Raw genomic sequence first — 224,108 nt, forward strand, 5'->3', positions numbered from 1 at the left:
TCGGCTCCGGCGGACTCGGTGTCATCGGGGGCACCGTCGGTGTGATGGTGGCGATGACCGCGTTCACCGGCACCGTCGTCGGCCTCCAGGGTTACGCCGCCCTGGACCAGATCGGCACCGCCGCGTTCACCGGATTCGTCTCCGCGTACTTCAACACCCGTGAGATCGCACCCCTGGTGGCGGGACTCGCCCTGTCCGCCACGGTCGGCGCCGGCTTCACGGCGCAGCTCGGCGCGATGCGCATCAACGAGGAGGTCGACGCGCTGGAGGGCATGGGCATCCGTTCCAAGCCCTACCTGGTCAGTACCCGTGTCATCGCCGGCGTGATCGCCATCATCCCGCTGTACGCCGTCGGGCTGCTCACCTCCTACCTGGCCTCCCGGTACGTCACCGTGCTCTTCAACGGACAGTCCCGGGGCACGTACGACCACTACTTCAACCTGTTCCTCTCCCCCACGGACGTCCTGCTGTCGGTGCTGAAGGTGCTGCTGTTCAGCGTGATGGTGATCCTCGCGCACTGCTATTACGGCTACCGGGCCGCGGGCGGTCCCGCGGGCGTCGGTGTCGCCGTCGGCCGGTCGGTGCGCCATGCCATCGTGCTGATCAGCGTGACCGACTTCTTCCTGTCGCTGGCGCTGTGGGGCGCCACCACGACCGTGAAGGTGGCGGGCTGACATGAGCGCCGTCCTGCTCCCCGAGGAGCGACGCCAGACCCCGCCGCCGCCCAAAAGGCGCCGCGGAAGTTCCTCCACCGCGGTACGGCGGTCGGCCGGCCTGGCCTTCCCCCTGGTGACCGCCCTGCTGATCTACGGCACGATCGCCGTCTACGACAAGAAGTTCGTGGACTCGGACCCGATCACGGTGGAGACGGGCAGCGTCGGCAACGAGATGCACCGGGGCGCCGAGGTGAAGCTGCGCGGCGTGGTCGTGGGCGAGGTCCGTGAGATCAGCTCCGCCGGGAACGGCGCCCGGCTCAGCATCGCCCTGCGGCCCGGCGTCCTGCACGAGATCCCGGCGGACGTGCGCGCGCAGATGCTGCCGACCACCCTGTTCGGCGAGCGCTACGTCGCGCTCGTACCGCCGGCGGCGCCCTCCGCGACGTCACTGGCCAGGGGTGCCGTCATCCGCCAGGACCACTCGGCCAACGCCGTCGAGCTCCAGCAGGTGCTCGACGATGTCCTGCCGATGCTCACCGCGGTACGGCCCGCCGAACTGTCGCAGACCCTGTCGGCCGTCTCCCAGGCGCTGGACGGGCGCGGCGAGAAGCTCGGCGCGACGCTGAGCAAGCTCGACCGCCACCTGGCCCGCTTCAATCCTCAACTCCCCGCCCTCAACGAGGATCTCAAGGAACTCGTGAAAGTGAGCCACGTGTACGCCGACGCGGCGCCCGACATCCTCACGGCGCTCACCGACTTCACCACGACCAGCGGGACGATCGCCGAGAAGGAGGGCGACCTGTCGCGGACCTTCGGCGCGACGACCCGCACGGCCGAGGACGTGACCAGCTTCCTGCGGCAGAACAAGGACAACATCATCCGGCTCTCCGCGACGTCCCGGCCCACCCTGCGGCTGCTGGCCGAGTACTCATCCGAGTTCCCCTGCACGCTGCGCACGCTCGCCGAGTTCGTCCCCGCGATGGACAAGGCACTGGGCAAGGGCACCGACCGGCCGGGGCTGCACGTGGACGTGACCAGCGAGACCAGCCGCGGCGCGTACACCGCGGGCCACGACACCCCGGTCTACGACTCCGGCGGCGGTCCCAACTGCTACCCGGTGCCGTACCTGGGCACGGGTGCCCGCCCGGCGACCACGGTGTCCGCCGACGCCGAACAGGATCTTGGACCGGCCAACTCCCCGCAGGAGAACGCGCTGGTGAACGAGCTGATCGCGCCGGCCGCTGGTCAGCGGGCCGACGATCTGCCCGACTGGAGCAGCCTGCTGGTCGGTCCTGCGCTGCGGGGGACGGATGTGACGCTCAAGTGACCCCCTCCGACGCGCACATCCGGCGCCGGCCCCTCACCGGGCCGCTGCTGAAGTCGCTGATCTTCATCGTGGTCACCGCGCTGGCCACCACGATCCTCGGGTACAGCGTCGCCGGTACCGGCGTGGGCTCCTCGGGCCGTACCTACCGGGCGCTGTTCAGCGACGTCACCGGACTCGTCGACGGCGACAGCGTCCGCATCTCCGGCGTCAAGGTCGGCGAGGTCACCGGCGTCCGTGTCGTCGACCGCCGCACCGCGCAGGTCACGTTCACGGTGCGCGAGGACCGGACGCTCCCCCGTTCGACGACCGCGGCGGTGAAGTACCTCAACATGGTCGGGCAGCGGTACCTGTCGCTCGACCGCGGCACGGGCGGCCTGTCGGGGACACTCGCGGCGAACTCGACGATCCCGCTGGACCGCACCACGCCCGCACTCGACCTGACGCTGCTCTTCAACGGGTTCAAGCCGCTGTTCGAGGGGCTGTCCCCGAAGGACGTCAACGAACTGGCCGGCTCCATCGTCCAGGTGCTCCAGGGCGAGGGCGGCACCGTCGACAGCCTGATGCGGCACATCGGCTCCCTGAGCACCACCGTCGCCGCCAAGGACAAGGTCATCGGCGCGGTCGTCACCAACCTGAACACCGTCCTGAAGACCCTCAACGACCGCGAGGACTCCTTCGACAACCTCGTCGTGACCCTCAAGGAACTGGTCTCCGGCTTCAACGACGACCGCAAACCGCTGGGCCGGGCCGTCACCGCCGTGGGCTCGCTGACCACGGTCACCGCCGACCTCCTGCAGGACGGGCGGGCGCCGCTCAAGCAGGACATCAAGCAACTGGGCCGGCTCTCCGACAACCTCGGCGACGGCACCCCGCAGATCGAGAACTTCCTCGACCGCACCCCGGCCAAGCTGTCCACGCTGTCCCGGCTGGCGTCGTACGGGTCCTGGTTCAACCTCTACCTGTGCGAGGCGAAGGTGACCGGCGTGGGGACCTCCGACGGCTCGAAGCCGCCCACCGGGATCTCCGTCACGGAATCGAGGTGCGGGGCATGACGGCGTCCGTGCAAGGCCGTCGGCCCGCGCGACGCGCGCCGCGGTTCAAGCCCGTGAAGGAACGCAACCCGGTGGCCGTGGCCCTCGTCGGCCTCTCCGCCCTGACCGTCGTCGGACTCCTCGCCTACAACGTGCAGGCACTGCCGTTCATCGGTTCCGGCACCACGTACAGCGCGGACTTCAGTGAGGCGGCCGGCCTCAAGGACGGTGACGAGGTGCGGATCGCCGGGGTGAAGGTCGGCGAGGTCACCGGCGTCTCGCTCGACGGCGCGAAGGTGAAGGTGACCTTCGCGGTGAAGGACGCCTGGATCGGGGACCGCACGACCGCCGCCATCGCCATCAAGACGCTGCTCGGCGACAAGTACGTGGCCCTCGACCCGCTCGGCGGCGCCCGCCAGAGCCCCGGGGTACGGATCCCGCTGTCCCGCACCACGTCCCCGTACGACGTCACCCAGGCGTTCCAGGATCTCGGCGGGACCATCGACGACATCGACACGAAGCAACTGGCGGCGAGTTTCGAGACGATCTCGGAGACGTTCGCCGACTCCCCCGCGCACGTCCGCACCGCCGCGACCGGTCTCTCCGCACTGTCGAAGACGGTGTCCAAGCGGGACCAGAAGCTGGCTGACCTGCTCAAGGGGAGCAACAAGTTCACGAAGACGCTCAAGGACCAGAAGTCGAGCTTCGAGACGCTCATCGACGACGGCGGCCCGCTGCTGGGCGAACTGACCGACCGGCGCGACGCCATCAAGGCGCTGCTGACCGGCAGCCGCAAGCTCGGCACAGAGCTGAGCGGTCTCGTCGAGGACAACGACAAGCAGCTCGGTCCCACCCTCAAGGCCCTGAGCCGGGTGACGGGGGTGCTGGAGGCCAACAACGACCAGCTCGACAAGACCCTGGCGCTCGTCGGACCGTACTACCGGCTCGTCGGCAACACGCTGGGCAGCGGGCACTGGTTCGACAGCTATCTGTGCGGGGTCGTCCCGCCGGAGTACCTCCCCGAGGCGTCCCGGCCCAAGTCGGGCTGCGTGCCACCCCGGATGACGGGCTCGGGGCAGTCGGCCGCGGGCACGGAAGGCGGCCGGTGATGAGCAGGCGCAGAACACTCCTCGCGGCCGGAGCGGCCCTGGTGGTGCTGGCCGGCGGTATCACCGCCACCGCGCTGGCAGACGACTCGGACGGCATCCGGCTCACCGCCTATTTCGACCGGGCCGTCGGCGTGTACGCCGGGTCCGACCTGCGCATCCTGGGAGTCCGCGTCGGTGAGGTCGAGTCCGTGCATCCGGAGGGCACCAAGGTGCGGGTGCGGCTCGCGCTCGACGAGGGCATCCATCTGCCGGTGGACGCGCGCGCCGTCGTCGTCGCGCCCAGTGTCGTCGCCGACCGGTACATCCAACTGACCCCGGCCTACAGCTCCGGGCCCCGTCTCGGTGACGGCGCGGTGCTCAGCGCGGCCCGCAACCGCACGCCCATGGAGATCGACCAGCTCTACGACCAGATCACGGAGCTGAGCAAGACACTCGGTCCGGACGGTGTGAACTCGGAGGGGGCGCTGAACAAGCTGCTCGCCACCGGCGCCGCCAACCTGGACGGCAACGGCGCCGCGATCGGTGACACCGTCGAACAGTTCGGCAAGGCGGCCAAGACCCTGGACGGCAGCAGCGACGACCTGTTCACCACGCTCAGCCAGCTCCAGTCCTTCACGTCCATGCTCAAGAAGAAGGACAGCGGGGTGCGCACCGCCCAGGAGCGCCTGGACGAGATCGTCGGCTTCTTCGCCGACAACAAGGACGACCTGGCCGGGGCGCTGAAGGAACTCGGGATCGCGCTCAGCCAGGTCAAGACCTTCATCGAGGACAACCGGGGCGAGCTGAAGAAGAACGTGGACAAGCTCGTGCCCATCACGCAGACGCTGGTCCATCAACGGGCGTCCCTGGCCGAGGCCCTGGACGTCGCGCCGCTCGCCGCGGACAACCTGGTGGGCGCCTACGACCCGGACACGCGCCGGCTCAACGGGCGCGCCGACCTCAACGAGATCAGCGTCCTGCCGCTGCCGGTCGCCGGTGACAGCGCGGCATCGACCTCGGAGGGGGGAGCGGGCCGATGATGCGCAGAAAAGAGCGGGAGAGCTCGGCGGAGGTCAGCCGCGGCGCGAGCAGCACGGGTGTCGCCATCGGTTCCAGCCTGCGCGGCTTCATCGCCGTCGGCATCGGCCTCGTCCTGACCGTGGGGGCCGCGGTGGTGGTGCTGCCCGGCTTCGACGGCATCGAGAACGTGCCGCTGCCCGGCGGCGCCGACCTGGGATCGCATCCGTATCGCGTCACCGCGAACCTGGACGACGTACTGAGCCTGGTCCCTCAGGCCGCGGTGAAGGTCAACGACGTCGCCGTAGGCCGCGTGACGCGGATCCAGCTGAACGAGAACTGGTCGGCGCGCGTCACCCTGGAGATCAACGGGTCGGTGCGGCTGCCGGCGGACGCCGGTGCCCGGCTGGAGCAGTCCAGCCTGCTCGGCGAGAAGTACATCCAGCTCGTGGCCCCGTCGAAGTCCGGTAGTACGGGACGGCTCACCGACGGCAGCGTCATCCCCGTCTCCCGGACCAACCGCAATACCGAGGTCGAGGAGGTGTTCGGTGCTCTGTCCCTGCTGCTCAACGGCGGCGGCATCAACCAGCTGAAGACGATCACCACCGAGCTGAACTCCGCCCTCGGTGGCCGTGAGCCGCAGATCCGCTCGACGCTGAAGCGGGTCGACACGCTGGTCACCGACCTCGACGAGCACCGCGGCGACATCACCGACGCGCTCGACGGCGTCAACCGGCTGGCGTCGACCCTGGCCACCCGCAAGAAGGATGTCGGCACCGTCCTGACGGACCTCTCACCCGGCCTCAAGACGCTGGAGGACCAGCGCGGCTCCCTGCTGACGATGCTGCGCTCGCTCGACACGCTGTCCGACACCGCCGTCTCCACCGTCAACGCGAGCAAGGACGACATGATCGCCGATCTCAAGGCCATCGCCCCCAGCCTCAAGGCACTGGCCGACGCGGGGACCGACCTGCCCGACTCGCTCCAGGTCCTGCTGACGTACCCGTTCACCGACGAGGTGCTCAGCGGCGTGAAGGGCGACTACCTGAACGTCTATCTGACGATGGCCGCGCCCCGGGGCACGACGATCATCCCGCCGCTGATTCCCGCGCAGTCGTCGCCCTCGCCCAGCCCGACTCCCACGGCCGACCCGCCCGACGCGTCGTCCGAGCGTTCCGCGCGCAAGGCCTCGTCGTTGCCCCTGCCGTCGGTCGACACCGTGCCGTCGGGCGCCACCGGGCCGACGGCCGCCATCGGAGGTGGGGACCGGTGATCACCCGGGCCGTCTGGCTCAAGAACGTCGCCTTCCTCGCGCTGTCGGTCACCGTGCTGGGATTCCTCGGCGTCCGGTACGCCGACCTCGGCCGCTACGTCGGGGCCGCCGACTACTACACGGTCGACGTCGAACTCCCGGCGACGGGCGGCCTGTTCACGCACTCGGACGTCACCTACCGGGGTGTGTCCGTGGGCAGGGTGGGGCCGCTGAGGCTGACCGACGACGGAGTGGTGGCGCAACTGCGCATCAAGAGGTCCGCGCCCCGGATCCCCTCCGACACCAAGGCCGTGGTGGCGAGTCTCTCGGCGGTCGGGGAGCAGTACATCGATCTGCGGCCGGCCAGTGACGACGGCCCCTATCTCGCGGACGGCTCCCACGTGGACCGCGCGGACACCCAGGTTCCGGCGCCGGTCACCGACGTCCTCACGAGCGTCGACGGCCTCGTCAGGTCCGTTCCGCTGGACGATCTGAAGACGGTGGTGGACGAGTTCGGCAAGGCGTTCGAGGGGCGGGGTGACGATCTGCAGGTGCTGCTGGACAGCAGTTCCTCCTTCGTCGACGCCGCCGACGACGCGCTGCCCGCGACGACGCGGCTGATCACGGACTCGGAGACGGTCCTGCGGACGCAGGCCGAAGAGGGCGACGCGATCCGGGACTTCGGGTCGGGAGCGGTCGAGCTGGCCCGCGCCCTGAAGGGTTCGGACAGCGACCTGCGTCGGCTCGTGGCGACCGCTCCGGATGCCACGGCCCAGGTCAGCGGACTGTTGCGGGACGTCGATCCGAGTCTCGGCGTGGTCCTTGCGAACCTCTTGACGACCTCGGAGGTCGCCGTCACCCGCCAGCGCGGTGTCGAGGAACTCCTGGTGAAGTATCCGGCGGCCGTCTCGGCCGGCGCCACCGCTGTCGACGGGGGGAAGGTCAACCTCGGTCTGGCGCTGACCTTCTTCAAGCCGCTGCCCTGCACCGAGGGCTACGGCGCCACCCGCTACCGCAACGGGCTCGATCTGGGGACCGCCCCGGCGCTGAACACCGGCGCGTCCTGCACCGCGTCCGCGTCGAGTGGCGTCAACGTCCGCGGCTCGGCGAACGCTCCGGACGGAGGCGGCGTCCCGACACCGGCGCGCCCCGGTTCGCTGCCGTCGGGGTCCTCGTCGCGTTCGGGGCCGGCGGACGGCACGTCGCGGAAGACCTCTGAGGCTCTGCCCGGCGCACTGGCGCTGCCCGACGCGGGCGGCACCTCACCGACCGGTATGGCGGGGCTGTTGGGTCTCGACGCGGGGGGCGATCGATGAGGCTCGTGAACCTGCTGACCGGCACGGGGCTCGCCCTGGCCCTCGGCTTCTGCGCCACGGGCGCCTGGACGTACGCCCAGGCCCGGGGCGACGACTCGCTCGCCTACGGGCAGGCCCGGGACGCGGCGCTCGACGACGGGCGGCACGCCCTGGCCGTGCTCAACACGTTGGACGCCTCGTCGCAGAAGCGTGCCGAGGCCGGTGTGCGGGCCTGGCGGACGGTTTCCACGGGGCCGCTGCGCGACGAACTGGGCAGCACCCGCCCGCGGACCGGCCCTTCGGCGCGTGGCGCCGTCACGGACGCCGCCGTCACGGCGCTCGACACCCGGGCGGGCACGGCGAAGCTGATCGCGACGGTACGGGTCGACGTCACGCCCGCCAGATCGAGGGCGGCCACCGCGGAGCGCAAGCGGCTGGAGGCGGTCCTGGCGCGTGACGGGGACGGGCAGTGGCGTGTGCGGGCCCTCAGCGCGGTCCCGCAGGCGGACGGCGGAACGAGCGCGTCTCCTTCCCCGAGCAAGGGAGCCACCTCGTGAACAGGCTGTGGGGCGCGACGCGGACCGCGTCGCGGGAGAAGACCGAGGATGCGGCGGACATCCTCGCGGACGAATCCCCGACCGGGACGGAACACGAAACAGCGGTCTCACCCGCGAGCACGATCGAGGGTGACTCTAAAGCTAAACCTCACCTTGAGACTCAGCCGGAGTCCCTGCCCGAAACAGACGCCGAACGGCCCACGTCCGACACCGCCGACGGCAGGCGCGGCGACCAGGACGACGCGCCCGAGGCGACCGACGGCGCGCCCGGACGGGCGAGTCGGGCGGTCGGGTGGCGGCGTATCGCCCTCGTCGCGCTCGCCGTCGTCCTGCTGGCCACAGGCGTCACCTTCCTGTACGAGGCGCACCGCGCCCGGTCCACGCCGTCCGCCGAGAACCACGCCCTCACCGACACCGAGGCGACCAACCGCGTCGCCGGTGACGTCGACAACGCCTTGGCGCGGATCTTCTCGTACACCCCGAAAGGCACCGCCGCGACCGAGAAATCGGCCCGTTCGGTGCTCACGGGACGGGCCGCCCGGCAGTACGACGAGCTCTTCGACCGGGTCCGGTCGGATCTGGCCGAGCAGAAGGTCAGCCTGACCACGGTCGCGGTGCGCACCGGCGTGGTCGAACTGCACGACGGAACGGCGAAGCTCCTCGTCTTCCTCGATCAGACCTCACGGCGCGACGCGAAGGAGACCTACGCGGCCGCCCAACTGTCCGTCACGGCCCGGTTCGAGAACGACCGCTGGCGCATCGCCGACATCCAGACCCGCTGACCATCAGCGCGAGACGGGAGCACCTGATGAAGAACCCGGCACGGGCCCTGACGGGACTGCGCGCCGTATCGGCGGCGGCCCTCGCCCTCGCTCTGGCGGCCGCGGGAACCGCCGCGTGGGCCGGCACCGACTGGTACCGGGCCGCGCACGAGGACTCCGCCGCCTACGCGGTCCAGCGCGACCAGGCGCTGACGGCGGGCGAACAGGCCGTACAGAATCTGAACACCCTCGACCACACGAAGGTGGACGACGGCCTGGACCTGTGGGAGTCCTCGACCACGGGCGACCTGCACAAGCAGCTCGTCGACGGACGCGCCGCGTTCAGCAAGCAGGTGAAGGCGGCCGGGACGGTCACCACGGCCCGCGTCCTGTCCGGCGCCGTCACCGAGCTCGACGAACGGGCGGGCCGGGCCCGTGTCCTGGTGGCGCTGCGCATCACCGTCCGGGCCTCGAAGGGCAGCACGGACAAGGACAGCCGCATGCTCGGTGAGCTCACCCGTACGGGCGGCCAGTGGAAGCTCAGCGACCTCGGCCAGGCCCCTGTGGGCTCGGCGCTGAGCGACTGAACCCCGTCCGCCCCGTCACCCGGCCGCACCGAGAGGACCCGCGCACCATGTCGAGCACCCGGCACCACATCAACCACCAGCGGCGCCGTCAGGCCCGCGCCGATCGGCCGGGCGCGCCCGCCGGCACGGGCAGCCTCGCCACCGTCACGGCGGGCCCCGTCACCGAGGCGGAGCCGAGCCCGGCGGACGCGGGGGCACGCCGTCTCGTCCGGGTGCCCTTCCGCTCCACCGCGCCGGCGGACACCACGCACGGCGAGGACCGTGCGCCGGAGGCGGGTACCACCCCGGCGAAGCCCACGACGGCGGCCGGGCGGCCGCGTCGCACCCTCTATGCCGTCGGAGCACTGTGCGCCCTGACACTGCTGCTCGGCGGCTTCGCGGGGTGGGCGCATGCCCGGGCCGACATGCTGCGGGACCAGCCCGCGCGGCAGAACACGGCGCTCACGGACGTCTCCGCCACGAGCGAGATCAAGGGCCAGACGGCGCGGGCGGTGGCCGCTCTCTTCTCGTACGACCACGCCCGCCCGGAGGCTTTCGACGAGGCCGCCCGCAAGCTGCTCACCGGCAAGGCGGTCGCACAGCATCGCGACCTCTTCGCGGCGGTGCGCGACCGTGCCGATCAGCAGAAGGCCGTGATCACGACGACGGTCACCGACAGCGGCGTGGAGCGGATCGACGGCGACCGGGCCCGGGTCCTCGTCTACGCCGACCAGAGCAGCGTCAGCACCGCGGCGGCCAAGAAGGACAAGGCCGACGACCAGGGCACGTACGCGGGGGCCATGTTCGCCGTGGACGTCGTCCGCCGTGACGGACGGTGGCTGGTCTCCGGCATCGACACCTTCGGCCGCTGACAGCGCCCACCGGTCCGCCCTCCCTCATCGACAGGAGTTCGACATGTCAGCACCGCGTCTCCGACGTCCGTCCGCCCGGACCCGCCAGGGCCTGCGGACGACCGCGATCGCCGTCGCGGCGCTGGCGGTCCTCACCGCTTCCCGCGCGCCCGAGGCGGTGAGCGGCGGCACCGAGCACCGCACCGCGCCCGCCGCCGACCAGGACGGCCCCGTCTGGTCGAATCCCGCGTCGCCCGAGGCCGGTGGCTCGGGCGACGACTCGTACCACACGGAACTCCCGCCGCTGGTCGGTCCGGACCTGCCGGCGGCGGCCCCGGTGCCCGCCGTGTTCCGTGCCCAGTCGGGTATCCCCGCGACGGTCCTGCGGGCGTACCGGGCGGCCGAGACCTCGGTGTCCCGGACGGACCCCGGTTGCCGTCTGCCGTGGCAACTGCTCGCCGCGATCGGCAAGGTGGAGTCGGGGCACGCCGGGGGCGGTGCCGTCACCGCCGACGGGACCACGCGCGGGCGGATCGCCGGACCGGCTCTCAACGGCGTCGGGTTCGCGCTGATCCGCGACAGCGACGGCGGTTCCCTGGACGGGGACGCGGTCTTCGACCGGGCGGTGGGTCCGATGCAGTTCCTTCCGTCGACCTGGCGGCGCTGGGGTGCCGACGGCAACAAGGACGGCGTCAGCGACCCGAACAACGTGTTCGACGCGGCGCTGGCCGCCGGCCACTACCTGTGCGCCGGAAGCCGCGACCTCGCGCGCCCCGGCGACCTCGACGCCGCGGTGCTGAGCTACAACTACTCCGACGCGTATCTGCGGACGGTGCGGCAGTGGTTCACCTTCTACCGCACGGGCGTGCACACGGTGCCCGACGGCAAGGGCGTCGTGCCGCGCAGCCCGGGCGCGGGCAGCAAGACGCCCGCGACCAAACCGGTCGGCGACGACGACTCCGACGGCGGTGGCGGCATCGTCATCGGCCCGGATCCCTCGGGCTCCGCAAGCCCGACGGCCACGCCGGGACCGTCCCACACACCGTCACCGTCACCGTCCGGGAGCGGAACGACGCCAACCCCGTCGACGACACCGACGACACCGACCGATTCCCCCTCCCCCACACCCGACCCGACGGACACGGGCACCCCCACCGCGCCCGGCGAAACGACACCTCCGGCGGACTGCCCGACGGACACGACGACCCCGACCCCGGATCCCTCGACGGATCCGGAACCCGACCCGGCCTGCCCGAGCCCCACGCCGTCACCCGGCGAGTCGGCATCGCAGAGCGCGACGGCGTCGACGGAGGCCACAGCCACGCACTGACTCCGTTCGGGACCCTCGCCGTTCGCGCACCGCGCTCTCATCGAGCGGCGTCCGCCGGGCCGCACCACGGGTCGTGAGTTCCTCGCACCGACAGGGGCGGGAAGCGCCTTCCGCGCTTCCCGCCCCTGTGCATCGCGGACGAAGGCTCCCCGCGGTACAGGTCCCGCACCGGCGGGACGATCTCGACGACGTCCCGTCCTTCCGCATCGTCTCGGTCTTCTGCGCGAAAGCCGGGGGCAGCCGGGCTGGTCGCGTGCGCGGCGGGAACAGCCGGTCCGGTCAGGGGGTTGGCAGCGCTGAGGGATCGGGTGGTGCGCGGGCGGCAAGGAACGGTGAGCCCGGGAATGCCGTCTGCCACGACGTGGTCCCCGTACCCGTGTCCGCGGTACGTGTGGTCTCCGATCTCGGGGACGATCGTCCACGCGCCTGCCACGGACGCGGGCCGCAGCTCATTTCGCACAGGAGGACAGTTTGATGAACGACGCGCCCTTGACGCTGATGGCGGTGCACGCCCACCCCGACGACGAGGCGACGGGAACGGGCGGTGTTCTCGCACGGTATGCGGCGGAGGGCATGCGCACGGTCCTCGTGACGTGTACCGACGGCGGGTGCGGTGACGGACCCGGGGGTGTGAAGCCGGGCGATCCCGGCCACGATCCCGCGGCCGTCGCAGCGATGCGGCGGGAGGAACTCGCGGCGAGCTGTGAGGTCCTGAAGATCAGCCACCTGGAGATGCTGGACTACGCGGACTCCGGAATGATGGGGTGGCCGACCAATGACGCCCCCGACTCCTTCTGGCGGACGCCCGTGGAGGAGGGCGCCGCCCGGCTCGCGGAACTCATGCGCCAGTACCGGCCCGACGTCGTCGTGACCTACGACGAGAACGGCTTCTACGGCCACCCCGACCACATCCAGGCCCATCGCATCACGATGGCGGCGCTGGCGATGACGTCGCCGACGCCGAAGGTGTACTGGACCACGGCGCCCCGTTCGATGATGCAGCGGTTCGGCGAGGTCATGCGCGAGTTCGACGCGGACTGGCAGGAGCCGAGCCCCGAGGAGGCCGCCGCGATGGCCCGGATCGGGCTTCCCGAGGAGGAGATCACCACCTGGGTGGACACCTCGGCGTTCGGTGCTCAGAAGTTCGACGCGCTGGCCGCGCACGCCAGCCAGGGCGAGAACATCTTCTTCCTCAAGATGGGCCAGAAGAGGTTCACGGAGTTGATGGGCGTGGAGACCTTCGTCCGCGTGCAGGACACCACCGGCGCGGCCCTGCCCGAGGACGACCTCTTCGCTGGCCTGCGCTGATCCTTCGCGCCTCGAACTGCGATCGGGGAAGCACGACACCGGACGACGGCTTCGCGGCGGGCGGCAGGGGGTGGCGGATCGCGTCCGCCACCCGCTGCCGTTCCCGCGGGGCACCCGTCCGACGCCGCGCGGCGCGTCCGTCTCGGCAAGGGTGAGCCGTGTCTCACCGGAGCGACACCCCTTGCCTATGCAACAAGTTGCATAGAAGGCTGTCCGTCATGGCGCTCGAACACGCGATCCTCGTCTCCCTGCTGGAGAAACCCGGCTCCGGCTATGAGCTGGCCCGGCGGTTCGAGCGCTCCATCGGCTACTTCTGGACCGCCACGCATCAGCAGATCTACCGCGTCCTCAAGCGCATGGAGCACGAGGACCTTCTCGCCGTCCGCGAGGTTCCCCAGCAGGGGCGGCCGGACAAGAACGAGTACTCCGTCACCGGCCCAGGACGCACGGCCCTCGCCCACTGGCTGCACGAGCCGATCGAACCGGAGAGCCTCCGCCACGACCTCGCGGTGAAGATCCGGGGCGCCGCCTACGACGACCCGGCGGCGCTCATCGACGAGGTCGAGCGTCACCACCGGGCCCACAACGACCGGCTCGCGCGCTACCTCGCCGGAGAACTGCGCGACTTCACCGGACCCGAGGCGCCCGCACCGCTGGACGCCGGTCAGGAACTGCAGCACGTCGTGCTGCGCGGTGGCATCGCGTACGAGCGGATGACGATCGCCTGGCTCGACGACGTCCTCGCCACCCTGCACGCCCTCAGCCGTTCACCCAGAGTCGCGGACGGTGCCACGGACGGCCTCCCGCACGACGGCCCGCAGCCGTCCGCCTGAACCGCACCCCCGGCTTTCGTCCGTTCTGCCCTCACCCCACGCACCTGTACTCACCTGTACGCATCCTCGACCCCCGTCCTCCGGAAGGCGACCCTCGATGGCCACTCCCCTGCTGTTCAACCCGCGCACCTACGACCCGACGCACTTCGACGCCGAGACGCGCAGGCTGCTGCGCGCCACCGTCGACTGGTTCGAGGACCGCGGCAAGCGCCGTCTGATCGAGGACTACCGCACGCGGGCCTGGCTCGGTGACTTCCTCGCCTTCGCCGCCAAGGAGCGCCTGTTCGCCACGTTCCTCACCCCGGCTTCCGCCGGCGAAGGGGCGGAGCAGCGCTGGGACACCGCCCGGATCGCCGCCCTGAACGAGATCCTCGGGTTCTACGGCCTCGACTACTGGTACGCCTGGCAGGTGACCATCCTCGGTCTCGGTCCGGTCTGGCAGAGCGAGAACGGCGCCGCACGCAGCCGGGCCGCGGACCTGCTGTCCCAGGGCGAGGTCTTCGCTTTCGGTCTGTCCGAGAAGAGCCACGGCGCCGACATCTACTCCACCGACATGCTGCTGGAGCCCGACGGCGACGGCGGCTTCCGGGCCGACGGGTCCAAGTACTACATCGGCAACGGCAACGCGGCCGGTCTCGTCTCCGTGTTCGGCCGCCGCACCGACGTCGAGGGCCCGGACGGATACATCTTCTTCGCCGCCGACAGCCGCCACTCGGCGTACCACCTGGTGAAGAACGTCGTCGACTCCTCCAAGTACGTCAGCGAGTTCCGCCTGGAGGGCTACCCGGTCGCCCCCGAGGACGTCCTGCACACCGGGCGCGCCGCCTTCGACGCGGCCCTCAACACGGTCAACGTCGGCAAGTTCAACCTCTGCACCGCCTCGATCGGCATCTGCGAGCACGCGATGTACGAGGCCGTCACCCATGCCCAGAACCGGATCCTCTACGGCCGCCCGGTCTCCGCTTTCCCGCACGTACGCCGGGAGTTGACCGACGCCTTCGTGCGGCTCGTCGGCATGAAGCTGTTCAGTGACCGTGCCGTCGACTACTTCCGTTCGGCCGGTCCCGAGGACCGCCGTTATCTGCTCTTCAACCCGATGACCAAGATGAAGGTGACCACGGAGGGGGAAAAGGTCATCGACCTGATGTGGGACGTCATCGCGGCGAAGGGGTTCGAGAAGGACAACTACTTCTCCCAGGCCGCCGTCGAGATCCGTGGCCTGCCCAAGCTCGAGGGCACGGTCCACGTGAACCTCGCGCTGATCCTCAAGTTCATGCGCAACCACCTGCTGGACCCGGTCGAGCACGCGGTCGTGCCGACCCGACTCGACGCGGCCGACGACGACTTCCTCTTCCGCCAGGGGCCGGCTCGCGGTCTGGGGTCCGTACGTTTCCACGACTGGCGCCCCGCCTACGACGCGTACGCCGAGGTTCCGAATGTCGCCCGCTTCCGCGAACAGGCCGACGCCCTGTGCGAGTTCGTCACCAGCGTCGCCCCCGACGAGAAGCAGAGCCGCGACCTCGACTTCCTCCTGTCCGTGGGGCAGCTGTTCGCGTTGGTGGTACACGGGCAGCTGATTCTGGAGCAGGCACGCCTGACGGACCTGGACGCGTCCGTCCTCGACGAGCTGTTCTCCGTGCTGGTCCGGGACTTCTCCGGCCACTGCGTCGAACTGCACGGCAAGGACTCCGCGACCGAGCGGCAGCAGGCCTGGGCACTGGCCGCCGTCCGACGTCCCGTCGTGGACGAAGCGCGTTCGGCGCGGGTCTGGCAGCGCGTCGAGGATCTGTCCGGCGCTTACGAGATGGCCGAGTAGCACGGCAGCCACGAGACCGTGGGCAACAGCAGCTCGTACGGGGGCTGTTGCCCACGGCTCGTTCACCGACGGGAGCGGCATCGCGCCCACGGGCCATGCGGTCGGGCCATGAGGCACGGGGCCCGCACGCCCGGCTGTCGGACCGGAGCGGATGTCAGTGCAGGCCGCCCGCAGCGGACCGTTCGGCGACCTCCGCCTCGACCGTCTCTCGCAGCTCGTCCGGCGTGAAGCCGAGAGAGCGCAGGATGCGCGCCGCTGGACTGTCCTCGGTACGGATGAGGCCCAGCAGCGCGTGCTCCGTGCCGACCCAGTCGTGGCCGAGATCGGCCGACGCACGGCGCGCCTCCTCGATGGCCCCTTTGCTCTCCGGCCGGAACGCGATGTGACCCCGCAGCGCCTTCTCGCCGACCGGCGGCATCGCTTCGGCGACGGCGTCGCGCACACGTTGCTCTGATCCCGCCTTCGCGATGAGCAGCCCGTAGGCCAGACCTCGGGGTTCGCCGAGCAGTCCGAGCAGGAGGTGTTCGGTGCCGATGAAGTCGTGCTTGTACGTCCTGGCGGCTTCCTGTGCGAGCACGATGCTGTGCCGGTTCAGGTTGGTGTACCGCTCGAAGGGGCCGGGGGCGTGGCGCTGCTGGGCGGCCTGCTTGGACACTCCGATGGCGTCGCCGATCTCGGTCCATGACGCACCGGTCTGCTTGGCCTTGTTGACGTAGTGGTCGATGAGCTGGTCGCCGAGGTCGGACAGGGTCTGGGCCCGCAGGCGCGCCTCACTGACGCGGGCCAGCTGGTCTGCCTCGGGAAGTTCCTGGTCGAGTCGAGCGATCAGGTCGGCGAGACTGATGTCGAGTGGACTCATGCGTCAACCCTAGATTGACGCCCCCCCATCGTCAATCTGCAATTGACGATGTCTCCGGGTTTCCTGACGATGGCTCCGGGTTCCCCTTCCTGAGGCGTGCGCAGTGGGCCGGTGCGACTGGCGTCGGTCTCGACCGGCCGCCCCAGGGCCAAGTGCGCTGTACCGCCCGGACGTTACGTGCGGATGAGGGACGACGCCTCCCTCTCGGATCGTCGCTCGCCTCGAACACAGCGGGCCCTGCCGGTAAAATTGCCAGTTCACGGGCCTGCTGGGGTAGCGCTGCCGGTGGACGTCCGGCGCCCCTCCCCACGGGACCGGTGACACACCGGACCGGGTTCTCCCGTCCCGGACACCTGAGGCAGTCCGCGATCCGTCCAGGGAGTCGTCATGGAAGCCAGGACCACAGCGCTGGTCGTGCAACCCGGCGAGGCGGCCGGCGCTTCGCTGTCCGACGGCGCGTTCGAACTGCTCGCCGACGGGGGCGCGGTCAGCGCCAGCAGACTCAGCCTGACGACCGGCGCCGACGGCGCGCCCCCGCACCGCCATCTCCTCTCGCACGAGGTCTTCTACGTGCTGGGCGGAACGATGCTCTTCCGCCTGGGCGACGATCTCACGACGGTGGGCAAGGGCGGGCTGGTCGTCGTACCTCCGGGGCTGCTCCACGTCTTCGGAGCCGCGGGCGGCGAGGTCGCCGACGTGTTCGTCGTGCTCAGCCCCGGCATCGAGCGCTTCGGCTATTTCGAACAGCTGGCCGCGATCAGCCGCGGTGAAGCGGAGTTCGACTCGCTCGTCCCCGAGCAGGACCGCTACGACGTGCACTTCGTCGATCTCCCGGACTGGCGGTCGGCACCCTCGCGATAGCCGCGGTCCCCGCCCCCTCGTCGCCCCCTCGGAGACCGCGCAGAGACAGCCCCAGGAGGATCGCTGCGTACGCACCCAGTACGGCGACGCCGGCGCACCACGGAAGCGGGAAGTATCCGGCCGAGGGTGCGTAGAAGGCGGTGACCTGCGCGTAGGCGACGACGGTCTGCTGCGTGGCGAACCGGCAGCCGGGGTGACGCGGAGCAGCCACTGGGACAGGCCGTCCGGAAGCAGGGGGAAGGATGGAAGATCGGTCAAGGACTCGCTCGCTACGCCCTGGGGCCGATACGGGGGCTCGCCGGTGTCGTGTGATGCTGACGTGATGACGGAACAAGGCGGGGTCGTTGTCGTCCCCTGGGCGGGGCGGAGACTCTCCGCGCGGGAGCAGCTGGCCGGTCTGCTGGCCGCGTACCACCTGGCGACGGAGGCCGAGAAGGGCGAGGCCGTCACCGACGTGGTCGAGTTGCCGGACCGCTATCGGGCGGAGATCTCGGACCCGGGGGCGGCGTTCGCCGAGGATGTCGTGCTGCTGGCCCTCGTCGGCGACACGGCCGTGGGCTGCCTGGTGATGACCGCTCCGGCCGACGGGCGGTCGGAGGTCAAGCGCCTCTGGACGGATCCGTCCGTCCGGGGCCAGGGCATCGCCTCCGCCCTTCTTGGTGCCGCGTTCGAGCAGGCCGCGGAGAGCGGCGTGAAGACCGTGCGGCTGTCCGTGTGGAACTGGCGGACCGGGGCCATCGCCCTGTACGAGCGGCTCGGCTTCGCCGTTGTCGCATCATGGGACGCACGGGATCGACTGGTGTGCATGCAGCGCGCCGTGTGAGTGGCGGCCGCCATGGGGCGACGGCCGCCCCGGGCGGGGGTGTGCCCGCGGCAGCCTCAGCGTCCTGACCAGCGACGGTCTCTTCCTCGGTGACGCGCGTCCTCGGCCGTGCCGCCGCTCCGGGAACCGCCACGCGGTCACCAGGTCCTCGGCAGTCCCTGCTCAGGGAACCCGGCGGGCCCCGTCCGCGGAGTCCTGATCAGTTGAGAATCGCGAAGGAGTGGTCGGCGGGGTCGACCAGCGCACGCAGGTGAGCTCCGACGTGCAGGTCGGTGCCACCCGCACGGCTCTGGGTCACCTCGAACGGGACGAGGCCGCTGCCGCTGAGCCTCATGACGACCTCGTAGACGTGGCCCTCGTCCGACGAGACGAGGGTGAGGGCGATGATTTCCGCCGTCGCCCGGATTCCGACCGACTCGAGGCGTCGGGTCGCCGCGCGGTTGCGGCCCGCCAGACGCCACACCGCGACGCCGGCCGGAATGCCCACGGCCGCGGCGAGGGCACCGACCAGCAGAGCGACCCAGGAGTGCGTGAGGGAGGAGGCCGCGATGGCCAGGACGACTGGTCCGCAGAGGAGTATCAGAGCGGCCAGGCCCTTCATCAGCGCGGCACCGACCCCGTTGAGGGTCGACACCTGGATCGGTTCTGCGCGTCTGCTGGTGACCATCTTCGTAAATTAGCCGTGGGGCCTGGCCGGAGGCCACCGCACAAAGGCACCCGGGGATGCGCCGATCGGGTAAGCCACCTCGGGGACGGCGTCCGGGCGGGACGGCGACGTCGCCGAAACGGGCGCGGAAGGACCGGAGAGAGTGGGCTCGGCGGGCTTCGGTAAAGAGCGTGATCCCTTATGGATCCCGTTCGGAAAAGACGCTGGATCGTCCCGCGCGTCCCGCCCTACGGTTACGTCATGAGCGATCCATCGCATGCGCCTGTCACGCCCGTCGAAGCATACGAACCTCCCTACTACGTGGCTGTCTTCAGCACGGTTCGAACGCAGGACCAGAGCGGCTACAGCGAGACGAACGTCCGCATGGAAGAGCTGGTGAAAAACATCCCGGGGTACCTGGGGATGGACCACGCGCAGACTCCGGGCGGCCTGGGGATCACCGTCGGGTATTTCCGTGACGCGGAAGCTCTCACGGAATGGCGATCCCACGCCGAGCACCGCGCCGCCCAGAAGCGTGGACGAGCCGAGTGGTACGAGAACTACACCTTGCATGTGGCGAAGGTGGAGCGGAGCCACGGGTTCTCGCGAACGTAGGTCTCGCCGAGCCACTCCGTCGCCCGGTGCGGGCGGATCACCCGGGCTCCCTGCTCTTCAGTGCGGGAAGGCACGGGGTGGGCGCGTCACCAGGGATTCACGGAACTCGGCGATGCGCGAGTGGACTTGGCGCATGAGATGAGTGTCCTCGATCCGGTCGAGGTACAGGCAGCGTGCTGCCAGACCCGGGAGGTCGAAGGCGAAGTAGAGGGACATCAAGGGGTTCACGAACAACTCGCTGCCCCGGGTGCGTTCGGTGAACCGGACGTCACCGAACGAGCCGCGCACGGCCGCCGCGATGGATCCGTTGACGATGCTGGGGTGGTCCGGGGTGTGCTGCTGAGCGTGCGTCACCGCGTCGAGGTAGAGCGCGCCCTCGCGGGTGGCACGAGGTATGGAGAACGCACCGAGGTACGCGCCGTCGCGTTCCAGCGCGGCGATGTTCTCCAACACCTGTGCGTGGTTGACGCCGTGGTACGCATCGACGCCGAATCCGACCGACACGACGAGGCGGGTGGCCACCTTGTCGAGGGCGGCCAGCGCGGCCACGCAGGCCAGGTCCTCCTCCGGCGTGCCGAGCCCGGCTTCGTCGCCGCGCATCAGGATGTCCGTCCCACCGTCGACCAGGACGACGGCATCGACACCGTGGAGTTCGATCAGTGCTTCATAGGCCGCGCGCAGCGGACGGACTCCGGTCTGAGGGAAGGCGTACACGGTGGAGGGATAGCCGTGCTCATGCAGCCATTGAGCAAGGGTTCTCTCGGGGAAGTAGGTCTGATGCAACGATGACGTGGGGCCCACCGCTGCCACGTCGGGTGCGGCCCAATCGTCGATGGGGAGCCCCTCCAGTGCGCTGAAGGAGAGATTGGCGAGGTACACCTGCTTGCCCTGGTGCATGAGGGAGAGCGCCAGCGGCAGACCGGAGTAGATGTCGAAGCCGCCCCCCGCTCCCGCGACGAGGATCCGTTCGGCATCGGCGAGGCGGGCGAAGAGCGGGATGCAGTGGAGTGCCGTCATGCCGATCATTCTCCAGGGCCGGTGGCGCCGAAGACGCCCGGACGGACGACCTGCAGCGTCCGTGCGCGTGGGCCCTCGAATCGGTCGGTCGGATAGGGTCGCGACAAGATCGACTTCGCTCAGACCGGGAGGGATTCCGTGTCGATGACGACGTTCGACGAGAGCGAGCGGCTGAAGTGGGCCGGCCAGGCTACCGCCTACGCCGGAGGCTTCGGCAAGTTGTGCGCCTACGCCGTACCGCACCTGCTCGATGCCGCCGAGGTCGGACCTGGCACGCGGATGCTGGATGTGGGGACGGGGCCGGGTACGGTGGCCGGCGCCGCGTGCGCAAGAGACGCGACGGTCACAGCCGTGGACGCGGAGCCGACCATGGTCGAGCTGGCGAAGCAGTCCGCGCCGGCGGCGGACGTACGCCTGGCCACGCTTCCTGAACTGCCTTTCGCCGACGCGGAGTTCGATGCCGTCGTCGCCAACTTCGTACTGAACCACGTGGGTCGGCCCAAGATCGCCCTGGCGGAACTCCGCCGCGTCGTGAAGCCCGACGGCCTGATCGCGTTGACGGTTTGGGCGATGCCGCCCGCTCCCGGCCAGGCGTTGATCGGTCGTGCGATCCGGGCCGCGGGTGCTGTACGTCCGCCCGGCCTGCCTGCGGGGCTGGCACCCGAGGACGAGTTCACCCGGGACGAGAACGGCCTGACGGAGCTGCTGGATTCGGCGGGCCTCCGCGACGCGACGTGCGAGACGCTGCGTTGGACTCACCGCGCGAGCGTCGATGAGTGGTGGAGCGGGCCGGCGAGCGGTGTCGCGTCCGCCGGTCTGATGGTGAGGAGCCAGACCTCACGGGTCCGGGCCGAGATCAAGCGCCACTTCGACCTGTTCAGCGCGGAACTTGCGGATGCCGACGGTGTGTTGTCGCTGCCGCACGCGGCGTTGCTCGCTCGGGCCCGCCGCTGAGCGGTCGTCCGTGTTCCGGGTCGGCCGACTGCCCGCCGGTCACACAAGGCGATGAGCCGCCGATGACGCCACCTGTGTGATGTGCGGTCGCTGCCGCAACCGAACCGGCTCCAGGAGTGGTCTGCAGCGGTAGTCCGCAACGCACAGTGAGGAGAGCATCATGGCTCATTGGAGCAACGAGACCCTGGGTTCCTGCGCCTTCGGTGCACACGAGACCGCACTTCCGCCGGAGAACTCCTGGCCGGGCGCTGTCCAGTCCGGCCATGACGCCGACGTCTTCCTACCCCCGCCCAATCCCGCGCACCGGCTCCGCTACACCCTCGACCCGCAGGACCAGCGGCGACTGGCCCTGCACGCGGCACTCACCGCGGCGGGTATCCCGCCCATGCCCGAAGACCGTGCCGCCATCGATCAGATCAGCGCCCTGCCGCCGGCCGTCAACACCGTCCTGCAGCGCTGGCTGCATCACGCCCTGTAGGCCCTGCGAGATGAAGGCGCACGGCTGCCACTCTGTCGGCGGGCGTTGCGTCCGGCGGGGCGGATCCGGCTCAATGACCGGTCCCAGCAGGCCACTCACACAGTCGGGAGTCACGGCCGCCTCCGATAGGTTCGATCCCGGCCCCGTCGGAGGACGGGTCCCGTACCTACGCGTGAGGGAGCTCGCATGGCCACCATTCACCGCACCACCTTGTCTCCCACCAAGCTGGAGCTGCTCACCGGCTGGCTTCCGAAGCAGAGCTGGTATCAGGGAAGCGGGGCCTCGCCGGAACTGGTCAAGGCCGGCGGGTTCCGTCTGGACGATCCGGGAGGCGCGGTCGGGATCGAGTTCATGGTCGTGGTGGACGCCGCGCCGCAGGACCCGGTGGCGTACCTGGTGCCGCTGAGCTACCGCGGTGAGCCCTTGGAGGGTGCCCCCGGAGAGTCGCTGATCGGCACTTCCGAGCATGGGGTGCTCGGTACCCGCTGGGTCTACGACGGTGTCCACGACCCGGTGGTGACGGCGCAGTTGCGTGCGCTGCTGCGCGGCGAGGCGGTGCCGCAGCAACAGAGTGAGAGCGACACCCCCGACCCGGCCGTCACCGTGTACGCGTCCGGCGCCGGCGACGACCTGGACGTCCACGTCAACCGTGTCCTGCAGCCGATACGGGCTGCGCAGACGCCGTCCAAGGGCGTTGTCGCCGGGTGGACCTGGTCGGACGGAACGGCGGCGCGAGGCGTCTTCGTGGGCGTCTCGCCGAGTACCGCGTCGGGAGCAGGCGCAGCGGGAATCCGCTGAATCGACCTGGTGCGCGCGTCCGCTGCGCAGTGCGCGAGGCATTGCGCGGCGGCGCGGGCGGATGTGTGACTCCGGGCGATCCTGCATCAGCTCCGGCGGTCCTCGCGTCGTACGCCGCTTCGGTGTGTTCCTCGCGCGCCGTGCCGGTGACGGTCTTTCCGTGGCGACGTACTTCCGCGACCGGGCTCTGCCGGTGACCTGACGCTCGGCGGGTGCCGAACAGGCTCGTCTTGCCGGTGACCCACTCGGCACGGCCGGTGGCGTCGGCGGAGAAGACGTTCTCGCCGTCGCCGACCTGACTGCCGTCCGCGTCGCAGGCCGGGTGATCCAGCGCCGTGAGGATCTGCTCTCGCGGAAGCGGATGCGGCGCGCACCACGGAGATCCACGGCGGCGCACACGGTTGCGTCAGCCTCCCTGGGGGACAGCAACCTCGGTGTCCGGTGGGGAGGTTGGATCCTTACGAGAGTCTGACGCGACACCCGACAGACTCCACCGTCACCGCGTCCGCGGCCATTCTGTTCACACGTACCGTCGAAGGCAGGGAACCGCAGATCGGGTTGCCCGCCTTCACCGGTACCGCCTGCTGGGCATCGTCGCGGTGTAGGAAAGCGGCCGCCGCGGCGAGGCGCGTCCCGGACATGCACACCGCGTGGCCGGGACGCGGCTGGGCGGCCCCTTCGCGCGCTGCCCCACCGGCCTTTCATGGCCGACAACCCTGCCGGCGAGGGGCCCAGGTGGCCTCCTGCCGGGCAAAGACCACGGGCTGAGGTGTCGGGCTGTCCAGTGGGGTACCCGGAGGGCGACACGAAGGGGCACACGATGTATCGATCACCCGAGGAGACCGGTGGCCCCTGGGGGCGGCCGTCGGTGATGGCAGCCTCGCTCGCGCTGGACGGTGACGGCTCACGCATCGCACAGGGACGCCACCTCGCGGCGGTCTTTCTGGCCGGCGTGCGCGACATGCGCGGTGTTCCGGTCGTGACGGCCACGGTGGAGATCGTCCAGCTCATCGTGAGCGAACTGGTCACCAACGCCCGCAAATACGCCCCCGGGCCCGCCCTGCTGAACCTGCGGATCGCCGACAGCGTCCTGCGGGTCGAGCTGTGCGACAGCAACCCCACTGTGCCGGCCGCCGAGGAACCGGACCCGGCCCGTATCGGTCGGCACGGTCTGGAGATCGTGAGCGCTCTCGCCCAGTCCGTCACCGTCGAAGCGACCTCGACCGGCAAGAGCATCACCGCAGTCGTCTCTCTTGGTGAGATCTAGCCACGGAGTCGCCGCAGAAGGGGGCCACTCCGGCAGGACGCAGTGGGTCGTTCGAGGAAGGGCCCCGGCCGCGGGTGCGGTCGGGGCCCTTGGCCTGAAACGATCAGCGGGAGTGCCCGACGGCCTGCTCGTGCAGCAGACCCTCGATGCGGGCCAGGTCGTCGCCGATGTCGTTGTGCTGTCCACCTCCAGCAGCCCACAGTGGGCGTGCTGATAGGCGGCGGACTTCCTCATGTCCGGGGCACGGAACTGTGGGTGAGGCAGTCGCGCCGAGCGACGAGGTCCGGGCCGAACCCGACCGGCAGTTTGCGCTGCACGGCCGCCTTGCGGACTCCGACGCCCGAGCGGTCGCTGCCACGGATCACGGGGCGCTCGCCCGGTACCCGCGAGCCGTGGGATCCAGGGTCAGCCGCCGACGTGGATGCCGGGACGTCGTTCGGGGTCGGGCTCGTTGCTGCGGATGATCTCGCGGGTGACGGGGGCGGTGTCTCCGCGGCCCAGGAGGAAGTAGCGGAACATGTGCCGCAGGGGACTCCCCTCGGCCCACGCGAAGTAGCAGTGCGGCTGCACGCCGGTGGCGTTGCGCAGGGCGAGCAGGATCGCGGCGATGGCGTTCGGAGCGGCCGGGGCCTCGGCGCGCAGGATGCGGTAGCCGTCGACCTCGGCGCCGTGGACGGAGAGGGTCTCGCTGAAGTCGGACGGATCGACGACGTCGATCTCCAGGAACAGTACGTCGGCGGGTCCGGGCACCGGGTTGTTGCCACGCTGTTCGCGCTCCTTGTGGGCGTACTCGGCGCTGTCGCCGGCCTCACGTCGGTTGGCGATGATGTTGATGGAGTTGTCGTGGGCGAGGGTGTCGGTGATGAACTGACGTGCCTTGGTGTCGAAGACGATCCGGTCGACGCGTAGTTCGGTCGTACGAGAGACCCGCGAGATCAGCGACACGGCGACGATGCCGGCGATGAACATGCCGGAGATGGCGATGCCGTCGGGCTTGTCGACGATGTTGGCGACCAGCGCGTAGAGGAGGACGGCGGTGAGCAGCGCGAATCCCGCTCCGGCCGCGCGCCGGTGGCTGCGGACGACGGACACCGTGACGGCGAACGCCCCGGAGACCATCATGGCGAGGATGCCGGTGGCGTAGGCGCCGGCCTGGGCGTTGACGTCGGCGCCGAACGCGATGGTGATGACGATGCAGAGTCCGGTGTAGACGATCACGACGGGACGGACCGCGCGTCCCCATTCGGGGGCCATGCCGTAGTCGGGCAGGTAGCGGGGCACGATGTTGATCAGCCCGGCCATCGCCGACGCGCCCGCGAACCAGAGGATCAGGATGGTGCTGACGTCGTAGGCGGTGCCGAACACCTCGCCGAGCTTCTCGTGCGCCAGCCAGGCCAGCGCGCGGCCGTTCGCCTGTCCCCCGGGCTCGAACTCCTTGTGCGGGATGAGGACGGTCGTCACGAAGCTCGCGGCCAGCAGGTAGACGCTCATGACGAGCGCGGCGGTGGTGAGGAGTCGTCGGGTGTTGCGGATCCGCGACTGCTTCTGCTGTTCGGGGTCGCTGCCCTTGGCTGCGATGAGGGGCATCATGCTCACGCCGGTCTCGAAACCGGAAAGTCCCAGCACCAGGAGGGGAAAGGCCAACAGTGCGGGTTCGGCCAGGCTGCCGAATCCGCCTCCGCCGTCGCCGAGGGCGTCCGTCCAGGCCGAGAACGCGCCGGACGTGGTGAAGACGTCGACGAGGCCGACGGCGATGACGGCCGCGTTGAGTGCGAGGAACGCGACGACCAGGGGGATGGCCACCTTCACGGCTTCGCTGAATCCGAGCAGGAACACCCCTCCGAGGACGACGAGCAGCGCCACGGTGAGGGCGACCTCGTGACCGTGCAGGGCCTGGGGGAAGTAGGGGTTCTCCACGACGTGCACGGACGCGTCCGCGGTGGACAGCGTGATCGTGATGATCCAGGAGGTCGCGACGAAGCCGAGGAGGACCAGGACGAAGAGCTTGCCCCACCAGAACGGCAGCAGGTCCTCCAGCATGGCCACCGAACCGGCTCCTTCGGAGCTCTCGCGGGTGACCCGGCGATACATCGGCAGCATGCCCACCAGGGTCAGCGCCACGATCACCATCGTCGCGAGCGGGGAGACCGCCCCGGCCGCGAGCGCGGCGATGGCCGGGACGTAGGCCAGGCTGGAGAAGTAGTCGACGCCCGTCAGGCACATGACCTTCCACCAGGCATGCTGCTCCGCGTGGCCCTCGCTCGCGGCCGGGCCGGCGGGCTGCACCCGGTGGCGCAGCAGCCATCGCGCGAGACTCCCGGTCGGCTGGGTCCGCTGAGCGGGACTCTCCATCTCTGCCGGTATGACCGGTTCGTTCGCGACCTTCATGTCCCCCACTGGCCCTTTCCGTTCCAACTCTCCGTGCACCATCCACGCCCGTCGGCGGATGGCGCGAGCCCTGATTATGCGGCGTGCCGGAGACGCCGCGATCATCGGGACGGCCTTCGTCGCCCCGACGTCGTCGCCCTCCTTCCCCGAGCTCCCGCTCGGTACTCGACCGGTCCGTCGTGGATCGGCAGGAGTGAAAGCGGCACGCAGACCGGAGGGTCGGCCCCCAGCGAGAGCCTGGTCGGGGCGGGGTGGGCGCCCGGCCGCGTGAGGACGGGAGGTGCGAGGGGTGCTGCGGAGTGTCTCCCTCGGATCCGTCCACGGAGTCTCCGGGGAAACCCGGTTGGCCGGCCGCAGCGGCAGCTGCTAGGTTCCCGGAGGCCGTGCGACAGATCGAGGAGGTGGTACCCGTGAACGCAGTATCGACATGGGTGCTCCTCTCCGGGGTCATGGTCGGGCGATAGACAGGTCGCCCGGGAGCGCCGTTCCAGTGCACTCCCGAAAGGCACGACCATGCGTTTCACTTCCGAGCAGCGCCTCGACGACGGCGTCCTCGAACGCGAATTCACCCTTGGTGACATCCCCGGCCTGCTGTGGACGCCCGCTTCGGCATCGGCGTCCGAACCGGTGCCGCTGATCCTCCTCGGCCACCCTCCCCTCGGACTGCGCAGGATGTACCCGCGGTTGGTGGGCCGGGCCCTTCACGCCGCGGCGGACGGTTTCGCCGCGGCCACCATCGAGCTTCCCGGCAGCGGCGACCGGCCCCGTTGGCCCGCCGTCGATCAGGCCCGCGCGGACCTGCGACGGGCTATGGAGGCCGGTGAGCCGGTCGGCGACGAGATCATCGACGCTCTCGTCCTCCCACTGGTCGACAAGGCGGTCCCGGAATGGCAGGCCGCCCTGGACGCGCTGCTCTCGCTGCCCGAGGTCGGCGGTCCGGTCGGATACTCGGGGGGAGTGATCTCCATCGGCGTCCGACTGGCGGTGGTCGAGCCGCGGATCTCGGCCGCTGTTCTGTTCGCCGGGAGTCTCGTACCTCGTGCCATGTTCGAGGAGGCGCGACGGGTCACCGTTCCCCTGCACGTCCTGCTGCAGTGGGACGACGAGGGGAACGACCGGCAGGCGGCCCTGGACCTGTTCGACGCCTTCGCTTCCAAGGACAAGTCCCTGCACGCCGATCTCGGCGGGCACACCGGCGTTCCGCAGTTCGCGGGGGACGCCGCGGCCCAGTTCTTCACCCGGCATCTGCGGTGAGGCCGGGCGGTCGCACCGGCAGCGGTCGGTAGGCGACATGGGCGGGCCCACCGCTCGTCGAAGCGGGAACCCGGCTCCGTAGCCCTGCACCGCGGGCCCCTGCCGAACTCTCGGCAGGGGCCCGTTCGTCGAAGGCACGACCCACGAGCGCGCACGCGCCCGTGCCCCGTCCAACCTCCCGAGCGATTATGTCGACTCGGCGATCTGTCGACCCAGATCCAGTTCGACGCCGTCCGGACGCTGAAGCCCGAGATCGAACAGCCGGCGCACCCGGTCGGCGTTCTCGGGGCGGCCCGAGGTCCGGAAGAAGGCCGCGAGGCTGGCGGCGGACTCCTCGTCGGGGATCGGCACAGCGGCATCGACGAGCGCTTTGATCCCCGCCACCGCCACCTTGTCGAAGCCGGCGATACGGCGGGCGAACGTGTCGACGAAGCCCTCCAGTTCACCGGCCGGCAGGACCCGGTTGACGTAGCCGTACGCCGCCGCCAGATCGGCGGTGAAGTCGTCGCCGCCGAGGAGAATCTCCATGGCGCGGCCACGACCCACGAGCCGGGCCAGTCGTCCCATCGGGTTGCCGCCGGGTACGGACCCCAGCCCGACCTCGAACTGTCCCAGTACGGCCTGCGGGCCGGCGAAGCGCATGTCGGTGGCCAGGACGAACTCGCTGCCCGCACCCCGGGCACGCCCGTTGATCGCGGCGATCGTCATGGCGGGCACCCGGCTGAGGCGGGCCAGGTTGTCCGCGTAGGGGTGCAGTCCTGTCGGCCCGGGTTGCATGCCGGCCACTCGGGCCTGGTCCGACAGCATGTCCCAGTGAGCCATGAAGAACTCGGGATGGGCACTTCGGAAGACCACCACCGTGAGTTCGGTGGCCTGCTCGATGCGGGTCAACAAATCCGCGAGCTGTTCGACGCTGTCGGCGTCGTAGAGATTGAGGTCGCCGTTGGCGAACGTCACCTGCCAATAGGCGGCCGACACCTCGGTCACCTGGAACTGCGAGTCGTCACGCATGGCAGAACGGTAGGAGGAACAACGCGGTCTCCCCCGTCTCCTCAGCGCGGTCCGCGCGGAGTTCGCCCTGATAGGCGACACCCGGCGGCGGCGCTCCCGTGCGGCGGGAGGACACCACCACCCGTACCCGTCCGTCATCCATGCCCGACAGCCGTCAGGCGGAGAGCACCCTGAGAATCAGCGCGGCCACGGCGATCGACGCCAGGACGATCGCCGGCGCCATCTCCTTGTCCTTCGCCCGGATGTGCGCGATGACCGCGCCGATGAAGTAGAGGACGATCCCGACTGCGGCCGCCGCGCCGATCAGGGGGACCGCCAGGCCTATCAGCAGGCCGATGGCGCCCGCCGCCTTGAGGGCGGCCAGACGCGGGAGCCAGGAGTCGGGCACACCCACTCTGGTCATGTTCTCGGTGATCTTGGGGTTCTTGGTGAAGGTGAGGAAGGCCGATGCGGCCAGAACCACGGCGAGCAGGATTCCGACGACGGCGTACGCAAGGAACATGAGTCCTCCGGAGTTGATGCGACTGGACCATGGGAGTAGTGCAATCATTGAACCACATCAACGATTGACGCTGATCCATCATCGACCCGCTGATACGATGACGAAATGGCAGCAAAGGACGCGGGGCCCCCGGACAGTTCGCCCGACCGACTCGGCTTCCTGCTCGCCTACCACGGCGGCATCACGGAGACGCTGATGCGTCGCGCCCTGGGGCTGGCCGGACTCACCCCCCGGCATGCGATGACGCTCATGCGGCTCGCCGACGGACCGGTGACCCAGAAGGCGCTCACCGAGGCTCTCCAGGTCGACCCGAGCGTCCTCGTTTCCCTCCTCAACGATCTGGAGGGCGACGACCTCGCACGCCGTCGCCGCGACCCGGTGGACCGCCGCCGCCACATCGTGGAGATCACGCCCGAGGGGGCCGAGCGCCTCAAGAAGGCGGACGCCGCGCTCGACACGGTGGAGGGTGAGCTCTTCGCACACCTCTCGGAACGCGAACGCGGCACCTTGCGCAAAGCCCTCGGCAAGCTGCGGACGTCACCGGACGACTTCACCTGCACGGGCGACGAAGTCGAGTAGAAAGCGACCCCGCGCCACTGGACACCCTCCAGGGTTCCCCGCCCCACCCTGCGCCTCTTGACAGGCACCGGCCTTGTCGGCCTAGGTTGTTGAGGTCGTTCGGAGACCGAATGTTCGGTCGGTAGGCGAGGGGTGGAGATGACGACCCACGTGCCAGGCTCGGCACCCAGCCCGGTCGAGGCGATGTTCACCGCCGACGAGGCGTCACGAAGGCTCGGCATCGAGCTGGTGCGGCACGGCGAAGGAACGGCCACGGTCCGGATGACCGTGTCCCCCGCCATGGTCAACGGCCACGGCACCGCCCACGGTGGGTACCTGTTCCTCTTCGCCGACACCCTTTCGCGTGCGCCTGCAACAGCCACGGACCCGTGACGGTCGCCGCGGCCGCCGACATCGACTTCATCGCCCCCGCGCACGAGGGCGACGTCCTGTCGGCCACGGCGTCGGAGCGCACCCGCTTCGGCCGCAGCGGCATCTACGACGTGACCGTCCGTCGCGGCGAGGAAGTCATCGCCGAATTCAGGGGACGCAGTCGCACCCTCCGCGGAACCCGAGGCGGAGAACCGCAGTGAGGGCCGGCGAGTGACACGCCGCCGATCCGGACGGCGCCGAGCCCACGGAACGGGCCCTTCACGGCGGCCGCACGAGACCGCAGGACGGGCGACCGGCCGACCCGCCACGCCCTGAAGTCGGCAACGCGGATGGGCTGTCGGCCCGACCCGCTCAGGTCGGGCAGGGCCAGGCGCATGCCCTCGCCACCAACCCGGCGGCGAGGGCTCGGAGTTCGACAGGCTTCACCCGTTCCGCTCAGGCCTTCCGACTGACGGTCTTGAGGCGGACGGCGGAGACGAGGAAGAAGATTCCGCCGAGCACGGCATAGCCGGCGAGGTTGGTGAGCGTGGCATCGCCCTTGCCCGCCTGGGCCACGAAAGACGCACCGGCGAGGGTGGAGATGCTGCCGCTCGCGATCATCGCCCACTGCCCACCCAGTCGGCGCCGGACGAGACCTACGGCGACCTGGGTGACGCCGGCGGTGACGGCCCAGATTCCCCAGACCCGCAGGACGGCCTCGATACCGGAAGTGGTGGCGACGGCGAGGCCGATGCCGGCCAGAACACTGAGCGCAAGATTCACGTACAGCCTCCTCACCGCGCCCGTGTCGGCGCGGGCCGACCGCAGGTCGGCGACTGCGCAGGCCGCGTCGAAGAGGGGGTAGAGCACCAGGAGCGCGACGCTGAGCGGCCCCAGACTGTCGGCCGCGGTGAACAACAGGCCCGCCCAGACGGCGGCGAAGGCGAAGCGCAGCAGGTACAGCCTGCGCAGGGCGACGGTGACGTCGGCGGGAGCGGCTTGGGTGTCGACGAGGGTGTCCATGGCGGGTCCGGCTTCTGTGAGTAATGGCCCTCGGGCGGGGCGCGGAACGGGCCGAGTCGAGCGCGCGGCGCCGTCGCCCACGGGCGGGCGTCACCGACCACGACACGGCCGCATTCCCTACGAGGGAGAACGTTCGGTCTCTTTCCATGGTTGGAAGAAACGCCGACCCTGTCAAGACCGAACGTTCTCCCTCACGATTGGGTACGCTGGGAGCCATGAGTCGGAGCACGAAAGCTGGCGGCACGTCCGAGGCCCGGTCGAGGCTGCTCGGCACGGCCATCAGGATCTTCTACACGGAGGGGATCCACTCCGTCGGCATCGACCGGATCATCGAGGAAGCGCACGTCACCCGGGCCACGCTGTACCGGCACTTCGCGGGCAAGGAGGATCTCGTCCTCGCCTATCTCGACCAGGCCGACCGCGACATCCGGGCCCAGATTTCAGCCGCCGCGGAGAGCAGCCCGTCCGCGGACGACAAGGTGCGCGCCGTCAGCCGCTCCATCGCCGAAGGCATTCTGTCGGAAGGCTTCCGCGGCTGCGCCTTCCTCAACGCCGTGGCCGAGTACCCCGACCCCGCGCACCCGATCCACCAGGCCGTTCTCGCGCACCGGCAGTGGTTCCTCGACACCGTCACGGGCTTGCTGGCACAGGTCGGCGACACACCTGCCGAGGCGGCGGGCCGGCACTTCGTCATGCTGCGAGACGGCGCCATGGCGGCCGGTTGCCTCTTCGACGCGGAACTGATCGTCGAGACCTTCTTGCGCGGCGTGGAAGGTATTGTGCAGGCGCGTTCCGCGGCAGCTCCGCTGCACTGACGACCCGACCAACCACCGCTCTCCACGCGGCCATTGGCACAGTCGGGCAGTCGGGCAGTCAGGCAGTCAGGCAGTCGACGGACGAACCCCAGCATGGACCGCACGACACCGGACGTCCGCCCGGTTCGGCCGCGGAACCCGTCACACAGCGCTTCGCGGACTCCCGGGCACAGCGCCCGCCGCGCTCCGCCGAAGGACCGGAGGCGCAGTCAGGACCGGAGTCGGAGTCAGCCGAGTTCGGCGAATGACGCGCGGAGCCGGTCCAGTGCCGTACGGGACAGTTCACCGAGTCCCCGCTCGTTGTCGGGGACGACCCACGCGGCGAACGCTTCCTTGAAGGCGAGCATGCCGACCTCGGCGCCCAGCGCTGCCACCAGGTCCGGTACGCCCCGGGCACGCAACGCGTCCGCCATGGCGGCGGCGACGCCGACCTGCTTGAGCTGGTCGCGCTCCTGGAGTTCGGCGCTGGTCGCGATGACGGCGTGGAGGCGGGGAGCGAGCTCGCGGTTGAACGACGTCATCGCTCCGGCCGCCCGCTCCAGCCCCGAGGCGACCGCGGAGAGCGGAGTGGCCTGAGGCGGCGCCGCGGCGATGCCCTCTGCCAGGAGTCGCGACAGCGTCTCCTGGCCTGCGGCGAGGACATCCCGCTTGTCCGGGAAGTGCCGGTGGAAGGTGCTCTTGGTGAGCCCGGCGCGCTGGGCGATCTCGACGACGGTCGTGTTGTCGTAGCCCTGCTCGGAGAAGAGCTGGAGTGCGGCAGTGACAAAGCGTTCGCGCGCGTCGGGTTCCCATCGAGGCATGCCGCGATCTTACCAATGGGACGTTGGTCGCATCACCCTGTACAGTGATGAGACCAACGTCCCATCAGATGTGGAGATCTCTCATGCGTGTCCTCCTCACCGGCGCCAGTGGCGGAATCGGCTCCGCGGTACTTCCCGAGCTTCTGTCCGGGGGCCACGAGGTTGTCGCCCTGGTCCGTTCCGATGCCTCGGCCGAGGCCGTCACGGCCGCCGGCGCCATCGCCCTGCGCGGCGACCTCACGGACCCCGACAGCCTGCGCGCCGGCGCCGAACAGGCCGACGGCGTCATCCACCTCGCCTTCAACAACGACTTCACGAACATCCAGAAGTCCATCACCGAGGAGACCGTCGCCATCGAGACGTTCGGCTCCGCGCTCAAGGGCAGCGGCAAGCCGTTCGTCGTCGCGTCCGGCACCCCGTTCGTTCCCGGCCGCACCTCGACCGAGGACGACCCGATGGCCGTCGACGGGCCCATGGGCGGTCGCGGCCGTAACGCCCAGGCGGTGCTCGACCTGGCGCAGGAGGGTGTGCACTCCGCGACCGTCCGCCTCCCCCGCTCCGTCCATGCGGCGGACGGCCGCTTCGGATTCGCGTCCTTCCTCGTCGCGACCGCCCAGCGAACCGGAGTGTCCGGCTTCGTCGGCGACGGCACCCAGCGCTGGCCGGCGGTGCACCGCCTCGACGCGGCCCGGCTCTTCCGCCTGGTTCTGGAGAACGGCGCACCCGGCACGATCGCGCACGCGGTCGCCGACGAGGGGGACACCATGCTCTCCATGGCCGAGATCATCGGACGCCGCCTCGGCCTGCCCGTCGAGGCCGTACCGGCGGAGAGCTTCGGATTCCTCGGCAGCATCTTCGCCCTGGACCAGCCGTCCTCCAGTGTCACCACCCGCGAGAAGTTCGACTGGCAGCCCACCCACCCGAGCCTTCTCGAAGACCTCGCGAGCGGGCACTATCCCGCCTGAACGGACCGGCCCGAGCAGTCCGCACGCCGCCGGATCGGCGTGAAACCTTCGCGACCGTGGACGCGCGGTGAGCTGCGGACGGGGCTCACCCGGAGGCTGACCCGACGGCTCCCGGACGGGTAGCGACCGGCACAGCCTCGGCGACACACGGACGGCTTTCGGTTCCCGTGGCCCGGGCTCGTGCCGGGTGAAGATACGGGCGTGCGAGCTCCTCGGCCCCTCGTCTGCACCGTGCAAGCGTGACGGCGGGGTCGAAGCAGCCGCCGTCCCTCTTCGCGGTGGTTCTCGGTACTCCCGCCGGCACGGGAAGGCTGAGCGATCCCTGTGATCCATTTCGTCCTGCTGATCGTCTGCGCGGTCGCGATCTACCTCTCCTGCGAATGGTTCGTCAACGCCGTGGAGTGGCTGGGTGAACGGCTGAACGTCGGGAAGATGGCGGTCGGCACGATCCTCGCCGCCTTCGGGACCGCACTGCCGGAGTCCGTGGTCACTCTCGTCGCCGTGACGACCGGCGCGACCGACGAGGCCAAGGACATCGGCGTCGGCGCGGCGATGGGCGGCCCACTGGCACTGTCCACGATCGCCTACGGCGTGACCGGGGCGATGCTGATGCTCAAACGCCGCAGGGAGCGCATCGCCGCCGGTCCCGGCGCTACTCCCGCCGGGGCGCGGAACGAGGAAGCACTCGGCAGCGCCGCGGACATGAAGCGGCTGGCGAAGGACCAGAAGTGGTTCTTGCCGATCTTCGCCGTGAAGGTGGCTCTCGGGCTGGTCGCCTTCGCGTTCAAGCCGGTGTTGGGTCTGCTCTTCTTCGCTGCCTACGCCGTCTACTTCTGGCGGGAGATCCGCGGCGGTGACGACGACGAGGACGAGGGTCCGGACCTGGAGCCGCTCAAATTCCAGCCGAAGGCCGCTTCGCCGAGCACCTGGGCCGTGGCTGCGCAGACCGCCCTGACTCTGGTGGTCATCTTCTTCGCTTCACAGCTGTTCGTGAAACAACTGGACGCGATCGGACCGATGTTGGGGCTGTCCGCAGCCGTGACCGCGCTCCTGCTGTCTCCGGTCGCGACGGAGCTCCCGGAAATCATGAACGCGGTGATCTGGGTGCGCCAGGGCAAGACGCAGCTCGCGCTGGCGAACATCTCCGGCGCCATGATGATCCAGGCCACCGTTCCTTCCGGACTCGGTCTGCTGTTCACGCGCTGGGATTTCGACGCGGCGCTGCTGTGGTCCGGGCTGATCACCATGGCGGCGATCGTCTATCTCCTGATGACGATGCGAGGCCACAGGCTCACCCCCGCGCGCCTCACGGTCGCGGCCGGCTTCTACGTGGTCTTCGCACTGGGTCTCATCCCGATCCTCGCCTGACCCCCTCCCCTCCCCCGGCCGTGCATCCATCGGCCCGTCGGCAACGTCCTCGCACCGGGACGCGTGAACTTCCGCCACACGACTACGCCACAGTCGAGCCAGACGTAGAGCAAGGAATTAGGTATGCCTGCGGTCGCGATGGGCTTCTGGTCGGCGCCGTCCGTGCTCACTGATCTCGCTCACGGCGGTCTCATTGCCAGGCACGGCAGCGATATGGAGTCGGGGGATGTGGAACGACGGGGCGCAGATCCGGTCATGAAGGCTCGTACGTCCCGGCGCCGGAAAAGTTCGGCGGGGATGTCGAGAACGACGCGACCGCTCCGTCCCAGGAGTAGAAGCGACCACCGTGATCGCCCGACCCCCTGGAGCCCCCCCCCATGACGAACGAAAAGATCTCCGAGATCCTCGACCGCCCGCTGAGCCAGGAGATGCTGGCTCGCGACATCTGCCGTCTGGCCTACGTGGCGGAGGACGGGACACCGCGCAGCATCCCGATCGCGTTCGCCTGGAACGGGAAGCAGGCCGTGATGTGCACGTCGAAGAACGCCCCGAAGCTGGCCTCGCTCCGTCAGAATCCGGCCGTCGCCATCACCATCGACACCGAGGTGCATCCGCCCACGATCCTGCTGGTCCGCGGCACGGTCGAGCTCGACGAGGTCGAGGGGATTCCGGAGGAGTACCTGGAGATGAACGGTTCCTACGGAATGACGGCCGAGCAGCGTGTCGCGTGGGAGGCCGAGGTCCGCTCGCTCTACGACGGCATGGTCCGCATCGTGATGACGCCGACGTGGGCGAAGCTGATCGACTTCGACACGACCATGCCCAGCGCGGTCGAGGAACTCGTCCAGCAGCGTGCGCAACGTCAGCAGCAGAGGGAGGACGACACGGTGCGGTCGGGCGGGACGCTGTCATCGAGGTCGTGAGCGTCCGGCGCACGGGCAGGCACGGCAGTGGTGAAGGAAGGGGTTCAGGTGACGCCGGGACCGCTGCGACCGGGCCTCCGCGTCGAAGGCCCGATGTCGGACCGGACCGATACGGTCGCGGCATGAGAGCTTCAGGAACCTTCACCGTCAAGGCGTTCGTCCCGACAGAGCTGCAACCGAACCCCCCTGTGTCCACTGCCCTTCCGGTGGGTGTCGCAACGATGGAGAAGCACTTCGCGGGCGAGGTCGCCGGGCGTTCCGCGACCCTGTTCACGGCCGCGTTCGACCAGGCGACCGGCGTGGGTACCTACGTGGCCATGGAGTCCTTCGAGGGCTCGCTGCTCGGCCGGACCGGCACCTTCAACTTCGTGCACTCGGCGACCACGACGGGGAGCGACAGGACCGCGGAGTTCTTCACCGTCGTGCCCGCGAGCGGCACCGGAGAACTCGCCGGGATCCGCGGTACCGGAGGCATGGCCGTCGACGCCGACGGCACGCACCGGATCTGGTTCGACCATGAGCTGGAAGCGAGCTGATGACGGACGGAGGGGGTCGCCGAGCGGGGACGTCCAGCGGGTCGAACTGCTGACGCTCACCGTGCGGAAATCCCGTCGAGTTCCGCTTGGACGGCGCCTAACCTGCTGACATGGCCCACGCGAAGACTTCGTATGTCTGTCTGCCCTGCCGGGCCTCCTACAAGCAGCCTTACGACAGGGACAGGCAGCGGATCTGCCCGCGCTGCACGCGGCCGCTTGTCCACGTGGGTTCGGCGTTCGCCGCGCCCCGGCGTCGGGACACCGCTGCCTGGTGCACCCTGTCCGTGCTGCTGCACGCCGGCGTCCGTTTCCACAAGAGCTGCTGCGGCGGGCCCGGATATCGCCCGCGCACGCTGAGCGAGGTCCGCGAGCGCATGACGTACGCCCGGCGCAGCGGCGACCCTTTCGCGAGGTCGCTCGTCCGCCGCGAGGTGCCGTCGTCCTCTTCGCGCGGTTGAGGCGCGCGCGTCCGGCTCCGTTCCCACGGAGGCTGGTCACCCGGGCCTGGCGTCGGATGCGGCGCAGGATTCACTGCTCCCGCTCGGTCAGGTGCGTAGTCTCCCGGTTCACCGGTAGGCCCTCCGAGGCGCGGCCCCTGGTACGCAACTCCTGACGCGCCGCGGGCCCACGGCCGGGGCCGGACCAGTACGGGTGCCACCACAGGCGTGTCGACAACCTGATCAGGCGCCGGCGTAGGGCCGTGTTCTCGGTGCTCGGGCACGGCGCCGCGAGGGCGTCGTAGGTGCTGTTCCAAGCGGCTTGCAGGTGCACCAGGTCATGGGGGAAGGTCGCGCTCTCCATCGCTCCATTAGTGCATATGTTCGATTTTCTGTTCAAGTCGACACCTCAAGCACATCACCTTCGGCGTCACCTCGTCGTCGCCATCAGCGCACTCTCGCCCACCCCCGCAGCGCGTCACGTGATGGCGAGCGGCGCGCCTACGCCCCCGGGGTCAGGACGTGCTGGACGAGTGCGCCGTAGCGGGCGACGAGGGTGGCGCGGTCAGTGGCGAGGAGGGTTTCGTCCCGGGCGATCCACAGCGAGTACAGGAGTCCCGCCGCCACGGAGGCGGCGAGGCGTGCGCGGATGTCGGCGTCGGGTCCGCTCAGGCGACGACGCAGGGGTTCGATGAAGACGTTCTCGTGCGTGTCCGTCAGACGCTTGTGGATCTCGGGTTCATTGCTGCCGTGGACGAGGGCGAGAAAGACGCCGCGGGCGCCGCCGTCGATACCGATGACGAGGTCGATGAGCCGTTCACCCAGGCGTTCCAGCGGCGCGCCGAGCAGCGGTTCGTCGTCGATGGTGAGCTGCATCGTCTCCAGGAACAGCAGTTCCTTGCTCTTGAAGTGGCGGATGACCAGCGCCGGGTCACTGCCGGCCGCCGCCGCGATCTGTCGGACGGTCGTCTTGGCGTACCCCTGCTGCCGGAACAAGGCGCTTCCCGCCTCATGGATGGCCTGCCGTGTACTCGTCGCGGGTTTGCCCTGCACTGAGTTCCTCCCGATGGCCGCCCGCACGCCCGGCCCGTGCGGGGCCGCCGTGAGGCAGCTGCCGGCCGTGTGTTGCCCGGCGGTTCAAAAATCTACTGTCAACTTTGTTGACCCCGGGGCGACGAGGCCTCACATTACCTATCGGTAGTACCAAGCGGTAACCCCGCTCGTGGCCCCCTCCCGTCGGTGCGCACCGACGGGAGCCCCATCGCTGCCTGCTCGAGCCGCCTCATTTCTCGTGGAAGCCGACCGTATCGCTGCGGCCGGGACCCTCACCCGCACTCTGCTGAGAAGAGAGAGCACATGCCCACCTTTCGTAATGTCATGCTCGCGTCAATGACGGCCGGTTTGCTGGCCTCCGGCCTCACCGGCACGGCGGCACATGCCGCGGAGCCCGTGGACTACGTCGCCCTCGGCGACAGCTACAGCGCCGGGTCGGGCGTCCTGCCCATCGACACCAGCAACCTGCTGTGCCTGCGGTCCACCGCGAACTACCCGCACGTCCTGGCCGCCCGGACCGGCGCACGGCTCAAGGACGTGACGTGCGGAGCGGCCCAGACCAAGGACTTCACCGCGTCTCAGTACCCGGGGGTGGCGCCGCAGTTGGACGCGCTGAGCGCCGGCACCGACCTGGTGACGTTCACGATGGGAGGCAACGACAACAACACGTTCATCAACGCCGTCACGGCCTGTGGCACCGCGGGCATCCTGAGCGGCGGCAAGGGCAGCCCCTGCAAGGACAAGAACGGCAGTACCTTCGACGACCAGATCGAGGCGAACACCTACCCCGCGCTCAAGAAGGCCCTGCAGGACATTCGGGCCAAGGCACCGGGCGCCCGTGTCGCCGCCCTCGGCTATCCCTGGATCACCCCGGCCACCGCCGACGCGTCCTGCTTCCTGAAGCTTCCGATCGCCGCCGGCGACGTCCCCTACATGCGCTCCATACAGGCGCACCTCAACTCCGCCATCCAGCGCGCGGCACAGGAGACCGGAGCCACCTACGTGGACTTCTCGGCGGCGTCCGAGGGGCACGACGCGTGCAAGCCGGTCGGCACCCGGTGGATCGAGCCGCTGCTGTTCGGGCAGAACATCGTGCCGGTCCACCCCAACGCCCTCGGCGAGCAGCGCATGGCCGAGCGCACGATGAGCGTGCTCGGCCTGGGCTGACGCCGCAGACCCGTGAGGGAGCGGGCGGTCCGGCCGGATCACTCCGCCGAACCGCCCGCACCCATGCGGTGGCCGGGTCCGTCACCATGCAGGCCGCATGATGCTGCCCCGCTGGGACACACACCCCGTTGGATGTCAGGAGGGCGGCCGGCCACGGAGCGCCGCGACCGCCATTCCCTGGAGTTCGTCCCGGCCGACGCCGCCGCGGTCGCCGTCCCCAGCCCGCATCAGCGCGCAGTTCGTTCCGGGATCTTCGGGAGAACCTTCTCGGCGATGTCGAGGAGAACGCTGTCGTTCGGGAGGGCTCCGGATGTGCTCCACACCGTGATGTCGCAGAGGCCACCTCGGTCATGACGGTCCAGCGCCACCGACAACGTCCTTGCCAAAGGCCCCTGTTCGACCGGTCCGCCGGTTCCGCCACTGCCCCCGAGGTTGATCTCGAACTTCATGGTGTAGTCCGAGGCGAGGACCGCGGGGCGGCCGAGCACCTTGAGTGTCCTGATGTTCTGCTCGTTGCCGAACTTCATCAACTTCACGTACTGGTCGGTGGACAGTTCGTCGTACGTGGCCGAGACCTGCACGGTGTACGTGTCGAACTTGACCTCGGCCTCCGGTTGGGCGATCTTCTCGTCCGTCAGAGGAGCGGTGTTGTTCGTTCCGGAAACCGTGGTCGCGGTCTCTCCAGGCGTTCCGAGAAGCGTGGCCAGGTCCCTCCGGTACAGCGCGTTGCACAGCTCTTCGCCTGTCACCGGCCGAGGTGAGCCCTTGTAAGCCTTGGGAAGCTTTTCGTCGGTCTCGTCCGAACACGACGGGGCCTGGGGCTTGTTGTTCTCGGACGGTACGAAACGCGGTGACAGCCAAAGGACGGCTCCGATGGCCCCGAACACGGCCACCGCCGCGAAGGCCTGCCCCCATGCGTTGTGCTTCTGCTCCGGGGCGCGTGGCCTGGCAGGCGGCCCACCACTTCCGGTCTCAGGCTGAAGCGCGTGCGCGTGCTGCGGCTGAGGTTGGGGCTGCTGCAGTGGCTGGGGTCGGGGCAGGGGCTGAGGCTGAGCTTGGGCGGCAGCATCGCCGGCCACCGCAGCGCCGGAGGCTGCCTGGCCCGGGTGCCGACGTGCGCGCAGGGCCCGGATCACCACGTAGACACGTATGGCGGTGAACACGATGAACACGAGGCCGATACCGGCCGCGACCCGGTCGTGATCACTGAAGGCGAGATACATGATGCGCACGCCGAAAACCGACCCCACCGCGATGAGCAAGGGCTCGCGGACCCAGAACGGCAGGCGACGGATGAGAAAACCGAGCATCCGGCGATCACACCAGAACAAGATCACATCTGCCGTGATGGAAGCCACAATTCCGGGCGTGACCAGCGGTCAGGAGCGGCGAGAGATACCGCGTTGACAGGCCTCGGGACGCTGCGGGTGGTCTGAGTGCCGGCGCAGATGACATCCCGCTCGGACTTCCGCGCGCGGCGCCGCTTCGCCCACCGCGCGCGATCGACGAGCGCCGGGAGGACACGATGAGCCACGGTCTCCGGCAGACAACACGGACAGTGACAGACCACCAGCAGGCTCGCGGCCCTCCGTCGGCAGCCGGGACGATGGTCGCGCTGCCCTTCGAACTGCCCACAACACCCGGAGGAACGCGAGCCCGGGGCCTGGGGCTACGCCTTGACCGGGTGGCGGCCCGGCTCCTTGACGATGCGGTCACCCACCGCGATCGACTTCCAGAGTCCACGGTCGATGCGCACCTTGACCAACTGTCCGTCCACGGCACGTCGGATCTTGACGAAGTGGTACATGTTGGCGCCGTCGAGCATGCCTCGCGTCTTGTCTTCGACAGTGCCTTCCCAGGCATCGCCGTCTGCCGGCCTGTGAGATTTGAACATGCCATGAGCGTACGGAGAGCGGGCGGCCCGGTGCAGTGTCACGAGGCACGTCTACGGCAGTACGGGTGTCGCACGGTGGACCGGACAAATGTACTGAGTGGTGAGCACAGCACGGCGGTCAAGTGCGGGTTCCCGAGTTCCCCGACCGTTCTCGCGCCCCGTACGCCAAGTGCGGCCGTCGGGGAGCCTGTGCGTCCGGAGTGTACAAAGGGTGCCTCCGCAGACCGAGTTGAGCCCGATTCGCCGCCCCGGGGACGGCCGCCCGCGGCTGCTCGCGTGAGATCATCCGTGCATGAGCAGCGATCTGGAAATCAGCGCTCTGGCGATCAACGTCATGATCCCGGAGGCCCTTCGCTGGACGGACACCCGTCGCGGTGAGACGTACACGCTGACGACGCTCAACGTGCGGCTCCTCCCCGACGGTCACCTCGCCGCGAAGGCCTATGGCCGTCCTGTCGCCGGCGGTCGGGGCGCATACGTCTCGTTCCCGGTCCCCACCCAGCCCGAACTGGCGGAACTGATCGCCGACGCCGCCGGCCGCGCCGGAGTGCTGTGGGCCGCCCATCGCGGTCCGAACTGAACCCGGCCGCCGCTTCGCGGACTCACTGCGCCGGGTCTGCACCTTCGCCCTGCCTGACCGGCCGGCCGGATCGTTCCGGCATGCATCCATGCCAGCATCAGTACGACCGCTGCTCGCTACGGGCCTCTTCCTTGAGCCGGTCGAACGCCTCAGGTCCCAGGACCAGGCCGGCATCGCGCTGCCCAAGTCGTTGCCAGACAACCTCGTCGATCGACAGCCGGGCGAAACAGCGTCCCACCAGGCGCATCGCGTAGGTGGTGTCGCCTACTCCTGGAAGACCGCACATCAGCACCACCGTAATCACTTGCTGCGTCACGGAGCCAGGTCAGACCGACCGATCCGCGGACCGGTGCGATCGGGAGTACCGGAACGCGGTCCCTCCCCTGTGAAGCGAGCACTTGCGTCCCCGCAGTAGGAAACGCACTGGCCCTTCCCTCCGACGGCAACGGCTCACCGTCGTGCTCGTCGGTGCTCGATCGTGAGGTGTTCCCCTCTGTGACCGGGGGTTCCCCGAGGGTTATGATCCGCTGCCGGCCTGCGGAAACTCCGAACAGGCGGTTTCCCGGGGGAGCGTGCTGTGGGCGAATCGGTCGGATTGCCGCGGGGGCAGGCGCGGTTCACCTCTGCCACGATCGGCGCGTTCGCGGTGGTGACGGTCGCCGCCGGTGTCGCGGCGTGGCACAAGTACCAGTTGCTTGCCGGCCCGACGGTGACAGGACCCTACGCCGACAACCCGCTGGTCGAGGCCGACACGTATTTCAGGAATCTGATGGGCTGGCGGACAGGCCTGTTCCTCGCAGCCCTGTTCCAGTTCAGCATCTGGCTCGCCACCATGCGGGACGTCGCCGATGCGCTCTGGCCGGAGGGTCAGCGGCGGCGTCGGGCGTGGCTCGTCTTCGGCTGGGTCGTACCTGTGGCGCAGCTCTTCGTCCCCAAGATGTTCGTCAACGACCTGTGGGCCGCCGGCAGGCCGCAGGAACATCGTCGTCGCGGGCATCCCCTGCTCACGGCATGGTGGCTGTCCATGCTCGCCGCCGGCGGGAGCGTATATGGCGATGGTCCCAAGGGACTGAAGGACGCAGCGACCGCCGACGAGGCTCGTCACGCGTTGCGCCAGATCATGATCGGCGACGCTGTCGACGTCTGCGCCGCCGCCCTCTCGGTCGTGGTCATCTGGCAGCTCCTCCGAAGACTGGAGCGAGCCACGGTGACCGAGACAGCGCACGCAGAGGCCCCGCCAGTAGCCCAAGCCGGAGCCTGACGGATTTCTGTCGGGGGTATCGCCCGGCAGGATGTGGTGTGGGGGGCACCCTCCCGATGTCGGTCACGTCCTGACGGACCGCTGGCACCAGCTATGTGATCGTCGCGACAAGCGAGTCCCAGCCCACGGGCGAGGGCCCATGTGTCCGACAGCGAGAAAGCAGAAGCGGAGGCCGTTCGGCGCCCCGACTCGCCTTGCCCCACCCTCTTCAACTCGCCGCCTGGCTCGTCTGGTTGTCCAGTGCCGAGCAGAGCCAGTCGTGGGTGACGCCGGGGGTCGGTTCCGACGGGCCGGTGAGTTCGGCGGTGAGATTCCAGTAGTGATCGATGCGGGGGTCCGCGGCGAGGACCCCGCTCAGCCGGTGGCGGAAGTCGGGAGTGTCCCGCGTACCGCGTGAGTGTGCGTAGGCGGAGACGAAGCAGTCGAGGGCCTCACCCTCGTGGGGCGACCGCTGCGCCCGCAACTGCCGCGCGGCCAGGGCATAGGCCTCGCGGAGACCGTCGTACAGCACGGCCGGGCGCCCTCCGTCGGGGCCGTGCGCGGCGGGCTGGCCCTGGCCGGTGCCCGAACAGGGCGCCGTGACGAAGGCGTGCAGCCGGGTGAAGGCCAGTACCTGGGTGGGCGTCGGGGCGTCGGGGAGCTGGGGAACCGCCTGGTCGACGATGGCGGAGGCCAGCCGGGGCGGGAGCCGCGGTGGCAGCCAGCGTCGCCAGAAGCGCGCGAGGGGCGCTGTGTCGGGCGGGACGGCGACGGCACCGATGAGCCGCAGTCGCTCCGCGCGTTCCTCGGGGGCGCAGTCCTGGAGCAGTTCGAGAGCGGCTTCCTGCCAGCGCAGCGCAGTCAGCCGCGAGCCGATCTCGCGCAGCTTGCCGGCGACGACGTCCTCGAGGGAGTCCTCCTCGTCGAGAATCCGGCTCACCTGGGGAACCGGCAGGTCGAGCGTGCGCAGGGAGCGGATCAGTCGCAGGCGGTCGAGCGCGTCGGGACCGTACCGGCGGTGGCCCCCGGTACTGCGGATCCCTTCGGGCAGCAGACCGCGGTCCGAGTAGAAGCGAACGGTCTTGACGGTGACGCCCGCGCGCTCGGCGAGCTCTCCGATGCTCCACATGCTGCGGTCGGGCGACACGACTTGAACCTCCCTCAGGGGGAGTTCCTACGGTACCGGCGAGCACGGAGCGGCGGTACGGCCCGCTCCGCGCGGACCGACGCGTGCGAGGAGACGATGATGACGGCATTCATCCTGGTGGCGGGCGCCCACACCGGCGGCTGGATCTGGCAGGACGTGGCCGCTCGGCTGCGGGAGTCGGGGGCGGACGTGTATCCGGTGACGCTCACCGGCATGGGTGGGCAGGCTCCCCCGGCGGCGTCCGGGACGGACCTGGAGACCCATGTTCGCGATCTGCTGCGGCTGATCGACCAGGTGGAAGCGGCCGAGGTGGTGATGGTCGGTCACTGCTACGGCATGTATCCGGTGCTCGGTGCCGCCGATCTGCGTCCGGAACGGATCGCGCGGATCGTCTCCATGGACGCGGGCTTGCCCCAGGACGGGGACCGGGCTCTGGCCCTGGTGCCTGAACCGGCCATGCGTGAGCGGCTGTCAGGCCCGGCGGGCGCCGACGGGGGCGAGTGGCGTCTCTCGCCTCCCCCGCTCGACGAGTGGCACCACTGGGGCAGCCTCGAAGGGCTCTCACCGGTCGAGCTGAGTCGACTGGCGGACCGGGCCGTCGCACAGCCGGCGCGCACGCTGACTCAGCCGCTCCGCCTGTCGGGGGCGGTCTTCGAACTGCCGGTGACCGGTGTTCTCTGCACCGCCAACAGCTCCAGCATCACCATGGTGGAAGGTCTGGTGGGCCTCGGAGTTCCCCGCTTTCGGATGCTCACCGATCCGCGGGTGAGTTTCCTCGAACTCGACACCGGGCACTGGCCGATGCTGTCCCGCGCCGACGATGTGGCGGAGGTACTGCTCCGGGCCGCCGCGGGAGAAGGGCACCGGGTGGCCGCGGCCGGGAGCGAACAGCCGTCGCATCTTCGCCCGTTCCTGATGGACGTGCCGGAGCGGCCCCGCGAACGGGTGGGCCGGGTCGATCTCCACCTTCCCGACGCTCTTCCCGCAGACGGCTCCGGGTGGCCGGCGGTGGTGTTCGTCCATGGCGGTCCGGTCCACCCCGACGTGCGGCCGACGCCGCGGGACTGGCCGGCCTTCGTCGGCTACGGCCGGCTCGTCGCGGGCATGGGGGTGGTCGGTGTGACCCTGGACCACCGCCTCAACGATCTCGGCGACTTCCGGCAGGCCGCGGAGGACGTGAACGAGGCCATCGACCTCGTACGCGCCGATCCGCGCGTCGACGAGAGCCGTGTGGCGATCTGGTTCTTCTCCGCGGGCGGCCTGCTGTCGTCGGACTGGCTCGCCGCGTCTCCGCCGTGGCTACGGTGCGTGGCGGCGACCTATCCGGTCCTCGCGCCGCCGTCGAACTGGGGGCGCGTGGATCCCCGGTTCCGGCCGGTGGACGCGGTGCGTGCCGCCGGGCGCCTGCCGATCGTGCTGACCCGGGCAGAGCTGGACCGTGCGGAGATCGCGGTGACGGTCGAGGAGTTCCTGGCCGTCGCCAAGGAGTGCGACGCCGAGGTCGAGGTCATCGACGTACCGCTCGGCCGCCACGGCTTCGAGACGATCGACCACACCGAGCAGGCTGTGCGCGCCGTCGAACAGGCGGTGCGGGCCGTGGTGGGGCATGTGCGGGGTTGACCTGCCCCACCACGGTCCCTGCGGGAGGCACCGTCCGTTCCGGGGCTCGAAGGGCTTCCTACGGCGAGGACGTCTCGGCGTGATGGCGGTGAGCGCTTCGCGAGGCGGGCGATGCCGTCGGTGACATCGCCCGCCTCTCCGGGCTCCCCCGGCGTCTCCGCCCGCCGGAGCGACGTCCGCGATCGTCGCGCCCTGAGCCCGTGAGGCCCGGTCGGGCCGTGAGCTGAAGTAGTCCCCCGCTCCTCCGGCCACCGCTCCGCGGCCGCACACGCACAAGGCAGCGCTCATCTGCCGCTGGCTGCCCGCCACAGCCTCCTCGCGGGTCAGGTGTACGGACTTGAGGACATGTAGAGGGTCTCCGGACTGTCCGGAACCACGGGATACGACATGGTGTCGTGCCGACGGTGACGGCCGGACTGGCTCACGTCGTACGCGGGAGCCTTGGGTGCCAGCCGCCCCTCCGCCGCGAGCCGTTGAGCACGGAGGAGCAAGTCCTTGGAACTGAGGCCGAGTTCCTCAGCGACGGTCCGGAGATCCAGACCGGATTCCCAGCTCCACAGCAGAACGGAGTCCATTCCCGCCGTCCAGACCACCTTCGCAGACGTCGATGCCTGTTCGGTCAGAGGCGGACGGCTCGGTGGTGCCGATTCCGGCCGGGGGTGAGGCATCTGCGCCTTGGCCGTTTCCGGCGGGCGCTCATCCCTGGGGGCGGAGGGGGTGACGGGCACCGTGGGCTGCGCGGGCATCGCGGCCGGCAGTGGGACCGGAGCCGTCTCCGGGGGCTGAGGAGACGTTTCCGCAGAGGAGCTGAGCAGTTGGTCGGCGACGATCCGGGCGTCCTCCTTCCCGACCGTCCGCCGGGCGACCCGTACCTCACGCTCGTTGAGTCCCATCAAGTCCGCCACCGCCGCGTCGCTGCCGACGGTGATCGCAAACGCGGCGAGTGTCCTTGTCCGGCTGGCCACGGCTTCGTCCATCACCGCCTGCGCCTCGCGCACCCGGTCATCTCTCCTGCAAAACGCCTCGGCAAGAAGGCTGTTGCGTTCCCAAAGTTCACGTGATTCCACGCCGGGACAACGTTTCTGCGCCGCGCACGACACCCGATCCGAAGTGGATCACCCGAAGGGGCCATCCAGGATGATGTCGACGGCTGCTGATCGGCACTCGGCGTCCGGGCCGCGCGGGCTGTCCTCAGGGTCGAGTAGTACAGTCCGTTCCCTCCTCCGGAGTCGGGCTCGGCGCTCCCCGGAGCCGAGCCGGAATCCGCCTCTCGTCGGCGAGGAGAGAGTTATGACAGCGAAGCCCTCCGGGGTCTGGGCCACGGCCGTCGGGGTCGCTCGGGTCCGGGCCCGCGAGACCCGGCGCGAGAATCCCTTGTTCCTGGACCCGCTCGCGGAGGCGTTCGCGGTCGCCGGTGGCCTGCCGGTCGACGGGGAACCGTTGCACGCGCCCGTGGACGAAGCGGCCCGGCGGCGTTGGGCCGGGGTCGGGCTCTCGATCGTGGTCCGCACCCGCTTCCTCGACGAGCTGCTGGGCGACGCGGTCGCGGCGGGCTGTCGCCAGGTGGTCCTGCTGGGCGCCGGCATGGACAGCCGGGCCTATCGACTCGACTGGCCCCCGGGAACCCGCCTGTTCGAGATCGACACGGCGGAACCGCTGGACTTCAAGGAGTCGGTGCTCCGGGCCGAGCGGGCCGAGCCCCACTGCGAGCGGATCGCCGTCCCCGTCGATCTGCGGGACGACTGGCCCGGTGCCCTGTCCGCTTCCGGCCACGATCCGGCGCTGCCCACGGTGTGGATCGCTGAGGGCCTGCTGATCTACCTGCCCCAGGACGCGGTCGACCGCCTCCTCGGGCAGGTGGGAGAGCTGTCCGCGAGCGGCAGCCGGATGGGCCTGACACTGGGACAACCCGGAGTCCTCGAACGCTTCGCCCAGGACACCGGCACCCCGGCGTCGATGTGGCTCTCCGAGATGCCGTCGGACCCGGTGGCCTGGCTGGACGGTCTCGGGTGGGACGCTCGCGCGTACACCCTGCGTGACCGCGCCGCGGCGTACGGACGACCGGTCGCGACGCCCGAGGAGCAGCCGCCGAGACGCGGCGGCCTCATCTCGGCGGTACGCCGCTGAGCGCGGCGCACGTCCGCGAGCCCGACCCCACCCCCACGCGCGCATCGTGGCTCATGGCCCCGGACGGTGACCGGATCGAGTCGGTCGAGTGGCCGTCCGGGCGTCCCGACGGCATCACCGCAGCGGACACCGCCTGACGCGGTCACGGTCTGTGGAGCCACGAGTCCGCCGGCGTGGTCCGTACACGTCCAGGGTTCCCGGGCTCCCCTCCCGGCCCGTCCGCCTGCGGCGGTGCCGAAGTACTACGCGCCGCCGATGATCACCGCGCCGTGCACGCGGTCCCCCGAGACGGCCGACATCGTGACGAGCGAGGGGTCGGGCACCGGCAGCAGATGGGCGTCGACCCAGGTGTCGCCCGTCGCCGCGTTGGCCCACGGGTCCTCGATCACGATGGCGTCGGGCGTGACACCGTGGCAGAGCACCCAGTGCGGTACGTCGAATCCCTGCATGGCGGCGAGCGAGACCAGGAGCAGGACGCTCTCCTGTCGGCCGATCGCCTCCCGGATCGCTGTGCTGGAGAGGGGGTTCGGGTCGATCGGCACACCGATTCGTTCCGCCTCCGTACGCGATGCGCTCTGGAGGACCGCCCGCCATTCCTGTTCGCCTGCGGGGAGATGGTCGATCAGTACCGGGTGGTCCGTGTCGAGGTGGACGGTGACGGGGGACGACGGCCACCGGCGGTGCACCGCGACGCCGAGGCCTACGGGTTCACACGCGAGGAAGTTGGTCGCCTCGCGCCACAGGGACAGCTCGGCCCGGCGGTCGAACTCCTCGCCGGGCATCACACCCGCGTGCGCCTGCGCGACCAGGGCGGTGACGGCACCACAGGTGAAGTGCGTGGTCTGCCCGTAGTACGGAGGTTCGGTCACCGCGCCGTCGTGCAGCCGGCGGATGTAGCCGGTGGCGGGCCCTGGCGCCCCCTCCGACAGGGCGAGCGGAGGACGCAACGGGGCGAAGCCCGCGGCAGCGGCGTCCTCGGGGCTCGCTGTCCAGCCTTCCCACGAGACCTGGGCGAGTTCCCTCCCACGTGCGTGGTCGACCACGGCCTCAAGGACTGCCGGTACGTCGCCCACGGCATCGACGATCTTCAGATAGGCCGTGTGCGGACGGGCCGTCACCAGGGCCGCGGCGGCCCAGTCCTGACCATCGGCGGCCTCGACGGCGACGACGTGAGGGGTGTGGAGGGAACGGTCGGCCGACAGCCAGCGCTCCAGCACGTCCTGGCGCACCAGCCGCCTCAGCGGGTCCGGCAACGCGTCGGGCACGAACGCGACGACGATCTTCTTCACAGGCGCTTCCTGTCGGGACGGCATTACGGGCTCCTGAACGGGTCGGACGTTGGGGAGAGGACCGGAGCCGGGACGACTCCCGGGCGTGCGGCGAAGGGGCCGGCCGACCACCGGCAACCGGCAACCGGCAACCCACGGTGGACGGCGGAAGCCGGTTCGCGCCGCTGGACCATGTCCGGGAGCCGGTCGGCGGCCGGCCGCCCGGACACGCCGGCGCGGTCCGTACGCGCATCGCCGCCGGGCAGTGCGCCTGATGTCCACGCCACCACGGGCGTCACGCGCGGGACTTGCGGAGCACCCAGATGAAGTACGGCCCGCCGACCAGCGCGATCATGAGCCCTGCGGGCACCTGGGCGGGTGCGACGACGGTGCGGCCGAGGGCGTCGGCCACACACACCAGCAGTGCGCCGAGCAGCATCGCGACCGGGATCGACCGGCCGTGCCGGGCGCCCACCAGCGACCGGGCGAGGTGCGGGGCGACGAGCCCGACGAAGCCGACGACCCCGACGGCGACCACACTGAGCGCCGCGAGCACCGCGGCGACAGCGAGTGCGCCGAGCCGTGTGCGTTCCACGCCGACCCCGACGATGCGCGGGGTGTCCTCGTCGACGGCGAGCAGATCGAGTCGGCTGCGCATCATGAGCAGCACGGGCAGCGCGATCGTCAGGGCCACCGCGACCGGCAGGACGTCGGGCAGCGTGCGGCCGTAGGTCGTACCGGAGAGCCAGGTGAAGATCCGGGGCGTGTTGTACGGGTCGGCGCGCAGCAGCAGGAAGGTGGTGATGGAGCTGAGGCCGTACCCGCAGCCGATGCCGATGAGTACGAACCGGTCGGGCAGGAAGCCGCCGCGCCAGGCCAGCAGGGCGATCACGGTGAACGTGGCCAGGCCGGCCAGGACCGCGACGGCGATGAGCACCGTCCGTCCCCCCGACAGGTCGGAGGTGACGACGCCCGCAGCGCCCAGCCCGGCGCCCGCCGTGATGCCCAGAATGCCCGGCTCTGCCAGCGGGTTGCGTACGGCGCCCTGTACGACGCATCCGGCCAGTCCGAGTGCCGCGCCGGCGAGGACCGCCGCTGCCACGCGCGGGACCCGGTCGTCGAGAGCCTGACCGATCAGGGCGGGGGCGGCGCCTCGTACCCAGAGCGCGATGTCGCCCGTCCGCAGCCAGAGGCTTCCTGCCAGGGTCGCCACGAGGATCGCGCCGGCAAGGAGGACCAGCGTGCCGAACACCACGAGGAGGAAGGCGCGTCGGGACCGTGCGGCGACCTTCGCGTGGGGAGGGTGCTGGAGCCGGCCGGTGTCCCGCAGTCGCAGCGCGAGGACCACGATCACGACGGAGCCGAGCAGTCCGGTCGGCACGCCGGTGGGGATGGAGGCGGCCCCGTCGGCGCCCTGGACCGCGCGCAGAGTGGCGTCCGCGAGGAGGATGAGCAGTGCTCCGAGCAGCCCGGCCGCGGGCACCAGGTAGAGGTGCCGGCGCAGTGCCCCCACCCGTGCGGCGATCAGGCGGGCCAGGACGGGGGCGCCGAGGCCGACGAAGGAGATCGGGCCGGCGAGTGTCACCGCGGTGCTGGTGAGGAGCACCGCGCAGAGCACGGCGGTCACGCGGGTGGTGCGGATCGGCACGCCGAGGGTGGACGCGGTGTCGTCGCCGAGGTTCATCACGTCCAGCCGTCGGGACAGGGCCAGGGCGACGCACGAGATCACCGCCACGAGCGGCAGGGCGCGCATCGACGCGTCGATGTTGAGCTGGGCGAGCGAACCGCTCCCCCACGCGAAGAGGCCGGTCGTGTTCTGGTCGAACAGGATCAGGAGCATCCCGGACGCAGCGTCCAGGGCCATCGCCATGGCGGATCCGGCGAGGATGAGACGGGTGCCCGCGGTGCCCGCGGCGCGTCCCGCGAGCAGCAGCACGAGCGCCGCGGCGACCAGGCCGCCCGCGAAGGCGACGGCTCCGGACGCCCACAGCGGGACCGCGAGGCCGAAGGCCGCGATGAGGGTGAGCGTGAAGTAGGACCCGGCTGTGACCGCGAGGGTGTCGGGTGAGGCGAGTGCGTTGTGGGTGACGGACTGGAGCAGCGTGCCGGCGCAGCCGAGGGCGAAGCCCACGGCCACCCCGGCGAGCAGACGCGGGACACGCGAGCCGGAGATGATCTCGGCGACCGGCGGCCCACCGGCCTTCTCGCGTTCACCGGCGAGGTGGCGCAGCAGGTCCGCGACACCGACACCCGACGTCCCCTGCGTCAGGTGCCACAGGCCCACGAGGGTGGTCACGAGGAGAAGCAGTCCGAGGACGGCCGCCCCGGCGGGGCCGCCGCCGCGGTCGTCACGCGGCGCCGCTCCTCCCCCGGCCGGTGACCCGGGGGGAGCGCTCACCGTCTGCGATGTGCTCACTTCTTGTCGAGGACGTCGACGTAGGCGTCGATCGCCTGCTCGCAGGAGCGGGGACCGCCGGCGCCCCAGACACGCGCCGGGAACGCGTGCGCGCGGCCCTCCTTGACGGCCGGAAGGGTCTTCCAGATCGGGTTCTTGGCCAGCGCGGCGACGTATCCGCCGGCTCCCTCGTCGTTGGCGTAGAAGATGTTGGCGTCACCCACCGCGGCGAGTCCCTCGACGTCGGTCTGTGCGAGGCCGTAGGCGGGGTCGACGCCTCCGTCGCCGTGCGCCTTGTTGACGTCGTTGGTCCACGCGGGCTTCATGCCGAGTTCCTTGCCTATCTCGGTGAACAGGGCGCCGTCGCTGTAGGGGCGGATGGTGAGGTTGCCGCCCTCGAGCCATCCGTCGAAGAAGAGGAAGTCGTTCGTCGGCAGGTCGGCGTCGACGACCTGCTGCTTGGCCTTCGCCAGGTGCTGGTCGAACTCCTTGAGCACCTGGTCGGCCCGCTCGGTGCGACCGGTGGCCTTGCCGATCATGCTGAACACGTCCCGCATGTTGCCGATCGGGTCGTCCGGGTTCGCGCCTCGGGTCGCCATCACGGGGACACCCCGCTTCTCCAGCTTCGCGATGGTCTCGTCGTCGGCGTCGAACGCCTCCACCACGATGAGGTCGGGCTTGGCGGCGTAGAGCGTGTCGAGGTCGGGCTCCTCACGGGTACCGATGTCGGTCACGCCTGAGGGCAGCTTCTCCGCGCTGACCCAGGTGCTGTACCCCTTGGCGTCGGAGACCGCGGTGGGGGTGACGCAGAGGGTCAGGGCGTCCTCCACCTGCTGCCATTCGAGGACCGCGATCCGCTGGGCGGGGTGGTCGAGCTTCACCTGCCGGCCGACGCCGTCCTTGAAGGAGACCGGCCCCGTCGCGGTGGTCGTGGTGTCGTCGGCGCAGCTCTTCGAGGCAGGCGAAGCGCTCGCACGGTTGGCGGGCGCGGCCTTGTCGACGTCGGTGGTTCCGCAGGCCGTCGCGGCGAGGGCTACGAGACCTGCGGAGGCTGAAGCCGCCAGGAGACGGGCACGGTTCATTGAGGTTCCTCTTTCTTGCGAGCGCTGTGCGTTCTTCGTGCGATGCGCTGTTCGTTGCGACGGGTGACAGCGGCGGACGCGCCGTTGCGACCGGGCGTCGCCAGGGGGTTCATCGGAGCGATGACGGGCGGGGCGGGGGTCCGCCACGCGTTGTTCGGTACGGGAAGAGGGCATGAGGGACCTGCCCGCGTCGGCCGCGAGGGCGGCCAGGTGGGCGGGAGGATTCAGCGAGACACTTCAGGCGGGGTGCCGGCGGCCGGACGCGTGCGGGGAGTTCCGGACGCGGCCGGTTCAGGCGGGGTACCGCCCGATGGGGTCGATGCGAAGGCGGCCCGTGCGAGGATCGACGGCGACTTCGACGTGGATGTCGTAGACCTCGCCGATGTTCTCGGCGGTGAGGACGTCGACGGGTTCTCCGGCCGCGTGCACGCGGCCGGAGCTCATGAGGATGAGGGTGTCCGCGACACGGGACGCCTGGTCGAGGTCGTGTAGCACGATCCCGACGGCGATGCCGTGCTCCTCGACGAGATCGCGCACCAGGTCGAGCGTCTCGATCTGGTAGCGCAGGTCGAGGTGGTTGGTCGGCTCGTCCAGCAGTACGACGCCGGTGTCCTGGGCCAGGCAGGCCGCGAGCCAGACACGCTGCATCTCCCCGCCCGAGAGTTCCCCGACGAGCCGGCCGGCCATGTCCCGCACCCCGGTGACACCCATGGCACGGTCGACGGCGCTGCGGTCCTCGGCGCTCGGTCCGCCGAAGCCCCGCCGGTAGGGGTGACGTCCGAACGCCACGACCTCGGCCACCGTCAGTCCCTGGGGCGCGGGCCTCGACTGGGAGAAGAGCGTGACCTCGCGGGCGAACTGCCGGGAACTGAGCAGGGCTGCGTCACGTTCGGACGTCCCGTCGGCGGCGCCCAGGGTCACCCGTCCGTCGTCGATCCGGTGCAGTCGGGCGAGCGAGCGCAGCAGCGTGGACTTCCCGCTGCCGTTCGGCCCCACCAGTGCGGTGGCGCGACCGGGTTCGAGGGCGAGGGACACACCGTGGACCACGGGCTTGGCGCCGTACCTCAGCACCAGGTCGTGCCCGTTCAGGGCGGCCACCGGCGTGACGGGGCCGGCCGCGGGGCGGTCGACGGGCCGGGGGGAGCTTGTGAGCATGGACGGATCCGGACGTTCGGAGGGGCAACGATCTCGGCACCCCCCGTCCCGCCGTCACCGGCCGGGCCGCAGACTCCTCCGCATACGGAAACCACCGTTCACGGCGAGCACCAACTAAGGGTCACCTAACTCCGAGAAGGCTATATTCCGCTCGCTACGCCGACAATCCGGAGTTCGGGACCCTCGATACGGGAATCCGGACACCTCCGCGGGCGTCGTCGGCCGTGCTGAAGTACGCACCCGGGGTCGTCCCCATGACCCGCCGGAACGCGGCGATGAAGGAACTGGGCTGCGCGTAGCCGAGCGTCTCCGAGATGGTCATCACGTCGAACCCCTCGGACAGCAACGTCAAGGCCCGGTGCACCCGCAGGACCTGCCGCCACTGCGCGAAGGAGAGTCCGGTCGCGCGACGAAACGCCCGGGTGACCGTGCGGTCGCTGACTCCCAGCAGCCGCGCCCACTCCTCCAGCGACCGGCCGTCGGCGGGATCGTCCAGCAGGGCCTCGGCGATCGCGTCGATCCGGGAGTCGCCGGGAAGCTGCAGGGCGAACTGGCGCTCCGACGGCACGAGCACGTCAAACACGACTGCCTCGGCCCGGGTCCTCGCCGCCGCGTCGAGATCCGTGCGGGACAAATGCGTCAGCAGCGACTCCAGCAGAGGAGTCATCGCGATCGCCTTCGGTTCCTCGAAGGCGATCGGCGTGCGGTCGGGGGCGAAGAAGGCGTCGTGGAACTCGGCGCCGGCCGTGGCCCGACCTCCGTGCACCACACCGGCGGGCATCCACAGCCCATGTCCCTCGGACACGGTGAAGACACGGTCCTGCACCCGTGACGTGAGCGTCCCGCCCCGCACCCACACCAGCTCGTGCTGAGGATGCGAGTGCGGTGACCACTCCGTGGGAACGCGGGGGATGTGGAGCCCGGCGTTGATGACGAAGGGTTCCACGGTCCGCTCCGGCAGCGCGGCCGCCCGAAGCACCACGGTTCCCGCCTCGCGGCGCCACATCCCGGGGCTCGCCTCACCTCGGGATGATCGAACCATGCGGACGAGTCTATCCGGGGGCGCTTCGGGGGGACCGCCGGCATCGGAGCTGCCGTCGTGCACGGGCGGAACCGTGGATGTCAGGCCCTCCGGCGTGCACGGGCGGAACCGTGGATGTCAGGCCCTCCGGCGTGCACGGGCGGGACCGTGAATGTCAGGCCTCCCCCATGCGCAGGCGGACCGCTCGACAAAACCGGGTCGACACAGGTCAGTTCCGTAATCGATCATCCGTTCATGTCCTTGACAGAGACCCTCGCCCGTATCGACGCGGACCTGGTCGCCGGGCGGATCCCCGTCGCGCGCCAGCGCCTGCGCGGTCTCATCTCGTCCTTCCCGCACGACCTGACGCTCCGCCGTCGTCTGGCCGAGGTGTACCGGCTGTACGGCGACGCCGCCGAGGCCGGGCGCTGGATGTACCTCGAAGAGGACCGGAACCTCGACGAGACCGCCGCCTTCGAGGCCCGGTACCGGTCTCCCGGGCGGCGGATGAGGGCGCTGGCCTGGCACGCCCCCGAGACGGAGGCAGGCAACCCCTTCGCGGAGGCCCAGCTGGCCGCGGTGCGCGGCGCCTGCGCCGAGAAGCTGGGGCGTCCCGTCGACTGGACCCGTCCCGCCTCCTACCAGGACGGCCTCAAGGATGAACACGAGCCGCCCTCCGGGCCGTTGACGCCAGGGGGCGTGCTGGCGGGTGTCGGCTGTGTGGTGGCAGTCCTCGGGTTCCTGGCGATCTGGGTGAACGGGCTCGTTGCGCTTTTCGACTGACGGCAGGTCACCGGGGCCGGCGCCAGGAACGGAACGCGGCCCAAGACCGGGCGAGGATCCGTCGCTGTCGGAAGGGCCGGGTCCCGCGACGAGCGTCGCGGGACCCGGCCCTTCCGACGTTTCCGTCCGTCCCTAGGGCGTCCAGGGACCGAGCATGTCCTTCATCGCGTCCGTCAGCGCGAATTGCAGCAGCGGGCCGTAGGTGATCCGGCCGACGCCGAGGCGGCGGAAGCGCTCGAGGTCGTGCTTGACGGGATGAGCCGTGGAGTTCACGGGAACGGCCACGGCGCCGGTCACCGCGGTCAGCAGTTCGTCGTTGTCCTGGATCCCCACCGGATAGACGCTGTCGGCACCGGCCTGCGCCAGGGCCCGCAGTCGCTCGATCGCCTCGTCGAGGACGGCGGAGGGGTCCTTCGCGTGCAGGAAGAGGTCGGTACGCCCGTTGACCCATACCGGGATCCCGGCGTCGTCGGCCGCCGCGCGCAGACCGGCGATGTAGTTCGCGTGCTCCTGCGTGCTGCGCACCCGTCCGCCGTCCGAGTGGACGGTGTCCTCGACATTGAGACCGACGCCTCCGACTTCGGTCAGGCCCGCGATGAGATCCGCGGGCTTCTGGCCGTACCCGGCCTCCAGGTCCACGGACACGGGGATGTCGACCGCTGCGACGATCGGCCTGACGGCGGCGAGTACCTCCTCGAAGGTCTGCCCCTCGTGGTCGTCGGCACCGCGGGAGTCGGCGAGCGGATGGCTGCCGATCGTCAGCGCGTGGAACCCGGCCCCGGCGGCCGTCCGCGCGGACCAGACGTCCCAGACGGTCGGCAGTACGAGCGGCTTGTTCCCGGCGTGCAGCTGCTTGAGGCGTTGAGCGCGCTCAACGGTGGTACGAGAGTCCATGTCGTGGACGCTACCCCCGGAACGCCACGAAGAACGTGCCGGCAGGGCCCCGTCCGGCATCCTTCGCGGACCCCGGGTCGGCCACCGACTCCCGAGAGACGGGCCGACGTCCGACGGGCAGCGGGACACCGACCCCGGCGTCGCACGCGACAAACCCCACGACGCCGGCGGTCCTCCCCGGAATACTGGTCGCCCATGGATGAGGTCGAAGTCGTCGTCGCCCATTCCGAGCGCGCGACCCTGCGCGTCGGCGACATGTTCCTGAAGGTAGACGCCGATCAGGCGCGCATCGACGCCGAGGTCGCGGCCATGGCCCTGGCGCCGGTCCCGACGCCAGAAGTCCTGTGGCGCAAGCCGCATGTGCTCGCGATGGCCGCACTCCCGGGAACGACGGTCGGACGCCTCGGCGGCCCGTCGACCGGTTCGCCGGGGGCCTGGGCCGCGGCGGGCGCCGCCATCCGGAAGCTGCATGACGCGCCCCTGCCTCCCTGGCCCGGCCCGGGAAGGGGCCTCGACGAGTTGAGGAGGGAGCTCGACGAGGAGTGCGAGGCGCTGGTGACGAACGGTGTCCTGCCCGCCGACCTGGTCATCCGCAATCGCCAGGTCGCCGAGGCCGCCCTGCGGCCGTGGACTCCGGCGTTCACGCACGGCGATCTGCAGATCGCGCACGTCTTCGTCGAGGACGACGAGGTGACCGGCATCATCGACTGGTCCGAGGCGGGCCGGGGCGACGCCCTGTACGACCTCGCCACCTTCACCCTCGGACACGAGGAGCACCTCGACGACGTCATCGCCGGCTACGGCACCGACGTCGATCTCGCCGTGATCCAGGCGTGGTGGGCGCTGCGAAGCCTGCTGGTGGTCCGCTGGCTGATCGAGCACGGCTTCGACCCGTTCACAGCAGGCTGCGAGGTCGACGTGCTGAGATCCCGCATGTGAGGCTGCGCAGACCGTCTCTTGGGTGGGCCCTCTGGACAGCGTCGTTCCCGATCACGGGCGTCGCGGGCGAGGCTCTGGCGTAGCAGGCCCAAACCCCCGGCAGCCGCCGGGGGGGGGCGATGGCCGGGCCGTGCTCGGCGCCGGAACGGCTGCCGATGTGAGCCGGTACCCAAGGCTCCGAACGTCGTCGGAGAACGTCTGACGGGGCAGGGCCCGGAGCGCGCTTCGCGGTCCGGGCCCTGCCCCGTGCGGTGCCGCCGTGCGGCGGCGGTGCGTCAGCTCTGTGCGGTGGCGTCGTCCGCCTGCCCGGCGCCCTCGGCCGCGGCCGCCTTCTCGCGCATCTTGCGCACCAGCTCGGCCTTCTGGTCTGCGGCACCCTGGCGGTCGAGGTTGCGGTACGGCCCGTTGTTCTGTCGCTCGGCGCGGGACAGCTTCTTGCGCTGGCCACCGCCCTGACCCACGGGGTTGTTGATGTTCTTGCTGACGGTCATGGGTTCTCCGGGTCATGAGGTGAAGTGATCTACGGATTCATCGGTGGGGACGGGCGGCGCCGTCGAAGGACGTCAGCGGGGGCCCCACGCCCTCACTCGTAAATCGCCGTCTGGAAGAACATGACAAAGACGTTACCCGGTTCCTTCACCCCCACAGACCACATTCCGCCCGCCTCGGCGTCTGCCGGGCATCTGCCGGCTCGCACACGCCTGCCTGAGGCATCCGCGCCCATGCCGACACGGAGGGGGCACGGCCCGGCACCCCGCGTCACTCGTACGGCGCCGTCGGGGTCGGGCTGTCGGATCGCCGCGGGCGCCACCTCCGGGCCCGGCTCCCGCGTTTCCGGACGGAGCCTGCCCCGCAGGGGGCGTCCGGCTGTCGCTGGCGGAGCACGACGGGACGGGAGATGTTGGGGGGTGGCGCTTTAGCCCGGTTCATGAGCGTTTTACGACGTCGATCGCGGGTTACTCGTGCCTCGCTGTCGGATTAGGGGCGGCAGGTGCCCGGCTGCGGCCGGGAACGTGCAGTCCCGGCCGTGATGCACGGCCGAGGTCAGTGTTCCGTGTACCCGCTCGCATCATCGAAGGGGAAGATCGAGAATGACCGACACCACACCCAAACCGACCACCACCGACGCAGGCATCCCGGTGGAGAGCGACGAACACTCGCTCACCGTCGGCCCGGGCGGACCCATTCTGCTGCAGGACTCGTACCTCATCGAGCAGATGGCCCAGTTCAATCGCGAGCGCATCCCCGAGCGTCAGCCGCACGCCAAGGGCAGCGGCGCGTTCGGTCGTTTCGAAGTCACCGCGGATGTGAGCGCCTACACCAAGGCGGCGGTCTTCCAGCCCGGCACCACCACCGAGCTCGTCACCCGGTTCTCCACCGTCGCCGGCGAGCGCGGAAGCCCGGACACCTGGCGCGACCCTCGCGGCTTCGCGGTGAAGTTCTACACCAGCGAGGGCAATTACGACATGGTGGGCAACAACACCCCCGTGTTCTTCGTGAAGGACCCGATGAAGTTCCAGCACTTCATCCGGTCGCAGAAGCGCCGCGCGGACAACAACCTGCGTGATCACGACATGCAGTGGGACTTCTGGACCCTCTCCCCCGAGTCCGCCCACCAGGTCACCTGGCTGATGGGCGACCGCGGCATCCCGCGCAGCTGGCGGCACATGAACGGCTACACGTCGCACACCTACATGTGGATCAACGCGCAGGGCGAACGCTTCTGGGTGAAGTACCACTTCAAGACCGACCAGGGCATCGAGACGTTCACCCAGCACGAGGGTGACCAGATGGCGGCGGCGGACACCGACTACCACACCCGGGACCTCTTCGAGCACATTCGCGACGGCGAGTATCCGAGCTGGACCCTGTACGTGCAGGTCATGCCGTACGAGGAAGCGGTCGACTACCGCTTCAACCCCTTCGACCTGACCAAGGTGTGGCCGCACGGCGACTACCCCCTGATCGAGGTCGGGCGGATGACCCTGGACCGCAACCCCACGGACAACCACGCGGAGATCGAACAGGCCGCCTTCCAGCCGAACAACCTCGTCCCGGGCATCGGCCCGAGCCCCGACCGCATGCTCCTGGCCCGACTGTTCTCGTACGCGGACGCGCACCGCTACCGGATCGGAGCCAACTACCAGCAGCTGCCGGTCAACGCTCCCGTCAACCCGGTGCACACGTACTCCAAGGACGGGGCGATGGCGTACCGCAAGACCAGCGACCCGGTCTACGCGCCGAACTCGAAGGGTGGCCCTGCCGCCGACACCGCCCGGTTCGGCACTCCCCCGAGCTGGCACGCCGACGGGGACATCACACGCGCCGCGTACGTCTCGCATGCCGAGGACGACGACTGGGGCCAGGCCGGCACCATGGTGCGCGAGGTCCTGGACGACGCGGCGAGGGACCGGCTCGTGGACAACGTGGTGGGCCACCTGCTCAACGGCGTCACCGAGCCGGTGTTGCAGCGCGCGTTTGAGTACTGGTCGAACATCGACAAGTCGATCGGTGAACGCATCCAGCAGGGGGTGCGTGCCAAGGCCGACGAGAAGGACCCCAAGGCCTCCGAGCAGGGCAATCCCGCGCGTCAAAGCATGCAGCACAAGGCCTGACCGGTCTTCCGAAGGCGTGGTCCGGGGGCGCGTGGTCCGGAACCGGTCCCGCCTTCCACGCTGTTGCTGCCGGCCCGTCTCGTGGCCGGCAGCGACAGCGTGTGCATGGTGAGCGTTCCCAGGCCTCTGCGTCGGCCTGATGCCCGGTCAGACGGAGGCGAAGGTCTCCGCCGGGACGTCGTCGAGAACGAATCCGTTGTCGAGCCGGACGCGGACCGTGACACGGAGCATCTGTCGTTGGTAGGCGTCCCAGTGCTCTTCCAAGGACGCGACCTGCTCATCCAGTTGCGTCCTGCTCGCCGACGGCATCTGGTGGCCGAAGTCTTCGAGGAGGGCCTTGAGACGCAGGTACTCACGCGCTTCGTGGCTCTGCTCCGGGTGGTGTTCGTCCACTCGCTCGACGGTGCCCTCGATGCCTGCCGCCAGCGCGAGTGAGGCGGTGAAGGCATCGGGCTCGTCCGAGGGCCCGCTGGCGGGGATCACCGACCCGGCCAGGCGGAGATCCGCCACCAGTCGTACGCGTTGGCCGGCGTTCAGCGTCATCGATCCTTCGTCTTCCTCGTCGGTCACCGGTGATCCGGTACACGGGGGCGTGAGCCAGCCTACGCAGCCGCTCGTGGCCAGGAGCACGCCCGGGCCGGCGACGCCGTCAGCGCAGAACGGCCGCCAGCAGGTCGCCACCCAGTGCCGTCAGGTCGGGTAGGTTGAGAGTGTGGTGGACGTAGCGGCCGTGCCGGCGGGCGGTGAGGAGTCCCGCGCGGCGCATGACGGCGAGGTGGCGGGAGACTTCGGGCGACGTCAGGTCCCAGGCGTCGGCGAGCTCGCCGGTGGTGTGGGGGCCGCGGGCCAGGGTGCGCAGGAGTCGTAGCCGCACGGGGTGGGCGAGTGCCTCCAACCGCAGGGTCACCGTCTCCAGTGCGACGGGCTCGGACGGGGTCTGCTCGGCCACCGGATACTGCAGGACCGGCTGCCATCCGCGGGCGTAGACCGCCACCAGGTGCGGGCGGCCGAAGACACTGGGGATGAACGTGACGCCGCCGCCGTGGGCCGTGGTCGCCGCGTCCTGGAGTTTGTCCACGACGATGGCGCCGTCGTCCGGTGCCAGGGAGACGGCGCCGGAGACCGATGCGAGTGCCGGTCCGATGCCCTGGCGCTTCAGCAGGTCGTTCTTCAGACGCAGGTCGTTGGCGAGTTGCACGGCGACGTCCGCCCAGGCGGCGTCGAAGAACGCCTCAGCGCACTGTTCGAGGGTGTGCCGCACCCGCGCCCGCACGGCGGCGGGGTCGTCGAGCAGCCGCTCGGCGAAGGCCTCCTGTGTCGCGCCGCGGGCCTGGGCCCGGTCCAGGACCCGTTCGCGCGCGTCGGCGTCGGTGAGTGGCGACGGTGTGGCGTAGCGACCCCGGTTGCTGCCGCAGGAACTGACGAGCGCCGCCCTCACGTACGTCTCGTCGTCGATCTCGTCCACGTCGTCCAGCTCCTCGGCAAGCGTCTGCCGGGGCCGGGCGGGGACGAGGAAGTCGGCTCGTGCGGAACGCCAGAGGAACTCCGCCTCCCGTAGTCGCTCGGCCAGCTCCGGCCGCAGCCCGGCCCACACCTCGGCGGCCCAGCCGGCCCGCTGCGGATGGTGCTCGGGCTCGGCCAGCACGTGCAGCATCGCGGTCAGCTCGGCCAGCGGGGAGGCCGCGAAGCGCAGTCGCTCAGGAGGCAGGCCACCGGTGTCGATCCTCAGCGTCATCCCGTCATCATCACCGAGTCGGCACGCAAGGGCGGCGTCGGTTGACGATGTCCGTCAACCGACGTGGCGGCTGTGGGGCCCGAACCCACCGTTGACGCCATGGCAACCACCCTGAACATCCGGTCCCGCGGCCTGATCCGCGCCTTCGGAGGCCCCCGCTACGCCGTCGCCCTGGCGGTGGACGCGCTGGGCACCGGCCTGCTGCGGCCCTTTCTGCTCCTCTACGGAGTGATGGTGCTGAGCCTGTCCGCACCGGCGGCCGGCATCGCCATGACGGGCGGCGTCGTCGTGGGTCTGATGTGCATGCCCGCGGTGGGCCGGTGGCTGGACCGGGGTGCGCGCAGCACGGTCGTGGCAGCGTCGATGCTCGTACGGGTCCTGGGCGTGGGCCTGCTCCTGGCCACTCCGTCGGGACACGTCTGGCTGTTCTCGACGGCGGCGCTCTTCCTCGGCATCGGCAACCAGGCCTGGCCGGCCGCCCACGCCGCCCTCGTGGCCACGGTCACCGACGGCAGGGAACGCGACACCGCTCTCGCGGCGGGCCGTTCCCTGCGCAACGCCGGTATGGGGGCGGGCGCGCTGCTGGCCACCGCGTGCCTGGCCGGAGGGGCCGACGCGTTGCGGGTACTGGCCGTGGGCACCGGGCTCGCCTATCTCACGGCCGCGGTACTCGCGTGGTCGGTCCACCTGCGCGCACACCCGGCCGCCGCTCCGGCCGAGGCAAGCGGCGATGCACCCGCGCCACGGATGCGCGTGCTCCTGGCCGCCAACGTGATCTACGTCTTCTGCCTCAACGTCCCCGAGATCGCGCTTCCCTTGGTGCTGGTCACGCAGTTGCAGGCATCCCCGGTGTGGTCGGCGGTCCTTTTCGTGACGAACACCGTCCTCGTCGTCGCCCTGCAGGTGCCCGTCACCGTCCTGCTGGCCCGCTTCCCCCGGCGGATCGTGCTGGCGTTCGCCGGCGTGGTGCTCGCCGTGTCCTACCTCGGCTTCCTCGCCGCCACCGCCCTGGGCGGCGGCTGGGGCGCTCCGGCCGTGGCCGCCGTGTCCGTGGTCTGCACGCTGGGGGAGATCATCTACGCCGGCAGTTCCACGGCGCTCGTCACGGCCCTCGCCCCGGCCCATCTGCTGGGACGTACCCTCGCGCGTTTCCAGCTCTCCACGGGCTTCGGTCTCGCGGTGTCTCCGGCGGTCATCACCGCTCTCGCACCGCACGGGCCGGCCACTCTCTGGGGCAGTCTCGCCGCCGGTACGCTGCTGTCCGCGTCCGCCGTCGCCACCGAGAAGGATCCCGAAGGCGCCCCGGTTCGCCGTCAGCTGCCCCTGCGAGACTCGGCACCGGCTGACCCTGCGGACTCCATCAGTTCTCGGAGCCGGTTCAGGTCGCCCGTGACCATGTCGGCGTCACGCTCGAAATCGGCGTCACTCACCTGCGGCTGCCGGCGAAGAGTGAACACGACCTCGCTTCCCTCGCCGTCGCCGATCACGCGGACCGGGTTGTAGACGGTCTCCCCGGAGGGAAGCGTGACGTGGTGGTCGATCACACCCAGCTCGTTGCGGGGCACGAAGGTCACCACGACCCTTCCCATCGGGGAGGATTCCGCGACCCACTGCCCATCGATCCTCTTGATGGAGCCCCCCAGTCCGAGGGCCCACGCGGGGAGGTTCTCCGGGTCCGCCGCGTAGGCGTAGACCTCGTCGGCCGTGCGGTCGACATGGACACTGAGATGGCGTGATTCTCTGTCGGCGCTGTTCATGATGGCGAGGGTAGTAGGCCGGCGTGGCCGCCTTCTTGAACGAATCGGACGTGGCTGATCGGCCCGCCGGTCCCGGGTGGGCCGGTCACCGGCCCCGCACACACCGCACACCCCGCCCGTGCCGGCGCACCGGCGCGGAGCGGCGAGCACGTCGAGGAACCCTCCTTGCTCGTGCCCGGCCCGAAGCGCTCGCGCCGTCCGAAGCGGTCGGGTCGGCCCCGGCCCTGCTGCGGCGGTCGCCGCCGCAGGGCCGGGCACTCCCTGAAACGCGCCGCCGCATGCCATACACGCTCCACCAAACGGTTGACACGCAGTCAATCTCCTGGGCGTGCAATCACCCTGATGGGTTAATCAAGGTGTCTGCAACAACGGGCGCTGATCCATCGAGTCGCCGCAGGCAGGCCGCCCTCCCGGGACTGAACCCGTCCCGTCCGGACGGGCCTCCGCTCATCCCCGTACGGCAGCCACCGCACGTGGTGGCCGGGCCGGTTCGGGACGCCCGTGGATCGGGACTCCCAGTCGCTGCTCGGAGAAGACTTCCGAGTGAGGAGGAACCCCTCATGCCCATCAGTCCCAACCAAGGCCCCACCAGTGGCGGAACAACCGTCACCATCACCGGCGTGAACCTGGCCAATGCCACCGCCGTCCACTTCGGCTCCCGGACGGCCACGATCACCGCGAACACCCCGACCTCGATCACCGTGGTCGACCCCGCGGGTTGCGGCGTCGTCGACGTCGACGTGACCACCGCAGGGGGGACGAGCAACTCCCTCTCCTTCTTCTACATCAGCCCGCCGATCGCGGTGTCCCTCGCCCCTGACTCCGGTCCGACCGCGGGCGGCAACACGGTCACCGTCAACGGCTACGGTCTCTCCACTGCCGCCGCCGTGTCCTTCGGCTCCAACAGCGCGACCCCGACGGTCGTCTCGGACAGTCAGCTGTCAGTGGTCGCTCCGGCCGGCAGCTCCGATGGCTCCGTCGACGTCACGGTCACCACCACCGGGGGCACGACCGCACCGCTCGGCTACGCCTACGTCGACGCGCCGACTCTGGCCTCGCTCACCCCCACCACGGGGTCGGCGTCCGGCGGCACCGCGGTGACCTTCAGCGGGACAGGACTGGCATCCACCACGGCCGTCACGTTCGGCGGCACCAGCGCGTCGTTCGCCGTGCTGAACAGCACCACGCTGGTGGCCCTCGCACCACCCGGCGCCGTGGGTTCCGTCGACGTCGTCGTCACCACCGAGGGCGGCGCCGTCACCCTCACCGACGGCTTCACCTACGTGTCCGGTCCCGGCATCTGACGAGATCTCGGACGCGCCACCGGACAGGCCCCAGGTCCGCTTCGGTCCACCGGTCCCTGTCCAGCGGAACCGGTACGGGTCGCGGGCACCGGCCCGCACCGCTTCCGTACTCCCGGCTCACGGGCCGACCAGGCCGACCACACCCCCTTGGAGTCACCGTGGCCCCTCCCGTCCTCACCTCGGTCGTACCCACCTCGGGTCCGGCGGCGGGCACCAACCCCGTGACCCTGAACGGAAGCCAGTTCACCGGTGCCACCGCCGTCATGTTCGGATCCGCGGCCGCCCTGTCGTACACGGTCACCTCCCCGTCGACGATCACGGCGACGGTCCCGCCCGGAACCGGCACGGTGAATGTCACCGTGCGCACACCCGCCGGACTCAGCAACACGGTCGCCTACAGCTACGCGCCCGCCCCCTCCCTCACGACGATCGCGCCGAGCCAGGGTCCGACGTCCGGCGGGACCGGCGTGGTCCTCACGGGCACCGGCCTCACCGGAGCCACCGCCGTCACCTTCGGCAGCACCCCCGCCACCTCGTACACCGTCAACTCCGCCACCCAGATCACCGCGGTCGCCCCATCGGGCACCGGCGCGGTGGCGGTCACCGCGACCACCGTCGGCGGCACCTCGGGGCCGGTGTTCTTCTACTACCTCAACGCACCCTCGCTGCTGTCCGTCTCGCCCACCCAAGGCCCGGCCTCCGGCGGGACCAGCGTGGTCCTCACCGGCACCGGCCTCACCGGAGCCACCGCCGTCACCTTCGGCAGCACCCCCGCCACCTCCTACACCGTCAACTCCGCCACCCAGATCACCGCGATCGCCCCGCCCGGCAGCGGCTCCGTCGGGTGCACCGTCACCGGTCCCGGCGGCACCAGCAACGCCGTCGTCTACGCCTACGTGGGGGCGCCCACGCTGACCGCGCTCTCGCCCGCGCAGGGGCCGACGGGCGCCGGCGCCACCGTGACCCTGACAGGAACCGGTCTGACCACGACCTTCGCGGTCCGCTTCGGCACGACCCCGGCGGCCTTCTCCGTACTGTCGGACACGACCGCGACCGCGATCGCACCGGCGGGTCCGGCGGGCTCGGTGACGGTGAGCGTCACGACGTCGGGCGGCACCAGCAACTCGCTGACCTACCAGCGCGTCGCGCCTCCCGCGATCTAGCCGGTACCGCGGTATCGGCATCACGAAGCCGAGCGGGCCGCGCGCCGCCGGACCGCTCCGGCCCATTCGAGCGAGCCGACGCCCCGGGTGGGTCCACGGGCCCCGCGCCTCCCGCATCTGCCGTCGAAAGCGGCTTAAGGTCTCGCTCCGAACGGCGACGGCGAACCCCCGCCGGCCCGTCGGATCGAGGAGGCCCCTCAGTGAAAGCGCGCCGTACACGCACCGCCGGACTCATGGTCGCCATAGCGGCGGTGGCCACCGTGCTGTCGCTCGCCCCGTCGGCAGCCGCCGCCGATCCGTCGTCGACCACGGTCCAGGCCACGCCCTCCTCGGCGACGGCCGGGCAACTGGTGACGCTGGAAGCGACGGTGACGTGCAGCTCCGACCCGAGCGGCGGCCTCGGCGTGTCGTTCTTCGACGGCTCGGACCTCCTCGCGACCGCCCCCGTGTCCGCCGACGGGCACTCCTCGCTGACCACCGGTTTCACGGCCACCGGCACCCACACCATCACCGCCGCCTACAACGGCGACGACGGTTGTGGCGCGTCGAACGACACGACCACCGTCACCGTTTCTCAGACCCCGGCGCCCCCGGCCGACAACCCGGGCTGCCTGCTGTGCGGGCTGATCGACGTCCACTACGGAAACGTCCACAACGAGGTCAACGTCAACAGCAACAACGGGACGCGCCACCACAAGTGAGCCCGGTCTCTGGGCCGTTGGACATGTGAGGGGGGCGTCACGAGTCCGTGGCGCCCCCCTCACACGGCTACCGAGGGGTACAGGTCCGCACTCGAGACGATCGCCTTCCCGCAACGGTTGCCCCGCGCGCCGGAGTCGACGAGATGGTCAGTCCTCGGCGGGGAACACCCGCGTCACCTTGCCCTTCAGGTCCGCGGTCAGATATCCGGTGACATGGTCGTCGACGCGGTAGACGGCCAGCCCCAGCGGTGTGCCGAACGTGTCGTCGGCCGGACGCACCAGGACGTACCGCATGGTCGGGCGGCTCACGTTCAGATCCTTCTGTGCGCGCTTGAGCAAGGCCGGAACGACGTCCCAGTCGAAGGCGTCCAGGCTGAAGGGGCGTTCGCCATCGGTGAGCGAGCCGCTGATGATGTCCTTCTCGACGCCCCGGTCGGGGCGGTAGGTGTAGCTGTCGCACTTCGTCTCGCTGCCCTTGAGCATGATGTCCGCGGAGACGTGGTCCTCGTAGACGGCGAGGTCGCCGGCACGGTCCGTACCGGTTGCCGCCTTGATGGCTTCCACCGCCGTACGGATACCGGCCGGGGTCAGCAGGTCGGCCTTCGTGTCCGTCCCGGGATCGGTGACGGAGCGGGACGGCCTCGGCGGTGCGGAGGTCGGGCCCTTGGTCCGGGACGAGGACGCTTCCGGTGAACCGGCCGTGTCTCCCCGACCCGAGTGGGTTCCGTCCGGCAGCAGGGTCCACACCAGGACTCCCGCCAGCACCGTTCCGACCACGGACGAAGCGATCGTGAGCGAGGACTTCGCCCGGCCGCCGTGCCCGCGCACCGGCCGTGCCGGGCTCTCGGGACCGGCGGTCGGCGCAGCGAACGGGCCGGGCACGGCGTCGTGGGGAGTCGGAGGGCCGAAGCCGGTCGGCGTTCCGACGCCGGGAGCGGGTTCGCTGCCGACGGCCGGCGGGTGAGGGGGAGGCGTCATCGACGGGGGTGCGAGCCGGTACGAGGTGCTGTCGGCGTCCGGGCCGGGAACTCGCGACGTCGTGGCCCGCTCTCCGGACGCGTCCGCGAGCATCCGGTCCGCCGTCTCCGCGTCCGCACGGGTCGCAGGATCCTTCACCAGGACGGCCTCGAGGAAGCCGGTCAGTACACCGGCCTGGTGCGGCGGCGGGAGTTCCTCGCTGAGCAGGGCCGCCAGGGTGGCCAGGGTCGTTCCCCTGCGCAGCGGATGACGTCCTTCGACGGCTACGTACAGCATCATCGCGAGGGACCACAGGTCGGAGGCCGGTCCGCCCTCGTCGCCGGCTATGCGTTCGGGCGCCATGTAGTCGGGCGTTCCGATGATGGACCCGGTCGCGGTCAGGACCGTCGACTCTCTGATGGCCGCGATGCCGAAGTCGGTGAGGACCGGACGATGATCGGGCCTCAGCAGGACGTTGGCGGGCTTCACGTCCCGATGCTGGATGCCGACATCGTGCGCGGCCCGTAGCGCGGCCAGGACCTCGCGGCCGAGACGGGCGGCCGCGACAGGTGTGAGTGGTCCCTTCCCCAGTCGGTCCTGGAGTGATCCGCCGGTCACCAACTCCATGACGAGCCAGGGGTAGGTGTACTCGCCGCCATCCACCACGTGATGGATGGTGACCACGTTGGGGTGGTCGACACGGGCCAGCGCCCGCGCCTCCCGGAGCACCCGGGCCCGGAGCAGTGCCGCACCCTGCGGATCGAATTCGGCAAGTCCCGGATCCGACGGCCGAACCTCTTTGAGCGCCACGGCCCGGTCGAGAACCACGTCGCGGGCTCTCCACACCGTGCCCATTCCGCCGCCGCCGAGCCGTGCTTCCAGCTCGAAGCGCCCATCGATGATCCGTCTGCCGGATTCTCCGTCGCTCATGGCCGGCAGCCTATGAGATGCCGGTGACACGGCCCCGACCAGGTGACGCGTATCCGTCCGTCCGTGATCGGCTACGACTGCGTCACCGTCCCCACACTTCTCTCACATGTCCTTCACATCTCCTGTTACGGTCGCCCCACCACGAAACGCCTTGGGGGGACCATGTCGTACAACCAGCCGCCGCCGCCCGGACATTGGCCCCCGGCGGCGCCCGCCCCACAGCCGCACAGACCGAAGTGGGGCCGCAAGCGGTACATGCTGCCCGCCATCGGCCTGGCCTTCGTCATCGGCGTCGGCGCCGGTGGGAGCGGCCAGGACGACACCACCACGAAGACCGCGGCGACCAAGGCCCGGCCCGCCCCGACCGTCACCACCACGGCCACTGCGACGGAGACGGCGCGTCCGGAACCCGCGCCGACGGTGACCGCGACGAAGACGGTCAAGGTGAAGGTGACCGTGACCGCGAAGGCCGCCGCCGTCAGTGACTCCGGCGGCACATCCTCCGGAGGGTCCGGCGGCACGTCGTCCGGAGGTTCCTCCGGAAGCGGCGGCTCAAGTTCCTCGGGCGGCTCCAGTGCCGCCGGGAACGGCGCCACCGCTCGCTGCAACGACGGCACTTTCTCGTACGCCGCCCACCACCAAGGGGCCTGCTCGCACCACGGAGGCGTGGCCGTCTTCTACAAATAGGACCGCGCGGTACGGGCGCCGATGAGCACCGTGGACTGAGCCTCACCGGCCATGAGCGAATCGATCGGCGCCCGGCGCCGCGCCGCCCTCACAGCCAGACGCGCCGAGCGGCCTGCCAGGCGAGTTGCATACGCGTCTCCGCGTCGGCCAGTTCCATCATGCGCTGGATGTGCCGCTGGACGGTGCGCCGGCTCAGTCCGAGCTGCGAGGCGATCGCCTTGTCGGTCACCCCGGCCACCAGCAGGGACAGAAGTTTCCGGTCGACCGGAGTCAGCGGCGACAGAGCATCCCTGTCGTCCGCGTCGACCGCGAGACCGCTGTCGTCCACCCGCAGGGGGACCGCGTCCTGCCAGTACCGCTCGAACAGGGCGATCAACGCGCTCAGCAGGTTGCTGTCCCTCACCAGTGCGGTGGTCGGCTCCCCCGGGCTTCCCGAGGGGCCGCCCGGCACCAGCGGGAAGATGGCGACGGACCGGTCGGCGATGGCGAGGCGCAGGGGCAGTTGGGGGGTCGACCGGGCCGTCTCTCCCGCACGTACCCCCGCGACCACGTTGTCGACGGCGCCCTCGTCGTCGAAGAACGCCTTCTCGTAGAGCACTCGGTATCGCACGCCGCGAGCGAGTGCTTCGAACTCCTCGGTGTTGCTGCCGGAGGGCATGGCCACGTACTCGGCCTTGCAGAACCAGAGCATCTCGTCCCGCGCGCTGGTCTGGATCTGTCGCAACTGCTGACGCAGGGCCTCGGCACCGGTGATGACTTCGAGGAGCTGGCTCGCATCGTGGCGGCGCACCGTCTCCTGGTACGTCTGGATGAGCTGCGCCGCCTCGCTCCGAGCGAGATCCAGCGCTTCGGCGCTCTGCTTCAGACGGGGCAGCAGAGCCACGTCCGGTGGAGCGGCCCTGAAGTGGCGGGGGGTTCCGTCCGTGTGGCTGGCGAGCCCCGCGGCGGTCAGTGCGTCCAGGATCTCCGCCGCCTGCGCTTCGGCCAAGCCGGACCGGGCAGCGACGTCCCGGGCGCTGACACGCCCCGAGAGAACGAGCATGCGGTACACGGCTTCTTCTGCCGGAGAAATTCCGGCGGGTTCCAGAGACACTGCCGCCCTCCCCCTACGAGCGGCTGCGACAGTTGAAGACTGTACTACGAGGGTGGGTCGTCGGGGCGGGTGACGACGTCGGACGCCGTCACCCGCCCCACGCCATCTCCGTCAGCGGCTCACCCCGTAGGCGCGGCGCACGGTCTGCCGCACGCTGCTCCCGTTGTCGGCCGTGGCGGTGACCCGAAGCGACACGAACGCCTTGCCCCGCGCGGACGACGGACGGCCCACCTGGGCGTCAAAGGAATTGCGTCCGCGGTCGCGCACCTTCGCCCGCGCCCAGGTCCGGCCGTCGTCGTACGAGGCCTCGACGCGGACGTCCACCCCGTGCGGAACCGTCAACCCGTCCTGGGCCCGGACCTTCACTCCGATCGTGGTCGTGCTCGCGGAACGCACCGAGTTGTGCGCGTCGACCGGTACGTCGTAGTCGAGTTGGAGCAGCGAGAGGGGTGTGGCCCGTGCCGTCCGGCCCGAACGGAAGGTCCAGGACGTCGTCGTGGCCGTGCCGTATTTCCAGTCGTCCGAGGAGCGCGCGGTCGACAGCTCCAGCCGGTACGTCGACGCACCCGCCGGTACCTCCACGTCGGACCAGGCACTGTCCATCTCCCCGATCCTCACTCCGTCCCGGTAGAGCTGTGCGGCAGCGCTGTCACCGGCCTGCGCGGCGACGGAGGTTCCGATGCCACCGTCGCCGGTCACCGCCAGGCGCGACCAGTGGCCGTTCTCCGAGTCGGTGAACTCGGGTATGCGCAGGCGCAATTGATCACCGTCGCGGACGGTGGGTGTCTCGAAGCGGGCCGGGATCGACGGGCGGGCCACGGCCCCCTGCCAGGTCTCGTGTCCCTGCGTACCGGCCTGGTAGGTGCGTGGTGCGTCCCGCAGCCCGACGGCGAGCGGCATGTCGACGTCGAACGTCGTGGTGTAGTGCACGAGATGCTGCCAGCTGGTGTCGTCCGCGCTGACGTACTCGGTGCGGTCGAACCCGGTCGGCACGAAGCGGGTGTACTGGAGCCAGGCCGTGTCCTGGTACGGGCGCCTGGCGAAGCGCTGTTCGCCGGCCCAGCCATTGCCCCCGTTGTCCGCGTAGGTCGCGTGGACGACGGCGGTGTTCCGTTCGGAGACCGTGTAGACGACGTGCTGGGGAATGCGCTGTTTCGAGACCTGCACGACGTCGTACAGGTAGGGGCTCTCGGCCGTGCCCGCGAACCTCACGGTGGTCGGGTGGGCGCGAGCCCGTGCCGCCAGCTGGGCGCCCGTGCTCGCTCCGACGCGGACCGTCGGAAGGGCCCACCGGTCGCCGACGGGTGACCAGCGCGTCCAGCCGATGTCACTGAAGTGCACCAGCATCAGCGCACGGACACCCGCGTGTGCGGCTTTCCGGGCCAACTCCTGTTCGTCGACGCCGTCGTTGTTGGTGACGAGCGCCAGGCGGCCGCGGGCGTGCGTGAACGAGGGGTGCGCCGCGTCGCCCGCGTCGACCGCGGTCAGGGTCGCCCCGCCGTTGCCGAACAGCGGCGAAGCGGGCATGTAGTAGACGTCCGGGGCCGGCTTCGTTCCTTGCACCTTCATGGTGAGGAGGGGCGCGACCAGCTGCCATCGGGAGGAGAACTCGAACGTTCCCTCGGTGACGGTGTCGGTGGGGCTGACGTACAGCCGTTTCGCGACGTCGAAGTACATGGTGCCCGCCGTCAGGCTGTGGCCGTCGAGCCGGCGGTACGTCTGGTAGCTGAAGATGCCGCGCTGTTCGGCGGGCCTGGGCGTGCGGATGGTGACCGGCGTGGTCTTCCGCGCGTCCAGGGTGACGGTTCTGTCCTTGGTCACCTCGACCTGGGGCAGGACGACCTGGCGCAGCTCGTCGCCGTCGCTCGCTTTGTCGGTGGTGGCGTAGTCCAGTTGGTAGACGCCTTCCTCGACCTCGGCGACAGCGTTGTCAGGATCCGTGTAGCCGACGAATCCGTCGGCGCCCCAGATGGTCGGCAGCGCCTGAACGCGTTTGCCGTCCTTGTCGTACGTCCTGACCGTGATCCGGTGGATCGGACCGTGCACGACCAGGCTGAGCGTGGTGTGAGCGGCGGCCTTCCCGTCGGAGGACGCGGCGGTCACGTAGCCGTAGTACTTGCCCTGCCGGGCCTTCGCCGGATCGACGGCGACGGGAACCTCTACCGTGCTGTGCGCCGGAAGCCGCACGGAGTCGGAGCCGAGCCGCACAGCCCCCTCCCCCGGGGTCGTCCCGCCCTGGGTCGTGAGGTGGGCGGTCAGCGCGAGAGTGATGTCGGCGTCGGAGCTGTTCGTGTAACGAAGAGGAAGCGTACGGGCGTTGCCGGAGCCGGTCTCGAAGGTACCCAGCGTGACACCGCCGGTGGCCGTCACCGAGCCCAGTACGGCGGCAGGCAGGTCGATGCGACCGCCGCCCTGCTCACTGACCTCTTGTCCCGGCACCGTGTGTGCCGTACTCGTCAGGGCGTCCTTGAGCCGGGATCCCGTCCAGTCCGGATGGCGCTGCGCGAGCAACGCGGCCGCGCCCGCCACATGCGGGGTGGCCATCGAAGTGCCGGAGGCCGCGACGTAGTTCGCGTCGACCGGGTCGCCCATGGTGGTACCCGCGGCCCGCGCCGCGACGATACCGACGCCGGGCGCCGTCACATCCGGCTTCACCGCACCGTCACCCGCACGGGGACCGCGGCTGGAGAACGGTGCGAGGGAGTCGTCCCTGTCCACCGCGCCGACGGTGAGGGCGGCGTCGGCCGCGCCCGGAGAGCCGACGGTGCCCGCGCCCTGCTCACCGCTGTTGCCCGCGGCCACGACGAACAGAGCGCCGGTACGGTCGCTGAGCTCGTTCACCGCCAGGCTCATCGGGTCCGTGCCGTCGGTGGCCTGGTCGGATCCCAGGCTCATGTTGACCACCTTGGCACCCTGCTCAGTGGCCCATTCCATCCCGGCGATGACCTGCGACTCCGACCCGAACCCGTCGTCGCCGAGGACCTTGCCGACCAGGAGCTGTGCCGCCGGCGCCACTCCCTTACGTGTACCTCCGGATGCGGCGCCGGTCCCGCCCACGATCGACGCCACGTGCGTACCGTGGCCGAAGACGTCGTTCGTGCCCGTGCTGCCGGAGAAGTCCTGTGCCGCGGCGATCCGTCCGGCGAGATCCGGGTGGGTCTGGTCGACCCCGGTGTCCAGGACCGCGACCTTGACACCCTCTCCGTGGTAACCGGCGTCCCACACCGCCGGGGCGCCGATCTGGGCGGTACTGCGGTCAAGGACGGCGTTCACCCGGCCGTCGAGCCACACCCGAGGCGCGGTCCTGATGTCCGCGGCCGTCGTCCGGCTGTCGTCGGCCCCGGTGATTTCCTTCCAGAACGCGCCGAGGTCTCCGTCGGCCACCCGCACCGACTGTGCCCCGATGCTCTTGAGCCGGCGGACCGGGGACTTGTCCGCGGCGAAGGCCGTCAGCCGGTCCACGGCCCCGGCTTCGACCCCGGCGGGCCGACTCACGATGAGTGGAAGAGCACGTGTGTGGGCGGTGTCGTAGTGCTGCGCGACCAGGGCCGTCACGTCGAAGAGGCCGCGGTCGAGTCGGCCCGACGCCACCAGGTCACCGGCATCCGAGGGGAGGACCGTCAGATGCCCGTCGTGTTCGAAGGTCCGGAAGAGGATGCGCTTGCGACCCGGGCCCGGCTCGACCGAGGCGACCTGCTTCCCGTCCGCGGAGGCCCCTACGGTCACGCTGTCGCCGGTGAGCAGCCGCACCGTGGCGGTGGGGGCCGTGCTCGCCACCTTCGTGGATCCGGCCGCGTCCGCGCGAGCGGCCACCGGTGCCACCGCTCCCGCCGTGAGGGCCAGCCCCGCCGATATTGCCGCCATCAGGCGGATCCGTCTCATCAGTCTCGTGCCTTTCCTCGAACACAGGCTTTTGTTCAACCGGTTGACAGAATCCGGTGATCACGAGCCGGGTGTCACGCCTATCGGGTGGCACAGGTGCGACATGTCCCAAGGGCGACAGACGCTTGCCCGGTGACGGGCCCGCGGCGACTGGTGTACGGAAAGGGCGATGCCCGGCAGTGGGGGCTGCCGGGCATCACCGTGGAGCGCCGTCACGTTCAGCAGGCGCCGAGATCCTGCCAGACGCCCCACTCGCCGGTGGTGCCGGGCTCCTCGCCCTGCGTCCACCACTTGGCTTTCCAGTTGTGTCCCTTGTGCGAGACCTGCTGGCCTCCGGTGTAGACCGTGCCGGTCGCCCAGGCGGCAGCCGTGCACTGGGCGCCTGAGCCACCGGTGACGGTCAGGGCGTAGGTCGCCGTGTGACTGCCGGAGGCGCTCGTACCGGTGACTTTGATGCTGTACGTGCCCGAAGCGGTCGCCTTCGCCGTGCTGAGGGTGAGCGTCGACGAGCCGCCCGCTGTGACGGAGGCGGGGCTCAGCGAGGCGGTGACGCCCGCGGGGGCCCCACTGACGGTCAGGTTCACCGTCTTCGCCGTGCCCGCCGTCACCGCGGTCTTCACCGTGGCGGTGGTCGCGTTGCCGGCCGCCACCGATCCGGAGGCAGGGGCCGCGCTCACCGAGAAGTCGTCGCCGGGCGTGGTGGTACCGCCGGTGAAGGGCGCGAAGACGTGGGTGAAGTCCCAGGTGTTCTGCTGGATGCCGGAGCAGCCGTCGGCGGCCGCACCGCCCGGGCAGCTGCCGTTGTCGCGCTGGAGCGCCCAGAACGACAAGGTGTTGATTCCCTTGGCCACCGCCCAGTCGTAGACCTGAGCGGCATTGGCCAGGGTGAACGTCTCGGCCGGCCCGAAGTCGTCGACACCCGGCATCTCGGTGATGCCGATCATGCCCCACAGCTGGGCGGAGGTCTTGCTCGGGTAGAGCTGCGCGAGCTGGTCGTACAGCCCCTGCGCCGCGGTCTGGGTGTCGGTGGCCATGTTGTGGGTGGCGTTGTCGTAGTAGTCGAACGTCATGATGTTCGCCACGTCGACGCGCGCTCCGTTGGTGACCGCGCTGCGCAGGACTGCGAGGCCCTCGGAGGTCAGGCCGGAGGTGGTCGTCGGGAGCGTGTAGGAGATCTCCACCGTGCGACCGGCGGCCGCCGCCCAGTCCTGGACCAGCTTGATGGCCTTGTTCCGCCGGTTGATCCCCGCTGTGTTGTTCAGCGAGTCGACCTCGATGTCCATGTCGAGGCGCGAGATGTCGTACGTCGTGATGACCTTCTCGTAGGCCGCGGCGATCTGGTTGACATCGGTGCAGCTGTCCGCGATCTCGGTGCCGGTGGTGTCCGCGGTGTAGCCGCCGAACGAGGGGATGACGTCCCCGCCGTTCGCCTGGATGGTGCGGATGTCGGAGCCGAAGCTGGCGGAGGAGACCGGAAGGCTGGTGTCGCCGCTCCAGTACGGCGTGCAGGAGCCCGCGGACGCGGTCTGGAGGAACGCCATGGTCAGGTGTTTGGCCCCGGACTGGGCGGCCAGGGCAGCCGGGCTCTCGCCGGTCCACGCCTCGAAGTAGGGAGCGAAGACATGCTTGGGCAGGGGGGTTGCCGCCTGAGCGGTACCGGCACCCACCGCGGCCAGCCCGACGGTGGCCACCGTCGCGGCCACCGCGGCCAGAACCGCGCGGGCGGATCGTATGCGTCTCATCGGTGTCCCAGCTGTAGGGTCCGCCAACTCCGGTCTGTGGCATTGGCGTTCAGGTACGGAATACCGTGGCGGCCGCAGCCGGGTCAATGGTCTGGACCAAGAGAGGACTAGACCAATTTGGCCATATGAGGGCCCGCTCGCTCCCCAGCAGGCGCATCACGTGCTGGACCACTCCCCCGCCCCCTCGACGGTCGGGCGCCACGAGACGCGGAGAAGCCGCACCCCGTCCCGGTGGCGCCGAGTCCGACCGCGGCGACGCCAGGACCGCCGGAGGGGTAACCCACCCTCCCGGAGGACGGCCGGACCGGCCCCGCTTCCGCATGCGACGACGAGAAACCGGCCATAGCCTCGCCCTTGTGATTCCGCCGAGAAACAGGACGCAGAGACGCCCCGCCGCGGGCGTACCGCTGCGGGCCGGTCTGGCCCTCGCCGCCGCGGTCCTGGCGGTCGGCGGCCTGGGAGTGGCCGGGGCGCCTCCGGCGCGGGCGGACGATCCCGTCACCCTCTCGCAGCAGGGGCAGGTCACCGACCGGGTGGACGCGCTGGGCGACCGGAAGGCCTCCGTCACCTCCGCTCTCGACGAGCTCTACGCCGAGCATCGGATCCAGCTCTTCGTGGCGTACGTGCGCGACTTCTCCGGGCGCTCCGCCCAGAGCTGGGCCGACGCGACCGCGGAGAGGAACGGACTCGGCCAGAACGACGTCCTGCTGGCCGTGGCGACCGGAGCCCGTCAGTACGCCTATTCGGCCGACGCCCGGTCCGGTTTCACCGAGCAGCAGCTGGCGACGGTCGCGCAGACCGCCATCGAGCCCGCCCTGAAGCAGAACGACTGGGCGGGCGCCGCCATCGGCGCGGCCGACGGGTATGCCGCCGTCCTCGACGGCGCGCCCGTCCCGGTGCCCACGATCACCCCCGGCCCGGCCGACCCGGGCGGCGCGGCGGACGGCGGGAACGGGGCGGGCGACTTCGTGCTGCCGGTGGTCGCGGTCGGCGCGGCCGGGGCGCTGGGCGCGTACGCCTACTCCCGGCGCAAGCGCGGCGACTCTGCCGGGCGCGGTACGACCACCGGGCAGAGCTGGGGCGGCGCGGCCCCGGTTCCGTTGCCGGAACTGGACTCCCGGGCGAAAGGGCTGCTGGTGGAGACCGACGACGCGGTCCGTACCAGCACCGAGGAACTGGGCTTCGCTTCCGCACAGTTCGGCGACGAGGCCGTCGGCCCCTTCACCGAGGCCGTGGAGTACGCCAAGAGCGAGCTGACGCAGGCCTTCCGGCTGCGCCAGCAGCTGGACGACGCCTACCCGGAGGACGACGCCACCCGGCGCCGGATGCTGGAGGAGATCATCGCCCGGTGCACGGAGGCGAACCGCAGACTGGACGCCGAGTCGGCGGCCTTCGACCGGCTGCGGGATCTGGAGAAGAACGCGCCGCAGGCCCTGGCCACCGTCGAGCAACAGTTCCGGGCCCTCTCCGGTCGCACCGCCGCGGCGGAGGCGACGCTGGCCGCCGTCGCGCGGGAGTACGCGGACTCCGCGTCGGCGCCGGTGGCCTCCAACGCCCAGCAGGCCGAGGACCGGCTGCTGTTCGCGACGACCAGCCTCGACGCGGCACGCACCGCGGTCGGGAGCGGGGACAACGGCAGGGCCGCCGTGCACGTCCGGGCCGCCGAGAGCGCGGTCGGCCAGGCCGCGACCCTGGTCGACGCGGTGGAACGACGGGCCCAGGAACTGGCGCAGGCGGCCGGGAAGTTGCCGGGCGCCCTCAACGAGGCCGAGACGGACCTCGCGGACGCCCGCGGGCTGCTCACCGGGACCGCCGAGGGTACGTCCACGGCGGATCTGCGCGGCAGGATCGGCCGGGCGGAGGCAGTCCTGGCCGACGTGCGCCGGGAGCAGGCGGCGGGCCGGTACGACCCGATCGACTGCCTGCGCCGGGTCGAGGAGGCCGACGCCGCGCTCGACGAGGCGATGGCCGGGGCGCGCGAGCGGGAATCCGGGCGCCAGCGCGCGGTGGCCCTGCTCGACCAAGCGCTGTTCTCGGCCCGCAGCGCGATCGGCGCTGCCACGGACTATGTCACCACCAGCCGGGGCGCGGTCGGCAGCCAGGCCCGCACCCGGCTGGCGGAGGCGAGCCGGCACCTGGAGCGCGCGACGGCCCTGGCCGCGTCGGACCCGCCCGGCGCGCTGGCGGAGGCCCAGCAGGCGGATTCCCTCGCGCGGCAGGCGCAGCAGCTGGCCGAGCAGGACGTGCGGGGTTACCAAAATCCGTACGGGGGCCGGCGTTCCGGCGGCGGTCAGGGCGGCGCCGTACTCGGCGGGATCATCCTCGGCGAGATCCTGCGGGGCGGCGGCGGCTTCGGCGGCCGGGGCGGGGGTTTCGGCGGTGGTTTCGGGGGTGGTGGCGCCGGCCCGGGCTCCTTCGGCGGCGGTGGAACCCGGGGCCGCATGGGCGGCGGGGGCCGCTTCTGACCGGCGCGGGCGGCGGGGCCACCGGGCAGGCACCGGCCCGACCGGCCTGCCGAGCCGTCGACCGGACGTGCCGAACCCGCCCCCGCCGTTGCCCACCGGCGCCCACCGGCGCCCACCCGAACCTCCCCCTCAGGCACACCCGACCCCCCAAGGCTCACGAGGAGATACAGCATGAGCAAGCAGACGATCGTCGGCCGCGTCACCCAGCTGGCCAAGGCCAACATCAACGCGCTGCTGGATCAGGCGGAGGATCCGCAGAAAATGCTGGACCAGTTGATCCGCGACTACACCAACAACATCTCCGAGGCGGAGCAGGCGGTCGCCGCCACGATCGGGAACCTGCGGATGCTGGAGGCGGACCACAAGGAGGACGTGGAGGCGGCCGCCGAGTGGGGCGGAAAGGCCCTCGCGGCCAGCCGGAAGGCGGATGAACTGCGCGCGTCGGGGACGCCCGAGGACGCCGGGAGCGCCGACAAGTTCGACAACCTGGCGAAGGTCGCCCTGGGCCGACAGCTGCAGTCCGAGAAGGAGGCGACGACGGCGGAGCCGACGATCGCCGCCCAGACGGAGGTCGTCGACAAGCTCAAGTCAGGTCTCGACGCGATGAAGGGCAAGCTGACGGAGCTCCAGGCCAAGCGGGACGAGCTGGTGGCCCGGGCCAAGACCGCGCAGGCCCAGAACACGATGATGGACGCGGTGAAGAACATCGACGTGATGGACCCGACGAGCGACCTGAACCGCTTCGAGGAGAAGGTCCGTCGCGAGGAGGCCATGGCCCTGGGCAAGCAGGAACTGGCCGCGTCCTCCCTCGACGCGCAGTTCGAGTCCCTGGAGGACCTCGGCAGGACCGCGGAGATCGAGGCCCGGCTGGCCGCGCTCAAGCAGGGCCGAGCCGCCTGACCGTTCCGGGACGCGACCCGGCCCGACGCGGACGGAACCCGGGGGACTTGGGGGTGCGCCCGCCGCGCACAGCCGGTCCCCGCCCCTGGGTACCGTGATCGCCCGGACCGAAAGTGCCACCTCCCGGGGCCACTCACCTCCGACACACGGAGCAGCCTCCGCAGACGGACACTGCGAGACCTCAAACCTGCTCCTCGGCAGTCAACTTCCATACCCAGACGCAGTGTTCATCCGACCGGCACGGTCAGGCAAAGCCTTTCACGATCCCTTGAACCCCCACTTGATCCACCCGACACTGTGATCCCTGCGCACCCGCATCGGCGCGTGACACGGAGGGGGACCACGGGGACATGAGCAGACCGACAACGAGCACCGTCGACGTCGCGGTACGTCACATCCTCAGCGACCGGACGACGGGCTTCCTCACCCGGACCCGCAGGATCACCTGGCGGGACAGCCTGTACAAGGTGCGCCGGCCTGCTTCCGGCAAGCAGAGCGTCGAACTGACCTGTCCCGTGTGCGACGCCTCCCTGTTGGCCGAGGTCCGTACGGAGGCCCGCACCCGCCGAACCAGCGCCGTCCTGCTGGTCCTGGCCGCCCTGAGCGTCGTCGTCTTCGTCTTGGCCCTCGCCTACGCCGTCCACGAAGGCGGCCGCACCCTGCCCGAGGGCCAGTCGCTCCCCGCACTGTTCCCTGTCAGCATCCTGTCGATCTTCGTCACCTTCGCCGCCGCTCCGACCCTCTTCCTCAGAGGCCGCCACTACAACGGCGTCACCATGCTGGACGCCCCCAAGCCCCGTCGGATGCACGGCATCAAGCCCGTACGCGGCTGAGCACGCTGCCGGGCGCTAGGCGGGCCGGTCGAAGCGCAGGCTGCCGGCGCGGCCGGGTCGCACCGCTGCCCGCAGGTGATGTCGACGGCGCAGGACGAGAACGTCCGTCGGATCGTCCGAGCCGAGCGGCCGGACGGACCCGGGCGAAACGGTGAGCTTCGTGGACTGCGGCCGCGCGGGAGATGATGGGGAGGAAACGACGGAACGCGAGGTCAGGAGCTTGCATGGCGAAGCCGGTGCACCAACCCCGCGAGGACGCGGAGTTCGATTTCATCCTGAGGATGAGCAGGGTCCCGGTCCTCGCCTACTTCACCGGGACATGGCCCAAGGCGATCGAGCCCTGCCGGGCCATGGACCTCGTCATCGGTGGCATCGCCGACGAGTACGCCGGCCGCCTGACGGCCGTCCGCACCGACATCACGCGCTGTCCTTCCGCCACCGAGCGATACGGCGTCACCGGAGCCCCGTCCTACGTCCTGCTGAAGCAGGGCGAGGCAGTGGCACACGGCACGGGACCGATGACCAGCTCCGAGGTACGCGACTTCCTGGACCCCCACGTCTGAGCGTCCGCTCCCAGCGCCACAGGGCACCCGGCACACTGCCGCGCCGAACAAGAACCGCACGCCCCGGCCGGCCGGACACGCACCGCTGCCCATGCACCTCCCGGCACCTGTGGCCACCGAGGTTCCGCGCCGCCGGCGTCGGGCACGTAGGCCCGGGGACACGTCATGTCGGCGTTCACCAGTCGCAGGGCGACTCCTCGAAGAGGTCCGGCTCGGTGACCCAGCCCGCGTTGAGGACGAGCCGGGACGTGCGGTGCAGGGCGAGGAAGCCGAAGGGGCGGTCGAAGCGGACGGTGATCTCGCGGGCCCGGTAGCGACGGAGCGTCGGGCCGGCGGCCACCGCTCCGAAGGCGGTGACGGCTGCGGAGCGGAAGCCGCGTGCGCCGAACGTCGCCGTCATCGCCTGCACGGCCTGCCGGACGGCCAGGGGCTCGGCGCTGATGCCGGGGAAGTGGCCCTGCGAGACGTCCGTCGCTGCGCGCAGGCCGAACAGGTCGGGGTGTTCGAGCAGGTCGTGCCGGGCTTGGACGGTGAAGGCCACGGTGGACACGTCGAGCGCGGGTTCCCCGTCGACGCTGGGGACGCGGCTCACGGTCAGCCCGGGGCCCGGGGCGCCGTAGGGGAGCGTGTCGCCGGGGACCACGGCCCGGCGGTTGTGGAGTGTGGCCACAGCGGCGGGCAGTACCTCTCGTGCGGTGGCTTCCGGAGTTCCGAGGTAGAGGTGGACGTCCATGCCATGGGCACCGATGACCTGAAGTTCGGTGAGGGGGCCGGCCGCCGTGTCCGCGACGCCCACCCGATTCAGGAGACTGGTGCTACGGAACAGCCCGGCCGTCTCCCTGCCGCGCCACGGCCCGGTCCCGGTTTCCATCACGCCTGAGGTGAAGGGCCGGATCCAGTCGGTGCGGAGGGTCAGAGCGCTCGCCAGTACCAGCTGGGTCTCCTCGTTCACCGTGACCGGCATCGCGTCGATGCGGCCGTCGGTGCACTTGGCCGCCCATGCGTCGAGGTGCGCCTGGTCGCGGACGCGGTCCCCGGTGAACTGCCCTTGAACGGCGGGGGGCAACTTGTCCCGCCAGGCCGGTTCGAGAGGGAAGGTGTCGCGGGTCCACAGGCCCAGGGCGGTGCGCAGACCCCGCGTCGAACCGAGGACGGAGAGCAGGTCCCGTGCGGCTGTGGCGGCGCCGTCGGCCGGGACGCCGAGTGCGTCCGAGAGTTCATTCCTCGGGGGACCCGCGGCGCCGTCGGCGAGCAGTCCGAGGAGCGGCCACACCCCCGCAGAGGCGACCACCGTGCCGTCGTCCGGAAGCGTCGCAGCCCACCGGGCCGTCAGTCCGTTGACCGCTTCGACTGTGCCCTGGCCGATCATCCCCATCCCCCCGTCGTCACAAGATCCCCGCGAGAGTAGGGCCGGAGGCTGCCGGTGGGCGAATCGAGGGCTCCGTCGGCATCGCCGCCGACGGCCGGGGCGCGCATCCCAGAGGCGGACACCGGACTGAGCGTCCGCCGTACCGTCTCACCTCGTCATCGCGACCCTGCCGCCACGAGCGTCGCCGTGATGGGTTCGAGCGTGGCGATCAGTTCGTCGAGCTCGGCCGGGGACAGGGCGTCGAACGGCGGGGCGGCGAGCTCGTCGGTCAGCGCTTCGATGCGTCGCTTGGTCTCGCGGCCGACGTCGGTGAACCGGCCTTCGGCGTCGACGAGTCCACGCTCACGCAGGCCGTCCATGACGGCGGCGAGCCGCTCCTTCGGCAGGTGGTGGATGCGCCCGAACGATTCCGGCGGGTGGATGCCGCTCTCCAGCGCGCTGAGCACATGGGCCTCCGTGCCGCCGATGCGCATGCCGACGAGTGCGGCGATGTGCCCGTCGCCACGGTGCTCGCGCAGCATGGTCGCCGAGTGCCACAGGCGGGCGACCGGGTCGCTCGGCACGGCGAGGGTGCGCATCCCGGCGTACATCACCCGGCCTTCCGTGGGCGCGTTCGTCGCGGCCTTGGTGGTCAGATCGGCGGCGCGCACCAGGCCGGGCGAGTCGGCCAGCTCGTCGCCGAGGATGCGCCGCAGCGAGGCCGCGCTGCCCCGCTCCCGGGCGGCGACGGACTCCTCGGGCGGGATCGTCTCCCACGCGCTCGGGATGTGCCGCGCGGCCTCCCCGTCGGCGAAGTTGTAGAAGGCCGCGTGCACGACCTGCGCGGGGACTCTTCCGAGCGGCGCCGCTCGGCTGGCGAAGTATCCGTCCCAGTACGTGCGATGGCCGAGCGCGGCCAGTTCCTCGTTGCATTCGTCCGCGAAGAAGGTGACCAGGCAGATCGGCTCCAGGAGCTCGAACATGCGTCGGGCGGTTCCGGTCACCGGACCACCCGGCTCGCTGTCTGTCATCGTGCAACCTCCATGAAGTCGGTGGAGCGGATCCGATGGGCCGGCCGGCTCGGTCGAGACGTCCCGGCTCGCGTTCGTACGGGATCTTCGTGCCGTCCCGATGATGACCCGAGTCCGCCGGGAAACTCATCGGTCCACGCACGGTCCACCACGGGGGAGCCGACGGAGGGAGCCGTCGAAGGGATCCGGCGAGAGGCGACGGCAGGGCCGGCGCACGGACCGACCGCCGCCTTTTGACGCGAATTGTTCAAGACGGCACGCCCGTTGCGCGACGGCGCGGTATGGTCGCGCATTCGAACGGTGTCCGTTTTCGTGGGGCAGGTGTCCACGCGGGCCCGTCGAGCGCGACGGCGCGGCCGACCGCACGGTCCGGGCCGCGGCACCGTCGCGCCTCACTCTGGGGGGTTCATGCGCAGGGCAGTCATGGGAACGTCTCTCGCCGTCGCCGGCGGGCTCGTCGCGGCCGGCGTCGGCCTGTGGACCGGCGCCGACCGGGCGACGGCGACCTCCGCCCAAGTGCGGTTCACCGCGGACGCGCTGCCCACCTGGCAGACGAACGGCATCGTGTGGGCGCTCGCGCACTCCGGATCGACCGTCTTCGCCGGCGGTACGTTCTCGCAGATCCGTCCGCCGCAGGGCGGTTCGGGGGCCGCGCGGAACGCGGTCAACTTCGCCGCGTTCGACGCCGCGACGGGCAACCCGACCAACTGCAACCTGTCGTTCACCATCGGCAGCGGCACCGCGACCGTGCGCGCGCTCGCCGTGTCACCGGACGGCAAGACGCTCTACGCGGGCGGCTATTTCAGCGCCGTCAACGGCACGTCGGCCGGCAGTCTCGCGGCCATCGACATCGCGAGCTGCACGCCGAAGACCTCGTTCCGTCCGCAGATGAACGCGACCGTGCGGGCGCTCGCCGTCACCGCCGACACGGTGTACGCGGGCGGCGACTTCACCCAGGCGGGCAGCGAGAGCCGCGGCAGGTTCGCCGCGGTCGACGCCTCCAGCGGCTCGGTTCTGCCGTTCGCCGTGAACGCGGACGCGCCGGGCCGCGCCGTGACCGTCGCACCCGACGGCAAGCACGTCGTGCTGGGCGGCGACTTCTTCACGGTCAACGGCACAAGTACGCACGCCCTCGCGGTGGTCGACGCCGCCAGCGGCGCGGTCACCACGCCGTATCCGGGGTTCATAGCCGACAACTCCGTGGTGAAGTCCCTCGCGGCCGACCAGGACGGCGTCTACACCGGCAACGAGGGCACCGGCCACCACGCCTTCGACGGACGGATCGGCCTCGACCCGGCCACGTTCGCCCAGCGCTGGCGCGACACCTGCTACGGCGCCACCCAGTCGGTGCTGCCCTACCGCAGCGTCCTCTACAGCGCCTCGCACGCCCACGACTGCTCCGAGGTCGGTGAGTTCCCCGACGGGGCGCGGCATCACTTCCTCGCCCAGTCGACCGGCGGCACCAGCCACTACGGCTGGTTCCCGCAGACCAACGACGGCCTCGGCGAGCAGATCGGTCCACGCGCACTCACCGTCGCGACCTCAGGCAGCACCGACTACCTGTGGTCCGGTGGCGAGTTCACCACCGTCAACGACGCACCCGCCCAGGGGCTGACCCGCTTCGCGTCGACCGGCGACAAGGGCGCCCCGTCCACGCCGGTGGTCACCGCCGAGAGCGTGAAGCCCTCGGAGATCGCGGTGCACGTCCGCTCCGCCTTCGACACGGACGACTCCCGTCTGACGTACCGGATCTACCGGGACGGCGGCACCACCCCGGTCGTCACCCTCACCGGTGACTCCACGTTCTGGTCGCGCCCGCAGCTGACCTGGACCGACAAGGGCGTCACCGCCGGAGCGAGCCACAGCTACCGGGTCACCGCCACCGACGCGGCGGGCAACACCAGCGCCCTTTCGGCCTCGGTGTCGGCGAGCGGCGTGGCGAAGGCGGACGCCTATGCCTCGGCGGTCCTCGGCGACGGCGCCCAGCTCTACTGGCGCTACTCGGACACCTATCCGGGACTCGCCGCGGACACCAGCTCCGCCAACGGCAACGGTGTCCACGTGGGCGGCCCCGCGCTGCGCCAGTCCCCCGGTGCGGTCCCCGGCTCCACCGCGCTCGGCCTCAACGGCACCAGCCAGTGGGTCTACAGCGACCGCCGCTTCGCGCAGCCGGCCACGTACAGCATGGAGACCTGGTTCAAGACCTCCACCACCACCGGTGGCCTCCTCACGGGCTTCGGTGACAACACCGCGAAGGCGAGCGCCGCGTACGACAAGCAGGTGTGGATGAACAACGCCGGCCGCGTCGTGTTCGGAGTGAACTCCGGCGGCTGGAAGACCCTGTCCAGCAGCGCCGCGCTCAACAACGACGCCTGGCACCACATGGTCGCCACGCAGAGCCCGAACGGCATGGCGCTGTACATCGACGGCAAGCTCCAGGCGAGCAACACCGTCGCGGCGAGCCGCGCCTACAGCGGCTACTGGCACGCCGGATACGACAACCTGCGGGGCGTGCCCGGCGCGCCCACGTCGTACTGGTTCAAGGGGCAGCTCGACGAGACGGCCGTCTATCCGACCGCACTCACCGCCGCGAAGGCATTGAGCCACTACAACCTGCGCTGAACAGGCCGGGCCGGGTCCGCCGGGTGATTCACCGGGCGGGCCCGGCCGTGCGGCGCCGGGGCGGGCGCGCCCTCGCGACGCGTGCTCCGGCCGTGGTCACCGGTTCGGTCAGGAACGTGGTTCGAGCATCTCCAGGACGCCGGTCTCGGTGTCGTAGCTGCGCAGGGTGGTGAGCCGGACCGACAGCGGCGGAGCCGGCAGGAGGTCGGGAATCCGTGGTCCGGCGAAGGCACCGGGGCGCCGTGTCCGGCCGAGGGTGACGTGGGGGTTCCAGCGCCCCGGCTCGTGGAACGGGTTGAGGGTGGCGGGCGAGCTGTCCGAGGAGACCGCCTCCCACACCCTGCGGTGCAGTTCGGCCAGTGCCGGGTCGAGGTCCAGTGCCCAGGCCAGCACCGAGGTGGGCCGTTCGAAGCGGACCACGCCGGTGAACCGCACCGGAAGGGGCAGAGCGGCCGCCACCTCGGCGAGCTCCCAGCGAAGAGGAGACGTCAACTCCGCACAGGTGGCCAAGGTGAGGTGCGGGCTGTTGGTGGGTGAGGGGTGCAGCGCCTGACTGGGCAGCCCCGCGTCCGCCAGCCGCAGCCAGGCCTCCCGGACGGACAGGTCCGCCGCCTCGTCCAGCAGAACTTCCACGGTGCGCACCGTTGCAGCGTAGCGGCTCCGTGATCCACGACGGCGCCCGAAGCCCGTGCGAGCGGTGCGGTGCACCGCCGTGCCGTCCGGGCCGACCGCGTGGGGCGCGTCGGTCCCATCGGTCCCATCTGTCCCGTCCGGGAACAACCTCTCCACCGGGCAGAACGCCGCGAGGTCTCGGACCGTGGTGCGGTTGATCCCGGTACGGGAGTCGCCCTGCATGCCGCACTGGTCAACGCGCCCTTGGCCGCCATGGGCCCCGCCACCGCGCCGGCGGGTGCTCCGAGGCAGCGACCTACGCGAGCCGTCGCAATCCGTTGAGCACCTTTTCGAGCAGTGTCACGTGAGGTCTGCCCCCGTCGGCTTCGTCCCCCTGCGGTTGCTGCACGACCACGAGACCCGTCTCCGCGAGGTCCGCCACGAGGATGCGGGCGACACCGAGCGGGACGGCGAGGAGCGCCGATATCTCCGCGACCGACCGGACCTCCCGGCACAGGACGCAGATCCGGTACGCCTCCGGTGACAGACCACGCGCCTGCGCCACGTCGACCGCGGTGCTCACCAGCGCCTCGATGGCGAGTTGATGGCTCGGCCGGGTACGGCCACCGGTCATCGCATAGGGCCGCACCAGCGCGGACGGCGTCCCGCGACGGCCCGAAGCGGCCTGCGCGGGGGAACCGTTCGACGGGGCCGATGGATGGCGGTACGTGCCGTACTGGTCCCCGCCTGGCGACATCACCGTTCAAGCTCCATTCGAGTAGCGCACCCGACCCTCGGGCTCCGGCCACGGGCCTGCACCGGTGGACGCTGCGCAAGTGTGCGGGCTCGACCCGCCTCAGCCCTAAGCGGCGCGACGGAACACCTTCCGGCGCGGCGCACGCCGGGCGGGGGCGCCCAGGCGCATCGTCACGCGCACGCCACCGGGGTCGTAATCGATTACGGAACCGGTCACAGGAGGACTGTAAACGGTGACTGTCACGAACGGTGGGGCTTCAATCAGTTAGTGCCATGACAAGGAAATCGGCATATGCCATGACCTCGGGGCCCGATCTCTCACCTCTTACCGGAGTTGCCGGGGAGCGGTCTCCCGCTGCCGCCCCGGCGTCATGGATCCCCCGGGCATCCCGCGGACCGGGGAAGCGTCTGACGCGTCGATCTCCGACGCGTCAGACGCTGGCCCGCTGCACGAACCGAGCGGCCACGTGGACCGTGCGGGACTCGGTCCTCCCCCCGATCTGCTCCAGCAGCAGGCGAGCCGCGGCGGCGCCGACCTCCCGGGCCGGGTACCGAATAGTGCTGAGCCGAGGCCGGACGAGGGCAGCGATGTCGATGTCGTCGTGCCCGAGCAGCGCAACGTCACCGGGAATGTCCAGACCGAGGCGCTCCGCCGCATCCATCGCGCCGACGGCCGTGACGTCGTTGACACACATCACGGCTTCGGGGCGCTGAGGCAGGCGCATCAACCGCTCGAAGCCGGCCGCCCCGGCCTCACGCGTGTGCTCCCCGTGAACGATGTGCTCGGACAGCACCGTCAAGCCCAGATCCGCTCCGTGCCGGGCGATGCGATCGAGCCTGGGATCTCCTCCGGTGGCATCGCCGGGCCCCGCGAGAACCCCGACCCTGCGGCGGCCGGAGGCTGCGATGTGGGTCATGGCGTCGACGACAGCTCCGTCCGAGGCGGGAGTCACCAGGTCGACGTCTCCGAAGGGCGTGTCCGCGCTCACCACGACGGGAATCCCGGCTCCACGCATCGCCTCGAAGGCGTCGGTGGCAAGCCGGAACGGCGTCATGACCACGCCGGCGAAGCGCTGATGGAGCGCCTCCTCTAGCAGCGCTTCCTCCTCGTCCCGCCGCGCTCCGGTATTGGAGACCACCACGTGATAGCCGCCGCCGCGCAGTTCGTCCTGTATCGAGCGGGCGAGCAGCGCGTAGAAGGGGTTGGCCAGATCGGGCACCACGAGAGCGACCATCGTGGAGCGGCCCGTTCGGAGACTGCGCGCGACGGGATCGAGGGTGAAGCCCAGACGCTCGATGGCCGACTCCACCGACTTGCGCTTCTCCTCCGTGACCGGACGCTTCCCGCTCAACACGTACGAGACGGTCGCCGACGACACTCCGGCCGCACGCGCCACGTCGTTCATGGTCACCCGTTGCGCCATGCGGAAACACCCCTTCACCAACGCTGCGGTCCCGGCGGGCAGCTGTCCTCGGCGCAGCTTCCCACGTTCACGTTCCGCGACCACGATCTCCTGCGTCAAATGATCATGAGTGAGACCAACCGCGCCTGCGAGGGCCGGGCTTCGGCGCCACCGGCTGGCGCTGCGGTCTCGTGCCCCGTCTTCACGCCGTCACCACGCCGGCATCGGCGCCGACCTGCGACGGTGTACGGACCCCACCGCGCGGGTGTCTGTCCGGGATCGACCCGACAGAGGATCGTGGGCCTGGGGAATCGCGCGTCGGAGCCCGGCAGGCCGCCGGCTGCCGTTTCCCCGGGCGAAGTTCTACTCATCGGAGGATGCCAGGTGCTGCTGTTCGCCAGTGCGAGAAAGGGTGCGGCCATGAGGCGTACGAAGAGGACGAGGGCGGCAACGCGGCTGGCGGTCGCCACGGTCCTCGTGGGCGGCCTTCTCGCCGGCTGCGGAGGCACGGCGTCCTCCAGCGACGACGGATCCGGGCGGGTCCTGAGGAAGAACGACGACTCCACTCTCTTCGAGCGCGCCGACGGCATGCGCGTCGAACTCCGCTACCGCCCCGGCCGCGGACTCACCGAGCGGCATCGCAGGGACGGCGACTGGTCGGCGGAGCGCTTCGTGCACCGGACGAGGACGAAGCCCTGTCGCGGGATCACGGTGCGGGCGCAGGGCGAACTGATCGCCGCCATCGCCGACTTCGCCCCGTACTGCCGCGACGGCGATCCGCCGACGGAGAACCTCGCCGTGGTCAGCGGCGGCCACGATCTGACCGAGTGGGCCGCCAAGGGCACCCAGGGCAGCGATGGTTGGGAGAAGGTCGAGTTCGGGGAGCGCCGGGTCGAGTTCGAGGAGAGCTGGGCCTCGGGATCGAGCACCCTGACGTGGGCGAGCGGCAAGGGGTTCGGCTCGAAACGCACGCGGTACGAACCGATCCGGGCGGCCTTCATCGGGACATGGAAGGCCGAGGACGGCTCACATCAGCTCGTTTTCGCTCAGGCCGGTGAAGAGCAGCCGCTCCTCACCATCAGCACGCTCCGCGGCGCGCCCTGCACGGTCGAGGTGCCCGTCCGTCAGGTGGGCAGCACATCCGTGGAGACGCGTGGCGAGCCCCGTGTCACGCACGGCGGCACGCGGCGCTTCTGTCCACCGAAGCCCTTCGAGACGGCGTACGAACTCGACGGGGACAACGGTTCGCTGACTCTCGTCGACTTCACCAGCAGCCCCCGCAAGCACCTCATGAGCTACAAACGGGCACGATGACCGGCTCGCAGAGCCACGACTCCGCCGTGGGGCCGGCCACTTCGCGCATCTGTGAACCGCGCGCTAGGCACTCCCCCGACGGGGCGCGCCTGAGCGCAATCCGGCCATGACCAGGTCCAGAAGCCGGGATGCTCTCGGTTGCCAGTCCGTGTGCGGGTCGATGAGCCACAGGCCCGCGATCGCGAGCATGAAGTCGTCCGTCGTGACGCCCGGCCGGATGGTGCCCGCCTCCTCGCAGGCGGTCAGCAGCCGGCCGACGGCTTCCGTGAGGGGGCCGTGGGCCAGGCTCTTCAACGTGCCGGCGGCCGTCGCCTCCCGCAACGCCCCCGCGAGCCCCGCCTTCGCCATCGCGTACCGCGCGAGCCGGTCCATCCACTCGCGCAGCGCCACCTCAGGTGGACCGGTCTCCAGGAGCTGCGCCGCGGCGTCGCAGACCTGCTGCACCTCGTACCGGTACACCTCCAGGACCAGCGCCTCGCGGCTCGGAAAATTTCGATAGAACGTGCCCTGCCCGACGCAGGCCTTCTTCGCGATGAGGCTGAGAGGTGTTTGGGCCGATCGGGTCAGTTCTGCGAGGGCAACCTCAAGAATGCGCTCGCGATTGCGCTGTGCGTCGGAACGGAGCGGCGTCCGCTTCGGCGGGTTGCTCACGTGTCCTCCAACGGTCGTGGCGCGGATACCTCCTTGATGAGCGGACAGTAGTCCACTACGTTCGGGAGATGCCCAGCGGACAACTGTCCGCTTTTCACGCTCGTCCTCTTCGTCCGACCAGCGCCGCTTCTCCTCGCACCCCAAGACGCGAAAGAAGGCACTTCATGTCCCCAGCCGGGACGACGCCCCACCCCTCCCCCACGTCCAGCACCGTCACGCTGCACATCAACGGTGACAAGCACACCCTGCCCGTCGACCACCGCACCACCCTCCTCGACGCACTGCGCGAACGGCTCGACCTGACCGGCACCAAGAAGGGCTGCGACCAGGGGCAGTGCGGCGCCTGCACCGTCCTGGTCGACGGCCGCAGGACCGTGTCCTGTCTGCAGTTCGCCGTGGCCGCCGAGGGCCGCGAGATCACCACCGTCGAGGGCGTCGCCCGGGACGGCCGACTGCACCCGGTGCAGGAGGCGTTCGTGGAACTGGACGGCTACCAGTGCGGCTACTGCACCCCGGGCCAGATCTGTTCGGCGCTCGCCGTTCTGGAGGAACACGCGGCGGGCTGGCCGTCCGCCGTCACCGACGACGTACGCCCCGAAGCCGGGCCACCCGCGCTGACGCCGGAGGAGATCCGCGAGCGGATGAGCGGCAATCTGTGCCGGTGCGGTGCGTACACGTCGATCGTGCGGGCCGTCGCCCGGGCGGCCGAGCTCACCACGGCCGGAACCACCGGGGCCGAGGACGCCAAGGAGAACCAGGTATGAGGGAATTCGGATACGAGCGCGCCCGTGACGTGCCGGGTGCCGTCGCCGTCCTCGGCGCGGATCCCGACGCCCGTTTCCTGGGGGGTGGCACCAACCTCGTCGACCTGATGAAGGCGGGCGTCGAGCGCCCCGCCCATCTGGTCGATGTACGTGAACTACCCCTGGACCGCGTCGAGTCGACGCCCGACGGCGGCCTGCTGGTCGGGGCCACGGTCAGCAACAGCACCCTCGCCGCCCACCCCGAGGTCCGCCGCCGCTACCCGGCTCTCGCCCAGGCCGTCCTCGCGGGCGCCTCCGGGCAGCTGCGCAACATGGCGACGGTCGGCGGCAACCTGCTGCAGCGCACGCGCTGCGCGTACTTCACCGACGTGACCAAGCCGTGCAACAAGCGCACCCCGGGAAGCGGCTGTCCCGCCGCGACGGGCGAGCACCGCAACTCCGCGATCCTCGGCGCGAGCGAACACTGCGTGGCCGTGCATCCGTCCGACCTGGCCGTCGCCCTCACCGCGTTCGACGCCGTCGTGCACTACGAGACCGTCGACGGCGAGGGGGAATTGGCGTTCACCGACTTCTATCTGCCGGTCGGTGACACCCCGCATCTGGAGACCGCGCTGCCCGCCGGCGCGCTGATCACCGGCATCACCCTGCCGCCCGCGGCGGTCGCCGCCCACTCCCGCTACCGGAAGGTCCGCGAACGCGCCTCCTACGCGTTCGCCATCGGCTCGGCCGCCGCCGCGCTCGACGTCGAGGACGGTGTCGTACGGGATGTGCGGCTCGCCCTCGGCGCGGTCGCCTCCCGGCCGTGGCGGGCCCGCGCCGCCGAGGCCGCTCTGATCGGCCGGCCCGCGTCCGGTGAGACGTTCGCGCTCGCCGCCGACGCCGAACTCTCCGCCGCCGAACCGCTGCCCCAGGCCGCGTACAAGGTGCCCCTGCTGCGCAACCTGCTCGTCGCGCTGCTCACCGAACTCAACGAGGAGGCCGCCCGATGACGACCGTCGCAGGAGCGGACGCGGTCGGCGTCGCCCACACCCGGATCGAGGGCCGCGACAAGGTCACCGGCGCGGCACGCTACGCGGCCGAGATCCCGTTCGCCGAACTCGTCCACGGCTGGCTGGTGCTGTCGACCGTGACGCGCGGCCGCGTCCGCACGATCGGCGACGAGGCCGTACTGGGCATGCCCGGAGTCCTCGCCGTGCTGCACCACGGCAACGCGCCCCGGGTACGGGACGACGTCGTGGGCGCGCTCGGCCGCCCCGACCCGATCATCGAGGTGTTCCAGCACGACCGGGTGCCGCACGCGGGGTGGCCGGTCGCCCTCGTCGTGGCGGAGACCTCGGAGCAGGCCCGCGAGGCGGCCGACGCCCTCGTGGTCGAGTACGACCGGGAGCCGCACGACATCGCCTTCCGCGCGGACCACGACGGCGCCCGCCCGGTGCAGGACGACGAGGTCGCCAAGGGCGACCTGGAGGCTCAACTCGCCGCGTCCGAGGCCGTGGTGGATGCCACCTACACCACGCCCGAACAACACCACAGCGCCATGGAACCGCATGCCGTGACCGTGTGCTGGGACGGCGGGCGTCTGGAGGTGTTCGACTCCAACCAGGGCTCCAAGTGGATCGCCGACGACCTCGCGCACCTCTTCTCGCTCGACCCGTCCGCCGTCCACGTCCGCTCCGAGCACGTGGGCGGCGCCTTCGGCTCCAAGGGGCTGCGCTCCCACCATGTCGCCGCCGTGATGGCCGCGACCGAGCTGCACCGGCCCGTGCGGATCTCCCTGACCAGGCGGCAGGTCTTCGCGATCACCGGATACCGCAGCCCCACCACCCAGCGCGTGCGACTCGGCGCCGACGCCGGGGGACGCCTGCGCGCCTTCGGCCACGACAATCTCAACCTCACCTCCACCCTGCGCGAGTTCGTCGAGGGCAGCGCGGGATTCGGGCGCACGATGTACGCGAGCGACGCCCACCACAGCGTCAACCGGGTGCTGCCCCTGGACGTGCCCACGCCCACCTGGATGCGGGCCCCCGGTGAGGCACCCGGCTCCTTCGCCGTCGAGTCGGCGCTCGACGAACTCGCCGAGAAGCTCGGCATCGACCCGATCGAGCTGCGGGTGCGCAACGAACCCGCCGTCGGCCCCGTCTCCGGCCTGCCGTTCAGCAGCCGCAACCTCCTCGGCTGCTTCGAGGAGGGCGCTCGCCGGTTCGGCTGGGCAGGGCGTGACCCGCGTCCCCGCGTGCGCCGCGAAGGCCGCTGGCTGATCGGCACCGGCGTGGCCGCCGCGTCCTTCCAGGCCGGCGCGGCACCCACCACGGCCTCCGCCACGGCCGAGACCGACGGCACCTTCACCGTGAAGGTCACCGCGGCCGACGTCGGCACCGGCGCCCGCACCGCCCTCACCCTGATCGCCGCCGAGGCCCTGGAGGTCGCGCCGGACCGGGTCCGGGTGCGGATCGCCGACAGCGACTTCGGGCACGCCTGGGTCGCCGGCGGCTCGATGGGCACCCGCTCCTGGGGCTGGGCGGTGAGCGTCGCCGCCCGCCAACTGCGCGAACGGCTGGCGCTGTTCGGATCAGACCTGCCCAAGGACGGCGTCACCGCCACCGCTGACACCGCCGATCTCATCGCGGCCCTCGCGCAGAAGGAACGGCACGCGTTCGGCGCGCAGTTCGCCGAGGCGGCCGTCGACGTCACCACGGGCGAAGTGCGGGTCAGGCGCATGCTGGGCGTCTTCGCGGCCGGCCGGATCATCAACCCCCTCACCGCACGCAGTCAGTTGGTGGGCGGCATGACCTGGGGTCTGTCCATGGCGCTGCACGAGGAGGCGGTGCGCGACGACGCGTTCGGCGAGCACATCGGCGCCGACTTCGCGGGCTACCACTTCGCGGCCAACGCCGACGTCGGCGAGATCGAGGCCGACTGGATCGACGATCCCGACCCCGACGACCCCGTCGGCATCAAGGGCATCGGTGAGATCGGCATCGTGGGCGCCGCCGCCGCGATCGCGAGCGCGGTGTGGCACGCCACGGGCGTCCGTCACCGTGAGCTGCCGATCCGCCCCGACCGCGTCCTGCTCGCCGAAGCGGCCCGCACCGATGCTTGACCTCGCCTCGGAGCTGGCTCCCTGGGTCGCGCAAGGGCGCGCGTTCGCCGTCGCGACCGTCGTCTCGGTGAGCGGCAGCGCGCCCCGTCCGGTGGGCGCTGCCCTCGCCGTCGACGCCGCGGGCGAGGTCATCGGCTCGGTGTCCGGCGGCTGCGTCGAGGGCGCGGTGTACGAGCTGTGCGTGAGCGCCCTCGCGGACGGTCTTCCGGCGCGGGAACGGTTCGGGTACAGCGACGACGACGCGTTCGCCGTGGGGCTGACCTGCGGCGGTGCGGTCGAGGTGCACGTCGTGCCGGTCCGGGTCGGCACGCCTGCCCGTACGACGCTGGAGGCGGCGCTGGACCTGGCGGCGCGCGGCGAGGCGGTGGCCCTGGCGCGTGTCCTCGACGGGGGCCCCGGGCTGCTCCTCGTCCGGCCGGACGGCACGTACGAGGGCGACCTCGGCACGACCGACGACGCCGGGCTCGCCGCGCAGGCCCACGCGCTGCTCGACGTCGGGCGGACCGAGGTGTGCGCGGTACCGGAGAGCGCGGCGGACTGCGGGGCCGACATCACCCTGTTCGTGGAGTCGAGCGTGCCGCCCGCCCGGATGATCGTGTTCGGTGCGGTCGACTTCGCGGGAGCCCTGGTGCGGGTCGGCAAACTGCTCGGCTACCACGTGACGTTGTGCGACGCGCGGAGCGTCTTCGCGACCCGGGCCCGCTTCCCGGAGGCGGACGAGGTCGTCGTCGAGTGGCCCGACCGCTATCTCCGGGCCACCCGCACGGACGCCCGCACGGTCCTGTGCGTCCTGACCCACGACGCCAAGTTCGACGTACCTCTTCTGGAGGTCGCTCTGCGCCGGCCGGCCGCGTACGTCGGGGCGATGGGTTCGCGACGCACGCACGAGGACCGCGTTCGTCTCCTTCGGGAGGCGGGGGTGAGCGCCGCCGAGCTGGAGCGGCTGCGGTCCCCCATCGGCCTGGACCTCGGTGGGCGCACGCCGGAGGAGACGGCCGTGTCGATCGGGGCGGAGATCGTGGCGGTGCGGCGAGCGGGAAGCGGGGTGCCGCTGCGGGAACTGGACGGGGCGATCCACCGCCCGGCTTCGCCTCCCCATCGCTGAGGGCCTCTCGCCTTGACCGGACCGCTCGGGATCACGGCTTCAGCGGGCCCGTGGGGCCGCCGAGGCCGCCCTCGAACTCGCGGCCCCGCTCGCCCGGTTCAGCCGCCCGGCACCGGGACGGGCCTGGCCAGCAGCTGGTCCAGGATCTCATCGAGGAAGCGGGTCCGATCCCTCACCGGCGTGGTGGTGCGCAGCGCGACGATGCCGTCCGGACGGACGAGCAGGGCGCCGTCGTCGGGGAGCCACGGGACGGCGACGCGGTGCGCCGGAAGTCCGACGTCCGCCGCGGCGGTGAGCCAGCGTTCGCCGGCGGCTCCGGCCAGCAGGGTCCACCGGGACGCCACCAGGTCGAGCGTGGACGTCCCGTCGATCCAGGCGTGCGGCACTCGTGAGCCCGGTGTGCCGTCCAGCACCAGGTCGACGGTGGACGGGAGTTCCGGTCGGGGATCGACGACGGCGGCCGAGTCGTACCGCTGGCCGAGGTGCACGACCGGCGCCGCCCACACCCCTGCCGCCGCCCTCGCCGCGTCGGCCTCCGGTCCGCGTCCCCAGTGCAGTTTGGGGTCGGCGACCCTGCGCAGCGCCTGGTCCAGTGTCGCCGTCGCGACCGGTTCCCGTTCGTGCGCGTAGGTGTCGAGCAGCGCGGCACCCGCCTGCCCGTGGTGGACGGCGGCCAGCTTCCACGCCAGGTTGTGCGCGTCGGCGACGCCGGTGTTGAGGCCGAACGCGCCCAGAGGTGACACGGTGTGCGCGGCGTCGCCGACCAGGAACACGCGGCCGACGGTGAAGCGTTCGGCTGCCGCGCTCCGGGGCCGCCAAGGGAGCACACTGCGCACGTCGACGTCGAGGTCCGGGTCGCCGACCGCCGAGCGGATGATCGTCGCGCATCGCTCGTGCGTGAAGTCCTCGGGGCGTTCGCCGGCCTCGGTGTCGCAGGCGACGTGGAAGACCCAGTTCGTCGCACCGTCCACGGTGGCCAGCAGGCCGGGCGCCTCCGGCGTGGTGATGGTGCAGGTGGCGAAGGACATCCCCCGCAGATGCGGTCGGAGGTCGGCCCGGAACAGGATGTTGATCATCGATTTTCCCAGGTCGCCGAGCCCGGAGACGCCCACGCCGAGCGCGGTCCGTACCGTGCTGTGCGTGCCGTCGGCCGCTACCGCGTGCGTGCACCGCAGCGAGTAACGCCCGTCAGGTCCCTCCAGCTCGACATCGACTCCGTCGGCGTCCTGCCTGATGCCGGTCAGGCGGGTGGACCAGCGCAGGTCGGCTCCACGGCGTGCCAGGTCGGCCGCCACGACGGCGTCGAGCCGGTCCTGGGCGCAGACGCCGCGCAGCCTGAAGGGCGTCGCGTCCTGTCCATCGGCGGAGGGGGTCGGCGTGGGCACCGTCACGACGTCGCCCTCACCCATCGCGACGACGGTCGGCGCGACGGCCTTGCCCACGGCGCCTCGGAGATCGACCGCGGCGGCGTCGACGGCGGCGTCGAGACCGAGCTCGCGGAGGATCTCGACGGTGCGCGCTCCGATGCCGGTGGCGCGTGGGTGCACCGACGGCCCGGACCTGCGTTCGACGAGCACCACGGGGACGCCGTGGTGGGTGAGGAGTGCCGCGGTGAGCAGGCCGACGCTGCCGCCTCCGACCACGAGCACTGGCACTGGCACTGGCACTGGCACTGGCACGTCTGGATACGCCGTTTCCATCATGGCTACACCGTAGCCAGAAGGTAGGATGCGGGTCAACGAGGAAAGGAATCGCCCTGATGACCGAGCCCGCCCCCTCCTCGGTGTGGACCCGCCCGCGTCCCGAGCCTCGTCGGCGCGCGCCCGGCGTGGACCAGTACGTGGCCGCCGCGCTGGCCGTCGCGGACGCCGAGGGACTGGCGGCGGTGTCGATGCGACGGGTCGCAGGCGATCTCGGCTCCGGGACCGCCACGCTCTACCGGTACATCACCAACCGCGACGAGCTGGTGGACCTGATGATCGACGCCGCCCAGGGCGAGGATCCGCTTCCCGAGCCCACCGGGGAGTGGCGTGCCGACCTGGGGACGGTCGCGCGCGCCTTGCGCACCACGCTGCTTCGGCACCCGTGGCTGGCCGGTGAACTGACGGGACGGCCCGCGCTCGGCCCCAACTCGTTGCGGCGGTCCGAGTCCACGTTGCGCGCCGCCGTCGCCCTCACGTCGGACATCACCCTGGCCTCGCAGGCGCTCGGTACCGTGCGCGCGTACGTACTGGGTTCGGTCGCCGCCCAACAGGCCGTTCGGCACGCGGAGCAGCGCACCGGGCTCAGCGAGGAGGAGTGGCAGCGCAGCGTCGGCCCCTACATCACCGAGGTCCTCGCGGCCGGCGAGCACCCGATGCTCGCCCGCCGCATCATCGAAGCCGAGGAACTCGACCCCGACGAGGAGTTCGCGTTCGGCCTCGACTGCGTGCTCGACGGACTCGCGGCCAGATTGGCCCGCTGAGCGACGGCGCGCGCCAGGGTCGACACCCCGGCGGGGGAACAGCCCGGCGGGGGACACGAGACGCGGCCGGTCACGAGGGGCGCACCCTCGCCCGGGCATCGCGCGCCAGCCACGCTCCTCACCCCGTCACCGCCGCCCGGGCCCGGCCGTCGAGCCCGCAGCGGACAGGCTCTACGTGGGGTCCGGGCCCAGAGCGTCACGGACCGCGGCCAGGATCGCCTCGGAGTCGGCGCCCAGCGCGCGGGCGGACGACGTGAAATCGCGCGCGAGGGTGGCCAGTTGCAAGGCGTGCGGCGGCTTGGGGCCGGCCGGGAGTGCCGCGACCCGGGAGCCCGCCCCACGGCGGGTGCGGATCAGGTCGGCGGCTTCCAGTTCGCGGTAGGCCCGGGCCACGGTGCCCGGCGCGAGGCCGAGGTCCGTGGCCAGCTGGCGCACCGTGGGCAGCCGGTCCCCCTCGGCGAGCTGTCCGGTGAGGATCAGGGCACCGAGCTGCGCGCGGATCTGGGCGTACGGCGGTACCTGGCTGGTGGTGTCGACGCGGACGGCGGGCTCATTCATCGTCGGGGAACCCGTCCGCCGCGTTGTCGCCGACGGCTCGCGGGGCCACCACGGTGACCAGGGACCACGCGACAGTGAACAGGTTCACCAGGGCCAGCGGGTAGAACACCCAGAAGGTGAGCAGTCCCATCGCGCCGGCGCAGCCGGTCTCCGTCAGCGAAATGGAGACCATCACGACGGCGTACAGCTGCTGACTCGAGACCAGGAGGCCCCAGGCCCCGGTCACCGCCCACGCGCGGTCGCAACGCTGCTGCTTCCCGCCCGGCCCGTCGGCGATGCGGCGCAGGGCCCACATACAGGTGGGAGTGGCTATGGCGAGTGCGCCGAACATCGGGAGGCTGTAGTACAGGCCGGGCCAGGGACCGAGGAGTGCCCGCATCCCGTTGCAGGTGACGGCGACGACCTTCCCGGCACTGAAGGTGCGGCCGGAGTCGACGGACGCCGTGATGGCCGTGATCACCAGCAGAACGGTGAGCGAGACGCCCTGAAGGACGATCAAGGGGCCCATCCGCGGCGGTACATGTTTTCTGACCAGGCGTGGTGCGAGGCTCGCGGTACGCACCGCGTCCTGCGGGACCAGGGTCAGCGCGTCGGCGAGGAGGACCCCCGCCACCGCGCACAGGCCGAAGGCGGTGATGCAGAACACCACGCGCTGCTCGAACTCGATCCGGCCCAGCGTGGACAGCGCCTGCGCCGCGATGACACCGATGGCCAGGCCGGACCAGCGGGCGTAGTGATCGGCGTGATCGAGGAAACGGCTCTGGAGCGGGGCGGTGCCGAGCATGGAGAGGTCCCCTCAGACATCTTGTATCAAGCGGTAGACACAAGATGCCCTAGGCGGAATCTTGTGTCAAACATCCGATACAAGTTGGTCGGGGGAGACGCGTGACGGCGGGAAGGGCGGGCCAGGGAACGCCGGCCCCTGACCCGCCCTCGCGGAACAACGCGCAGGTACGACGGCCCGTCGCGCGGGCCACCTACTGCGGGAAGCCCACTACGCCGACAGCTCCCACACCGCGTACGCCAGCGCGTCCGCGTTCCGGTTCAGGGCCGTGTCGTTGATGTTCGAGGAGGTGTCGCACGAGGAGTGGTAGCAGGCGTCGAAGGCCTTGCCCGCGGTGCCACCCCATTTGGCGGCCTGTGCGGACGTCTTGATGTAGTCGGCACCACTGAACAGGCCGCCGACGGGGATGCCCGCGCTCTTGAACGGGGCGTGGTCGGAACGTCCGTCGCCCTCGGTCTCGATCTCGGTGGAGACGCCGATGCCGGTGAAGTACGTCTTGAACGTCTTCTCGATGGCCGGGTCGTCGTCGTAGACGAAGTACCCCGGGTTCGGCGAGCCGATCATGTCGAAGTTCAGATAGCCGCTGATCTTCGCACGGTTCGCGGTGGTCAGGCTGTTGACGTAGTACCGCGAGCCCACCATGCCCAGCTCCTCGGCGCCCCACCAGGCGAACCGCAGGTGCTTGGTGGGCTGGTAGTTGGACCGGGCCACGGCGAGCGCTGTTTCCAGCACGGCCGCCGAACCGGAGCCGTTGTCGTTGATGCCGGGACCCGCGGTCACACTGTCCAGGTGGGAACCGGCCATGACGACCCGGCCGGTGTCGCCACCGGGCCAGTCGGCGATCAGGTTGTAGCCGGTGCGGCCGCCGGAGGTGAACTGCTGGACGGTCGTGGTGAATCCGGCCGCGTCCAGCTTGGCCTTCACGTAGTCGAGGGACGCCTTGTAGCCGGTGCGACCGTGTGCGCGGTTGCCGCCGTTGGCGGTGGCGATGGACTGCAACTGGGTGAGGTGGGCCTTGACGTTGGCCACGGGGAGGTCGGGAGCGGCGGCCGCAGCCGTGGGGGCGGGGGCCGCCCCGGCTATGGAACCGCCGGTGAGCAGCGCGGCGACCGTGACGACAGCGGTCGCCGAGGCACGCCCAGGAATGGAGAGCTTCATGTGGGGGGCTCCGAATTCCAGGAAATCCGGCGGACTCCCACGTGGGGTGCGTGGGGTCCCTGGATTCCACGGTGAATGGGGTGCCTGGATGGTGAAGGGGGGACTGACTCACCGTCAAGAGCGGTATTCGGTCACACGCGTTCGTATGTCGGAGGACCTCGGGTCGCCGAGCCGTTCCGACGCGGGCCAGCCTGGCCGACCGGCGAGGGTCACGACGTCCGCGGGGCGGCCCGACCGACGCCGGCCGCCACCGCTGACCCACGTGCCTGTCGCCCCTCGGACCGGCCGAGTACCGCCGCGACGCGACCGTCTCGCGCAAGGGGGCTGCCCATCCGGCCGACCGGCTCGGACGGCGGGAGCTGTTCGCCTACCCGGTGGGCTCGCGCGACGGGGAGCTGTTCACCTGCCTGGTGGGCACGGGCGACGGGAATTGTTCGTCCGCCCGGTGAGCTCGGTCGCGGTGTGATCCGGCCGGCCTCCCTCGACGTCGGCCCTATCGCCCCTGGGCTGCCCGCTCCACGTTCGACCGGTGCGGGCCCTGGAGCCACTCAGCGTGCGGCCCCAGACGCGCGTCGACCGGTTCCTCTCCGCGCCGGAGCGCGTCGATGTAGGCACGGTCGGCCGCGAGGCGCGCCGCCACCTCGGGCCCCCGGGCCACGGCACCATGACCGGGAACCACGACATCGACGTGCCCGACGGCCTCGCCGAAACGGTCGAGCGCACCCTCGTAGGCGGCCAGTTGACCGTCCTGGCGCACGTCGAAGAGCGGGATCAGGACGTCGGAGAGCATGTCTCCGGCGAGCAGGACGCCACGGTCCGCGAGGAGGACCGCGGCGTGGCCGACGGCGTGCGCCCGATGGTCGATGATCTCCCCCGGCACCGGTCCGCCGTCCGCGGGCAGCGGGATCACGTGGGCGACCAGGTCCAGAGGAACGCCGGACGCGCTCTCCGCCGCCATCGTCCGCGCCCGTTCTCGGGCCTGACGGGCGACCTCGGCGGCGGCAGGGGTGGCGTAACGCGGAACGTCACCGAACCGGGGGTGCCAGAGCAGGTGGTCCCAGTGCGGATGCGTGGCGAATCCGGCGAGGACCGGAAGGCCGAGCTGCTCCACGTCGTCGGCGAGTCGGCTCAACTCCGCGCCATGGATGCCGGGATCGATCAGAACCAGCCCGTCGTCCACCCGCACCACGACGGAATTGCTCCAGACCCACTCGCTCTGCCGGACCCAGACGCCGTCGGCCACCTGATTCAGTCTGCCCATGTCAGCTCCCATCGTCGTTCGGTCACCCTGCCGAGACCGCGATCGGCGGCCCCGTTCATCGCTGGCAGCCGCCACTACCGGCCCCGGCTCCCCGACGGGAGGCAGGACGGACGTGGTCGCCGCCGTGCGGACGTGCCGCCGACCGGCCGTTCGCGGCATGAGTCAGCCCGCATCCTGCATCAAGAGGACCGCCCCAGCGGGGAGGCGGTCCCGAACGCGGCCTCGGCAACGGGGACGCGCTGATCGACCCGGAGACATCGTCTCCCCGGCCGGAAGGTCGGAGCGCGGTCCATGACCGGCACGGTGCCCTTACGGACGACCGGATAAAGTGCGCGGGTTGCCAGTCTGGCCAGTCTGGCTCCATGAGGAGGGGAAGCGTGACCGACACCGACAAAGCCCGATCCGCGGACGATGCGGCTCATGCCACCCAGCAGAGCCGACTGGGCCGTCTGATGCGCTACCTCCCGCTGATCGCCCCCGTCCTGCTGTGGACCGTGCCCTGCGTGGTGCTGCTGTACACCGGCCAGCACTGGCCGCTCCCCGTAGCACTGGGCGGCACCGCCCTGTTCGTCCTCGGGTTGGTCGTCATGCCGCTCGCGATGGCGCGCGGCCACGGCCGCCGCCAGCAGGACTGGGCGGCGATCGTCGGAGACACCCTTCTCGGGGGCAGCTGGATTCTGTTCACCTGGTCCGTCCTGCTCGGCATCGTGCTGCGTCTCGCCCTGGCCGTGGCCGGCGTGGGCGACGGCCAGGACCGGGCACGGATCGTCACCTGGGCGGTCCTGGGTGTGGCGGGCGTGCTGCTCGTCTGGGGATACGCCGAGGCACGCCGCGTACCACGCGTGCGTCGGCTCGACGTACAACTCCCCCGCCTGGGGCCCGGATTGGACGGGACCCGGGTCGCACTGATCACCGACACGCACTACGGCCCCCTCGACCGCGCCCGCTGGTCGGCGCGGGTCTGCGAGAAGGTCAACACCCTGGACGCCGATCTGGTCTGTCACACCGGCGACATCGCCGACGGCACGGCCGAACGCCGCCGCGCGCAGGCCGCGCCGCTCGGCACCGTGCGGGCCACCCGGGCCCGGGTCTACGTGACGGGGAACCACGAGTACTACAGCGAGGCCCAGGGCTGGGTCGATCTGATGGACGAGTTGGGCTGGGAGCCGCTGCGCAACCGTCATCTGCTGCTCGAACGTGGTGGCGACACCCTCGTGGTCGCCGGTGTGGACGATGTCACCGCCGAGTCCTCGGGCCTGGCCGGCCACCGCGCCCACCTCGCCGGAGCCCTGGACGGCGCCGACCCCGACCTGCCCGTCCTGCTTCTGGCCCACCAGCCGAAGTTCATCGACCGGGCCGCGGCCGGGGGCGTCGACCTCCAGCTCTCCGGCCACACCCACGGCGGCCAGATCTGGCCCTTCCACCACCTCGTCCGGATCGACCAGCCCGCCCTCGCCGGCCTCAGCCGCCACGGCACCCGCACCCAGCTCTACACCAGCCGCGGCACCGGCTTCTGGGGACCGCCGTTCCGCGTCTTCGCCCCCAGCGAGATCACCTTGCTCGTACTCCGCTCACCGCAGCAGTCCCCCACGCCGTAGGCGCTTTCGCACGGCCGGGACCGGCGGCTGCCGCGTCGCTCGGCCGCCGGTCCCGGCTCGGCTCGGCTCCGTCCTCAGCGGAAGGTGTCGCACCGGGCGACGTTGCCCGAGGTGTAGCCGGTGGAGAACCACTGCTGACGCTGCTTCGCGGAGCCGTGCGTCCAGGTGTCGGGGGTGACTTTGCCCTGGTACCGCTCCTGGATGCGGTCGTCGCCGACGGCGGCGGCCGCGTCGAGACCGCGGTTGATGTCGTCCTGGGTCAGCTTGGTGATCAGCGGCTTCCCGCTCTTCGGGTCGGGTGTGGTGGTGGCGTGGTGGGCCCACACTCCGGCGTAACAGTCCGCCTGGAGTTCCAGCTTCACCGAGCCGCTGTTCCGGCCCTGCCCGCTGCCCCGGGAGATCGTGCCGCTCAGGTCCTGTATGTGGTGCCCGTATTCGTGGGCGATGACGTAGGCCTCGGCGAAGGGTCCGCCCTTGGCGCCGAACTTACTGCTCAGGTCGTCGAAGAAGCCGAGATCGAGGTAGACCTTGTCGTCGGCGGAGCAGTAGAAGGGGCCGACATCGGAGGTGGCGTTCCCGCACCCGGTGTTCACGCTGCCGGTGAACAGGTACGTCGGCGCCTGTTCGTAGGACTTGCCCGCGGCCGTCTCCGTCTGCTTCCAGTAGGCCTGGACGCTGTCGACCACGGCGACGATGCGGCATTCCTCCTTGCTGTTGGCGTCGGCCCCGGTCCGGCAGTCGGCCGCCAGGTCCGCCGCGGACGCGCCCGATCCCGAGCCGGTGTCCGGCGCGGTGGTGCCGTCCGAGCTGAAAACGCCCGGATCCACCCCGAAGATCACCGACGCGATCACGACCAGGAGCCCGACCACTCCACCACCCACGGTCTTACCGCCGCCCGGGATCCCGCCCAGGGCTCCACCACGGTTGTCCTGCACCTCGGACGTGTCCAGGCTGGCGTTCTCGTCGAATTGCATTCGCTGACTCTCCCTCAAGCAGCGCGTCGGCCCGCCCCGCATCGTGACGCCCGACTACCCCGTGCGAGGAGGTTCACATCCGTCCCGTCGCGGTGGATCGAAGCCGTCGGACGAACCGTCGGAGCGTTGCCGTCCCGTCCGGAGTGGTCCACGGCGGCGCGCGTCCCGATCGCTGAACGGCGGCCCGCACGATTCCCCTGGCCGGGGACGGTCCGGATGTTTACGAGGCGGCGCAAGGGTCACGCAGACAGAGCGGAATGCACTGCGCCGCTGAGAGAGCAGAGCTGGACGACGTGCTGAGGGAGGGCATCGCCGGGAAGACCGGGCGATGTTCCGACCGGGTGAAATCGCGCGCGTTTCCCTGCGCTGCTTCTGCTGCGAAGTGATCCGTGATGACTGACTCGCATGAGCCGGAGGGGCGCGGCTCAAGGACCCTCCGAGCCCCGCCGGGACCGCCACGGGCAGATGACGCTTTTGGCACCGGACAACGCTTCCCCGAGAGGTACGACCATGACTGAATTCGCCAGTGCCGACCAACTGCGTGACCTCACCGTCCTCGACCCGGAGGGCGAGAAGGTCGGCACCGTCGGCAAGGTGTACCGCGACGACGCGGACGGCCGGCCCGAGTGGGTCACCGTGAAGACCGGCCTGTTCGGCAGCAAGGAGACGCTCGTGCCGCTCACGGGCGCCCGCGTCAGCGGCGACGAGCTGCACGTCCCCGTGACGAAGGAGACCGTCAAGCACGCGCCCCGGGTCGACGCGGACGCCCGCCTCGACGCCGACGAGGAGAGCGATCTGTACGCCCACTACGGGTTGACCCAGTCCACGTCCGCGCCGGTCGGCGTGGCCGGAACGGCTGCCGAGAGCGGCCGGCACACCGGCTCCGTGGACGGGGTCGACGACGACCGGTCCAGCACGGGTGGAACCACCCGGGCCGCCGGCGGCCGCTCCTCGGCGGACCCGGAGAAGTGAGTGGGCATCTGCCGCTGACGTCGCCGAGGTTCTGACGGTGCTGGAGGCCGCCGCGCGCGCTCCAAGGTCTCGCGTGCGGGGCGGCCGGTAGGCGCTCGGATCGCGGTCAACGACGTTCGACGGGCCTGCGCGCATCCCCGCGCGCAGGCCCGTCGAACGCTGTCCTGTCAGCGATATCCGATGGTCACCGCTGTGTGCACGCTGCGCGGCGGCAGCGCGAGGGTGAGCGTGTGGGCGTCACTGTCGTAGTGCCATGCCTGGGACGACAGCCCCTTGCTCCCGACGGTGATGCTCTTGGGCGAGGTCACGCCGAGCAGCTTCACCGTCCACCGCCGGCTCTTGACCTGGCCGCGGAAGGAGCCCGTGGCGGGGCCGATGGTGACGGTGTGCCGGGAGCCGCTCTCGCGATAGTGGATCCTCGTGGTGGCGCTGTGCCCGGGACCGGTCGTGGTGCCGTCGTCCTCGTACAGGGACGAGGTGCCGTCGGCGCCGGTCGCCACGGTGAGCGTGGCCTTCGTCAGGGGCGCCTTGTCATGGCTGGTGACGTTTCCCGTCCGGGTCGGGATCGTGGCGCCCGCCTTGACGAACACCGGCATGCGGTCGAGGCCGGTGGTGATGTTCTGCGTGGTGCCTCCGGTGTAGGTCTGTCCGGTGAAGTAGTCGGTCCACCGGCCGGGCGGGAACCACACCGGCGTGGTGGCCGTGGTGCCGGGCGTCGTCACGGGTGCCACGAGCATGTCCGAGCCGTAGAAGTACTCGCTGCCCGCCGTGGCGTAGGCCTGTGGCTCGTCCGGATACTCCAGGTACGTGGCACGGACCACGGGGGTCCCGGTGGTGGCTGCCTCCTGCGCGAGCGAGTACGTGTACGGCACGAGGTTCTCGCGGAGGTTGAGGAAGGTGTCGGCCGACCGGCGGGCCTCGGTGCCGTACTGCCAGGGAAGGCGGTCGCTGTGGTTGCTGTGCAGGCGGTCGATCGGCTGGAAGGTGCCGAGTTGCACCCAGCGGGCGTAGAGGTCGTCGGGCAGTTTGCGCGTGGTGCGGGTGCTGCCGCCGTCGGTGTAGGTCTCCGAACCGGTCAGCCCCGTCGTGTCGTTGTGGCCGCCGATGTCGTGGCTGACGGCCGACATGCCGGTGGCTGCCGACTCTCCCGGTGTGTAGCCCACTTCGGAACGCAGGGTGCCCCAGGTGGACGAGGTGTCGCCGGTGAAGTGCACGGTGGTGCGCTTGTCCGCCCACGGCCCGGTCGGCAGCCCCTGCTGGCCGCTGTAGCCGCCGGCCTGGAGTGAGCCGTAGGCACGGGAGATGACGAACCCGCGGCCGATCGCCCGGTCGGCGTCGGCGGCGTACTGCTGGTTGATCCACGCGTCCGGTGTGACGCCCGGCACCGACGACTGGGAGTTGTCGCAGCACCAGTCGAGCCACCAGAAGTCGTTGCCCTGGTCGTCCAGGGTGCGGTGCAGGTCCATGTACGCCTTGAGCTGGTCGGGGTCACCGAAGTCGAAGGTGTAGCAGTCGCCGCCGGCGCTCGCGCCGGACGCGCAACCCCCCTTCGTCAGCTTGCCCTTGGCGGTCGCCTGGGCCTGCGCGAACTGCGGGTCGGAGGCCAGGATGCTCGGGTGGGTGTTGAGCGTGTTGTGCAGTCCCTGCGCTGCGGACCAGTCGAAGAAGCCCTTGGGGTCGGGGAACTTCTTCGTGTCCATCTCCCAACCGCTCCAGGTGTTGGGTGACTTGAAGTCGGTGTCGGTCACCAGCACGTCGAGCGGGACGCCTTCGGAACGGAAAGCGGGCAGGATCGTGTTCTCGTAGTCGGCGGCCGTCCGGTCGATGTACTCCGAGTACCAGGTGCCGTACGTCCACTCGGGCAACAGCTTCGGAGGGCCGGTGAGGGTGGCGAGGTCGGACAGGGCCTTCTTGTAGTCGTGGCCGTAGCCGAAGACGTAACCGTCCTGGTAGGGCGTGCCGTTGTGGGACGGCCGCTGCGTGACCTTCTTGGTGGCGGTGTCGTACAGCGCGGACGTGGTGTCGTCCAGCAGATACCACCCGTCCTTGTGGAGCAGGCCGGGGGTGGTGGTCGGGTCGCCGTTGTCGCCGTTCAGCCCGTCCAGGCTGCGCCGGTAGCCGCCCAGGGCGAGATGCGGCTGGGGGGCCGCTGCGCCGGACGCCGATACGGACACGGTGTCGAGGTTGATGTGACAGCTCGCCGCCGCAGGGCAGCCGATGGTGATGTCGTCGGCGCCGGCCTTCAGTGCCACAGGCACCGAAGCGGTGCGCCAGGTGTCCCAGCTGCCGGTCACCGGGAGCGACAGCGTCTGTGTCGTGCCGCCGGAGGTCACCGAGGCCGTGCGTGTCTGGTTCAGGCCGTCGCCACCGGCCGCGTTGGCGTAGCGCACCTGGAGGGCGTACGTGCCGTCGTAGGGAACGCCCACCACGTGGGCCGACGCACTCGACCCCTGGTTCAGTTCGGCGAGGAAGCCGTCGCCGGAGTACGAAGCGTGGTCGCCGGCCACCTTCGCGGAGCCCGCGATCCGGTCGTCCTCGGCCTCGCAGCTCGTGCCGAAGGCGCAGTCCGTGATCGCGGTCGTCGAGGTCGGCGGGAAGGTGCCACCCGGGGTCACCAGGGCGACGCTGTCGACGTTCACGTTTCCGGAGTCGGCGGCGGTCTTGGTGAGCGTGACGGTGTGATGCCCCGTGCCGAGCTGCACGGCGCTGTTCGCCAGGCTCCAGGTGTCCCAACTGCCGGTCACCGGCAGGCTCAGCGTCCTCGCCGTGCCGCCGTCCACGGTCAGGGTGAGCGTGCGCGTGACGTTCTTCCCGTCCCCCGCGAGCGAGTTGGCGTACCGGACGTCGAACTGGTACGTCCCGGCGGTCGTGACGTCGACGTCGGCCGTCAGTGAGCTGCCCGTTCCCTGGAAGCCGGCCAGGAACCCGGCACCGGTGTGTCCGGTGTGGTCCGAGGCGAGGCCCAGCCCTCCGTACGACAGGGTCTCCGCCTCGCACAGCGCTCCGAGGGTGCACGTTATCCGTCGCCAGGGCGCAGCGGTCACCGGCTCGGTCCCGGCCGTCGACCGCACCGAGAGATTGCGGGCGTCGAACGGCCCGGAGCCCACCTGATAGCGCAGGGTCACCGCACTGGTCTTCACCGTCAGCCACCCGTCGGCGGTGCTCGACGTGTACGCGGTCGGCGTGAAGTCGGTGCGGCCGATGGCGTTGTACGTGGCCTGGTCGGTGAACTGGCCGTTCTGCGCGTACTCGGTACGGATCAGGGTCGGTGACAGCACCTGGAAGCGCGCGTTGCCCGAGGTCACCGCCGGGACGGTGTGCTCGCCCGGATGCTCCGCCGGTCCCGCGGCGGCCTGGCCCGTCAGGGTCGTCCCCGCCAGGCACGCGGCGAGCGCGACACCCGTCATCCGTCGCCGTAGGACGTGCGTCCCGCGCCACGCTGGTCTCGTTCTCACGGAAGACTCCGTCCTGGAGCGGGCCTCTCGGCCCGTCGCGGGTTCCTGCTGACATCGAGCTACTGCTGACATCGTTGTCACACGCACCCCTGCCGGGGCGCCGGCGGGACCGACTCAACCTGTTGCGCGCACGACGGAAGGGGGAGGCACTGCGGGTGCCGGCACCTTCTATCGATGTAAATGATGCCCGTGGCATGACAACACAGGCGCGGGCGGGTGTCCATATGCGGGGCGGCCAACGCCGAGAGGACGCCCGGATCCGGCCGACACGGCCGACGCGCGGACGTCGTGTCCCGGGCAGCGACATGGCCCGGTAGCGTGATCGTCCGCCGCGTGGAACGTCCATGCGGCCGACCGGCCCGCGTGCGGGATTCCGGTGGCGAGCGACGGGACCGTGATGAGCGAACTGACAAAGCCCCGAATCGAGGTCCCCGACGGCGACCCGCCGACCGAACTGACGATCCGGGACCTCGTGGTCGGGGACGGACCCGAGGCACAGCCCGGCAGAGTGGTCCAGCTCCACTACGTAGGGGTCGCGTTCGCGTCCGGCAGGGAGTTCGACTCCTCGTGGGAGCGGGACCAGCCGTTCAAGTTCGCCGTGGGCGGCGGCAGAGCCATCAAGGGCTGGGACCGGGGCGTGCGGGGAATGAAGGTCGGCGGCCGCCGCGAGATCATCGTTCCCCCGCGTCTCGGTTACGGCAAGCAGTCACCCTCTCCGTTGATCCCGCCCGGCTCGACCCTGATCTTCGTCGTCGACCTGCTCACGGTCGTGGGCGGTCCCCCGCAGCGAGGCCTGACCGGTTCGGCCTGAGCCTGGCGCTCCGGAGGAACGGGGAAGCACCGCGTCGCCCTCCCGCACGAACAACGGCACTCCGAGCGCCAGGAAGCCTCAACCGCCTCTCCGGCTGGGGCGGGACATTGGTCAAGCGCTCCCCGACACCGGACGATCCGACCCGCCCGCCGCTCTTTTCTCCAGAGAATCAGATCCACCCCCTTCCCCGTACCGACTGGTCGGTACTAGCGTCGCCGCGTCGAGCACGCACTGCCGCGTGCCATGGCGACCCCCAGGGAGGCACTGTGTCGATTTCTCCTCCGGCGACCGACGGGCCGCGCGTCACGCGGGCGTCGGCGCCACTGCGGGGCCTCGCCGAACGACGGCTCCAGCACTATCCCGAACGCGGACCCCGCTACTGGTACTTGGCCCTCGTCGTACTCGTCACGATCGTCCTGTACTACCAGCTGTACGTGCAGTACGCGGTCTCCACGGCCGTCATCGCCGAGTACCACATGACGTTCATGTACTTCGTGTACATCTCCGTGGCGGCGAACGCGGTCGGCGCCTTCGCCTCCCTCGCCGCCGGACTGGCCGATCGCTGGGGCCGGGCGAACATCGTGGTCTACGGCCTGCTGGTGGTCGGCGTGCTGACCACCTTCGCGCTGCCCAACGCGCCGGGGAAGCTGAGCTATCTGCTCGTCTACAGCGCGATCGCCCTGGTCGAGGGCATGATCCTGGTCGCCACCCCCGCACTCATCCGTGACTTCTCGCCGCAGTTGGGGCGCGCGTCCGCGATGGGGTACTGGACCATGGGACCGGTCATCGGCAGCCTCGTCGTCACCGGCGTCACCTCCCGTACGTACGGCACCTCGGCCACCTGGCAGGACGAGATCCGTTACGCCGGGATCAGCGGTCTGGTGCTGTTCGTCGTGGCCTTCGTCGGGCTCCGTGAACTGGCACCGGCGCTGCGCGACCAGATCATGGTGAGCCTGCGCGACCGAGCCCTGGTGGAGGCCCGCGCGCAGGGCATCGACACCGAGGCCGCCCTCAAGGGGCAGTGGCGGCAGATGCTGCGGTTCGATGTCATCGGCTCGGCCGTCGCCGTCGCGCTCTTCCTGCTGCTGTACTACGCGGCGGTCGGCAACTTCGTCGTCTACTTCGCCACGACCTTCGGTTACACGACTCAGCGCGCGAACGCCCTGCTCAACTGGTACTGGGGTGCGAACGCCGTCTCCCTGGTGGTGGCAGGTCTGCTCTCGGACCGACTGCAGGTGCGCAAACCGTTCATGCTCGGCGGCGCGTTGGGCACGATCGGATTCACCCTCGCGTTCACGCTGCGCGCCACCGAGCCGGACACCGGCTACTACACCTTCGCGTTCATCGTGGCCGGCATCGGCGTCACGAGTGGCTTCGCCTACTCGCCGTGGATGGCGAGCTTCACCGAGACCGTCGAGCGGCACAACCCCGCGGCCACCGCGACGGGCCTGGCGATCTGGGGCTGGATCGTGCGCATCACCGTCGCGCTGTCGGCGGCCTTCCTGCCGCTCGTGGTGAACACCGTCACCCCGATCGTCGAGCACGGCGCCGAGGTCAAACAGGCGTCCGTACAGGCCGCCGACGCGCTCGCCATCACCCGGGCCCACCCCAAGGTGTTCGCGGAACTCGGCCGCTACGCGCCGGACGAGGTGCCGCCGGCGCTGCTGAAGCAGGCCGTGCGGGAGGTCGGCGCGCAGGACCTGGCCACCGTGCAGAAAGCCGCCCCCCAGCTCGAGATTCTCCGGGAGCACGGGGCCGAGGTGCAGAAGGCGAGCGCCGACAACCCGGGCAAGTGGCAGATCTGGTGGTGGGTGTCACTCGCCGGACAAGTGCTGTTCGTACCGTTCGTCTTCCTCATGTCCGGCCGCTGGCGACCCCGCGACGCCCGGCGCGACCTGCGTGAGCACGAGGAGGCGGTGGCCCGCCAGGTCGCCGGGATGCGCCGGGCGGACTCGCAGGAGGGTGCGCCCGCGTGAGCATCCCGACCGCCCCGCACGCGCTGACCGCCCTGGAACAGGCCGCCGCCGTCCGCACCGGTGGGATCTCCCCCGTCGAGTTGGTGCGCCACCACCTCGCCCGCGCCGAGGAGCTCGACGGGCGCTACGGGGCGTTCCTCACCCGCACGCCCGAGGCGGCCCTGGCCGGGGCGGCCGCGCTGGAGAGGATGCCGCACCGTGCGGCGCCGGGCACCCTGTCCGGCGTACCCACCGCGGTGAAGGACCTGGTGGAGACGGCCGGGGTGGTGACGACGTACGGCTCCAAGGCGTTCGCGCGGCACGTCCCGGACATCGACGCGCACAGCGTGCGGCGGATGCGGGAGGCCGGCACCGTCAGCCTGGGCAAAACCAACACCCCTGAGTTCGGCTGCTGTTGCTACACGGACAACGACCTGGCCGGCCCGGCCCGCAATCCGTGGGACCCGTCACTGTCGGCCGGTGGGTCCAGCGGCGGGGCGGCCGTCGCCGTGGCGCTCGGCCTCGTGCCCGTCGCGCACGCCAGCGACGGCGGTGGCTCGATCCGGATCCCGGCCGGCCTGTGCGGGCTCGTCGGCCTCAAGCCCGCGCGGGGACGCGTGAGTTCGGGGCCGGCCGGAGCCGAGGTCACCGGGCTGGCCGTGCAGGGGCCGCTCGCCCGCTCCGTGCGCGACGCGGCGGCCCTGCTCGACGTCCTGGCGGGACCCGAGCCCGGCGATCCGCACTGGGCACCGCCGCTGCCGCCCGGCGAGACGTTCCTCCAGCACGCCGAGCGGGAGCCGGGCAGACTCCGGATCGGCCGGTACGCGACCCCTGCGGCGAGCGGGATCGCCGTGGACCCCGAGTGCGTGGCCGCCTGGGAACACGTGTCGCGCCTCCTGGAGAGCCTCGGTCACGAGGTGGAGGACATCCCCACGCCCTTCGGTCCGGAGATCGGCGACCACTTCGTGACGGCCTGGGGCGTGCAGTCGCTGAGCCGGTCGGTGGACCCGGAACAGGAGGAGTTGCTCCGACCCGTGACACGGGCCTGGCGGGAGTACGGACGGCAGGTGACGGGCGAGCAGTTCGCCGCCGCGGTCGACGGCATGCAGCGCGCGGCGCGACGCGCGGTCGAAGTGACGCTGGCGTACGACGTCGTCGTCACCCCGACCCTGGCGACGCTCCCCCAACCCGTCGAGCACTTCGACGAGTCGGGCGACCCGCTGGTGAATCTACGTCGCCAGAGCCCGTTCAGCGCGTTCACCAGCCCCTACAACATGACGGGCCAGCCCGCGGTCAGCCTGCCGCTCCACTGGACCGCCGAGCACGGACTGCCCGTCGGGGTGCAGCTCGTGGGCCGCCCCGCCGGTGAGGCGACCCTCGTCGCGCTCAGCGCACAACTGGAGGCGGCGGCGCCGTGGCGGAACCGGTACAGGGCGCTGCTCTGAGCACGGGGCACGGGGCACGGGGCACGGGGCACGGGCGAAGCGTTGCCCTTCGACATCGAGTGGCAGCGGTCCTCACCTGGATCCTCACAGTGCGCAATACATGATGTGAAGGCCCACGTAACCGTGCCGTGGGTGGTGAAAGCCTTCCGGCAGGGTGCCGAGCACCTGGAACCCCAGTGACCGGTACAGCCCCACGGCCCGCTCGTTCGTCTCCACGACCGCGTTGAACTGCATGCCCCGGAAGCCGGCCGCTCGGGCCCATTCCATCGCGTGTCCGCACAGCGCGCGGCCCACTCCCCCGCCCTCGAAGGCTGGATCGACCATGAAGCTGGCGCTGGCGATGTGTGAGGCGTTGCCCAGGTGATTGCGGTTCATCTTGGCGGTTCCTACGACGTTGCCGGCATCGTCGACGGCGACGACGGTCCGGGCCGGTGCGGGCAGCAGCCACCATTCACTCCCCTCCTCCTTCCCCAGGTCGACGGGGTAGGTGAAGGTCTCCCCCGCCGTGACGATGGGCTGGAAGAAGGCCCAGATCGCGGGCCAGTCCGTTGCTTTCGCTTCCCTGATCACCATGCGGGCAGCATGCCAGTTCCCTGCTGTCCGTACCGAAACGATGGTCGATGGTCGATGGACGCAGCGTCCGTCCTCTCGCACCCCTCAGCGCGGCACTCGGTGTGGCCCACCAACGCCCAGCGCCGTGAGGGGCGTTCGCGGCGCCCCCGCGGTCTCGACGGGCCGGGCTCATACGAGGGCGACGACCAACAGGGCGAAGGCGGCGACGATGACGGCCACGCGGACATAGTGGTAGCGGTTCCACTGGTTCACCTGCTGCTTCCAGTCGGCGGGCCGGTTCTCGGGGGTCCACGTCTTGTTCCGGTTGTTGATCGGGACGAGCAGCAGGATCGACATGATCACGCTGAGGAGCAGGAGTGCGCCGGCGGTGACGACGAGGCCGGTGCCGGCGTGGTGTCGTCCGGCGACGGCCCAGACAGAGACGAGGACGAGGGAGCCGATGTACCAGACCGGCATCACGGCACCGAGCATCCGGCCTCCGTGGGCGTGGGCGAGTTGGGTGCTGTCCTCGGGGAGCGCGTTGAAGATCGGGTTCATGACGAAGGCGACGGAGAACTCCACCCCCACCATCAGTCCGACGATCACGGTGGTGATGACCTCAAGTGCGTTGAGCATGATGACCCCTCCAGAATCTAGCGGCGCTAGATGACAGTGCAACGCTAGACCTACTGACGCTCGATTGTCTAGCGGTGCTAGGATCAGCTCATGTCGGTACAGGAACGCAAGCAGCGCGAACGGGCCGAGCGCGAGCGCCTCATCGTGGCGACGGCCCGTGAACTCGCCGAGCAGCGAGGCTGGGACGCGGTCACCACCCGTCTCCTCGCTGAACGCATCGAATACAGCCAGCCGGTTCTCTACAGCCATTTCCGCGGGAAGCGCGAGATCATCGGCGCGGTGGCCATCGAGGGTGCCGCCGAAATGGCCGCGGAGCTACGGACCGCGACCTCCGCCGCGGCCGGCCCGCGCGCCCGGGTCACCGCCCTCGCTCACGCCTACCTCGACTTCGCCGGGCGGAACACGGCGGTGTACGACGCCCTGTTCCAGCTCGACGGCGGCCTGACGTTCGCGAACGAGGACACACCGGAACCTCTGAAGGACGCCTTCGCCGCTCTGATGGAGACATTGGGCGAGGTCGCCGGGGACGGCGTCCACCCAGGGCTGTTCACCGAGGTGTTCTGGGCCGCCCTGCACGGGCTGGCGACTCTGACCCGGGCGGGACGACTGCCACGGGGGGACGCCGAGCGGAGGGTGGAGCTGCTGGTGGACCGACTCGCCCAGTTGTGACCCGCCACCAGGCTCGCAGGATGGGCCGTTCCGGCCGATGCGGACGAGTTCCGGACCGGCCGGAACCGCGTCAGCGCGCCGGGATCGGCTGAGTGAGGTTCACCGGGTTGCCGTCGGGGTCCTTGATGTGGGCGACGCGCTGCCCCCACGGCATGTCGTTGGGACCGCCACTGACCGAGCCGCCCAACGCCGCCACCCGGGCGAGCGTCTCGTCCACGTCGTCGACCTCGATGCTGAGGAGGACCCGGGCCGCCGCGCCGGTCGCAGCGTCCTCCCTGGCCACGAGACCGAGGTCGGAGTCGCCGATGCGCAGGCCCACGTAGAAGGCCGGGCCCTGCGCCGGTACCCGGAAGCTCTCCTCGGCGCCGAACAACTTCGTGTAGAAGCCGAGCAGGGCGTCCTGGTCGGCCGTCACGATCACTGGCTGGATGGTGGACATGGCACTCCTGTCGCGAACGGTCGTGTCGTTGGGTAGACCGCTCGAACGCGGCGAACTCATCGCGGACCGTCCCGCCGGGCGATCAGTAGTGCGGCAATGTGGAAAGCCCCGAACCCGCCCTCACCACCTCGGATCTGCACGTGGTGATGTGCTGTGCCATGTGCACCGTTACCTGTACGCCATGCTGAGCTGCGCTGTGTATGGGGAGTCGAACCCCCGCGTTGCTCTTCACGCGCCAGGAGTGGGCCGGAAAACCGCCGGCCCTCGGTGTGTGCACGCCTCCGAGGCTGCTACCCGCTCCACATCGTCCCTGTCTGCCGGACTCCTCAGTCGAGCAGATCGACCTCCCAGTTGGCACGCTGGATCCGTACGTCGACCTCGCGGATCTCCCGCGCGAGAACGTCCGCCTGACCGCGCAGTTCCGCGACCGGAAGCGCGGAGAGCATCAACAGCTCGGACCGAAGCTGCCGGCCGTATCCCCGCTCCCCATTGCCGGCCGCCGCGTCCGCGGCGGCGGTGACGACGGAGTGACGCAACCGCAGGACGTCCCGCCGCGCGAGGGCGTCGGTGAGCGTGCCGTCGGGGCCCATCTCCGCGCTGGAATTGGTCCGGTTGATCCGCCGGATCAACGACTCCAGTGAGTCCAGCACCTCACCGGCCTCGGCCAACAGCCTTGCCGCGTCCTCAGCGGGCGTCTCCCCCTCCTGGTACCCCGCACTGCCGACGACACGCGCTCGCAACTGCTCCACGCGGCGCGTCGCCTCGGCGCGTTCTGCCAGTGCCTCAGCAAGCTTCACGTCTCCTCCTCTCCCTCAATGGTTCGCATGAGTGTAGGAGTGCGACCCCCCTCGCCCGCACCTGCTTTTCGCCCCGCCAGGCCCCTGACCAGCCACTCCAGTGGGGCCGGGGGCCGGAGCCGACCGACCGTCTCCGCCCGGTCGCCGCGGCTCCGACCGGCCGTCTCACGCGCCTCGGGCAACCGTCACTTCGCCGCCTCGATCCGATCGCCCACGTCCCCGGTCAGAGCCGTCCGCGCGAGGTCGCGCAGCCACGCGTGTGCGGGATCGGTGTCGTAGCGCTGATGCCAGGACAAGTACACGGGAGCCGACGGCAGTTCGAGCGGCAGCGGGAGGAGGACCAGACCCAGGTGCGCGGCGGCCGCGCGGGTCGTCGATTCGGGAGCTGTGACGAGAAGGTCGGACTCGCGCACGAACTCCAGCCCGGTCGCCTCGGTGGGCGCGGTCGCCACCACCCTTCGGGTGAGGCCGAGTTGGGCCAGCGCTCCGTCGAGAGCGTTGTCGAACCTTCCCCGCCTGGAGATGGAGATGTGCTCGGCCTCGGCGTATCGCGCCGGACCGACCTTCTTCACGCGGGTGAGGGGATGCCCTTGCCGTACGACGATGACATGCCCCGTCTCCGCCAGCAGTTCGCCGCGGATCTCGGACTGGGTCGGACGATTCGCGTTGGCTTCGAGATCGACTTCCCCGCGACGCAACTCAGGTGTGTCGACACTCGATTCGGCGAGGAAGCGCAGCCGCACACCGGGCGCCTGCCTCCGCACCTCCGCCAGGAGCGCGGGGCCGCCGTGGGCGACGAGGGAGTCGTGCCAGCGGAGGGTGAACGTTCGGTCCAGTGTCGCGAGGTCGAGTGCACGACTCGGCGCCAGCACGCCATGGACCTGCTGGAGCAGCTCATGCACCTGCTCCCGGACCGCGATCGCGTACGGGGTCGGGGTCATGGTGCGTCCGGTGCGCACCAGGATCTGATCCCCCGTCGTCCTGCGGATACGGCCGAGGCTTCGGCTCATCGCGGGCGCGGTCACATGCAGGCGGTCGGCCGCACCGGCCACGCTCCCTTCGTCGAGGAGCGCGTCGAGGGCGGCCAGCAGATTCAAATCCAGTTGCATGGGAGTCACTCTATCCGTGTTTTACATGCACTTGAGGTTATGACTGCCTGCTCGTACCTTCGAGATGTGGGCAGGAGAGATCGACGAACTCCCCCGCATTCACCGCCCTGCTGAGATGGGAGTACCGCCATGTCCGACTCGATTCAGAGCACAGGGAATGCCGCAGTCGCCGAGGCTGTGTCCGATGCCGACCTGCTGGCCGAGACCGCGACTGCCGTGGGTGCGGCGGGCTCGGTGCTGCGCGAGCGCTTCGGCGACGTGGTCCGCCACCGGACGCGCGAGGAACTGATGAGCGCGCTCGCCGCCAACGACGACGCGGTCCTCGACGTTCTGCGCCCGCGCCTCGAGAGCCTGCGCCCTCAGGCCGGTTGGGTGGAGGAGGAGCTCGCGGGCGGGGCTCTTCCTTCCGGTGAGTGGTGGGTCGTCGATCCCGCCGAGGGCAATGTCAACCACTTGCACGGTCTGCCGGACTGGGGCGTCACCGCCACGCTCGTGCGCGACAACCAGCCGGTACTCACCGCGGTCCACCTTCCACTGACCGGCGAGACGTACACCGCGCTCGCGGGCGGTGGCGCCCACCTCGACGGCCGTCCGCTGCGCGTCTCCGAGACAACGGATCTCGGACTGAGCCTGGTGGCCACGAGCCAGGCCAGGCCGGACGAGAACCAGGCGGTCATCCGGCGCATCGGCTCCTCGATCACCTCGATGCTCGGCGACGCACTCGTGGTGCGCACGTCGGTGCCCGCGACCCTGCATCTGCTGAACGTCGCCGCGGGCCGGATCGACGCGTTCTGGCAGTTCGCCGGAGCCCGGGCGGACCTGCTTCCCGGCGCGCTGCTCGTGACCGAGGCCGGCGGGCGGATCTCCGACGCCGAGGGCCGCCCCTGGACGCCGGCGAGCGAGAGCCTGCTGGCCGCCGCACCCGGAGTGCACACGGCCGCCGTCGCCACACTGTCCCGCTGACCACCCCCGACATCCAGCCACACCGGAAGGACCAGATCGGTATGACCAAGATCGCTGTACTCGGAAACGGCCGCGTCGGCGGCACCCTGTCCGCAGCCCTCACCGGGGCCGGGCACGACGTGACCGTCGCGGACAGTTCGCCGGGCGCTGCCGCCGAGGCTGTGCTCGGAGCCCGGATCGTCGTCAACGCGACGCCGGGCGCGGGTTCGCTGGAGCGGCTCCTCGCTCTGCGGGAGGAGCTCGCCGGCAAGATCCTCGTGGACGTCTCGAACGCCACCCTCGACGGCCCGGACGGGCTGCCCGCGGGCCTGCTCTATCCCGGCTCGAGCCTCGGCCGACACCTCCAGGACGCTCTCCCCGGCACGCACGTGGTCAAGACGCTCAACACCATGCTGTTCACGGTGATGACCGCGCCCACCGTCCTCGCCCAGTCGCCCACGGTCTTCCTCTCGGGCGAGGACACGGGAGCCAAGCAGGTCGTCCGCGGGCTTCTCGAAGACCTCGGCTGGCACCAGGACTGGATCACCGACCTCGGCGGGATCGAGACCGCGCAGGCGACCGAGGCCGCCGTGCTGTTCGTACCTCATGTGATCCGCTCCGGCGGATTCGCCCCCTTCGCCGTCTCGATCAGTCGCTGAACCGGGCCAGCAGAGCTCAACACACGTCGAGCCGGGCAGCATCTGTCCGAACGCGCCTCCATGGTCAACGCCCCGCGGTGAGGGCGGGAAGCTGCCGGGTGCCGTCGAGCACCGACGTCCGGTCCGTAGATGCGGATGACCACGGAGAAGGGGCCGTCGGGAGCGGGCCGCCAGTTCGCCGCCCGGCGCCGGTCGTGGGCGCGAGACGGAACGGCTCGAATGATCCGGGCGCAGCTCCTGCAGGTGGGTTCAGTGCGACGCCGCACCTCGACGCCCCCACCGCCCGCGGGATGCGCGCAGCACACGGAGGCCCGCCGCACTCTGCAGGCTCATGGCGGCGGCGGCCGTGGCGGTGACCGCGAATCCGCCCCGTGGTCCGAACGAGTCGATCGCCCATCCGGACAGTGCCGCCGCGGCAGCCGAACCCGCCGCGCCGGCGGCGCCGAGCCACGCGAATGCCTGGGTCAGGACGGCGTGGTCGACCGTGGCCTCCGTGAACACGGGGAAGAGCACGAGCAGCGGCGGGATCGCGGCTCCGGTCACGATCACGACCAGGGCGAGCCCCAAGGGTGAGCCGACCGTGAACAACAGCATGGTGCCGAGGCTCAACACGCTTGTTGCCGCGACCAGTTGTGCTGGCGGTGCCGTCCGCCATCGGCGCAGGCCGTAGAGCCATCCTGCCAGCAGGCCGCTGCAGCTGGACGCCGCGAAGATCGGGCCTGCCGCACCCGGCGCGCCGCACTCCACCGCGAATCCGGTCACCGACACCTGCATGGCTCCGAAGAAGATCCCGATGGCGAGGTTGAGCCCCATCAGGAGCAGAACCGGTGCACACAACAACTGCCCTCTTCTCTGGCCGTGTTCGGCGTCTTCGACCGCGGTGGCGGGGGCTGTGTCTCGCCGGGTGGCGAGGAACAGGCCGCCGAACACCGACAGAGTGGCGGCCAGGACCAGGCCCGCTACGGCATGTCCGGTCGCGGCGAGGGCGCTGACCAGCGTGGGACCCACCAGGAAGGCGCCCGCGTTGATGATCGACTCCATCGCGAAGGCGGTGGGCAGTTCGGCCGCACGGTCCGGGCGCAGAAGCGCCGCCCAGCGTGCGGCTGACATCGCGCCCAGTTGGGGAACGCTGCCACCGACCAACACTCCGCCGACGATCAGGAGGGTGTCGTCGGCATCTGCGGCGACCAGGGAGAGGAGGAACGCCACGGCCACGGCGTGGGCGAGAAGGCTGGGTGGCAGGACGCGGGTCTGCCCGAACCGGTCGACCAGTCGGGCCAGTTGAGGTGCGCCGAGCGCCTCGGACACGGCGAACGCGCCGGTGACCAGGCCGGCGGCGGAGAAGGTACCGGTGTGGCCGTGCACGAGCCAGACGATGCTGAGGCTGGTCATCGCTACGCCGACGCGCCCCAGTGACGCCGGGAGGAAGAAGGCTGCGGCACCCGGGGTGCGCAGCAGGGAACGGTAGTTCGCCGATGGCACGGCGAGTCCTGTTCGCTGCCCGGCGGGACGGCCACCGGGCCGTCGGTGCCCGAACGGACCGACCCGGGGTTGCCGTCTGGAACCGTCCAGTGCTGGCGCGGAGAGGGGACACGCGCCCCGCACCGACTCCGTCACCGGGCAGAATTCTTGACGTGTTGTGGGTGTCCACTCTCACCGCGGGGAGCGGTGATGTCCATCCCGCCTTGGTCGGGCGCGTGCTGCGGAGCCCAGGTGCGGGAGGTCCCGGCCGGGCTCGCAGCCCCGCCGAGCTGCCGTGGTACGCCCGACCGCCGCCGCCGGATCAGCCGCGGGTGACCGTGACTCCGCCGAGCAGCCCCCAGGCGTCGATGCGGACCGTCGGCCCCCCGGGCTCGCTCGGGCCGTCGTCCTTCACTCCCCCGAGGCGGACGCCGTGGACCTCCACGGCGACGTCGGGCCGGACCCGGAGGCTGACGCCGCCGATCAGGCTGAGTTTCGTGACGCGCAGTTCGGCACCGTCGGGGATGTCGATGTCCGTGAGGTCGATATCGGCCCCTCCGATGAGGGACGCCGTGAGCGTGCGCTCGTGCAGCGTCTCGCCCTTGAGCCGGTGACCGCCGATCAGGCTCACCTTGACGTCGGTCCTCTGAGGCTTGTTGTCACCTGTTTTCGTCATGAGGAGAAGGTAGATCCAGGGCGTCCGGCTCCCCCAGTGCCCGGCGTACGGCATTTCGCATGACAGGTGTCACGGGTCCGTCCGGACCCGCGCCGCCTCCGCGCGACCCCGACGTACAGAACGCGATCCCACGGCATGCCAGTCGCCTTTCGGCGGTCCTGCCGGATCCGCCGGCGATAGCGTGACCTGCGTGACGGCTGATGGTGCGGCGGCAGACCGTGAAGCGCTGGTCGGTGGGATGGCGAACGCCGGCGCCGTCTTCCGCCGGGGCGCGCTGGTGGAACGCCCGGCGCCGCCCCACGCGCCGGCGCACCACGCCTACCTGCGTGCGCTGAAGAAGCTCGGCTTCGACGCGGCTCCGACTCCGGTCGACCTGTCCACGGACGGGCGCGAGCAGTTGACCTTCGTCCCGGGCGATGTCGCACTCCCCCCGTATCCCCGGTGGGTGATGACGGACGCCGCCCTCGCGTCCGTGGGGAGCCTGCTTCGGCGTCTGCACGAGAGCAGTGCGGCCGTCGAGGTCGATCCGCACGTCACGTGGTCCGACGATCTCGCCGACCCGGAGGGAGGGACGATGCTGTGCCACAACGACGTGTGCCCGGACAACGTCGTCTTCCGTGACGGCAAGGCCGCTGCCCTGATCGATTTCGACCTGGCGGCGCCCGGGCGCCCGCTCTGGGACCTCGCCATGACGGCCCGCTACTGGGCCCCGATGGTGGATCCCACGTCCGCCGCCGGCCCCTACCCTCCGGGCCTCGTCGCCTCGGTTCGGCTGCGGATCCTCGCCGACAGCTACGGCCTGTCCTCGCGGGAGCGTGGCGAGTTGCCCGGCGCCGTCGAGCAGGCCACCGGGGTCTGCCGGTCCTTCGTCGCACCGCGCGTGGCCGACGGTGACCCGGTGTACGTGCGCGCGCTGGCGGAGCGCGGCGGTTGGGAGCGCTGGGACCGGATACAGGACTGGCTCGCGGCTCGGCGCGACACGTTCACGGCCGCATTGCTGCGGTGGCCTCCAGGGTGTCCGGACAAACCACCCCCGGTGGGAACGTTCGCGCTCAGTCGGTCAACGTGAGGAGAACTTCGTCGATTTCGGTCCCTCGGGCGTTCGCGAAGCCCCGCCCGGTGCCGGTGAGCACGAACCCGCAGTTCGTCAGGACCTTGATCGAGGCGAGGTTGTCCGCCGCCGCGCGGGCGTACACCGGACGCTCCGTCGCGATGCCGAGCAGTGCCCGCAGAGCAGCGGTGGCCACCCCGCGGCCCCAGTAGTGCCGTCCGATCCAGTACGTGACCTCGCGCTCCTCGGGCGGTCCGAACACGGAGACGTGCCCGAGGACCTCGGCGTCGTCGACAGCGCCACCGTCATCGGCGACGACGGCGCGCATCACGATCGCCGGATCTCGGCGGATCCGCGCCCAGTGGTCCTCGAACCATCTCTCGTCCGACGGGTCCTTGGCGGTGAACGCCGCCATGCGACATCCTTCGGGATCGTTCGTCTGAGTGAAGAAGACGGGCAGGTCACTGTCCCGTACGTCACGCAGCCGTACCTTCATGCGAGCCTCCCGGCCGGTGATCGTGAGCCGTAGCGCAGTTCTCGGCGACGACGCCCGCCCAGTCGGACGGGCCGGCGCCTCGACGCTCCGGGTTCGGGGCGCTGGCTCATCTCTACACCAGGCCAACCGCGCGCGGAGGGCATTCGTCCCGCCGGGGGTGGGCGAGGACCGTCAGGCACCCGGGAGGAACAGGCAGAACAGGTGGCCGTGCGGGTCGCGGAGTACCCGTACGTCCTCCTGAGGCTGGTGTTCCTCCACCGTCGCTCCCAGGGCGCAGGCCCGCTCGGTCTCCGCCTCCAGGTCGTCGACCAGCACGTCCAGATGCGCCTGCATCTGCTGCGTACCCGGCCGCTGGGGCCATGTCGGAGGGATGTGGTCGACCTCCAACTGGAAACTCAGACCGGGGCGTTCCCGGTCCGGGGCCTTCAGCCGGACCCACTCCGGAGCGCGATGGACCTCCTGCCAGCCGAGCAGGGCCCGGTAGAAGTCGGCCAGCGCGGGAGGGTCGGGCGTGCCGAGGACGAAGGCGCCGAGTGTTGTCGTCATGCTTCGGGCCTTGCCCCCATCGCTCCCGCCCATGCGTCCGCCCACCACACGGACAGGGGTTCCCATGGTCAACTGCCGCGCGTACCCGGATGCCTGCGGGTCGGTAGGCTGCACGTCCGGATCGATGGGAGGTGGCCGCGTATGCGGGAGCCGGTCGGGGTGGAACGGTCCGACAGATCAGCCGTCAGGATCGGTGCCCTCGTGCCGTTGACCCGGCCCGGCTGGGCCGCGGCGGGCCGACACCTGCTCGCCGGACTCGAACTGGCCGTCCATGACGTCAATGAAGCCGGCGGGATCGCCGGAAGGTCACTCGAACTGGTGGTCCGCGACACCGCGGCGGATCCGCAGCGGGCCGCGGCCGCCGTGGAGGCGTTGGATCGGCTCGGTGTGGCCGCCTTGGCCGGGGAATACCACAGCGTCGTCGCGCGCACCGCGGCCGCAAGAGCCGACGCTCTCGCAGTGCCGTTCCTCTGCTCGTCCGCGGTGCTCGACGCGCTCACCGAACACCCCACGGACTGGGTCGCACGCCTCGCGCCGCCGCAGTCCCGCGGCTGGCAGTCGTACGCGGACTTCCTCCTCGGCTCGGGGCACGGTCGCATCGCCGTCGCGGCACAGCCGAGTGTCTACTGGGCGTCGGGGACCCGCATTCTGCGCGAGTACGTCACCGCACGTGGGGGCAGCGTCGTCGAACTCGACATGGCCGCACTGACGCCCTTGGCCGTGTGCGAGAAACTCGTCGAGTGCGAGGCGACGGTTCTCCTGCTGCTGGTCGGCCACCCGGACCCGGCGGTCTCCGTCGTCCAGGCCGTCCGCCGCGATCAGCGCCTCGCCGACATCCTGATCGGCGCTCCGGCCGGGCAGCCGGAACTCGCCGACTGGAAGACCCTGTTGGGCGGCGAGGGCGCCGCGATCCCATTCCTCCGCTATCTGCCCGAGCACCTCACCCCGCTCGGCACCCGCGTCGAAGAGGCCCTCGTCGAGCGGCTGACCCAAGCACCCTCCTTCGTCGCCTTCGAGGGCTACGACTCGGTCACCGTCCTCGCCGACATGCTGCGCACCCACGGCGTGGACCGCGGACACATCGCCGCCGCATGGCCTCGCGTTGCCGTCGAGGGCACCCGGGGACTGATCCGGTTCTCCCGCACACCGGGCATCAGCGTCTGGCAGTGGGGCGGTGCACCGATCCAGATCGCGGATCGCGACCCGGCACACCTGGACCGATTCCGGATCCTCCGCACGAGTTGAGCGCGCGGCGGCTGCGCACTCCCGACATCCGGAGCGCGAGGCCGCCGCACGGGCATCGGGCTCTCACGCGCCGCCGTCCACGAGCACGCGAAGGATTGTCAGGTACGCAACACCGCTCTACGGTGCGCTTCAGGAGTGGGACCGCTCCCACCCTCCTGACGTCCGAGCAACGGAGCTCCGATGCGATCAATTCTGCTGTCCAGGACCAAACTTGTCGCCGCCGTGTTCGCGGCACTGGCGCTGGTTCTCCTGACCCAGCCCCCGGCGCACGCCGGCACCTGGGGCGCTCCGCAGACCGTCAACTCCTGGAACACGATCAACGGCCGATGGACGGCCAACAACGAACTCGAGACCTACACGCCCGCCTGCGTCTGGTACGAGGGCGGCACCCTGGTCATCAAGACCTACAACGCGGGGAACGGGACCTACTACTCCGGCCGCGTCGAATCCACGGCGCTCTACGGCTACGGGACGTACAGCTTCACCGCGAACATGCCCAACGGAAAAGGGCTGTTGCCCGCGGTGTGGGCCGCCTACCTCAACCCGTGGCTGCCCGAGTTCGACGCCGCCGAGATCGTGGGGTCCAGCCCCAACACCGTCTACCAGACGTTCCACGACACCAGCAACGCACAGACCCAGTGGGCCGTGAACAACAGCGGCGGATGGACCAACACCTTCCACACCTACTCGTTCACGTGGTGGCCCGACCACATCGACTTCACCGTCGACGGCGCCTACCAGGGGACGAAGTGGTACTCGACCGCTCCCGGCGTCGGGATGCACTTCATCGTCAACACCGCCGTCGGCGGGGACTGGCCGGGCAACCCCGACTCCTCGACCTGGGCAACGGCGGACGGCGCGCGCTATCTCAAGGTCTCGGCGATCACGTACACGCCCTACTACCCCTGAGGCGGGCCGGCCGGGCACTCGTCCTGCCGGGTCCACGGGGCGGAACATGGCGAAGGCAAGGAGAGAACTCTCTCCTTGCCTCTCCCAACTTATAGCGCACCGGGGGGCTTGCGGCAAGGCCCCCGTCGTGACGCAGAATCGTCCGCCGAAGCCATCACCTGCGGAAACGAGAGCCGCGCCATGTGTACCGCCCGGCCGGCGGAGCGGCCGGGTGACCCGTCAGAGGGAATGCGGCCAGGGATGACGACGTGTCCGGCAAGAGGTTCGAGAGAGTGGGAGGCGCCGGTGATGCGGTCGGCCATCGCGGCACGACGGAACACGGCCGCCTCGGAAGGTGTCGCAGTGACTGAGCAGTACGTGCTGGATCTTCAAGAGGTCGACGAGACGCAGGTCGCGGTCGTCGGCGGCAAGGGCGCACACCTGGGCGAGCTGTCGCGGATCGAGGGCATCCGCGTCCCGGCCGGTTTCTGTGTGACGACGGAGGCCTTCCGGCGGACCGTGGCGGAAGCCTCGTCGCTCGACGGTCAGCTCGATCGGTTGTCACGCTCGGCGCCGGACGACCGCGAGGGGATCCGGACGCTGAGCGCGCGGATTCGCCGGACCATCGAAGAGGCCACCGTCCCGGAGGAGCTCGCCGCGGCGATCACCAACGCGCTCGGCCGGCACGGCGCACAGGAGGCCTACGCCGTGCGCTCCAGTGCGACGGCGGAGGACCTGCCGACGGCCTCCTTCGCGGGCCAGCAGGACACCTACCTGAACGTCATGGGAGTCACGGCCGTCCTCCAGCACGTCAGCCGCTGCTGGGCGTCGCTGTTCACCGAGCGGGCCGTGGCCTACCGCCAGAGGAACGGCATCGACCACCGCACGGTGCGCATGGCCGTGGTCGTGCAGCGCATGGTCTTCCCGCACGCGGCCGGCGTCCTGTTCACGGCCGACCCCGTCACGGGCAACCGGAAGGTCGCCAGTGTGGACGCCGGCTTCGGTCTGGGCGAGGCCCTGGTCTCCGGGCTGGTGAATCCGGACGTCTTCAAGGTACGAGACGGTGAGATCGTCTCCAAGGTGATCGCCGCCAAACAGCGGGCCGTTCACGCGCTGCCGACCGGCGGTACGCGGGAAGTGGCCGTCGACGCGCAGCGGCAGGAGCAGCCGGCGCTGACGGACGCGCAGGCGGTGCGGCTCGCGGAGGTCGGCCGGCGGATCGAAGCGCACTTCGGGCGCCCTCAGGACATCGAGTGGTGCCTGGACGACCACGGATTCCAGATCGTTCAGAGCCGGCCGATCACGACGCTGTTCCCCGTCCCGGAGAGCGACGACCAGGAGAACCACGTCTACGTCTCCGTCGGTCATCAGCAGATGATGACCGACGCGATGAAGCCGCTGGGGCTGTCCATGTGGCAGCTGACCGCCATGGCGCCGATGCACGCGGCCGGCGGGCGACTGTTCGTCGATGTCGCCCGGCGTCTGGCGTCGCCCGCGAGCCGGGCGGGCCTCCTGGACCTGATGGGGAAAGGTGATCCGCTGGTCAGGGACGCTCTGGAGACCGTTCTCGCCCAGGACGGCTTCGTCCCGTCGCTCCCCGACGCGGGCCCCGGCGGGCTGCCCGGGCGCGGTGCGTCCGACCCGATCGAGACCGATCCGGCCGTCGTCACCGAGCTGATCGAGCGCAGCCGGACGTCCATCGCGGCTCTTGAGCACGACATCCGGAGCAAGACCGGACCCGCACTGTTCGACTTCCTGCTGGAGGCGTTCGAGGAGCACAAACGTGTCCTCGCTGATCCGCTGAGCATTCAGGTGATCATGGCGGGCATGGAGGCCACGTGGTGGCTCAACGACCAGTTGCAGGAGTGGTTGGGCGAGAAGAACGCGGCGGACACGCTCACCCTGTCCGCCCCGGACAACATCACGTCGGAGATGGGGCTGGCGCTGCTGGACGTCGCGGACGTGATCCGCCGGCACCCGGACGTGGTGGCCTTCCTGGAGGGCGTTCAGGACGACGGATTCCTGGACGAGTTGGCGAAGCTCACGGGCGGAGCCGAGGCACGCGACGCCATCGAGGCCTATCTCGACCGGTACGGGATGCGCTGCGTGGGCGAGATCGACATCACGCGGCCACGGTGGCGCGAGCGCCCCAGCACGCTGGTTCCCGTGATTCTGGACAACGTCAGGCTCTTCGAACCAGGCGCGGCGGAGCGGCGCTTCGAGCAGGGACGGCGCAAGGCCCGGCAGAAGGAGCAGGACGTGCTGGCGCGCCTGCGGGCCCTGCCCGACGGGGACCGGAAGGCCGACGAGACCCAGCGGATGATCCACAGGGTGCGGACCTTCGTCGGGTACCGGGAGTATCCGAAGTACGGCATCATCGCGCGCTACTTCGTCTACAAGACGGCCCTGATGGAGGAGGCCGAGCGGCTCGTGCAGGCCGGCGTTCTTGCTGAACCGGAGGACAGTTTCTACCTCACGTTCCAGGAGTTCCACGCTGTCGCACGCTCGCACCGGGTGGATCACCGGCTCGTCCAGCGGCGCAAGGACGCGTTCCGCTCGTTCGAAAGGCTCACTCCGCCCCGCGTGCTCACGTCGGACGGCGAGGCCGTCAACGGGGCGTACCGGCGCGACGACGTGCCGCCGGGCGCCCTGACGGGGCTGCCGGTGTCCGCCGGGACCGTCGAGGGGCGGGCCCGCGTCATCCTCGACATGGCGGAGGCCGACCTCGAAGCGGGCGACATCCTGGTGACGACCTTCACGGACCCCAGCTGGTCACCGCTGTTCGTCGGCATCGCGGGCCTGGTGACGGAGGTGGGCGGCCAGATGACCCACGGCGCGGTGATCGCGCGTGAGTACGGCCTGCCGACGGTCGTGGGCGTGGACCGGGCCACCCGCCTGATCGAGGACGGGCGGCGCATCCGCGTCCACGGGACGGACGGGTACGTCGAGCTTCTGTCGTGACCGCGCGCACCGGTCGGCCTCATCGGTGGGCGAACCACCGATGAGGCCGCCCCTGCGGGCGTCAGTCGACGAGGGCCCCTGCGGACAGGTTGGCGACGGTGCCGGTCATGGCTCCGGCTCGGTCCGAGGCCAGGAAGGCGGCCGTCTCGGCGATTTCGGAGAGCGTCGGCAGCCTCTTGAGGAGCGTTCCGTGCGCCATTCCCCCGTCGTCGAGCATTTCCTGGACGGACTGTCCGGCGGCTGCGGCCATCGGCTTGAAGAGGTCTTTGGTGTAGGAGCCGGCGGCCGGTGCGTCGGCGACGGCGTGGGGGCGGATGCAGACCACCCGGATGTTGTGGGGTGCCAGTTCCGCGGCGAGTACGCGGGAGAAGGCCTCCTTGCCCGCGGCGCTGACGCTGTGGCCCAGGATGCCGCCCGCAGCCAGCTTCGATCCCGGCTCGGACAACGTCAGGATGACGCCGGGACGCTCCCCTCCCATGTGCCGTGCCACGGCCTTGCTCGTGATGAACAGCGCTCGCAGGAAGCCGTCGACCGGCCGCATGAACTCCTCGACCGAGAGGTCCGCCAGGAGCGTGCCCTGGTCGTGCAGGACACTGACGGCGTTGAGGGCGATGTCGATGCTTCCGGCTGTCGCCGCGACCGACTCGGCGTGCTTCTCGACCTCCGCTTCGTCGAACACGTCGACCTGCGCGGTCTCGACCCGCCCGCCCTCCGCGGCGATGTCACGGGCCACGGTGTCGAGCTTCCCCTGAGTGCGTCCGGCGATGAAGACCCTCGCGCCCTCCCGGGCGAACACCCGCGCGACGGCGCCGCCGATGGCGCCCCCGCCTCCATGGATCACAGCGTTCTTGTCAGCGAGCAGCAGACTCATGGCGCTCTCCCAAGGTGATCGATACGTCTGGCTGATGGAGGCTGTCGTCGCCTCCGGCGGACGGCGGCCGGTCAGTCGCTCCGCTGCCGGTGGATCTCTTCCGCGATGCGCTTGATGCGGTCGAGCCGGGCGTCCCAGGTCCTGCCGACCTCGTTCAGTTGTCGGACGGCGCGGGCGAGCTGCGCCTCGTCGACCTCGTACCGCCGCTCGCGGCCGATCGGTGTCGCGCGCACGAGGCCCGCGCGAGCGAGGACCCCCAGGTGCTTGGTGACCGCCTGGCGCGTGATGGGGAGACGGTCGCTGAGGCTGGTCGGCGTTCCGAAGCCCTCCGCGAGCAGCAGGTCGAGCAGTCGACGCCTGATCGGGTCGCCGATCGCGGACCAGAGTTCGTCGTCGACGGCGGCCGACATCACAACTCCACGGACGGCGCGTAGTCCCGCAGCCTGGGCAGGAACATGTCCCAGCCACGCTCGTGGTCGTGGAAGGCCTCTTCGAGGACGGCGGCCTCCCACCCCCTCTCGCGCCAGCCGCTATCGGTCAGACGCAGGATCGTGCCGTCGCCGGAGGGTTCGAGCTCGAAGGTGACCAAGAGGGAGTTGTCCGCGTCGGGCAGCTCCGCGGCGGGGCCCACCCAGCGGAAGGCGAACCTGTGGGGCGGGTCCACGTCCACCACGGCGATCGATTCGACCGCGGCCCGGTCACCCCACACGAGTTCGCCGAACGTGCCGGGCTCGGGCTCGAACGCGGCATCGTCGGACCACCACATCTTGATGTGCTCGGGGCGGCTCACCACCTCGAACACGATCTCCGGTGGCGCGTCGACACGAATCTCACGCTCCAGCTTTCCGAACTCCACCAGGACCTCCAACATGCAACCATCGGTTGCATGTAACCCTAGGCGCCGTGCCGGAGATCCGCAACCTTATGTTGCGCAACGGTCGCGAGCGCGCCTGCCGAGGGAGCCGGTGCGGAGCCGCCCACACTCGGCCCTCATCCACCCGGGCCTGATCTGCATCCTGAACCGGAGGCGGGCATCCGGAGTCGTGCGAGCGCCTGCGGTCCGCGCACCGGCGATGCACCGGCGAGCACATCCCACATTTCTTCGCACCGGGTCCATCCGTCCCCCCGCCGGTCTCGAATACCTCCTAGAACGTCCGCATGGGATCGGCACCAGGTGCAATCGGCACCGAGGCACCCGACCGCCGACGGATCACGGTCCGCGCCCACGGTTCCACGCGTCGTCCGCCCGCCCGGCCCGAGTCCCCGGCCGTGCGGAGGACAGCACCTCCGGCCCGGACCGCTCCAGGGCCGTCGACATCGCATCGAATCCTTTTCAGGGAGTTCCCATGACGGGAAAGCCGGTCGGTACCTTGCCCCAGAGCCCCCGGAGTGCCGTGACCGAGGCCACGGTGCCCGGCCCCTCCGCCGAGGGCGCCGAGGAAGCGCTGGCACGGCTGCTCGCCGACGTCATGCACCTCGAACAGGTGGAGACCGACCGTCACTTCTTCAACGACCTGGGGGCCGACTCCCTGGTGATGGCCCACTTCTGCGCCCGGGTCAGGAAACACGCGGGCTTGGGACGGGTCTCCATGAAGGACGTGTACGCGCATCCCACCGTCGGGGCTCTGGCGGTCGCGATGACCGCACCCGTTCCCGCCGCGATCAAGGAGGCACCGGACTCCGCTCCGGCCGCTCCTCCCCCGGCCTCTCCCACAGGGAAGGCCAGGTACCTGGTGTGCGGGGCGCTGCAACTCCTGGCGTTCGTCGCGTACTCGGGCATCATCGCCTTCATCAGCGTCCGCGGCTACGCGTGGATCTCCGCCGGTTCGGGGCTGCCGGATGTGTACGTGCGCTCCGTGGGCTTCGGCGCGGCCGTCTTTCTGGGACTGTCCGCTCTGCCCGTCGCGGTCAAGTGGGTGCTGATCGGACGCTGGCACCCGCAGCGGATCCGCATCTGGAGCCTGGCGTACTTCCGGCTCTGGATCGTCAAGACACTCGTCCGCTCGGATCCGCTGGTCCTGTTCGTCGGATCGCCGCTCTACACGTTCTACCTCCGAGCGTTGGGCGCCCACATCGGGTCCGGTGTCGCGGTCTTCTCCCGCAACGTGCCGCTCTGTACCGACCTGCTCACCGTCGGAGACTCCGCCGTCATCCGCAAGGACTCCTTCTTCGCCTGCTACCGCGCCCGCGAGGGCCTGATCGAGACGGGCACCGTGTCCCTGGGGAAGGACACGGTCGTCGCCGAAGCGTCCGTGCTCGACATCGGGACATCGCTGGGCGACGGGGCGCGGCTCGCCCATGCGTCTTCGCTGCACAGCGGTCAGGCGGTGCCGGCCGGAGAGCACTGGCACGGATCACCGGCGTCGCGCACCGAGGTGCCGTACGAGGTGGTGGCGTCGGCCGCCTGCGGCACCGTGCGCAGGGCGATCCACAGCACCACCCAGTTGCTGAGCGCGCTGCTGGTGTATCTGCCGCTGGCCGTCGGCGGGATCGGCATCCTCCTCGCCGAGGCACCCCAGCTGTCGGCCGTACTGGAACCGGGACCCACGGTCCTCACGACCTGGGCGTTCTACCGCGATGCCCTGGCCGTCTCCTTCCTCCTGCTCTTCGTGATCACTCCGCTCGGGTTCCTGCTGCTCGCGACTGTTCCCCGGCTGCTGAGCCGAACCATCCAGCCGGACCGCGTCTATCCGCTCTACGGCTTCCACTACGGAGTTCATCGCGCCATCACCCTGCTCACCAACCGACGCTTCCTGACCAGGCTGTTCGGCGACAGCTCCGGAATCGTGCCCTATCTCCGCCTCCTCGGCTACGACCTGACCCCTGTCGAGCAGACCGGCTCGAACTTCGGCACCGAGGTCAAACACGAGACGCCGTACCTGAGTTCGGTCGGAACGGGAACGATGGTCGCCGACGGGCTGTCCATCAACAACGCGGAGTTCTCCAGCACTTCGTTCCGGGTGTCCCGGGCCACCATCGGAGCGCGCAACTTCCTGGGCAACCGGATCGCCTACCCCGCGCGGGGACGGACCGGGGACAACTGCCTGCTGGCCACGAAGGTCATGGTCCCCGTCGACGGGGAGATCCGGCGGGACGTCGGCCTCCTCGGCTCGCCCAGCTTCGAGATTCCGCGCTCGGTCCGACGCGACAGCAGTTTCGACCCGATGGCCGAGGGTGAGACGCTGCGCAGTGGCCTCGCCGCCAAGAACCGGCACAACGCGACTTCCATGGTCCTCTACCTGCTGGCGCGTTGGTTCTACGTCTTCGTGGTCACCATGGTCGTGTCGGGAGCCGCCGAGCTGTACACCTCCATCGGGGCCGAGGCCATCGCGCTCGGCAACATCCTCGTCGTGGTCGTCAGCGCCGTGTACTTCGTCCTCGTGGAACGCGCGGTCACGGCTCTCCACCCGCCGGGCCCGCTGTTCTGCTCGATCTACGACCGTCGCTTCTGGCGGCGTGAGCGCTTCTGGAAGGTGCCTTCGGAGACGTACCTGCAGGTCTTCAACGGAACCCCGTTCAAGAGTCTGGTCTGGCGCCTGCTGGGCGTCCGGATCGGTCGCCGGGTCTTCGACGACGGCTGCTACCTGACCGAACGCACGATGGTCAGCATCGGGGACGACGCCACTCTCAACGCGGGCAGTGTCGTCCAGTGCCACTCGCAGGAGGACGGCACCTTCAAGTCCGACCGGTCCCGGCTGGGTTCGCGCTGCACCCTCGGCGTCGGTGCGTTCGTGCACTACGGCGTGACCGTCGGCGACGACGCGGTGCTCGCCCCCGACTCCTTCCTGATGAAGGGCGAATCGGTCCCTCCGCACGCCTGGTGGGGCGGGAATCCGGCCCACCAGATCCGCCCGGGCGGGTCCACGGACGAGGAGGCGTCACGATGAACGGGTCCGTACGGTCCGGCGCCGCGTACTGGCGCGACGTACTCACCGCGGGTGGGGCCACCTCCGTGCCCCGGTGGACGCGCAATCCGGTGCCCGGGACCGAGGTGGCCGAGACCACCGTCCCCGGCGCTCTGGTCGAGGAGTTGGACCGTCTGGCGACTTCGGCGGGTGTGTCCTTCACGGCGGTGCTGCTGTCGGCCCACGCCAAGGTGCTCGCCGCCCTGTCCGGGGAGTCCGCGGTGACCACCGGGTACCTCCTCGGTGCGCGTAGGGAGCCGCTGCTCTGCCGTCTGTCGACCGATGCCGTGTCGTGGCGGGGCCTGATCCTGCACACGCACGCCGCCGAAGCGGAGTTGCTGGCCCATCAGCGGTTCCCGGTTGAGGTACTCCGCGAGGAACTGGACGTGCCCCGCCTCGTTCCTGAGGCCGTGTTCGATCCGGCGGGCAGCGTCACCGCCGCCGTGGACCCCGTACTGGACGTGTCCTTCCCACGGCGCGACGGCCGCTTCGTCATCCGGATCCGGTACCGGACCGACGTCCTCGACGCGGGGGCCGCCGACAGGATCGGCGGATACCACCTCACCGCGCTCGGCCTCATCGCGGCGGACCCGGATGCGGCGCACGGCCGGCAGAGCCTGTTGTCGGACGACGAACTCCGCCACCAGGTCGACGGCCTCGCCGGGCCAGACCGTCACCTGCCCGACCAGCGCTGCCACGAGCTGTTCGAGGAGCAGGCGCGGACGCGTCCGGACGCCGTCGCGGCCGTGCAGGGCGACCGCTTGTGGACCTACCGGGAACTCGACGGCCACGCCAACCGGGTCGCCCACGCGCTCCTCGACGCCGGACTGCGCCGGCAGGAAGTCGTCGCTGTAGTGACCGAACGCAACCTGGAGTGGATGGCCGGCGTCATCGGCATCCTCAAGGCCGGCGGCGCCTACCTGCCCGTCGAGCCGCACTTCCCGGCCGAACGCGTCACCGGCATGCTCAAGCGCGCCGACTGCACGCTGGTCCTCACCGCATCCGGCAGCGCCGCCGCCCTCGACAGCGCGACGGACCACCCCCTGCCGGGAACAAGGACGTTGTTCGTCGACCGACTCTGCGAGCAGAAGGGCGCGGACAGCGGTCCAGGCGTCCCCGTGCGGCCCGACGATCTCGCGTACGTCTTCTTCACCTCGGGCTCCACCGGCGAACCCAAGGGTGCGATGTGTGAACACGCCGGACTGCTGAACCATCTCTACGCGAAGATCGACGACTTGGGGATCGGCGAGGGCGACGTGGTCGCCCAGACGGCGCCGCAGTGCTTCGACATCTCCCTGTGGCAGCTGCTGTCCGCGCCCCTCGTCGGTGGGCGCACCCTGCTGGTCGAGCAGGAGGCCGTCCTCGACGTCCGGCGGTTCCTCGACACCCTGGTCGACGGCGGAGCGAGCGTGCTCCAGGTGGTGCCCTCCTATCTCGACGCGGTTCTCTCCTTCCTGGAGCGGACCCCGCGTGAACTGCCGGATCTGCGCTGTGTGTCGGTGACGGGCGAGGCGGTGAAGAGGGATCTCGTCGAGCGCTGGTTCAGGGCCCGACCCGGTGTCCGGCTCGTCAACGCCTACGGGCTGACCGAGACGTCGGACGACACCAACCACGCGATCCTGGACGGCGTTCCTGAGGGTGACGCGGTGCCCCTGGGCCGTCCGGTCAACAACGTGCGCCTCTATCTCGTCGACGAGCACCTCTCCCCGGTGCCGCTCGGCGCGCCCGGAGCCATCGCCTTCTCCGGGGTCTGTGTCGGCCGTGGATACATCAACGATCCCGAGCGAACTGGGGCGGTCTTCCTGCCCGATCCCCATCGGGCGGGCGAGCGGCTCCATCTCGGAGGGGACTACGGGCGCTGGCTGCCCGACGGGCAACTGGAGTTCCTGGGCCGCCGGGACAGCCAGGTCAAGGTGAGCGGATTCCGGATCGAGATCGGTGACGTCGAAGAAGGTCTCCTGCGCGTACCCGGCGTGCACGACGCGGCCGTGGTGGTCGCCGAGAGGGCGGAGGGCGGCCGGCACCTGCACGCCTTCTACACAGGGCCCCGCCGACTGGAACCCGCCCGTATCCAGGCGGAGTTGGGGGCCATCCTCCCCGCGTACATGGTGCCGTCCGCCTTCAGCCGGCGGGAGTCCCTGCCACTCACCGGCAACGGGAAGACCGACCGGAGTCGACTGACCGCGTTCGCAGCCGAGCCCGACCCCTGTGGCGAGCTCGGGGACGACACGCCCCGCACGCCGACGGAACGGCGCCTCGCCGCGGTCTGGGCGGAGGTTCTCGGGGTCCCGCCCGACCGTGTGGGACGGAGCGACGACTTCTTCGGCCGCGGCGGGACCTCACTGTCAGCCGTCAGGGTGGCCGTCTCCCTGGACCGCGAGGTCACGCTCAAGGACCTTGTCCGCCACCCCGTCCTCACCGATCTGGCCGCGCTGGTCGACCGGCGTTCCACGCCCTGAACCGATCGCAACGCAAGGAGCGACATGCCTTCCATCGAATCGACCATCCCACCGCTCGGCCTGGAGCTGGAGCCCGGTCGGCCCCCGCTGCTGCGGGTCCGGGACACCGACGACCCGGCCGGCTGGGCGGCCGCATCCCGGGAGGGTCTCGCGTCCGCGCTCGCCGAACACGGAGCGGTCGTGATCCGAGGTCTGGCGCTGCACGACACGACCGACGTGGCGGCCGTCGTGGATCGGCTCGGAGTGCAACCCATGGCGGAGAGGGAGACCTTCGCCGCTCGGGAGACGTACGGCCCAGGTCTGTACTCCGCCTCACCGTGGCCGCCGAACCAGCCCATGTGCATGCACCACGAGCTGAGTTACACCCTCGATCCCCCTGGCCTGCTGCTCTTCGCCTGCCTGTCCGAGCCCACCGTCGGCGGAGCGACCTGCGTCGCCGACGCCGCTGCCGTTCTCGACGCGCTGCCCGGCGACCTCGTGGATCGCTTCGAGCGCGACGGATGGCTGCTCACGCGTACCTACAACGACGAGATCGGGGCGACCCTCACCGAAGCGTTCGGCACAACCGACAGGGATGCCGTCGAGGCCTACTGCCGCTCCCAGGACATCAGGTGGGCCTGGCAGCCCGACGGCACTCTGCGCACCGCGCAGCGCCGCCGCGCGGTGGTACGCCATCCGGTCGACGGACGGCGCTGCTGGTTCAACCAGGTCGCCTTCCTGAACGAGTGGACGCTCGCCCCCGAGGTGCGCGAGTACCTGGTCGAGGAGTACGGCACCGACGGTCTGCCCTTCAACACGTTCCACGGCGACGGGGAGCCCCTCGACGAGGACGTCGTCCGGCTCGTCAACGCGGCCTACGAGGACCACTCCGTCCGTACGCCGTGGCAGGCCGGGGACCTCCTCGCCGTCGACAACGTCCGTACGGCGCACAGCAGGGAGGCCTACGAGGGACCCCGAAGCGTCGTCGTGGCGATGGCCTCGCCGACACACCTCGATTCCCCTCCCACGATCGAATCGGGGTCGCGATGAACACCGGACCCGCACCGTCCGCCCTCGTGGACGGCGCCGCCGAGGCCGTCGTGCCCCCGTTCGCGGTGATCCCGGGCGGCCAGGTGCGGCGCGCCCTGGCCGGTCGCGAGAAGGAGATCGTCGAGGTGGTCGAGGCCACCTACCGGCTGCACGGCGCCGGCGAGACCGTCAATCCTCCCTCCTCGTTCCTCCGCTTCCCTGACCGTCCCACCTCCCGGATGATCGCCCTGCCCGCCTCGCTCGGCGGCGAGTCCCCGGTGGACGGGCTGAAGTGGATCTCCAGCTTCCCGGAGAACGTGCGGTCCGGGACCCCTCGGGCCTCCGCCGTCCTGATCCTCAACGACCCCGCCACCGGCTACCCGTTCGCCTGCCTGGAGAGTTCCATCATCAGCGCGACCCGGACGGCGGCCTCCGCGGCGTCGGCCGCCGACCGCCTCAGCCGCGACCGTCCGAGGCCCGCCAGTGTGGGGTTCTTCGGGACGGGACTGATCGCCCGCTACATCCACACCTTCCTGCGGGGCGCGGGCTGGTCGTTCGACGACGTGGGGCTGTACGACGTCTCGCCCGAGAGCGCCGACGGGTTCCGCGCGTACGCGGCGCAGTCCGGCGAGACCGCCCGGGTCACCGTGCACGGGAGGCCCGAGGAACTGATCCGTGCCGCCGACCTGGTCGTCTTCGCGACAGTGGCCGGCGAGCCGCATGTCGGCGATCCGGCATGGTTCGGCCACAACCCCGTGGTGCTGCATGTGTCATTGCGGGATCTCGCACCCCAGGTCCTGCTGGCCTCGACCAACATCGTGGACGACGTCGAGCACTGCCTGCGGGCCGCCACCTCACCCCATCTGACCGAACAGCTCACGGGAGACCGGGACTTCGTCCACGGCACGCTGAGCGATGTGATGGCGGACCGGGTGCGTGTCCCGGCGGACCGCCCCGTGGTGTTCTCACCGTTCGGCCTCGGCGTGCTCGACCTCGCGGTCGGGAGCTACGTCTACGACCAGGTGGCCCGCTCCGGCGAACTGCGGATCGTCGACGACTTCTTCCACGAACGAGGCCGCTACGGCTAGGGAGACCGTGCGGTCCGCCGCACCGCGAGAAGCGCCCGCACCGGACCGTATCCGGCCCCCGCAACCAGCACGACACCGAAGAGGAGCTCGTCATGTCGGTCATCTCCGTTCCTCAAGCCTTCAATGAGGAGGAGCTCTATGTCGACCTGGAGTCGATCTTCGGGCACTCGCTGCTCCTCAAGTGCGAGGGGTTCAACTTCGCGGGCTCGATCAAACTCAAGGCCGCCGCCGAGATGGTGGCGTCGGCCGAACGCGACGGTTCCCTCACCGCCGACTCCATCCTCGTGGAGTCCTCGTCCGGCAATCTCGGTGTGGCGCTGAGCATGATCGCGGCGAGCAAGGGCTACCGGTTCGTCTGCGTCACGGACTCCCGCTGCAACCTGGCGACCCGGCTGATGATGGAGGTGCTGGGCAGCGAGGTGCACGTCGTCTCCGGCCAGGAGACCAACGGCGGGCTCCTCGGCGCGCGCCTGGACCACGTCCGGAGCATGTGTGCCACCGACGACCGGTGCGTCTGGCTCAGCCAGTACACCAACGAGGCCAACTGGAGAGCGCACTACCGCACCACGGCACCGGAGATCGCCCGCTCCTTCCCGGAACTCGACGTGCTGTTCGTCGGCGCGGGGACCACCGGCACGCTGATGGGCTGCGCACGCTACTTCCGGGACCAGGACCGGCCCGTTCGGATCATCGCCGTGGACAGTGTCGGCTCGGTGGCGTTCGGCGGCGCCCCCGGCCGCCGCATGATCCCGGGGCTGGGCATGAGCATGCGCCCGCCGCTCCTGGACGAGTCCTACGTCGACGAGGTCGTCCGGGTCGAGGAGGCCGACACCATACGTACCTGCCGTCGCCTGGCCCGTCAGGGCTTCCTCTTCGGCGGCTCCACCGGCACCGTGGTGAGCGGCTCGATCGGCTGGCTGGCCGGCCACAGGGCGCAGGAACTCACCGCGGTGGCCGTGGCGCCGGACCTCGGGGAGCGCTACCTCGACACCATCTACCAGGACAACTGGGTCCAGGACCTGTACGGCGGGGATCCGCTCGACGAGGTCCCCCACGCGCGGGTGCAGGCCGTCGGGGACCGACGCGCGCGGTGAGGAAGGCGAAGGGGTGCCGCCACGGGGCGGCACCCCTTCGCCGATGTCAGCCGACCTTCAGGGTCAGAGCCGCGGTGTGCAGCTCCCCGCCGGCCCGGAACTGCAGGAACAGCCGCCAGTTGCCGGCTGTCGGCAGTTCGGCGTCGAAGGCCAGCCTCGGGCCGCCGTGGTCACCGTCGACGCGGGTGGTGGGGTGGAGGTGGGCGAACGCGGTGTCGCCCTCGTGGAAGGCGGTCAGGTGGGCGTAGGTGTCGAGGTAGGGCTGGAGTGTGGTGACGGGCCTGCCGTCCTTGGTGACGGTGACGGTCAACGGGTGGGACATGCCGGCCATCGGCTCACCCTGGACCGTGACGGTGTATCCGTCGACGCGGGCCCTGGCGGCCGCGGCCGGGAGGGGAGTTCGCTTCTCGGTACCCGGGACGGTGACGGCGCGGCTGAGGACGAACGCCGTGCCCTTGCCGGCACCGCCGTCGGGCGTGAAGGAGGCGAACATCCGCCAGGATCCGGGCGCGAGGGCGGAGAGGTCGGCCGTCCAGGTGCCGTCGGCCGCCATGGTGGGGTGGAGGTGCTGGAAGCCCGTCAGGTCGGTGCGGATGGCGTAGAAGTGCATGCGCTTGGTCTGGTCGAGGGCGAAGGCGGTGACGGGCTTCGCGTCCGGGCCGGTGACGGTGAACCGGTAGGCGGTCCGCTCACCGGCCGCCAGGGTCGCGTTCGGGCTGCCGAGCCGGTAACCGTCCTCGGCGCTCGCGAGGCCGTCGCCGCCGGCCATGTGGTCCATGCCGGGCATGTGGCCCTTCGAGGGTGAGTCCTTGGACGGCGAGCCGGTCGCCGCCGGGGACGTGGCCGCCGTGGCGCCATGGTCCATGCCTGGCATCGAGGAGGATTCGCCGGAGGAGCCGCAGGCCGCGAGGACGAGGGCGAGGGTGACGGCCGTTCCGGGTGCCACGAGGGCGCGTCGACGTACGGCGGGACGGGTTGTGAACATGGAGTCGGTCTTTCCGGGTGGGCGCACCACGCCGGGCGGGCGCGCGGGAGTGAGCAGGACACGTCGCCGGCTCCGGGAGTCCGGAGGCCGGGTCGGTCCTCTCAGGTCCGCGCGACGCCCACCTGGAGCAGGAGGCTTCGCCCGCCCGGCGGGGGTGGGCCGCGCCGTCCCGTCGGCCCGAGGAACACGGGCCGTCCCAGGAGGGCGGCGGCCGGTACGGCGACGAGGGCCGGCAGGCTGCCCGTCGGCAGGGGTGTCCGGTCGCGAACAGGCGTCGCGACGCAGGTGGTCCCGTGCGCCCCGGTCACCTCGGAAGCCTGGTGAGCCGCCGCCCGTGTCGACGTCGGTGTCACGGCGGAGTGCGTCGCCATCGCATCCACGGCGTCCGCCGGTGGCACGGCGACGAGGTCGTGAGGCTCGGCCATCGATCCGGCGGACGTCGCACCGTGGCATCCGCCGGCAGCGCTCGCCGGGGCTCCGTGCATGAAGAACAGACCGAGCAGGACCGCGCACAGGGTGAACAGCCGCATGCCGCCTCGCCTGTTCCGGTGTCCCTCGCCTGCCACGCCCGATCCCTCTCCCCGCGCCGTTCGGATGCGCGCTCGCGGGAGCGCGGCCTCGACCATACCCCGGGCCGGTATCCGCCGCAGGCCGGCGGAGGCTCGCCCTGGGGGTCAACCGGGCGGCCGGGAGACCGAGTCAGGGTCGCCCCCGGGTGGCGCCGCGATCACCGACCGCCCCCGGTCGGGCCGGTGGCGGTGGGGGTACCGGTGGTGGTGGGCTGTGGAGGACGATCCTCGGGGGCCGCGCCGTCCACCGGCGGTGCGGCCGAGGGCCTTGCCGCGAGTCGGGCATCGCGGCCTGTCGTGCGACCGCCGAACACGGCGGCGAGCACGAGCGCCATACCTGTCGCCTGCGGTGCTGTCAGCGCGTCCCCGGCCATGGTGACGCCGAGCAGGACGCCGGTGACCGGATTGAGCAGGCCCACGAGGCCCACGGTGGCCGCGGGCAGGCGCCGCAGGCCCGTGAACCAGGCGACGAAGGCCAGAGCCGTGGCGATCACGGAGGTGTAGGCGTAGGCGGCGAGGGCGGTCGGCCCCGTGGAAGGGGGCGCGCCCTCTGTCACCGCGGCGAAGGCCACGAGGATCAGACCACCGAAGGTGAGCTGCCATGCGGTGACCGACAGGACGCTCGGCCCCGGATCCCATCGCTTGCTCAACAGGAACCCGGCGGCGGAGACGAGCAGGGCGGCCACGGAGGCGAGGACCCCCACCGGCCGGACCTCGGCGCCGGGACCGCCCAGCATCAGAGCGACCCCTCCGAGGCCGACCACCGCCGCGACGAGTTGGGCACCGCGGGGTCGCTCCGCGAGCAGAGCCCACGCGCCCAGCATCAGCACGAGCGGCGAGAGCGCCATCACCGTCGAGGCCGTACTGGTGGGGAGCGTCTGCGAGGCCACGTAGACGAGGACGAAGAACGCGCTGGTGTTCAGCAGGCCCAGGACCGCGGACCGGCCCCACCACGCGCCCCGCGGCCGCTCACGGGCGATGACGAGCAGCAGGCATCCGGCGGGCAGAGCGCGCAGCGCGGCTCCCCAGAGGGGCTGCCCAGCCGGCAGGAACTCACGCGTGACGTAGTAGTTGGCGCCCCAGGCGACGGGGGCCACCGCGGTCAGGGTTGCCCACCGAAGATTACCTTCCATGGAAGCCATTATAGCTTCCTCGGAAGATATAGTGGCGTCGTGGAAGAAGACAGCCCCGAAGCACCCGACCATGTGGCCCGCATCCAGGCCGCCTGGCGTCGTGAACGACCCGACCTCGATGTCGCCCCTCAGGCCGTCATCGGCCGCCTGCACCGCCTGGCCGCGCTGCTCACGGAGGAGCTGTCCGTCGTCTACCGCCGCTACGGACTGGGCGAGGGCGACTTCGACGTCCTCGCTGCCCTCCGCCGGGCCGGCGAGCCCTACGAGCGAGCGCCGGGAGAACTGGCAGCCCACACGATGGTCACCACCGGCGCCATGACCAAGCGCATCGACCGACTGGAGCGATCGGGCCTGGTCACCCGCCGCCGCGCCGCCGACGACGGCAGGGGCAGAGTCGTCGCCCTCACCACGGCGGGCAAGGAACTCTTCGACCGCGCCTTCACCGACCACATCCACAACGAGCACCGCCTGCTGAGCGCCCTCGACACCGACGAGACCACGACCCTCGAGACCGTCCTCACGAACTGGCTGGGACGGCTGGAGTCGCCTTGATGTGCGGGGCAGGACCGGAAGGGCGAGGCTGTCAGCGGTCCTGACCCACCAACGGCAGAGAACAACCCGTTGACCTCAGTGCCGACCCCCGTCGAGGATCATCGACATCAGCTGTGCGTGGGTCTCGGGGTCGGCGGTGGCTATGAGGCCTCGGCCTGTCCGGTCCAAGGGGGCGCCGTCGATTCCGGTGACGACGCAGCCGGCCGCCCGGCAGAGAGCGATACCGCCGGCGAAGTGCACGCTCTCGGAGAGGTCACCCCCGTCGGTGATGTAGGCGGCGCGCTTGCCGGCTGCGACCCACGTCAGCGCCAGGGTCGTCGACACCACCCGGGGCCGGAATCCTTCGACGAAGTCGGGTCTGGCCAGCAGGTCGACGGCTCGGAATCCGGGGGCGTTGGGGAAGGGCGGGTCCAGGTTCACCTCCACGAGCCGTGTCGCGGACGTGGGCTCCAACGGGGTGTCGGCACCGTCGTGCCGTGCCCAGGCGGTCTCTCCGTCCGTGTGGAAGATCTCGCCGCTGAACGGATCCGCCACGGCGGCCGGCCCGTCGCGAAGCGCCACATTGACCGCCACCAGCGTGGTGCCGACGGCGTAGTTCAACGTGCCGCACAAGGGATCCACCAGCCACGTACGAGCAGTCCGCGAGGCACCGTACCGACCGCCCTCCTCGCCGAGGACGGCGTCATCGGGCCTGGCTGCGCGGATGACACCGAGAATGGTCTTCTCGGCCTCGATGTCGGCGGCCGTAGCGAAGTCGCCGCCGCCCTTGTCCAGACGGAACAGCTGTCGGCCGTACAGGGCGCGGACCACGTCGGCACCGACGTGCGCCGCGGCTATGGCGACACCGGCATCATCAGTGCTCTCGGGTGAGTTCGTCACGACGCCGAGGGTAACGGGCGCGGATCTGGCGGGACTTGCCCTCGCGGCGCTAGGCGGGACGGACCTCCACCGCGCGGACACCCGCGTCCACCTGCTCGATCGCGTAGATGACGGTCTGGCCCCGTGTCAGACGGTCGACGAACTTGAGGGACTGCGCCTGGAACGGGACATCCTCGTCACCGCCGTAGGGAGCGATGAGGCCGAAGCCTCCGACAGCGTCGAACGAGAGCACCCTGCCGGCCCGCAAATGGGTTCGCACACCCTCACCTCTTCGTCCCTGCTCTGTCGTCTTGTCGCTTTGTCTTTTCCGCGCAGGACTGTAGAGCACGCGTCGCCTCACGAACAGCACGCCAGGCAGTTGGGGGCAGCGGTTCGCTCATGGCGATCATCGCGCGACGACGCCGACGGGTCCGATCGGCTCGACCGGTCACATCCCACAGTCGGCCGGCCCCTTCCGCGTGCGGGTCGGCTCTCCCCGGCCGGTCGCCGGTGCTGCGGGCTGGGGAGCATCGCCGGTCAAGGCCCGCTGCCTGCGTCCGACTCCGGACCAACGCGATCACCTGTTCGCGCTCGCGGGCCATCGCGTGGCACGCCGTGAACTGCCGCTCGGACATCTGAGTTCCGGGATGATGCGGGTCATGGACGGTCTGGTGGGTGCCACCGACCAGGACAGGGGTCAGCTGGGCGAGACACCTCGGCAGACGCCGTTCGCCGTGGCCCTGCCGGGCGACTGGACCCGGTACACCGGCGACGCCCGTAGCGCGATGTACGGCTGATTCGCCGATCCGACGGCGCGTGAACGGTGCGACCCGCAGGGGCGCGACGACACCAGCCCTGGTGCCGGTCCTTGCCGGCTCAACGTCGCGCTGTTGCGCGGGGGGACAGTCCCTCCTCGTCTTCACCGCCACCCCGGGCACACAGACCGACGACAAGATCGCGCTGGCTCACCGCGCTGGGGACGGACCGGTTCGCCGCGGACCCGGGAGCATGCCGGAACCCTCTCCTCAGAGAGGCATCGAGACCGACGCCCCTTCGTACGGATGCGGTCAGAACCAATGCAGGCAGTGCGCAGGGCGGTCGGCGCGGAAGAGCGCGTCGGCCAGGGCCGCCGCGCCCGGGCGGTGGGCCCGGATGTGTCCGGCACGCACGAGGGTGCTCGGAGCGGTGCCGCCGAGGTAGATCGAGCCGAGGTCGCTGACGTCCAGGGACAGGTCCGCCTCGCGGTCCGTCGGAACGCAGTCCGCCTTGCCGTCCCGGACCGTGAGCAGGTACCGCTCCCGCTCACCGAGGAACAGGTCCTCGACGTCGAGGACGAGTTCCCCGTCCGTGAACCAGCCGCGCGTGGTCAGCGCCCGCGGGACGTCGAGGATCCGTACCCATAGCCAGTCTGTCTCGTGGCTCACCTCGCCCGCGCGGAAGTCCTCGAACTGCCAGCGCAACGGGTGCTCCGGCGGGAAGTGCTTGAACACGACCTGAGCCACCAGGTCGTGGCCGAGGAGGAACGTGGCCAGAGCGGCGAACGCGGCGTCGTCGATGGCGATGGTCTCGTCCACCGTCAACGTGGCGCCGTCACCGAGCGAGTAGCTCGCGTATCCGTCCGGGACGCCCTCGTCGTCACGGTGAACGGCGATGTACCGCGGCGCCGGAGAGATCGGCGGCTGCCCCGCTCCCGAGGCCCACCAGCGGTGCGGCCGGGACAGCGCACCCGGCTGCGCGCGACGGTAGCGGTCGTAGATCTCCTCCAGGATCGGGCCGCATTCGGCGCGCCGTATGACCTCGATGGAGCCCGGCGCCTCGGCCTCGGCCGCCCCGCGCCCCCGGGGTGCGACGAGAGCGGCCTTGTGGCGCGTCACCGACAGCCGGCGGGTGTAGGTGGACGGCCCGTAGCCGAACCTGCGGTAGATCCCGGCCTCGGAGGCGAGGAGCACGGAGAGGAACTCCCCTCGTGCCCGCAGCTCCGTGAGTTGTCGCCGCATCATCGCGCTGAGCAGACCCTGGCGTCGGTGCGACGGCACCACCCCCACGGCGGTCACCCCTGCCGCCGGGGCGAGGACCTCGCCGGGCAGGGTGAGTTCGAAGGAGTACGCCGCCGCGGTGCCGACGGGCCGGCTGTCCTCCGTCGTCGCGAGCAGTCCGCGATCCATTTCGAGCGCCGCCCACCAGACTCCGCCGCCGTCGGTGGGGGTCGCCGGGAATTGCCCGAACGCGGCATGGAGAGTGTCGACGAAGACGTCGAGGTCCTGGTCGGTCGTGGGACGGATCTCCATGACTACAGCTGCCTCCCCGGCCTGCGGACACCACCGGTCGTCGTGTCCCGCAACAGTGGAGCGACGGGCATCGCTCGGGTCAATCGTATGGCGGTCACCTGCGGGGCCGTTCACCGCCGTCCCGTGCCCGGGGGCGGCCCCCGCCGTGGTGGGACGCCCCCCGGGCACAGGGGTCTCGACTTCGGGGAACCGTCAGCGGCGCGCCAGCGCCAGGACGCTCAGACCGAACATCAGCACACCCAGCGGGAGATGGACCGACGGGACGTGCGCGATACCGAGGACGACCTGGATCGAGGCGAGGGCGAGGAAGCCCGATGCCTGCCCTATGTGCCGGGGCGAACCGCCGCCCGGCTTCCATGCCAGCACCGCCGCCAGCACGTACAGCATCGACGCCCCGTACATCACGCGGGCTCCGACGCTGTGCAGCGTCTCTCCGTACGGCGCGGTCAGCAGGATTCCCGCGGAGACGGCCTGGAGGAAGATGGTCAGGGTCTGCAGAGTGAGCGCGATCCGAAGAAACGAGAAGTGGTGTTGTGTCGTCGCCTGGGTGGCCATGCCACGGTCCCCTTTCCGCCCCGGGGGCGGTCGATCGATAAGGTCTCACCATCCCGACGACGCGGGACCGCGAAAGGTAAGGCCGGGGGGGCGGGTCAGAGGATGGCGACGGCTGGGGCGGGCACCGTTGAGACCGCGAGTGAGCGACGCCGGCTGATGAACATCGCCTACCGGTTGCTCGGCTCGGTCGCCGAGTCGGAGGACGCGGTGCAGGAGGCCTACGCGCGCTGGTACGCACTGCCGCGAAGCCGGCAGGAGGAGATCACGTCGCCCGGCGCCTGGCTGACGACGGTGACCGGCCGCGTCTGCCTGGACGTGCTCGGCTCGGCACGGGCCCGGCGAGAGCGCTACGTCGGCGCGTGGTTGCCCGATCCGCTGCCCGACCGTGCCGAATGGGACCAGGCGCCCGGACTCGACCCCGCGGACCGGATCGTCCTGGACGAGTCCGTGACCATGGCCTTTCTCGTCGTCCTGGAATCGATGACACCGGCGGAGCGGGTCGCGTTCGTCCTGCATGACGTCTTCCGGTACCCGTTCGCCGAGATCGGCGGGATCCTCGACCGGACCCCCGCGGCGTGCAAGCAGCTCGCGGCCTCGGCCCGCCGACGGGCACGGGACGCCCGCGCCTCGGTCGCGGCGGCCGTGCAGGCGGACGCGGTACGCCGGGTCAAAGAGGCGTGGGAGACGAAGGATGTCGCGGCCCTCGTCGAACTGCTCGACCCCTCCGCGGTCATGACCGCGGACGGTGGCGGGCTGGTCGGCACCGTCCTGCGTCCGATCGAGGGCGGCGCGCGCATCGCCCAGTACATGGTCGCCATCGCCGACAAGGCACCGGCGCTCGAACTGCTGGAGCGCTCGGTCAACGGGCGGCCGGGTCTGGTGGCCCGGAGCGGGGGCACGGTGATGACCGTGGCCTCGTTCGACCTGACCGAGGGGCGTGTGTCCCGGATCTGGGCGGTGCGCAACCCGGAGAAGCTGGGGCCGTGGCTGGTCGACAACAGGCCCTGAAGAGGGCGGACTTCACCTTCGGATCTCCTCACGGACGTGCGATAGGTTGCCCGCCATGACTGGACTCGGACCGGTGCCCTGGCCGCCCGCCCCCCTGAAGACCGAGCGGTTGGTGCTCCGCGAAGGCGAGGCCCGGGACCGCCCGACGTTCATCGACCTGTTCGCGTCGCCGGAGGTGGGCACGTACGTCGGTGGCGCTCGACCGTGTGATCAGCTCGAACGCGAGGTGCCCGAGGTCCCCGGCCGGCGTCCTGGATCCTTCGTGGTCGAGCTCGACGGATCGATGATCGGCATGATCACGCTCGATCGGCGCGACGCGGCGCCTCCGGGGCATGTCCGTTCTCATGCCGGAGCGGCCGAACTCGGTTATCTGTTCCTGCCGCGAGCGTGGGGGCAGGGGTACGGCACGGAGGCGTGCGCAGCGGTACTCGACTGGTTCACCGACACGCTTCCCGGCGAGCCGGTGGTGCTCACCACCCAGACCGCCAACATCGGTTCCCTGCGTCTCGCGGGGAAACTGGGATTCACGGAGGTGCGGCGGTTCGAGGAGTACGGCGCCGAGCAGTGGTTCGGCGTGCGGTCCCCGGTTCCGCGATCCGGCTGAGGGTCACGACGGTTGGTCTCCCCGGCGGTGTTCCGAGCCGATTCCCGTCCGCTTGGACATGCCGGACAAGGCGGGCCGGCAGGGCGCCCGACCGACTGCTCGGACGGAACAGCGAGAAGGCCCGCCGATGACAACCGGCGGGCCTTCTGCGCGACTTCGGGTGGCGGCGGCTCAGACGGCCGGCGCGTACTTCGGGTTGGGGCCGTACTCGTTCGGCTGCTGCTTGCCCTCGCTGGCGAGGAACACGATCAGGATGATCGCGCCGACGAGAGGAATGAGGCCGATGAGGATCCACCAGCCCGAACGGTCCGTGTCGTGCAGGCGGCGGACTGCCACGCCGAGCCCGGGAAGCAGGACCGCAAGCGAGTAGACGGCGCTCAGGATGCTCGTTCCGATGATCCTGCCCACGACCGCCAGAACGATCGCGATGATCAGGTTGAACAGGAAGAACATCCAGTATTCCTGTCGCCGAGCGCGACCGCTGAACACGGCGTACTTCTTCAGTACGTCTACGTACCAGTTCATTTCTCGTCCCCCAGGGAATCAAGGTAGGTGCTGAGCTACATCGAATCAGCCACGCTGACCGGAAGCCATGATCTTGGCGTGTGCGGTTCAAGCCGTTACCTTGCTGCGGCCGTTCAGTGATCGATCGCGCTCCCGCACCGTTCGGCGAGGTCGGCAAGGCGGGATGAGCCGACCCGTCCGTGCGACGAGGGCTCGCGGCACGGAGAGCCCGGCCGCACTGTCAAATCGTCGCGGAACGAACACGATCCGGTGTCCGCCCTTGCCACGGACCGGATCTTTGCCAGGGTGTTCGCGGCATCACTTGATGAACAGTGGGCATCAGACCGTCTGCACGTCACCTCTGCCCGAAGGAACTCGCTCGTGCCCGAATACCCCACCACGACGTGGATCTACTCCGTTGCCGTCTGCGGGGGCACGGTCGAGCACGATCGGTGCACCCGTTGGCACATCGTCAGCGAGCACGTCGACGGGCGCGACGACGCCTTGCGCTCCGCGGTCACCCACACACACGCCCGGGTCACCCGGCACGCGCAGGGGTATCCGCAGGCGGCCTGCCTGGCGTTCGAGCACCAGGAGGGCGGCGGCCCCTGCGCCGTATGCGTCACAGGGCGTGGCCCCTGCGCGGAGACGCCCGGTGGACCGCTGTTCCTGTGCGCCGACTGCACCACGGTTCTGGACCGGGCGCTGGGTCGCGACATGGCCCAACTCGGCCTCGCCTCACCCCTGACCGACAGCGCTGTCGTCTTCGCGTGACGGCACCCGGGCCGTGGCCCGTTCCGGGGTGCGCCCCAGCGGACCGCGGTCGGAGCCGGACGATGTCGATTCGATAGGCTGTGCGGGTGGACTAGGGGGTTCCGAATGTCGGCCAACTGGCTGTTGCTCATTCCCGTCGCCGCTCTGGTGGCGATCGCGCTCGGTTCCTTCGCTGTGCTGAGACTCCAGAGGGCCACCCTTCGGCACGCCGACCCCCGCTCGGCGACGTCACCGGCCGGCGGGAACGGAGCGGGCTTCCGGCAGTCACCGCATGAATCCCGCGAGGACTTCGTACGAAGGCACCGACAGCGCCCCGGCGTGGTCGCCGACGGCGAGACACTCGTCGACCTCTACGACCGCATCCGGGCCCTCGAAGAACGCGTCACGGCAGCCGAGGAGCGCGCGGCGGCAGCGGAGCGGGACTAGCGCCGGTACCCCGGACCCGTTGGCCAGATCGTCGCGCTCGCGATCGGGCTCTGACGGGTCACCCCCCCCGGCGACGCCGATCCGCGCGCCGCGAGACAGGTCTCGACGCATGCTGAGACGCGTACGGCCCCTGTCATGCGAGCCAGTTGTGCGGCGACTTGAGGACGACCACGGCGTTCGCGGCGACCGCGGACAGACGAAGTTGTCGGCAGCGATCGACGACCAGGACTGACGCTCGGCAGGCATCGCGACACCCTGGCGAGGACCTCTCCTGCGAGGACGACAGCGGGTTCACAGCGGGTGATCCGCCGCTGCATTCGGCAGGCAGGAGAAGTGGGCGGGTGCCGTCCGGCCTTCAGCGGTGACGCTCGCCGGAAGCCGCGCAGACCCACCCGGTTCGGTGCCGCGTCCGGTCGTACCAGCGGCGGTGCACCAGGGGTTCGACGGACAGGACGGCGGCGCCCGCCGTCAGACCTATCAGGAGGGCGGGCGGGCCGCCGCCGTTGAGGATCGCGCCGAGACAGGCAGCCGCGACGGCGAGCGGACGCAGCAGGGTCAGGGGGCCGAGGCCGATGACCATCGCGAGGGTGCCGGCGCGGAACGGCAGGGCGAAGTAGGCGCCGAGCGACAGCAGGACGGCGGCGGCGTACACGGTCAGGGGGATCAGGTAGCCGATGCCGCCGGCCGTGAGGGTGGCGTAGGTGTCGCGCCGGTCGTGGGCGGTCAGCAGCACGAGGGTGCCGACCAGGGCCGGGACGAGCAGCAGTGCGGACCCGACGGCCAGGCCGCGCAGGGCGGCTCGGGTGTTGGGCCGTTGCTTCCGGATGCGGGCGTCGCTTCCGGCGTACGCGCGGAAGCCGCTGAAGGCGGCGTCGACCAGCCCGAGGAGCACCAGTGGTGCGGCGGGCGTCATCGAGCGGCCCCTGCGAGGTGTTCCGGGCCGACGAGCCGGCGTGCGTCCCGCTTGAGCGCCTGGCGAAAGGCGGCTTCCAGGTGGGGACGCACTCCGATGACCGGGCGCAGGGTGGTGCAGAACGGGTTGGCCGTGGCGCGGGGCTCGTACAGGAGCGCGCGGATGCCCGGTTCTGCCGCGGCACGCAACAGGGTCTCGTCGCTGTGGGCGCGCAGTGCGGAGGCGACACCGTCGTGGCGTCCGAGCGGGTGGCGCATGCGGGCGCGGTGGAAAATCCAGGCACCGAGCGGTGCGACCGGGGTCCGGGCGATGTCGAAGTGGCAGTAGGCGTACGCCGGTGACGCGGCCTGCGCCTGGAAGAACTCGGTGAGGGCGGAACCACGGAAGTGGTGCAGCACCCCGGTGGAGACGTAGACGGTCGCGGCCTCGGGCAGAGCGAAGGCGTTGCCGTGGACGAAGGCGCAGTCGAGCCCTTCGGCCCGGGCCAGGCGCCCCGCCTCACCGACGAGCGCCGCGTTGAGGTCCACGCCGACCAGTTCGACGTCGGCGCCGAGGGCGTTGGTGACCGCCAGCCAACGGACCAGGTAACCCAGGCCGCAGCCGACGTCGACCAGCCGGTAGGGCCCGGAGTCTCCGGTGGCCGATCGGATCGCGGTGAAGAGCGGTCCGAGCACGTCGACCATGCGTTCACCGAGGCGCAGTTCCTCGCTCAGGCGCTGCAGTTCCGTGTGCACACGGACGAGGAGGCGGTCCACGGCGTGCGGGTCGAGTACGTCGTCCGGGCCCGCGGGCAGCGCCGCCACGATCCGGACCGCCCGCTCGTCGCCGTTCTCACGGAGCTGTCGGATCACCTCGGATCGCCGGACCGGGAGCCGGTGACCGCTGTGCGGGTCGACCGCGGTGATCAGGTCGGATATCTCGAGCTGGGGCACGAGCGGGAATCCTACGTCCTCGACCAGGTGGAGCCGGCCGGGCAGACGGCCTCGCATCCCGTAGTGCGTACGGCGTCCTGGCTCTCGCGGTCCTCGCGCTGGGACTGCCGACCGCACGCCCTCCTGACGGCTCCGCCCGGAGACGGCCGACGCACGGCTGAACGAGCGAAGCTTCCGCGTGTGCGGAGACGCGGGCGTGGCCTGCTTGACCGGCCCGGCGGGCCCCTGCACAGTCGGGATGCGGCGCCCGGCGGCGCCTCCGACTCGTCCGATGGGCCGGTCCGTCCAGGTCGGGAGGCGGCCCCGATATTCAGGAGCGACTGATCCGATGGTCCTCGACCTGCTCCTGATCGGTACGGCCATCACGCTGGGGCCGCTGCACAACAGTGCTTTCATCCTGCTGCTGTCCTCGCGGCGCGGCACCCGCCAGGGCCTCGCGTTCCTGTTGTCGTGGCTGGCCGACCTGATCGCGGTGATCGCCTGCGTGGTGCTGCTGACCGGTGGTCAGCCGCCGGCCCGTCACAGCACGCCCTCGACCGTCGCGGTCGCCGCGAAACTCGCCATCGGTGTGGCGCTGGTCCTGTACGGCGGGCACAGACGCCGTCGTCCGCCGCGACCGCACGGACCGCCCCGCTGGGCCGCCCGCATCGACGACGCCTCCCCGGCCACCGCGGCCGGCCTCGCCTGGGTGCTGCAACCGTGGGCCCTGGTCGGCGCCGGCGCCGCGACCGCTGTCGACGCCGACCTCTCCACTCTCGCGGACTGGCTCGCGCTGACCGGCTACTGTCTGCTGGCCACGCTCAGTCTCGTCGTCATGGAGATGTACACGGTCTGGGCTCCGACGGTCGCGAACGCCCGGTTGAGCGCCTTGCGCAGCTGGCTGGAGCACCACCAGGAGCAGCTGATCGTCACGCTGTCGCTCCTTCTGGGCCTGTGGCTGATGGCTCGGAGCATCTACGAACTGGCCGGCTGACCAGCACGGGCGCGGCGCTACGTCGGGACCAGCCAGCGACGGCCGTCGACCAGCTCGCGTGCCGCGTCGAGGTGGCCGGCGTGTGCGCTCGACGTCCAGCGCGCGGTGCTGAACCATCCCGAGGCAGTTCCATCCGGAGGGCAGCGCGGGCCGCCGGAGAGCATCGTCGTCGAGGCCGTCGAGAATGCCGAGGACGTGGCGGCGCCGGCCGTCCAGCACCTTGAGGAGCGAGGAGACCTCGCTGTCGGCGTCCGGGTCGCTCATGCAGTCGGTCACGGCCGTCACGGGTCCCTGATGGCCCACGCCCACGCCAGGAGTTCCCTGCGTTCCGGGAGGCCCGGCCGGCGTGGCACCGGCCCGGGCTCTGAAGTGACCGGCGGCCGACAGGGGTTGACGATGCGCAGGGCTATGCGCGGGATATTGACGGGTCCGCGGACCGTGGCTACGTTCGGGAGCGCTCTCAGTCAACTCACATCGCTCACAGCGCTGCAGCGGAGTTACGGAGTATCCCCCCATGAAATGCACCAAGGCATTCGTCGCCACGCTCCTCGTCTCGATGACAACGTTATCGGGCGGGGCGCTCGACCTGTCCGCGGCCGGGTCCGCGGCCGCCGCGACGGCGGTGTGCAACACGTTCTGCGACGCCCGGGATCCGGCCTTGAGCGGTCAGGACCGGCAGCCCGTCACGGTCACCCTCCAGTCCCGCTCGATCACCCTGCACTTCGACGACACGGACGCGATGGGCTGGGCGTCCATCACGAAGGGCGCGGCGGGTGACGAGGTGTGGCTCGACCGTTCGATGGACGGTGGCCGGACGTGGGCGAGCGGCAGCAAGCTCGGCGACACCCGCGTTCCGGGCGGCGACACCGGCTGGCGCACGCTGATGTACAACGTCGACGACTGGAGCACCCAGGGCGTGGGTGCTCTGCGGGCCTGCGGGCAGGTGGCCGGGAGCATCGCCTGTACGGGCTGGGCGCGGACGACCTGGAACGCCGGCGACCGGCGGACGGCCGCGGCCACCGCCCTGATGATGTCGTTCGACCGCACGACCAAACTCTTCGGCGGAAACGGCTGGTGGACCAGCGCCAACGCGTTGACGGCGATCATCGACAACGCCCGGGTCAGCGGAATGGGCAGTTACAAGTACGCGATCGCCGACACCTACGACAGGAACATCAACGCCCAGGGCGGCAATTTCACCAACGAGTACCTGGACGACACCGGTTGGTGGGGTCTTGCCTGGGTGGACGCCTACGACATGACGGGTGACAGCCGCTACCTCGCCACCGCCCGCGCGGACGCCGACCACATGTACGCGAACTGGAACTCCACGTGCGGCGGCGGTGTCCGCTGGAACACGAACGGCAACTACAAGAACGCGATCACCAACGAGCTCTTCCTGTCGCTGACATCGGCACTGCACAACCGGATCGCCGGTGACACCTCGTACCTGAACAAGGCCAAGGACGAGTGGGCCTGGTTCCAGAAGAGCGGCATGATCAACGGCGACCACATGATCAACGACGGACTGACCGACTCCTGCGCCAACAACGGCCAGACCGCGTGGACGTACAACCAGGGCGTCGTGCTCGGCGGCCTGACCGAGCTCTACAGGGCGACCGGTGACGCGGGCCTGCTCGACTCGGCCCGAACGCTCGCCAACGCCTCCACCGTCAGGCTCCAGTCGGCCGGCGTACTGCGTGAACCGGGCGAGGGCGACTCCTGCACGGGCGACGGTCCGACCTTCAAGGGTGCGTACGTCCGCGGCCTGGGAAAGCTCAACAAACAGCTGAGCGATCACCCGTACGCGTCGACGCTGAGCAGCTGGGCGAACTCCGCGTACACCAAGGACCGCAACACCCTCGACCAGTACGGCCCGCACTGGGCGGGCGGCAACGGCAGCAGCGACTACGGGTGTCAGGCGAGCGTGCTCGATCTGCTCAACGCCGCCGGCTGACCGTCGGCCTCAGTCGTCGAACCGGGAGATGCTGCGCACGATGCGCAGCATCTCCTCGTTGAGCAGGTGTTCGTTCGCGGTGGCGAGCGTCTCGTCGGGCAGCAGATGACGCAGGATCACGACGCCGATGAAGAGCGACAGGACGAGCTCGGAACTGAGGTCGGCCTCACCCTCGGACGTCTCGCTCCGGTCGGCCCGCAGGGCCCTGCTCAACCGGCCGACCGCCGTCAGCAGGCCCTCGCGCCGCAGACGCTCGGCGACCGGATCGGGGCCCGCGTTGCGCAGCATCAGCATGATCGGGTGTTCCCCACCGTACTCCGACCAGTCCCGCTCGTTCAGGCCCGCGAGCATGGAGGCGAACACCTCGGACGCGGACTCCTCGACCGGCCTGCCGTCTTCGTCGGAACCGTCGAAGAGCGAGTTCGATTCGTCGAGCACCGCGGCGAAGAGGCCGTCCTTGGACCCGAAGTAGCGGTTGATCAGGGCGACGTTGACGTGGGCGTCCGCGGCGATGGCGCGCATCGTGGTGCGCTCGTATCCCATGAGCGTGAAGCGGCGACGCGCCGCGCGCAGCAGGTCGGCCCGCGTCCTGGTGGCGTCGCGGGGCCGGGAGGCGGGAACGGCGGCGTCGGCATCCATGGCTCCATCCTCCTATACGCCGGCATGTAAACAACTGTTTGCATGCCCGGCCGGACCGCCGCTAGGGTGATGTAAACACTCGTTGACTTAGGGGTCCGGATGGAACGTGACGCGATGACCGACGAGTCGGTCGCGCAGAAGACGTCACCTGTACGCGCGTATCTGGAGATCGGCGCCGTCGGTCTGGGCGCGCTCATGGCGTCGCTCACGCAGACACTCGTCATTCCCGTGCTCCCGGTGATCTCCAAGGACATCGGGGCGTCCACGACCCAGACGCAGTGGCTGCTCACGTCGACGCTTCTGGTCGCGGCGGTGTCCGTGCCGGTGGTCGGCCGGTTCGCGGACATGGTCGGACGCCGGCTGATGCTGGTCTTCAGCCTGGGCGCCCTGGCCCTCGGGTCCCTGATCGACGCCCTCACCACCGACACCACGCTCATGATCGTCGGGCGGGCCCTCACCGGACTCTCCGCCGCGTCGATCCCGTTGGGCATCAGCCTGTTGGCCGCCGTCCTCCCCGTCGACCGGCGGTCGTCCGCCACGGCCCTCATCAGCGCCATGCTCGGCATCGGCAGCGCGCTGGGTCTCCCACTGGCGGGCCTGCTCGCCGACAACGTCGACTACCACGTGCTGTTCTGGATCGGCGCGGTCGGCGCGGTGCTGAGCCTCGTGGCGATCCTGGCCCTGGTGGGCGAACCCCGGCAGACGAGCACCCGGTCCGTCGACCTGCCCGGCATCGCGCTGCTGACCTCCGGGCTCGTGTGCCTCGTTCTCCCTTTGTCCCAGGGCGGAACCTGGGGCTGGGGCTCTCTGCGCACGATCGGCCTCCTGGTGGCCGCCGTCGTACTCCTGGCCCTGCTCGTCCGGGTCGAGTCGAGGTCGGCGGCACCCGTGGTGAACGTGCGCGCCCTGGCGAATCCCCCGATCGCCATGACGAACGTGGCGAGCCTCTTCTTCGGCTTCGCCCTCTTCGCCAGTTTCGTGGGCACGGCCAACTACGTTCAGGCGCCCGCCGCCACCGGCTACGGGTTCGGTTCCTCGGTGCTGACGGCAGGTCTGTGCCTGCTGCCCAGCGGTCTGCTGATGCTGCTGCTGGCCCCGGTCACGGCGAAACTCAGCACCCTGTGGGGAGCGGGCCGGGTGCTGTTCCTGGCGGGCCTCATCGTCGCCGCCGGACTGATCGCGAGAATCTTCTTCGTGGACAGTCTGTGGCAGATCGTCGTCGGAACGGCGATCATCGGCGCCGGATCAGGCATCGGCTACGCGACGTTGCCGACGCTGATCAACACCTACACCCCGGCGACCGACCTGGCCGCGGCCAACGGCATCAACGCCCTCGCGCGATCGCTCGGGAGCACCCTCGCCAGCGCCGTCGGCGGGAGCATCCTGGCCTCGATGACCATGGCTCTCGGCGGTTTCGAGATCCCGTCGCTCAAGGCGTACCGCGTGCTGTTCGCCATCTGCGCGGTGGCCGCCGTCGCCGCGGCGCTCCTCGGCCTGATCGCGTCCCGCACGAAGGTTCCGCAGGAGCACACCCAGCCCGTGGTCGAGACCGTCTGACCCGCCCGGTCGGGCGCGGCCCCGATCCACGGGCCGCGTCCGACCCGCTCCAGCGCATGGAGCTGTTCCGGGTGGCGGTGCTGGGCGCCGACCCCGAACGCTTCCCCACCCTGGCCCGCTTCGCCCGGGACGTCCGCCCCCTGGGAGTGGATCGCGGAGCCGCGTTCGAAGAGATCCTGGCCGCCCACCTGGCCCACGTCGAGGCGTCGATCTGACCGTCCCGCGCTCGCGCGGGGACCAGGAGGGCGGCATCCGGGAGGCGGCCGTGCTGTGGACCTGTCCTCTCGTCAGCGCTCGTAGACGCCGGTCAGCCGGCCTCGGGCGAGGACGGGTGCGGTGATGGCGGGCAGCAGGGTGCGGGGACGGGTCCGGTCCACCGACGTCGCGGCGGACCCGCTGTCCACGACCGCCGCGAGGGCGAAGAGTTGGAAGGTGTAGTGGTGCGGGCCGTGGCCCTTCACGGGCGCGGGTCCGTGGTAGCCCCGCCCGATGGTGGACTTCAGCAGTCGCACTCCGGGGGCGGGCTGCCCCGTGTTGAGCGCACCGGCTTCCAGGTGCCCCACATCGGGGTCCACCAGTGCGAGACAGTGCACGGCCGGCTTCCCGACCGGGACATCGATGTCTTCGTGGACGAGGAGGAGTTGCCGCGTCCCGGGCGGCGGCGGGGTCCAGGCGAGGTGGGGTGACAGGTTGTCGCCGCCGGCGTACTTCTCGGCGTGGGCGACGGGCATGGCGTCACCGTCGCCGAACTGGCGGCTGGTGAGGGTGAGTACGTCGGAGCCCTGCAGGTTGGGCAGGTTCCACGCGGTGTGGGTCTCGCCCGCCCTGCGGTTGATGAGGAGTCGGCCGAGCAGGCTCATCGCGTCTCCTCCACCATCGTGACGACCTCCGCGGTGGTGGCGGTCTCTCCGAGTCTGGGGAAGACGCGTTCGACGCTGTGGCGGTGTGCGTCCGCGGCGGGGTCACTCATGGCGTCGGTGGCCAGGACGACGTGGTACCCGTGGTCGGAGGCCGACCGTGCCGTCGACTCGACGCCGGAGCTGGTCGAGATGCCCGCGAGCACCACCTGGGTGACGCCCAGGTCCCGCAGCAGGGTGTCGAGGCCGGTGTCGTGGAACGCGCTGCGCCGCCGCTTGGTGATCAGGTGGTCGGTCGGACGGACGTCGAGTTCGTCGATGAGGTCCGCCCAGCCGTCCGGCAGCGCGAACGTGCTCGCGGACCCGCTGTCGTCGGTGCGTCCTGGCGCGCGGCCGGTGACGTTGACCAGAACCACGGGAAGGTCGTGCTGCCGGAACACGTCGGCCAGGCGGGCCGCCCGGGCCACGGCCGCGGTGACCGCGGAGTCGGTGTGGGCCGAGACGATCCCTTTCCGCAGATCGATCACGACCAGTGCGGCCGTGGGGTCGAGGGTTGTCAGTGCCATGGGTCTTCTCTCCTGCGGAGGTCGGCTGGTCGGTCGCTGGGGCGGCTGGGGCCGGCCTCAGCCGCTGGTGGACCTGTCGGATCGACGAGGTCGGACCTCGCCGGTCGTGGCGGTGTGCGCCGTGGGCGTCCCGGCGGTGGAGCTGGCCCCGCGCAGCAGGGACGCGACCGCGGCGAGGAAGGCGAGGGTGGCGCCGAAGGCGAAGACGATGACCAGGCCGGAGTGGAACGGCCCGGCTATCAGGCTCGGGAAGAACTCCCGGCCGGTCAGGGCCTGTTGCTGTGCGGCGGTCAGGTGGGCCAGGGCGCCGGTGGGCTGGAGGAGGTGCTGGATCGGATTGACGCCCAGTTGGGCGGCGAACAGGGACGCGACCGGGGGCAGGCTGCCGACCTGGCCGGCCACGTGAGCCGACACGCCCTGCTGCTGGAGTCCGGCGGTGAGGGTGTGCGGAAGGCTGCCGGCCAGTCCGGCGATCATCAGGGAGAAGAACACACCGATGGAGACGGCGGTTCCGGAGTTCTGGAACGTGGCCCGCATGCCCGAAGCGACTCCGCGCAGCGGTGCGGGAACGCTTCCCATGATCGAGGAGGAGTTGGGTGAGGCGAACATCCCGCTGGCGATGCCGTTGAGCGCGATCAGCAGCGCGAAGATCCAGTAGCTGAAGTCGATCGGCAGGAGCATCAGACCGAGGAAGGTCGCCCCGAACAGCAGCGCGCCACCGGTCGCGAGCCCGCGGGAGCCGAACCGGTCGGAGAGGTAGCCGGAGACCGGGCCCGCGGCGAGGAATCCGGCGGTGAGCGGGAGCATGAAGATGCCGGCCCACAGTGGGGTGTCGGCGTAGTCGTAGCCGTGCAGCGGGAGCCAGATGCCCTGGAGCCAGATGATCAGCACGAACTGCATGCCGCCTCGGCCGATCGAGATGGCCAGACCGGCGAGATTGCCGAAGCTGAAGGCCCGTTGACGGAAGAGGCTCAGCTGGATCATCGGCGCCGACGTGCGGTTCTCGATCGCGACGAACGCCACCAGCAGGGCCAGTCCCCCGACGACGAGCAGATCGACGAGGGGGTTGGTCCAGCCCATGGTGTGACCGCCGTAGGGCTGGAGGCCGAAGGTGACGGCGATCAGGACGGCGCTCAGCCCCACCGCGAAGGTGATGTTGCCCCACCAGTCGATCCGGCCGCCGCCGCGCTTGCCGGTCTCGCGCAGGGTGCGGTAGGCCCACACCGTGAAGAACACGCCCACGGGCACGTTCACCCAGAACACCGCCCGCCAGTCCCAGGCCGCGAGCAGTCCTCCGGCGACCAGGCCGATGAACATGCCGGCCAGGGCCGCCACCTGGTTGATGCCAAGAGCGAAGCCGCGCTGTTCCTCCGGAAAGGCGTCCGTGAGGATCGCCGCGGAATTCGCGGTCAGCATCGATCCCCCGACGGCCTGCAGCACCCGCCAGGCGATCAGCCACATCGCGCCGTGCCCTCCGTCGAAGGGATCGAAGGACAGCAGGATCGAGGCGAACGTGAAGACGGCGAACCCGGCGTTGTAGATGCGGACGCGGCCGTACATGTCCCCCAGGCGGCCGACGGTGACCACGAGGACGGCCTGGACCAGCCGGTACCCCATGATCATCCACAGCAGGAAGGCGATGTTGCCCGGGGCCAGCGGGTCCAGGTGCACGCCGCGGAAGATCGCCGGGAGGGCGATCAGCACGATGGAGCCGTCCAGCGCGGACATGAAGACGGCGGCGGTCGTGTTGGACAGGGCCGTCCACTTGTACCGGTCCCCGGGCGGTCGGACCGGGGCAGGCGTGTTGGGGGTATCCGACATCAGGTCGCTTCCTCGATGGTCCGGTGTCGCGATGTCGCGGCGCCGTCAGATGTTCCGTGCCAGTCGCTCGAGCAGTGGCGCGGCCGAGGCGAGCTGCTCCAGTTCCGCCGGGGTGAAGGTGCCGCCGGTCAGTGCCCCGGCGAGGAGTTCCGTCCGGGCGTTGCGCTTGTCCTTCAGCGCCTGCCGCCCGGCGTCCGTCACCGTCAGCACCACGCGTCTGCCGTCGTCGGGGTCGGGGCGGCGCTCGACCAGGCCACGGTCCCGGAGCGCGCCGAGTGTCGCCCCCATGGCCTGCGCGGTGATCTGTGCCTCCCGGGCGAGCGCCGAGGAGGTCGTGGGGCCGGAGCGCTCCAGGTGGGACAGGGCGCTCCGCTCGGGCATGGTGAGTCCGCCGCCGACCGGCACCTGCCGAATCCGTCGCACGAGCAGGCTGAGGCTCGCCAGCAGGACTGAGGCGACCGCGTCGGGATCAGGGTCCAGCTCCTGGTTCATATACTAAGGCTACCTTATCAACCTGCCTTAGTAGATTCGGGGGCCACCAGATCTGCCGCGCGGACCGCACCGAGCGCGATGCCCGCGTACCAGGGCGGAGGGGCCGACTCGGGCGGACTGCGATACTCCCGTCATGAATGCCGACATGCAGCCGGGCCGGACGCGATCGGACGTGGGAGTCCGTGCGCAGACGGGGCCCGGGGGCGGTGGTGTCGGCTGGACGCTGCGTCCCGCCGTCGCGGCGGACGTCGAGGTACTCGCGGAGTTGCGGGCGACGGTGATGCGCGCGGACCTGGAGCGCCTCGGACGCTACGACGGACACCGGGTGCGACAGCGTCTGCGGGACTCCTTCTCCACGGAGCACACGTCGGTCATCACCGTCGGCGGCGACGTCATGGGGTGCGTCACGGTCCGGCCCGCCGAGGGCGCGCAATGGCTGGAGCACTTCTATCTCGCGCCGCGGCATCAGGGCCGAGGGCTCGGATCGGCCGTCCTGCGCACGGTGGTGCGGCGGGCCGAGGCACAGGGCGCGACCCTGCGCCTCAACGTGCTGCAGGGCAGCTCGGCCCGCCGGCTCTACGAGCGGCACGGATTCGTCGTCGACTCCGAGGACCCGATCGACGTCTTCATGGTGCGCTCGCCGGGCGCGGGCACCGCCGGGCGAGTCTGACCGCGCGAGCATCCTCGTCGCGACACCGCCCGCAGGGCCGGTGTCAACAGTTCGCGCTGTGGCGGACGCACGTGGTCGACGGGGTGCGGTGGTCGTCGTCCCACTCGTGGCGCGCAGTCGTCAGCGCTCCTTCTGCCAGGAAGGCAAGCAGCAGGTGTGCGATCACCGTCCAGCGGGCCCGGAGGACTGCCGTCGGTGCCGTCGGCACGAGGCGGGCGACAGGAGCGTTCGCAGCCGCTCCATGCGGGCGAGGCTCGCGGTGTCGATCCGTCCTTGGCCTCCTTGCGCCGCCCACACCTTGAGCCCGAAGGCGAACCTCCGTGGAGTCCGGGCGGTCAGACGGATGCCGCGGTCGGAACGACGGGCCCCTCGACGTACGGAAGGTGCACGGCGAAGACCGATCCACTGCCGGCGGTGCTGGACACGGTGACGGTTCCGCCGTGCGCGGTGACGAGTTGCCGGACGATGGCCAGGCCCAGACCGCTGCCGCCGGTGCGCCGGCTGCGCGACTTCTCGGCCCGCCAGAAGCGGTCGAAGACGTGCGGCAGGTCCTCGGGTTCGATACCGGCCCCGGTGTCCGACACCTCGATGACGATCCGGTCGTCCTGGCGCCGGGCGCGCAGAGTGACCGTGCCGCCCGCCGGTGTGTGGCGGATCGCGTTGGACATCAGGTTGCCGAGGGTCTGCCGCATCCGCACGGGGTCGGCGTTCAGCCACAGTGTGCCGGTCGAGCCGACGGCAAGGCGGATCTGCGCGTCCTCAGCGCGCACGCGGTGGATCGCGGCCACCTGTTCGAGGAGTTCGTCGGCACGTATCTCCTCGGGGTGCAGGCGCAGGGTGCCGGCGTCCGCGGCCGCGAGTTCCTGAAGGTCGTCGATGACACGTTGGAGGATCACCGCCTCGTCGTGCAGGGAGGACAGCAGTTCCGGGTCGGGGTCGACGAGACCGTCACGGGCCACCTCCAGCCAGCCTCGAATGTTGGTGAGCGGGGTGCGCAGTTCGTGGGCGATGTCGCTGACCATCGCCTTGCGCTGCGCCTCCATGCGTTCGCGGCGCTCGGTGAGTTCGTTGAACGCGAGGGCCAGCACGCCGGTCTCGTCGTGCGTGGTGACCGGGACACGGACGTGTTGCTCCGGCGGCTGCTGTGCGGCCGCCGTCAGGGCGCGGAGCGGACGTACGAGGCGGAGGGCGATCAGTGCGGTGGCGGCCACCGTGAGGGCGAGGACGAGTCCGGCGACCCCGGCCACCTTGACCTTGTTGGCGGTGGACATGTTGAAGCGCGGGGTGGCGCTGTCACCGGTACCGAGGAAGAGTTCCACGGCCGGGGCCACATAGGGGTCGAGCTGCTGCCGGCGCGCGACCTCGACGCAGGCCTTTACCGTGCGGCCTCGGGCTCCCTGCTCGTCGAGGGGCTTCTTGTCCATGAAGGAGGGCTCCGCGGCGGAACCGGTCGTGGCATCGACGGTCAGGGCCACGGGATGGCCGAGGTGCACGTCGTGCCGGTCCAGGCAGGACCGGGTCAGCGCCGAGAGAGCGTCCAAGGCCTTCTGCTCGGTCGGGGTGGGGGTGTTGAGTTTCCCGTCGGCGCACTCGTCGGGGACGTAACCGGGATCGGCCCGCGGAGCGAGGTTCGTGAGGTGCGACCTGCCGCTCGGCAGCCGTTCCATCCGGGTGCGAACACCGTTGCGGGCGAAGCACCGCTGGCGAACCGCGGCGAGTTTCGCGACCTTGAGGCGTTCGGTCGCGGGCAGCCGGTACGGTCCCACGGCGCGCGGATCGATGCCGCTGAGCTGCGCCCCGGGCTCGGTGTCGGTGTCGGTGCGCAGCGGATCGACCGTCGCCGCGGCTTTCAGCGGCAGGGCGGACGTGTGGTCCGCGGAGTCGGCGATCGGGACGCGGCCGGTCGTGGTCAGGGCGATGCGACGGCCCGTCCGGTGGGAGACGGAGCGCAGGGTTCCGGCGACATCCGTCCAGTCCGGATGGGTGGCCGCGTATCCGCTGAGCTGCCGGAGGATGTCCATGTCGTCCGCCAGTACCTGGCCCTGTTCCTCCTGGATGGCCCGGGTCGTGGTCTGCACCGCGAGCCAGGCCGTCGCCGCCACCGAGCACGCCGCGATGAGCACCGAGGTGATCAGCAGGCGTACGAGCAGGCTTCTGCGCAGGGGCAGTGCGCGGCTCACGCGCGGCCTCCGCTGAGCTTGTACCCGACCCCGAACACGGTGAGCAGGCGTGCCGGCCTGCGCGGGTCCGTCTCGATCTTCCTGCGCAGGTTCATGATGTGGACGTCGATGGCGCGTTCGGTCGAGGCCCGGTCGATGCCGCGGGTGTGATGCAGCAACTGGCGTCGTGAGAAGACCCGTTCGGGTTCGCTCACCATCGCGAGGAGGATCTCGTACTCGCCCGGGGTGCAGACCACCGCTGTGCCGTCGCACAGGACGGTGTGCCGCACCGGGTCCACTGTGATGCCCGCGGCGCGTACGCACGGGTCACTGTGCTGGTCGGCCGCGAGCCGGCCACCGCGGCGCAGGACCGTACGGATCCGGGCCATCAGCTCGCGCGGGCTGTACGGCTTGGTCATGTAGTCGTCGGCGCCGATGTCGAGGCCGAGCAGTACGTCGTCCTCGGTGGAGCGGGCGGTCAGCATCAGGACGGGGATGTCGCCGTCTCCGCGCAGTGCTCTGCACACCTCGAAGCCGTCGATCACCGGGAGCATCAGGTCGAGGACGACGAGGTCGGGGCGCCGTCGCCGCGCTTCCGCGAGGGCGGCTCCACCGTCGTGAACGACAGTGGCGGTGTGTCCCTCCCCCAGCAGCGAGCGGCGTATCAGTTCCGCCTGCTTCTCGTCGTCCTCGGCGACCAGCACATGTGCGCACACGGCGCCGATGCTATGCGCATCCGGCCGGGTGCCGGCCGGTGAGAGGGGCTTCCCACACGCTGACACGTTCCTCACAACCCTCTGCGTGGCCGCGCCCGAACCCCTCCCCGCTCTTCCTCGTCGGCGTCAGCGGGCGAGCGAGGCGGCGTCCCCCATCACCACGACCGGGTGCCGGCCCGGATCCAGCGCGCGCATCAGGTGCTTCAGGTCGTCCTCACGGAGGCTGACGCAGCCATGGGTCGGACCGCCGTGGTCGACGTGCAGCCATATGCCGCCGCCCCGGTCCGCGCCCATCGGACGCGTCCAGTCCAGGGGTGAAGTGCCGGACTTCCGGTTGTAGTTGATGGCGACCACGTAGTCGAAGGAGCCCGACAGCGACTCGCCCTCGAATCCGGTGCCGGGTGAGACGAAGCCCTGTGAGCGGTCGTACGGGAGCCGGGTTCCGGGGTCCGGCCGCAGGCCCCCGGCGTCCGTCAGCGTGAACACGCCGATGGGGGAACGGAGATCACCGCCGCGATGGTGGTCGCTCCAGCCCTTGAGGGCGTTGTGCGCGGGCAGACTCGGGCCGGCCTGCCAGCCCGCCTCGGTGTGCTCGTACAGCACCACGGTGGACTGCGGAGAGTCCTTGCCCCGGCCCGTCACCACGACGGCCTGGCGGCTCCGCGCGGGAACCGCGGCCCGGGTTCTGGGCCCCAGTCCCGGCAGTTCCCGCGGTGGCGCGTCCGGTGAGGCGGCGGACGCCGGATCCAGGGTCACGGCATCCTGGTGCGGGGAGGGCCCGCCGGTGGCCAGCCGGTCGGTCGGGGTACCGGAGCCGCACCCGGCGAGCAGAAACGAAGCGGCGGCGATCGCGAGCGGAACGCGGTGTACGGGGTTGATCATGCTCCGACCATGGCCCAGGCATATGAGGAACTCGTCAGGTCATCCACGATGCGGTGGAGTACCTCGGTGGGAGCGTTTCATCCATGATCCGGGGACTTGTTCATCGGACGGTCGCGGACGGCGCACCGCATGCCGGCGCGGGTCGGGGCGGGCAGTCGGCCTCCCGGGCTCGATCCGGTCGGCACGAGGGCGACGGGGAACGTGGGCCTCGCCCGGCCGCACCGGCAGCGACGCGGACCGGGGAACGCGGGATCCCCGCCATCACCGATCCTGTTCTGTACGGGGCTGGTTCGGCAGCGGGCCATGGGTGCCGGGACGGTCACATGCGTGCCTCGTACACTTTCACTCTGGGCGGGGCGACCGGTCGGCGCCGGCGTGCCGGCCGACGTCACGCCGGCTCTTCCTCCGGGAAGGCCATGACGCGTAGGGAGAGACAGCCGTTGTCCGTGTCCACCGGTCCCCGAGGCAGCTACTTCGAAGCCATCGACGACCACCGCTACAAACCGACCCCGCACGCGGGCGGCGCCTGGGACCCCGACGAGCAGCACTTCAGTCCGCTGGGCGGACTGATCGTCCACGCCCTCGACCGCCACCACGCGGCGGGCCCGGACCGTGGGCTGGCCCTCGCGCGGGTGAGTTACGACATCCTCGGCCGCCTCGCCCTCGACGAGTGCACGATCGAGGTGGAGACCGTCCGGCCCGGCCGCACGATCGAGCTTCTGGAGGCGGTCGTACGCATCGCGGACCGGCCGGTCGTCCGAGCCCGCGCCTGGTTCCTGGCCACCGCCGACACCTCGGCGGTGGCAGGGGGCGCCGGAGATCCCCTCCCCCACCCCGATGCGCTCGCCGCGTGGCCGATGTCCGAGGTCTGGCCGGGCGGCTACATCGCCTCCTTGGACGTCCGTCCCCTGACACCCCCTCGGCCGGGCCGCACAACTGCCTGGGTGTCGAGCCCACTTGATCTGGTCGCGGACACCCCCGTCAGCCCGCTCGCCTCGTACCTCGCTCTCGTCGACACGGCAAATGGCATCGCCGTCCGCCAGTCGCCCACCGAGTGGATGTTCCCCAACGTCGACCTGACCGTCCACCTGCACCGCCGGCCGCACGGTTCGTGGACAGGGCTGGACACCACGGTGACTTTCGGCCCCATGGGACAGGGCCTCACCAGCACGGTGCTTCACGATGTCGACGGCCCGGTCGGTCGCGCCGAGCAGATCCTCACCGTTCGGCCTGTGCCGTAGGTGTGGGGCCGTGGCGCTGTGGGGCACCCTGGACCCGGCACGACCGAAGGGGTCGTCACCCCGGAGGCCTCGGCGTCGGCATCGGCAATCCCTGCGCACCGGCTCGCGAGCCCGACGCCGTGGCACCCGCGGTCGCGGGCGGACGGCCCGCCCTTTCAAGATCACAAGATGGACACACCCGTCGCGCTCGGGCTGCGCGCACAGCATGATTCCCTGTCAGCACCAGCACTTCCCAGGGGGACCATGCCTGTCCGCAGAGCCGCCGCAGCCCTGCTCATCGCCACCTCGGCCACCGCTTGCGGCTTCGCCGGCGGCGGAGCGGGTGCCGGGACACCGGCCACCGCAGCACAGTCCGACGCCGGGCCGAGTTCCCGTCCCGCCGCCAGGGCGCTCCCCTTCGGTACGGGATCCCGCTGGAGCGACACGGACACCGACGGCAGTCACATCGGCGGCACGACCACTGTCATGGGGTACCGGCAGCCGGCCGAGAGCGTCTCCCTGCCCGACGAGGCGTCGGGCATCCCCGACGCGGACTGGGCGGTCCTCGATGTCAGGTTCTGCGCCGCCACGGACAGCACCAACGTGATCGTCGCCCAGGCCCCCTGGAGCCTCCGCTACGCCGACGGCACCCGGCTCGCCGCACCCAGGATCAGCTCCAGAGGAGTCGCCGAACCTCTGTACTCCGTCGCCGGGACCGCGGTGAGACCAGGCACCTGTTACCGGGGAAAGATCACCTTCTCCGTCAAGCACGGGAGCAGACCGACAGGCGTCGTCTACGACGTCGACTCACGCGACCCCGTCGAATGGACCGTCCCGAAGGCGTAGACCGGCAGACGGAGCCCGTGGCTTCCTCGCAGGCCGTGAACTCCGGTTTCCCGAGCCGGCGCGGGCTATGACCCCGAGGCGCGCTCCAGGGGTCGCGGCCACGCCGGTTCGGCCTTCGGGCGATCGGGCGGCCCTCCCGCTCACGCCACAGCCCCCTTCGGACAGTGGCGACGCAGATTGGCGGCGAGGATCCGGTCCAGGGTGCGGTCGGAGAGGAGTCGGCCCAGACCCATGATCAGGGCGGCGTCCCGGCCCGCGGTGTAGCGGGGGCGTGGCCTGCGGGTCGTCACGGCCTTGACGACGACCCGCGCGGCGGCGTCCGCGGTCAGGCCCGATGCCGTACCCGTGGCCATCAACCGGTTGTTCGCCCGGACCAGATCGCCGTAGCGCCGGTCCTGCTCGGGTGTCATCCGGGCGGCCAGATCGTTCGCCGCCGCGATGCCGCGGGCCGCGATCTCCGTACGGACGCCGCCGGGCTCGACCACCACGACCTGAACGCCCAGCGGGGCGACCTCCCGGCGGAGCGAGTCGCTCACCGCCTCCAGGGCGAACTTCGCCCCGGCGTACGCGCCGTACGTGGCCATGGCGTACTTGCCGCCGATCGAACTGATGTTGATCACGCGGCCCTTGGTCCGCAGCAGTTCCGGCAGGAGTGCCTGCGTGACCGCGATGTGGCCGAACAGGTTGACCTCGAACACCCGCCGCCACTCGGCCATGGGCAGGGCTTCGACCGGAGCGTTCACCTGGACACCGGCGTTGTTCACGAGTGCGTGCAGCGTGCGGGATTCGGCGGCGACCCGGGCGGCCAGCGCCTCCACGTGTTCGGGCTCGGTGATGTCGAGGATCACGGGCTCGACGCCGGTTGCCCGGATGGTGTCGGCGTCGCGGTCGCGTCGCACGCCGGCCAGGACGTGGAAGCCCCTGCGGGCCAGTTCGCGGGCGGTGGACGCGCCCATGCCCGTGGAGGCTCCGGTCACGACGACCAGCTTCTGCATTTCAGATGACGTTGTCACCTCAGCAACGCTACCGGTTCGGATGACACTGTCAACCGTATGATGGTCGTCATGGTCACTCGCGCGGAATCCGCCGCCGTCACCCGTCGCGCCCTGCTCGACGCGGCCTCCGATCTCCTCGACCTCGGCGGCCCCGAAGCCGTCACGCTGCGCGAGGTGGGCGCGCGAGCCGGTGTCTCACGAGGAGCGCCGTACCGGCATTTCACGGGCAAGGACAGCCTGCTCACCGCGATCGCCACCGAGAGTTGGGAGCGCGTCGCCGACGACGTCCACAGCCTGCGGACCGATGCCGGCCTGTCGGCATCCGACCGACTGCGCGGCGCGCTCGGCACCCTCCTCGCCATCGGCCGGGACCGGCCCCACCTGTACGACCTGCTGTTCAGACGGCCCGGGCGTCGCCCCGAGGACCTCGACGCGGGAATGGGCCCCGTCCGGCGCCAGCTGTGCGGCCCGGCGGGCGACCCGGTGACCGAGCGGATGCGGGCGGCCGGACGCTTTCAGGGCGAGTTCACGGCCATCGTCGCGGACCTCGTGGGAGAACGGAGCGCCCGCCACTACGGCGCCCTGCTGCTCGCCGGTGCGCACGGCATCGCGGACATGGAGCTCAGCGGCCACCTCGACCCGGGCAGTCTGGGCACCACCGCGGACGAACTCGTCGACACCCTCGTACGCATGGTCGCGAAGGCCCGCGCGGCGACGTAGCGGCGCCGGCGTCGCGTCAAGACGTAGCGGCGCTCGCACCGCAACGCGCGGATGAGAGACCTTCGCCGCCCCGTCAGCGATGAGGCCGCCCCTGCTCGGGGTCGTCGTCGGGAGTGCTCCAGTCGGCTCCGCTGCGTCGGGGGTCTTCCATCTGCCGACGCGCCTCCGCCACCTGAGGACCCGGGGGCGTAGGGGCGGACGCCCGGCGTTCGGCGGTACGCCGACTACCGAGCACGAAGGCCGCGAGCAGGATCGCGACGACGAAGACGCCCGCCACCGTCACCCACAGGACTCCGGCTGACGAGAAGGCCAGTACCGTCTGCGTTTCGGCAATCATGACCGCCGAGTGCCCCATATACGGACGAACTACCCTCCCGGTCGATTACCGGACATCGATCTCGCGCGGACCGGCCTCGGCCTGCGCCCCGACGAGCCTCACGCGACGCGATCGTGCCACCGGCATGGCCGTCGTGGCCGCACGCCCTGCGGCAGCAGAACGGATGCGGGCGCCCGCCGCCACCCGCGGCCGTCCATGCGCCGCCGGACCAGGACCCTCGACCTCACGCTCCGTCGTTCAGGAGCGCGTACATGAACATGTCCCTGCGCTCGTCCCCCACTTGCTGCCATTTCCGCAGCAGTCCCTCGCGTTGGAACCCCGCACGTTCCGCGGTGCGGACGGATGCCGTGTTCTCGGGTTCTATCCACAGTTCGAGCCGGGGGATACGCAGGGTGCGCAATGCCCAGTGTGCGACCGCGTCCACGGCGGCCACCGCCGCGCCACGACCCCGTGCCGACCTGGCGACCCAGTAGCCCATGGACGCGCGCCCCTGCACCAGATCCTTCAGCCACAGACCGACCTGGCCGACCGGCCGGCCGTCGGAGGCCACGACGACGAACGTGTAGCCCGCCCCCGCGCTCGCCCGGCTCCACTGTCGTTCGATGAAGGCGACACCGGCCGCGTCGCTGTAAGGCGACGGCACTGTCGTGATCAACGGGATGTAGTCGTCCTCGGATGCTTCGAGGACGAGCGGGAGATCCGAAAGGCGCCACGGGCGGAGGGTGAATCCGTCGCGGGCGACGAGTTCGGGCACGTCAAGGGGCTGTTCCATCCGCCCATCCTGCCGTGCCGCCCGCTCGGCCCGCGCCACGGGTGCGCGTCCGACCGGTCGACAAGCGCGTACGGCGTGTGACGTCGGATATACAAGATCGGCGATAGCACCTCAATGAAGAATGAACGGGAGGAAACGATGGCACTCACGCGTCGTGGTTCGCTCGCCGCCCTGACCGGACTCGCGGTCGTCCCCCTGGTGGGCGTCGCACCACGCTCCCTGGCCGTGCCGACGCGAACGGCGCCGTCCTTCGCCCGCCTGGAGAGGGAGTTCGACGCCCGGCTGGGCGTCCATGCCCTGGACACCGGCACGGGCAAGGCCGTCGCGTACCGGCCGGACGAGCGGTTCGCCTTCGCCTCCACCTACAAGGCCCTGGCCGCCGGGGCGGTCCTGAGGAGGAACACGCCGGCCGGGCTGGAGCGCGTCGTCCCCTACACGCGGGCCGAGCTCGTCGCCCACTCCCCGGTCACCGAACGGCACGTGGAGTCCGGCATGTCGCTGCGCGCGTTGTGCGATGCCGCGATCCGGTACAGCGACAACACCGCCGGGAACCTCCTGTTCGACGAACTCGGCGGCCCGAAGGGTCTCCAGGCCGAACTGGCCGGCCTGGGCGACACCACCACCCGGGCCGACCGGTACGAACCCGCCCTCAATGAAGCCACGCCGGGCGACCCGCGCGACACCAGCACACCCCGCGCCCTGACCTCCGCCCTGTACGCGTACACCCTCGGCGGCGTCCTGGACAGCGAGAAGCGCGCGCTGCTCCTCGACTGGCTGGGGCGCAACACCACCGGCGGCGCGCTGATCCGCTCCGGCGTCCCCGCCCACTGGAAGGTCGGCGACAAGACGGGCAACGCGAGCTACGGCACCCGCAACGACATCGCCGTGGTGAGTCCCCCCGGCGCCGCCCCGATCCTCCTCGCGGTGCTCTCCAGCCGTGCCGCCCGGGACGCGGCCTCCGACGACCGGCTCATCGCCCGAGCCACCGAAGTCGTCGTCGCCGCACTGCGGGCGTGAGCCGGGCAGACGGTGCGGCCCGGCCCTTCAGTCGAGGGCGGGCGTACGGAGGTAGGCGTACTGCCGTGAACCGAGGCAGCCCCGCGAGGTCTTGGCGGGGCCGCTGCCCGTGCCGTAGTGGATGACGGTGGCGCCTGTTCGCGCCGCGGCCTCGACCAGGTGGTAGTAGAGCAGTTCGAAGTAGAGCGGCAGCCCGCGTTGGGCCGCGTAGTCGAAACCGGCGCGGTGCGCGAACCAGCGGTCGTGGTGGACCACGATCAGCGCGAAGCCGATGATCTCGCCGTCGAGGCGGGCGGTGGCCGCCAGCGCGTCGGGGCCGCAGGCACGGAGCGCGCGCTCCAGGATGGCCGCGGAGCGCGCGGCGGTCCAGGCGCTCATCCCGTATTTGCCGAGGAGGGTGGTCTCCAGCTCCGCAAAGCGGGGAATGTCGGCGGCGTCGAGCGGCGCCGTGGTGATCTGGACACCGGCATCGCGCACAGCCCGGCGTTCGGCGCCGATCCGGCGACGGCGGTGAGCGGAGAATCCTGCGGCGTACTCCGCGAAACCGCCCGACGGCACCGGCAGCCAGTGATAGTCCTCGGAGTGGAAGGAACGGTAGCCGCGCCGGGCCAGCAGCGTCCGCAGCGCGGTGTCGTGCTCGTCGACGTGAAGGAAGGCCACGCTGCGCAGGCCCTCCTCGTCCGCGAGCCGCTCTGCGGCGCCCAACAGCCGTTCGGCGGTGCCGTCGTGGCCGTCGCGGTTCAGGAGCGTGGTGCGGCCGAGATGCCGGCCTCCGCAGACGAGGCCGGGCAGCAGGGCGGCGGCGAGGTCGTCGGGCAGGCCGCCCGCCAGCTCCCCCGCGCCGTGGCGTCCTTCCTCCGCGCAGAACCGCAGCACGGTGTCCGGGCGGCCGGCGAGCCACGGGGCGTTCGTGTCGGCGACCGCGGTGGCGAGCGCCCCGGCCAGGCCCTCGCCGTCGGTGAGGGTGAGGTAGCGCATGGCCGCGCCGGAGGTGTCCTCCGCCACGTCGAGCCAACGGGCCGCCAAGTAGGCGGCGTCGGGGCCGGCAAGTCGGTCCCAGGCCGCGCGGGGAAGGTGCGCGGCCCGGCGGACGACCCCGAGTGCCGGAGGGCGAGGGGATGCGCCGCCGGAGGCGGGCCCTTCGTCCAGCGGGCGCGGTAACGGCGGTCTGAGGCGGGCGCATTCGGTCGCCCGGATGTCCACGTCCGGAATCTGCACGGTCTTCTCCTGATCGGCTTCACGGCGGCCGGTGTCGGTGCCGTCCTGTGCGGGTCCAGCGGCCGGGCGGGCCTCCCGGAGCCGTCGGAGGTCCCGTCGGCCGATGCTTCTGACGGAGTCTTCTTGCGCTGCTGGATGGCGCCCTGTCGTCGGCCCCTCCCGCGGCGGCATGCCGCAGACCCGTGCGGGCGCACCGTCCTGCCGGTCCGGGACGCTCCCCAGGAGGTACGGGAACGGGGGTACGGACGGGAGCGGGGCGCAGTACAGGGGTGGACGGGGGTGTCACGTGCGGCGGGGCGCCGGGGGAACGCCGCACCGGCACACGGCGGGAGAGCCGGGATCAGGGGTGCGGAGGGGTACGAACCGCGGCGAGGTGGTCGTGCCGTCACCCGCGGAGCGGCGGCGAGGACAACGTAGGTGAGTGCCCCCTGCGACGCAAGCGCCCGTATGCCACCGAAGGGACGTCTCCGCCATTGTCGCGGCTCGTCAGCGGAAATCGGCGGAAAACCGATGCAGCAGGTGACCTGCCGCTCCACGCGGAGATTCACGAGATGGGCGCCAACTCTCCTCCGTTTCCTGCCATTTCACGTCTCTCCGCCCGCTCTCCGCCGCCTCTCCCCCGCTTGCGGCGCCTCCGTACCGCCTCTAGCGTCGTCGCGCTCCCCGGCGGGACCCGGGCGGCCCGCTCCGCACTCCGGAGAGCGGCGTGCACGGGCCCCGCCGTCGCTGTGCGCCGTACCGCGGTCCCGTGACGGCACGGGACCACGCCCTCCGGAAAGGCCTGGTGATGGTCGGACCACCCCGTTCCACCGCCGGCGCGGGCGAGGTGGGCGCCCTGCGCCTGCTGCTGACAGCCCAGGCGCTGAGTCAACTCGGCTTCCGACTGCTGGGGTTGGCGATGCCGATCCTCGCCACCACCACCCTGCACGCCTCCGCCTTCGAGGTGAGCGCCGTCGCGGCCTGTCAGACGGCGGCGTTCCTCGTCGTCGGGCTGCCCGCCGGCGTGTGGGTGGACCGGATGCGCAAGCGAACGGTGATGGTCGCCTGCGACCTCGGCCGCGCCGTCGCCCTGGGCAGCATTCCGGTGGCGTGGACCCTGGGCACCCTCGACGTGCTCCACCTGTGCGCGGTCTCCCTCGTCACCGGCGTCCTCACCGTCTTCTTCGACGTCGCCGAGCAGAGCTACCTGCCGCACGTGGTCGGCGGCGAACGACTCGTCACCGCCAACGCCCGGCTCACCGGTGTGGAGGAGGTGGCGGGTGTGGTCGGCCCCAGCGCCGGCGGTCTGCTCATCCAGGTGGTGAGCGCACCGCTCGCCATCGTCGCGACGGCATTCGGATACCTGTGGTCCGCCGTGTGCGTGGCCCTGATCCGACGCCCGGAACCGCTTCCGCCCCGCAAGGACCGTCCCCAGCTCCTCAGGGGAATCGCCGAAGGCGTGCGGCTGGTGACGCGGGACGCGCTGCTGCGACCCATCGTCCTGTGCTCCACGACGTTGACCTTGTTCTGGAGCATGTCCTACGCGATGCTCCTGGTCCTGCTCGCCCGCGACCTCGCCGTACCCGCCACCACGGTGGGTCTGCTCCTCACCGTGGGAAGCCTCGGAGGTGTCCTCGCGACGCTCGTGGTGCGCCGGCTCATCGTCGCGGTGGGGGACGCGACGGCGGTGAAGTACAGCGTGGCGTGCGGCGCCCCGCTCACCCTGCTCGCGGCCCTCGTCCAGCCCGGGTGGCGACTCGGGCTGGTCAGTGTCTCGCTGTTCGGGCTGGGGGCGGCGCTCGTGGTCTACAACGTGGCCCAGGTCAGCTTCCGCCAGCGGGCCGTACCGCCCGACCGACTGGGCCGGGTCAACGCCACCGTGCGGTTCTTCGCCTGGGGGGCCCGCCCCGTCGGCAGCCTGTGCGGCGGTGTGCTGGCCGAGGTGTTCGGTGCGCGCGGTGCCGTGCTCACCGGGGCGGTCGGCACCTCGCTCGCCTTCCTCTGGCTCTTCCTCTCACCGCTGCGCCGACTGCGGACCCTGCCGACCGGCACGCCCGCCGGCGAACCCCTCGCGGCCACCTGACCGGGGCCGGCCGCCGCACCGCACGACCGTGGCCGATCAGTACCGCTCGGCCCACTCACCCGTCCGCCCGACGAACGGAACCCCTGCCGTGACCGACGCCCTCTCCTCCAACGACGCGCCCGACGCCCCCGCGATCGTGTGGATCACCAACCCGGACAACTACGACCCGCGCCGCCACCTCCTGCTGCAGAAGGAGGGCTCCGACCGCGTGAACCTCTTCGAGGCCAACGGTCTGCCGGTCCGCGTGGTGCACTCCGGAGACCTCGTACCGGCCTGGTCCGGCGGCGCTCCGCGCCTCTACCTGGACGAGGAGGATCTGCTCGGCGGCGGTCACGCCTTCCTGCTGTCGGACTGGACCTGGGACGCGGGCATCGGACGCCACGTCCAGGCCATCACGCGCACCATCAGGGCGGCGGGACGCGTCCTCCTCAACGACGGCATCCGCGACGCCGAGTCCCTGGGATCGGACAAGCTCGCCATGTGCCACACGGCGGCGGCCCTCGGCATCCCGGTCCCGCCCACGGTCGCGGTCCCCTTCGGACGGTACGCACGGCGGGTCCTGCCGGTGGTCGGACGGGAGTTGGGAACCGGACCGTACGTGGTCAAGCCTCGCGCGATGGCCATGGGGTTCGGGGTGCTGAAGGCCGAGGGGCCGGAGCAGTTGACCGCCGCGGTCGACCTGGTCACCCCCGCGGCGCTGGGCGCGGTGGTGCAGCCTTTCCAGGAGAACGACGGCGACGTACGGGTGTACGTGCACCGGGGGGAGGCGGTCGCCGTGATGCTGCGGCGCCCGAAGGAGGGCTCCTACCTCGCCAACGTGAGTGAGGGCGGGTCCGGCGCGTCCTTCGAGGGTGACGACCGCGTGCGCTCGCTCAGCGAACGGCTGGCCGCGGGCGTGGACGCGGACTACCTGTGCGTGGACTGGCTCCTCACCCGCGAAGGCCCGGTCTTCAACGAGTGGATGACCGTCTCCGCGGCCTACGAGGACCTGCCGGAACCGGACCGCTCCCGAGTGGCGGCGGCGCTGGTCACCTACGTGCGGGACCGGATCGCCTCGGGCTCCTGACGCATACCTTCCGAGCGTCCCTCCGGGGCGGTCCCTTGACGGGCTGCCCCGTCGGACAGGCCCCGGACGACCCCGTGCGACCTGCGCACGGCCGTACGCGGGAGACTGCCACGGCGTCCGGAGCGCCGCCTCACCGGCGCGGTTCGTGCCCTTGCTCGGCGAGGTGGGCGACGAGGACGCCGACGTGGCTGTTCTCCGGTTCCTTCACAGCGGTGACAAGGGTGACGGTCCCGTCGCTCGCCAGGCCGAGGAGGTGCTCGACCGCCGCTGCGTGCTCGGCGTCGTCGAGCTCCGCCTCGTACTGCCCCTGGAACGCGGCGAAGTCCACCTCACCTGCGTGGTAGGCGGCGCGAAGGCCGCTGGACGGCGCGACGTCCTTGAGCCACTCGTCGAGGCTCGCCCTCTCCTTCGAGAGCCCGCGTGGCCACAAGCGGTCCACCAGAATGCGTCGACCGTCGGCCGACTCCGGCGGGTCGTAGACCCGGCGTACGCGGAACCCCGCATCCGACTTCATCTCGTCTCCTCTGCGACGGTGCGTCAGGGGAGGCCCATCGAGACGGACCGATCGCGGTCCACGGGCCCCATGTCCCCACGGGCTAGTCGGATTCCCTGTCAAGGACACGGCGAGCCGCCTCGGCCTCGGCGGCCGCAGGGGACACCTCGTCGAGGGTGTCGAGTTCGTCGTCGCCCGCCAGTTCCTCCTCCCAGGCGGCTGCGAGCCGTTCCTGCTCCTCCCCGGGTCCTGCGGTGACGGCCTCCCTGTCCTCCGGGGTCAGTGCGGCCAGGAAGCGTGCGACCGAGTCGTTCGGCATGCGTGACCTCTCATCGCTGGGTGTGGTGCGGGTACCGGCTCAGCATGGTCAATCGGCCCGGTGGCCGGTGCCCGACACAGCCGCGGCACACTCGGATGGCCCCGGCTGCCGATGCCGCTCGCGATCCCCGCTCCTCCCTCTGGACGGACCGCCCCTCGAAACGTGACTCCGCGTCAGGACGGCGCGAGCACGCAGAAGGCGTGGCCCTCCGGATCGCTCAGACACGTCCACGGGACGTCGCCCTGACCGACGTCGAGGTCGGTGGCACCGAGGGTCCGCAGCCGGGCGACCTCCGCCTCTTTGCCGTCGCCGGGACCCGGCAGCAGGTCGAGGTGGACGCGGTCGTCCCCGGTCTTCGTCTCGGGCGTCCGAATGAACTCGAGATAGGGGCCGACGTCCTGCGCGGAGCGCAGCGACGCCTGATGGTCGTTCACCTCGTGAAGGGTCCAGTCCGTCGCCGCGTCCCAGAACCGGGCCATGGCCCGCGGATCCACGCAGTCGACGACCACCGCGGCGATCGGACCGGTGTCCCGGTAGATGTCGCGAGGCTCCAGGACGCAGAACTCGTTGCCCTCCGGGTCGGCGAGGACCGCCCACGGCACGTCGCCCTGGCCCACGTCGACGGGCGTCGCGCCGAGAGCCTGGAGACGCGCGACCAGCTCCGTCCGATGGGCCGCGGAGGTGGTGGCGAGATCGAGGTGCACCCGGTTCTTCGCCGCCGTCTTGGGCTCCGGGACGGGAACGACGTCGATGCAGACATCGACCGGGTCCGGCCAGACGAAGCCGGCGGGCGCCACGAGCCGGGTCACGCCGGACTCCCCACCGGACATGTGCCGGCCGAGCGCCTCCGCCCAGAACAGGCCGACCGCCGCGACATCAACGGCCTTGATGTTCACCTGGACCGGTCGCAGAGCCATGCCGCCGATCCTATGCACCCCTCCGTGACGACTTCCACGGGTGCCGCCTCCCGACGGGTCAGGGCGAGACGAACGCGGGGCGTCGCCGGAGGACCGGGCCCCCTGCCGTCTCGGGTGGCGGAGACATCGGGCAGGCGTCGAGGGACGCTGAGCGAGCGCCTACACCGCTCAACCGACGGGGACGGTTCAGTAGCCGGCCCGAACGACACGACCTGAGCCGCCGGGAATCACACCCCCGGTCGGCTGCCGGCTGCCGCCCAGGACGGGGGCTCGCCGACCCTCCAGCAGAATGTGAATATGGATTCACATTCACGTCATGAGAGTACGCGGAGAGCTGCGCCCCTTGTCAAACATCCCGCCGGGACAGCCGCCGATACGATGCGGGACATGACCGACGAGCACGACCGCCCGGCGCCCTACCGCGAGCCCCGGCAGGCGCGCAGCGCCGCGACCCTGGCCCGTGTGCTGCAGGCGGCAGAGGACATCGCGTCGTCGGCCGGACTGGACGAGATGACGATCACCGCTGTCGCGGAACGCGCGGGCGTCTCGGTCGGCACGATCTACCGCCGTTTCGAGGACAAGGACCAGCTGGTCGACGCCTTGACGGAACGCATGCTGGACCGGCGCGAAAAGTACGTGGCCGAGCGGCTGTCCAAGGCCGAGCCGTCCCTGTCCGGCGTCATGGACGCCTACGCGCACGCCCTGCTGGAGTCGTTCGCCGACAGCAGCGGTCTCTTCCCCCAACTGCTGCGCGCGCGGGGAACCAAGCCTCCGGACCGCGGCGCCCGCACCATCACGGAGATCCATCGCCTCCTGCTCGAAGCGGCGGCTCCCTACGGGGACGAGATCCGCCGCTCCGACCCCAGGGCGGCGCTCGACACCGCCGCCCGTGCGGTCCTCGGCGCCTGCTTCCACAACTCCGTACGCCCCGACCCGGCGACCGGCGAAGTGGCCCAACGCCGCTACGCGGACGAACTCGGCGACATGGCGATCGCCTACCTCCAGACACCCGACCGCCGGGGCCCCGCCCGCACCTGAGTGGTCGCGCGGAGGGTCTGACGAGCGACCTGCACGGAACCGAGGCCTTCGGCGCCTCCGTTCCCGAACCGAACCGCATGGCCTCGTGTCTCGCCGTCGCGTGAAATACCTCGCGCCCGGCGGCGGGCTGCGCGATCATGACCCGATGGACACGCGCTTCCTTGCGATCGCAGAGCTGGACGACGTCCCTTCCGTGGCGGTCGTGGTCGACGTGATGCGCGCTTTCACGGTGGCCGCCTGGGCTTTCGCCCAGGGAGCGGAGAAGATCGTCCTGGCCGAGTCGCTGGACGAAGCGCTGGCGCTGAAGGCTCGCCACCCCGGCTGGGTGGCCCTCAAGGACGGACCGCCGGCGCCCGGGTTCGACGCGGTCAACTCTCCGGGCATGCTCCGGTCCGTCGACCTCGGTGGCCGGACCGTCGTGCAGAAGACCACCGCAGGGACGGTCGGCGCCCTCGCTGTCAAGGAGGCGTCACTGGTGCTCTGCGCCGGGTTCGTGGTGGCGGAGGCGACGGTCCGGCTCCTGCGGCTACGCGCGGCCGACCAGGTCACGTTCGTCGTCACCGGCGAGGACGGCCGCGCGGACGAGGATCTGGCGTGCGCTCAGTACATCGCCCGGAGAGCCACCGAAGCGGATACGGACGCGGCCGCGTTCCTGCGCCGCGCCGGCGAGTCGCGCGCCGCCGCCGAACTGGCGCAGGGTGTGCGTCAAGGAGTCCATCCCGACGACGTGGCGCTCTGTCTCGAACTGGACCGGTTCCCCTTCGCCATGGTCGCGACCCTGGAAGACCGGCTCATGGTCCTCCGTCCGTCCGCCGTTCCCTCACCGACCGACTGACTTCGTCCGGCACCGCCCGCCCCGCTCGGTGACCGGCAGGTGCCGGGTGTGCCCCGGGTTCGCCGTGGCCAGGCGCGTGAACAGGGACGCGGACACACCCGGCATCAGGCCCTACTTCGGTGCCTGGAAGCCACCCATGGTGTCTTCGAGCAGTTCCGCCAGACGCAAGGGAGTGCGGTCCTCCAGCATCGGACCGATGAGCTGAACTCCCACCGGCAGACCGTCGGGAGACAGGCCCGTCGGTACGGCGGTGGCGGGCAGGCCCGGCATGGTGGCGAGACCGGCCCAGACGAGCTGGTCGAAAAACGGGTACGCGACGCCGTCGATGTCGATCCGGCGCCCCAACAGATCGGGGTCCTGGTCGTGCGGGAAGGCGGGAGTGGGCGTGATGGGACACACGACGGCGTCGAACTCGGCGAAGAACAACCGCCAGCCGAGGCGGTGGAGTTCACGACGGCCGTTGACCTCCATCCAGTCGCGGTGGCTGAGCACCATGCCGCGCAACCGCGCCGCGGCGAGACTCCGGTCGTCCGCGCCCAGTCGCGCGGCCCGGATCCTCAACTGCTCGTACGCTTCGACGGGAAAACGTGCCACGGAGCCCGAGAACAACAACTGCGTGTAGAGGACGGCGGCCTCGGTCAGATCGGGCAGCAGCGGAGTGTGCCGTTCGACGCGGGCGCCGGCCGCGACGAGCACATCGGCAACCCGCTCCACTCCCGCCCGCACGGCCGATCCGGTCGGAAGGAGAGGATGCCGGTCGAGGACCAGGACCCGGAAGTCGCCGAGCCGTTCGTGGCGCGCGGGCGGCAGCGTCGCCCTGTAGGCCACACCCCGCGTCAGAGGATCCGGTCCCGCCATGACATCGAGCAGGAGAGCGAGATCCCGGGCGGAGCGTGCCATCGGACCCACGACAGCGAGGTCGAGTTCGTCCGGCAGCGCCGGTCCGGGCGGCGGGACCATACCGCGCGTCGCCGCCAGCCCGACGGTCGGCTTGTGCGCGTAGACACCGCAGAAGTGCGCCGGGGTGCGCAACGAACCTCCGATGTCCGAACCGATGGACAGCGCACCGAATCCCGAGGCGAGGGCAGCCGCCGATCCGCCGGACGATCCGCCCGGCGTACGAGCCTGATCCCAGGGGTTGTTGGTGGTGCCGTGGATCTCGTTGAAGGTCTGCAGGTCCTGCAGTCCCAGGGGCACGTTGGTCTTGCCGAGCACCACCGCCCCAGCGGTTTTGAGCCGGGACACCTGCACGGCGTCCTCGACCGGCAGGTGGGTCCTGTACTGCGGCATCCCCCACGTCGTCGGCAGACCCGCGATGTCGTAGCACTCCTTGACCGTCACCGGGATGCCGAGCAGCGGACGGTCCTCGCCGCGCGCGCGTGCCTCGTCGGCGGCGCGCGCGGCGAGCCGTGCACGGTCGAAGTCCCGCACACAGATCGCGTTGATCTCCGTGTCGTCCCGCTCGATACGGGCGATCGCCGCGTGGGTCAGTTCCTCCGAGGTCACTTCGCCGGCCCGCATAGCGGCCGCGAGTTCCACGGCTGTCCGTTGGTTCCAGTCCATGACGCGGGAACGTACCTTTCCCCCGTCGGAGCCACGAAATGCCGCTGTGCGCAACGGAGATGGAACTATCGGCGTGCCCGGCGGCGTGTCACCGCGACGCCCACGGCTCCGGTGCACAGCGCCACGGCCGCCGCGGCTTCGATCCAGAGCAGCCCGCCCGAACCGGTGGCGGCCATCGAACCGTTCTGGGCGCTCGACCCGCCACTCGTGCCGGCTCCGCCGGATGTCGAGTCGGACCCTCCCGTCGCGGTGCCGGATCCGGTTCCGGAGGATGCAGAGGCCGACGCCGACGGGGAGGGTGAGGCGGACGGGCCGCCACCGGTGATCTTCAGGGTGACCGGTGCGGAGTCGTTGCCCGGCTGATCGTCGCGGTTGGGGAAGTCGGTGCGGCCCATGACCTCGACCGAGCCCGGCTCGGGGTGCGCGACCGCCTTCTGGATGCGTACGTAGAAGGTGAGTTGGTCGGTGTCGCCGGCCGGGAAGGTGTCCGAGATCCGGCACTCGTATGTGCGGGTGCCCTTGATCGGCGCGCCGCAGGCGTGGTCGTCGTCCTCGCCGGGGAAGGGGATCTTGGTGATCACCGTGCCCTCGGGCGGGGTGACGCGGTACACGCCGGAGCCCTGGCCGGGACGGCTGTACAGATTCATGGAGCCCGGGCCGCCGTTCTTCACGCCCAGGTTCACCGGCACCGTCCGACCCACCTTGCCGGTCACCTGGCCCCCGAGCGCCTGGTAGTCGGCCCGCTGCGCGGTGGACACCTCGACGAAGCCGCCGAAGTCGGGGAAACCGGAGGCGGGGACGGGCTTGAGGCCCAGTTCCGGTCCGCTGCCGGTGATGGTGTAGTCCGCCGGGTCGTCGTACTGCCACGGGTTGCCGCTGCCGAGCGGCCAGGTGAGGTAGCTGATCGTGGCGTACATCAGGTCGTCCGACGCGGTGAAGTGCCACGGCTTGTCGAACGCGTAAGCCGTCCCGGGTTCGATCGGGGTGTCGAAGGTGCAGTACGCGGTGGGCTGCGGCATCGGCCGGTAGCGGCAGTTGCTGTACTGCTCGGCGACCTTCAGTCCCTCCTCGCCGAACAGCTTCACGCCGATGCCCCGGGGCGCGGCCAGCGGGCCGGTGTTGGCGATGGCCGGGGTGATGTCGAAGTTTCCGCCGGGGGCGATGCCGGTGACCTTCTTCTCGCGCTGGGTGAGCAGTTCGGGGCCACCGATGATGGCGTGCGTGGTGGCGGTGGCCGTGCCCGCGTTGCTGGAGACCGCGGTGTAGTGGATGTCGCCGGAGGCGCCGGCCTTCACGCCTTTGGCGCCCTTGATGTAGAAGGGCTGGACGCTGGTCAGGCCGTCGATCGAGGTGTACGCGCAGGTGTAGACATACCCGGAGCGCGAGCAGGCGCCGCCGTCGCCCGTGATGAGGGCCTTGCCCTCCAGTTCGGTGGCGTCGATGGTCAGCTTGACGTTCTTGGCCAGCGGCTCGGTGCCGTCGGGGGCGCTCAGGTTCAGGTCGAGCCGGAACAGATCACCGTCACCGGGCGGGCCCTCGCCGTACTGGTAGGTGTAGTACGTCTCCTGAGCGTCGATCGTCAGTTTCGTGTCGGCGGCGTTCGCCGTGGCCGGCAGCGCCGCCACACCGAGTCCGGCCGCTCCGGCCAGCAGTGCCGTCAGCCGGCTCCATCGCCGTATCCGTCCCATGCCCCACACCCGTCCCACCCGCGTCGTCCGGAACGCACACACGTGTCGTTCGGATGGCTGGACTCACCGCGCCAGGGGATGGTTGCGCTCCGGATCGTTGCGATTTCACCACTGCCCGCCGCCTCGGGCTCCTTCCTCACCGACGAGTCCGTGTGCACGACCGACAGGACGGTGCACCAGAACCGGCCCGTGCAAAGGCGTTGACCCTCACGTGGCGTCATGCCGCACAGTCGGTGGGGTGGAGGAGCATCTGACGGTGGGGCGGGTGGCGGAGCTGGCCGGCGTGAGCGTCCGCACGCTGCATCACTATGACGAGATCGGCCTCGTACGGCCGTCGGCGCGGACCGGGGCCGGGTATCGGGCCTACGCCGAGGGTGACGTGCAGCGGCTGCGGGAGGTGCTGGCCTACCGGCGACTGGGCTTCGGGCTGCGCGAGATCGCGGATCTGGTCGACGACCCGGCCGTCGACGCGGTCGCGCACCTGCGCCGGCTGCGCGGTCTGCTGGCACAGCAGCGCGACCGAGCTGCCGCGATGGTGACGGCGATCGACCGGGAACTGGAGGCGCGGGCGATGGGGATCAGGACAACACCGGAGGAGCAACTCACCATGTTCGGGGCGGAGTTGTACGACGCCATCGGGTCCGCGTACCCGGTGACGCGGCGAACCGAACCGCGGATCGCCGCCCGGGTCTGGGACGCTCTCGGGGACGCCCGCACCGTGCTGAACGTCGGCGCCGGGACCGGCTCGTACGAGCCCCCCGACCGCGACGTCGTCGCGGTGGAGCCGTCGGCGGTCATGCGGTCGCAGCGTCCCGCCGACGCCGCGCCGTGTGTGGCCGCGGCGGCGGAGAGCCTCCCGTTCGAGGACCAGTCGTTCGACGCGGCGATGGCCTTCAGCACCGTGCATCACTGGCGGGACCCCATCGCCGGCCTGCGGGAGATGCGGCGCGTGGCCCGCCGCGTGGTGGTGTTCACGTACGACGCCGGTGACACCGGCCGCCGGGAGAGGTTCTGGCTCACCCGCGACTACCTGCCCGAGTTCGCCGACCTCCTCGTCGACTGGCCCTCGCTGGCCGACCTGACCCGTGCCATCGGGGGCCGCGCGGAGCCGGTGCTCGTACCGTGGGACTGCGCCGACGGCTTCTTCGAGGCCCACTGGCGGCGGCCCGAGGCCTACTTGGAGGAACCCGTGCGCCGCGCGGTGTCGGTATGGACCCGGGTCGGGCGGGAGGCGGAACGACGGGCGGTGAACGGACTCCGCGACGACCTCTCCTCGGGCCGGTGGGCCGAGCGCAACCGCGACCTCGTCGCCCTCGACGCGGCAGAACTCGGCCTCCGCCTCCTCGTGGCCTGATCCGCCACGCAACGAAAGCACCGGGCAGGAGCCCTTCGCACGACCGCGCCGTCCTCGACGGACACGAAAGGCACACCGGTCACGGCCCGATGCAGCGAGCGAGGAGCGCGGTCACTACGATCAGAGCCCAAGACAACCATTCGACCGGCTCGATGGGAGAACCGGTCAGGGTCGCCGATGCCGGGGTCCGCTCCCCGGGCTGCGGTGATCTTCCTGCCCAGGAGGACCCCCCGCATGTTTCGACGTATTGGGATCACCGTCGTCCGACATCCCGTCTGGACGATCGTGGCATGGCTCATCGCGGCAGTGGCGATCGTCGCCTCGGCTCCGGGCCTGCCTTCGAACAGTGACGAGAGCAGTTTCCTCCCCAAGAGCTACGAGTCCATCAAAGCGGCGGATCTCCAGGCGAAGGCGTTCCCCGGCGCCTTCACCCCGTCCGCGATCGCGCTGTACCAGCGCACCGACGGCGGCAGACTCACCGCCGCCGACAAGAAGGACGTCGCCCGGATCACCACCGAACTGGGCCAGAAGAACATCGACCAGGTGCAGAAGGTCGTCCCCGGCCGGCCGTCCAAGGACGGCAGGTACGACCTCACCCTGGTCCAGATGGACAGCAAGAACGCCGGTCAGCCCAAACAGGCCGACGCGGCGAAGGTGTTGCGGGACGACGTCAAGCAACTGGCCAAGGGCACGGACCTCGACGTCAAGCTCGGCGGCTCCGCCGCGCAGGCTCTCGACCAACAGGATTCGTCCAAGCGCGGCCAGGCCCTGATCGGGATCGGTACCTTCCTGATCATCCTGGTGACCATGCTGATCATCTTCAGGGCGCCGATTCTCGCGGTTCTCCCCCTGATCCTGATCGGCGTGGTGGCCGCCATCGCCAACGGGCTGATCGCCTACGCCACCAAGCTCTTCGACCTCCAGGCCAACAGCTCGGTGTCCTCGATCCTCATCGTCGTGCTGTTCGGCGTGGGCACGGACTACTTCCTGTTCCTGATGTTCCGTTACCGCGAACGCCTGCGGGCCGGGGACGAGTCGAAGGAGGCGATGATCAACGCGGTCGGCCGGGTCGGTGAGGCCATCGCCTCGGCGGCCGGCGCCGTCATCATCGCCTTCCTGGCACTGGTGCTGTCCACGCTCGGCTTCCTCAAGCAGATGGGCCCGGCGCTCGCCATCTCCGTCGCCGTCACCCTGGTCGCGGGCCTGACCCTGGTCCCGGCCGTGGTGTCGCTCATCGGACCGAAGGTCTTCTGGCCCTCGAAGTCCTGGCAACAGGAGCCGGAGAACGCCCGGTTCGCCGCCCTCGGCCGCGGCGTGCAGCGCCGCCCGGCACTGACCGCCGCGCTCTCCGGGCTCGTCCTGGTCGCCCTGTCCCTGGGCGTGTTCGGGTACAACGCCACGTTCGACCTGGCATCGGGCTCCATGCCCAAGACCAAGGAGTCCATGGTCGTCCAGGACGAGATGCAGAAGGCGTACTCGGCGGGCGCCGCGGCACCCACCGACGTCTACCTGTCCAGCACCGACGGCAAGCCGCTGGACAAGGCCGCCTTCCCCGCGTACGAGAAGAGTCTCGGCGCCGTGGACGGCGTCGCGAGCGCGAGCATGACCCAGGTGAACAAGGCGGGCACGACCGCCGACTTCACGGTCACCCTCAAGTACGAGGCGTCGACGGACCAGGCGATCGACACGGTGGGCAGGGTGCGGGACGTCGCCCATGCCGACGCACCCGAGGGCACCGAAGCCCTCGTCGGTGGCATGTCCTCCATCTACAAGGACATCGACACGGCGGTCAACCACGACTACCGGACAGTCTTCCCCGTCGCCGCGATCCTCATCATGATCATCCTGGGACTCCTGCTCCGCAGCGTGGTCGCCCCCTTGTACCTGATGGCCTCGGTGGGTCTCGGGTTCGGCGCGACCCTCGGTGCGACCGTGTGGATCTTCCAGGAAGGTCAGGGGCACTCGGGCCTGATGTTCATGCTGCCCGTGATCATGTACCTGTTCGTGGTCGCCATCGGCACCGACTACAACATCCTCATGATCGCCCGGCTCCGCGAGGAGGCCCGCGAAGGCAGGGATCCACGGGAGGCGGCCGGCATGGCGCTGAGGCACGCCGGGCCGACCGTGGCCGCGGCGGGCTTCATCCTCGCGGCGACCTTCGCCACGATGATGCTGGCGGGCAACGCGCTGCTCACGGAGATGGGATTCGCGGTCTCGTTCGGTATCGCGATCGCCGCCTTCGTGATGGCGATGTTCTTCACGCCGAGCCTCACCGCCCTGATCGGTCACGCGGCATGGTGGCCCGGGCACGCGGACCGGGCCCAGGAGGAGGCGACCGGAACCGGAACGGAGCCCATCGGCCCCGGACCCTTCGCCGACGAGGACCGGGACGTCCTCGCCGACGATCCCTCGGGACGGCGCGGGTAGCACCCGTGGAACCGGCTGCTGCCGGGCCGGCGACCTCCGGCCCGGCAACAGCCCACCGTCCCTCTCGGCTCAGTGGACCGCGGGGACCTCGCGCGCGTGGGGGTACTCGGCGGGCCGGTGCTGGAAGGAGAGGATCTTCGGGTTCTGGACGACCCCGTCGCGGATCTCGATGGCCTTTCTCAGCGTGACGTCCGCGTCCCATCCGGCGGGACCGCTCATGACCTTGCGCAGATAGGGAAGCAGCGCCTCGCTGATCTCCCAGGTGGCAGAGTTCCACAGGTGCGACGGACTGTGGTCCACCGCGTAGTAGTGGCAGCCCGGCCCCACCGTGTGCATGGGTTCGCCGAAGGTGGTGGGGCGGGCCCAGGCGAAGCCCATCCCCTCGTCGCAGGCCACGTCGATGAAGAAGGTCTCCGGGCGGAACACCGCGAGTTCCTCGTCGGTGACGAACATGAGGGGCGCGTCGGTGTCCTGCAGGACGCAGTTGACGATGACGTCGAACCCGGCCAGGTACTCCGCCAGCGGCACGGACCCGTTCGCGGTGACGGCCTCCAGCCGTGACGGATCGTCCTCCCGCTCCGCGAAGTGGCCCATCACGACCGAGGGCATCGGCGAAGCGACCGCCGCGGCGGCACGCTGCGTGAGCACCGTGACGTCGGAGATGCCCATGGCGCCCAGGCCCGTGACCGCGCCGCGTGCCGTGGCGCCGAAGCTGATGACCACCGCGCGCAGCCGACGCCCGTAGCTGCCGGTCAGGCCGCCGAGCTGGAGAGCGTGCAGCACCGAGCAGTAGCCGGCGAGTTCATTGTTCTTGTGGAACACGTGGACGCTGAAGGCGCCCTTGGACGTCCAGTGGTTCATGGCTTCCCAGGCGATGAAGGTCAGCCGTCGGTCGATCCCGATCTGCGTCATCTTCTCGTCCTGGACGCAGTGCGGCCATCCCCACAGCACCTGGCCCTCGCGCAGTTCGGCGACATCCTCGTGCATGGGCTTGGGCAGCAGCAGGACGTCACACTCGGCGAGCAGTTGCTCACGGGTGCGCAGACCCGCCACGAGTGGTCGCAGGGCGTCGTCGGCGACGCCGAACCGTTGGCCGTAGCCCTGTTCGAGGTAGATCCTCTCTCGTATGTCCGGAGCGATCCGGTCGAGGTGGCGGGGGTGCAGCGGCAGACGGAACTCGTTCTCCTTGCGGGAGGAGGCGAGTACTCCGAGACTCATCAGACTCATGTGGGGCGGCTCTTCTCCGACCGGACGCGAGTGCTCCGGCCATTGCCGTTCCCCGAGGGCGACGCCGAAACGGATGACGGCGTGCGAGGTGCGCTCGGTACCGCCACCGTACTCCCGTCCAGGCGCCGCCCCACGCCTGTGGCCGTCGTCCGCCGAGGTCCGGGCGCCCCTCACCGGACGGCGCGCCCGGCCGCGCCCCGTGCGGCTACCTGGTGTGGACGGTGGTCAGGTCGGTGAGGCCCGAGATGGTCAGGACGGGTTCGAGGAGCGGGTTGGTGACCAGTTCGAGGCGTTCGGCGTGGGGGAAGAGCACGCTGAGTCCGGCGCTGTCGAGGTATTCGACACCCGTGAGGTCGAGCACGAGAGGTCCGGTCATGTCCGTGAGGGCGTCGGCCAGTTCCTCTGTGTTGCTCATGTCGATCTCGCCGACGGCGGTCAGCAGCGCGGTGCCGTCGGCCCGTCGCCCGCGGGTGAGGGTCAGGGAAGTGGTCATCAGGCGATCCTCGTGTGCATGTCGACGGTGGTGCCGGACGGGCCGGGGGTGATGGTCACCTGTTGCATCAGGGCACGCATGAGCCGCATTCCGCGGCCGCGATGGGTGTTGAGCTCCGGCTGCGGCGCTTTCCACCGACCGGTGTCGGCGATGGTCAGGTGCAGGTTGTCGACGAACGCCTCGGCTCGGATGTGGATGGCGTCACCGGGGGCGTCACGGTGCCCGTGTTCGATGGCGTTCGCACACGCCTCGCCCGCTGCGACCAGGACGTTCTGCACGGTGCTCGGCGGCAGATCGCACTGGTCGAGCCAGCTGCGGAGTGTCTTGCGGACGGGGGCGAGCTGGGAGGACTCCGCGGGGAAGGACATCTCCAGCGGGGCGGGATGGCGGTAGAGCAGCAGGGCGACGTCGTCGTCGTAGCCGTCGACGGGAGCAAGGCGGGACATGACGTCGGTGGCGAGCTCGTCGACCGCGGTCCCCCGGCCGTCCTGGAGGGCTTCGCTGGCCTCGTCGATGCCCACGCTGAGCGGACGGCGACGCCGTTCGACGAGTCCGTCGGTGTACAGCAGCAGAGTGGACCGGGCCGGTATGGCGCAGGCGCCCTCCGGCCGCTCCTTGCCGGGGCGGACCGCCAGGGGCAGCGAGCGTCCGTCCTCGAGGAGGCGGGTGGTGCCCTCGGGATGGACCAGGATGCCGGGCGGGTGGCCGGCACTGGAGTACGTCAGCTGCCCGGTGTCGGTGTCGAGGACGCCGCAGAAGACGGTGGTGCAGGCCGCGCCCGGAACGCCGGCGGCGAACTGGTCCAGGGCCATCAGCGTCCGGGCGGGACTGGCGTCCTGGAGCATCAGGGCCCGGCAGGCGCTGCGCAGTTGGCCCATGACGCTGGCGGCTTCGAGCCCCCGGCCGACGCAGTCCCCGACGACGATGCCGATCCGCCCGTCGGGCAGGGTGACCGTGTCGTACCAGTCGCCGCCCACTTCCAGGGGCTGTGTGGCGGGCTCGTAGCGGACGGCGAATCCGTCCGGGAGCCGTGCCGGGCCGAGGATGGCGCGCTGCAGGGCGATGGCGGTCTCACGCTGCTGGTCGATCTGGTGTGCCCTCTGCAGGCCTTGGGCGAGGTGGCCGGCCAGGAGGGACAGCAACAGTTGGTCCTCTCCGGTGAAGGGCCGGTTGTCGCCGAGGTCGATCCAGAGCGCCAGGGGGCCGTTGGGGAACTCCAGGAGTATCCCCGCCCCGGTGCGGTCGGCCACCGGCGTGAGAATCGGCCCCTGGCGCAGGGCGTCGAGCCGTTCACGGCTTTCGGAGGGCAGTCCCGGCCAGGTGGGCGACGCGCTCGTCGAGGTCAGCGTGGGTTCGTCGCCGTGGTCGAAGACCGCTGCCACGACGGACCGGGCGCGCCACAGCTTCTTGAGCTCGTCCAGTGCTCCGGTCAGCGCCTCGGGGAGGCTGGTGGCCCGGGACAGGCAGGTGCCCAGTGCTGCCAGGGCGCTTTCACGCTGGATGGCGTAGTGCTCGGCGGTGACGTCGCGGAAGGTGCCGACGGTGACGCGTCGGCCGGTGTCGGGATCGTCGACCTGGTTGAAGGTGGCCGTGGCCCACAGCCGGCGTCCGTCCCGGTGGGTGATGGGGATGGTGTAGGAGCCCTTGGTGTTGCCGAGCAGCAGCGCGAAGGCCTCGCTGACCTGCTGATACGCCGCGGAGTCGGTGGTGGCGTCGGGCCACCAGGGGTGGACCGGCCGGTATGGCAGGCCTTCGGGCCCGTAGCCGAGGATGTCGGTGAACGCCGCGTTGATCTCGATGACGGCGCCTTCCTCGTCGCAGACGAAGAAGGCCTCCTGGAGGGAGTCCACCAGTGCGGTGCGCCAGCGGGCGTGGTGGCTGCGCAGCCGTGCCAGTTCGATGTTCGCGCGCACCCGGGCGAGGAGTTCGGCGGCCGCGAACGGTTTCACGAGGTAGTCGTCGGCTCCGGCCTGGAGTCCCTCGATGGACGCTTCCTGTCCGGCCCGCGCGGACAGCAGCAGGACCGGGAGGGAGGCGGTGCGCGGGTCGGAGCGCAGTGCCGCGACCAGGGCGAGACCGTCCAGGTGGGGCATCATCACATCGCTGACGACCAGGTCGAAGGCCTTCGTCCGTATCGCCGCCAGGGCCTGCCGGCCGTCGTCGACCGTGCTGACCTCATACCCGGCGCCGCGCAGCAGTCGGTTGAGGTATTCGCGCATGTCGGCGTTGTCGTCGGCGACCAGGACGTGCGCGGGGAACGCGGCTCCGGTCCCGGAACCGTCAGCGCCGCCGTCACCGGCGCTCGCGATCTCGACGGGCGTCGTCCCGGTCTGTTCGCCGGGAAGCCAGCGCAGGGCCTCCTGTACGAAGGGGTCGGTCGCCGTGGAGGCCGAGCCGGTGGCCGGCTCCGGATGAACCGCCTCGTCCGGCAGGTGTGCGGAGCCGAACGGCAGGCGGATGATGAACCGGGTGCCCCGTCCCTCGGCGGACGCGGCGGCGATGTCGCCGCCGTGCAGTCCGACGAGTTCCTTCACCAGGGCCAGGCCGATGCCACTGCCTTCGTTGGAGCGGGAACGGGCGTTCTCGATCCGGTGGAAACGCTCGAACAGCCGGGGCATCTCCGCCGCGGCCACACCGATGCCGGTGTCGTCGACCGTCACCACGGCCCTGCCGTCCTCTGCACCCACGGCGACGCGTATCGAGCCCTCGAAGGTGAACTTCAGCGCGTTGCTGAGCAGGTTGAGGACGACCTTCTCCCACATGGCCCGGTCGACGAAGACCGGTTCGGGCAGCGGGGCGCAGTCGACCTGGAATTCCAGGCCCGCCCTGTCGACGGCGGAACGGAACACGCTGGCGAGTTCACCGGTGACGGCGGCCAGGTCCACCGGCTCGTAGCGCGCCTGCATCCGGCCGGCCTCGATGCGGGAGAAGTCCAGCAGCGTGTTCACCAACTTGCCCAGGCGCAGACCGTTGCGGTGGATGACGTCGAGTTCCTCACGCACGCCCGCGTCCGCGTCCGCGAGCTTGTCGCGCAGCTCGTCCACGGGCCCCATGATGAGGGTCAACGGTGTACGGAACTCGTGGCTGATGTTGGAGAAGAACGTCGTCTTCGCGCGGTCCAGCTCCGCGAGTTCCTCCGCGCGCCGCTGCTGCGCCTGGTAGCTGCGGGCGCTGGCGACTCCGGTGGCGACATGGCCGGCGACGAGTTCGACGAAGCCGCGGTACCCGTCGTCGAGGGCCCGGTAACGATTCAGACCGACGACCATGAATCCGTACGGGGAGCCGCCCTGCTGCTTCAGCGGCACGACCAGGGCCTGGACGGGCGGTTGAGGCCACTCCCCCGCCGGCAGATCCGCGAAGGGGGCCCCGTCCAAGGGGACGAGCACCGACTCTCCGAGGGCCGCGGCGGCCGTCGGCCACACGGTCTCGGAGCCCGGCGGCAGAACCTCCACGGCGGCGGGGTGCGCCCTCTCGACCCCGGTGACCGCGGCGAGGGCGGCGCTGCCGTCGTCCTGGAAGAGGTAGGTCAGCGTGAAGGGCAGATCGTGCGGGTTGAGGCGCAGTTGCCGACGGGCGAAGTCGAGCATCTCCTGCTCGGTACGCACCACACTCGGGTCGGAGCCGAGGTCGCGGAGCGTGGCCATCCGTCGTTCGCCGATGACCCGCTCGGTCTCCTCGCTGACCACGCAGAGCATCCCGACGACCTGGTCGGCGTCGTCGCGCAGCGGGCTGTAGGAGAAGGTGTGGTAGCTCTCCTCCGGGTACCCCGAGCGTTCGACGAAGAGCAGCAGCGCCTGGTCCCAGGTCGCCTCGCCGGTGGCGAGGACGGTGTGGATACGCGGGCCGATGTCGTCCCAGATCTCCGCCCAGACCTCACTCGCCGGCCGTCCCAGAGCCCACGGGTACTTCCGGCCCAGGGTGTCGCGCCGGTACGCGTCGTTGCAGAAGAACGTGAGTTCCGGCCCCCAGGCCATCCACATCGAGAACTTCGACGACAACAGGATGCTCACGGCGGTCTTCAGGCTCTGCGGCCAGCTCTCCGGGTCACCGAGCGGGGTGCTCCCCACCCAGTCCACCAGCGCCAGGTCCTGGCCGACCGCCGCGTCCGCGGCGAACACACCGGCGCCGGCCGCCGCCGTTTCCGGCACGGGATCCTCGGAACGCGTCACTGCCCACCCCTTCGTTCACGACAGGCCGATGCCCGGGGGCGGCCTGCCGGTGTCCATTGTGCGGTCGCCTCCGCGCGCAGTGGACACCATAACGAGGAGAATCCACCCGACCGACGGCCACCCGGGGAAAGCTCGTTGACGGGCTCATTAGGATGGGACAGCCGCGCCTGGCGCCAACAGTCGCGGCCAACGGGGAGGGGAGGGACGCGCCATGACGGCTCCCCGCACACCCATCACGGCCTCGTACCTGTCGGACCGTGCCACGCGAGGAGACGGCGGTCTGCCGGCCACGGTGCACAGACTCTTCACCGATCCGGGAACAGGAACAGGACGACATCGCACCGCTCGCCCTGTCCGTCCTGACCGGCCACACACCCCCACCCGCCCAGGAGAACCGGTGAACGACCGCACTCTGACCGTCACTCGACACACCCACGCCGACGGCGCCACGGTGCTGACCGTAGCCGGTGAACTCGACCACCACACCGCGCCGGAACTCGCCCGGGTCATCACGGAGACACCCTTCAGCCCGGACGTCCCCCTGCTGATGGAGATCTCCGAGCTGACCTACTGCGACTCCACCGGGCTCACGGTGTTCGTCAGTGCCTACGACCGCGCGCTCAAGGCGGCGTCGCGTCTTCTCCTGGTGGGGATGAACGCCGACCTGATGCACCTGTTTCGCATCGTGGGCCTCGATCAGCTCTTCACGTTCCAGCCCACCGTGGAGGACGCGATCGACGCCCTTCACGCCTGAAGGGCGCTGTCGGCGGGCCTGAAGCGCGGCTGCCCGCACGCGGTCAGCGGTCCGCGGTCGCGCTCAGGCCGTCCAGCAGCAGATCGAGGCCCGTAGTGAACTGGTCGCGGTCGTCATGGCCGCGCAGGTCCGTGGTCGTGCCCGTCAGGAAGGGGTACTCGGCGGGGTCGAGCGCCGCCCAGTGTTCGGCGGTCCGGGTCAGGAACGCGGCGCGGCCGGTGGCCGTGCCGACGGTGACGCCCGGGGAGATGATCTCGGCGCTGACGCCGGTGATGTAGTACGAGATCGCGGTGGCGACCGCGAACTGCCGCTCGGCGGGCAGTCCCGTCCGTGCCACGAGCGCGCCGATGCGGTCGAGCAGTCGCAGGGCGTTCTCCAGCGTAGCCGGCGCGGTGACGTGGGACGCCGCCCACGGGTGCCGGTCAAGGGCGTCGAAGACGGCGACGGCGAGCGTACGCAGCCCGTCGATCGCGTCCCCCTCCGTGTGGGGGACCGCGCCGAAGGCGTGGCCGAGGACCTGATCCGCGGCGAGGGCGACGAGTTCGTCCTTGTTCGCCACATGCCAGTACAGGGCGCCGGTTCCGGTGTCGAGCTGCTTGGCCAGCAGCCGGAAGGTCAGTCCCCGCTCCCCGTGCTGGTCGAGCAGTGCGACGGCCGCGCCGACGATGATCTCTTGCGACAGGGCGTCGGGGCGCCCCTTCCCGTCGGGTGCTCTTCCTCGTGTGCGCGGCATGAACACATTTTGACACACCCTGGATCGGTGTTCCATATTGGTTATGGAACACCGATCCATAATGTGCCCGGCGAGCGCCCAGTGCCGTCGTGGCACGGGAACGAGGAAGCCATGACCACCACCCACCACCCCATCGCCATCGTGGGCGCCGGCCTCGGGGGCCTGACCCTCGCCCGGGTCCTGCACGTCCACGGCATCCCCGCGACCGTCTTCGAGGCGGACCCCTCGGCCGCGTCCCGCACCCAGGGCGGCCAGCTCGACATCCACGAGGACGACGGGCAGCGCGCGCTGGCCGACGCCGGCCTCACCGACGCGTTCCGCGCGATCATCCACGAGGGCGCCGAGGCGCTGCGCGTGCTCGACCAGGACGGAAAGCTGCTCCACGACGAGCCCGACGACGGCATGGCGCGGCGCCCCGAGGTGCTGCGCGGAGACCTGCGCGGGATCCTCCTCGACTCACTGCCGGACCGGACCGACCAGTGGGGACGCAAGGTCGGCGCCGTCCGCTCCCTCGGCGACGGCCGGCACGAGCTGACCTTCACCGACGGCACGACCGTGACCAGCGGCCTGCTCGTCGGTGCCGACGGCGCCTGGTCGAAGGTCCGCCCCCTGCTGTCCGACGCCACACCCCGGTACATCGGCACGACGTTCATCGACACCTATCTCCACGACGTCGACCGGAAGCACCGTGCGGCGGCCGAGGCGGTCGGTGTCGGCGCCATGTACGCGCTGACCCCGGGCAAGGGGATCGTCGCGCACCGCGAGGCGGGAGACATCCTGCACACGTACGTGCAGCTGACCCGCCCCGCCGACTGGATCGCCGGCGTCGACTTCACCGACGCGTCCGCCGCGACCGCCCGGGTGGCGGCCGAGTTCGACGGCTGGGCACCGGAACTCAGGGCACTGATCACCGACGGTGAGACCACGCCGGTCGCGCGCATGATCCACACCCTCCCGGACGGGCACCGGTGGGACCGTGTGCCCGGGGTGACGCTTCTCGGCGACGCGGCACACCTGATGCCGCCGTCGGGCGACGGCGCGAACCTGGCGATGTTCGACGGCGCCGAACTCGCCAAGGCGATCGCCGCGCACGGCGACGACCTCGAAGCGGCTCTCGCGGCCTACGAGACGGCCCTGTTCGCCCGCACCGAGCCCTTCTACGCCGACGCCCACGAGATCCTGGACCTCTGCCTCGGCGGCCGCGCGCCGTTCGGACTCATCGACCTCTTCAACGGCGTTCCCCAGGGCGGGGACGGTACGCGAGAGCAGGGCTGACCTGTCCCAGTCCCCCAGTCCTCCCAGTCCTTCCCGCGCAAGCGCCTCAGGCCGACGCGCTCAGGACGCGTCCAGCTCGCCGTACAGCACGTGGTGGTCCGAGTACGACGACGGACGCACGGCGTGTCCGGTCGGCACGAGGCCCCGCAGGAAGACGTAGTCGAACGTGCTCCGCCAGTCGGTCGTCGGCTCGCAGTCGCCCGTGGACGAGGGACCGCATCGCGGGTCCACGTCCACGGCCAAGGCCCACATCGGGGCGAGTTCGGGAGCATCGGGAACGGCGTTGAAGTCACCGAGGACGACGGCACGGTCGTGCCGCGCGACTTCCGCGGCGAGGACGCGTGCCTGTCCCGCTCGGACCGTCTCCTGTCGTCGCTCGGCGAAGTGCGTGTTGAAGACCCGCAGCGGCCGGCCGTCCACCGTGGTGGTGACCGCCATGTACCCGCGGTCCTCGGACCCGCCGTCGGGATACTCCGCCGTCACGAGATCCCGCATGGGTGCCGCCGAGAGAATCGCCTGGCCGTAGCCTCCCGGGCTCCAGGGCGCTCCACCGCAGCGGCCCCACTTGTGAAGGACGGAACCGAACTCGACCTGGTAGGTCAGTCCGTACAGGTCCTCCAGGTAGTCCACGATCCTCTCGACGTCCCCCACACACGCCTCTTGCAGGCCGACGACCTGGGGGGCGTACGAGGCGATCTCCGACGCCCGGTCGACGTTGCTCCCCTTACAGGGGTTGCAGAGGTTCCAGGTCATGACGCGGTTCGGGACGACGTCGACGGCGGCGTCCACGGCCCCCGACCTGACGAAGGGAGAACTACTGGGCGCGGTGGGGCCGATGAGCACCAGACACGCCACGATCACGGCACCCGCGATCAGCTGCGTGCGCCCTTTCGCCACCGGCGGCCCCCTCACGGCGGACAGCCCCTTCGCGGGCGTCCTCTTCAGACGAGGATAAGAGGTGTGCCGCTCCTGCCCGAGAGCAACCGGTCACTCCGGGCTGCGCCAGATGTTGTCGAACGCCGCTCCCTCGATGCTGCGACGCTGCCTTTCGGCCTCCAGTTCCTGAAGTGCGCCGCTGACGCCGGCCAGCACCGTCTCCGCGGCGTCGTCCTCGATCACCGGGGCCTCTCCGGCTGTCTCGCCGGTGATCCCTATCCCTTCGGCGAGGGTGCGGAGCACCGGCTCCGCGGCGGACCAGTGCTCCGCCGCCTGCCGACGGGGAATCGAGTCGACGAGGACGGTGTGTCCGCCGCGGAAGGGTCGTCTGCCCTGTTTCCGAACCAGGCCCTCCGACTCGAAGGCGGCCCGGTACGTCGCAGCAAGGCCCTCTCCCCTGCGCCACAGCCAGTCGTCGACCGACTCGTACGGTTCGGTCACGACCACGGAGGCCGCGGCATCCTTCAAGAGCGGGTCTGTCGGCGCGGTCAGGTCACCCGGCACTATCCGGTCGCCCTCCAGCCGAATCGCCCGGCTCTCCGGAAGAGCGAGCAGTTCGGCCCCGGCGAGCGCGAGGGACACCTCACCCGATCGCACCGGCCGGTTCCCCTCGACATCGAGAGCGACGATCAGGAGGTCCCGCGGCATGCTCATGGGCAGTCTCCCGTCCAATGCGTCGGCAACGGAACGCCGTTGACGGACACGGGCACCACTCCGGACGCGGGACGTCGGTTCGGCTGCGGGTGCAACCGGCGCTCTCCACAAGCAAGTCCGGGCAGATCCGCCCCCATTTTACGCAGCGTGCCCCGCACCTGCATCCCGTCCTGTTCTCCCTTGCGGTCGAGCCGTCGTCGCGCGTCCACCGGCGGGCGTGGCCATGCCCTGCCGTGCCGGGGCGCGGAGCGGATGCCGTCCGGTCGAACGAGTGACAGACTGAAAATCCGGTCGGCCGCACAGCCGGTCGAGTGGAGCGGCGTATGGCCCGCGCATCGCCCGCATTCCGGCTGGCCCGACGCCGACGCGTGGCGCCGTGGGGGACCCGCACGAATTCCGCGTCCTGAGAGTGGTGACCCCTTGTGAGTGGGATCGATGGAGAAGCCGACGGCGCGCGTGGCCGGCTCGCCGGGCAGACGGTCGTGGTGGTCGGAGGCAGCGCGGGCATCGGACTGGAGACCGCCCGCCAGGTACGTGCGGAGGGCGGCGACCTGGTCCTGGTGGCGCGGGACCCCGGACGCCTCGAGCGTGCGGCCGAGCAGCTGAACCCCCTGAGCACCGCCGCGTTCGACGCCCATGACGTCGAACGCCTGGAGCGCTTCATCCAGGAGCTCCCCGGACAGGTCGACCATGTGCTGGTCACGGCGGGCAGCCCGTCGTACACGCCAATCGCCGAACTCGACCTGGCCGAGGCCGGATCCGACTTCGGCGGGCGAATCGCGATGGTTCTCGCGGTGGCGCGCGCGAGCCGGGAGAAGGTCAGGCCAGGAGGAACGCTGTTGTTCATCGGCGGCACCGGCGGCAGGCGCCCCGCACTCGGGATGGCCGTGACGGGCGCCGTCACCGCCGCGCTCCCGGCACTGACCGCCAACCTGGCGCTGGAGATCGCCCCGGTCCGGGTCAACCTCATCGCGGCCGGATTCGTGGACACGCCCCTGTCCGCCTCTCTCCTGGGCGACCAACTCGACGCCCGGCGCGAGGAGTTGCGGAAGACATTGCCGATCGGACGCGTGGTCGGACCCGAGGATGTCGCCGCCCTCGCCCTGCACATCATGGTCAACGGCGCACTCACCGGGGCCACCTACGACATCGACGGCGGCCAGCAGCTCGTGGCGCACTGACATCCATGGCCCGGGTCGGGGCCGGAGTGGAGCGCGCCCCGGCGCCGTCCGGGAAGCAGGTCGTCGTCCGTGTCGCCCCTCGGGGCCGAGACGAGAGGAACGAACGATGGACATGAAACTCGAGGTCGTCGTGGTGCCGGTCTCCGACGTCGACCGTGCCAAGGACTTCTACACGGGGCTGGGCTGGCGGCTCGACGCGGACGTCCCGACCGGCGAGGACTTCCGGGTGGTCCAGATGACCCCGCCGGGCTCTCCGGCCTCGGTCATCTTCGGTACGTCGGTCACCGAGCAGGCCCCAGGTTCCGCGCGCGGGCTGCATCTCATCGTCGACGACATCGAGACGGCCCGCGAAGAGCTGCGAAAGGGCGGCGCCGACCCGGGCGAGGTGTTCCACGACGCCGGGGGCGTCTTCCACCACGGCGGCACCGACGCCCGGGTTCCCGGCCCCGCTCCCGAACGCGGCAGTTACGGATCCTTCCTGTCGTTCAGCGACCCGGACGGCAACGGCTGGCTTCTCCAGGAGATCACCACACGGCTTCCGGGCCGGCTGGATCCCGCCACCACCGCGTTCTCCTCGGCCGACGACCTGGCGAGCTCGCTGCGGCGTGCCGCAGCCGCGCACGGAGAGCACGAGGCACGCACCGGCGCGGAGGACCCGGACTGGCCGGACTGGTACGCGCGGTACATGGTGAGCGAGCAGGCCGGGACGGAGCCGCCCACCTGAGCCCGTAACGGCGGTGCGCCCAACGCCGGTTGCGGGGACGGAACCGACCGCGTCGGAGGCGACGATCCTGAAGGACGCCCGCACGGGGTGGGTCCATCGGGATCGTCGCCTCCGTTCGTGTGGCGAGTGCGGTGATTCGGACCACGGGACGCTCCGGGGTGGCTACGGTGCCTCCGGGGTGCCGCGCCGGCATGACTCGCGCGATTCGGGCAACCCGCTGAGACATCCGAGGGGTTCCGACGAGGGGGTGCTCGTGAGGGAGACGCTGCAGCGCTCGAGCCAGGAGGAAGCCCGCGTCGGTCGTCCGCACGAAGACGGTCCTCAGCGGACAGCCGGCGACGGAGGGCCCCGAGGTCCGTCCGGCGAGGACGCCCGGCCGAAGCGGACAGCGCAGCGCGAGGCCTTCTTCGACAACGCGAAGTACCTGGCGATCGTGCTGGTCGCCATGGGTCACGCCTGGGAGCCGCTGCGCGGTGACAGCCGGGCGGCAGCGGCGCTGTACATCACGGTCTACACGTTCCACATGCCCGCGTTCATCATCGTCTCCGGCTACTTCTCGCGAAACTTCGACGCGCGTCCGAACCGGATCAGGCGTCTGGTGACCGGCGTTGCCGTTCCGTACGTGGTGTTCGAGGTGGCGTACTCGCTGTTCAAACGGTGGGCGGACGACGACCCGGGCTTCGCGATCAGCCTGCTGGACCCCTGGTACCTGACATGGTTCCTGGGCGCCCTGCTCATCTGGCGGCTCACCACTCCGGTGTGGAGGGTCATGCGCCGCGCCCTGCCCCTCGCGCTCGCCGTCGCGGCGCTCGCGGCGGCCTCCCCCGACATCGGCGACGACCTCGACCTGCAACGTGTCCTGCAGTTCCTGCCCTTCTTCGTCCTCGGTCTCTGCCTGAAGCCGGAGCACTTCCACCTGGTCCGCCGCCGCGAGGCGCGCATCCTGTCCGTGCCCGTCTTCGCGAGCGCGCTGGCCGTCGCCTACTGGGCGGCGCCGCGGATGAACGCGGCCTGGTTCTACCGTCGGGACAGCGCACAGGAACTGGGCGCACCCGGCTGGACCGGTGCCGCCATGACGTTCGCCCTCTTCGCCTGCTCCGTGGTGCTCGTCGCCTGCTTCTTCGCCTGGGTTCCGCGGCGCACGACGTGGTTCACCGTGCTCGGCGCCGGGACGCTGTACGGCTATCTGCTGCACGGCTTCCTCGCCAAGGGCTCCCGCTTCTGGGACTGGTACGACCACGCCTGGATCCACCGGCCGCTCGGCGAGATCGCCGTCACCGTCGTCGCCGCCGCGGTGATGACGCTGCTGTGCACCCCGCCCGTACAGCGGACATTCCGCTTCGTCATGGAGCCGAAGATGCGGTGGGCTTTCCGGCAGGACGCCGTCGATGTCGCCAGGGCCCGGCGGTCGGGGTGACCGGCCCGGCCAGAGGGCCCGCGCTTCATTTCGAGCGCCTCGCCGCGTCAACACCGGCGGGCCTTCAGGCCGTCGTCATGCGGGACGGCGAGGGACGGGCGGCTGGACGGCTGGACTTCCAGATCTGCCACTGCTGCCGGCTGGGTCATGTGGAGAGCATCGTCGTCGCGGCCCACTGGCAGGGCCAGGGCGTCGGCAGACGGGCCGTGCACACGGCTCTGGGGCCGTCCATGGGCTACGCCTGGTCCACGTCACGGCAGACGTCCGAGGGCCGTCGCTTCTTCGCGGCCATGCGGGAGGAGACGGGCCTGGCGTTCTCCGCGGGTGGCGCGGGATGCCCGCACATGCTCGCCGCGCACCGGCCGGGACTCCTGCGCGGACTGCTCACCCACCACCGCGCGTAGGCCGCCGACGCGCCGCGGGCGTGAGCCGGGTGGTCAGGCGGCGCCGCCGTTGGAGAACAGGACCTGGCCGTTGACCCACCGACCGCCCGGACCCGCCAGGAACGCGACCGCCTGCGCGATGTCCTCCGGCGTGCCGAGCCGCTCCAGCGGAGAGACGGCGGCGATCCGCTCGACCAGCTCGGGGCTCTTGCCTTCGAGGAAGAGCGGGGTGGCGGTCGGCCCGGGAGCGACGGCGTTGACGGTGACATCCCGTCCCCGCAGTTCGCGGGCGAGGATCAGGGTCATCGCCTCGACCGCGCCCTTGGTGGCCGCGTAGGCGGCGTACGTCGGCTGCTGGAGCCGGGTGACGGACGTGGAGAAGTTCACCAGCGCTCCGCCGGGGCGCAGCCGGCGGGCCGCGAGCTGGGACACGACGAACGTGCCGCGGACGTTGACCCGGTGCATCCGGTCGAAGGCGTCGAGATCCATCTCGGCCAGCGGGGCCAGGACCATGATCCCGGCGGTGTTGACCACCACGTCGACTCCGCCGAAGCGCTCCTCGGCGGTGTCGTACAGGGCAGCCATCGCCGTTTCGTCCGCGACGTCGCCGGACACGGCGACGGCCTCGCCGCCCGCCTTCCGGATCGACGTCACGACTTCGTCGGCGCGTTCGGCCCGGCCGGAGTAGTGCACGACCACGGACATGCCGTCCGCGGCCAGCGCCTGCGCGACGGCGCTGCCGATGCCGCCCGAACCTCCGGTCACGATCGCCACACGGGCGGCGGACTGCTCAGTCGTGGTCATGCTGATCTCCCTCTGTCTTTTGTGGACGGTTAGTACATTAGCAGGATGTAGACAAGTGGTCCATATACATGTGGCCGGCGGGTCCATATAGTGGTCGACGGATGCCGCGCCACCCCGGTCGGCCGATCTCGACGAGGAGGAGCCGTGGAGGGCGGAGACACCGAGGGACCCGGAACCGGCATCCTCAAGCCGGGCCGCGGGCGCCGCCGCGCGGAGGACGTCCGCCGCGCCACGCTGACCACGGCGGCCGAGCTCCTGCTCGCCGAGGGCGTGCACGCGCTCACCTTCTCGAAGGTCGCAGCCCGTGCGGGTGTCAGCAAGATGACGCTCTACAAGTGGTGGCCCTCCCCGGGGGCCCTGGCCTTCGACGCCTACTTCACCACGTTCAAGGAGACCCTCGCCTTTCCCGACACGGGCGACATCAGACGTGATCTGCGGACGCAGCTGCGCAGTTTCGTCGATCTCCTCGACCGCAAGGGTTCCGTCATCGCCGGGATCGTCGGAGCCGCCCAGGGAGACCCCGACCTGGCGGAGGCGCTCTCGACGCACTACGTCACACAACGTCGCGCCCTCGCCGTCGAACGCCTCACGCTGGCCCGGCAGGCCGGTCAGATCCGCGACGGGGTCGACCTGGAAACGATCGTCGACCAGCTCTGGGGCGCCGTGTACCACCGGTTGCTGATGCCGGCGCAACCGCTGACCACGGAGTTCGTCGATCAGCTGATCGCCAACCTCTTCCAGGGCGTCGCCCCGGCCCCTTCCGAGCCGGCGCCGTAGTCGCGGGCCACCGCCCTCGCGGCAGACTCCGCGGGACGCTCTCAGCTCAAGTGGTCGCGCACCACGTCCAGGAACGTCCGCCGGCTCGGCCGGATGGCGGCCCAGACCTGCTCGTCCCGGGGTTCCCCGGGAACACCGGAATCACCGGGCCCGTCCCTGATCACGTCCTGGACGGCGAACGCCAGCCGCCGCGCGGCCTCGTTCACCTCGGGTGCGCACAGCATGTGGATCGTCTTCTGCGCGACCCACATCCTGTCGATGGTCTGCCTCGCCCGCGCCTGCCACTGCTCGTCCGCGATCCCGTGGTGATGGCGATCCACGGCGACCCGCTCCCCCTCCTGCACCGTGCGCAAGAAGTCGATGAGCTGGGTCAGGCGCTCGCTCCGACGCGCCTCGGCTCGTTCGCGAAGACTTCTGCGTGTCTCGGCCCGCTCCGACGCACGTCCCAACGCGTGCTGGGCCACCCACGAGACCAGCCCGCCGAGCAGAACGCCGATGAGCGGCGCGAGTGTCGTCCCTACCATGCCGGGAACATGGCACCGACGACGCCGATGCCGTGGTTCTTCGGACAAACCCGAGACAACGCAGCCCCTCTCGCATACGGCTGCCGCCGACGGGGACATGAGGCGTCGGCAGCGGGACGAGGAGACGGGCCCTCCGTCCGGCGACGTCCGGCCGCACCGCGCCGTACTGCCGGTGCCGACGTCCGGCCCCACCGCCCCGTAGTGCCGGTGCCGGCGTCGCCGCGCTCTGCTCGGGCCCGGATCCGCCGCCTTCACGTGTCCGTGCACCCTGGGTCAAGTGCCGTTGCCTGCACGGTCAAGCGGGAGCCGCCTGACGGATCTAGCGTGACGGGTGACGGCACGGACGGCCTCTGGCTCGGAAGCTCGCCGTCGTCACGCCGGACGGACCGGTGTGTGAGCAAGACTCCTGGAGACTCTCATGGCCGACGACATCACGCCGGTGCTGGAACCCGCGGCTGCCGCCTTCGCCGAGGCGACCGCCCGGCCGCCCTACCTCTTCGACCTGGCTCCCGCCGAGGGCCGCAAGGCCGTCGACGAGGTGCAGGGAGGCGACATCGCGAAGCCTGCCGTCGACGAGGAGTGGATCACCGTCTCCGGCGGCCCGACGGGAAGCGTGCGCGTCCGCATCGTCAAACCCGCCGGCGCGACGGACACCCTTCCCGTGATCCTCTACATCCACGGTGCCGGATGGGTGTTCGGCAACGCCCACACCCACGACCGCCTCGTGCGCGAACTGGCCGTCGGTGCCCGCGCCGCGGTGGTCTTCCCGGAGTACGACCTCTCCCCCGAGGCCCGCTACCCGGTCGCCATCGAGCAGAACTACACCGTCGCCCGCTGGATCGTCGGCCAGGGCGCGGCCAAGGGTCTGGACGCCTCGCGGATCGCGGTGGCCGGGGACTCCGTGGGCGGCAACATGACCGCCGCGCTGACCCTGATGGCGAAGGAACGGGGCGACGTCCCGCTCGTGGCGCAGGTCCTGTTCTACCCGGTCACGGACGCCGACTTCGAGACGGGTTCGTACCACCAGTTCGCGACGGGCTACTTCCTGCGGCGCGACGGCATGCAGTGGTTCTGGGACCAGTACACGACCGACGAGAACCAGCGTGCCGAGATCACCGCCTCCCCGCTGCGCGCCACGACCGAGCAGCTCACCGGCCTGCCTCCGGCCCTCGTCATCACCGGCGAGGCCGACGTCCTGCGCGACGAGGGCGAGGCGTACGCCAACAAGCTCCGTGAGGCCGGCGTCCCGGTCACGGCCGTCCGCTACCAGGGCATCATCCACGACTTCGTGATGCTCGACGCCCTGCGCGAGACCCACGCCGCCGAGGCGGCCATCACGCAGGCCATCGGCACGCTGCGCTCGGCCCTCAAGACCGTCTGAGACCCACGAGGAGAAACAGCACATGACCACCTCCACACCCACCGTCGTCCTCGTCCACGGCGCGTTCGCGGACGCCGCCGGCTGGTCCGGAGTCGTCGCGGAGCTGCAGAACCACGGCATTCCCGTGGTCGCGCCACCGAACCCGTTGCGCGGCCTGGCCGTCGACGCCGCGTATGTGGCGTCCGTGGCAGCCCAGATCGACGGCCCCGTCGTCCTCGTCGGACACTCCTACGGCGGTGCGGTCATCACCGTGGCCGGTGCGGCGGACAACGTCGTCGGGCTCGTCTACGTCGCCGCCTACGTCCTCGAAGAGGGTGAGAGCCTGGGCGAACTCCAGGGACGCTTCGCCGACTCGCCCCTCGCGGCCAGCCTCAAGCAGTCGACGTATCCCGTCGACGGTGCCGGGACCGCCGTCGAGGTGACCATCGAGGCGCAGGCCTTCCCCGACGTCTTCGCGGCCGACCTGCCGGCCGATGTCACCCAGGTGCTGGCGGTCGCCCAACGCCCGCTGGCCGCGGCGTCGTTCACCGAGGCCGCCTCGGCCGCCGCCTGGCGGACGAAGCCCAGCTGGGCGCTCGTCGCCGGAGCGGACCGGGCGATCAACCCGGAGGTCGAGCGCTTCGGCGCGAAGCGGGCCGGCGCGACGACCGTCGAGATCGAGGGCGCCTCGCACGCCGTCGCCGTGTCACGGCCCGCGGACGTGGCCGGCCTGATCCGGGACGCGGTCCGCGCGACGAGCTGACCGCGTGGCCACGACGGTCCCGCGGGCGCTCCTCCCCGTGACGTCCGCGGGACCGTGCTGCGAAACTTCCTCCGTCTCTTCCTGGTCCCTCCCCCGTCGACGCTGTGTGATTGCGGTGCAGGCTGCATTGCCGAGCGATCACGCTGCCCGTGGGAGATTCCTGGTGTCCACCGTCCTGTCCACCGCACCGCTGTCCCCCGCCGAACGGACGGCACGCTGGCACGAAGCGGTCAACCGCACCTTCGTGCCCCTCGACGTCGAACTCCTCGAACACGAACCGTCGCCCGGATCCATCGTCAGCCACCAGCTCGGTCCCCTGCGGATCTCCACCGTCCAGGCCGGACCGCAGGTGGTGCGGCGCGACAGGCGTCTGATCTCGCGGGACAGCCGGGAGACGGTGATCCTCAGCCTGCAGAACCGCGGCACCGCGTTGAAGGAACAGGACGGCCGCGAGTCCCGGATAGCACCGGGCGGTTTCTCCCTCAGCGATTCGTCCCGGCCGTTCAGCAAGAGGCTCGCCGACGGCTTCAACTTCACATCGTTCCAGTTCCCCCGGGACGAACTACGGGTGCGTGACGAGGATCTGCGGGCCGTGACCGCGACGTCCTTCCCCGGCAACGAGGGCACGGCGGCGCTGCTCGCGACGTACCTGAGCCGGACCGCCCGCGAGGCGGGGGCCTTCGACCACGGCGTCGGGGGCAGGGTCGCGGCCACGGCTCTCGACCTGCTGGTCCTGCTTATCGACGAGCGCTGCGGACGCCTCGTTCCCGATGCGCCGGAGCATGCCGCGGCATCACTGGTCCGTGTGAAGGAGCACGTGGTGCGGAACCTGTCCGACCCCGGTCTCTCGCCGTCCAGGATCGCCGAGGCGAACTTCATGTCGGTGCGGTACGTCCACAAGCTGTTCCAGCTCGACGGCACGACCGTGGGTGGATGGATTCGGGCGCAACGGCTGGAGCGGTGCCGCCGGGACCTTCTGCGGCCCCGGGCGAGGGACCTGGGTGTGGCGGCGATCGCCCACCGCTGGGGCTTCGTGAGCGCCAGCCACTTCAGCCGCGCCTTTCGCGCGGCCTATGGGATGGCGCCACGGGACTGGCTGGCCACGGGAGGGTCGGAAGGACGGCCAACCGCTTCGGAGCTGTGAGCGGCCTGGCGTCGCCCGCGCGCCGTGAACGCGTGGGGCGTCAAGCTGCGGGGTCGGTGCCGATGGATGACGACCGCTCATCGGCCGGGGCCTCCAGTCGGGAGCGTGCTTCCTTCACCAGCTCCGGCGGGACACGGCCTTCCAGTACGAGGACCTGATGCAACTCGGCTGTGGCGGAGGCGAGTTCACCGAGCCCGGTCAGAGCGCGGGCCAGGTACAGGTGGACCTTGGCCTCCTGCTTGTCCCATCCGAGAGCCTCGAACCGCCCACCGATCGGCCGGAGAACGTCGACGACGTCGTGCCAGTCCTCTCGGGCGAGGTAGGCGAACGAGACGTGGTAAGCGGCGATCAGAGCCGTGACGTCCCGCACGTTCGAGGGGATGCGGTCGATGTTCCGGGCGTCGGCGAGAACGGCCATCACCTCCGCGTAGGTCTCGATGGCCTCGTCGGTCCGGTCGGCCGAAGCCAGGCTGTCGATGGCGACGTTGCAGGCCTGGAGGTATCCGTTGATCTCGTCGGCCTCGGCGAACAGCTCCATGGCCCGCCGTGCGCTGTCCGCGGCGCGGGACGGATCACCGGCGCGGCTCAGGAGTGAACCGAGGTAGGTGTGGGCCCATGCCTCCTGGATGACGTCGCCCGCCGTGCCGGCGAGGAGCAGGGCACGCTCGGCGGCGCGGACCGCGTCGTCGTGGCGGCGGTCACAGGCCCAGTAGGCCCACGCGAGGTAATTCAGGTGGGTGGCTTCGAGGACGGGATCCCCGAGCGCCGCGGACGCCTCGGCCGCCCGTTCGTAGAGGTCGACCCAGAGCCCCGACGAGACCCAGTTGTCGGAGAACCAGTGCATGGCCTCGGCGACTTCGACCACCTTGGCGTGCTCGCCTTCGGCGGCGGCCGCGTGGAAGGCCGCCGACCAGTTGTCGCTCTCCGCCTTGATCCACTGAAGCGCCTGCCGACGGCTGTCCAGGGCCACCAGACGCAGTGGATCCGGCGCGGGCGCCCCGTAACCGGGCTCGTACCAACGGCCGGCGAGGACGGCCGTGTCGAGCAGCCAGGCCCGCAGCCGTGCCGCGTCGGCGGCCGACCGCTGGGGGCTGTTCTCCACCTGGTGCCGTGACCGCGCGTACAGGCACAGCAGGTCGTGGAGGCGGTAGCGGTCGTCTTGGTGCGTCGCGAGCAGCCCGGCCTCCAGCAGCTCTTCCAGTACGTCCTCGGCCTCGGGAATCGTCGTGTCCGCGAGTACCGCGGCCAGGGGCACGCCGAAGTCGCCGCCGGGAACGAGCGAGAGCAGCCGGAACATCCGTGCCGCGCCGGCGGCGAGACGTGAGTACGACAGGGAGAAGGCGGAGTTCACGCGCAGGTCGCCGGCGCTGAGCAGGTCCAGTCTGCGATTCTCGTCGTTGAGACGGGTGGCCAGGCGGTGGAGGCTCCAGTTCGAGCGTGTGGCAGCCCAGTTGGCGGCGACGCGCAGGGCGAGCGGGAGGTGACCGCACAGTTCCGTCACCGACCGCGCGGCCTCGGGCTCCGCGTCCACACGGCCGGCGCCCACGACCGCGCGCAGCAGGGAGGCGGACTCCTGCTCGCTCAGGGCGCCGAGTTCGACACGCTGGACACCTTCCAGGCCCGTCAGGGTGCGACGACTGGTCACCACCATCAACACCCCGCCCGTACGCGGCAGGAGCGGGCGCACCTGGGCCTCACCGGCCGCGTTGTCCAGGATGACGACGGCGCGGAGGTCCGCGGCCATCACGTGATAGCGCGCCAGCCGCTCCTCGCTGTTCAACTGCGCCACGTCGAGGTCACCGACGCCCCACGCTCCGAGCAGACGGACGACCGCGTCGTCCACGGAGAGCGGGTGGGCGTCCAGACCCCGCATGTCCACGAGGAACGCCCCGTCCGTGAAGGAGGTTCCGCACTCCTCGGCCAGTCGGATCGCCAGGGTGGTCTTCCCGCTTCCGGGGGAGCCGAACACCACGGCCACCGGGGGTGCGACCGCGTATCGGCCCCGGTCCGGCGCGTCGGCGTCCGCGAGGTGCCGTTGGGCGACGTCACGCAGCAGGTCCAGCTCGGCGCGCCGTCCGACGAAGTCACGGACGCCCCTCGGCACCTGATGGGGAGGGACCACGGAATCGGAGGCGCCCGCGACCGGACGGGAGGCCCGGGCGATCGCGAGCAGGTCGGCATGGATCGACTCGTCCAGCCCCAGGCCCTGCGCGAGGGCGGCGATCGTCCCGCGGCGGGGGCGAAGACTCCGCCCCCGCTCCATGTCGCCGATGGCGCGGCCCGAGACACCGGACACCTCGGCCAGCCTCTCCAGCGTCAGACCACGACTCTGGCGCAGTTCCCTCAGCCGACGTCCGAAGCGCGTCCCGCTCCTGCTCTCCACCGCACCCCGCTGTCGGCACTACCCACACATATTTATCGTTTCATCTTACTCTGCGGGGTGTTCCGGCCATTCATTCAATTCTCAGGTGGTCGCGGTCGTCGCCCATGACGGCCGTCAATCCCCGGCGCGCGTCGGACGGCGATGAGTCCTGCCGCTTTTGCCAGTCTGTATTCACAGCACGCGAGCAACCGCTCTCGAGGAGGCCATCATGACCGTGACCTACACGTTCGACGTCTTTTCCAGCCTCGACGGATTCGGCGCAGCCGGCGGAAACTGGACCGGGTACTGGGGCAAGCAGGGGCCGGAGCTCCTGGACCACCGCCTCGCCCTGTACGACGACGCGCAGCGGATGGTCTTCGGCGCCAACACCTATCGGGCGTTCGCACGGATGCTGGCCGAGAGCACCGAGGACTCCGACGTCCGTGACCCGTGGGTCACGCGGATGCGGAACCTGCCGACGACGGTGGTGTCGAGCACGCTGGAGGGGCCTCTGGACTGGCCGGACGCCGAGGTCGCGAGCGGCGATGCCGTCGATGTCGTCGCCCGGCTCAAGAAGGACTCCGCGGTGCCGCTGCGCTCGCACGGCAGCCTCTCGATGAACCGGGCCCTGATGGCGGCCGGCCTGGTGGACCGCGTCCAGGTGACGCTCTTCCCCGTCATCACCGGTCAGACCGGACTGGAACCGATCTTCGGGGGTGCGTCCGACTTCGACCTCGAACTGATCGAGCACCGCACGCTCGACGGCGACATCCAAGAGCTCGTCTACCGGCCCACCGCGCATGTCTGAGTCCGGCGAGAGCAGGCGTACCGCCGGAGGCGGGCCGTCCAAGCCCGGCATCTTGGTGAGTGTCAGGTCCATCATGCCTGCTCGGAGGCTGTTTCGGTAGGACGGAGGCCACGTCCGTTCGGCCTTGTCGCCGGTGGTGGTCCACCCGCAGACTCGTCGTCATCCACTCTCCGGCGTTCGTGCCGGCATCCGTTCTCGGCTGCCGGTGCGTTCGCCGTGCCGTCTCGTCGCGCGGCGGGCGCGACACGGGGTGGGGACGAAGGGGGATCGGTGGATCAGGACATGGTTGTACTGGCGAGAGTCCGGCTGCTCAGCGCCAACCGACGCGTGGTGCGCGGTACTGAGGGGCTGTGGATCTATCGCCTTCTCACTCAGGTCGAACCGGAGGTGTACGGGTCGAAGCTGGCGTACGTGCTGGTCGAGGCCGGCGCTTCTCCTCGGGTGCGCGAGTTGCCGGAGCGACGGCTGGCTCTGTTCGACGAGGCCGTGACCGTGGCGAAGTCGCTCGACGTCACGAACCCCTACCGGGCGAAGGTGTTGGAGAGGGCACTGGCGGCCCGGCAGCGCGAGTTGGACGGACGACCGGTGTCGTAGCGGATCCCTGCAGCAGGGGGCCCGGCTCTCGCGTGCGTCCGGTCCGGCGAGAGCCGGGCCGGACGTCCCGGCCCGGCACCAGGGGCTTCCCCCGGCCCGAGCACCTCGGAGATCATGAAGCATGCTCCCGGACGACTGGCAACTCACCGCCGAAACGGACGACTTCCTCACCCGAAGCGGAGACTTCCTGCGCTCGCGCGCGGCGATGCACAACACGGTGCTCACGGACATCGAGAAGCTGCGAACACGCGGACCGGACGCCCGCGGCGCCGCGTTCGCCCCGGTGTTCGGCCGACTGGTGTCAGGAAACGAGGTTCTCGCCGTCTTCTACTACACCCCGGGCGGCCGCCTGGGCCTGACCCCACTCTCCGTCCAGCAGGCCGACGGCCTGGCCGCGCACCTGGCCGACCTCGGACACTCCCCTGCCCATGTCATCGCGGACCACGACACCGCCACGGCCTTCGCCGAGGCATGGCAGCGGCGCACGGCCGCCGTCCCGGCGCCTTTCTGGCGAACCCACCTCTACCGTCTCGGTACGCCCACTCCACCGCAGCCACGCCCGGACGGCCGAGGCCGTGTCGCCGGGCCGGAGGACCACGAGCAAGTCGTGCGCTGGTGCCGGGAGTTCTGCGTCGCCGTCGAGGAGCAGGCCACCATCGCCGCCCTTGACGCCGGCTCCTGGGGCGCCACCCGTTTCGCGGACAAGCACTTCACGTTCTGGGAGACCATGGACGGCACTCCGGTCTCCATGGCGGGCTCCACCCCGATGATCGGCGGGATGGTCCGGGTCGACCCGGTCTCCACACCGGCCCGCTTCCGGGGCCGCGGGTATGCGGGCGCGGTGACGGTCGAGGTGAGCAGCGCCGCGTCGGCGGCGGGGGCGACGGACGTCGTGCTGTTCGCGGACCCGCGTAATCCGACCAGCAACGCCCTTTACCAGCGCATCGGTTACGTCCATCTCGCCGACTTCACGGGGTACCGGTTCTCGTCCACGGGCGTACCGGATGGCACTCGACGAGCCATGTGAACTCGGGGCCGAAGTCGCTTCGCCCTTGCTCGTCCCGTCCGATATCGTCGCGGGATTCTCCCCGCTGCCGGGAGCCGCGCGGGTGCATCCCGGCAGCTCCGTCGTCAAGAGCCTCCTGGATTTCGTCGTCCTCAGTCGTGAGGAGGACGGCTCGATGGAGGTCGGTCCCCGCGAGGGGTTCGGCGGCGCGCAGCCGACGCTCTTCCTCAGCCGCAGGGACGAGCCGGAACAGGGCAAGTCCAGTCGCCGAGACCCTCCCGACGCCGGGAGATCCCCTCGCACGTGGGAGAGGCGTCGCTACCGCGCCAGGGTGAGGATCTCGGCCCCGTCCTCGGTGATGGCGATGGTGTGTTCGCTGTGCGCTGTGCGGCAGCCCGTCGCGCTGCGGAGTGTCCATCCGTCGTCGTCGGTGACGAGCTCGGCGGTGTCCGCCATGACCCACGGCTCCAGAGCCAGCAGCAGTCCCGGGCGCAGTTTGTATCCCCGGCCGGGGCGGCCGGTGTTCGCGACATGCGGGTCCTGGTGCATCGTCGACCCGATGCCGTGACCGCCGAACTCGGTGTTGATCGGGTATCCGGCCTCACTCAGCACCGTGCCGATCGCGTGGGAGAGGTCTCCGATGCGGGCCCCGGGCCGGGCAGCGGCGATCCCCGCGGCCAGTGCCCGTTCGGTGGCGTCGATCATCGCGACGCTCTCCGGGGGCTTCACGTCCCCCACGAGGAAGCTGATGGCCGCGTCGGCCGCGACGCCGTCCTGGGAGACGGCGAGGTCGAGGGTGAGCAGATCACCGTCGGCGAGGGTGTAGTCGTACGGCCGGCCGTGGAGCACGGCGTCATTGACGGCGGTGCAGATGTAGTGGCCGAACGGGCCGCGCCCGAAGGACGGCGCGTAGTCGACGTAGCAGGACTGCGCCCCGGCGTCGAGGATCATCGCCTTGGCCCACCGGTCGACGTCCAGCAGATTCGTGCCGACCACGCAGCGGCTCTTCAGCGTCTGCAGGATGTCCGCGACCAGGGCGCCGGAGATTTTGGCCCGGGTCAGCAGGGTGGGGTTCAGGATCTCGATCATGCGACGCCCTTCTCATGCAACCAATAACAATACCGGTTGAACTATACCGGTACTAGAATCGCCTCATGGTCAGGACGCCGCTCACTCCCGCAGAAGTCGCACGCGGTCAGCGCCTCGGCGCCCTCCTGCGGCGCGCACGGGGAAACCGTTCGATGCTCGCCACCGCCCTCGACGCACGCGTCTCACCGGAGACTCTCCGGAAGATCGAGACGGGCCGCGTGGCGACTCCCAGTTTCTCGACCATCGCGGCGATCGCCGAGGTCCTCGGCCTCTCGCTCGACGCGGTGTGGGCCGAGATCAGCGAGCCGGAGTGTGCCGTCGGCGCGCACATCGGGCACAGCGCGCGTGAGCAGCTGACCTCGTAGGCCGCCTCACGGCCGGTCGCCGTGTCCGAGCGCTCGGCGCGGGCGGACACGCGTCGCGGTGAGGTGCGGCGACCACGCCGGAAGTCGGCCCGCGGCGGCACGCGAAGCTTCGCCCCGTCAACACCCCGTGCGGGGCCGGCGGGAGGGGCGCAGAGGTGAACGGACCTAGGGAATCAGCGAGTTGCCGTCTCGGCCAGGGTCTCGCGGACGATCCGCACCGCGCGCTCCGTATCCGCGCGGGTCACGTCGAGGTGGAACACGAAGCGCAGTTGTCCCGGGTATCCGGCACACAGCAGGCCCCGGCGCGCCAGCCGGTCGCTCAGGTCGTCGGTGTCGATGCCGGGACCGGACGTCGCGAAGACCATGTTGGTCCCACTGGGTTCCATGGTCAGGCCTTCAAGATCCTTCAGGCCGTCGGCGAACAGCGCTGCGTGCGCGTGGTCGTCCGCCAGTCGCGCCACATGGTGGTCGAGCGCGTGGAGTGCCGCGGCCGCCAGCACGCCGGCCTGCCGCATCCCGCCCCCCAGGACCTTGCGCCAGCGCCGCGCGCCGTTCACGAACTCCCTGGATCCGACGAGTGCCGAGCCGACGGGAGCGCCCAGGCCCTTGCTGAAGCAGACGGACACGCTGTCGAAGTGGCCGGCGATCAGTCGTGCCTGCTCGTAGGGATCGTCCCCGGAGGCCACCGCGGCGTTGAAGAGCCGCGCCCCGTCGAGGTGCGTGGCGAGCCCGTGATCGCGGGCGAGCCCCGTCGCCGTCTTCAGGTAGTCCGGGGACACCGCGCGGCCACCGATGGTGTTCTCCAGGCAGAGCAGGCGGGTGCGGGCGAAGTGCGGATCGTCGGGCTTGACGGCGGCGGCGATGTCCTGCGGGTCCAGCGTCCCGTCCGCCCGATGCGGCAGCGGCTGGGGCTGGATGCCTCCGAGCACCGCGGCGCCACCCCCCTCCCACCGGTACAGGTGGGCCATCTGACCGGCGATGTACTCGTCCCCCCGGCCGCAGTGGGTCAGCAGGGCGCACAGGTTGCTCTGCGTTCCCGAGGAGACGAACAGCGCGTCCTCGAATCCGAGGAGCCCGGCGATCCGCTCCTGCAGCGCGTTGACGGTGGGGTCGTCCCCGAAGACGTCGTCTCCGACCTCGGCCTCGGCCATGGCCCGCCGCATCGCGTCGCCGGGCCGGGTGACGGTGTCGCTGCGCAGATCGATGGGACGACCGGACGCGCCGCGTGCCGCGCCCGCCTCGTTCACGGCGTGGGAGACATCGAGGGCGTCGGTCGCGCGGGCGGAATCAGTGGTCGGCACACGCACACTCTGCCACGCCGGGAGCGGCCTTGACCGGCGGGGGCCGACGGTCCGCGGAGCGTGGCTCGCTCCCGACCGCCGACCGGACAGTGCCCGCGCCCGCCCCTCCAGGAGGCTCAGGCAGCCCGCTCCCCCGACGGGTCCTCCTCCGGCTCCGGTACGGGCTGAACCGACGCTCCCTGTACGAGAACGCGAGCGGCGGCGAGTTCCTCGCGCGATGCCTGTTCCGCCGCTTCGAGGTACGCGTAGGCGTCGTCACCGATCGGGATGCGCAACGGGGTCGGGCTGTCGCCGGTGACGATGTCCAGTACGTGGGCCGCGTAGTCCTCCGGGCGTCCGGTGGCGGGATCGTCGGCCATCGCGCGCAGGCCGTCCAGCGTCCCGGAGGTCGTGTCCGTGTAGGCGGACAGGCGGCGCTCCGACTCGGAGACGGTCGTTCCGTAGTGAGTGGCGAAGCAGCCGGGTTCGACGACCGTGATGCGGATGCCGTCCGGGGCCACCTCCGCGGCCAGCGCCTGACTCATACCCTCCAAGGCGTACTTCCCGGCGGCGTACGCGCCCAGCCCGGGAAACGCGATCCGGCCGGTCAGGGACGAGACGTTGACGATGTGTCCGCTGCCCTGCGCCCGCATGAGGGGGAGGACGAGCCGCACCAGCCGCCAGGGGGCGACGACCAAGGTCTCCAACTGGTCCCGCACCTCGGTGTCCGAGACTTCCTCGACCGCGCCGAACAAGCCCGCCCCCGCGTTGTTCACCAGTACGTCGATGCCGCCCAGCCGGTCGGTGGCCGTCCGAACCGCCTCTTCGCACTGGCCGACGTCACGCAGCTCCAAGGGGATCGGGACGATCCGCTCGGGCCAGGCGCTGCGCAGTCCCTCCAGCCTGGCGACGTCGCGCGCGGTCACCGCCACCATGTCTCCGGCCCGCGCCGCGGCCTCGGCCAACGCCTGGCCCAGTCCCGACGAACACCCCGTCACCAGCCACCGTCGCACCCGTGATCCCCCCGTCGCGTTCGTGACGCTCCCGTCCTGCCCCGGCACCGGGCCCGGCCCGGTGCCTCATGATCGGTCACGAACGGGCCACCGGTCATCCCGCGCCAGGGGGCGCCATGGGGCACACCCGGCGCGCGTCCAGCTCGCGTTTCACCTCCGAGCCCCCTTTTTACGGTTCCTTTCCTCGGGCGGCTACAACCTTTCCCGAATTCCCTCCCGCACAAAAACAGCACCGCCCCAGCGCAACCATTCCGCCGCTCCGACGCTCTTACAGGACGACCAAGCGCCCGCGGGAATACCGCGGGTTTTATCGGGATTCCGAAAACGGGGAAGGTTTCATCCAATGCGTACTCGCGCCCGCTCCACAGTGTTCGCCGCCGCCGGTATCGCCGCCGCCCTTTCGCTCGGCGCGATCACCCCCGCCCTTGCCGGTACCAGTCAGCAGCCGGGCACACAGAGCGCGGCGGCAGCCACGGCCGTCCAGGGCGACCCCCGCGCGGCCACCACGCGCGTCGCCGACTTCTACGGCGCCTACATCGACTCCGTCTGGGACAACGAGGACCCGGCGGCCTCCGCGAACGCCAAAGCGCTGCGGAAGTTCTACCTGAGCCCCGCGGAACAGAAGACCGTGGCCGCCTTCGAAGCGAAGGAGCACGCCGACGGGATCCTGTTCGCCCAGAACGTGCCGGTGAAGTGGAGCGTCACCTCCACCGGTTCCGGCGCCGGTCACGCGACGTCCCTGGTCACGCTGACCTGGAGCGACGGCCAGAACCCGGAAGTCACCAAGATCAAGGTCCAGTCCGACCTCCAGACGCGCAAGATCACCGACCTTCAGCCGGCCGGCTGACGGCGCCGACAGCACGGACGGAGCGCCCGGATCGCGGTCTTCGACGGCGGTCCGGGCGCTCTCCTCTCCTTCACCGACGCGCGGCCAGTACGGCGGCGAGGCCCTCGCGCAGATCGCTCACGAAATAACCGGGAACCTCCAGCGACGGAAAATGTCCCCCGCGTTCGGGCGAGCACCATCGGACGATCTGCCGGTACCGTTTCTGCGCCCACGGGCGCGGGCATTTCTCGATGTCGCGGGGATACATGGTGATTGCCGACGGGACGTCGACCCGGAGTTCGGGATCCAGCGAGTTGTGGCTTTCGTAGTAGATGCGGGCCGCCGACGCTCCGGTCCGCGTCAGCCAATAAAGGGTGACGTCGTCAAGAACCCTGTCCATGGAAATCGTCTCGAACGGACTGTCCTCGGTGTCCGTCCACTCGGCGAACTTGTCGAGGATCCAGGCGAGAAGCCCGACCGGTGAGTCGACGAGCGAGTAGCCGATGGTCTGCGGTCGCGTCGCCTGCTGCTTCGCGTACGCCGCCCGGTGGCGCCAGAAATCGCGGGTCTCCTCGGTCCATCGACGCTCGGTCGCCGTCAGCCCGTCGGTCGTCGCCCCGGGCGGAGCTTCCGCGAACGTCGTGTGGATGCCGAGGACGTGCGCCGGGAACCGGCCGCCGAGGACCGTCGTGATGTTCCCTCCCCAATCGCCGCCGTGGGCTGCGAACTTGCGGTAGCCGAGCCGTCCCATCAATTCGACCCATGCCGCCGCGATCTTCTCGGTCCCCCACCCGGTGGTGGCCGGCTTGTCGCTGTAGCCGAAACCCGGGAGGGACGGGACCACGACGTGGAACGCCGGCGCGTCCGCGTCGTCCGGATCCGCCAGCTCGTCCACCACATCGGTGAACTCGGCGACGCTGCCCGGCCAGCCATGCGTCAGGATCAGCGGGACGGCGTCCTCGCGCGCGGACCGGCGGTGCAGGAAGTGGATCCCCAGGCCGTCAATGGTCGTACGGAACTGGCCGATTCGGTCAAGGCGCTCCGCGAACGACCGCCAGTCGTACCCGGTGCGCCAGTAGTTCACGACATCGACGAGATCGGCGAGCGGAACACCCTGTTCCCATCGACGGGTTCCGGGGGCGGCCCGTCGGACCGTCTCGGCCTCCGGCAGCCGTGCCGAGGCCAGCCGCGCGCGCAGATCGTCGAGGTCGGCGTCAGGTGTGCGGGCTTCAAATGCTTGCACGTCGCTGCTGGGACGGGGCATGAGACCTCCTGGCCATCGCGGAACCGGCTATGGCGGTTCTAACAGGAGATCCGGTCATGCCGCAACCGGCTATGGTGGTTCCATGCGTGCTGAGTTCCCTGAATTCCGCCTCGGTAGCGTGCTGGCGACCAGCTTCACCGGGACCCTTTCCGAGCGTCACGGCAACGCCGTGGAACGCATTCCCGCACCGCACCGACTCGTCGACTGGCTGGAAGTGAACGGCCTCGCCGTGGACTCCTGCACCGCCGCTCAGCTGGACCTCGCCCGTGAGCTGAGGGAGGCGATCCACGCCGCCGCGACCGCGGCCGCGTGCCAGGACACTCTTCCCGCGTCAGCCGTCCACGTCATCAATGACCGCAGCGCCCAGGGACGGGCCGCGGCCATCCTGACGCCGGAGGGCCGGCGGCGGTGGCGGCTCAGTCCGGCCTCCTGCGTCGAGGACGCCCTCGGCGTGATCGCCGCCGACGCGATCGGCATCGTCGCGGGCGAACGAGACGGGAGGCTGGCCCTTTGCGCGTCACCGACCTGCCGAGCCGCCTTCTTCGACACCAGCCGGAGCCGCACCCGCAAATGGTGTGACATGAACACCTGTGGCAATCGCCAGAAGAAGGCGCGCTTCCAGGCCAACCAGCGCAGAAGCTCTGGCCCGGAGCTCGCTTGACACCAGTGGGCGGACTCCCGGCCGCGACCGCTCCCGTGATGGAGCCCTGGCCTAGCCGACCGGGGGTTTGTGCCGCTGGTAGTAGCGGGCGACCCGGGCACGGTTGCCGCAGCGGGTCGGGGAGCACCAGCGGCGTCGCGGGTGGGCCGGCCGGAAGAGCATGACGCAGTCGGCGGCCTCACACTCCCGGACCTTCTCCATGCCGGAGCCGGTCAGGAGGTCGACCGCGGCCTCGGCGAAGACCGCGGCGAGAATCGTCCCGGGTGCCCCGGTGCGACGCGACTCGGCCGTCACCACGCCTCCGTCCCAGGCGAGTTCACGGACGGACGGCGCCACACGCTGGGCAGCGGTCAGATCGCGGAGGGCCGACGGCGGCGGTTCGCCGTGGTCCAGAAGCGCCCGCACCACGGCCTCGGAGGCGGCGCGCACCGCGTGGAGCGCGGGGAGGTCGGCCGGCCCCGGTGCGAGACCGCGGACCATGGCCGGCACGCGGTCGTCCTGCAGCGCCAGCCATGCGGCCAGTCGTCGCGGGGTGTCGATGAGATCGGCCCGTCCGCTCGGATCGATCGGGCGGGTGTTGATCAGGTCGAGGGCGAGCGGTTCGCCGACCAAGGGTCCGTGATCATCCATGACCTAATGCTACATGAGGCCATTGACGCATTAGAAGGATACGACTAGAACTAATGCATCATCCCGCCAAGGAGGCATGTGACGTGACGTCCCACAGCTCGCTCCCGACGGCCCTCCCCGCCCAGGTCGCCCACCGCCGCATCACGGTCGGGGACGTGGACGTCTTCTACCGGGAGTCACTCCCCCAGCGCGCCGATGCTCCCGTTCTGCTGCTCCTGCACGGATTCCCGTCCGGCTCGCACCAGTTCCGCCGCCTCATGGACACCCTGGGCAGGCGCTACCGGCTCATCGCCCCCGACTATCCCGGCTTCGGTCACACCAACGTGCCCGAGGACTTCGTCCACACCTTCGACCGTCTCGCCGATGTTCTCGACGGCTTCACCGATGCCCTCGGGCTCAGCCGGTACGCGCTCTACGTGTTCGACTTCGGCGCCCCGGTCGGACTTCGCCACGCAGTGCGCCACCCGGAGCGGATCACCGGGCTGGTCGTGCAGAACGGAAACGCCTACGAGGAGGGCCTGTCGGACATGGCCCGCGCCTTCATCGCCCTCACCCCCGACACCCCCGGCGCCGAACGGACGATCCTCGACCTGTTCACCCTGGAGGCCACCCGGGCGCAGTACGAGACCGGAACCGCGCACCCGGAACTGATCGCGCCGGACGGCTGGCTGCTGGACCAGCACTTTCTCGATCAGCCAGGGCGCAAGCGAGCCCAACTCGCCCTGTCCTACGACTACAAGAGCAACGTCGACTCCTACCCGGCGTGGCAGGCGTGGCTGCGCGAACACCAGCCCCCGTTGCTGGTCGCGTGGGGCACGGGTGACCAGTTCTTCGTCGAGGCCGGTGCCCACGCCTACACGCGGGACGTACCCCGCGCGCAGGTGCACCTGTTCCCGACCGGGCACTTCGCTCTGGAGGACCACCTGCCCGAGATCGTCCCGCTGATCGCCGATTTCCTCGACGGGCTCCCTACGTGAACCGCTGGTCTCCGGCCGGGCCGGCCACCCTCGGGGCTCAGCGGTCCAGGCACGCCAGAGCCGTGACCACCTGCCCCAGCACGACGGGAACCTGCCGCTACTTCCGCTTGAGTTCGATCTCGACGAAAGCCAGGGCCGAACCGCCCGCGTTGACGACCTCGTGTTCCCCGCCCGCCGGGCGCGCATAGGACACTCCTGCCCGCAGCTCCGAGGAAGTGGTCGTGCCGTCCGGGGCGACGACGTGGGTCCGGCCGTCGGTCACGGGGACCACGACGTAGTCGTACGCGTGCACATGCCGGCCCGTGCTCTCCCCGGGCTCGAAGTCCCAGCGGGTCACTCGCACTCGCTCGTCCTCGTGCTGCACGCTCGCGCGGGCGGTCGTCGTCATCGCTCATCTCCTCGTCAGCGGCTGCGCACCGACGGTCGCGGCACGCGGGCACAACATCCCAGGTGGCAGGCTAACTGCCGCCATCTTGTGCCCCCTCACTCCTCGGCGGACGGGGCGACGGGCCAGGCAGGCCCAGCCGTTTGCCTCGGGGCCCAGCCACGGCGGCAGGGGGTCGGGGGCCGGGCCGGGTTGGCGTCCCCTCGCGTCCCATCGCCGCCCAGGGTCCGCGTGGGCAGGGTGCCGGAAGGGGACCGTCGGCGACGAATGCATGGGCGAATGATCGACGGCAGACCGCTGACGTGCACGGCGTATCCGCAGGTCGAACGTCGACGGCTAGGCCGTGTCTGATAATTGATCTTGTGGTGGGTCGTGGCGAGTTGACGGATGCGGCGTGGGGTCGGATAGCGCCGTTGTTGCCGGGTGTTGACGGGCGGGGTCGTCCGTGGCGGGATCACCGGCAGGTGATCAACGGGGTGTTGTGGCGGTTGCGGACGGGTGCTCCGTGGCGTGACCTGCCCGAACGGTACGGGCCCTGGCAGACGGTCTACGAGCGGTTCGCCCGCTGGGAGGCGGACGGGACCTGGGCACGCCTGCTCGAGGAGATCCAGGTCCGCGACGACTCGGCCGGGGCGGTGGAGTGGACCGTGTCGGTCGACTCCACGATGAACCGGGCCCACCAGCACGCCGCCGGTGCCCGCAAAAGGGGGCAGCGGCGGGGGACGAACTGGAAGATCCGGCACGCACGGCGGCTGGCCAGGCGCTCGGCCGGTCCCGCGGCGGGCTGACCACCAAGGTCCACCTGGCCTGCGACGGCCGGGGTCTGCCCCTGGCCGTCGTGGTCACGCCGGGCAACGTCAACGACTCCACCGTCTTCGACGAGGTCCTGAACGCCGTGCGAGTGCCCCGGGCAGGCGTCGGCCGGCCGCGCCGCAGGCCCGATGCGGTCATCGCCGACAGAGCGTATTCGTCACGGGCGATCCGCCAGATGCTGCGAGGCCGGGGCATCCGGGCAGTGATCCCGGAGAAGGCCGACCAGAAGACCAACCGCGTGCGGCGCGGACGGGCCGGAGGCAGACCGCCGGTCTTCGACCGCGACCTCTACAAAGCCCGCAACGTCGTCGAACGCTGCTTCAACCGGCTCAAGCAGTTCCGCGCCATCGCGACCCGCTTCGACAAACTCGCCGCCCGCTACCGGGCCGGACTCCACCTCGCGGCACTCATCCTCTGGCTTCGCGAACCCAGCCAAGATCATTTGTCAGACAGTTCCTAGCACCTGACGCGCGACGTCGGCTGAATCCGGCCTCCGAGCAACGCCGCGTGGTCGCCCAGCATGTGAACCCGGTCAGGTCAGCACGATCGGATTCGTGAGAGCGGCCATGCCACCGTGGGGATGACGCACCTCGATCCGGACGAACGCCGAGTCTTCCGACCGCGTGTGCCAGACAAGCGTGCCCGTGCCGGAGCCGGACAACGATTCACAGTGCACCTCGCCGAGGTCGGTGTGAAAACTGACGGTCGCCCGGGGGACACCACTCACACGGGCACGCACTCTGACGGATTCCCGCTGTGCCGACAGGCGTTCGCCGATCCCCGCGGTGTGCCCTGCCGCGACGGCCGAGAGTGACAGATCGACAGTTGATGCCTCCGCGATCCAGCTGCGGCCTGCACGTAACCCGTCCAGTATGGCCGCTGCGCTTAGTTCCTCGGCGAGTACGACCGTGTGCGGGATGCCGATCTGGCCCTCGAGGTGGGTGTCGCTGCTGCCGATGGCAGGCCTCCAGCGACCGGTGCGGATCCCCTGCACGAGAGCCTGGCCCCATGCGGCGAGTGCGGCTTCGTTGTCCGCGTTCCACGGTCGCTCCGACGCCCACAGGCCGTTCCACACCTCGACCGCGTCGAACCCTTCGTACGAGTACATGAAGCTGCCTGACGGATACGGTGCGTGGGGGTGCGCGGCCACAGAGATTCCACCGGAGTCACGGACCTGACGCAGGCCACGGCCGATGAGATCGTCGGCCACTCCGTAATCCCACTCGATCAAGTCCCCTGGCGGTATGCCGAGTGCCAGCCAGTGCCCGGTCTTGGTGGTCACCTCCTCGCCCAAGAGGACCAGCAGGCCGTCCGAGGCAAGGGGGGCCCAGACACCATGCGCGCTTGCGGTGTTGTGCTCCGTGGTGGCAAGGAAGTCGAGCCCCACCGCGCGAGCATCGGCGGCCAACCGGTCGGGAGCGAGCTCGCCGTCCGAGTACACGGAGTGGACGTGGCAGTCTCCGCGATACCAGTGCGCGCCACGCGCTCGTGCACCCGCGTGCGATGCCCCCGACTCCGGGGTAGCCGCCCCTGGCGTCACATCCACAGCACGCCGTCCTCCTCGTGCTCGCGGACGCGGTAGGCGATCAAACGGCGCAGGAGGTCCGTCGGCACCGCGGTGTCGTAGGGGAGCTTGACCGAGCCCTTGCCGGTCTCGAAGCCGTCGAGCTCGGCGTCGAAGGCATCGCGCGTACTGGGGGTGAACGTGAAGTTCGCGTGCTTCGCATGCCCGCTGATCACGAACAGGATGGTCCCTGACGGGTGCACCCACGCCGGGTGCCCCCACTTGATCGCCACGCTCGCATCCGGCACGGTCTCGCCCGCCAGCGCGAGAAGCTGGTCGAGCGTCTCGCGAGCCTGGCCGGCGTAGCGGCCGACGTACTCGTCCATCGTCCGGGGCTTGCTCATGCCGCCAGTCTGGCAGGTGGTGCTCCGGCCGACACTCCGCACTTCTCAGAGGCCCAGTCGCGTACTCACGGGAAGTACAGGGCCGCCTTCTCCAGGACGTGGTTCGTGAACATGCCTCCCCAGCGGGTCCGGCCCCGGTACATCGTGGTGTGTGTGCCGGACGGGGTGGTCTCGACGGTGATGGGGCGGCTGATCAGCGTCGTGTCGAGAATGCGGGCGTCCTGAGCGGCCCACCGGGCGGCCTCGGGACGGACCTGCCCACTGACCAGGGCGGGGAGCACCAGTGCCGCGTTGCGGGCACCCGGTATGCCGCCGCGCAGGCTCTTGGCGTACTCCATGGCCCACACGGTGAAGTCGCCGAGGGTGGCCGCGTCGATCGTGGGGACCGCGGTCGCGAAGACGAACAGTTCCGCCTTCGTTCCGAACCAGCGGGCCTTGCGGTCGGCCCGGCAGCCGATCACCACGCGGGAGTCGTTCCAGTGCGGCGAGGTCACCGTGCAACCGTCGGTCGTGAGCCGTTCCTGGAACGCTGCGAGGTACGTGGCCGCCGCGTCGGCGGTCGGTCCGGTTGCATGCGGGTTCATGCGCGAATCCTCCAACATCCTTGGTTCGTAAGGGAAGAGGCGGAAATGAGGTCATGATCCGGACAGGGGCGGCGACCCCGAGAGGACGGGCCTCTGAGCGGCTCCACCGGAGCGGACGGCACCACTGGCGGCCGGTCCGACACCGCCCTCACGTCTCCTGAGCCGGTTCGTACACTTCGGCACCGAGTCCGAACGTCCAGGCGACACCCTCCCGAGCCGTGCGGGTCGAGGGTGGGACGCGGAGCCAGTAGGTGCGGCTCGTGCCGTCCGGTTCCGGAGTGGAGTTGACGACCTCCACCATCACCACGTCCTCGTCGCCGACCAGTTCGACACGCCAGAGCACGCCCGTCTCGTCGCGGTCCACCGGAACGGCGCCGGACTCCTCCAGGTAGCGGTCGTAGCCGTAGTGCTCCAGCATGACGCGGCGCAGTTCGGCGTTCTCCTCGTCGCGGATCCGCTCGGGTGTCAGCTCGGTGAGTTCGTCGAGGAAGGTGCTCGGGACGGGCATTCCACGCCACGCGTACAGCTCGAAGCCGTCGCCGTAGGCCAGTGCCGGGCCGTCGCCTCTGTCCAGGCGGCCGGCCTCGTCGCGGTGCAGGCTCAGCGGTCGTTCACTGATGACCGCCACCTTCTCGTAGGGCCACCACCAGCCGGCGTCGCGGGCCACCGCGGCGATTCCGGCGAGGGGGCCGGTTTCTCCGGCATCGAAGGCGCTGAGCCATGGCGCGTCGTGCTGGCCCAGGGCCGCGTCCAGGAGCAGCAGTCGGATCAGGCTCTCCTCGTGCCGGTCGGTCGCGAGGTCCTCGACGATCCCCGACCGCACCCGCTCGGTCAGGGTGCGGGTCGACTCCCACAGGGCCGCTCCGGTGGCCCGCCAGTGGCCGCTCCATCCCTCGGGGCCGAGGTGCCGGTGGGCGCGATCGCGTGCCGCCGCCCAGGGCCTGCCGACGACCGCCTCGCGCACGCTGGGGCCGGTGTCGCCCAGGCTCGTTCCGTCGGCGGGTGCGGTTCCCCTGAGGATGCGCACGGCCTCATGGGGCGAGCGCGCCCAGACGATGCGGGCGGGCGCCTCCAGCCCCGCCTGCCGGTAGGCCAGCCGGACGCCTTCTTCGGCGGCGGTCCGATCCCCCGGTCCGGTCCGCACCGCAGCGGCCCGCCAACTTCCCTGCTCCATCACGCCGTTCCTCTCCGAGTTCTCAAGGTGCCCGCGCAGCACGCGGGGCTTGTGGGTCCTGTCACTCCGTCGCCGCCCGAGGTCTCCACGGCGGCACGCGCCGATCCCCGTCGGCGGCGCGCGCCGCACCGGCGTGTCAGTCGGCGACGATCCGTACCGAGCCCGGCACGTACTCCCGCTGACGGATCACCCGGTACCAGCCTCTGTGCAGCGAGATCGGTCCGTGTTCCTCGTGGACGACCCGCGCGCCGTCGGGAACGTGCAGCAGCATCGGGCCGAACACTCCGGCTTCGCGGATCAGCCGTCCGGGTCCGACGACGGCATGGGCGTGTCCGGTGACCTCACCGAGTGCCAGGACCAGCCGTCCGCGGCCGTCCCGCGCTTCGGACGGTGCCGCGAGGGCGTGCTCCGGCACCGCCTTCTCGTCCAACGGCACGATCAGCACGTCTCCTTGGCGGAACATGGTTCTCCCTCCCGTCGCGGCACCGGGATGTGCCGTGGAAAGGACGGTAGGGGTGACCACTGACAATCGGCCTCGACGTGTGTGCGGCGCCCCCGGCGAACGGGCGTCGTAGCGTGCCTGGTGGGCCTTCGAGCCGCTGCACTCCGCATTCGTCTCCCCTGCCGTCCACAAGTGGCGACCCCTGTTGGCCGCGATGTCAGTGGGACTTGGTAGAACTCCTCTACCTGGGTGCGGTCCGCGGGCGGGACTCACCATGATCGTCGATCCACCGGAAGCAGTACGAAGGAGCGGGTCCGCATGACCATCGGTAGCCACCTCAAGGAGTTCCACGGCCTGCCGGCCTTCACCTTCCCCGAGGCCGGCGCGTCGTCGGGGGCCGAGTCGCTTCCCGCTCCCGATTCCGTGGCCTGGCGCATCGCCGTGGATGCCTACGACAGTGAGGAGGAGTGGCAGGACGCGTTCGCGCGCTTCCTTGCGGCGGTGGACACGCGGCAGGTGCGGGCGCTGATCGTCGGCGCGTGGAGCGAGGTGTACGACACGGCTCCGGACGCGGTGATCGGTGCCCTGGTGGCCGCACGTGACCAACTGCCCGCACTGCGCGGTCTGTTCCTCGGCGACATCGTCATGGAGGAGTGCGAGATCTCCTGGATCGTCCAGGGCGACGTGACTCCCCTCCTCCAGGCCTTCCCGGCCCTGGAGCAGTTCGGCGTCCGGGGTGGCAATCAGCTGGTCTTCCCCGCCGTCCGGCACGAGCGGCTGCGCAGTCTGACGGTCGAGACCGGCGGTATGCCCGTCGAGGCGGTGCGCGGTATCGCCGGCAGCGACCTGCCCGCCCTGGTGGCGCTCGACCTGTGGCTGGGCACCTCGGAGTACGGAGGCGATGCCGATGTCTCCGACCTGGAACCGTTCTTCGCGGGTGACCGACTGCCCAGCCTGATCCGCCTCGGCCTGCGCAACAGTGAGATCCAGGACGACGTGTGCCGGGCACTGGCGTCGGCCCCCGTCGTGGCGCGCCTGGAGGATCTCGACATCTCCATGGGCGTGCTCACGGACGACGGCGCGACGGCACTGCTGTCGGGCCAGCCGTTGACGCACCTGAAGAAGCTCGATCTCCACCACAACTACCTCAGTTCGGCGCTGCGTACCCGACTCCTCGAGACACTGGAGCCCGCCGGTGTGCAGGTCGACGCCGGTCAGGGTGACGCGGAGTCCGACGAGGAGGACGACGGGACCGTCTGGCGTTTCGTCGCGGTGGGTGAGTGACACCGACCCCCGCGACACGCGACGAGGACGAGCGATGAGTGACAAGCCGTGCGTGCCGCTGAAGTGGGCGGTCGTCGCGAACGGGGAGAACCGACGGGTCGACCTGTTCGCGGCGGCGGCCGAGAGCGCGGGCTGTGGCACGCCCCGCGTCGTCGAATGGCTCGACGTCCTGCGGGACGGCGGGCACGACTTCGCCGACGACGAACTGGTCCGGCTGGACTCCCCCGGCGAGAACGCGGAGGTGGACCGCCTGCTGCGCGGCGCCGACGAGCCGACCCGGGTCGAGGGTTCGGCGCGCTGGTACGCGGGCTTCCTGGACGGTGTGCGGTCGTTGCGCGGCGGCCGGCGCCTGGACGACCCCGCGGATCTGGCCGTGCTCTTCGACAAGCGGCTGTGTCACGCCCGTCTCGACGCGGCGGGTGTGCCGGTGCCCCCGTCGCCCACCTCCGGGATCCGTCGGCCCGTCGAGAGCTGGAGCGACGTGCGGGTCCTCATGGCGGAGGCGGGACTGCGGCGGGCGTTCGTCAAGCTCGCTCACGGTTCGTCCGCCTCGGGCGTGCTGGCCGTCGAGACGAGCACCACCGGCCGCATCCGGGCGACCACCTCGGTGGAGCGCACGGCTGACGGCGGTCTCCACAACTCACTGCGGATCCGCCGTTACACGGACGAGGCGGAGATCGCCGCGATCGTGGACACGCTCGCACC

At 70.7% G+C, this 224,108-nt stretch carries 210 protein-coding genes and 7 pseudogenes (2 of these 217 cut by a window edge); 115 read left to right on the plus strand and 102 right to left on the minus strand.

The window, feature by feature from the left end; translation table 11 throughout:
* From B0675_RS36830 to B0675_RS36900, 15 genes are all read left to right on the plus strand, one after another.
* Positions 1–674 carry the 3' portion of an ABC transporter permease gene (locus tag B0675_RS36830; protein ID WP_081224135.1) on the plus strand. It extends 133 nt beyond the left edge of the window, so only the last 674 of its 807 coding nucleotides appear in the window; its start codon lies off the left edge, out of view; its stop codon occupies positions 672–674.
* Between the two features lie 100 nt (positions 675–774).
* Positions 775–1,983, plus strand: a complete 1,209-nt coding sequence (locus tag B0675_RS36835) for an MCE family protein (protein ID WP_241540191.1) — start codon at positions 775–777, stop codon at positions 1,981–1,983.
* Positions 1,980–3,035, plus strand: coding sequence for an MCE family protein (locus B0675_RS36840; RefSeq protein WP_081224137.1), 1,056 nt, complete (start codon positions 1,980–1,982; stop codon positions 3,033–3,035). Before B0675_RS36835 ends, B0675_RS36840 begins: the two co-directional genes overlap by 4 nt.
* Complete coding sequence (locus B0675_RS36845) at positions 3,032–4,123, plus strand: MCE family protein (RefSeq protein ID WP_081224557.1); 1,092 nt, start codon at positions 3,032–3,034, stop codon at positions 4,121–4,123. Before B0675_RS36840 ends, B0675_RS36845 begins: the two co-directional genes overlap by 4 nt.
* The gene (locus B0675_RS36850) at positions 4,123–5,142 is read left to right on the plus strand and encodes an MCE family protein (protein WP_081224138.1); all 1,020 of its coding nucleotides are present in this window, start codon (positions 4,123–4,125) and stop codon (positions 5,140–5,142) included. The genes B0675_RS36845 and B0675_RS36850 overlap by 1 nt, the downstream gene beginning before the upstream one ends.
* Entirely contained in the window at positions 5,142–6,392 is a 1,251-nt protein-coding gene (locus tag B0675_RS36855; RefSeq protein WP_081224558.1) for an MCE family protein, read from the plus strand. Before B0675_RS36850 ends, B0675_RS36855 begins: the two co-directional genes overlap by 1 nt.
* A complete protein-coding gene (locus B0675_RS36860; protein ID WP_081224139.1) occupies positions 6,389–7,687 on the plus strand; it encodes an MlaD family protein in 1,299 nt (432 codons plus the stop codon). Before B0675_RS36855 ends, B0675_RS36860 begins: the two co-directional genes overlap by 4 nt.
* Positions 7,684–8,223 (plus strand): hypothetical protein, encoded by a 540-nt coding sequence (locus B0675_RS36865; RefSeq protein WP_081224140.1) that lies wholly within the window; start codon positions 7,684–7,686, stop codon positions 8,221–8,223. Before B0675_RS36860 ends, B0675_RS36865 begins: the two co-directional genes overlap by 4 nt.
* Positions 8,220–9,005 carry a hypothetical protein gene (locus B0675_RS36870; protein ID WP_107482971.1) on the plus strand — a complete coding sequence of 262 codons (786 nt, stop codon included), beginning with the start codon at positions 8,220–8,222 and terminating at the stop codon, positions 9,003–9,005. The genes B0675_RS36865 and B0675_RS36870 overlap by 4 nt, the downstream gene beginning before the upstream one ends.
* 26 nt (positions 9,006–9,031) lie before the next feature.
* Entirely contained in the window at positions 9,032–9,571 is a 540-nt protein-coding gene (locus B0675_RS36875) for a hypothetical protein (RefSeq protein WP_081224141.1), read from the plus strand.
* A 47-nt stretch (positions 9,572–9,618) separates the two neighbouring features.
* On the plus strand, positions 9,619–10,422 hold the full coding sequence (locus tag B0675_RS36880; RefSeq protein WP_081224142.1) for a hypothetical protein: 804 nt from the start codon (positions 9,619–9,621) through the stop codon (positions 10,420–10,422).
* A 43-nt stretch (positions 10,423–10,465) separates the two neighbouring features.
* Positions 10,466–11,731 carry a lytic murein transglycosylase gene (locus B0675_RS36885; protein WP_081224143.1) on the plus strand — a complete coding sequence of 422 codons (1,266 nt, stop codon included), beginning with the start codon at positions 10,466–10,468 and terminating at the stop codon, positions 11,729–11,731.
* Positions 11,732–12,205: 474 nt separating this feature from the next.
* Entirely contained in the window at positions 12,206–13,039 is an 834-nt protein-coding gene (locus B0675_RS36890; RefSeq protein ID WP_081224144.1) for a PIG-L family deacetylase, read from the plus strand.
* Positions 13,040–13,257: 218 nt separating this feature from the next.
* Positions 13,258–13,872 (plus strand): PadR family transcriptional regulator, encoded by a 615-nt coding sequence (locus B0675_RS36895; protein ID WP_081224145.1) that lies wholly within the window; start codon positions 13,258–13,260, stop codon positions 13,870–13,872.
* Positions 13,873–13,969: 97 nt separating this feature from the next.
* The gene (locus B0675_RS36900) at positions 13,970–15,688 is read left to right on the plus strand and encodes an acyl-CoA dehydrogenase family protein (protein WP_081224146.1); all 1,719 of its coding nucleotides are present in this window, start codon (positions 13,970–13,972) and stop codon (positions 15,686–15,688) included.
* Positions 15,689–15,842: 154 nt separating this feature from the next.
* Here B0675_RS36900 and B0675_RS36905 read toward each other — a convergent pair whose 3' ends face one another.
* Complete coding sequence (locus tag B0675_RS36905) at positions 15,843–16,547, minus strand: Clp protease N-terminal domain-containing protein (protein WP_081224147.1); 705 nt, start codon at positions 16,545–16,547, stop codon at positions 15,843–15,845.
* Positions 16,548–16,934: 387 nt separating this feature from the next.
* On the opposite strand from B0675_RS36905, the gene B0675_RS36910 reads away from it, so the two are divergent.
* On the plus strand, positions 16,935–17,408 hold the full coding sequence (locus B0675_RS36910; RefSeq protein ID WP_081224148.1) for a cupin domain-containing protein: 474 nt from the start codon (positions 16,935–16,937) through the stop codon (positions 17,406–17,408).
* 322 nt (positions 17,409–17,730) lie between these two features.
* A complete protein-coding gene (locus tag B0675_RS36920; protein WP_081224149.1) occupies positions 17,731–18,231 on the plus strand; it encodes a GNAT family N-acetyltransferase in 501 nt (166 codons plus the stop codon).
* A 199-nt stretch (positions 18,232–18,430) separates the two neighbouring features.
* Here the strand turns inward: B0675_RS36920 and B0675_RS36925 are convergent, their stop codons facing one another.
* Positions 18,431–18,898, minus strand: coding sequence for a hypothetical protein (locus B0675_RS36925; protein ID WP_081224150.1), 468 nt, complete (start codon positions 18,896–18,898; stop codon positions 18,431–18,433).
* Positions 18,899–19,138: 240 nt separating this feature from the next.
* Here B0675_RS36925 and B0675_RS36930 point away from each other — a divergent pair, with 240 nt between their 5' ends.
* Positions 19,139–19,492, plus strand: a complete 354-nt coding sequence (locus B0675_RS36930) for an antibiotic biosynthesis monooxygenase (protein ID WP_081224151.1) — start codon at positions 19,139–19,141, stop codon at positions 19,490–19,492.
* Positions 19,493–19,549: 57 nt separating this feature from the next.
* On the opposite strand, the gene B0675_RS36935 is transcribed toward B0675_RS36930, so the two are convergent.
* A complete protein-coding gene (locus tag B0675_RS36935) occupies positions 19,550–20,509 on the minus strand; it encodes a DUF1152 domain-containing protein (protein WP_081224560.1) in 960 nt (319 codons plus the stop codon).
* Between the two features lie 144 nt (positions 20,510–20,653).
* Here B0675_RS36935 and B0675_RS36940 point away from each other — a divergent pair, with 144 nt between their 5' ends.
* From B0675_RS36940 to B0675_RS36955, 4 genes are all read left to right on the plus strand, one after another.
* A complete protein-coding gene (locus tag B0675_RS36940; protein ID WP_081224561.1) occupies positions 20,654–21,463 on the plus strand; it encodes a class I SAM-dependent methyltransferase in 810 nt (269 codons plus the stop codon).
* Positions 21,464–21,623: 160 nt separating this feature from the next.
* Positions 21,624–21,941: a hypothetical protein gene (locus B0675_RS36945; RefSeq protein WP_081224152.1), complete on the plus strand. Its 318-nt coding sequence runs from the start codon at positions 21,624–21,626 to the stop codon at positions 21,939–21,941.
* Between the two features lie 186 nt (positions 21,942–22,127).
* Entirely contained in the window at positions 22,128–22,739 is a 612-nt protein-coding gene (locus tag B0675_RS36950; RefSeq protein WP_081224153.1) for a 1,4-alpha-glucan branching protein, read from the plus strand.
* Between the two features lie 820 nt (positions 22,740–23,559).
* Positions 23,560–24,006, plus strand: a complete 447-nt coding sequence (locus B0675_RS36955; protein ID WP_081224562.1) for an ATP-binding protein — start codon at positions 23,560–23,562, stop codon at positions 24,004–24,006.
* 405 nt (positions 24,007–24,411) lie between these two features.
* Here B0675_RS36955 and B0675_RS36960 read toward each other — a convergent pair whose 3' ends face one another.
* On the minus strand, positions 24,412–26,358 hold the full coding sequence (locus B0675_RS36960; RefSeq protein WP_241540136.1) for an amino acid transporter: 1,947 nt from the start codon (positions 26,356–26,358) through the stop codon (positions 24,412–24,414).
* A gap of 549 nt (positions 26,359–26,907) precedes the next feature.
* Between B0675_RS36960 and B0675_RS36970 the strand changes: the two genes are divergently transcribed.
* On the plus strand, positions 26,908–27,648 hold the full coding sequence (locus B0675_RS36970; RefSeq protein ID WP_081224154.1) for an alpha/beta hydrolase: 741 nt from the start codon (positions 26,908–26,910) through the stop codon (positions 27,646–27,648).
* Between the two features lie 186 nt (positions 27,649–27,834).
* Here B0675_RS36970 and B0675_RS36975 read toward each other — a convergent pair whose 3' ends face one another.
* Together B0675_RS36975 and B0675_RS36980 are read right to left on the minus strand one after the other, a co-directional pair.
* Positions 27,835–28,659 (minus strand): enoyl-CoA hydratase/isomerase family protein, encoded by an 825-nt coding sequence (locus tag B0675_RS36975; protein WP_081224155.1) that lies wholly within the window; start codon positions 28,657–28,659, stop codon positions 27,835–27,837.
* 154 nt (positions 28,660–28,813) lie between these two features.
* Positions 28,814–29,161: a DoxX family protein gene (locus B0675_RS36980; protein ID WP_081224156.1), complete on the minus strand. Its 348-nt coding sequence runs from the start codon at positions 29,159–29,161 to the stop codon at positions 28,814–28,816.
* A gap of 105 nt (positions 29,162–29,266) precedes the next feature.
* Between B0675_RS36980 and B0675_RS36985 the strand changes: the two genes are divergently transcribed.
* Together B0675_RS36985 and paaI are read left to right on the plus strand one after the other, a co-directional pair.
* Positions 29,267–29,740: a MarR family winged helix-turn-helix transcriptional regulator gene (locus B0675_RS36985; RefSeq protein WP_081224157.1), complete on the plus strand. Its 474-nt coding sequence runs from the start codon at positions 29,267–29,269 to the stop codon at positions 29,738–29,740.
* Between the two features lie 138 nt (positions 29,741–29,878).
* Positions 29,879–30,312 (plus strand): annotated as a pseudogene (paaI, locus tag B0675_RS36990) (hydroxyphenylacetyl-CoA thioesterase PaaI).
* 235 nt (positions 30,313–30,547) lie between these two features.
* Here the strand turns inward: paaI and B0675_RS36995 are convergent.
* On the minus strand, positions 30,548–31,114 hold the full coding sequence (locus tag B0675_RS36995; protein ID WP_081224158.1) for a hypothetical protein: 567 nt from the start codon (positions 31,112–31,114) through the stop codon (positions 30,548–30,550).
* Between the two features lie 215 nt (positions 31,115–31,329).
* Between B0675_RS36995 and B0675_RS37000 the strand changes: the two genes are divergently transcribed.
* Positions 31,330–31,929 carry a TetR/AcrR family transcriptional regulator gene (locus tag B0675_RS37000; protein WP_081224159.1) on the plus strand — a complete coding sequence of 200 codons (600 nt, stop codon included), beginning with the start codon at positions 31,330–31,332 and terminating at the stop codon, positions 31,927–31,929.
* 227 nt (positions 31,930–32,156) lie between these two features.
* On the opposite strand, the gene B0675_RS37005 is transcribed toward B0675_RS37000, so the two are convergent.
* Positions 32,157–32,729, minus strand: coding sequence for a TetR/AcrR family transcriptional regulator (locus tag B0675_RS37005; RefSeq protein ID WP_081224160.1), 573 nt, complete (start codon positions 32,727–32,729; stop codon positions 32,157–32,159).
* Positions 32,730–32,812: 83 nt separating this feature from the next.
* On the opposite strand from B0675_RS37005, the gene B0675_RS37010 reads away from it, so the two are divergent.
* From B0675_RS37010 to B0675_RS37030, 5 genes are all read left to right on the plus strand, one after another.
* Positions 32,813–33,694 carry an SDR family oxidoreductase gene (locus B0675_RS37010; protein WP_081224161.1) on the plus strand — a complete coding sequence of 294 codons (882 nt, stop codon included), beginning with the start codon at positions 32,813–32,815 and terminating at the stop codon, positions 33,692–33,694.
* A 324-nt stretch (positions 33,695–34,018) separates the two neighbouring features.
* Positions 34,019–35,062: a sodium:calcium antiporter gene (locus B0675_RS37015; RefSeq protein WP_081224162.1), complete on the plus strand. Its 1,044-nt coding sequence runs from the start codon at positions 34,019–34,021 to the stop codon at positions 35,060–35,062.
* 377 nt (positions 35,063–35,439) lie between these two features.
* Positions 35,440–35,985, plus strand: coding sequence for a pyridoxamine 5'-phosphate oxidase family protein (locus B0675_RS37020; protein ID WP_081224163.1), 546 nt, complete (start codon positions 35,440–35,442; stop codon positions 35,983–35,985).
* 122 nt (positions 35,986–36,107) lie between these two features.
* Entirely contained in the window at positions 36,108–36,521 is a 414-nt protein-coding gene (locus B0675_RS37025) for a DUF3224 domain-containing protein (protein ID WP_081224164.1), read from the plus strand.
* 110 nt (positions 36,522–36,631) lie between these two features.
* Positions 36,632–36,979 carry a deoxyxylulose-5-phosphate synthase gene (locus B0675_RS37030; protein ID WP_081224165.1) on the plus strand — a complete coding sequence of 116 codons (348 nt, stop codon included), beginning with the start codon at positions 36,632–36,634 and terminating at the stop codon, positions 36,977–36,979.
* A 70-nt stretch (positions 36,980–37,049) separates the two neighbouring features.
* Here the strand turns inward: B0675_RS37030 and B0675_RS42315 are convergent, their stop codons facing one another.
* Both B0675_RS42315 and B0675_RS37040 read right to left on the minus strand, forming a co-directional pair.
* Positions 37,050–37,322 (minus strand): hypothetical protein, encoded by a 273-nt coding sequence (locus tag B0675_RS42315; protein ID WP_081224166.1) that lies wholly within the window; start codon positions 37,320–37,322, stop codon positions 37,050–37,052.
* A 137-nt stretch (positions 37,323–37,459) separates the two neighbouring features.
* Positions 37,460–38,011: a TetR family transcriptional regulator gene (locus tag B0675_RS37040; protein WP_081224167.1), complete on the minus strand. Its 552-nt coding sequence runs from the start codon at positions 38,009–38,011 to the stop codon at positions 37,460–37,462.
* 303 nt (positions 38,012–38,314) lie between these two features.
* Here B0675_RS37040 and B0675_RS37045 point away from each other — a divergent pair, with 303 nt between their 5' ends.
* Entirely contained in the window at positions 38,315–39,178 is an 864-nt protein-coding gene (locus B0675_RS37045) for an SGNH/GDSL hydrolase family protein (RefSeq protein ID WP_081224168.1), read from the plus strand.
* 227 nt (positions 39,179–39,405) lie between these two features.
* Here the strand turns inward: B0675_RS37045 and B0675_RS37050 are convergent, their stop codons facing one another.
* Positions 39,406–40,488, minus strand: coding sequence for a DUF6215 domain-containing protein (locus B0675_RS37050; protein ID WP_081224169.1), 1,083 nt, complete (start codon positions 40,486–40,488; stop codon positions 39,406–39,408).
* Positions 40,489–40,847: 359 nt separating this feature from the next.
* The gene (locus B0675_RS41135) at positions 40,848–41,072 is read right to left on the minus strand and encodes a hypothetical protein (RefSeq protein ID WP_143661148.1); all 225 of its coding nucleotides are present in this window, start codon (positions 41,070–41,072) and stop codon (positions 40,848–40,850) included.
* Positions 41,073–41,364: 292 nt separating this feature from the next.
* Here B0675_RS41135 and B0675_RS37055 point away from each other — a divergent pair, with 292 nt between their 5' ends.
* Positions 41,365–41,652 carry a hypothetical protein gene (locus B0675_RS37055; protein WP_081224170.1) on the plus strand — a complete coding sequence of 96 codons (288 nt, stop codon included), beginning with the start codon at positions 41,365–41,367 and terminating at the stop codon, positions 41,650–41,652.
* Positions 41,653–41,749: 97 nt separating this feature from the next.
* Here B0675_RS37055 and B0675_RS37060 read toward each other — a convergent pair whose 3' ends face one another.
* Complete coding sequence (locus B0675_RS37060; RefSeq protein WP_081224171.1) at positions 41,750–41,968, minus strand: hypothetical protein; 219 nt, start codon at positions 41,966–41,968, stop codon at positions 41,750–41,752.
* Positions 41,969–42,229: 261 nt separating this feature from the next.
* Here B0675_RS37060 and B0675_RS37065 point away from each other — a divergent pair, with 261 nt between their 5' ends.
* On the plus strand, positions 42,230–42,913 hold the full coding sequence (locus B0675_RS37065) for a DUF4328 domain-containing protein (protein WP_107482972.1): 684 nt from the start codon (positions 42,230–42,232) through the stop codon (positions 42,911–42,913).
* 208 nt (positions 42,914–43,121) lie between these two features.
* Here B0675_RS37065 and B0675_RS37070 read toward each other — a convergent pair whose 3' ends face one another.
* Positions 43,122–44,021 (minus strand): MerR family transcriptional regulator, encoded by a 900-nt coding sequence (locus B0675_RS37070; protein ID WP_081224565.1) that lies wholly within the window; start codon positions 44,019–44,021, stop codon positions 43,122–43,124.
* A gap of 117 nt (positions 44,022–44,138) precedes the next feature.
* Here B0675_RS37070 and B0675_RS37075 point away from each other — a divergent pair, with 117 nt between their 5' ends.
* Complete coding sequence (locus B0675_RS37075; protein WP_081224172.1) at positions 44,139–45,659, plus strand: alpha/beta fold hydrolase; 1,521 nt, start codon at positions 44,139–44,141, stop codon at positions 45,657–45,659.
* A gap of 323 nt (positions 45,660–45,982) precedes the next feature.
* On the opposite strand, the gene B0675_RS37080 is transcribed toward B0675_RS37075, so the two are convergent.
* The gene (locus B0675_RS37080; RefSeq protein ID WP_241540137.1) at positions 45,983–46,726 is read right to left on the minus strand and encodes a hypothetical protein; all 744 of its coding nucleotides are present in this window, start codon (positions 46,724–46,726) and stop codon (positions 45,983–45,985) included.
* A 223-nt stretch (positions 46,727–46,949) separates the two neighbouring features.
* On the opposite strand from B0675_RS37080, the gene B0675_RS37085 reads away from it, so the two are divergent.
* Together B0675_RS37085 and B0675_RS42320 are read left to right on the plus strand one after the other, a co-directional pair.
* Complete coding sequence (locus tag B0675_RS37085; protein WP_081224173.1) at positions 46,950–47,786, plus strand: class I SAM-dependent methyltransferase; 837 nt, start codon at positions 46,950–46,952, stop codon at positions 47,784–47,786.
* Between the two features lie 38 nt (positions 47,787–47,824).
* Positions 47,825–47,923: pseudogene (locus B0675_RS42320) on the plus strand (VOC family protein); the annotation flags it as partial.
* A 105-nt stretch (positions 47,924–48,028) separates the two neighbouring features.
* Here the strand turns inward: B0675_RS42320 and B0675_RS37095 are convergent.
* From B0675_RS37095 to B0675_RS37115, 5 genes are all read right to left on the minus strand, one after another.
* Positions 48,029–49,099 (minus strand): peptidase C39 family protein, encoded by a 1,071-nt coding sequence (locus B0675_RS37095; RefSeq protein WP_081224174.1) that lies wholly within the window; start codon positions 49,097–49,099, stop codon positions 48,029–48,031.
* Between the two features lie 250 nt (positions 49,100–49,349).
* On the minus strand, positions 49,350–51,452 hold the full coding sequence (locus B0675_RS37100) for an iron ABC transporter permease (RefSeq protein WP_081224175.1): 2,103 nt from the start codon (positions 51,450–51,452) through the stop codon (positions 49,350–49,352).
* A 14-nt stretch (positions 51,453–51,466) separates the two neighbouring features.
* Positions 51,467–52,531, minus strand: a complete 1,065-nt coding sequence (locus tag B0675_RS37105; protein WP_081224176.1) for an iron-siderophore ABC transporter substrate-binding protein — start codon at positions 52,529–52,531, stop codon at positions 51,467–51,469.
* A gap of 291 nt (positions 52,532–52,822) precedes the next feature.
* A complete protein-coding gene (locus B0675_RS37110) occupies positions 52,823–53,686 on the minus strand; it encodes an ABC transporter ATP-binding protein (protein ID WP_081224177.1) in 864 nt (287 codons plus the stop codon).
* Between the two features lie 154 nt (positions 53,687–53,840).
* On the minus strand, positions 53,841–54,692 hold the full coding sequence (locus tag B0675_RS37115; protein WP_179165564.1) for an AraC family transcriptional regulator: 852 nt from the start codon (positions 54,690–54,692) through the stop codon (positions 53,841–53,843).
* Positions 54,693–54,962: 270 nt separating this feature from the next.
* Here B0675_RS37115 and B0675_RS37120 point away from each other — a divergent pair, with 270 nt between their 5' ends.
* Positions 54,963–55,490: a DUF6584 family protein gene (locus B0675_RS37120; RefSeq protein ID WP_081224179.1), complete on the plus strand. Its 528-nt coding sequence runs from the start codon at positions 54,963–54,965 to the stop codon at positions 55,488–55,490.
* A 132-nt stretch (positions 55,491–55,622) separates the two neighbouring features.
* On the opposite strand, the gene B0675_RS37125 is transcribed toward B0675_RS37120, so the two are convergent.
* On the minus strand, positions 55,623–56,384 hold the full coding sequence (locus B0675_RS37125) for an isocitrate lyase/phosphoenolpyruvate mutase family protein (protein WP_081224180.1): 762 nt from the start codon (positions 56,382–56,384) through the stop codon (positions 55,623–55,625).
* A gap of 195 nt (positions 56,385–56,579) precedes the next feature.
* Here B0675_RS37125 and B0675_RS37130 point away from each other — a divergent pair, with 195 nt between their 5' ends.
* Positions 56,580–57,323: an aminoglycoside phosphotransferase family protein gene (locus B0675_RS37130; protein ID WP_081224181.1), complete on the plus strand. Its 744-nt coding sequence runs from the start codon at positions 56,580–56,582 to the stop codon at positions 57,321–57,323.
* A 275-nt stretch (positions 57,324–57,598) separates the two neighbouring features.
* Here B0675_RS37130 and B0675_RS37135 read toward each other — a convergent pair whose 3' ends face one another.
* On the minus strand, positions 57,599–57,814 hold the full coding sequence (locus B0675_RS37135) for a DUF6243 family protein (protein ID WP_081224182.1): 216 nt from the start codon (positions 57,812–57,814) through the stop codon (positions 57,599–57,601).
* A gap of 600 nt (positions 57,815–58,414) precedes the next feature.
* Here B0675_RS37135 and B0675_RS37140 point away from each other — a divergent pair.
* On the plus strand, positions 58,415–59,938 hold the full coding sequence (locus B0675_RS37140) for a catalase (RefSeq protein WP_081224183.1): 1,524 nt from the start codon (positions 58,415–58,417) through the stop codon (positions 59,936–59,938).
* A 147-nt stretch (positions 59,939–60,085) separates the two neighbouring features.
* On the opposite strand, the gene B0675_RS37145 is transcribed toward B0675_RS37140, so the two are convergent.
* Both B0675_RS37145 and B0675_RS37150 read right to left on the minus strand, forming a co-directional pair.
* Entirely contained in the window at positions 60,086–60,508 is a 423-nt protein-coding gene (locus tag B0675_RS37145; protein WP_241540138.1) for a hypothetical protein, read from the minus strand.
* Between the two features lie 79 nt (positions 60,509–60,587).
* Entirely contained in the window at positions 60,588–61,673 is a 1,086-nt protein-coding gene (locus B0675_RS37150; protein WP_081224184.1) for a DUF5937 family protein, read from the minus strand.
* Positions 61,674–61,772: 99 nt separating this feature from the next.
* On the opposite strand from B0675_RS37150, the pseudogene B0675_RS37155 reads away from it, so the two are divergent.
* Positions 61,773–62,963, plus strand: a pseudogene (locus B0675_RS37155) (MFS transporter); the annotation flags it as partial.
* A gap of 23 nt (positions 62,964–62,986) precedes the next feature.
* On the opposite strand, the gene B0675_RS42325 reads toward B0675_RS37155, so the two are convergent.
* On the minus strand, positions 62,987–63,430 hold the full coding sequence (locus B0675_RS42325; RefSeq protein WP_241540140.1) for an SRPBCC family protein: 444 nt from the start codon (positions 63,428–63,430) through the stop codon (positions 62,987–62,989).
* 560 nt (positions 63,431–63,990) lie between these two features.
* On the opposite strand from B0675_RS42325, the gene B0675_RS37160 reads away from it, so the two are divergent.
* The 3 genes from B0675_RS37160 to B0675_RS37170 all read left to right on the plus strand — a co-directional run bounded on the left by B0675_RS37160 (position 63,991) and on the right by B0675_RS37170 (position 66,598).
* Complete coding sequence (locus B0675_RS37160; protein WP_081224186.1) at positions 63,991–64,734, plus strand: IPT/TIG domain-containing protein; 744 nt, start codon at positions 63,991–63,993, stop codon at positions 64,732–64,734.
* A gap of 158 nt (positions 64,735–64,892) precedes the next feature.
* On the plus strand, positions 64,893–65,897 hold the full coding sequence (locus B0675_RS37165; protein WP_081224187.1) for an IPT/TIG domain-containing protein: 1,005 nt from the start codon (positions 64,893–64,895) through the stop codon (positions 65,895–65,897).
* Between the two features lie 200 nt (positions 65,898–66,097).
* On the plus strand, positions 66,098–66,598 hold the full coding sequence (locus B0675_RS37170; RefSeq protein ID WP_241540141.1) for an Ig-like domain-containing protein: 501 nt from the start codon (positions 66,098–66,100) through the stop codon (positions 66,596–66,598).
* A 147-nt stretch (positions 66,599–66,745) separates the two neighbouring features.
* On the opposite strand, the gene B0675_RS37175 is transcribed toward B0675_RS37170, so the two are convergent.
* Complete coding sequence (locus B0675_RS37175) at positions 66,746–68,485, minus strand: serine/threonine-protein kinase (protein WP_081224188.1); 1,740 nt, start codon at positions 68,483–68,485, stop codon at positions 66,746–66,748.
* A gap of 162 nt (positions 68,486–68,647) precedes the next feature.
* Here B0675_RS37175 and B0675_RS37180 point away from each other — a divergent pair, with 162 nt between their 5' ends.
* Entirely contained in the window at positions 68,648–69,172 is a 525-nt protein-coding gene (locus B0675_RS37180) for a DUF3761 domain-containing protein (protein ID WP_081224189.1), read from the plus strand.
* 88 nt (positions 69,173–69,260) lie between these two features.
* Here B0675_RS37180 and B0675_RS37185 read toward each other — a convergent pair whose 3' ends face one another.
* From B0675_RS37185 to B0675_RS37195, 3 genes are all read right to left on the minus strand, one after another.
* The gene (locus tag B0675_RS37185; protein ID WP_081224190.1) at positions 69,261–70,265 is read right to left on the minus strand and encodes a LuxR family transcriptional regulator; all 1,005 of its coding nucleotides are present in this window, start codon (positions 70,263–70,265) and stop codon (positions 69,261–69,263) included.
* Positions 70,266–70,376: 111 nt separating this feature from the next.
* A complete protein-coding gene (locus B0675_RS37190; RefSeq protein ID WP_081224191.1) occupies positions 70,377–74,147 on the minus strand; it encodes a S8 family peptidase in 3,771 nt (1,256 codons plus the stop codon).
* Between the two features lie 218 nt (positions 74,148–74,365).
* Positions 74,366–75,889 carry a glycosyl hydrolase family 18 protein gene (locus tag B0675_RS37195; RefSeq protein ID WP_081224192.1) on the minus strand — a complete coding sequence of 508 codons (1,524 nt, stop codon included), beginning with the start codon at positions 75,887–75,889 and terminating at the stop codon, positions 74,366–74,368.
* 440 nt (positions 75,890–76,329) lie between these two features.
* Here B0675_RS37195 and B0675_RS37200 point away from each other — a divergent pair, with 440 nt between their 5' ends.
* From B0675_RS37200 to B0675_RS37215, 4 genes are all read left to right on the plus strand, one after another.
* Positions 76,330–78,354 (plus strand): TPM domain-containing protein, encoded by a 2,025-nt coding sequence (locus B0675_RS37200; RefSeq protein ID WP_241540192.1) that lies wholly within the window; start codon positions 76,330–76,332, stop codon positions 78,352–78,354.
* Positions 78,355–78,525: 171 nt separating this feature from the next.
* Positions 78,526–79,254, plus strand: a complete 729-nt coding sequence (locus tag B0675_RS37205) for a PspA/IM30 family protein (protein WP_081224194.1) — start codon at positions 78,526–78,528, stop codon at positions 79,252–79,254.
* Positions 79,255–79,604: 350 nt separating this feature from the next.
* The gene (locus B0675_RS37210) at positions 79,605–80,087 is read left to right on the plus strand and encodes a hypothetical protein (RefSeq protein WP_081224195.1); all 483 of its coding nucleotides are present in this window, start codon (positions 79,605–79,607) and stop codon (positions 80,085–80,087) included.
* A gap of 224 nt (positions 80,088–80,311) precedes the next feature.
* Complete coding sequence (locus B0675_RS37215) at positions 80,312–80,650, plus strand: thioredoxin domain-containing protein (protein WP_081224196.1); 339 nt, start codon at positions 80,312–80,314, stop codon at positions 80,648–80,650.
* 175 nt (positions 80,651–80,825) lie between these two features.
* Here B0675_RS37215 and B0675_RS37220 read toward each other — a convergent pair whose 3' ends face one another.
* Positions 80,826–82,019, minus strand: coding sequence for a serpin family protein (locus tag B0675_RS37220; RefSeq protein WP_081224569.1), 1,194 nt, complete (start codon positions 82,017–82,019; stop codon positions 80,826–80,828).
* A 155-nt stretch (positions 82,020–82,174) separates the two neighbouring features.
* Entirely contained in the window at positions 82,175–83,029 is an 855-nt protein-coding gene (locus tag B0675_RS37225; RefSeq protein WP_241540143.1) for a MarR family transcriptional regulator, read from the minus strand.
* Between the two features lie 423 nt (positions 83,030–83,452).
* Here B0675_RS37225 and B0675_RS37230 point away from each other — a divergent pair, with 423 nt between their 5' ends.
* A complete protein-coding gene (locus B0675_RS37230) occupies positions 83,453–85,651 on the plus strand; it encodes a LamG domain-containing protein (RefSeq protein WP_241540144.1) in 2,199 nt (732 codons plus the stop codon).
* A 108-nt stretch (positions 85,652–85,759) separates the two neighbouring features.
* Here the strand turns inward: B0675_RS37230 and B0675_RS37235 are convergent, their stop codons facing one another.
* The 3 genes and pseudogenes from B0675_RS37235 to B0675_RS37245 all read right to left on the minus strand — a co-directional run bounded on the left by B0675_RS37235 (position 85,760) and on the right by B0675_RS37245 (position 88,443).
* On the minus strand, positions 85,760–86,293 hold the full coding sequence (locus B0675_RS37235; RefSeq protein ID WP_081224198.1) for a 2'-5' RNA ligase family protein: 534 nt from the start codon (positions 86,291–86,293) through the stop codon (positions 85,760–85,762).
* 286 nt (positions 86,294–86,579) lie between these two features.
* Positions 86,580–86,924: pseudogene (locus tag B0675_RS37240) on the minus strand (DUF742 domain-containing protein); the annotation flags it as partial.
* A 526-nt stretch (positions 86,925–87,450) separates the two neighbouring features.
* On the minus strand, positions 87,451–88,443 hold the full coding sequence (locus B0675_RS37245) for a LacI family DNA-binding transcriptional regulator (protein ID WP_347111081.1): 993 nt from the start codon (positions 88,441–88,443) through the stop codon (positions 87,451–87,453).
* 399 nt (positions 88,444–88,842) lie between these two features.
* On the opposite strand from B0675_RS37245, the gene B0675_RS37250 reads away from it, so the two are divergent.
* Positions 88,843–89,736 carry a hypothetical protein gene (locus B0675_RS37250; RefSeq protein WP_143661149.1) on the plus strand — a complete coding sequence of 298 codons (894 nt, stop codon included), beginning with the start codon at positions 88,843–88,845 and terminating at the stop codon, positions 89,734–89,736.
* A 63-nt stretch (positions 89,737–89,799) separates the two neighbouring features.
* On the opposite strand, the gene B0675_RS37255 is transcribed toward B0675_RS37250, so the two are convergent.
* A complete protein-coding gene (locus B0675_RS37255) occupies positions 89,800–90,387 on the minus strand; it encodes a TetR/AcrR family transcriptional regulator (RefSeq protein WP_081224201.1) in 588 nt (195 codons plus the stop codon).
* 164 nt (positions 90,388–90,551) lie between these two features.
* Between B0675_RS37255 and B0675_RS37260 the strand changes: the two genes are divergently transcribed.
* From B0675_RS37260 to B0675_RS37275, 4 genes are read left to right on the plus strand one after another with little or no spacing between them, the layout of a single operon-like run.
* Positions 90,552–91,151, plus strand: a complete 600-nt coding sequence (locus B0675_RS37260) for a 2Fe-2S iron-sulfur cluster-binding protein (RefSeq protein ID WP_081224202.1) — start codon at positions 90,552–90,554, stop codon at positions 91,149–91,151.
* On the plus strand, positions 91,148–92,140 hold the full coding sequence (locus tag B0675_RS37265; protein WP_081224203.1) for a xanthine dehydrogenase family protein subunit M: 993 nt from the start codon (positions 91,148–91,150) through the stop codon (positions 92,138–92,140). The genes B0675_RS37260 and B0675_RS37265 overlap by 4 nt, the downstream gene beginning before the upstream one ends.
* Positions 92,137–94,251 (plus strand): xanthine dehydrogenase family protein molybdopterin-binding subunit, encoded by a 2,115-nt coding sequence (locus B0675_RS37270; RefSeq protein ID WP_081224204.1) that lies wholly within the window; start codon positions 92,137–92,139, stop codon positions 94,249–94,251. Before B0675_RS37265 ends, B0675_RS37270 begins: the two co-directional genes overlap by 4 nt.
* On the plus strand, positions 94,244–95,356 hold the full coding sequence (locus B0675_RS37275) for an XdhC/CoxI family protein (protein ID WP_081224205.1): 1,113 nt from the start codon (positions 94,244–94,246) through the stop codon (positions 95,354–95,356). Before B0675_RS37270 ends, B0675_RS37275 begins: the two co-directional genes overlap by 8 nt.
* Before the next feature lie 98 nt (positions 95,357–95,454).
* On the opposite strand, the gene B0675_RS37280 is transcribed toward B0675_RS37275, so the two are convergent.
* A complete protein-coding gene (locus tag B0675_RS37280) occupies positions 95,455–97,017 on the minus strand; it encodes an FAD-dependent monooxygenase (protein WP_179165545.1) in 1,563 nt (520 codons plus the stop codon).
* A gap of 98 nt (positions 97,018–97,115) precedes the next feature.
* Here B0675_RS37280 and B0675_RS37285 point away from each other — a divergent pair, with 98 nt between their 5' ends.
* Positions 97,116–97,820, plus strand: coding sequence for a TetR/AcrR family transcriptional regulator C-terminal domain-containing protein (locus tag B0675_RS37285; protein ID WP_206602748.1), 705 nt, complete (start codon positions 97,116–97,118; stop codon positions 97,818–97,820).
* Between the two features lie 171 nt (positions 97,821–97,991).
* Here B0675_RS37285 and B0675_RS37290 read toward each other — a convergent pair whose 3' ends face one another.
* The 4 genes from B0675_RS37290 to B0675_RS37305 all read right to left on the minus strand — a co-directional run bounded on the left by B0675_RS37290 (position 97,992) and on the right by B0675_RS37305 (position 101,581).
* Positions 97,992–98,378, minus strand: a complete 387-nt coding sequence (locus B0675_RS37290) for a GntR family transcriptional regulator (protein WP_081224207.1) — start codon at positions 98,376–98,378, stop codon at positions 97,992–97,994.
* Positions 98,371–99,162 (minus strand): hypothetical protein, encoded by a 792-nt coding sequence (locus B0675_RS37295; protein ID WP_081224208.1) that lies wholly within the window; start codon positions 99,160–99,162, stop codon positions 98,371–98,373. The genes B0675_RS37290 and B0675_RS37295 overlap by 8 nt, the downstream gene beginning before the upstream one ends.
* A 210-nt stretch (positions 99,163–99,372) precedes the next feature.
* Positions 99,373–100,320 carry a M28 family metallopeptidase gene (locus tag B0675_RS37300; protein ID WP_081224209.1) on the minus strand — a complete coding sequence of 316 codons (948 nt, stop codon included), beginning with the start codon at positions 100,318–100,320 and terminating at the stop codon, positions 99,373–99,375.
* 493 nt (positions 100,321–100,813) lie between these two features.
* On the minus strand, positions 100,814–101,581 hold the full coding sequence (locus tag B0675_RS37305; protein WP_081224210.1) for an MBL fold metallo-hydrolase: 768 nt from the start codon (positions 101,579–101,581) through the stop codon (positions 100,814–100,816).
* 377 nt (positions 101,582–101,958) lie between these two features.
* On the opposite strand from B0675_RS37305, the gene B0675_RS37310 reads away from it, so the two are divergent.
* Positions 101,959–103,179: a metallophosphoesterase gene (locus B0675_RS37310; protein WP_081224211.1), complete on the plus strand. Its 1,221-nt coding sequence runs from the start codon at positions 101,959–101,961 to the stop codon at positions 103,177–103,179.
* 74 nt (positions 103,180–103,253) lie between these two features.
* Here the strand turns inward: B0675_RS37310 and B0675_RS37315 are convergent, their stop codons facing one another.
* Complete coding sequence (locus tag B0675_RS37315; protein ID WP_081224212.1) at positions 103,254–104,153, minus strand: neutral zinc metallopeptidase; 900 nt, start codon at positions 104,151–104,153, stop codon at positions 103,254–103,256.
* Between the two features lie 510 nt (positions 104,154–104,663).
* Between B0675_RS37315 and B0675_RS37320 the strand changes: the two genes are divergently transcribed.
* Positions 104,664–105,125 carry a PRC-barrel domain-containing protein gene (locus tag B0675_RS37320; protein ID WP_081224213.1) on the plus strand — a complete coding sequence of 154 codons (462 nt, stop codon included), beginning with the start codon at positions 104,664–104,666 and terminating at the stop codon, positions 105,123–105,125.
* Positions 105,126–105,292: 167 nt separating this feature from the next.
* Here B0675_RS37320 and B0675_RS37325 read toward each other — a convergent pair whose 3' ends face one another.
* Positions 105,293–108,532, minus strand: coding sequence for a TIM-barrel domain-containing protein (locus B0675_RS37325; RefSeq protein WP_107482973.1), 3,240 nt, complete (start codon positions 108,530–108,532; stop codon positions 105,293–105,295).
* Between the two features lie 445 nt (positions 108,533–108,977).
* Here B0675_RS37325 and B0675_RS37330 point away from each other — a divergent pair, with 445 nt between their 5' ends.
* The 3 genes from B0675_RS37330 to B0675_RS37340 all read left to right on the plus strand — a co-directional run bounded on the left by B0675_RS37330 (position 108,978) and on the right by B0675_RS37340 (position 112,791).
* The gene (locus B0675_RS37330; RefSeq protein ID WP_081224573.1) at positions 108,978–109,391 is read left to right on the plus strand and encodes an FKBP-type peptidyl-prolyl cis-trans isomerase; all 414 of its coding nucleotides are present in this window, start codon (positions 108,978–108,980) and stop codon (positions 109,389–109,391) included.
* A 266-nt stretch (positions 109,392–109,657) separates the two neighbouring features.
* The gene (locus B0675_RS37335) at positions 109,658–111,367 is read left to right on the plus strand and encodes an MFS transporter (RefSeq protein WP_081224215.1); all 1,710 of its coding nucleotides are present in this window, start codon (positions 109,658–109,660) and stop codon (positions 111,365–111,367) included.
* Positions 111,364–112,791, plus strand: coding sequence for an amidase (locus B0675_RS37340; RefSeq protein WP_081224216.1), 1,428 nt, complete (start codon positions 111,364–111,366; stop codon positions 112,789–112,791). The genes B0675_RS37335 and B0675_RS37340 overlap by 4 nt, the downstream gene beginning before the upstream one ends.
* 84 nt (positions 112,792–112,875) lie before the next feature.
* On the opposite strand, the gene B0675_RS37345 is transcribed toward B0675_RS37340, so the two are convergent.
* Entirely contained in the window at positions 112,876–113,364 is a 489-nt protein-coding gene (locus tag B0675_RS37345) for a GNAT family N-acetyltransferase (RefSeq protein WP_081224217.1), read from the minus strand.
* Positions 113,365–113,532: 168 nt separating this feature from the next.
* Positions 113,533–113,979, minus strand: a complete 447-nt coding sequence (locus B0675_RS37350; RefSeq protein ID WP_081224218.1) for a DUF1772 domain-containing protein — start codon at positions 113,977–113,979, stop codon at positions 113,533–113,535.
* A 90-nt stretch (positions 113,980–114,069) separates the two neighbouring features.
* Between B0675_RS37350 and B0675_RS37355 the strand changes: the two genes are divergently transcribed.
* On the plus strand, positions 114,070–114,648 hold the full coding sequence (locus B0675_RS37355; RefSeq protein WP_081224219.1) for a TetR/AcrR family transcriptional regulator: 579 nt from the start codon (positions 114,070–114,072) through the stop codon (positions 114,646–114,648).
* 70 nt (positions 114,649–114,718) lie between these two features.
* Here B0675_RS37355 and B0675_RS37360 read toward each other — a convergent pair whose 3' ends face one another.
* The 3 genes from B0675_RS37360 to B0675_RS37370 all read right to left on the minus strand — a co-directional run bounded on the left by B0675_RS37360 (position 114,719) and on the right by B0675_RS37370 (position 116,993).
* Entirely contained in the window at positions 114,719–115,087 is a 369-nt protein-coding gene (locus B0675_RS37360) for a VOC family protein (protein WP_081224220.1), read from the minus strand.
* A gap of 326 nt (positions 115,088–115,413) precedes the next feature.
* Positions 115,414–115,884: a DIP1984 family protein gene (locus B0675_RS37365; RefSeq protein ID WP_081224221.1), complete on the minus strand. Its 471-nt coding sequence runs from the start codon at positions 115,882–115,884 to the stop codon at positions 115,414–115,416.
* Between the two features lie 185 nt (positions 115,885–116,069).
* On the minus strand, positions 116,070–116,993 hold the full coding sequence (locus B0675_RS37370) for a LysR family transcriptional regulator (RefSeq protein ID WP_081224222.1): 924 nt from the start codon (positions 116,991–116,993) through the stop codon (positions 116,070–116,072).
* A gap of 129 nt (positions 116,994–117,122) precedes the next feature.
* On the opposite strand from B0675_RS37370, the gene B0675_RS37375 reads away from it, so the two are divergent.
* Positions 117,123–117,956 carry a 3'(2'),5'-bisphosphate nucleotidase CysQ gene (locus tag B0675_RS37375; protein ID WP_081224223.1) on the plus strand — a complete coding sequence of 278 codons (834 nt, stop codon included), beginning with the start codon at positions 117,123–117,125 and terminating at the stop codon, positions 117,954–117,956.
* A gap of 41 nt (positions 117,957–117,997) precedes the next feature.
* Positions 117,998–118,594, plus strand: a complete 597-nt coding sequence (locus B0675_RS37380) for an NADP oxidoreductase (protein ID WP_081224224.1) — start codon at positions 117,998–118,000, stop codon at positions 118,592–118,594.
* Positions 118,595–118,843: 249 nt separating this feature from the next.
* Here the strand turns inward: B0675_RS37380 and B0675_RS37385 are convergent, their stop codons facing one another.
* Positions 118,844–120,076: an MFS transporter gene (locus B0675_RS37385; protein ID WP_081224225.1), complete on the minus strand. Its 1,233-nt coding sequence runs from the start codon at positions 120,074–120,076 to the stop codon at positions 118,844–118,846.
* 301 nt (positions 120,077–120,377) lie between these two features.
* The gene (locus tag B0675_RS37390; RefSeq protein WP_143661150.1) at positions 120,378–120,731 is read right to left on the minus strand and encodes a hypothetical protein; all 354 of its coding nucleotides are present in this window, start codon (positions 120,729–120,731) and stop codon (positions 120,378–120,380) included.
* Between the two features lie 181 nt (positions 120,732–120,912).
* Between B0675_RS37390 and B0675_RS37395 the strand changes: the two genes are divergently transcribed.
* The gene (locus B0675_RS37395) at positions 120,913–121,800 is read left to right on the plus strand and encodes a phosphotransferase (RefSeq protein WP_241540145.1); all 888 of its coding nucleotides are present in this window, start codon (positions 120,913–120,915) and stop codon (positions 121,798–121,800) included.
* On the opposite strand, the gene B0675_RS37400 is transcribed toward B0675_RS37395, so the two are convergent.
* Entirely contained in the window at positions 121,784–122,278 is a 495-nt protein-coding gene (locus B0675_RS37400) for a GNAT family N-acetyltransferase (RefSeq protein WP_081224228.1), read from the minus strand. The two genes, B0675_RS37395 and B0675_RS37400, sit on opposite strands and share 17 nt — an antisense overlap.
* A gap of 171 nt (positions 122,279–122,449) precedes the next feature.
* Positions 122,450–122,824 carry a VOC family protein gene (locus B0675_RS37405; protein WP_081224229.1) on the minus strand — a complete coding sequence of 125 codons (375 nt, stop codon included), beginning with the start codon at positions 122,822–122,824 and terminating at the stop codon, positions 122,450–122,452.
* A 141-nt stretch (positions 122,825–122,965) separates the two neighbouring features.
* Between B0675_RS37405 and B0675_RS37410 the strand changes: the two genes are divergently transcribed.
* The 3 genes from B0675_RS37410 (at position 122,966) to rph (ending at position 127,918) form a co-directional block, all read left to right on the plus strand.
* Positions 122,966–124,069 (plus strand): ABC transporter substrate-binding protein, encoded by a 1,104-nt coding sequence (locus tag B0675_RS37410; protein ID WP_081224230.1) that lies wholly within the window; start codon positions 122,966–122,968, stop codon positions 124,067–124,069.
* Between the two features lie 180 nt (positions 124,070–124,249).
* A complete protein-coding gene (locus B0675_RS37415; RefSeq protein WP_081224231.1) occupies positions 124,250–124,978 on the plus strand; it encodes a glycoside hydrolase family 16 protein in 729 nt (242 codons plus the stop codon).
* 342 nt (positions 124,979–125,320) lie between these two features.
* Positions 125,321–127,918: a rifamycin-inactivating phosphotransferase gene (gene rph, locus B0675_RS37420; protein WP_081224574.1), complete on the plus strand. Its 2,598-nt coding sequence runs from the start codon at positions 125,321–125,323 to the stop codon at positions 127,916–127,918.
* Between the two features lie 61 nt (positions 127,919–127,979).
* Here the strand turns inward: rph and B0675_RS37425 are convergent, their stop codons facing one another.
* The 3 genes from B0675_RS37425 to B0675_RS37435 form a co-directional block, all read right to left on the minus strand.
* The gene (locus B0675_RS37425; protein ID WP_081224232.1) at positions 127,980–128,789 is read right to left on the minus strand and encodes an SDR family oxidoreductase; all 810 of its coding nucleotides are present in this window, start codon (positions 128,787–128,789) and stop codon (positions 127,980–127,982) included.
* Positions 128,790–128,860: 71 nt separating this feature from the next.
* Positions 128,861–129,199, minus strand: a complete 339-nt coding sequence (locus B0675_RS37430; protein ID WP_081224233.1) for a helix-turn-helix domain-containing protein — start codon at positions 129,197–129,199, stop codon at positions 128,861–128,863.
* A complete protein-coding gene (locus tag B0675_RS37435) occupies positions 129,199–129,660 on the minus strand; it encodes an SRPBCC domain-containing protein (RefSeq protein ID WP_241540146.1) in 462 nt (153 codons plus the stop codon). Before B0675_RS37435 ends, B0675_RS37430 begins: the two co-directional genes overlap by 1 nt.
* A gap of 523 nt (positions 129,661–130,183) precedes the next feature.
* Between B0675_RS37435 and B0675_RS37440 the strand changes: the two genes are divergently transcribed.
* The 5 genes from B0675_RS37440 (at position 130,184) to sbnA (ending at position 138,343) form a co-directional block, all read left to right on the plus strand.
* On the plus strand, positions 130,184–132,676 hold the full coding sequence (locus tag B0675_RS37440) for a Pls/PosA family non-ribosomal peptide synthetase (protein WP_277625268.1): 2,493 nt from the start codon (positions 130,184–130,186) through the stop codon (positions 132,674–132,676).
* Positions 132,673–135,153 carry an amino acid adenylation domain-containing protein gene (locus tag B0675_RS37445; protein ID WP_081224235.1) on the plus strand — a complete coding sequence of 827 codons (2,481 nt, stop codon included), beginning with the start codon at positions 132,673–132,675 and terminating at the stop codon, positions 135,151–135,153. Before B0675_RS37440 ends, B0675_RS37445 begins: the two co-directional genes overlap by 4 nt.
* Positions 135,154–135,177: 24 nt before the next feature.
* Positions 135,178–136,182 (plus strand): TauD/TfdA family dioxygenase, encoded by a 1,005-nt coding sequence (locus tag B0675_RS37450; protein ID WP_081224236.1) that lies wholly within the window; start codon positions 135,178–135,180, stop codon positions 136,180–136,182.
* Positions 136,179–137,249: a 2,3-diaminopropionate biosynthesis protein SbnB gene (gene sbnB, locus B0675_RS37455; protein ID WP_081224237.1), complete on the plus strand. Its 1,071-nt coding sequence runs from the start codon at positions 136,179–136,181 to the stop codon at positions 137,247–137,249. Before B0675_RS37450 ends, sbnB begins: the two co-directional genes overlap by 4 nt.
* A gap of 92 nt (positions 137,250–137,341) precedes the next feature.
* Complete coding sequence (gene sbnA / locus B0675_RS37460; RefSeq protein WP_081224238.1) at positions 137,342–138,343, plus strand: 2,3-diaminopropionate biosynthesis protein SbnA; 1,002 nt, start codon at positions 137,342–137,344, stop codon at positions 138,341–138,343.
* A 46-nt stretch (positions 138,344–138,389) separates the two neighbouring features.
* Here sbnA and B0675_RS41650 read toward each other — a convergent pair whose 3' ends face one another.
* From B0675_RS41650 to B0675_RS37475, 3 genes are all read right to left on the minus strand, one after another.
* Positions 138,390–139,328 (minus strand): hypothetical protein, encoded by a 939-nt coding sequence (locus B0675_RS41650; RefSeq protein WP_081224239.1) that lies wholly within the window; start codon positions 139,326–139,328, stop codon positions 138,390–138,392.
* Positions 139,329–139,429: 101 nt separating this feature from the next.
* The gene (locus B0675_RS37470) at positions 139,430–139,894 is read right to left on the minus strand and encodes a hypothetical protein (protein WP_241540147.1); all 465 of its coding nucleotides are present in this window, start codon (positions 139,892–139,894) and stop codon (positions 139,430–139,432) included.
* 161 nt (positions 139,895–140,055) lie between these two features.
* Positions 140,056–141,030, minus strand: coding sequence for a DMT family transporter (locus tag B0675_RS37475; protein WP_081224576.1), 975 nt, complete (start codon positions 141,028–141,030; stop codon positions 140,056–140,058).
* Between the two features lie 39 nt (positions 141,031–141,069).
* Between B0675_RS37475 and B0675_RS37480 the strand changes: the two genes are divergently transcribed.
* Positions 141,070–141,582, plus strand: a complete 513-nt coding sequence (locus B0675_RS37480) for a MarR family transcriptional regulator (RefSeq protein ID WP_081224241.1) — start codon at positions 141,070–141,072, stop codon at positions 141,580–141,582.
* A gap of 75 nt (positions 141,583–141,657) precedes the next feature.
* Here B0675_RS37480 and B0675_RS37485 read toward each other — a convergent pair whose 3' ends face one another.
* Positions 141,658–142,461 carry an inositol monophosphatase family protein gene (locus tag B0675_RS37485; protein WP_081224242.1) on the minus strand — a complete coding sequence of 268 codons (804 nt, stop codon included), beginning with the start codon at positions 142,459–142,461 and terminating at the stop codon, positions 141,658–141,660.
* A gap of 49 nt (positions 142,462–142,510) precedes the next feature.
* Complete coding sequence (locus B0675_RS37490; protein WP_179165546.1) at positions 142,511–142,720, minus strand: cold shock domain-containing protein; 210 nt, start codon at positions 142,718–142,720, stop codon at positions 142,511–142,513.
* A gap of 379 nt (positions 142,721–143,099) precedes the next feature.
* On the opposite strand from B0675_RS37490, the gene B0675_RS41655 reads away from it, so the two are divergent.
* Positions 143,100–143,237 carry a hypothetical protein gene (locus B0675_RS41655; protein WP_179165547.1) on the plus strand — a complete coding sequence of 46 codons (138 nt, stop codon included), beginning with the start codon at positions 143,100–143,102 and terminating at the stop codon, positions 143,235–143,237.
* Positions 143,238–143,507: 270 nt separating this feature from the next.
* Here the strand turns inward: B0675_RS41655 and B0675_RS37495 are convergent, their stop codons facing one another.
* Complete coding sequence (locus B0675_RS37495) at positions 143,508–144,728, minus strand: GNAT family N-acetyltransferase (protein WP_081224244.1); 1,221 nt, start codon at positions 144,726–144,728, stop codon at positions 143,508–143,510.
* 192 nt (positions 144,729–144,920) lie between these two features.
* Positions 144,921–145,283, minus strand: coding sequence for a hypothetical protein (locus B0675_RS37500; protein WP_081224245.1), 363 nt, complete (start codon positions 145,281–145,283; stop codon positions 144,921–144,923).
* Positions 145,284–145,385: 102 nt separating this feature from the next.
* Here B0675_RS37500 and sigJ point away from each other — a divergent pair, with 102 nt between their 5' ends.
* Together sigJ and B0675_RS37510 are read left to right on the plus strand one after the other, a co-directional pair.
* The gene (sigJ, locus tag B0675_RS37505; RefSeq protein WP_081224246.1) at positions 145,386–146,291 is read left to right on the plus strand and encodes an RNA polymerase sigma factor SigJ; all 906 of its coding nucleotides are present in this window, start codon (positions 145,386–145,388) and stop codon (positions 146,289–146,291) included.
* A 55-nt stretch (positions 146,292–146,346) separates the two neighbouring features.
* Entirely contained in the window at positions 146,347–146,895 is a 549-nt protein-coding gene (locus B0675_RS37510; RefSeq protein ID WP_081224247.1) for a GNAT family N-acetyltransferase, read from the plus strand.
* A gap of 171 nt (positions 146,896–147,066) precedes the next feature.
* Here B0675_RS37510 and B0675_RS37515 read toward each other — a convergent pair whose 3' ends face one another.
* Positions 147,067–147,420 carry a DUF805 domain-containing protein gene (locus tag B0675_RS37515; protein ID WP_081224248.1) on the minus strand — a complete coding sequence of 118 codons (354 nt, stop codon included), beginning with the start codon at positions 147,418–147,420 and terminating at the stop codon, positions 147,067–147,069.
* Positions 147,421–147,780: 360 nt separating this feature from the next.
* On the opposite strand from B0675_RS37515, the gene B0675_RS37520 reads away from it, so the two are divergent.
* The gene (locus B0675_RS37520; RefSeq protein ID WP_081224249.1) at positions 147,781–148,173 is read left to right on the plus strand and encodes a hypothetical protein; all 393 of its coding nucleotides are present in this window, start codon (positions 147,781–147,783) and stop codon (positions 148,171–148,173) included.
* A 105-nt stretch (positions 148,174–148,278) separates the two neighbouring features.
* On the plus strand, positions 148,279–148,599 hold the full coding sequence (locus B0675_RS37525) for a hypothetical protein (RefSeq protein WP_081224250.1): 321 nt from the start codon (positions 148,279–148,281) through the stop codon (positions 148,597–148,599).
* Between the two features lie 355 nt (positions 148,600–148,954).
* Here the strand turns inward: B0675_RS37525 and B0675_RS37530 are convergent, their stop codons facing one another.
* Together B0675_RS37530 and B0675_RS37535 are read right to left on the minus strand one after the other, a co-directional pair.
* The gene (locus B0675_RS37530; protein WP_081224251.1) at positions 148,955–149,512 is read right to left on the minus strand and encodes a hypothetical protein; all 558 of its coding nucleotides are present in this window, start codon (positions 149,510–149,512) and stop codon (positions 148,955–148,957) included.
* Positions 149,509–150,501: a class I SAM-dependent methyltransferase gene (locus B0675_RS37535; RefSeq protein ID WP_241540149.1), complete on the minus strand. Its 993-nt coding sequence runs from the start codon at positions 150,499–150,501 to the stop codon at positions 149,509–149,511. Before B0675_RS37535 ends, B0675_RS37530 begins: the two co-directional genes overlap by 4 nt.
* A 271-nt stretch (positions 150,502–150,772) precedes the next feature.
* Here B0675_RS37535 and B0675_RS37540 point away from each other — a divergent pair, with 271 nt between their 5' ends.
* Positions 150,773–151,417, plus strand: a complete 645-nt coding sequence (locus B0675_RS37540) for a GAP family protein (protein WP_081224252.1) — start codon at positions 150,773–150,775, stop codon at positions 151,415–151,417.
* A gap of 93 nt (positions 151,418–151,510) precedes the next feature.
* Here B0675_RS37540 and B0675_RS42635 read toward each other — a convergent pair.
* Positions 151,511–151,933: pseudogene (locus B0675_RS42635) on the minus strand (DUF664 domain-containing protein); the annotation flags it as partial.
* A gap of 40 nt (positions 151,934–151,973) precedes the next feature.
* On the opposite strand from B0675_RS42635, the gene B0675_RS37550 reads away from it, so the two are divergent.
* Positions 151,974–153,374: a glycoside hydrolase family 76 protein gene (locus tag B0675_RS37550; RefSeq protein WP_081224578.1), complete on the plus strand. Its 1,401-nt coding sequence runs from the start codon at positions 151,974–151,976 to the stop codon at positions 153,372–153,374.
* Positions 153,375–153,383: 9 nt separating this feature from the next.
* Here the strand turns inward: B0675_RS37550 and B0675_RS37555 are convergent, their stop codons facing one another.
* The gene (locus tag B0675_RS37555) at positions 153,384–154,013 is read right to left on the minus strand and encodes a TetR/AcrR family transcriptional regulator (protein WP_081224253.1); all 630 of its coding nucleotides are present in this window, start codon (positions 154,011–154,013) and stop codon (positions 153,384–153,386) included.
* Between the two features lie 114 nt (positions 154,014–154,127).
* Between B0675_RS37555 and B0675_RS37560 the strand changes: the two genes are divergently transcribed.
* Positions 154,128–155,570 carry an MFS transporter gene (locus tag B0675_RS37560; RefSeq protein ID WP_081224254.1) on the plus strand — a complete coding sequence of 481 codons (1,443 nt, stop codon included), beginning with the start codon at positions 154,128–154,130 and terminating at the stop codon, positions 155,568–155,570.
* Positions 155,571–155,626: 56 nt separating this feature from the next.
* Positions 155,627–155,785, plus strand: a pseudogene (locus tag B0675_RS37565) (TetR/AcrR family transcriptional regulator); the annotation flags it as partial.
* A gap of 72 nt (positions 155,786–155,857) precedes the next feature.
* On the opposite strand, the gene B0675_RS37570 reads toward B0675_RS37565, so the two are convergent.
* From B0675_RS37570 to B0675_RS37585, 4 genes are read right to left on the minus strand one after another with little or no spacing between them, the layout of a single operon-like run.
* Positions 155,858–156,430 (minus strand): YbhB/YbcL family Raf kinase inhibitor-like protein, encoded by a 573-nt coding sequence (locus B0675_RS37570; protein WP_081224255.1) that lies wholly within the window; start codon positions 156,428–156,430, stop codon positions 155,858–155,860.
* Entirely contained in the window at positions 156,427–156,993 is a 567-nt protein-coding gene (locus tag B0675_RS37575) for an isochorismatase family protein (RefSeq protein WP_081224256.1), read from the minus strand. Before B0675_RS37575 ends, B0675_RS37570 begins: the two co-directional genes overlap by 4 nt.
* A 57-nt stretch (positions 156,994–157,050) precedes the next feature.
* Positions 157,051–158,814 (minus strand): MFS transporter, encoded by a 1,764-nt coding sequence (locus B0675_RS37580; protein WP_081224257.1) that lies wholly within the window; start codon positions 158,812–158,814, stop codon positions 157,051–157,053.
* Positions 158,815–158,859: 45 nt separating this feature from the next.
* Positions 158,860–159,306 carry a MarR family transcriptional regulator gene (locus B0675_RS37585; RefSeq protein ID WP_081224258.1) on the minus strand — a complete coding sequence of 149 codons (447 nt, stop codon included), beginning with the start codon at positions 159,304–159,306 and terminating at the stop codon, positions 158,860–158,862.
* A 133-nt stretch (positions 159,307–159,439) separates the two neighbouring features.
* Between B0675_RS37585 and B0675_RS37590 the strand changes: the two genes are divergently transcribed.
* On the plus strand, positions 159,440–159,976 hold the full coding sequence (locus tag B0675_RS37590) for a GNAT family N-acetyltransferase (RefSeq protein WP_081224259.1): 537 nt from the start codon (positions 159,440–159,442) through the stop codon (positions 159,974–159,976).
* A gap of 335 nt (positions 159,977–160,311) precedes the next feature.
* On the opposite strand, the gene B0675_RS37595 is transcribed toward B0675_RS37590, so the two are convergent.
* From B0675_RS37595 to B0675_RS37605, 3 genes are all read right to left on the minus strand, one after another.
* The gene (locus B0675_RS37595; protein WP_081224260.1) at positions 160,312–162,156 is read right to left on the minus strand and encodes a HAMP domain-containing sensor histidine kinase; all 1,845 of its coding nucleotides are present in this window, start codon (positions 162,154–162,156) and stop codon (positions 160,312–160,314) included.
* The gene (locus tag B0675_RS37600; protein WP_081224261.1) at positions 162,153–162,851 is read right to left on the minus strand and encodes a response regulator transcription factor; all 699 of its coding nucleotides are present in this window, start codon (positions 162,849–162,851) and stop codon (positions 162,153–162,155) included. Before B0675_RS37600 ends, B0675_RS37595 begins: the two co-directional genes overlap by 4 nt.
* Positions 162,852–162,977: 126 nt before the next feature.
* Positions 162,978–163,733, minus strand: a complete 756-nt coding sequence (locus tag B0675_RS37605) for a L,D-transpeptidase family protein (protein ID WP_081224262.1) — start codon at positions 163,731–163,733, stop codon at positions 162,978–162,980.
* A 440-nt stretch (positions 163,734–164,173) separates the two neighbouring features.
* On the opposite strand from B0675_RS37605, the gene B0675_RS37610 reads away from it, so the two are divergent.
* Both B0675_RS37610 and B0675_RS37615 read left to right on the plus strand, forming a co-directional pair.
* Positions 164,174–164,974, plus strand: a complete 801-nt coding sequence (locus tag B0675_RS37610; protein WP_241540151.1) for a thioesterase family protein — start codon at positions 164,174–164,176, stop codon at positions 164,972–164,974.
* A gap of 243 nt (positions 164,975–165,217) precedes the next feature.
* Positions 165,218–165,799, plus strand: coding sequence for a hypothetical protein (locus tag B0675_RS37615; RefSeq protein ID WP_081224264.1), 582 nt, complete (start codon positions 165,218–165,220; stop codon positions 165,797–165,799).
* Positions 165,800–165,939: 140 nt separating this feature from the next.
* Here the strand turns inward: B0675_RS37615 and B0675_RS37620 are convergent, their stop codons facing one another.
* The gene (locus tag B0675_RS37620) at positions 165,940–166,812 is read right to left on the minus strand and encodes an SDR family NAD(P)-dependent oxidoreductase (protein ID WP_081224265.1); all 873 of its coding nucleotides are present in this window, start codon (positions 166,810–166,812) and stop codon (positions 165,940–165,942) included.
* Between the two features lie 51 nt (positions 166,813–166,863).
* Between B0675_RS37620 and B0675_RS37625 the strand changes: the two genes are divergently transcribed.
* The gene (locus tag B0675_RS37625; RefSeq protein WP_179165549.1) at positions 166,864–167,514 is read left to right on the plus strand and encodes a TetR family transcriptional regulator; all 651 of its coding nucleotides are present in this window, start codon (positions 166,864–166,866) and stop codon (positions 167,512–167,514) included.
* Positions 167,515–167,587: 73 nt separating this feature from the next.
* Here the strand turns inward: B0675_RS37625 and B0675_RS37630 are convergent, their stop codons facing one another.
* Together B0675_RS37630 and B0675_RS37635 are read right to left on the minus strand one after the other, a co-directional pair.
* Complete coding sequence (locus B0675_RS37630) at positions 167,588–167,851, minus strand: DUF6479 family protein (RefSeq protein WP_143661151.1); 264 nt, start codon at positions 167,849–167,851, stop codon at positions 167,588–167,590.
* A 223-nt stretch (positions 167,852–168,074) separates the two neighbouring features.
* Positions 168,075–168,623, minus strand: a complete 549-nt coding sequence (locus tag B0675_RS37635) for a GNAT family N-acetyltransferase (protein WP_081224268.1) — start codon at positions 168,621–168,623, stop codon at positions 168,075–168,077.
* 138 nt (positions 168,624–168,761) lie between these two features.
* On the opposite strand from B0675_RS37635, the gene bla reads away from it, so the two are divergent.
* Positions 168,762–169,640, plus strand: coding sequence for a class A beta-lactamase (gene bla / locus B0675_RS37640; protein WP_081224269.1), 879 nt, complete (start codon positions 168,762–168,764; stop codon positions 169,638–169,640).
* A gap of 27 nt (positions 169,641–169,667) precedes the next feature.
* On the opposite strand, the gene B0675_RS37645 is transcribed toward bla, so the two are convergent.
* Entirely contained in the window at positions 169,668–170,858 is a 1,191-nt protein-coding gene (locus B0675_RS37645) for a GNAT family N-acetyltransferase (protein WP_081224270.1), read from the minus strand.
* Between the two features lie 748 nt (positions 170,859–171,606).
* Here B0675_RS37645 and B0675_RS37650 point away from each other — a divergent pair.
* Positions 171,607–172,920, plus strand: a complete 1,314-nt coding sequence (locus tag B0675_RS37650; protein WP_143661152.1) for an MFS transporter — start codon at positions 171,607–171,609, stop codon at positions 172,918–172,920.
* A gap of 88 nt (positions 172,921–173,008) precedes the next feature.
* Positions 173,009–173,986, plus strand: coding sequence for a hypothetical protein (locus tag B0675_RS37655; RefSeq protein WP_081224272.1), 978 nt, complete (start codon positions 173,009–173,011; stop codon positions 173,984–173,986).
* Positions 173,987–174,116: 130 nt separating this feature from the next.
* On the opposite strand, the gene B0675_RS37660 is transcribed toward B0675_RS37655, so the two are convergent.
* The 3 genes from B0675_RS37660 to B0675_RS37670 form a co-directional block, all read right to left on the minus strand.
* A complete protein-coding gene (locus B0675_RS37660) occupies positions 174,117–174,500 on the minus strand; it encodes a DUF488 family protein (protein WP_081224273.1) in 384 nt (127 codons plus the stop codon).
* 82 nt (positions 174,501–174,582) lie between these two features.
* Positions 174,583–174,798: a hypothetical protein gene (locus tag B0675_RS37665; RefSeq protein ID WP_081224274.1), complete on the minus strand. Its 216-nt coding sequence runs from the start codon at positions 174,796–174,798 to the stop codon at positions 174,583–174,585.
* Positions 174,799–174,971: 173 nt separating this feature from the next.
* Positions 174,972–175,715, minus strand: coding sequence for a VOC family protein (locus tag B0675_RS37670; protein WP_081224275.1), 744 nt, complete (start codon positions 175,713–175,715; stop codon positions 174,972–174,974).
* Positions 175,716–176,102: 387 nt separating this feature from the next.
* Here B0675_RS37670 and B0675_RS37675 point away from each other — a divergent pair, with 387 nt between their 5' ends.
* Both B0675_RS37675 and B0675_RS37680 read left to right on the plus strand, forming a co-directional pair.
* Positions 176,103–176,753, plus strand: a complete 651-nt coding sequence (locus tag B0675_RS37675) for a TetR/AcrR family transcriptional regulator (RefSeq protein ID WP_241540153.1) — start codon at positions 176,103–176,105, stop codon at positions 176,751–176,753.
* A gap of 145 nt (positions 176,754–176,898) precedes the next feature.
* Positions 176,899–177,588 (plus strand): 2-phosphosulfolactate phosphatase, encoded by a 690-nt coding sequence (locus B0675_RS37680; RefSeq protein WP_081224277.1) that lies wholly within the window; start codon positions 176,899–176,901, stop codon positions 177,586–177,588.
* A 111-nt stretch (positions 177,589–177,699) separates the two neighbouring features.
* Here B0675_RS37680 and B0675_RS37685 read toward each other — a convergent pair whose 3' ends face one another.
* Positions 177,700–179,151, minus strand: a complete 1,452-nt coding sequence (locus tag B0675_RS37685; RefSeq protein ID WP_081224278.1) for an amidase — start codon at positions 179,149–179,151, stop codon at positions 177,700–177,702.
* A 65-nt stretch (positions 179,152–179,216) separates the two neighbouring features.
* Positions 179,217–180,839, minus strand: coding sequence for a hypothetical protein (locus tag B0675_RS37690; protein WP_081224279.1), 1,623 nt, complete (start codon positions 180,837–180,839; stop codon positions 179,217–179,219).
* Between the two features lie 265 nt (positions 180,840–181,104).
* Between B0675_RS37690 and B0675_RS37695 the strand changes: the two genes are divergently transcribed.
* Positions 181,105–182,193 (plus strand): MerR family transcriptional regulator, encoded by a 1,089-nt coding sequence (locus B0675_RS37695; protein ID WP_206602754.1) that lies wholly within the window; start codon positions 181,105–181,107, stop codon positions 182,191–182,193.
* 234 nt (positions 182,194–182,427) lie between these two features.
* Positions 182,428–184,620 carry an MMPL family transporter gene (locus B0675_RS37700; RefSeq protein WP_081224281.1) on the plus strand — a complete coding sequence of 731 codons (2,193 nt, stop codon included), beginning with the start codon at positions 182,428–182,430 and terminating at the stop codon, positions 184,618–184,620.
* A 69-nt stretch (positions 184,621–184,689) separates the two neighbouring features.
* On the opposite strand, the gene B0675_RS37705 is transcribed toward B0675_RS37700, so the two are convergent.
* The 3 genes from B0675_RS37705 to B0675_RS37715 all read right to left on the minus strand — a co-directional run bounded on the left by B0675_RS37705 (position 184,690) and on the right by B0675_RS37715 (position 190,509).
* Positions 184,690–185,847 carry a N(5)-(carboxyethyl)ornithine synthase gene (locus tag B0675_RS37705; protein WP_081224282.1) on the minus strand — a complete coding sequence of 386 codons (1,158 nt, stop codon included), beginning with the start codon at positions 185,845–185,847 and terminating at the stop codon, positions 184,690–184,692.
* A 205-nt stretch (positions 185,848–186,052) separates the two neighbouring features.
* Complete coding sequence (locus B0675_RS37710) at positions 186,053–186,340, minus strand: STAS domain-containing protein (protein ID WP_081224283.1); 288 nt, start codon at positions 186,338–186,340, stop codon at positions 186,053–186,055.
* Entirely contained in the window at positions 186,340–190,509 is a 4,170-nt protein-coding gene (locus B0675_RS37715) for a SpoIIE family protein phosphatase (RefSeq protein WP_081224284.1), read from the minus strand. Before B0675_RS37715 ends, B0675_RS37710 begins: the two co-directional genes overlap by 1 nt.
* A 397-nt stretch (positions 190,510–190,906) precedes the next feature.
* Between B0675_RS37715 and B0675_RS37720 the strand changes: the two genes are divergently transcribed.
* Entirely contained in the window at positions 190,907–191,263 is a 357-nt protein-coding gene (locus B0675_RS37720; protein ID WP_081224285.1) for an STAS domain-containing protein, read from the plus strand.
* A 43-nt stretch (positions 191,264–191,306) separates the two neighbouring features.
* On the opposite strand, the gene B0675_RS37725 is transcribed toward B0675_RS37720, so the two are convergent.
* Complete coding sequence (locus B0675_RS37725) at positions 191,307–191,996, minus strand: TetR/AcrR family transcriptional regulator C-terminal domain-containing protein (protein WP_179165550.1); 690 nt, start codon at positions 191,994–191,996, stop codon at positions 191,307–191,309.
* Between the two features lie 111 nt (positions 191,997–192,107).
* Between B0675_RS37725 and B0675_RS37730 the strand changes: the two genes are divergently transcribed.
* Complete coding sequence (locus B0675_RS37730; RefSeq protein WP_081224287.1) at positions 192,108–193,271, plus strand: NAD(P)/FAD-dependent oxidoreductase; 1,164 nt, start codon at positions 192,108–192,110, stop codon at positions 193,269–193,271.
* Positions 193,272–193,331: 60 nt separating this feature from the next.
* Here the strand turns inward: B0675_RS37730 and B0675_RS37735 are convergent, their stop codons facing one another.
* The gene (locus B0675_RS37735) at positions 193,332–194,168 is read right to left on the minus strand and encodes an endonuclease/exonuclease/phosphatase family protein (protein ID WP_241540154.1); all 837 of its coding nucleotides are present in this window, start codon (positions 194,166–194,168) and stop codon (positions 193,332–193,334) included.
* Between the two features lie 90 nt (positions 194,169–194,258).
* Positions 194,259–194,861, minus strand: a complete 603-nt coding sequence (locus tag B0675_RS37740; RefSeq protein WP_081224288.1) for a GPP34 family phosphoprotein — start codon at positions 194,859–194,861, stop codon at positions 194,259–194,261.
* 422 nt (positions 194,862–195,283) lie between these two features.
* Between B0675_RS37740 and B0675_RS37745 the strand changes: the two genes are divergently transcribed.
* From B0675_RS37745 to B0675_RS37760, 4 genes are all read left to right on the plus strand, one after another.
* Complete coding sequence (locus B0675_RS37745; protein WP_081224289.1) at positions 195,284–196,042, plus strand: SDR family oxidoreductase; 759 nt, start codon at positions 195,284–195,286, stop codon at positions 196,040–196,042.
* Between the two features lie 106 nt (positions 196,043–196,148).
* Positions 196,149–196,766 (plus strand): VOC family protein, encoded by a 618-nt coding sequence (locus B0675_RS37750; RefSeq protein WP_081224290.1) that lies wholly within the window; start codon positions 196,149–196,151, stop codon positions 196,764–196,766.
* 253 nt (positions 196,767–197,019) lie between these two features.
* The gene (locus tag B0675_RS37755) at positions 197,020–198,183 is read left to right on the plus strand and encodes an acyltransferase family protein (protein WP_241540157.1); all 1,164 of its coding nucleotides are present in this window, start codon (positions 197,020–197,022) and stop codon (positions 198,181–198,183) included.
* 77 nt (positions 198,184–198,260) lie between these two features.
* Positions 198,261–198,587, plus strand: coding sequence for an N-acetyltransferase (locus B0675_RS37760; RefSeq protein ID WP_143661154.1), 327 nt, complete (start codon positions 198,261–198,263; stop codon positions 198,585–198,587).
* Between the two features lie 33 nt (positions 198,588–198,620).
* Here the strand turns inward: B0675_RS37760 and B0675_RS37765 are convergent, their stop codons facing one another.
* Entirely contained in the window at positions 198,621–199,370 is a 750-nt protein-coding gene (locus B0675_RS37765; RefSeq protein ID WP_179165551.1) for an SDR family oxidoreductase, read from the minus strand.
* Between the two features lie 144 nt (positions 199,371–199,514).
* On the opposite strand from B0675_RS37765, the gene B0675_RS37770 reads away from it, so the two are divergent.
* Positions 199,515–200,147, plus strand: coding sequence for a TetR/AcrR family transcriptional regulator (locus B0675_RS37770; RefSeq protein ID WP_241540159.1), 633 nt, complete (start codon positions 199,515–199,517; stop codon positions 200,145–200,147).
* Between the two features lie 41 nt (positions 200,148–200,188).
* Here the strand turns inward: B0675_RS37770 and B0675_RS41660 are convergent, their stop codons facing one another.
* Positions 200,189–200,671 (minus strand): hypothetical protein, encoded by a 483-nt coding sequence (locus tag B0675_RS41660; RefSeq protein ID WP_081224293.1) that lies wholly within the window; start codon positions 200,669–200,671, stop codon positions 200,189–200,191.
* 418 nt (positions 200,672–201,089) lie between these two features.
* On the opposite strand from B0675_RS41660, the gene B0675_RS37780 reads away from it, so the two are divergent.
* The 3 genes from B0675_RS37780 to B0675_RS37790 all read left to right on the plus strand — a co-directional run bounded on the left by B0675_RS37780 (position 201,090) and on the right by B0675_RS37790 (position 203,938).
* Positions 201,090–202,052, plus strand: coding sequence for an alpha/beta hydrolase (locus B0675_RS37780; RefSeq protein ID WP_081224294.1), 963 nt, complete (start codon positions 201,090–201,092; stop codon positions 202,050–202,052).
* A gap of 22 nt (positions 202,053–202,074) precedes the next feature.
* The gene (locus B0675_RS37785) at positions 202,075–202,794 is read left to right on the plus strand and encodes an alpha/beta hydrolase (RefSeq protein WP_081224295.1); all 720 of its coding nucleotides are present in this window, start codon (positions 202,075–202,077) and stop codon (positions 202,792–202,794) included.
* 163 nt (positions 202,795–202,957) lie between these two features.
* The gene (locus tag B0675_RS37790; protein ID WP_107482976.1) at positions 202,958–203,938 is read left to right on the plus strand and encodes a helix-turn-helix domain-containing protein; all 981 of its coding nucleotides are present in this window, start codon (positions 202,958–202,960) and stop codon (positions 203,936–203,938) included.
* 40 nt (positions 203,939–203,978) lie between these two features.
* On the opposite strand, the gene B0675_RS37795 is transcribed toward B0675_RS37790, so the two are convergent.
* The gene (locus tag B0675_RS37795) at positions 203,979–206,321 is read right to left on the minus strand and encodes a helix-turn-helix domain-containing protein (protein ID WP_081224296.1); all 2,343 of its coding nucleotides are present in this window, start codon (positions 206,319–206,321) and stop codon (positions 203,979–203,981) included.
* A 208-nt stretch (positions 206,322–206,529) separates the two neighbouring features.
* Between B0675_RS37795 and B0675_RS37800 the strand changes: the two genes are divergently transcribed.
* From B0675_RS37800 to B0675_RS42330, 4 genes and pseudogenes are all read left to right on the plus strand, one after another.
* On the plus strand, positions 206,530–207,108 hold the full coding sequence (locus B0675_RS37800) for a dihydrofolate reductase family protein (RefSeq protein WP_081224297.1): 579 nt from the start codon (positions 206,530–206,532) through the stop codon (positions 207,106–207,108).
* A gap of 282 nt (positions 207,109–207,390) precedes the next feature.
* Positions 207,391–207,702 (plus strand): hypothetical protein, encoded by a 312-nt coding sequence (locus tag B0675_RS37805; protein WP_241540160.1) that lies wholly within the window; start codon positions 207,391–207,393, stop codon positions 207,700–207,702.
* A gap of 121 nt (positions 207,703–207,823) precedes the next feature.
* Positions 207,824–208,729, plus strand: coding sequence for a GNAT family N-acetyltransferase (locus B0675_RS37810; RefSeq protein WP_081224299.1), 906 nt, complete (start codon positions 207,824–207,826; stop codon positions 208,727–208,729).
* A pseudogene (locus B0675_RS42330) lies at positions 208,707–208,967 on the plus strand (hypothetical protein); the annotation flags it as partial. The gene B0675_RS37810 and the pseudogene B0675_RS42330, both read left to right, overlap by 23 nt.
* Positions 208,968–209,026: 59 nt before the next feature.
* Here the strand turns inward: B0675_RS42330 and map are convergent.
* Positions 209,027–209,797, minus strand: a complete 771-nt coding sequence (map, locus tag B0675_RS37815) for a type I methionyl aminopeptidase (protein ID WP_081224300.1) — start codon at positions 209,795–209,797, stop codon at positions 209,027–209,029.
* Between the two features lie 65 nt (positions 209,798–209,862).
* On the opposite strand from map, the gene B0675_RS37820 reads away from it, so the two are divergent.
* Positions 209,863–210,162, plus strand: a complete 300-nt coding sequence (locus B0675_RS37820; RefSeq protein WP_081224301.1) for a helix-turn-helix transcriptional regulator — start codon at positions 209,863–209,865, stop codon at positions 210,160–210,162.
* Between the two features lie 173 nt (positions 210,163–210,335).
* On the opposite strand, the gene ltaE is transcribed toward B0675_RS37820, so the two are convergent.
* Positions 210,336–211,463 carry a low-specificity L-threonine aldolase gene (ltaE, locus tag B0675_RS37825; protein WP_241540161.1) on the minus strand — a complete coding sequence of 376 codons (1,128 nt, stop codon included), beginning with the start codon at positions 211,461–211,463 and terminating at the stop codon, positions 210,336–210,338.
* Between the two features lie 116 nt (positions 211,464–211,579).
* On the minus strand, positions 211,580–212,455 hold the full coding sequence (locus B0675_RS37830) for an SDR family oxidoreductase (protein ID WP_081224302.1): 876 nt from the start codon (positions 212,453–212,455) through the stop codon (positions 211,580–211,582).
* A 343-nt stretch (positions 212,456–212,798) separates the two neighbouring features.
* Between B0675_RS37830 and B0675_RS37835 the strand changes: the two genes are divergently transcribed.
* On the plus strand, positions 212,799–213,302 hold the full coding sequence (locus B0675_RS37835; RefSeq protein ID WP_081224303.1) for a hypothetical protein: 504 nt from the start codon (positions 212,799–212,801) through the stop codon (positions 213,300–213,302).
* A gap of 70 nt (positions 213,303–213,372) precedes the next feature.
* On the opposite strand, the gene B0675_RS37840 is transcribed toward B0675_RS37835, so the two are convergent.
* A complete protein-coding gene (locus tag B0675_RS37840) occupies positions 213,373–214,545 on the minus strand; it encodes an epoxide hydrolase family protein (protein ID WP_081224304.1) in 1,173 nt (390 codons plus the stop codon).
* Positions 214,546–214,627: 82 nt separating this feature from the next.
* Here B0675_RS37840 and B0675_RS37845 point away from each other — a divergent pair, with 82 nt between their 5' ends.
* Positions 214,628–215,206 (plus strand): CGNR zinc finger domain-containing protein, encoded by a 579-nt coding sequence (locus B0675_RS37845; RefSeq protein WP_081224305.1) that lies wholly within the window; start codon positions 214,628–214,630, stop codon positions 215,204–215,206.
* A 51-nt stretch (positions 215,207–215,257) separates the two neighbouring features.
* Here the strand turns inward: B0675_RS37845 and B0675_RS37850 are convergent, their stop codons facing one another.
* Positions 215,258–215,836, minus strand: a complete 579-nt coding sequence (locus tag B0675_RS37850; protein WP_081224306.1) for an ABATE domain-containing protein — start codon at positions 215,834–215,836, stop codon at positions 215,258–215,260.
* Positions 215,837–215,919: 83 nt separating this feature from the next.
* Here B0675_RS37850 and B0675_RS37855 point away from each other — a divergent pair, with 83 nt between their 5' ends.
* Positions 215,920–216,813: an alpha/beta hydrolase gene (locus B0675_RS37855; RefSeq protein WP_241540163.1), complete on the plus strand. Its 894-nt coding sequence runs from the start codon at positions 215,920–215,922 to the stop codon at positions 216,811–216,813.
* A gap of 97 nt (positions 216,814–216,910) precedes the next feature.
* Here B0675_RS37855 and B0675_RS37860 read toward each other — a convergent pair whose 3' ends face one another.
* Positions 216,911–217,201, minus strand: a complete 291-nt coding sequence (locus B0675_RS37860) for a cupin domain-containing protein (RefSeq protein ID WP_081224308.1) — start codon at positions 217,199–217,201, stop codon at positions 216,911–216,913.
* Between the two features lie 359 nt (positions 217,202–217,560).
* On the opposite strand from B0675_RS37860, the gene B0675_RS37865 reads away from it, so the two are divergent.
* Positions 217,561–218,471 (plus strand): IS5 family transposase gene (locus B0675_RS37865; RefSeq protein WP_179165300.1). Its coding sequence is split into 2 segments (ribosomal slippage): positions 217,561–217,900 and positions 217,900–218,471, totalling 912 coding nucleotides; the frame shifts between segments, so codons are not numbered across the junction.
* A gap of 72 nt (positions 218,472–218,543) precedes the next feature.
* Here the strand turns inward: B0675_RS37865 and B0675_RS37870 are convergent.
* From B0675_RS37870 to B0675_RS37890, 5 genes are all read right to left on the minus strand, one after another.
* Positions 218,544–219,557 carry a CehA/McbA family metallohydrolase gene (locus tag B0675_RS37870; RefSeq protein ID WP_347111154.1) on the minus strand — a complete coding sequence of 338 codons (1,014 nt, stop codon included), beginning with the start codon at positions 219,555–219,557 and terminating at the stop codon, positions 218,544–218,546.
* Entirely contained in the window at positions 219,548–219,919 is a 372-nt protein-coding gene (locus B0675_RS37875) for a DUF1801 domain-containing protein (RefSeq protein ID WP_081224310.1), read from the minus strand. The genes B0675_RS37870 and B0675_RS37875 overlap by 10 nt, the downstream gene beginning before the upstream one ends.
* A 65-nt stretch (positions 219,920–219,984) precedes the next feature.
* On the minus strand, positions 219,985–220,503 hold the full coding sequence (locus B0675_RS37880; RefSeq protein WP_081224311.1) for a hypothetical protein: 519 nt from the start codon (positions 220,501–220,503) through the stop codon (positions 219,985–219,987).
* A 148-nt stretch (positions 220,504–220,651) separates the two neighbouring features.
* Positions 220,652–221,677, minus strand: a complete 1,026-nt coding sequence (locus tag B0675_RS37885; protein WP_179165552.1) for a DUF6745 domain-containing protein — start codon at positions 221,675–221,677, stop codon at positions 220,652–220,654.
* Positions 221,678–221,813: 136 nt separating this feature from the next.
* Positions 221,814–222,140, minus strand: a complete 327-nt coding sequence (locus B0675_RS37890) for a hypothetical protein (protein WP_081224313.1) — start codon at positions 222,138–222,140, stop codon at positions 221,814–221,816.
* 297 nt (positions 222,141–222,437) lie between these two features.
* On the opposite strand from B0675_RS37890, the gene B0675_RS37895 reads away from it, so the two are divergent.
* Together B0675_RS37895 and B0675_RS37900 are read left to right on the plus strand one after the other, a co-directional pair.
* Complete coding sequence (locus tag B0675_RS37895) at positions 222,438–223,403, plus strand: STM4015 family protein (protein ID WP_081224314.1); 966 nt, start codon at positions 222,438–222,440, stop codon at positions 223,401–223,403.
* 34 nt (positions 223,404–223,437) lie between these two features.
* On the plus strand, positions 223,438–224,108 hold the 5' portion of the coding sequence (locus B0675_RS37900; RefSeq protein ID WP_081224315.1) for an STM4014 family protein. It continues 478 nt past the right edge of the window; the window shows 671 of its 1,149 coding nt (coding positions 1–671); its start codon is at positions 223,438–223,440; its stop codon lies beyond the right edge, outside the window.

This window comes from Streptomyces sp. M41(2017) (assembly GCF_002078175.1).
Taxonomy (GTDB): Bacteria; Actinomycetota; Actinomycetes; order Streptomycetales; family Streptomycetaceae; genus Streptomyces.

What these genes read in the sequence shown, in the direction of transcription:
- B0675_RS36845 (WP_081224557.1), top strand. Translation starts at nt 3,032, where the DNA reads ATGACGGCGTCCGTGCAAGGCCGTCGGCCCGCGCGACGCGCGCCGCGG.
- B0675_RS36850 (WP_081224138.1), top strand. Translation starts at nt 4,123, where the DNA reads ATGAGCAGGCGCAGAACACTCCTCGCGGCCGGAGCGGCCCTGGTGGTG.
- B0675_RS36855 (WP_081224558.1), top strand. Translation starts at nt 5,142, where the DNA reads ATGCGCAGAAAAGAGCGGGAGAGCTCGGCGGAGGTCAGCCGCGGCGCG.
- B0675_RS36865 (WP_081224140.1), top strand. Translation starts at nt 7,684, where the DNA reads ATGAGGCTCGTGAACCTGCTGACCGGCACGGGGCTCGCCCTGGCCCTC.
- B0675_RS36875 (WP_081224141.1), top strand. Translation starts at nt 9,032, where the DNA reads ATGAAGAACCCGGCACGGGCCCTGACGGGACTGCGCGCCGTATCGGCG.
- B0675_RS36880 (WP_081224142.1), top strand. Translation starts at nt 9,619, where the DNA reads ATGTCGAGCACCCGGCACCACATCAACCACCAGCGGCGCCGTCAGGCC.
- B0675_RS36885 (WP_081224143.1), top strand. Translation starts at nt 10,466, where the DNA reads ATGTCAGCACCGCGTCTCCGACGTCCGTCCGCCCGGACCCGCCAGGGC.
- B0675_RS36890 (WP_081224144.1), top strand. Translation starts at nt 12,206, where the DNA reads ATGAACGACGCGCCCTTGACGCTGATGGCGGTGCACGCCCACCCCGAC.
- B0675_RS36895 (WP_081224145.1), top strand. Translation starts at nt 13,258, where the DNA reads ATGGCGCTCGAACACGCGATCCTCGTCTCCCTGCTGGAGAAACCCGGC.
- B0675_RS36900 (WP_081224146.1), top strand. Translation starts at nt 13,970, where the DNA reads ATGGCCACTCCCCTGCTGTTCAACCCGCGCACCTACGACCCGACGCAC.
- B0675_RS36905 (WP_081224147.1), bottom strand. Translation starts at nt 16,547, where the DNA reads ATGAGTCCACTCGACATCAGTCTCGCCGACCTGATCGCTCGACTCGAC.
- B0675_RS36910 (WP_081224148.1), top strand. Translation starts at nt 16,935, where the DNA reads ATGGAAGCCAGGACCACAGCGCTGGTCGTGCAACCCGGCGAGGCGGCC.
- B0675_RS36920 (WP_081224149.1), top strand. Translation starts at nt 17,731, where the DNA reads ATGACGGAACAAGGCGGGGTCGTTGTCGTCCCCTGGGCGGGGCGGAGA.
- B0675_RS36925 (WP_081224150.1), bottom strand. Translation starts at nt 18,898, where the DNA reads ATGGTCACCAGCAGACGCGCAGAACCGATCCAGGTGTCGACCCTCAAC.
- B0675_RS36930 (WP_081224151.1), top strand. Translation starts at nt 19,139, where the DNA reads ATGAGCGATCCATCGCATGCGCCTGTCACGCCCGTCGAAGCATACGAA.
- B0675_RS36935 (WP_081224560.1), bottom strand. Translation starts at nt 20,509, where the DNA reads ATGACGGCACTCCACTGCATCCCGCTCTTCGCCCGCCTCGCCGATGCC.
- B0675_RS36940 (WP_081224561.1), top strand. Translation starts at nt 20,654, where the DNA reads ATGACGACGTTCGACGAGAGCGAGCGGCTGAAGTGGGCCGGCCAGGCT.
- B0675_RS36945 (WP_081224152.1), top strand. Translation starts at nt 21,624, where the DNA reads ATGGCTCATTGGAGCAACGAGACCCTGGGTTCCTGCGCCTTCGGTGCA.
- B0675_RS36950 (WP_081224153.1), top strand. Translation starts at nt 22,128, where the DNA reads ATGGCCACCATTCACCGCACCACCTTGTCTCCCACCAAGCTGGAGCTG.
- B0675_RS36955 (WP_081224562.1), top strand. Translation starts at nt 23,560, where the DNA reads ATGTATCGATCACCCGAGGAGACCGGTGGCCCCTGGGGGCGGCCGTCG.
- B0675_RS36960 (WP_241540136.1), bottom strand. Translation starts at nt 26,358, where the DNA reads ATGGAGAGTCCCGCTCAGCGGACCCAGCCGACCGGGAGTCTCGCGCGA.
- B0675_RS36970 (WP_081224154.1), top strand. Translation starts at nt 26,908, where the DNA reads ATGCGTTTCACTTCCGAGCAGCGCCTCGACGACGGCGTCCTCGAACGC.
- B0675_RS36975 (WP_081224155.1), bottom strand. Translation starts at nt 28,659, where the DNA reads ATGCGTGACGACTCGCAGTTCCAGGTGACCGAGGTGTCGGCCGCCTAT.
- B0675_RS36980 (WP_081224156.1), bottom strand. Translation starts at nt 29,161, where the DNA reads ATGTTCCTTGCGTACGCCGTCGTCGGAATCCTGCTCGCCGTGGTTCTG.
- B0675_RS36985 (WP_081224157.1), top strand. Translation starts at nt 29,267, where the DNA reads ATGGCAGCAAAGGACGCGGGGCCCCCGGACAGTTCGCCCGACCGACTC.
- B0675_RS36995 (WP_081224158.1), bottom strand. Translation starts at nt 31,114, where the DNA reads ATGGACACCCTCGTCGACACCCAAGCCGCTCCCGCCGACGTCACCGTC.
- B0675_RS37000 (WP_081224159.1), top strand. Translation starts at nt 31,330, where the DNA reads ATGAGTCGGAGCACGAAAGCTGGCGGCACGTCCGAGGCCCGGTCGAGG.
- B0675_RS37005 (WP_081224160.1), bottom strand. Translation starts at nt 32,729, where the DNA reads ATGCCTCGATGGGAACCCGACGCGCGCGAACGCTTTGTCACTGCCGCA.
- B0675_RS37010 (WP_081224161.1), top strand. Translation starts at nt 32,813, where the DNA reads ATGCGTGTCCTCCTCACCGGCGCCAGTGGCGGAATCGGCTCCGCGGTA.
- B0675_RS37020 (WP_081224163.1), top strand. Translation starts at nt 35,440, where the DNA reads ATGACGAACGAAAAGATCTCCGAGATCCTCGACCGCCCGCTGAGCCAG.
- B0675_RS37025 (WP_081224164.1), top strand. Translation starts at nt 36,108, where the DNA reads ATGAGAGCTTCAGGAACCTTCACCGTCAAGGCGTTCGTCCCGACAGAG.
- B0675_RS37030 (WP_081224165.1), top strand. Translation starts at nt 36,632, where the DNA reads ATGGCCCACGCGAAGACTTCGTATGTCTGTCTGCCCTGCCGGGCCTCC.
- B0675_RS42315 (WP_081224166.1), bottom strand. Translation starts at nt 37,322, where the DNA reads ATGGAGAGCGCGACCTTCCCCCATGACCTGGTGCACCTGCAAGCCGCT.
- B0675_RS37045 (WP_081224168.1), top strand. Translation starts at nt 38,315, where the DNA reads ATGCCCACCTTTCGTAATGTCATGCTCGCGTCAATGACGGCCGGTTTG.
- B0675_RS37050 (WP_081224169.1), bottom strand. Translation starts at nt 40,488, where the DNA reads ATGCTCGGTTTTCTCATCCGTCGCCTGCCGTTCTGGGTCCGCGAGCCC.
- B0675_RS41135 (WP_143661148.1), bottom strand. Translation starts at nt 41,072, where the DNA reads ATGTTCAAATCTCACAGGCCGGCAGACGGCGATGCCTGGGAAGGCACT.
- B0675_RS37055 (WP_081224170.1), top strand. Translation starts at nt 41,365, where the DNA reads ATGAGCAGCGATCTGGAAATCAGCGCTCTGGCGATCAACGTCATGATC.
- B0675_RS37070 (WP_081224565.1), bottom strand. Translation starts at nt 44,021, where the DNA reads ATGTGGAGCATCGGAGAGCTCGCCGAGCGCGCGGGCGTCACCGTCAAG.
- B0675_RS37075 (WP_081224172.1), top strand. Translation starts at nt 44,139, where the DNA reads ATGACGGCATTCATCCTGGTGGCGGGCGCCCACACCGGCGGCTGGATC.
- B0675_RS37085 (WP_081224173.1), top strand. Translation starts at nt 46,950, where the DNA reads ATGACAGCGAAGCCCTCCGGGGTCTGGGCCACGGCCGTCGGGGTCGCT.
- B0675_RS37095 (WP_081224174.1), bottom strand. Translation starts at nt 49,099, where the DNA reads ATGCCGTCCCGACAGGAAGCGCCTGTGAAGAAGATCGTCGTCGCGTTC.
- B0675_RS37105 (WP_081224176.1), bottom strand. Translation starts at nt 52,531, where the DNA reads ATGAACCGTGCCCGTCTCCTGGCGGCTTCAGCCTCCGCAGGTCTCGTA.
- B0675_RS37110 (WP_081224177.1), bottom strand. Translation starts at nt 53,686, where the DNA reads ATGCTCACAAGCTCCCCCCGGCCCGTCGACCGCCCCGCGGCCGGCCCC.
- B0675_RS37115 (WP_179165564.1), bottom strand. Translation starts at nt 54,692, where the DNA reads ATGTGGCGCCGCGAGGCGGGAACCGTGGTGCTTCGGGCGGCCGCGCTG.
- B0675_RS37120 (WP_081224179.1), top strand. Translation starts at nt 54,963, where the DNA reads ATGTCCTTGACAGAGACCCTCGCCCGTATCGACGCGGACCTGGTCGCC.
- B0675_RS37125 (WP_081224180.1), bottom strand. Translation starts at nt 56,384, where the DNA reads ATGGACTCTCGTACCACCGTTGAGCGCGCTCAACGCCTCAAGCAGCTG.
- B0675_RS37130 (WP_081224181.1), top strand. Translation starts at nt 56,580, where the DNA reads ATGGATGAGGTCGAAGTCGTCGTCGCCCATTCCGAGCGCGCGACCCTG.
- B0675_RS37135 (WP_081224182.1), bottom strand. Translation starts at nt 57,814, where the DNA reads ATGACCGTCAGCAAGAACATCAACAACCCCGTGGGTCAGGGCGGTGGC.
- B0675_RS37140 (WP_081224183.1), top strand. Translation starts at nt 58,415, where the DNA reads ATGACCGACACCACACCCAAACCGACCACCACCGACGCAGGCATCCCG.
- B0675_RS37150 (WP_081224184.1), bottom strand. Translation starts at nt 61,673, where the DNA reads ATGACGCTGAGGATCGACACCGGTGGCCTGCCTCCTGAGCGACTGCGC.
- B0675_RS42325 (WP_241540140.1), bottom strand. Translation starts at nt 63,430, where the DNA reads ATGAACAGCGCCGACAGAGAATCACGCCATCTCAGTGTCCATGTCGAC.
- B0675_RS37160 (WP_081224186.1), top strand. Translation starts at nt 63,991, where the DNA reads ATGCCCATCAGTCCCAACCAAGGCCCCACCAGTGGCGGAACAACCGTC.
- B0675_RS37175 (WP_081224188.1), bottom strand. Translation starts at nt 68,485, where the DNA reads ATGAGCGACGGAGAATCCGGCAGACGGATCATCGATGGGCGCTTCGAG.
- B0675_RS37180 (WP_081224189.1), top strand. Translation starts at nt 68,648, where the DNA reads ATGTCGTACAACCAGCCGCCGCCGCCCGGACATTGGCCCCCGGCGGCG.
- B0675_RS37190 (WP_081224191.1), bottom strand. Translation starts at nt 74,147, where the DNA reads ATGAGACGGATCCGCCTGATGGCGGCAATATCGGCGGGGCTGGCCCTC.
- B0675_RS37195 (WP_081224192.1), bottom strand. Translation starts at nt 75,889, where the DNA reads ATGAGACGCATACGATCCGCCCGCGCGGTTCTGGCCGCGGTGGCCGCG.
- B0675_RS37205 (WP_081224194.1), top strand. Translation starts at nt 78,526, where the DNA reads ATGAGCAAGCAGACGATCGTCGGCCGCGTCACCCAGCTGGCCAAGGCC.
- B0675_RS37210 (WP_081224195.1), top strand. Translation starts at nt 79,605, where the DNA reads ATGAGCAGACCGACAACGAGCACCGTCGACGTCGCGGTACGTCACATC.
- B0675_RS37215 (WP_081224196.1), top strand. Translation starts at nt 80,312, where the DNA reads ATGGCGAAGCCGGTGCACCAACCCCGCGAGGACGCGGAGTTCGATTTC.
- B0675_RS37220 (WP_081224569.1), bottom strand. Translation starts at nt 82,019, where the DNA reads ATGATCGGCCAGGGCACAGTCGAAGCGGTCAACGGACTGACGGCCCGG.
- B0675_RS37225 (WP_241540143.1), bottom strand. Translation starts at nt 83,029, where the DNA reads ATGACAGACAGCGAGCCGGGTGGTCCGGTGACCGGAACCGCCCGACGC.
- B0675_RS37230 (WP_241540144.1), top strand. Translation starts at nt 83,453, where the DNA reads ATGGGAACGTCTCTCGCCGTCGCCGGCGGGCTCGTCGCGGCCGGCGTC.
- B0675_RS37245 (WP_347111081.1), bottom strand. Translation starts at nt 88,443, where the DNA reads ATGGCGCAACGGGTGACCATGAACGACGTGGCGCGTGCGGCCGGAGTG.
- B0675_RS37250 (WP_143661149.1), top strand. Translation starts at nt 88,843, where the DNA reads ATGAGGCGTACGAAGAGGACGAGGGCGGCAACGCGGCTGGCGGTCGCC.
- B0675_RS37260 (WP_081224202.1), top strand. Translation starts at nt 90,552, where the DNA reads ATGTCCCCAGCCGGGACGACGCCCCACCCCTCCCCCACGTCCAGCACC.
- B0675_RS37265 (WP_081224203.1), top strand. Translation starts at nt 91,148, where the DNA reads ATGAGGGAATTCGGATACGAGCGCGCCCGTGACGTGCCGGGTGCCGTC.
- B0675_RS37270 (WP_081224204.1), top strand. Translation starts at nt 92,137, where the DNA reads ATGACGACCGTCGCAGGAGCGGACGCGGTCGGCGTCGCCCACACCCGG.
- B0675_RS37275 (WP_081224205.1), top strand. Translation starts at nt 94,244, where the DNA reads ATGCTTGACCTCGCCTCGGAGCTGGCTCCCTGGGTCGCGCAAGGGCGC.
- B0675_RS37285 (WP_206602748.1), top strand. Translation starts at nt 97,116, where the DNA reads ATGACCGAGCCCGCCCCCTCCTCGGTGTGGACCCGCCCGCGTCCCGAG.
- B0675_RS37290 (WP_081224207.1), bottom strand. Translation starts at nt 98,378, where the DNA reads ATGAATGAGCCCGCCGTCCGCGTCGACACCACCAGCCAGGTACCGCCG.
- B0675_RS37295 (WP_081224208.1), bottom strand. Translation starts at nt 99,162, where the DNA reads ATGCTCGGCACCGCCCCGCTCCAGAGCCGTTTCCTCGATCACGCCGAT.
- B0675_RS37300 (WP_081224209.1), bottom strand. Translation starts at nt 100,320, where the DNA reads ATGAAGCTCTCCATTCCTGGGCGTGCCTCGGCGACCGCTGTCGTCACG.
- B0675_RS37305 (WP_081224210.1), bottom strand. Translation starts at nt 101,581, where the DNA reads ATGGGCAGACTGAATCAGGTGGCCGACGGCGTCTGGGTCCGGCAGAGC.
- B0675_RS37315 (WP_081224212.1), bottom strand. Translation starts at nt 104,153, where the DNA reads ATGCAATTCGACGAGAACGCCAGCCTGGACACGTCCGAGGTGCAGGAC.
- B0675_RS37320 (WP_081224213.1), top strand. Translation starts at nt 104,664, where the DNA reads ATGACTGAATTCGCCAGTGCCGACCAACTGCGTGACCTCACCGTCCTC.
- B0675_RS37325 (WP_107482973.1), bottom strand. Translation starts at nt 108,532, where the DNA reads ATGACGGGTGTCGCGCTCGCCGCGTGCCTGGCGGGGACGACCCTGACG.
- B0675_RS37330 (WP_081224573.1), top strand. Translation starts at nt 108,978, where the DNA reads ATGAGCGAACTGACAAAGCCCCGAATCGAGGTCCCCGACGGCGACCCG.
- B0675_RS37345 (WP_081224217.1), bottom strand. Translation starts at nt 113,364, where the DNA reads ATGGTGATCAGGGAAGCGAAAGCAACGGACTGGCCCGCGATCTGGGCC.
- B0675_RS37350 (WP_081224218.1), bottom strand. Translation starts at nt 113,979, where the DNA reads ATGCTCAACGCACTTGAGGTCATCACCACCGTGATCGTCGGACTGATG.
- B0675_RS37355 (WP_081224219.1), top strand. Translation starts at nt 114,070, where the DNA reads ATGTCGGTACAGGAACGCAAGCAGCGCGAACGGGCCGAGCGCGAGCGC.
- B0675_RS37360 (WP_081224220.1), bottom strand. Translation starts at nt 115,087, where the DNA reads ATGTCCACCATCCAGCCAGTGATCGTGACGGCCGACCAGGACGCCCTG.
- B0675_RS37370 (WP_081224222.1), bottom strand. Translation starts at nt 116,993, where the DNA reads ATGCAACTGGATTTGAATCTGCTGGCCGCCCTCGACGCGCTCCTCGAC.
- B0675_RS37375 (WP_081224223.1), top strand. Translation starts at nt 117,123, where the DNA reads ATGTCCGACTCGATTCAGAGCACAGGGAATGCCGCAGTCGCCGAGGCT.
- B0675_RS37380 (WP_081224224.1), top strand. Translation starts at nt 117,998, where the DNA reads ATGACCAAGATCGCTGTACTCGGAAACGGCCGCGTCGGCGGCACCCTG.
- B0675_RS37390 (WP_143661150.1), bottom strand. Translation starts at nt 120,731, where the DNA reads ATGACGAAAACAGGTGACAACAAGCCTCAGAGGACCGACGTCAAGGTG.
- B0675_RS37400 (WP_081224228.1), bottom strand. Translation starts at nt 122,278, where the DNA reads ATGAAGGTACGGCTGCGTGACGTACGGGACAGTGACCTGCCCGTCTTC.
- B0675_RS37405 (WP_081224229.1), bottom strand. Translation starts at nt 122,824, where the DNA reads ATGACGACAACACTCGGCGCCTTCGTCCTCGGCACGCCCGACCCTCCC.
- B0675_RS37410 (WP_081224230.1), top strand. Translation starts at nt 122,966, where the DNA reads ATGCGGGAGCCGGTCGGGGTGGAACGGTCCGACAGATCAGCCGTCAGG.
- B0675_RS37415 (WP_081224231.1), top strand. Translation starts at nt 124,250, where the DNA reads ATGCGATCAATTCTGCTGTCCAGGACCAAACTTGTCGCCGCCGTGTTC.
- B0675_RS37425 (WP_081224232.1), bottom strand. Translation starts at nt 128,789, where the DNA reads ATGAGTCTGCTGCTCGCTGACAAGAACGCTGTGATCCATGGAGGCGGG.
- B0675_RS37430 (WP_081224233.1), bottom strand. Translation starts at nt 129,199, where the DNA reads ATGTCGGCCGCCGTCGACGACGAACTCTGGTCCGCGATCGGCGACCCG.
- B0675_RS37435 (WP_241540146.1), bottom strand. Translation starts at nt 129,660, where the DNA reads ATGTTGGAGGTCCTGGTGGAGTTCGGAAAGCTGGAGCGTGAGATTCGT.
- B0675_RS37445 (WP_081224235.1), top strand. Translation starts at nt 132,673, where the DNA reads ATGAACGGGTCCGTACGGTCCGGCGCCGCGTACTGGCGCGACGTACTC.
- B0675_RS37450 (WP_081224236.1), top strand. Translation starts at nt 135,178, where the DNA reads ATGCCTTCCATCGAATCGACCATCCCACCGCTCGGCCTGGAGCTGGAG.
- sbnB (WP_081224237.1), top strand. Translation starts at nt 136,179, where the DNA reads ATGAACACCGGACCCGCACCGTCCGCCCTCGTGGACGGCGCCGCCGAG.
- sbnA (WP_081224238.1), top strand. Translation starts at nt 137,342, where the DNA reads ATGTCGGTCATCTCCGTTCCTCAAGCCTTCAATGAGGAGGAGCTCTAT.
- B0675_RS41650 (WP_081224239.1), bottom strand. Translation starts at nt 139,328, where the DNA reads ATGTTCACAACCCGTCCCGCCGTACGTCGACGCGCCCTCGTGGCACCC.
- B0675_RS37475 (WP_081224576.1), bottom strand. Translation starts at nt 141,030, where the DNA reads ATGGAAGGTAATCTTCGGTGGGCAACCCTGACCGCGGTGGCCCCCGTC.
- B0675_RS41655 (WP_179165547.1), top strand. Translation starts at nt 143,100, where the DNA reads ATGGACGGTCTGGTGGGTGCCACCGACCAGGACAGGGGTCAGCTGGGC.
- B0675_RS37495 (WP_081224244.1), bottom strand. Translation starts at nt 144,728, where the DNA reads ATGGAGATCCGTCCCACGACCGACCAGGACCTCGACGTCTTCGTCGAC.
- B0675_RS37500 (WP_081224245.1), bottom strand. Translation starts at nt 145,283, where the DNA reads ATGGCCACCCAGGCGACGACACAACACCACTTCTCGTTTCTTCGGATC.
- sigJ (WP_081224246.1), top strand. Translation starts at nt 145,386, where the DNA reads ATGGCGACGGCTGGGGCGGGCACCGTTGAGACCGCGAGTGAGCGACGC.
- B0675_RS37510 (WP_081224247.1), top strand. Translation starts at nt 146,347, where the DNA reads ATGACTGGACTCGGACCGGTGCCCTGGCCGCCCGCCCCCCTGAAGACC.
- B0675_RS37515 (WP_081224248.1), bottom strand. Translation starts at nt 147,420, where the DNA reads ATGAACTGGTACGTAGACGTACTGAAGAAGTACGCCGTGTTCAGCGGT.
- B0675_RS37525 (WP_081224250.1), top strand. Translation starts at nt 148,279, where the DNA reads ATGTCGGCCAACTGGCTGTTGCTCATTCCCGTCGCCGCTCTGGTGGCG.
- B0675_RS37530 (WP_081224251.1), bottom strand. Translation starts at nt 149,512, where the DNA reads ATGACGCCCGCCGCACCACTGGTGCTCCTCGGGCTGGTCGACGCCGCC.
- B0675_RS37535 (WP_241540149.1), bottom strand. Translation starts at nt 150,501, where the DNA reads ATGCGAGGCCGTCTGCCCGGCCGGCTCCACCTGGTCGAGGACGTAGGA.
- B0675_RS37540 (WP_081224252.1), top strand. Translation starts at nt 150,773, where the DNA reads ATGGTCCTCGACCTGCTCCTGATCGGTACGGCCATCACGCTGGGGCCG.
- B0675_RS37550 (WP_081224578.1), top strand. Translation starts at nt 151,974, where the DNA reads ATGACAACGTTATCGGGCGGGGCGCTCGACCTGTCCGCGGCCGGGTCC.
- B0675_RS37555 (WP_081224253.1), bottom strand. Translation starts at nt 154,013, where the DNA reads ATGGATGCCGACGCCGCCGTTCCCGCCTCCCGGCCCCGCGACGCCACC.
- B0675_RS37560 (WP_081224254.1), top strand. Translation starts at nt 154,128, where the DNA reads ATGACCGACGAGTCGGTCGCGCAGAAGACGTCACCTGTACGCGCGTAT.
- B0675_RS37570 (WP_081224255.1), bottom strand. Translation starts at nt 156,430, where the DNA reads ATGAGCCTGCTCGGCCGACTCCTCATCAACCGCAGGGCGGGCGAGACC.
- B0675_RS37575 (WP_081224256.1), bottom strand. Translation starts at nt 156,993, where the DNA reads ATGGCACTGACAACCCTCGACCCCACGGCCGCACTGGTCGTGATCGAT.
- B0675_RS37580 (WP_081224257.1), bottom strand. Translation starts at nt 158,814, where the DNA reads ATGTCGGATACCCCCAACACGCCTGCCCCGGTCCGACCGCCCGGGGAC.
- B0675_RS37585 (WP_081224258.1), bottom strand. Translation starts at nt 159,306, where the DNA reads ATGAACCAGGAGCTGGACCCTGATCCCGACGCGGTCGCCTCAGTCCTG.
- B0675_RS37590 (WP_081224259.1), top strand. Translation starts at nt 159,440, where the DNA reads ATGAATGCCGACATGCAGCCGGGCCGGACGCGATCGGACGTGGGAGTC.
- B0675_RS37605 (WP_081224262.1), bottom strand. Translation starts at nt 163,733, where the DNA reads ATGATCAACCCCGTACACCGCGTTCCGCTCGCGATCGCCGCCGCTTCG.
- B0675_RS37615 (WP_081224264.1), top strand. Translation starts at nt 165,218, where the DNA reads ATGCCTGTCCGCAGAGCCGCCGCAGCCCTGCTCATCGCCACCTCGGCC.
- B0675_RS37625 (WP_179165549.1), top strand. Translation starts at nt 166,864, where the DNA reads ATGGTCACTCGCGCGGAATCCGCCGCCGTCACCCGTCGCGCCCTGCTC.
- B0675_RS37630 (WP_143661151.1), bottom strand. Translation starts at nt 167,851, where the DNA reads ATGATTGCCGAAACGCAGACGGTACTGGCCTTCTCGTCAGCCGGAGTC.
- B0675_RS37635 (WP_081224268.1), bottom strand. Translation starts at nt 168,623, where the DNA reads ATGGAACAGCCCCTTGACGTGCCCGAACTCGTCGCCCGCGACGGATTC.
- bla (WP_081224269.1), top strand. Translation starts at nt 168,762, where the DNA reads ATGGCACTCACGCGTCGTGGTTCGCTCGCCGCCCTGACCGGACTCGCG.
- B0675_RS37660 (WP_081224273.1), bottom strand. Translation starts at nt 174,500, where the DNA reads ATGAAGTCGGATGCGGGGTTCCGCGTACGCCGGGTCTACGACCCGCCG.
- B0675_RS37665 (WP_081224274.1), bottom strand. Translation starts at nt 174,798, where the DNA reads ATGCCGAACGACTCGGTCGCACGCTTCCTGGCCGCACTGACCCCGGAG.
- B0675_RS37670 (WP_081224275.1), bottom strand. Translation starts at nt 175,715, where the DNA reads ATGGCTCTGCGACCGGTCCAGGTGAACATCAAGGCCGTTGATGTCGCG.
- B0675_RS37675 (WP_241540153.1), top strand. Translation starts at nt 176,103, where the DNA reads ATGACCGACGAGCACGACCGCCCGGCGCCCTACCGCGAGCCCCGGCAG.
- B0675_RS37680 (WP_081224277.1), top strand. Translation starts at nt 176,899, where the DNA reads ATGGACACGCGCTTCCTTGCGATCGCAGAGCTGGACGACGTCCCTTCC.
- B0675_RS37685 (WP_081224278.1), bottom strand. Translation starts at nt 179,151, where the DNA reads ATGGACTGGAACCAACGGACAGCCGTGGAACTCGCGGCCGCTATGCGG.
- B0675_RS37690 (WP_081224279.1), bottom strand. Translation starts at nt 180,839, where the DNA reads ATGGGACGGATACGGCGATGGAGCCGGCTGACGGCACTGCTGGCCGGA.
- B0675_RS37700 (WP_081224281.1), top strand. Translation starts at nt 182,428, where the DNA reads ATGTTTCGACGTATTGGGATCACCGTCGTCCGACATCCCGTCTGGACG.
- B0675_RS37705 (WP_081224282.1), bottom strand. Translation starts at nt 185,847, where the DNA reads ATGAGTCTGATGAGTCTCGGAGTACTCGCCTCCTCCCGCAAGGAGAAC.
- B0675_RS37710 (WP_081224283.1), bottom strand. Translation starts at nt 186,340, where the DNA reads ATGACCACTTCCCTGACCCTCACCCGCGGGCGACGGGCCGACGGCACC.
- B0675_RS37725 (WP_179165550.1), bottom strand. Translation starts at nt 191,996, where the DNA reads ATGCCGCGCACACGAGGAAGAGCACCCGACGGGAAGGGGCGCCCCGAC.
- B0675_RS37730 (WP_081224287.1), top strand. Translation starts at nt 192,108, where the DNA reads ATGACCACCACCCACCACCCCATCGCCATCGTGGGCGCCGGCCTCGGG.
- B0675_RS37740 (WP_081224288.1), bottom strand. Translation starts at nt 194,861, where the DNA reads ATGAGCATGCCGCGGGACCTCCTGATCGTCGCTCTCGATGTCGAGGGG.
- B0675_RS37750 (WP_081224290.1), top strand. Translation starts at nt 196,149, where the DNA reads ATGGACATGAAACTCGAGGTCGTCGTGGTGCCGGTCTCCGACGTCGAC.
- B0675_RS37760 (WP_143661154.1), top strand. Translation starts at nt 198,261, where the DNA reads ATGCGGGACGGCGAGGGACGGGCGGCTGGACGGCTGGACTTCCAGATC.
- B0675_RS37765 (WP_179165551.1), bottom strand. Translation starts at nt 199,370, where the DNA reads ATGACCACGACTGAGCAGTCCGCCGCCCGTGTGGCGATCGTGACCGGA.
- B0675_RS41660 (WP_081224293.1), bottom strand. Translation starts at nt 200,671, where the DNA reads ATGGTAGGGACGACACTCGCGCCGCTCATCGGCGTTCTGCTCGGCGGG.
- B0675_RS37780 (WP_081224294.1), top strand. Translation starts at nt 201,090, where the DNA reads ATGGCCGACGACATCACGCCGGTGCTGGAACCCGCGGCTGCCGCCTTC.
- B0675_RS37785 (WP_081224295.1), top strand. Translation starts at nt 202,075, where the DNA reads ATGACCACCTCCACACCCACCGTCGTCCTCGTCCACGGCGCGTTCGCG.
- B0675_RS37800 (WP_081224297.1), top strand. Translation starts at nt 206,530, where the DNA reads ATGACCGTGACCTACACGTTCGACGTCTTTTCCAGCCTCGACGGATTC.
- B0675_RS37805 (WP_241540160.1), top strand. Translation starts at nt 207,391, where the DNA reads ATGGTTGTACTGGCGAGAGTCCGGCTGCTCAGCGCCAACCGACGCGTG.
- B0675_RS37810 (WP_081224299.1), top strand. Translation starts at nt 207,824, where the DNA reads ATGCTCCCGGACGACTGGCAACTCACCGCCGAAACGGACGACTTCCTC.
- map (WP_081224300.1), bottom strand. Translation starts at nt 209,797, where the DNA reads ATGATCGAGATCCTGAACCCCACCCTGCTGACCCGGGCCAAAATCTCC.
- B0675_RS37820 (WP_081224301.1), top strand. Translation starts at nt 209,863, where the DNA reads ATGGTCAGGACGCCGCTCACTCCCGCAGAAGTCGCACGCGGTCAGCGC.
- B0675_RS37835 (WP_081224303.1), top strand. Translation starts at nt 212,799, where the DNA reads ATGCGTACTCGCGCCCGCTCCACAGTGTTCGCCGCCGCCGGTATCGCC.
- B0675_RS37840 (WP_081224304.1), bottom strand. Translation starts at nt 214,545, where the DNA reads ATGCCCCGTCCCAGCAGCGACGTGCAAGCATTTGAAGCCCGCACACCT.
- B0675_RS37845 (WP_081224305.1), top strand. Translation starts at nt 214,628, where the DNA reads ATGCGTGCTGAGTTCCCTGAATTCCGCCTCGGTAGCGTGCTGGCGACC.
- B0675_RS37850 (WP_081224306.1), bottom strand. Translation starts at nt 215,836, where the DNA reads ATGGATGATCACGGACCCTTGGTCGGCGAACCGCTCGCCCTCGACCTG.
- B0675_RS37860 (WP_081224308.1), bottom strand. Translation starts at nt 217,201, where the DNA reads ATGACGACGACCGCCCGCGCGAGCGTGCAGCACGAGGACGAGCGAGTG.
- B0675_RS37875 (WP_081224310.1), bottom strand. Translation starts at nt 219,919, where the DNA reads ATGAGCAAGCCCCGGACGATGGACGAGTACGTCGGCCGCTACGCCGGC.
- B0675_RS37880 (WP_081224311.1), bottom strand. Translation starts at nt 220,503, where the DNA reads ATGAACCCGCATGCAACCGGACCGACCGCCGACGCGGCGGCCACGTAC.
- B0675_RS37885 (WP_179165552.1), bottom strand. Translation starts at nt 221,677, where the DNA reads ATGGAGCAGGGAAGTTGGCGGGCCGCTGCGGTGCGGACCGGACCGGGG.
- B0675_RS37890 (WP_081224313.1), bottom strand. Translation starts at nt 222,140, where the DNA reads ATGTTCCGCCAAGGAGACGTGCTGATCGTGCCGTTGGACGAGAAGGCG.
- B0675_RS37895 (WP_081224314.1), top strand. Translation starts at nt 222,438, where the DNA reads ATGACCATCGGTAGCCACCTCAAGGAGTTCCACGGCCTGCCGGCCTTC.